Source organism: Cryobacterium lyxosi, assembly GCF_004403345.1.
Taxonomy (GTDB): domain Bacteria; phylum Actinomycetota; class Actinomycetes; order Actinomycetales; family Microbacteriaceae; genus Cryobacterium; species Cryobacterium lyxosi.
The window spans coordinates 230687-443628 of the sequence record NZ_SOGT01000002.1; the positions used below are offsets into that span (position 1 = coordinate 230687).

Here is a 212942-nt window from a genome sequence, read left to right on the forward strand (position 1 = left end):
GGCCTGAGGGGAACCCTGAATTGTCACGTCACATCCGTTCTACTGTGTTCTTTATCGTATGGGGTGGTACCGGGCAGGAAAAAACCCGCCCGGTCGATGCCGGACGGGTTTGATCGCGTGGAAACTGGTTTAGACGAGGAAGTCGGCCAGGTCCTTCTCGAGCTGCGGCTTCGGCTTGGCACCGATGACGGTCTTGACGACCTCACCCTTCTGGAAGACCTTCATCGCGGGGATGGAGGTGATCTGGTACTTCGCGGCCAAGGCGGGGTGCTCGTCGACATTAAGCTTGACGATGTCGAGCTTGTCGGCGTTCTCGGTTGCAATCTGGTCGAGGATCGGGCTGACGGCGCGGCAAGGGCCACACCACTCGGCCCAGAAATCCACCAGAACGGTCTTCTCGTTGTTGATGACTTCTTGCTCGAAGTTGGCTTCGGTAACGGATCGTGCGGTCATGTGATGCTCCTTAGTTAACTGTTGCGAGTTCGGTGTCGCCGGCTTGGGCCAGCAAGGCAGGGGGAAGGGTGCTGAGGTAGTGCTCTGCGTCGAGAGCGGCCGCGCAGCCGGAGCCGGCTGCGGTGATGGCCTGACGGTAGCTGGAGTCGATCACGTCGCCCGCCGCAAACACGCCGGCCTGGCTGGTGAGCGAGGATCGGCCCGCGACGGCGATGGTGCCTTCCGGTGTGAGGTCGAGCTGCTTGTGCACGAGGTGCGTGCGTGGATCGTTGCCGATCGCCACGAACACACCACCAACAGGCAGGCTGGTTTCGGTTCCAGAGACCGTGTCGCGCAGGGTGAGGCCGTCGACAGCGTCGGTGCCGGTGATGCCGACGACCTCGGAATTCCAAGTGAATTCGATCTTGTCGTTTGCGAAGGCACGTTCCTGCATGATCTTCGATGCGCGCAATTCACCTTTGCGGTGGATGACGTGCACCTTCGAGGCGAACCGGGTGAGGAACGTGGCTTCTTCCATAGCGGAGTCTCCACCGCCGATCACGGCAATTTCTTTGCCCTTGAAGAAGAAACCGTCGCAGGTGGCACACCAGGAGACGCCGCGGCCGGAGAGACGTTCTTCATCACTGAGGCCCAGCTTGCGGTAAGCGGAACCGGTGGCAAAAATGACCGTGAGCGCCTGCTCAACGTCACCGTTGCCGAGGGTGACCGTCTTGATGGGTCCCGACAGGTCAACAGATTCGACGTCGTCATAGACGACCTCGGTGCCGAAGCGTTCCGCCTGCTCCTGCATTTTGGTCATCAGGTCGGGGCCCTGGACGCCTTCCGGGAAGCCGGGAAAGTTCTCGACGTCGGTCGTGTTCATCAATTCACCGCCGGCCTCCACCGAACTGGCGACCAGAAACGGTTTGAGGTTGGCCCTGGCGGCGTAAATCGCCGCCGTGTAGCCGGCCGGTCCGGAACCGATGATGATGATCTGACGCACGCGCACGCTCCTTGCAGTAATGGGCAAGACGGGCAATATCCCGCCTCACGCTTCGATACAACACATCCTAATCGGCTGCTATTCCATGGCTTCCCAGCTTGGATGCGCTGCACCGGCACGGGTTGGGTAAAACCGGGTGCAGCCTTCACCCCGGCGCTGGGGCGACTGCGCGCATGGTGGTACTTAGCGGCGCAATCGTTCACGCAAGGGCGTCAGGAACGCTGTGAGCTCGTCGCTGCGCATGAGCAGCAGCAGGCCGAAGTAGCTCGCGGCCATGACCATACCGATCAGAGCCATGGAGACCATGGCCGAGAGCCTCGAGGACACCGCGAAGCCATTCTCGACACCGCCCCCCAGGATCACCATGAGGGTCAGACCCGCAGCCAGCGGAATGATGACGGCGACCAGGTATTTCACCAGGCTGCGAAGAATACGGCGCCCGTCGATACCGTGCATTCGACGGCGCAGGAGCAGCGCGGCCAGAATGGCCTGCAGCGTGCCGGTCACAGTGATTGAACCGGCGATGCCCACGGCAATCCAGTCTGTTGGCAGCCACGCGCATGCCACCACGGCGCAGACGAGCAGAACGACCTGGAACAGGGTGAAAAAAAACGGTGTGCGTGTGTCGCCGAGAGCGTAAAAAGTTCGTTGCACAACGAACAACACGCAGAACGGCACGAGTCCCAGAATGAACGCAATGATGACGTTGCCGATCGATTGCACCTGGTCGAATGGTGCCACGAAGACGGCAGCGAAAGGGTAGGCGCAGACCGCAATGACGGCCGCAGCGAGCACGATCACCAACGACGTTCCCCGAATCGCGCTCGAGGCATCCGTTTTTACCAGAGTCCAATTACCGCGTGCGGCATGTTCGCTCATGCGGGTGAAGTACGCCGTCGCGACCGACACCGTGATGACTGAGTGCGGCAGCATGAAGATCAGCCAGGCGGTGGCGAGAACGGCAACGGATGCCTTACCGTGTGCCAGCGTCACGACTTGCGTTTCGACGATGCCCGCGAAAGTGGTGAGCAGCAGCATGCCGAAGGTCCAGCTCGCCATTTTTCCTGCGGCCCCGAGACCGACGCCGCGAAAGTGGAAGTCCGGGCGATAGCGCAAACCGATGCGATGCCAAAAATAGAACAGCACGACGGCCTGGGTGATCACGCCGAGGGTGGCGCTGCCTCCCAGCACGGCGACCATGGCCGATGTGATCTCGGCAGCCGAACGATCACCGAATGGGTCGGGGCGAAACAGAGTCGCGAAAACGACCAGGCCGGCGATGGCTACGAGGTTGTTGAGCACCGGCACCCACGTGAATGGTCCGAAGGATTTGCGGGCGTTGAGGACTTCGCCCAGCAGCGTGTAGAGGCCATAGAAGAACATTTGCGGAAGGCACCAGTAGGCGAATGCCACGGCCAGGTCCTTCTCGTTCTGTGGCAGGTTCAAGCCGATGAACCCGGTGATGATCGGGGCCAACAGGGTAGCCGCGAGGGTCGTCGCACACAGCACGACCAAAGCCAGCGTGAGCAGTTTGTTGATGTACGCCGTGCCGCCGTCGGCGTGCAGGCTGGCCCGAACGATTTGCGGAACCAGAACGGCCGTCAGGATTCCGCCGGCGACGATCACATAGATCGTATTCGGCAGCTGATTGGCGATCGCGAAAGTGTCGGCAGCGGCGCCGAACTGGCCGATTATGGCGGCGAGCACGATGACCTTGACGAAGCCGAGAATGCGCGACACGATCGTGCCCGAGGCCAGGAACGCACTCGCTCGACCGATTCCGCCGGTTCCGGTCACGGTGTCAGACATCGGATTTTTCTTCCGGCAACACCTTGTCGCCTGCAGTAGCGGATTCCTCACCGGCGCGTTCCCGGCGCCGGCGCACGATGTTACGCCAGATGCCGAAACCGAAGAAGCCGACCACGAGGACCGCGAAGATGCTGGCGCCGACTCCTTCCCAGTCGGCGCGCACGCTGACGTCGATGGGGGCCGGCTGGCCCAGCGGAGTGCCGTTCAGGGTGAATAAAGTGACTCGCAAGACGACGTCGCCGTTACCGACGGCAGCGCTGACCGGCACGGAAACCGCCTGTGCGGAGTTGGGCTGAATAATAGTCTCGAGGGTGTCACCGACAACGAGTCGACCGTTGGAGGGCACAATCTCCGCGCGCACGGTGACGGCTTGGTCCAAAGCGTTATTGAGCGTGATGCGGAGGTCGACCTTGCTGCCCACCACAATAATCGGTCCACGGGTGGTGACGGTCACGGCGTGAATCAGGTCGAAGGAAGCAGCAAGGCTCGCCTGGACCTGCATATCCCAGGCCGCTGTCTGCGAAGCCCAGGTCGTGTCCAGAAGGGCCAGCAAATTCAGTCGTGCCGGCGCGGTGAACGCGATAGGGTCGGCCAAAATGGTGGCGAATTCAGCGATCGCCCCCTCGCGCTGCAACAGGGAGCGGGCGAGCGTGACCCGGTTGCTGTCAATGGCCTGGTCGTGAAACGTCACCGTGGTGGCCGGGGCGGAGTTCACGGCTGACTGCAGCGGAGCCGCGTTCGACCAAGCCGTAGAATCGAGCGCCGCGAGGGTCTGAGCGATCCGGGTCGCACTCGCCGGGCTGCTGCGATCGAAAGTGACCAACATCGTGCGTGCCGCGTTGGGGTTCTCCGCAGACACGATCGCCAAAAGCGAAGCAGCTTCGGAGATGTTGACCCGCCACTCGTCCTCGGTCGTTGCCTCGGCGGCGGCACGGACGGCGGTCGAGAGCACGGAGTCACTGACGAGGGCCAGCCCGCCCGGAAGAGTGAACGCGGCGTTCGGGGTGAAGACGTCGGATTGTTCGACGTTGCCGCTGGAGAGGATGGTCGTGGTTTGGCCGCTCGCGGCAAACACGCCGAGGTCGGTGCGCGCAACGTGCCCGGCGACCGGCCACCCGATCGCGGTGCTCGTGTAATCCCACGCCAACAGGTCACTGGTCGAGGGAATGACCGTTGCACCGGGTTCCAATGTCGGAGTCGGGGTGGGCGTTGGGGAGGGGGCAGTTGTGGCCCTGTTACGGGACGTGATGCTGGGCACATCGGTCGGTCTGGTCGTGGGTTCAGGGATTGGTGCGGCCGAGGGCACGACAAACAGATTGGCGTCAATCGCCGACAGGAAAGAGGTTGGCGCGAGCAGCGTCGTGGCTCCGGCCTGCGCTTGCAACGCGATGTCAGCATCCGCGTAACCGAGTGGAAAAATGTCATTGCTCGCCCCGGCCAGGCGGTCGAGCCAGGCCACGGCCGACGCCGGAGCTGCGGTGCCGAGCACGCGAATCGAGGCGATGATCTGCGGATCAAGGGCGATCGTTGCCGTAGGGGTATCTATGGCGGCATCCAGTTGGCGAGAGAGCAGACCGACCGAGCTTGTGTACGCCTCGAGCGCCTTCGAGGTGATCAGGCCGGTCGCGCTTTCCGGGGTCGTGATCGGCAAGATGGAAGCCAGCTCGACCGGGGTGATGGCGCTGCCCTGCGACCAGACAAATGTGCCGCGGCCCTGCGCCTGAATTACGTCAGCCACAGTGAGGGTCGCGGCGAGCCCACGGGATCCCCATGCGTTTCGGCCGGTCAATCCAATGGCCTCGGCCGGAACCGTGATGCTGAGGTTCGTGCTGGCACGAGCCGGAATAACTTCTGTCGTTGGCACGCTCACCAGTTGGTCGCCGGAGTTTGTGTCCTCATTGGGCCGCAGCCAGCTATCGAGCGCAGCTCGTGTGGTGAGCGCGAGTTGCGCGAGGTACACATCGATGCGGCCGGTCGGAATGTCAGCATCCGTGTTGTTGTGCACGGTCACCGTCAGAATCAGATCCTGGCCTGGCGTCAATTGCGGCGAAGTGGTCGGAGAGACGGTGACGCGAATGGTGTTTTCGGGGGTTGCGGCGCTCGTGACCATGCTGTTCTCCGTGTTGGAGTGGGCCACTGGAAGAGAGAACGTCGGTGCCAAAATCAGGGCGGCCAAGGTGAGCAATCCTGCCAGAAACGCCGTGATCGAAAGCAATCCCCGATGACCTAACCCGCGTCCGGCCGGGCGCACGGCAGCGCACGCGGCAACCGTTAGCGCGGGCCGATGCGCGGGATCTGACTCGGCCACCATAAGGGGATTCTACGGCGTACCGGCCTAGAGCGGCCTGCACTGCGACTGCGCGCCCCAGGATGCCAACTAATATGGGGCTTATGCAGAGCGTCGCGGCAGCCCTCGCACGACTGGGCGACCTGGCTGCCACTCCCACGGTATCCCGTCTGGCGAACGCATTTGCGTTGGCCGGCCATGAACTCGCTCTGGTCGGTGGTCCGGTGCGCGATGCGTTCCTTGATCGTCCACTGCACGACCTGGATTTCACCACGGATGCAACCCCCGACCAGATCCTCGCGCTCGTCAAGCCACTGTCGGAAGCGCAGTGGGACATCGGCCGGGCATACGGCACGATCGGTGCCAGCCTGGCCGGCGAGACCGTGGAAATCACCACCTATCGAGCCGACAGCTACGACGGCACCACCCGCAAGCCCGACGTCGTGTTCGGACGCCACCTGGAAGCCGACTTGCTGCGCCGCGACTTCACCGTCAACGCGATGGCATTGCGCCTGCCCCAGTTGACGCTCGTCGATCCGGCCGGCGGCATCGACGACCTGCTGGCCAAACGACTGCGCACCCCGAGCACTCCGGAGGTTTCTTTCGGAGACGATCCGCTGCGGATGCTGCGCGCGGCTCGGTTCACCGGGCAGCTGGGTTTCACACTGGACCTTGACACCGCGCTGGCCATGGAGAAGATGCGGGACAGCATTCGTATCGTGTCGGCCGAACGCATCGGTGACGAACTGTCGAAACTGTTGGTCTCGAAGGACCCACGCGCCGGCATCGAAGTGCTCATGGAGTCGGGCCTGGCCGAGATCGTGCTCCCCGAGATTCCCGGGCTGCAATTGGAGATCGACGAGCACCACCATCACAAGGACGTGTACCAGCACAGCCTCACCGTGCTGGAGCAGGCCATGGGTTATGAGAAATCACGCGGCAACCTTGAGGCTCCCGACCTGATTGTGCGCCTCGCCGCGCTGCTGCACGACATCGGCAAGCCGGCCACCCGCAAACTCGAACCGGGTGGAGTGGTGAGCTTCTATCACCATGACGTGGTCGGGGCGAAGCTGGCGAAGAAGCGACTGCGCGCCCTGCGCTTCGACAATGACACCATCAACGCTGTCGCTCGCTTGATCGAGTTGCACCTGCGCTTCTTCGGCTACACCGAGGGAGCCTGGACCGACTCTGCCGTCCGCCGATATGTGCGCGACGCTGGGGATCAGCTGGAACGGCTGCACATTCTCACCCGTGCCGACGTCACGACCCGCAACCGGCGCAAGGCCGACCGGCTCGGTTTCGCGTACGACGACCTGGAACAGCGTATTGCCGCTCTGAACGAGCAGGAAGAGCTCGGCGCCGTGCGCCCCGACCTCGACGGTGAACAGATCATGGTCGTGCTTGGCGTGAAACCGGGGCGCGAGGTGGGCGAGGCCTATCGTTATCTGCTCGAGCAACGACTTGATGACGGCCCGCTGGGTGAGGAAGAAGCCACCCGCCGTTTGACTCACTGGTGGGCGGAGCGTGTCCAGTAAAGGCAGCCTGCGTCGACGCAGTGCGATCACCGGCTATGCCCTGCTCGCGCCCAGTCTGTTCGGCGTAGTCTGCTTTCTCCTGCTGCCGGTGCTCGTCGTGCTCTGGCTCAGCTTTCAGAGCTGGGACCTGATCGGCCCGATCACCTTCGTCGGTCTCGAGAACTACCGATCCGTTCTCAGTGACGGTGTCTTTGGAAATTCACTGCTGGTAACGCTCATCTTTGTCGCGCTCGTGGTCCCGATTCAAACCCTGATCGGACTCGCCGCGGCCACTCTGCTTACGCGCGGTCTGCCGGGGTCGGCCTGGTTTCGCACCGTCTATGTACTGCCGTGGATTTGCGCACCACTCGCTCTCGGAGTGGTGTGGAAATGGATCCTCGCGCCCACTGACGGGGCACTCAACACCCTGCTCGGGCAGCGCGTCGAGTGGCTCAGTGACCCCGCACTGGCGCTGCCGGCCGTGGCTGCAGTGGTGATCTGGACCAACGTCGGCTACGTCACCCTGTTCTTCATGGCCGGGCTGCTCAACATTCCCGGGCAGATTCTCGAGGCGGCCCGCATCGACGGGGCCGGCGCGGCCAAGATGTTCTGGCACATCAAGCTGCCCCTATTGCGTCCAACGATGTTCTTTGTGTTGGTCACCACCGTTATTTCGGCCTTTCAGGTCTTCGACCAGGTGTACGCGCTCACCCAGGGCGGCCCGGCACGATCGACGGATGTTGTGGCCGCGCGCATCTACTACGAAGCTTTCGACGCCTTCGACCTCGGACGCGCGGCCGTCATGGCCGTCGTCCTGCTGGTCATCCTGGTTGTCATCACCCTCGCCCAGCAGCTCTATTTTCGCCGGAGGGTCACCTATGAGATGGACTAAATTCTCCACCACGGCCGCTGTCTACCTGGTGCTGGTCCTTGGCGCCGTATTCACCCTCGGCCCGTTCCTGCTGAGTATCTTGACCGCGTTCAAGACGCGTGGGCAGTTCGCGCAGCAGTCGGCGCTGAGCTGGCCTGACCCGTTCACCCTGGAGAACTTTGCGCTGCTGCTGAACGGTCCGGCCCAATTCGGGCGCGCCATCCTGATTACGGTACTTGCGGCCGTGCTGATTCTGGTCGGGCAGTTGATCTGCTCGATCCTCGCCGCCTATGCCTTCGCCCGGGTCGAGTTTCCCGGTCGCCAGGTGCTGTTCTGGGTGTATCTGTCGACCCTGATGATTCCGCCGGTCGTGCTTGTCGTGCCGCTGTACCTCATGATGACCGAGGCCGGGCTGCGCAACTCGTTTTGGAGTCTCGTGCTGCCATTCGCGTTCGCTTCCCCTTATGCGATTTTTTTGCTGCGCGAATATTTTCGGGGAATTCCCCAGGAACTCATCGATGCTGCCCGGCTCGATGGGGCGAACACGCTCGACGTGTTGGTCGAGATCGTCGTGCCGCTGTCCCACCCGATCATCGCTACCCTGACCCTCATCACAATCGTGAGCCACTGGAACAGTTTCATGTGGCCGCTCGTGGTCACGACCGGTGCCGAATGGCGGGTCGTGACCGTGGCCACAGCCAGCCTGCAAAGCCAGTTCAACGGCAACTGGACACTCGTGATGGCGGCCACCACGCTCGCGCTCGTTCCGCTCCTTGCACTGTTCCTGATGTTCCAGCGCAGCTTCGTGCGGTCGATCACCATCACGGGATCTGCGTAGGCTGGTCCACTGGGGAGGTTCGATCCGTCAACAAAGGACATCATGGCCAAGCGTTCCACCATCATTGCTGCGGGCGCGCTCGCCGTGCTGCTCGTCATCACCGGGGCTGTCGCCGCACTGAATTTCTTCGACTCTGACACGGGAAACACGGCGACAACGGTGACCGTGCGCCTGTGGGACGAACAGGTCGCTGCCGCCTACGAAGAGTCTTTCACCGCCTTCGAACAGGACAATCCCGACATCCATGTCGACGTCGAGATCGTGCCGTGGAACGACTACTTCGAGAAGCTGCGCACCGACGTCGCCGGTGACAGTGCCCCGGACGTGTTCTGGGTCGATGGAGGCAGCTATCCTGCCTATGCCGACGCGGGCGCCCTGCTCGACATTACGACCGCCATTCCAGTGGATGCCCAGGCCGGCTGGGTTCCAGCCGTCGTGGCTCAGTACACCCGGGATGCCACGCTGTGGGGAGTACCGCAGCTGGCCGACCCCGGCATAGCGGTCTATTACAACGCCGACCTGCTCGGTGATGCCGGCCTGAGCGTTGAAGACGTATCTGCGCTCACTTGGGATCCCACCGGGAACACTGACACCCTCATCAGCGTGCTGCAGAAACTCACCAAGGACTACAACGGGAATACGGCCGACAGTGCAGCGTTCGACGGCTCCAACCTCAGCCAATACGGCTACAACGCTGGCTACGACCTGCAGGCGATGGTGCTGAACTATCTGGCCTCCGGTGGCGCCGAGTTCCAGGATGAATCGAATCAGTATGCCTTCGCGTCTGACCCGGGCCTCACGTCATTCCAGTACCTCGTCGATCTCATGAACAAATGGCACGTCGCTCCGTCGGCCGCCGATACAAACACCAACGGCGATTTCAGCCGCGAGCAGTTTCTGCAGGGCAAGATGGCCCTGTTCCAGAGCGGGGTGTACAACCTCGCCAATGTGAGTGCAGGGGCGAACTTCGACTGGGGCATCGTGCGACTTCCCAGCGGTCCCGCCGGCGCGATCAGCGGAGTCGATGGCATTGCTGCTGCCGGAAATGCTTCATCGGAGCGCCCGGCGGAAACTCAGCGAGTGTTGGAATGGCTCGGGAGCGCTGCCGGCTCCGAATACATCGGCGCGTCCGGCGCAGCGTCTCCGGCCGTGCTGGCCGCGCAGCCGGCATACGCTGCTTACTGGGCCGCCGAGAAGGTCGACATCAGCCCGTTCTACGACGTTTTGGCTGCCGGAACGGCGCCGGCGCCGCGCGGGGCTGGCTGGCCGGCCGCCGAGAACGCCATGCGGCCACTGCTTGACGAGGTCTTCCTCGGTCGCATCCCGGTGCACCAGGGCGTGCTCGCCGCCCAGAACGCGGCAAACGCGACTCTGACCGAGTAGACCGGCGGATCAACTGGCGCAACGAGTCGGTATCCGGTAGTCTGGGCAGGTTGCCTGCGTGCCGGATTCCTGGCCTCCGCGTTCAGCACATGCACAACCCTCCTGTTACAGAAAGTCTGTAGCCGTTTTAGTCCGAAGGAGGTGGGTTAGTCATGCATCAGTACGAACTAATGGTTATCCTCGATCCCGAGATCGATGAGCGCACCGTAGCTCCCAGCCTTGACAAGTTTCTCAACGTTGTTCGCAACGATGGTGGAACCATTGACAAGGTTGATGTCTGGGGTCGTCGTCGTCTCGCATACGAGATCAACAAGAAGACCGAAGGCATTTATGCCGTCGTCGACTTCACCGCGAACGCCTCAGCCACGGTCGAGCTCGACCGCCAGCTGAGCCTGTCCGAGGCAGTCATGCGCACCAAGGTGCTCCGCGCCGAAGAGGGCATTGCCCAGGTCGTCGTCGCTACCAAGCTGGCCGCAGAGAAGGCTGCCCGCAAGGCTGCCAACCCCAAGGTCATCGCGGCCAAGGCTGAAGCTGCTGCCGCAGCCGCTGCCGCTCCGGCGGCCAAGGTTGCTGCTGCTGCTGCGAAGCCTGTCGTCGCCGATGCAGTCGAGGCTTCGGCCGCTGCTGCTCCGGTTGCCGCCAAGGTCGACGCGTCCACTCCGGTTGCTGCCGCCTCCACCGCGGTCCCCTCCGCGAAGGTTGCTGCCGCCAAGCCTGCTGCTGCCAGGGCCACTCCGGCTCCGGCCGCTGTTGCCGACAAGGCAAGCGACAAGTAGCCCATGGCCGGCGAGACCGTAATCACCGTGGTGGGAAACCTCACCAGCGACCCGGAACTGCGTTACACGCAGAACGGGCTGGCGGTTGCCAACTTCACCATCGCTTCCACTCCGCGCACATTCGATCGTGCGGCTAACGAGTGGAAAGATGGCGATGCGCTGTTTTTGCGTGCGAGCGTTTGGCGTGAATTCGCCGAGCACGTGGCGGGTTCACTGACCAAGGGGTCGCGTGTCATCGCTTCCGGGCGTCTCAAGCAGCGTTCGTACGAGACGAAGGAAGGTGAAAAGCGCACGAGCATGGAGCTCGAGATCGACGAAATTGGTCCCTCGCTGCGCTACGCCACCGCTTCCCTCACTCGCGCGCAGTCGTCCGGCCCCCGCAGCGGCGCTCCCGCTGTTGGTGGTCAGGGCAACGATGAGCCGTGGGCACCCAGCGCCCCCGCCAAGGCGGCTGCGCCCGCAGCGTCCGGTGGAGACGTCTGGAACAGTCCAGGCAACTTCAGCGACGAGACCCCCTTCTAAGTCACGCCTGGCGCGTAGCTAACATCTTTTTTGAGAAAGTAAGGAAATCATGGCTGGAAAGTCGAGCGGCGACCGCCGCAAGCCGCTTCGCGGAGCTAAGGGTGGCAAGAACGCCGCTCCCGCGAAGTCGATTCGGGTTGGTGTCATCGATTACAAAGATGTCCCCACCCTGCGCAAGTTCATCTCCGAGCGTGGAAAGATCCGCGCCCGCCGCATCACAGGCGTCTCCGTCCAGGAACAGCGCCTCATCGCCCGTGCCGTCAAGAACGCTCGCGAAATGGCTTTGCTGCCCTACGCAGGCTCAGGCCGGTAAGGAAACCAAATGTCGAAATTGATTCTGACGCATGAGGTCTCCGGCCTCGGTGCACCCGGCGACGTCGTAGACGTCAAGAACGGGTTTGCTCGTAACTATCTCGTTCCCAAGGGTTTCGCTGTTGCGTGGACCCGTGGTGGCGAGAAGCAGATCGAGCAGATCAAGGCCGCCCGCGCAGCGCGCGAGCACGCCACCTTCGAAGAGGCCGAGGCACTCAAGGTCAAGCTTGAGAACACCAAGGTCACCCTGGTCGTCAAGGCCGGCGCCGGCGGGCGTCTGTTTGGTTCGGTCAAGACCACGGATGTGGCTAACGCCGTCGCAGCCGCTGGCCTCGGTACGGTCGACAAGCGCAAGATCGAACTCACCGCGATCAAGCTGACCGGTGAGCACACGGCAACGGTTCGTCTTCGTGACGAGCTCAGCGCCACGATCACCCTCGTGGTCGTCGCCGCCAAGTAACAACGCACCTCGGTGGGTCCGGTGCTGTACGGCCGGCAGCTTTCACCTACTCCCGTAGCGGGGGATTCCTCAAGGAATCCCCCGCTACGGGGCGTTAACGATCGTTTTTGGGGATTGACCCGCTGCTTTTGTGCACAGGTGAGCATTCGTATCGGCAAGGTTCAAGGGTTTATTGAAGGTACTTTACTCACAGCCATGTGAGTAATTAAAAAGCCTGATCAAAGTAGTTTTATTCGGCAAATTTTAATATTTGTCCACAGGTGAGTGCACAGGTTCTGCACAATCTCCACGGCGTTTCGCGCAGATTATCCACAAGGTTATCCACAGGGGGGTTTGTGGCGGGTGCCGCTGGCTCTTTAGGGTAATTCAGTGTCGGCATCTCGCTCAGGCTGGTGTGTCCCGTCTCGTGTCGGTGGGCCCTGATACACCTATGAGAACGACAGAGAAAGAGGTGCCGAGTGTCAATCGCTCACCTGGGCCTGGCAAATCAGCCAGCGTCAAATGAGTACGGTTTGTCAGCGAGTGGTGGACCCGGTCGCAACGAGCGTTCCGCTGAAGCCTGGAAGTCGGAGCGAGCACTGCCCCACGATCTCCTCGCAGAACAGAGCGCCCTCGGTGGCATGATGCTCAGCAAAGACGCTGTTGCCGACGTTGTCGAGACCGTGCGGGGCGGCGACTTCTACATCCCCAAGCACGAGATCATCTTCGACGCCATTCTCTCGCTCTACGCCCAAGGCGAGCCGACCGACGTGATCACCGTCACCGATGAGCTCACCAAAGTCGGTGAACTTTCGCGGGCCGGCGGCGCGGACTACCTGCACACCCTGACGAGCCTGGTGCCCACCGCTGCCAATGCGGGGTTCTACTCGACCATCGTGGCCGAACGAGCGCTGCTGCGCCGTCTGGTCGAGGCTGGCACCCGTATTGCCCAGATGGGCTACGCCGCAGAAGGGGAGGTTCTCGACCTCGTCAACACCGCGCAGGCCGAAATCTATGCCGTCACCGGGGGGACCCAGACGGAGGACTACGTTCCGCTCACCGATGCTGTGACGGCGGCGATCGAAGAAATCGAGGCCGCCAAGCTCAAAGACGGCCAGATGAGCGGCGTCCCCACGGGGTTTGCCGACCTCGATGAACTGACCAACGGATTCCACGGTGGCCAGCTCATCATCGTGGCGGCTCGTCCGGCGTTGGGTAAGTCCACCCTCGCCCTCGACTTTGCACGCTCGGCGTCCATCCACCACAATATGCCGAGCATCTTCTTCTCACTTGAAATGGGGCGCAGCGAAATTGCGATGCGCCTGCTCGCGGCGGAGGCTTCCGTTCCTCTCCAGAGCATGCGCAAAGGAACCGTTGAGGCGCGCGATTGGACCACGATTGCCGCTACACGCGGCCGCATCAACGACGCACCGCTCTACATCGACGACAGCCCGAACATGACCCTGGTCGAGATCCGCGCCAAGTGCCGCAGACTCAAGCAGCGGGTCGGCCTCAAGATGGTCATCATCGACTATCTGCAGCTGATGACCAGTGGCAAGAAAGTCGAGTCACGCCAGCAAGAGGTCAGCGAGTTTTCGCGCGCTCTCAAGCTGCTCGCCAAAGAGCTGCAGGTTCCGGTGATTGCGTTATCCCAGCTCAACCGTGGGCCAGAGCAGCGCGCTGACAAGATGCCGGCCATTTCTGACCTTCGTGAGTCGGGTTCACTCGAGCAGGATGCCGACATGGTTATTTTGCTTCACCGCGAAAGCGCCTACGAGAAAGACAACCCGCGTGCCGGCGAGGCCGACCTCATCGTGGCCAAGCACCGTAACGGCCCGACGCGCACCGTCACGGTTGCCTTTCACGGACACTACTCGCGCTTCGCCGACATGGTGGCGGGCGGGTAGTTCGCACCGCGCTCGGGGCATCAGCACGTGCAGCCCGCTCGCAGATCTGGGCGGTGTCGCCGCGTAGACTAGAACTGTCCAACCTTGCAACGAAAGAGGTCGTGCGTGGCGAACGCGCAGGTACCATCAAGCGTCGGGCCCCGCTATTGGGCCGTGCCCGTCGGGCGCGCCATGATCGCAGTCATCCCAGCCATCATCATCACATTCAACCGCGATCACTCCGCGCAGCTGGGTCTCATCGTTTTCGGCGCATTCGCCCTGGCGAGCGGCCTGCTTCTCGTGCTGGTCGGGCCTCGCTCCCTGACCGTTACCATCGACCGCAGCCTGTTTCTCATTCATGGCGTCGTGAGCATGATTGCTGGGGCGCTGGCCCTCGCTTTCCACACGGGTGGACACGGGCTTTTTCTCTTCGTCGTGAGCGTCTGGGGAGCCGTCACTGGTCTGCTCGAAATCTATGCCGGCATCCGGGTGCGCTCACGTCCCCTGCCCGCCAAGGACTGGCTCTTCACCGGCATCGGCGCAGCGGTACTCGCCCTGCTCCTTCTATTGCTTCCGCCCAACCCGGTTGTCTCGGTCGGGTTGTTCGGCGCCTACCTGGTCTTTCTCGTTGTATTCCTGCCGATTGCCGGGCTGTCCCTCAAAGGGGATTCTCCGCGACAGCGTTCTGATGCCACGGCACCAGCAGACGCCGCCCCCGCGAACACCGCAACCAATGATTTGGACTCCCTGTGACCAAAAAGACTCCTGGTACCCCCGACCCGGCGCACCAGCCGAGCCGTTCTGATCGGTTGAAGCCGGTCGAATTGCTTGCAATCTCTGCCGGGATGGCCCTCTTCGTCGGGTTGACCATTCTCGGGACCACACGCGAACTCATACTCTCCGTCATCGGGCTCGGTGTGACGTTTATCGTGGCGCTCGTGGTGATCGCGATGCTCGTGCTCGGTATGAAACCGAACGCGTCGGAGCAAAGTGACCTTGATGAGCAAAACGGTCACTAGCCAACGTGCGGCTACACAAGAGCACCGTCATCGGTTTCGATGACGGTGCTCTTGTGTAGCCGGCGGCTGATCAGGGCAGATAATCAACCAAGGCGTCGGAGAGACCGACGTAGCTGGCCGGGGTCAGGGCCAGGAGCCGGGCCTTGGCCGCGGCGCCGATGTCGAGGGCTGACACGAACTCGGCGAGGTCGGCGCTCGTGATTCGCTTACCGCGGGTCAGCTCCTTGAGCAGCGCGTATGGGTCTTCAATGGATGAGCGCCCCGCCGAGACCTCGGCACGAATCACGGTCTGAATCGCCTCTCCCAGAATTTCCCAGTTGGAGTCGAGGTCGCTAGCGAGAAGCGCACGGTCAATATCAATCTCGCCCAGGCCCCGCAGAATGTTATCAAGCGCGAGCAATGAATGCCCAAAGCCGACACCGATATTGCGCTGGGTGGTCGAGTCGGTGAGGTCACGCTGCAGGCGGCTGGTCACGAGAGTCGCCGCGAGCGAGTCCAGGATGGCGCAGGACAGTTCGAGGTTGGCCTCCGCGTTTTCGAATCGAATCGGATTGATCTTGTGCGGCATCGTGGAAGAACCGGTGGCGCCAACCTGGGGGATCTGGCGGAAGTAGCCAATAGAAATATAGGTCCAGATGTCGGTGGCCAGGTTGTGCAGAATGCGGTTCGCGTGGGACGTGCGCGAATACAGCTCGGCCTGCCAGTCATGCGATTCGATCTGGGTCGTGAGTGGGTTCCACCCGAGACCAAGGCCCTCGACGAACTCGCGTGACAGCGCAGGCCAGTCGACAGAGGGCTCCGCAGTCACGTGCGCGGCGAAGGTTCCGGTAGCGCCGCTGAACTTGCCCAAATACTCACCGGCATTGATCTGACGCACGATGCGCTCGAGCCGGTAAACGAACACAGCAAGTTCTTTTCCCATGGTTGTCGGCGTCGCGGGCTGTCCATGGGTGCGCGCCAGCATTGCATCCGCTCGAAATTCGAGCGCGTTTCTGCGCAGCGCATCAATGACCAAGCTCAGCTTAGGTAGCCAGACGGTCTGGACGGCGTCACGAACGGTCAGGGCGTAGGAGAGGTTATTGATGTCTTCGCTGGTGGCGGCAAAATGGGTGAGTTCGCTGATGTGACCGAGGCCTAGCGTTCCCAGGCGTCGACGAACGAGGTATTCGACGGCCTTGACGTCGTGACGGGTGGTCGCCTCAAGCGTGGCCAGTTCGTCAATCTCGGCCTGACCGAAGTCGGTCACGAGGGAGCGCAGGGCGAGCTTCTGTTGGGTGTTGAGGGGCGCGGAACCAAACAGACTGCGGTCGGTGAGGGTGATCAGCCACTCCACCTCGACGCGCGCACGGGCGCGGTTGAGACCGGCCTCGGACAGGAACTCGCCCAGATCGGAAACGGCGGCTCGATAGCGGCCATCTAGTGGGCTCAAAACCTGTACGGGTAGGTGACTCATTGGACTCCCTGTCGAATTGCGGGTGCAAGTTGTTTCACAAGTGCGTGACTTGCCCTCTCAATCATGCCCAATACGGCGTCAAACAACGCATCGTCGGAATAGTACGGGTCTGGCACGTCGAACAGGGCGGCCTGCTCGGCGTCAAAGCTCAGCAGCAGGCGCACCTTGGAGCGATCGCGATCCTCCAGTGCCCAGTTACGCAGGATGCGCTCCTGGCTGCGGTCGAGGACGACGACAAGGTCGTGCTCAGCGAACCACAGCGGGTCAAACTGTCGGGCCCGATGGTGGCTGCCGTCGTAGCCGCGCTTGGCCAGGGCCGTGATCGTGCGACCGTCGGCTTGCTCACCCACGTGCCAGTCTCCGGTCCCAGCTGAACTGCTCGCGATGAGACGACCAAGACCAAGCTTCGTGACGAGGTCGCGAAGCACGACCTCGGCCATGGGCGATCGGCAGATGTTACCCGTACAGACGAAAATGATTCGAAACGGCGTCGACTCATCGGGGGTGAGAGACGCGAAGGGCATGCTGTCCATTGTGGAGCAGTTTCGTCTTCTCCACACGCCCAGTTTTTGGTGTCTGTGCACAGATTGCGCGCGGGTCAGCCGGCAGAATCGCTCATTCTGCGACGATCATCCCTGACGAGGAGGTGTCATGGACGGTGTGGAGATGCTGTTGCACGGTCAGAGTCGTTCTGAACGTCTGGCCATGTTGCGCACCCAGCGGGATCTTCTCTTTGCGCTGTACGCAGATATAACAGCGGGCCGTCGACACCTGAGCATGCTCGACCCCAGTGATGTCTGGAGTTCGCGCTCGCAGCGCGAATACTCGTGCCGTGTGGCCGAAATGCTCGGAGACGTCGATGTGGTTTTGCACTATCTCGATGAGGCGCTCGCCAGTGTTCGAAGTCACATTCACGAGGAGGAGCAGATGTGTCGAGCGTGAGTGATGGCTTGGAAGACGGTGACCTGGTTGTCTCGGTGGGTGGCACCGCCATCGTGGCAACGGATGCCATTCTGGCTCAGTCCCAATTCGTGGATGCACTCCACGACGATGCCGCCGACTGGGCTAACCGCGCCTATCGCATTCGAAATTTGGATCCGATGTGGCCGGCGAACTGGCTTGGACAGGATCCCTGGCCGGATCTTCTGCAGGCGGCCGGCAGGCTCCAGCAACTCGCGACGCTGTGTTCGGACGTCGCGAGTTATCTCCGGGCAGCAGCCCGAAATTATGGCTATGCGGAGCGACTGGCGCAAAAACTCGCGCTGCTTAGTGCCGCAGACATGGCTCACGGTCTTGGCAGTCTTGTTCGTGCCTGTTTGTTGGCGCTGTACAGCACGCCGGTCGGTGTCGCCCTGACCGGGATTCTCACCCTCGAACTGATGCGCCGTTACGGAACCACGCAATCTCCGTCAGCGGTGCAGAGCGACTCAGTCGGTGGAGTGCAGATCAGCCCTCGCTTGCTCACCAACCCGGCCGTGGTGATGCTCGTTCGGATAGCGGCCTCATCAATCGACGATGCCGCCGCTGGTCTTGGAGGGATGCCGCGAATTGTTGGTCGTACATTCGGCGATGAGGGATTAGGACTGATCGGCGTTTCCCAGACCGCCCTCGGGGTTGTGGCTGCGGCGCGCGCCCTGGGTCTCCTTCAGGAAGGTCCGGTGACGGCTGCGGCGGTGGGAGCACCAACGCGAGCGACTCCACCAACAGGGGTCGGTGACCTGGCGGCGCGCATACCGAGAGCCGTCCCGGGTAAGCCGCAGGTGCGCATCGAGAAATACGGCACACTTGACAACCCTTCCTGGGCGGTCTACGTCGGTGGAACGGTCGATTGGGACCCTGTCGCGTCGACTGAACCGTGGGACCTCACAGCAAACATTGCTGCGGTTGCCCGTCAGAATGCGGGCTCCTTCTCGGCTGTCATCGACGCTATGAAAGCGGCTGGAATCGCACCGTCCGATCCGGTTGTCCTTGCCGGCCATTCTCAGGGCGGGCTGGTCGCGACCCAGGTTGCGGCGTACACCTGGTTCAATGTGCAGGCGGTCGCAACCTTTGGGGCACCCGAATCGAGAGTTCCGGTGCCACCTGGCGTGGCCACGATGACGGTAGAACACACCGATGACGTCGTGACCGCTATAGGCGGCGCCAGCTTGCTCGATTCCGACGATCGACTCCTCGTTCGGCGCGAAGCGTTTGCTGTGCAGGAGCCGCTACCCGGGACTGTGCTGCCTGCTCACGATCTCGATACCTATCAGGAGACGGCGCACATCATTGACGCCTCGCCGGAAGACAACCTCAGCGGCTTTCGGTCCACTGTGACCGGAATCATGGGAAGCGAACCGGGTGAGGCCGTGTTGTGGCGCGGTGTCCGCTTGCCGGGGGGCCCTGCGCAACAGTAGGACGCGTGCGGGTGCGGCCCGATCAGTTACGCGCGGTGACCGGGCGCAGAATGAGACCGAGCAGCCAGGAAACAATGCCGAGAACGAGTGCGCCAAGCACGCCCCACCAGAAACCGTCGACGATAAGGCCGAACCCCAGAAACCCGGAGAGCCACGCCACCAGCAACAGGAGCAGTCCGTTGACGATGAGTGAGAACAGACCCAGCGTCAAAACGTACAGCGGAAAAGCCACGACACGCAGCACACCGCCGACCACCGTGTTCACGAAGCCGAAGATCAGCGCAAGGAGCAGATAGGTGAGCACGCTGGCACCGACATCCGGCGCGTAAGGCGTGACGTGCACGCCGGTCACGAGCAGTGCGGTGAACCACAGGGCTACCGCGTTGACGATCAGTTGGATCAGAAATCTTGCCATGCCCCACTATCTCACCGGCTCGCGGCGGGCGAAAGTCCGACAAACATTCATTCGTCATCGCGAATATATCCGGGCGTAGACTCACCGAGTGAGCCTCTCAGACCGACCCTCCGTCCGCCTGCGCCCGGAGATTGTCGCCCTCCCGGCCTACAAGCAAGGCAAACCGGCCGATGCCAGTGCCTATAAGCTCTCCAGCAACGAGAACCCGTTCGACCCGCTGCCGGGGGTTATCGCTGCGGTCACGGCCGAAACGGCCTACAACCGGTACCCGGATTCCTCGGCGCTGGTTCTGCGCGAGCACCTCGCCGCCAAGTACAGCATCGGCGTCGATCAGGTGCACATCGGTTCCGGTTCGGTGGCCTTGCTGGCCCAACTCATTCTCGCTGCTGCTGGCCCGGATGATGAAGTGCTTTACTCCTGGCGGTCGTTTGAGGCCTATCCCTCACTCGTAACCGTCGCCGGTGCTGTCAGTGTGCGTGTGCCCAACCGCCCCGATCACGCCCATGACCTGCCCGAAATGGCCGCCGCGATCAGCGACAACACCCGGGTCGTCATCGTGTGCTCACCGAACAACCCCACCGGCACGATCGTGACCAAGGACGAATTCGAGGCTTTCATGGCCGTCGTCCCTACCGACCTGCTGGTCATTCTCGATGAGGCATATATCGAGTTCGTTACCCAAGCGGATGCCGTCAACGGCCCGCCACTGCTGGCCCGCTACCCCAACCTTGTCGTTCTCCGCACCTTTTCAAAGGCCTACGGCCTCGCCGGGCTGCGGGTTGGTTACGCGCTCGGTCCCGTGGACATTCTGAACGCCGCTCGTTCGACTGCGATCCCCCTCTCGGTTACCGCGCAGGCCGCGGCTGCCGCTATCGCCTCCCTCCTGGCCGAGAAAGAGTTGCTTGATCGGGTCCGAGTCATCGCCGCGCGTCGCGATGCGACCTGGCAGGCGCTGATCGACCAGGGCTGGAACATCCCGGTACCCCAAGGCAACTTTCTCTGGCTGCCCACCGGCGCCGAAACAACCAGTATCACCGAGGCCCTCAGCGAAGCTGGCCTGGTGGTGCGTCCCTTCGCGCTTGAAGGTATTCGGATCTCGATCGGTGAAGAGCAGGCTGTAGCGACACTCTTAGTAATGAGCGCGGATCTTGTCGACGCGCTTCCCGTCGGCCACCCGGCTCGGAAGATAGGTTAGTACGGTGTCAGCCACTCGAAACGAAGCAATTGCGTCACGCATTGCTGCAGCGCCCACACCTTTTGGTCTCGATGGGACCGAGACGTGCGTGCGCATGATTTCTTCGACCGGGGTGTTCGAACCGAGCGCCGCCGCTGAAGAGTTTCTGCCCTACCTCGACCGCCTCACCGAAGCTGACTACCGACGTTTCTATCGGGACATGGTCGTGGTGCGGAAGTTCGACACCGAGGCAGCCAATCTGCAGCGTCAGGGCCAGCTCGCTCTCTGGGTTCCAAGCCACGGCCAGGAGGCCGCGCAGGTGGGATCCGCCTACGCCACCCGGCCGCAGGACCATGTGTTTCCCTCTTATCGGGAGCACGTGGTCGGCATGATCCGTGGCCTTGACGTCGTGGATATTCTGCGGATGCTGCGCGGTGTCACCCTCGGCGGCTGGGTCCCCGAAGAGCACGGAAACTTTCACCTCTATACCCTCGTACTCGCCTCGCAGACCCTGCACTCCACCGGCTATGCCATGGGCATGCAGCTCGACGGTTCGACCGCGACCGGCAACGCAGAGACCGATCAGGCCGTCATTGTCTACTACGGCGACGGAGCATCATCGCAGGGCGACGCCAACGAGGCGCTCGTTTTCGCGGCGAGCTACCAGACGCCACAGGTGTTCTTTCTGCAGAACAACCACTGGGCGATCTCGGTGCCCGTCGCCCGGCAGTCCCGTACGCCGCTGTACCTGCGTGCCGCTGGCTTCGGCATGCCGGGCACCCAGATCGACGGCAATGATGTGCTCGCGAGCTTCGCCGTCACGGCAAAGTCGATGGACGACGCTCGCGCCGGCCACGGCCCGTCGCTGATCGAGGCACTCACCTACCGGGTCGGCGCCCACACGACCGCCGATGATCCGACCAAATACCGCGACCCGGAGGAACTCGCCTACTGGGTGGCCCGCGACCCGATCGTGCGCTTTCGCAGCTACCTGAAGGGCTTGGGCGTCGAGCAGCAATTCCTCGACGACGTCGATGACGAAGCGGCCGATTTCGCCGCCGACGCCCGTCGTCGTGCTCTCGAGATCACCGGTCCGGAGCAATCGGTGATCTTCGACAACGTCTACGCCGAACCGCATCCGCTGGTGGCTGAGCAAAAAGCCTGGCTGGAACGCTACGAAGCATCTTTCGACGAGGGCAAGAACTGATGACCGCTGCACTAGACACGAGCGTGGCTTCCGCTTCGCTACCGATGGCCAAGGCTCTGAACGCCGGGCTGCGTCGCGCAATGCTCGACGACCCCAGAGTTCTGCTGATGGGCGAGGACATCGGCCCCCTCGGTGGAGTATTCCGGGTCACCGAGGGCCTCATCGCCGAATTCGGTGACAAGCGGGTGCTCGATACGCCGCTCGCCGAATCCGGCATCATCGGTACGGCAATCGGCCTGGCCATGCGCGGGTTTCGCCCGGTCTGCGAGATTCAGTTCGACGGATTCGTTTTTCCCGGCTTCGACCAGATCACCAGCCAGCTCGCACGCATGCGCAACCGCCACGAAGGCGGGCTCATCATGCCGGTGGTCATCCGTATTCCCTACGGCGGACACATCGGCTCGATTGAGCACCACCAGGAGAGCCCGGAAGCCTACTTCGCGCACACTCCCGGCTTGCGTGTGGTCAGCCCCTCCAATCCGCACGATGCCTATTGGATGATGCAGGAGGCCATCGCCAGTGACGACCCGGTGATCTTCTTCGAGCCCAAGAGCCGCTACTGGCCCAAGGGTGAGGTGCGCTTTGATGAAAGCGGAACACCGCTGCACGCCAGTCGCGTCGTTCGGGCCGGCACCGACGTCACCGTCGTCGGTCACGGCGCAATGGTCAGCGTGCTGCTCCAGGCGGCCGAACTCGCCACCGCGGAGGGCATCAGCCTCGAGGTCATCGACCTGCGTTCGATCTCCCCGATCGACTATCGACCGATTCTGGGTTCCGTGCAGAAGACCGGCCGCCTCGTGGTCACCCAGGAGGCGCCCGGCTTCGTGAGTGTCGGCAGTGAGATTGCCGCCACGGTCGCCGAGCGATCGTTCTACACGCTCGAAGCGCCCGTGCTGCGGGTCTCTGGCTTTGACACACCGTTTCCACCGGCCGCCGTCGAGACGCACTTTCTGCCCAGCCCCGATCGGGTGCTGGAAGCTGTCGACCGCGTTCTCGCCTACTGATCATGCTCACTTTTACCAGCAGCAGGAAAGGCACAGTATGAGCGTGTCGAAGTTCACTCTCCCCGATGTCGGCGAAGGCCTGACCGAGGCTGAAATCGTTGAGTGGAAGGTCGCGCCCGGCGACGCCGTGACGATCAACCAGGTTCTGGTCGAGATCGAAACGGCTAAGTCCCTGGTCGAGCTGCCGTCGCCGTTCGTGGGCGTGGTCGCGGAGATTCTGGTCGCGGCGGGCACGACCGTCGACGTGGGTACCCTCATCATCACGATCAATCCCGATGCCAGTTCAGCGGCAGCGGATGCCGCCGACACTGGTTCCGCTGACCAGATGACCGTGGACGCGAGCACCAGCATCATCGACGAAGCCCCGGAACCGGTGCTCGTCGGCCGCGGCGCCGCCGCTACCATGCCGACCCGTCGGCGTCGGCACACCGCCGCGAGCGTCGCCCACGAGACACTTGCGCCAAAAGCCCCGGCGCGCGCGCGCGTCGAGGCTTTGGAACCGACCCGGCGCGCGGCATCCGTTGGACCGGTCATGGCCAAGCCGCCCATTCGTAAACTCGCCAAGGACCTCGGTGTCGACCTCTCCCTCGTCGAAGCGACCGGACCGGTCGGCGACGTGACTCGCGAGGACGTGGTGCGCGGCGCGACCCAGACCAGCGTGTTCCGCAACATTCAGACGCCGGAATGGCCGGTCGATCGCGACGAACACATTCCCGTGAAGGGTGTGCGTAAAGCCATCGCGCAGGCAATGGTGAAGAGCGCTTTCACCGCCCCGCATGTGAGCTTGTTTGTTGACGTCGACGCCACCCGCACCATGGAATTCGTCAAACGACTCAAGGCGTCCACGGACTTCGCCGGCATTCGCGTGTCGCCCCTGTTGATCATGGCCAAGGCCATGATCTGGGCCGTGCGGCGCAACCCCACGGTGAACTCGACCTTCACCGATGAGGAAATCATCGTGCGGCACTACGTGAATCTCGGCATCGCAGCAGCGACCCCGCGCGGGCTGATCGTTCCGAACATCAAAGAAGCGCAGGACATGAGCCTGCTCGAGCTTGCGGCGTCCCTCGAGAAACTCACCATGACCGCGCGCGACGGTAAGACCAGCCCGGCCGAGATGAGCAATGGCACGATCACGATCACCAATATCGGCGTGTTCGGCATGGACACCGGTACTCCCATCCTCAACTCGCCAGAGGCCGGAATCGTGGCCCTCGGCACGATCAAGCAGAAGCCGTGGGTCGTCGATGGTGAGGTGCGAGTTCGGTATGTGACCACGATCGGCGCGAGCTTCGACCATCGCGTCGTCGACGGTGACGTTGCGAGTCGTTTTCTGGCCGACGTCGCGAGCATCATCGAGGAGCCGGCACTGCTGCTCGAATAGGAAGCTCGCCCGCTAATGGTTTTGACAATCATTATCAGCAAGGCTACTGTCGAGGAATGCACACGAGACATTTCGCCGTTCCCGCACTCCTCGCGTCAGCCGCACTAGCCCTCTCGGGATGCTCGGCTGAGACGACCGCGAGGGCCGACGGCGCAGCCAGCGACCTCAAGATCGTCGCCACAACCACCCAGGTCGCCGATTTAACCCGCAACGTGGTCGGCGATGCCAGGGGCGTCGACCTGACCCAACTCATCCAGCCGAACCAGAGCGCGCACAGCTATGACCCGTCCGCGGCCGATCTGACCGCGCTCGGCGCCGCCGACGTGCTCGTGATCAACGGCGTCGGACTTGAAAAGTGGCTCGACGACGCCATAGCCGCATCCGGCTTTGACGGTGTCACGATCGATGCCGATGAGGGCATCACGATCTCCAAGGTCGGGGCGGGAGAGGGTCAGACGAACGACCAGCACGCCGACGAAGAAGCGGATGCCCACGCCGATGTGGCCGCGGATGAGCATGCCCACGAGGGCGGTGATCCGCACATCTGGACGAACGTGCAGAACGCGAAGACAATCGTCGCCACGATCGTCGACGGTCTCACCTCCGCCGACGCAGGCAACGCGGTGACTTTCGAATCCAATGCCACGGCGTACACGGCGCGACTCAATGACCTCGACGAATGGATCCGCACCAATGTCGATACGGTGCCGGAGAGCGAACGACTGCTTGTGAGCAACCACGACTCCCTCGGCTACTTCACCGCGGCGTACCACATTGATTATGTCGGTTCGGTGATTCCAAGCTTCGACGACAACGCCGAGCCGAGCGCCGCCGAGATCGACTCCCTCGTCGCGGCCATCACGGCGACCGGCGTCACGTCCGTCTTCTCCGAGGCATCCCTCAGCCCCAAAACCGCCGAGACGATTGCGACCGAAGCTGGTGTGACCGTCTACTCCGGTGATGATGCGCTCTACGTCGACTCGCTTGGCCCGAATGGAAGCGCTGGCGATACCTACATCAAGGCGCAGCTGCACAATGCCACGCTCATGCTCGAGTCGTGGGGAGTCACGCCCTCTGCACTGCCCGCTGACCTGCAATAGTTAACACGTGATCGAGAACACTTCTCAAGAAACACCCACAGCGAACGCTGCCGCCGCTCTTCGTGTGGCGACGGCGTCGTTTGCGTACGGCGCGGACCCCACGCTGACCGGTATCGACTTCACGGTGCTGCCCGGTCAGGCTGTTGCCCTGATCGGCCCGAACGGGTCGGGCAAGTCCACCCTGCTCAAAGGTGTCCTCGGGCTCATCACCCGCACGTCCGGTACCGTCGAGGTGCTGGGACAGTGGCCGGCGCCGGCCGGCTACATCGGCTACGTGCCCCAGACCGACCAGCTCGACCCGCACTTTCCGGTCTCACTCGAGCAGGTCGTCATGATGGGCCGTTACCGCTCTCTCGGCTGGTGGCGCATGCCGACCAAGGCCGATCGCCGAGCCGTCGCCGAGGCGCTGGAGACCGTCAGCCTGGGCGATCGTGCCAAGACACGCTTCGGTGAGCTCTCGGGCGGGCAGCAGCAACGTGGTCTGCTCGCGCGCGCCGTCGCATCCGCCCCGCGCTTGCTTCTGCTCGATGAGCCTTTCAATGGACTCGATCAGGTCAACCGGGATGCACTCATCGAAACCGTGAAGTGCCTCAAGAAGCAGGGCGTCGCGGTGCTCGTGTCGACCCACGACCTTGACCTCGCGCGGGCCGTCTGTGAGTGTGTGCTGCTGCTCAACGGCGCTCAGGTGGCGTTCGGACCGCGCGATGCGGTGCTGACCCTCGCCAACGTGCAGCAGGCATTCGGCTCCGTCGGTGTGGAAATGGACGAGCACACCATTGTGGTTCCCGGTCACGGAGGTCACTGAGTGGGTGTCTTCACGCCGCTGATCACCGCCTTCGACCTGCCGTTCATGGCCAGGGCGTTGCTCGTGCTCGTCGTTCTGAGCCTCGTGGCCGGGCTCGTCGGTGTGCTCGTCAACCTGCGTGGGCTGGAGTTCATCAGTGACGGACTTACCCACGCGGTCTTTCCCGGTGTGGCCATCGGATTCGTCTGGGGTGGCCGCGACGGGCTATTCGTGGGAGCCATGGTGGCGGCGCTCATCGCGGCCGTCGTGCTCACCGTGATCGTCAAGCGCGCGGTCACGTCGGACGCCGCGATCGCTATCGTCTTCACGGCCATGTTCAGCGTGGGGATCATAGTAGTTTCACGGGAAACAAATTATGTCGGTCAGTTGGATGCCCTGCTGTTCGGACGCCTGCTGACCGTCGGCCCGGCCGAGGTCAACCAAACCGTTGTGGTCTGCCTGATCGCCCTGGTCATGGTGGGGTTCACCTTGAAAGAGCAAATCTTTCTGGCTTTCGATCGTGAAGGCGCGGCGGCGGCCGGCTACCGGCCCCTCCTGCTCGACATTGTGCTCAATGTCGCTATTGCCCTCGTTGTGGTGGCCGCAAGCAGCGCTGTGGGCAACCTGCTCGTCCTCGCCGTGCTGATCGTGCCGGGCGCGGTCGCCCGCCTGGTGACCAATCGACTGTGGCTGCTCTTTCCGGTAGCGGCAGGCTTTGCGACCCTGGCCGCCTGGGTGGGGCTGACGCTCGGCTACGAAGCATCGGTCAACGGCGGCGTCGACCTGCCGAGCGGAGCCACTGTTGTGCTCGTGCTCGTCGCAGGTTACGTGCTGGCACTGGTCGTGCGGCTCGCACTGGAGCGAATCGGCGGCCCGCGTCGACATCACGGTACCGTACCGGTGGAGCACTGATGGGCTACTTCGAACAGGCCCTCCTGGCAGCACTGCTGATCGGGGCGCTCAGCGGCCTCGTCGGCACCCTGGTAGTGCTGCGCCAGCGCACCTTCTTCGCTCAGGCACTCACCCACGCGACCTTTCCGGGAGCGGTCGGCGCGGCGATTCTCGGAGTGAGCATTCCGCTCGGCGCCGCCGTGGCGAGCGTATTCATCGTGGGCGTCATGACGATGATCGGGCGGGTCGAACGTCAGGGAAAACAGGTGGCATCTGGCATTCTGCTCACCGCCGGATTTGCACTCGGCGTTCTGCTGCAGGGGCTCAATCCGTCTCTGCCGGTCAAGGTCGACTCGTACCTGGTGGGTTCGATTCTCACGGTGAGCGGTAATGATGTGGCACTCGTGGCTATCGTGCTGGCGTGTGCCGTACTGGCCATTGTCTTTCTGGGCAAGCAGATCATGTTCTCGACCTTCGACGTGAACGGCTTTCGCGCGGCCGGCTATCGAGAATGGCCGATCGAAGTGCTGACTCTGATACTCATCACGGCCACCGTCGTCACCGCGATGCCCGCGGTGGGGGCTATCCTCGCCATCGCCCTGATCGCTGCCCCTGCAGCAGCCGCCCGGCTCGTCTCGCGGACGACCACTCAGATGTTCATCATTGCCCCCCTGCTCGGAGCCCTGGCCGGACTGGCCGGCGTGCTGCTTTCTCGTTCACTCGATGTGGCGGCCGGCCCGGCAATTGCCCTCACTGCGGTGGCCTTGTTCCTGCTTGCCCTGCTGCTGCGGCGGTTGGTCGCTTCACGGCGACCCCGCGAAGCGGATGCGCGCCGACCACAGCGAACATCGCTACGGTTGATGTCATGAAGCGAAACACCTGGCAGCGCGAGGCCGTTCGGGGCGCCCTCGACGCGAACGACGGCTTCGTCAGCGCCCAGGCGCTGCACTCCGCCCTGCACTCGACCGGATCCCCGATCGGACTGGCGACGGTCTATCGCGCCCTGGCCGATTTAGCCGATACGGGTGAGGCTGACTCGCTCCAGTCGCCAGAGGGTGAAAGCCTCTATCGCGCGTGCAGCACCAATGACCACCACCACCACTTGATCTGCCGTAACTGCGGCCTCACGGTCGAGATCGAAGCGGATGCCGTTGAAACCTGGGCCAAGGACGTCGCCGCAAAGAACGGTTTCACCGCTGCCGCCCACGTCGTCGATGTCTTTGGTCTGTGCGCCGCTTGCACGGCGAAAGCCGCAGCATCCGCTGAGTGACGCGAATCGGCCAGGCGGCACGCTGAAGTGCTGGCCGGTGGAAGCGCCGTGGTCTCGCCATTTCGACGGAGATTCGCGGACGAATTTGCACTGCGCCTGAGGAGCCCGTATCGTGGGAGGTTGCTGCGCCTCTGCGCGCGCATTGCAGGTTGTTCATTTATGAGCAGCCTGCCGACAAGGGATCTTGGGAAGGGCATTCGCCCTTCGGTAATGGAGGAAACCATGGCATCTGTTTGCCAGGTGACCGGAGCTGTTCCCGGCTTCGGACACAACATTTCGCACTCGCACCGACGCACCAAGCGTCGTTTCGACCCGAACGTTCAGAAGAAGACGTACTACGTGCCGTCGCTTCGTCGCAAGGTCACACTGACCTTGTCCGCAAAGGGCATCAAGGTTATTGATGCTCGTGGTATCGAAAGCGTCGTCAAGGACGTTCTCGCTCGTGGGGTGAAGATCTAATGGCTAAGGCTCATGACGTACGTCCGATCATCAAACTTCGTTCCACGGCTGGAACCGGTTACACCTATGTAACCAAAAAGAACCGCCGTAACGACCCCGACCGTCTCGTGCTCAAGAAGTACGACCCGGTTATCCGCAAGCACGTTGATTTCCGTGAGGAGCGCTAAACATGGCGAAGAAGAGCATGATTGCCAAGAACAACCAGCGCAAGGTCATCGTCGAGCGGTATGCCGTCAAGCGCCTGGAACTCAAGAAGGCCTTGGTTGACCCTGCCGGCACCGACGAGTCGCGTGAAGCCGCTCGCAAGGGCCTGCAGAAGCTGCCGCGCAACGCGAGCCCGGTGCGCCTGCGCAACCGTGACGCCGTTGACGGTCGTCCCCGCGGCCACCTCTCCAAGTTCGGCATCTCGCGTGTTCGTTTTCGCGATATGGCGCACCGCGGCGAGCTGCCCGGCATCACCAAGTCCAGCTGGTAACTCCTTCTGGCGCCGCTGAAGCTCGTCTTCATCGGCTTCTGAATCATCCAAACGGGATGTCGACTCTGAGTCGGCATCCCGTTTAGTTTTAATCCCTCTCTGGCGCCGTGTTTCGCGCAGAGCGAAAATCGAGCGCTCGAGAGGGTGAAAGTGCACTGAAATGATCGAAAATCGCCGTAAATCCGGGGTTTTTGGTGGATCAATGCTAGATTTCAACTCGGTCGAACCGACCAGCGGGGCTTCTCTTCGAGGAGCATCCGTATTACGAATATCGCTGTGTATACAGACGAAGGTCCGAGGAGGACACTCAATGGCTGACAAGTCGCTGAACAAGACCGAGCTCGTTGCCAAGGTTGCCGCTGACTCAGGACAGAGCCAGGCCGCCGTTGACGGCGTTCTGAACGCATTCTTCGCAACTCTGGCCGAGACCGTTGCCGCTGACGGCAAGGTCACCATCCCGGGATGGTTGGGAGTCGAGCGCACCGCTACGGCCGCGCGCACCGGCCGCAACCCGCAGACCGGCGAAGAAATCGCCATCGCAGCCGGCCACCGCGTCAAGCTGACCGCCGGAAGCAAGCTCAAGGCTGCCGCCAAGTAGCTTTTAGTGAGAAAAGGGGCGTCGACGCGAGTCGGTGCCCCTTTCTGGTTTTCAGGGCACCGTACGCGACGAATGTTCAGGGGTGGGCGAATAAGCTGGACAGGTGCCCCGTATAGTCCGCATTCTCGGACCGGCAGCCCTGCTGCTGGTCGCCGTATTGTCTACCCTTGTCGCGTTGGCCTACGGTGGTGGCGCTTCAGCCCAGCTCCTCGCCGACCCGGGACCGGTGGTGCGCTGGGGCCTTCCCCTGGCCAAGCTCGCGGTCAACATCGCGGCGGCGGGCACCATCGGTGCATTGGTGCTCACACTGTTCGCATTGAGCCCCAAGCAACGTGAATACAGCACCGCCCTGGACTTCGCCGCAGCGTCGTCGGCACTGTTCGCCGTCGCATCTGCTGTCACGGGCTTTCTGACCTTTCTACAGGTCACCAATGTGCCACTCGGCATCAGCGATCAGTTCAGCGCCACGGTCGGCCAATTCTTCAGCCAGATCGAACTGGGGCAGGCCTGGCTCGCGACGACCTTGATCGCCGCCGGCGTCACCGTACTGTGCTTCGCCGTGCGTAATCAGACCGCATTGGTCTTTGTGACCGTACTGGCCCTGACCGCGTTGCTGCCCATGGCTCAGCAAGGCCACTCGGCGGGCGCGTCGGGACACAACGCCGCGATCACGGCCCTCGGGTTGCACCTCGTCTTCGCGGCGATCTGGCTGGGTGGCCTGCTCACCATTGTCGTGCTGCGTACCCAGCTGGACGGCGAACGCATCCGCCAGGTGATCGGGCGGTATTCCTCGCTCGCACTGGTCTCGTTCATCGTGGTGGCCGCGTCGGGCTATGCCAGCGCTGAACTGCGCATCGGCAGCTGGGATAACCTGCTCAGTCCCTACGGCCTGCTCGTGCTCGTGAAGGTCACCGCTCTCGTCGCACTCGGCGGGTTCGGCATTGCGCAACGCCGGTTCTTTATCAAACGGATGCAGCGGAGCGGGCCGGCGAACGGTCGCTGGTTCTGGTGGCTCGTCGTGACCGAGCTCGGCTTCATGGGCCTGGCATCCGGTGTGGCCGCCGCGCTCGCCCGCACGGCGACGCCCGTCGCCCAGGTGGTCGCAACCGAGGTTCCCCAGTCAACGCCGGCGCAAATTCTCACCGGTGAACTCTTGCCGCCGGAACTCACTTTCTCGCGCTATTTCACCGAGTGGAACCTTGACCTCGCCTGGATTCTGTTCTGTGCATTCGGCATCTTTTTCTACCTGGCCGGCGTCTGGCGGTTGCACCGCCGCGGCGACGCATGGCCGATCTACCGCAGCGTGCTCTGGATTCTGGGTATGCTCACCCTGTTCTACATCACCAACGGTGGAGTGAATGTGTACGAGAAGTACCTGTTCTCCACCCACATGCTCGTGCACATGGTGCTGACTATGCTCGTGCCCTTGTTGCTGGTGCCGGGCGCCCCGGTGACCCTCGCCGCGCGGGCGATCGCCAAGCGGCAAGACGGCAGTCGGGGTGCGCGCGAGTGGATCCTCACCGCGGTGCACTCGCGCTTTGCCGGCATCGTCGCCAACCCGATTGTCGCGGCAGTGCTGTTCGGTGTCTCACTGTGGGTGTTCTATTACACCTCGATCTTCAGTTGGGCTACCACCGACCACATCGGCCACCTGTGGATGATCGTGCACTTTCTCATTACCGGCTACCTGTTCGTGCAGTCCCTGATCGGCATCGACCCGGTACCGTACCGCCTGCCGCACGCCTTCCGACTGCTGTTGCTGTTGGTGACAATGGCCTTCCATGCGTTTTTCGGCCTCGCCCTGATGAGCGGCACGGGGCTGCTCCTGGCCGACTGGTACGGAGCGATGGGCCGCACCTGGGGAGTGTCAGCCATCGCCGACCAGCAGATGGGGGGCGGTGTCGCGTGGGGAATCGGCGAACTGCCGACCTTTGTGCTGGCCGTTGTCGTCGCGATTATGTGGAGCCGTGACGATACTAAAGTCACAAAACGGCTGGATCGCACAGCGGACCGTACCGAGGACGCCGAGCTCATCGAGTACAACGCGAACCTGGCTCGTATCGCCGTGCGCGACGCTCGGACCCCCAGCTAGCCGTGCCTAGTGCAGTTGGATGGCGAGGGCACCGCTTGGCTGTACGACTGCGCTGAGCCCCATCGTGAACGGGACGTCTTCGTCGCGGGTACTGATGTCGCCGTCGAACAGTGACTGCACCTTCACCACGATATGGGCCTGCCCGGGAGTAGCGACCATCTCAAACGCCAGTTCGCCCGCGGTGAGCGTGACAGTGGGGTACGCGGTGATCGACCAGGCCGGAGTGCTCTCGATGCGGTCGTCGATCTGGATGCCCCAGGGGCAGCTGGTCGGTTGGAGCACCGTTTGGGTGGCGCACGCGTCGAGGAACTTGTTCAGCTCCGACTGAACCTGGCCCACCATGTCCTGGTTCGGTAAGGCGTTGACCTCCACTGCGGCGGGACCGTCTTTCGTCACACGCACGGTTTTCTTCTGAGCGGTCAGCATGGCCGACTCATGTTCGAACGTATAACGGTTCGGGGCGAACGCGAGATACGCGGCGGACGTGGAGAACGTTGCGGGGGCATCCGCTGCACTGTGGGCGCGCGTGTCCAGGGTGAGGCCGTTGACCGTGAATGATCGTTCGTGCAGCACCGAGACCTGCAGTACAGCAAGGGGGCTGGTGCTGAACGTCCAGGCGTTGAAAACGCCGGCGAACGAGCCCGCCCGCTCGACAGTGAACGCCATGCTCGACGCGATGCCGTTCAGATCGAAATCGAACACCACGGTCTGGGCGGTTCCATCGTCGATGGCGGGCGTAGCGGTCGTGCTCGCGAGTTCGATATTGTCGAGGCCGCTCAGAACAGATGCCCGCAGCAGGGTCTCGGGCAGATCTTTCGCGACCTCGTCGGTGAGCCCCCAGGCAGCCAGGTCGGTTGTGTTGGGCATCACGCCACCGAGAGCGAGGGCGCCGACGGTGTCGCCCCGGGCCAGGGCGTCGAGGTATTGCCGGGCAAAGCCGCTGGCGCTGTAGACCGTGCGATTGAGAGCATTGATGGTGCCCGCGAGGCCGGCCGCGAGCAGTCCGGCGACCACCACGATGACGAGAACGGCCCGGAGCAAACTGCCGCGGCGCCCGCTCGCCCGATGCTGTTCGGCCGGAATGGTCACTCCAATATTGTATGGGGAGGTGAACTGGCATCGCGGCCAAAGCTCCGCTTCGTACCCGGTGCGCTGCTGGAGGCTACAGTGGAATGTTGCCTGTGACGATATCCCCGTGCAGCGTTCGCCTGCCAGAGAAAGTGTGCCGTGTCCGAGATTCCGCTCAGTCGTGAACAGGCGCTGGTCTTCGCGGCGATCGAAGGCACCAAGCAGAACGTGTTCGTCACCGGCCGGGCCGGAACCGGTAAGTCCACCCTGCTGAACCACCTCTCGTGGAACACGAGCAAGCAGATCGTGATCGCCGCGCCTACCGGTGTCGCCGCATTGAACGTTGGTGGTCAGACCATCCACTCGCTCTTTCGGCTGCCGATCGGTGTGATTGCCGACAGCCCGATCGATCAGAACGACCAGGTGCGCAAACTTCTCAACACCATCGACACCCTCGTCATCGACGAGGTCTCGATGGTCAATGCCGACCTCATGGACGCGATCGACCGCAGCCTGCGCCAGGCCAGGCAACGCCCGTTCGATGTATTCGGCGGAGTCCAGATCGTGCTGTTCGGTGACCCGTACCAGCTGGCCCCGGTGCCGGGCGGACCGGATGAGCGTGCCTATTTCGCCGACCACTACCGCTCGATGTGGTTCTTCGACGCGAAGGTGTGGCGTGATGCAGAGTTGCGCATCTTCGAGCTCACCGAAATCCACCGGCAGCGTGACAACGATTTCAAGCTCATGCTCAATGCCGTTCGGCACGGCCAGGTCACTCCCGAGATCGGCGGAGCTCTCAACGGCGCGGGGGCGCGAACACCGCCGAGCGAGGGCGTGATCACCCTCGCGACCCGCAATGACGCTGTGAACCGCATCAACGCATCCGCTTTGAAGAAGCTGTCGGGTAAATCGCTCACCGCGAAGGCCGACATCACCGGGGATTTCGGCGGCAAGCAGTTTCCGGCCGACGAGGTGCTCGAACTCAAGGTGGGCGCGCAGGTGATGTTCCTGCGCAACGATTCTCCGCTTGACGGTGGGCCGCGTTGGGTCAACGGCAGCATTGGAACGGTGACGAAGGTCACCTCGACCGTGTTCGTGGACATCGACGGCGACGTGTTCGAGGTCGAGCCGACGGTGTGGGAAAAGTACAAGTACACCTACAACGCTGCGACCAAGAAACTGAGTCGGGATGTCGTGGCGGAATTCACGCAGTTTCCGCTGCGGTTGGCCTGGGCGGTCACCATTCACAAATCGCAGGGGGCCACCTACGCGCGGGCCATTGTCGATCTTGGTGCGCGGGTGTTCAGTCCCGGTCAGACCTATGTCGCCCTGAGCCGGCTGACCAGTCTGGACGGGCTCTACCTCACCCGCCCGCTGCGGCCGAGCGATATCATCGTCGATGAAAACGTCAAGCGTTTCATGAGCATCGAGGTTGTGCCGCCGGTAGCTGACCTGGCAGGGCTGGATGCGTCGGGCCGTGATTCTTCAGCGTCGGGGCACAGCGAACCCTAGAACGCACTAGCCGTTCGATGTTCACGCAAGTAAGACCCGTTCCACGCTCTGCGAAAGGCACCAGTGCGATCCGTGCCATCAGTGCGGCCAGTGCGGCCAGTGCGATCAGTGCGATCCGTGTGATCCGTGGTCGACCGGTTGCGGCATGATGACCGCGGTCACACCGTGCGACCCGTGGGGTAAGGCGTGGGAGCCGATCTCGGTAGCAGCGAGGGCCGGGGTGGTGAGCGCCGAGAGCAGAAAGCCGCCCACGACGACGCCGGTGAGAAAACGCCAACCGTTCGGCGCGGCGGTGCCGTGCAGAGCGGCACCGACAGGGGCAGTGACTTTGTTCGATGCGTGCCGCTGTGCAATGGCCACCGTAGCGGCCAAGAATATGTTGAGTAGTGACGCAATGGCCATCGGGTAGAGCGGTAGCCCGGTCTGGGCGCTCGTGACGCCGAGACCGCTGCCGAGGGCGGCAGTCGCTCCCCAGATGAAAACCGGTATGAGGGCTGCTCCCACGATGATGCGGGGAACAATTATGCGGTCCCGGGCAAGGGCGGCGATTCCCCAGCCGAGTTCAGCAATGCCGAACCCGACCAGAAGAACCGACAGGGGAAACGGAGCGGTTACGCCCACGGCCAAGTGGACCAGAGCGGCGCCGAGGGCGGCGAAGCCCATCCAAATACGAGTGACCGGGGACATGATGCTCCTTGGGTGAACCTGCTGCGAAGGGATGGAGTGATGCTGGGGCTGGTCGTTACGCCGTGGCGTGGCTGCGAACCATCTTGTCGGCGGTGAGGCCAACCCCGAGGAGAACGATCGCGCTGCCGAGGTGCAGGAAGTGGTCAGCCGTGTTGAGCGCCAGGATGTTCAGTGCGGTGCTCGCGATAAAGAATCCAACGATGCCCAGGAGCAGATACACGGCGCCGATGGTGCTGTTAGTCGCCTTGGCGGCCGCAACGTTGGAGAGGCCGGCAATGAGCAGGGCGGCACCGATCAGAAGATGCGCAATGTTGTGCAGAGGATTGACCTCGAAGATTCCGAGAAGCAATTCGCCTTGAGTGGCGATGAAGCCGACTCCGCCGGTAACGGCGAAGCCGAGTAATCCAACGAGAACGTAGACCGCGCCGAAGACGGTGGCGATCAGACGATTAGGTGATGTGCGCATTTCAGGTGCCTCCTGTTTGTTTCACGGCTAACCCGTGCTTGCTGTGAGTTCGGAGCTCCATCGACTTCGGATTGGTGACAATTGTGCCCCTAATCTCCCCTTTTGGGTGTCGGCGCATGAACTTATCGCAAAACGCCACAAGCGTGGCACCCAGATCGGGTGCCACGCTGTGGAAACGGTTAGACGGTTCTGGCAGTTGTATTACGACTTGGCCTGGCGGCGGTTTGCGATCGCCCCATAGATAAGGAGCACGATAAGCGATCCGACGATCGCGAGAATCCACGTCGTCAGCGAGAAGAAGTCGCCCAGGTTGACGTTGAACAGGAGCCCGCCCAGCCACCCACCGAGGAAGGCACCGATCACCCCGAGCAGCAGGGTAATGAACCAGCCTCCGCCCTGCCTGCCGGGAAGGATTGCCTTCGCGATGGCGCCGGCGATGAGACCGAGCAGGAGGAATCCGAGGAAACTCATGAGAACTGCCCTTCCGTTGGTCATGCTGTCAGCGTGCCGACGTTTCGGAACGAGCACATCACCGTTCGCGTGAACCTACCCATGTGTGTGCTCGTCGTCAATGCTGCACGGGTATCGATTCAAATGGACCCACCGAACGGATGCCCCCGACGCTCGAGAAGAGAAAACCCGCGTAAAACGATTCAATCCAGCCAGTAATCATCATCGATGTACGAGTGGCCAAGGGGGGGAGTTGTGTCAATGGGGTCAGGAAGATCGTCGGCAAAAATGGCTTCCAGCTTCACGATCGAATGTGCCGTGATCAGAAGGGAGGTCTGCGCACGCAGGGAACTGAATATGTCGACGAAGCCGCCGCCGCTGTGGACTGCTGCCGTCATCGCAGCTTTGAGAGCCGAAACGTTGTAATCGCCGGAAAGGTAGAACCAGTCGTCGTTGATCGTCAGGCGGTAGCTCTGCATTACATGGTCCGTTTCGTTAGTGCAGGGTGATGGCCGCGCTCGAGGCGACCGGTCGGCGGCTCAATATCGGCCGGTTGCTAGAACCTGGCTGACCCCAAGGAGCACGTCGAACCGCGAGCGCGTCTTTCAATATACGGGAAATAATTCAAAGAAGAAACTACTCACTCATTAAGAAACTCCAAAATTGAGCTACCCGCTACACTGGCAGGACAGAGCGGCTGGGACGAGTCGTTTTGTGGGCCTGCAGTGCGGGCGAAACAGACAGACCAGAGGTCGGAGAACGTATGAAACTCGATATCTCGAGACGCACCGGGGATGGTCTCACAGCATCCGCTCTTGCGTTTCTTCGGGGGATGGATCGCAACCGCAATCGGGTGGCGGCGGAAACCAACTTGACAGGGAGTGAGCTGCGAGCACTGGCCCGTGTCGCGGAATCCGGAAGCATTACTCCTAAGCTGCTCGCGGAAACGATGGAAATTACAACGGGTGCCGTGACCGCGATTTCAAATCGCCTGGTGGCATTAGAGCTGGTCACCCGGGTGGCCCACCCGCACGATCGACGCAGCCTGCTCTTGGTCTTGACCCCCGCCGCAGAACAGATCACCCAGAAGCTTTACAGCGACTTCGCGGCATTGATCGCCCGTGCCGCGCGGGACGTCAGCCCGGATGATCAGGTGCGTCTGGGAGAGCTACTGACCTCGATGGCTCTCGTGGTGGATGCGGATGCGGATCTGATCCCGGCCGGGCCAACCAGGTAGCAACTTACGGGTGGAGTGTTCCGGCTCCCGCCAGGAGTGCGCGGTAGCCCTCTCGGTAGGTGGGGTAGGTGAAGGTGAAGTCGGTATCTCGCAGCAAGCGGTTGCTGAGGAGCTTGTCCCCGCCACGCTGACTTTCCCGGGTGGAGGCTGGCGCTGCTGACGGGTTTAGAGCTAATTCGGGCAGGTCGAGCTCGGCGGCTAGGAAGGCCAGCACCTCGTTGCTCGGGACCGGGGCGTTGTCGACGCCAAGATACAGGGGCGCCGGCTGTTCCGGGCGCAGTAACAGGTGCACGATCGCGGCTGCTGCGTCATCCCGGTGGATGCGGTTAGTGTGGCGTGACTCCGCGGAGAGTGCGGCACCAGCTCGTACCTGCGTGATCAGTCGTTCCCGACCGGGGCCGTAGATGCCGGCCAGGCGCAAAACGGTGGCGCTGGGAATGCGGGCGTGCAGCATTTGCTCGGCGTCGAATACGATCGAATCTGTGCCCGGTTTTGGGTTAGCGGGGGTCTGCTCGTCGACTCGGCTGCCGTCGTTGATGTCGTAGACGGCCGTTGATGAGACGAGCAGCACGCGGCGGGGCGTGACGCCGGCGTCATCGAGCGCATCGAGCAGGTTGCGCAGGCCGTCCAGGTACGCGGCTCGGTAAGCATCGATCGTTGGGCTTCCAGCGGAGATCGCCATAACGACGAACTCGGTATCGAACGGAATGACAGGCTTCTCACGGCTCAGATCGATCGACTGACCAGTGATTTCCCTCGGGAGCACGCTCGCGCTGCGGCGCAGCCCGACCACCGCGTGCCCCAAGGCGGCGAAGCGCAAGCCGACCTCGGTGCCGAGGTCACCGCATCCGGCAATCAATATCGTCATCTGTCTCCTTGCTCATCTCAACGGTATCGGGCGCACGTGACAGTTCGCCGTGCACAGGTGGCCGCTAGCATAAACGCATGCCTATCGTCCCTGACACGTCTGACTGGACCTGGGTGCTCGAACGCCCCTGCTCCGACTGTGGATTTCGAGCGAGCGAGGTGGACTTCGAGAACTTGCCGGGCCTGATTCGTGAGAACGCCGCCGCTTGGCCTGCCGTGCTGGCGGGAGTGGATGTCGCGGCACGTCCAAATGACCACACCTGGTCCGGACTCGAATACGCGGCCCATGTGCGCGATGTCTGTCGCCTGTTCGACGAGCGCCTGCACCGCCTGCTCGATGAAGACGACCCGCTACTGGCGAATTGGGATCAGGACGCCACCGCGGTTTCACAGCGGTACGACCTGCAGGATCCGGCAATCGTTGGCGTTGAGCTTGAGGCCGCCGCGCAACGCGTTGCCGACAGCTTCGCATCGGTGCGAACGGATGCGCGCCAGCGCACCGCGCGCCGCAGCGACGGCCCATCGTTCACCGTGGAAACGCTCGGGACGTATTTTCTGCATGACATCGTGCACCACCGACACGACGTACGCTTTGACTTCCGCCGCTAGATGATCCGGTTCGGGATACTCAACACCGTGTGAAATCTGGAGGTCATTATTTCAGCGGCGGCCGCGTTCTCAGAAAAGATGATCCTTGGAGCGCACCCACTGGGAAAGCGCCGAGTGTATTCGGAACGAACGGGCAATGTAGGGTTTGGCACTCATGCTGACCTTGGATTTTGACGCAAGAATAGGCCCGTCAGAGGACGGATCGATTGCTTTGAGATTTTTGGGTCAGGAACAGTTGGGGCTGGCGCCCGCTCGGAACTCTGCGGGGCATCCGCTGCCCGCTGTTCGGCGGTCAACGCGTTGCCGGTAGGGGGGCGGGCATTTCCAGACGTAGGTTTCGCAGGAATGACCAGGAGGTGATGGGCGGCGGTAGGTGCTGTGGCCATGTGTCAGACTTTTCCGATGCACTCATTTTCCGCTGGAACACCTGCGGCCAGCGCAGAGCTTCTGGCGCGGGCGTTCGCGGCGACGGCGCATATGTCGTTGATTACGGACGCGCAGCAGAACATTTTGCATGTGGGTGATTCCTTTACCACGATTACGGGATACGGCGCCGACGAACTGCTGGGCCGCAACTGCCGCATCCTTCAAGGCCCGGGTACAGATCGTGCAGTTGTCGCCACTATCAGCGCCACATTGCGGGCCGGGGATGCCTTCGAGGGTGACATCCTGAATTACCGCAAGGACGGATCGCCGTTTTGGAACGGTTTGAAAATTACACCACTGCGAGGCCTGGCAGACGAGATCACTCACTACGTGAGTACGCAGAGCGACATTAACACGCGTCGAGCGTTCCAAGACACTTTGCGCTTCCAAGCGCTGCACGATGTTGTCACGGACCTGCCTAACCGCCGCTACCTTGAGCAGCACTTAGCGCGGGACCGGACAGGCCTGCACGCGGGTGTCACGGCCATCGGTCTCATCAACATTAACGAATTCCGTCGGATCAACGAACAAGTTGGACTCCGCGGAGGTGATGAGCTCTTACGTGCGCTGGGTCGTCGGCTTCGCAATTCGGCCGGTGAAGGGGTTTTTCTGGCGAGCATGAAAGGCGATGAATTCGCCGTCGTGATCGACGACCTCGGTTCGCTACGCGATAGTGCAGATATTGACGACCAGCTCGAAGTGGTCCTTCGTCGTTTGCATGAGGCCGTTGAGCGCCCGTTTCAAGTGCTGGGGAAAAGCGTGAGCGTCAGCATCAGCATGGGAGTCGCTTTCTGCCCTCTGGATAGCGATGACATTTTTAATTGTCTTAGCGACGCCGAGGCGGCGTTGAAAGCGGCTCAGAGAGGCCGACACGATCGTCAGCGCTGGTGGTATGTGGCGCCGCCGGTTTCCGATAGCGGCACACAGGCGATAGCCATTTCTACGACGCCGCGTGCAACGCAGGCGGAACGGACCTTGCTGAACCAGCGCTTCGAAGCCCATCGCTGGCGCCTCTTCAACGGCGGATTGTCCATGTACATGCAGCCCGTCATTGACTTACGCACCGGAGATTTAAGCCGAGTAGAGGCTCTGGCGCGACTAATACTTGTCGATGGCACCGTTGTCGGTCCTGATCAGTTCCTTCCTTCACTCGACGATGCTGGCCACGATGAGCTGTTTCGTCTTGGTCTTGACGAGGCATTAGGGTGCCTCGCACGTTGGGACAGGGAGGGGCTGTCAACCCGGGTCTCGGTCAATTTGTCTCCGTCAACGCTTTACGACTCGAACTGTACCGGCTGGGTAAAGAGCGCCTTGGAACGCCACAGCATAAATCCGAGCCGCCTCTCGCTCGAGCTGCTAGAGACGCAGTCAGCGAAGTCCGCAGTGCAAATCGCTGCAATCAGTGGCCTGCGAACACTCGGAGTCGGGTTGGCTCTTGACGACCTGGGTTCCGGTCATGCGACTCTGAAGCGTTTGTCAGAGTTGCCTTTCGACTCGATCAAGCTGGACCGCGGCTTATTTGCGAGCCTGAATAATCGCCCACTGGAGACACTCAGCATGCTCGCCACACTCACACAAATGGGACGCGATTTCAAAGTCGATGTCGTAGCGGAGGGGCTTGAAGATGCCCGCCTCGCTGAAGCTGCGGTCATGCTCGGGGTGCCATTGGGCCAGGGATACTTCCTTGCCCGACCGATGCCCGCCTCGTCGATACCCAACTGGGTCGCGGCATACAAATTCCCCCTTAGCGCTGGTACGGTGACGACCGCACTTGGCGCACTGGCCTACCATTGGAAATTTCTACGTTGGGAATCACCGCATCCGCTGTCGTTATCGGCATGTCCGCTGACCGACTTTATGCAGCGCCACACGCCGCAGACCAGTCGAGCGGCCGCTTTGCATAGACAACAACACGAGCCTTTCAATGCGTTATCGACTGATGGTCAACAGCTGCAGGAATGGCTGGTCGAGTTGGTGCAGGACCACGCCATAACTCGCACCGACACCTGAGAAAACTCTGGAGCGGATGACGGGAATCGAACCCGCGCTATCAGCTTGGGAAGCTGAAGTTCTACCATTGAACTACATCCGCGCGCCCGCTGTAGGTGAACAACAACCGGAACGTTGCCAGCATATCAACCCCGCGCGGCTAGGCTGGCACAGTGCTGCTCTCCGATCGCGATATCAAAGCTGAACTGAACGCTGGACGAATCGGTTTGGAGCCGCTCGACCCCGCGATGATCCAGCCGTCAAGCATTGATGTGCGTCTTGACCGCCTGTTTCGGCTGTTCGACAACCACAAGTACGCCTACATCGATCCGGCCGAGGACCAGCCCGAGCTGACCCACTTGATCGAGACCAAGCCCGACGAGCCGTTCATCCTGCACCCGGGCGAGTTCGTGCTCGGCGCCACCTACGAGCAGGTCACCCTGCCAGACGACGTGGCTGCCAGGCTCGAGGGTAAGAGCTCCCTCGGTCGCCTCGGCCTGCTCACCCACTCGACGGCCGGCTTCATCGACCCGGGTTTCTCTGGACACGTCACGCTCGAGCTCAGCAACGTCGCGACGCTGCCGATCAAACTCTGGCCCGGAATGAAGATCGGCCAGCTGTGTTTCTTCCAACTCAGCTCTCCGGCTGAAAAACCCTATGGCTCCAGTGAATACGGCTCCCGGTACCAGGGCCAGCGCGGCCCGACTGCCTCACGCTCGTTTCACAACTTTCACCGCACCACCATCGGGCGCTGAAGAAACCGATCGGACGCCGGCGGTAATCCGAACGTAACCTCGCGTCGGGTAAAATTTGGGCATGACCTCCATGCCGACCCGATTCGACGAGGCGCTCATCGCGCACGGCCCAACGCCGGAATACCCCGGACGCATGCACCTCTTCGGCCAGATGGTTGGATCCTGGACTGCTAAGGGGTCCCGCTTGGACGAAACCACCAATGAATGGATTGCACGCGACTTCATCTGGATGGTCGAATTCGTCCTCGACGGCCGGGCCGTGCAAGACGTCGAGATCGTCGCAAGCACGACGCATCCGTCTGGATGTGAAACCGTCGCCACCGCGCTGCGCGTCTACGACCCGTTCGCTGGAGCCTGGCGCGTGAGCTACTTCGCCCCGGCGCTGGGCGAATACTGCCAACTCGTCGCCACCCCGTACCGGCACGGCGTGCGGCAGGAAGGCACCCGCACCGACGGTCGCCCGATCCGGTGGAACTTCACTGCCATCACCCCCGACAGCTACAAATGGGAAGGTTGGGTCTCCGCCGACGAGGGCGCCACCTGGCAACTCATCAGCCACAACGAGGCCACCCGCATCCGCTGAGAAACGGATGCTGACGGCCTCGGTGTCCAGGCGGATTACAGGGCGAACTTGAACCCGAGATCGGCGGGGTAGTCGCCGAGAGCGGTGAGATTCGTGGCTGCGGCCTGCAGGGCGGCCAGGGTCAGCGCGAGGGTGCCCGGGCCGAAGCTGACCCGGGAGACGCCGAGCTCGGCGAGACGCTGAAGCGGAACAAGTCCGGGCGCGCCGATCACGGAGATTTTGCCGTTGACCTGCTCAATCGCACGGGCGACTTTATCTTCGTCGGTCAAGCCGAGGAAGAAGATGACGTCGGCGCCGGCGCCGAGGTAGGCGTTGGCACGGGCCACGGCTTCTCCCCAGTCGCCTCCGCCGGCCAGGGTGTCGACGCGCGCGTTGATCACGAGCGGAATGCCGCTCTGGTCGGCTCCGGCTCTGGCCGCGGCCACGCGGGCGGCGGCGGTTTCGATGTCGAACTGCGGGGCCTTTGCCGCGCCGACGGAGTCCTCGATATTGATGCCGACAATGCCGGATTCCTCGATGAGGCGACGCACGTTGCGGGTTACACCAACGGCATCCGGTGCGTACCCCTTCTCGAAATCGGCCGAGACGGGCACGTCGACAGCGCCGGCGATGATCGTGGCAGCGATGATGGCCTCGTCGAGGGAGAGGCCCTCGCCGTCTGGCAGGCCGCGCACGTTCGAGATGGAGTGGCTCGCAGTCGCGAGGGCCTTGACGCCGGGCGCGTCGGCGACGACCTTGGCGGTGATGGCGTCCCACACGTTGGTCACGATGAGAGGCTCACCGGGCTTGTGCAACGAGAGCAAAAGTTCGGCCTTCTGGAGCTGGGTATGTGTCATACCATTCAGTCTGACCGGCCTGTGTCCACTAAGCGAGGGGACAGCCCTATTTCAGCGGATGCTCAGGGAGCGACGGCCTGGCTCCCACCGACACTGCCCAGCATGGGCGTGAGCTGGGCTAGCGGATCTGCTGCTGCCGTGCCGTGACCGGGATCAGCAGGAGCAGGCCGAGGAGCAGCACCAGCATGATGCCCAGGATGCCCCAGTGGGTGGCGCCGAAGATCGATACGAAGACCGCGAAGGAAGTCGGGGCCAAAAAGCTGACGGCGCGACCGGTCGTCGCGTACAGCCCGAAGACTTCGCCCTCGCGGCCGATGGGAATGAGACGTGCCAGAAAGGTGCGGCTGGCCGATTGGGCCGGGCCGACGAACAGGCAGAGGGCGAGGCCAGCGGTCCAAAAGACGATCTGGCCGCCGTCGTGCAGCAGAAACACGAGCATCCCGCTCACCAAGAGGCCAACGAGTGCGGTCACGATCACCGGTTTCGCACCGAGACGATCATCGAGCACCCCCACCGCCATGGTGGCGATGCCGGCGACCACATTGGCGGCGATAGCGAAGAGAATCACCTCGCCCGGCGAGAATCCGAAAACGGATGCCGCGAGCACCCCTCCAAACGTGAAGACGCCGGCGAGGCCATCACGAAAAACGGCACTCGCCAACAGAAAGTAGACGATAGGACGGCTGGTGTTCCAGAGGCGTTTGACGTCGCGAGCGAGAATGACATAGCTGCGAAAGAAACCGATCTTCTCGCGGCGGATGGTCGCGGGAACCCGATATTCGGGCACCCGCAGCAGCACCGGCAGGGCGAAGAGCGCGAACCAGGCGGCGGCAACGAGCATCGTGACGCGCACGGCCAGGCCGTTCTCGCTGGTCACACCGAATAAACCCACCTCGGGAGCGATGAAGCCGAAGTAGACGATGAGCAGCAGCACGATCCCACCCAGGTAGCCCATGCCCCAGCCGAACCCGCTGACCTTGCCGATGCTGCGGGGAGTGGACACCTGGCTGAGCATCGCGTTGTAATTGACGCCCGCGAATTCGAAGAAGACGTTGCCCGCAGCGAGCAGAACGAGTCCGAGCATCAGATAGCTGGGGCTGGCCTCGACGAAGAACATGGCCGTGGTGAGGCCGACAACCACGAAGGTATTGGCACCCAGCCAGAATTTACGCCTACCCGAGGTATCAGATCGTTGCCCGGTGACCGGGGCGAGTACCGCCACCAGCAGTCCGGCAATGGCGAGTGCCCAACCCAACTGCGCGGAGACGACGTTTTCATCGCCGAACGACGAGCCAGTGAGGTAGACACTGAACACGAACGTCGTGACCACGGCGTTGAACGCCGCTGATCCCCAGTCCCAGAACGCCCAGGCCACCACCCGACCACGCGTTGGAGGGGCACCCGCGTCGACGGTGACAGTCTCGGTCATATCCACAATCTACTGCCCGGCGGTAAACATCTGGATGAGCTGCGTTAGAGCGACCTTTTTCTAAAGTTGAGTCACTCACACTCAGCTTTCAGCCACAGAAATTGACAGGGACGCGACAGCGCTGGAATACTTGAGCCATCGAGGCTCAAGTCTTGAGATTACTTTGATGTTCGTTTCGCACATGATTGAAGGAGAACAACCCACATGGCTCGTGCAGTAGGTATTGACCTCGGAACCACCAACTCTGTGGTGGCCGTGCTCGAAGGTGGAGAACCCACCGTCATCGCCAACGCTGAAGGCTTGCGCACTACCCCCTCGGTGGTCGCGTTCACCAAGGACGGCGAGGTCCTCGTCGGAGAAACCGCCAAGCGTCAGAACGTCACCAACGTCGATCGCACCATCTCCAGCGTCAAGCGCCACATGGGCACCGGCTGGAACGTCGCCATCGACGACAAGAAGTACACCCCGCAGGAGATTTCGGCGCGCATCCTCGCCAAGCTCAAGCGTGACGCCGAGCAGTACCTGGGCGAGAAGGTCACCGACGCCGTCGTGACCGTGCCCGCATACTTCAACGACGCCGAGCGTCAGGCCACCAAGGAGGCCGGCGAGATCGCCGGACTCAACGTGCTGCGCATCATCAACGAGCCCACCGCCGCCGCGCTGGCCTACGGCCTCGACAAGGGCAAGGAAGACGAGCTCATCCTGGTCTTCGACCTCGGAGGTGGAACCTTCGACGTATCCCTGCTCGAGGTGGGCAAGGACGACGACTTCTCCACCATCCAGGTGCGCTCGACCGCCGGTGACAACCGCCTCGGCGGCGACGACTGGGACCAGCGCATCGTTGATCACCTGATCAAGCGCTTCAAGGAGACCACCGGCGTTGACGTGTCCAAGGACAAGATCGCCAAGCAGCGCCTGAAGGAAGCCGCCGAGCAGGCCAAGAAGGAACTCTCGTCGAGCATGTCGACGAGCATCCAGCTGCCCTACCTGTCGTTGACCGAAAACGGCCCGGCCAACCTCGACGAGACGCTCACCCGCGCCCAGTTCGAGAAAATGACCGAAGACCTGCTCGACCGCACCAAGAAGCCCTTCCAGGACGTCATCCGTGAGGCCGGCGTCAAGGTCGGCGACATCGCCCACGTCGTTCTCGTCGGTGGCTCCACGCGTATGCCCGCCGTCTACGAGCTCGTCAAGAGCGAGACCGGCGGCAAGGACCCGAACAAGGGCGTCAACCCGGACGAGGTCGTCGCCGTTGGCGCTGCCCTCCAGGCTGGCGTGCTGAAAGGCGAGCGCAAGGACGTTCTGCTCATCGACGTCACCCCGCTGAGCCTGGGCATCGAGACCAAGGGCGGCATCATGACCCGCCTGATCGAGCGCAACACGGCCATCCCGACCAAGCGCAGCGAAACCTTCACGACGGCCGACGACAACCAGCCGTCCGTTGCGATCCAGGTGTTCCAGGGTGAGCGTGAGTTCACCCGCGACAACAAGAACCTCGGAACCTTCGAGCTCACCGGCATCGCCCCGGCGCCGCGCGGAATTCCGCAGGTTGAGGTCACCTTCGACATCGACGCCAACGGCATCGTGCACGTGTCCGCCAAGGACAAGGGCACCGGAACGGAGCAGTCGATGACCATCACGGGCGGATCCTCGCTCGCGAAGGAAGACATCGAGCGCATGGTGCGCGAGGGCGAAGAGCACGCCGCCGAAGACAAGCGCCTGCGCGAAGTCGCCGAGACCCGCAACACGGCCGAGCAGCTTGCCTACTCGATCGAGAAGCTGATCAAGGACAACGTCGACAAGCTGCCCGAAGACGTGAAGAATGAGGTGCAGGCTGATGTCGACGCCCTCAAGTCTGCTCTTGCGGGCGACGACGACGACGCGGTGAAGACCGCGTTCGACAAGCTCAACGAAAGCCAGGGCAAGCTCGGCGAAGCCATCTACAAGTCCAGCCAGGCGGATGCCGCCGCCGGCTCCGACGAGGCCGGTACCGACGAGACTCCCGCCGAGGAGAACAAAGACGAAGACGTTGTCGACGCCGAGGTTGTTGACGACGACGAAGACGACAAGACAAAGAAGTAGGCCGCAACTATGGCTGACAAGAAAAATCCCGACAACGACGCTGCGGGGGTGCCGGATGACGGCACCGCCGCGGCGGGCGCGGGCATCCCTGCAGAATCGGTGCCTGACTCGGCATCCGTTGCTGATGGCGAAGCTGCGGCCTCGGCCGACGGAATCGAAGAAGACGAGTTGACCGTTCAGGACATCCTGGACGCGGCAGAGCGCGAAGTCGCCGAGCCGACGAGTGAACACCTCGCCGACCTCAAGCGCGTGACGGCGGAGTACGCCAACTACCGTCGGCGCACCGAAGCCAACCGTGCCATAGAGAAAGAGCGCGTGACCGGGGATATCGTCAAGATCCTGATTCCGGTACTCGACGATATCTACCGGGCGGAGAAGCACGGCGACCTCGTGCCCGACTCGGCCTTCGCCACGATCGCGGCCAAGCTGCGTTCGAGCGTTGAGCGTCTTGGACTCACCTCGTTCGGCGCGGTCGGCGACCCCTTCGACCCGACTATGCACGAGGCGATCTTCCAGCAGCCCAGTGCGGTCGTCGACACCGAAACCGTTGGCGACGTCGCGGAGACGGGGTACTACCTCGGTTCCACGCTGTTGCGTGCGGCCAAGGTTGTCGTTCAGGTACCGAGCGATGGCTAGCCAGGACTGGTTTGACAAAGACTTCTACAAGGTTCTCGGGGTATCGAAAGATGTCACGCCGGCCGAGTTGAAGAAGGCGTATCGAAAACTCGCTCGTAAATACCACCCGGACTCCAACCCGGGGAACCCCGCCGCTGAGGCGAAGTTCAAGGAATTGAGTGAGGCGCACTCGGTGCTGAATGATGCAGCCCAGCGCAAGGAATATGACGCCGTGCGGGCAATGGGAAGCGGGGCGCGGTTCGCCGCGCCCGGCGGCCGGGCCCAGAGTGGCGGCTTCGAGGACGCTTTCGGAGGCATGTTCGGCGGCGGAAGCCGTCAGCAGAGTTACACCTTCGAACAGGGCGGTTTCGACGATATCCTCGGGGGTATGTTCGGACGAGGTGGCCAAGGTGGGGGCGGTTTCGGCAACCCCACCGGTGGCTACCGCGGCTCGGGCGCACCGACCCGCGGGCGTGACGTGATCGCCTCGACGACCATCGACTTCATCACAGCCACCCAGGGCGACCAGATCAGCCTGCAAACCCAGGACGGTCGACCGATCAAGGTCAAGGTTCCGGCCGGAGTCGCCGATGGGCAGAAGATTCGCCTGCGTGGCAAGGGGCAGCCGAGCCCGGACGGTGGAGAAACCGGCGACATCGTGCTGACGATCACCGTGCGCAAACACCCGGTGTTCGAACGCGACGGACTCAATCTGCGGGTAACCGTACCGGTCACTTTCGTCGAGGCCAGCCTCGGCGCGACGATCGAGGTACCCACCCTCGGCGGCAGCCCCGTCAAGTTGCGCGTTGCCCCCGGTACTCCTGGTGGCAGGGTGCTGCGGGTCAAGGGTCGCGGCGTCACCACGGCCAAGGGCACGGGCGACCTGCTCGCGGTCGTGCAGGTCGCTGTGCCCTCACACCTGTCGAAGGATGCCGAAGAGAAACTCGCCGCGTTTGCCGAAGCGCTGCCGAAGGAGAACCCGCGCGATGAACTGATTGCTCGGGCTAAGGGCTGATTATGGACGAGACCACCCGGGTTTTCGTGATTTCGACGGCGGCTGAGCTTGCGGGAATGCACCCGCAAACCCTGCGCCAATACGATCGCCTGGGCCTTGTCAGCCCAGAACGCACCCCCGGCAAGAGCCGACGGTACTCCATGCTCGACGTGGCAAAGCTCCGTGAAATTGCGGAACTGGGCTCTGAAGGTGTGAGTTTGGAAGGCATCCGTCGTATCCTCGAACTCGAGGATCACGTGCGCGGGCTCGAAAATCGCCTGCGCGAGTTGGAATCGACGCTCGCCGACGAACTACTGAACCGACCGGGCCGCCGCGTTTTCGCGGCTGGCTCGGCCGGCGATGTTATTTCCATGAAGGCGGGCACCCGCACCAGGCGCAGCAACCAGGTTGTCATCTGGCGGCAGCCCAGACCATAGTCAGTTATCTGTAACAAGCTTCACGTTTCTGCCCCACAGCACGAACTGGTCGCACCAGCACTACTCTCAGGGGGATCCATGTCCAAATCGGACGCGTATGACCAGTCCGCGCCGCGGAACGCAAACACTTCGTCGAAAAGCGCCATGTCGGACGAAAACGAGGCCGTGTCGAACAACGGCATGAACGGGTTCGATTTCGACCGCCTGCGTCGTCGCCCCGACATTGAGGCGGAGAACCTGTTCGCCGTCGACGCGAGTGACCGCCTCATTCTCGATGAGGCCGCTGGCGCACTCGCGGCATATCGTGCCGGTGGCGTCGTCGTGCTCGAGGATCGCTATGGCGCCCTGACCCTCGGTGCCGCTGCCCTGCACAACGCCCGCGGCATCCGTGTCTACCAGGACGCGCTCTCGGGCGAATATGCGCTCGACAGCAACGCCTCCGGCGTCGACCTGACGGATGCCTACCGCTCACTGCCGCTCGGCGAAGAGTTGTTGAAAGACGCCCACGTCGTGCTGTTACAGCTGCCGAAGAGCCTCGACGCGCTCGACGAGATCGCCGCCGCCGTCGCCAAGTACGCCGCTCCCGACGTGATCGTCTTTGCCGGCGGCCGCATCAAGCACATGACCGTGAGCATGAATGAGGTGCTGCGCCGCCATTTCGGGGCCCTCAATGTGCGCCCGGCCCGCCAGAAGTCGCGCGTGCTCATCGCTTCCGCACCGTTGGCCTCGTCGACGAGCGACTGGCCACGCAGCGAAAAGCACGACGACTTCGACCTCACCGTGCGCGGCCACGGTGGCGTATTCGCCGGAACCAGCATCGACATCGGCACCCGGGCGCTGCTCGAGGTGCTCGACCGAATGAAGCCCGACGCCGAGCGCGCCATCGACCTCGGCTGCGGCACCGGAGTGCTCGCCGCGGCCTTGGCGGCCCAGCGCCCGCTGCTGCAGGTGCTCGCGACGGATCAGTCGGCTGTGGCCGTCGCATCCGCTCGCGCAACCATCGACGCCAACGCGCTCGCCGATCGTGTCACCGTCGTGCGCGCCGATGGCCTGTCTGGCCAGCCGGATAACTCGGGTGATCTGATTCTGCTCAACCCGCCGTTTCATATTGGAGCGTCGGTGCATGCGGGCCTCGCTGAGAAACTCTTCATCGACGCGGCGCGGGTACTGGCACCCGGCGGAGAACTGTGGACCGTGTGGAACACCCACCTCGGTTACCGTCCGATGCTCACCCGCATCGTCGGTTCGACCCGCCAGGTTGGCCGCAACACCAAATTCACGGTGACGGTGTCGACCGGCCGCTGACGTTACGCCGTGGTCAGGCGCGCACGAGCAGCTCGCCGTTGAGCACCTCGAGCTGCCACTCGGCCGCGCTATCCGCGTGGTCGTAGTGGTGGTGCACGAGGTTGATCGAGGCATTGTTGATGCTGCCGATGGACTGGTCCAGGGCGTTTTCGAGGCTCAGTCGAATGAGCGTGCCGTGCGCGACGACGATGATGCGCTCTCCGGGGTGATTTCGAGCGAGCTCGCACAGGGCGTCGATGCCACGCGCGGCGACGGCTTCCTCGGTCTCGGCACCGTGGAATCCCCCCGGAAAACGCAGGGCGTCCAGCTGGGTGCCGGCGCTTAGGCCCTCGGCTGGTCCGTAATCGCGCTCGATCAGACCCGGAATGCGGCGGGCCGCGTCGAGGCCCAGCTCTTCGCCGATCAGGTCAGCGGTTTCGGCCGCACGAGAAAGCGGCGACGAGACAATGAAATCCCACTCATACCGGGAGAGTGGGGCGACGGCAGCCGCTGCCTGGCCGCGCCCCACGTCGTTCAGCGGAATGTCGGTGGCGCCCTGGATGCGCGCGGCGGCGTTCCAATCGGTCTGGCCGTGGCGGATGAGGGCGAAGGTTGTCGTCGTGGTCACTGGTCTATTCTGCCTTGGCCGACTGGGAGTGCGCGGCGGGCCAAAATGCGCGCTTCCCGTTTCGGCAGAGCCCAAGCCAGACTGGCCAGGTCGGTGATCGCCCAGGCCAGCAGCACGACGAGCAGCGCGTTGCGCGCTGTCAGCAGCAGCAGGGAGAACAGATCGCCGTCGATGAGCGGCAGGTAGAAAATGGGAAAGACGAGCGTCGTCAGGCCGGAGATAGCCAGCGTCAGCGTGGCGGGCACCCGCCACTCAGCCCAGCTGCGGCCGACACCGACCGAAACCACCGGCACCAGCCACAACATGTATTGCGGTGAACCGACCTTGTTGAAGACGATGAACGCGCTGACAAGGGCAAGGGCTCCGACAAGCAGCAGTTGGCCGGCATCCGCTCGCCGATGCTGGGCAATGAGCATCAGCACGAAAATCGCCGCGATGGCGCCGAACATGACCGGCGTCATCAGGGAAGCGACCACGTCGGTACCGGGTCCGCTCACCTCACGGGTGGCGATGGCGAAATTCTCGTAGATGAACGTGCTGTGGTGACCGAGTGTGGCCAGCCACACCCACACAGTTGTGATGGGCGCCTCGAGTTGCAGGGCACGGTCAGATTGTTCGGTGACGAAACTGGTGAGATATTGCAGGCCCCCCACAAGCCAGACGAATGCCGCCACCCCCGCCGAGACGGCCGCACCGATAAGCACCACCGTGCGACGACGCGGCGACACGGTGACCACCGCGAGGAACACGGCCGCTGGCCACACCTTGATCCAGGTGGCGAGGGTCAGCACAATCGCCGCGACGGCCGGCCGGCGCGCGAGCAGCACGAGTCCGACAATGACGAGCGGTGCTGTGAGTCCTTCCAGCCGCAGTAGCCCGACCGGGCTCAGCAGAAACGACGCGAACAGCCAGTACCAGGCCGATTTGAAGCCACCGCGGCGACGTCCCCAGTCGGTGAGCGCTCCGACCGCGACGGCATTCAACGCGGTGGTCAGCAGGTACCACAGGAGTTGGTAGAGGAGCGGACCGGCGATGCCCGCGAAGGCGATCGGCAGCATGGCGCCGATCGGGTACACCCACCCGGTATCGATACCCTGCCAGATGCCGTGCTCCAGGCCGAGTTCAGCCCAGGTTCGGTACAGCGGAAGGTCGCCGAGTACCCGACCGGTCAGGATGGTGGGCAGCAGGGCGAACAGGAACACCGCGTGCAGACCGAGAAAACCGAGCGCGAGGGTACGCGGGCGTTGCAGCGTCAGGCGGCGAGCCGGAGTGAGTGTGCGAGCCAGGCGAGCGTCGACCCGATCAAAAATGGTGGACATAGGACCGTTTCTGCAGTGTGCGACGTGGTGCCGTCGCCCGCAGTCTAGGGGGGCTGGATGAACTGTTGGTGTCGCCTCAAGCCAGGAGTTCGCGAATGTCGGCCGCGGTCAGGGCGGTGCCCTGCGGCGCTCCGTCGGTCATGACGCTTTCGAACAGGCGCGCTTTGGTGGCTTTGAGGGCCATGACTTTTTCTTCGATGGTGTCCTTGGAGACCAGGCGATAGACCATGACATTCTTTGTTTGTCCGATGCGGTGTACGCGGTCGACGGCCTGGGCTTCGGTCGCCGGGTTCCACCACGGGTCGAGCAGAATGACGTAGTCGGCCTCGGTGAGGTTGAGTCCGAATCCGCCAGCCTTGAGGCTGATCAGAAAGACGGAGCTGGAGCCCTCTTTGAAGTCGCTGATGGCCTTGGCCCGGTTGCGGGTCTTGCCGTCGAGGTAGGAATAGCTGATGCCGGCGGCGTCGAGCCGGTCCCGTGCCTTGCCGAGGTACTGGGTGAACTGGCTGAAGATCAGGGTTCGGTGACCCTCGGCGACGGTATCTTCCAGAAGTTCCAGCAGGGCGTCGAGCTTGGTCGAGGGAATACTGTCGTACTTCGCGTCATACAGGCTGGCGTCGAGACTGAGCTGGCGCAGCATGGTGAGTGAGCGAAAAATCTCGAACCGGTTCGCGTTCATGTCCTCGATCAGGCCGAGCACCTTCTGCCGTTCTCGGGCAAGGTGCATGTCGTAGACCTTGCGGTGCCTCGGGTGTAGGTCGAGTTCGAGCACCTGTTCCTGCTTCTCGGGCAGGTCGCTGGCGACTTCGGCCTTCGTGCGCCGCAGCATGAAGGGTCGGATGCGGCGGCGCAGCTGCGCGAGCCGGTCGGCGTCGGCATCCGTTTCAATGGGCTTGCGGTAGTAGTCGGCAAAACGGCTCGGGCTCGGGAACAGGCCCGGCGCGGTAATGGAGAGCAGCGACCACAGCTCCATCAGGTTGTTTTCCATCGGGGTTCCGGTGATGGCGAGCTTGAAAGGGGTGCGCAGGCGCCGGGCGCAAACGTGCGCCTTGCTCTGGTGGTTCTTGACGAACTGGGCCTCGTCGAGCAGCAGCCCGGCCCAGTCGTGAGCGTTGTACTCTTCGAAATCGAGTCGGAACAGCGTGTATGAGGTGATCACGACGTCTGCTTGGCCCATTTCATCGAGCAGGCTGGAGCCGCGTTTGCCGGTGGTCTGGGTGATGGCTGTTGTCGTCAGGTCGGGCGCGAACCGAGCGCATTCGGTGGCCCAGTTGGAGACGACGCTTGTGGGAGCGACCACGAGAAAGCGCTTGCGAGTGGAGCCTTCCGCAGCGCGTTGGCTGTCGCGGGCGTGGGCAATGAGGGCGATGGCCTGCAGCGTCTTGCCGAGTCCCATGTCGTCGGCGAGCACGCCGCCAAGCTGGTGGTCGTAGAGAAAGCTGAGCCAGTCGAATCCGGTCTGCTGGTAGGCACGCAGGGTGGCATGCACGGCCGGCGGGAGCGGGCGTTCGGCGATGGGTGCGGCCTCAGCCGAGCCGTGCAGGGCGGCGAGACCCTCGACGGCGCTGCGCCAGGACGCAGCCTGCTCGGCGACGACACCGAGCAGTTGCAGTTCGTCCCACAGGTCGGCCTGAAAACGGCTGAGACCAAGCGTGCCTGCGTTGCTCTCCTGCAGGCCGCGGGCTTCTTCGATCAGCCGCCGCAGCTGCTGCAGTTCGGGCCGGTCGAGACTGAAGTACGTGCCGCTGTCGAGGATCATCAGGTCTTGATCGGTGGCCAGCGCCCGAAACAAGTCGTCGAAGGGGATGTCTTCGCCCTCGATCGTCACGGTAACGGCGAGATCGAACCAGTCTCGGGTGTCGGTGCTTTCGGTGGTGGCGAGGCTGATCACCGGCGCTTCGTCGGCTTCACGGTAGCTCGGGGCGTCGGCCGAGACTTGCACGGCGATGCCGGCGGCCTCGAGTTTCGGCACGGCCTCACTGAGAAACGTGATCATGATGGCGCTGCGAAGTTCTGACTGCTCAAGGAGTCGGGCCGGGCTGATCGGTGTGGCAGGTTGCCAGAGCTCCGAGAACGAGGCGATTTCTCGGCTGACCGCTTGCAGCGTGTCGTGTTCGCGGGTGAGGTCGCGAAAGCGGGTGTCGCCGGGCGTCGGGCGCAGGGGATGGCGGTACAGCACGGGGGCCGGTTCGACCGCGTCCGTGCTGCTCGACTCCGGGACCGATTCGGTGGGCGCGACGTAGTGCCATTCCCACGCGACGGTGATGCGGGCATCCGTTTGGTGGGTGATCGTCAGCGCCAGCTGGGGTCGAGCCGTTCTGGGCAGCTCGAACGAGGCGTCGTGACTGGTCAGGGTCAATTTTTGCTGCAGAAACGGGTAGTAATCAGCTAGGAATGAAGGCTCGTCGTTGGCTGGAATGTCAAAGCCCCCGGTGACAGCGAGCGCGCGGATCTCAGAGCTGACCTGTGCATTCAGTGGTGCGAGAACGAGCTGCCTGCCGGTTGCGAGCGGGTCAGCGGGGCTCGTGAACGTGTAGGCGCCGTGCGCCGGGTCACCAATGAATCCGAATTCGGCGCCGCGGTGCAGCTGTTCGCCCAGCATGAGCAACGGGGTCAGTTGCAGGCCCTCGTCGTCGCGGCGAATGTTCAACTCGAGCGCGGCCGGCGTGGGCGAGAGCAGAACGGGATTCTGGGCATCCGTAGCGCAGACCATGGGCAGCCCGCTCAACTGTGCTTCGTGCAGCAGGTCCCAGAGGGCCTTGTTCTCAAAATTGTCGAGGTAGAGCCAGTGGTCGGTGTAGCTGTAATAGCGCTGGCCGGTGGCCGAGAGGGCGTAGAGGGCGTTCAGAATTTTGCGGTGGGCGCGGTTATAAGTGCCGGGGGTCCAGGACAGGTTGTCCCAGGTGAGGGAGCCTCGAATCCATTTGCCCTTCTTTCCCATGACCATCGGGCGTGCGCCGAGACGGCGGGGGGCCGGGCGTCTGTTCGGGCTGTAGGCCGGGTCGAGCAGGTCGAATTGCAGCGCGAGGGCCGTGCTTGTGACGGTGTCGCCGGCAGTCGGCTTGGCGATCGGCGCCAGGGCGGCGCGCCAGGCGGGCACTGGCGGGCGAATGGGAATGACCGGTACCGGGGTGGTCGGCTGGTATGCGCCCGGCACAAAGGTCGATTCGAACACGGGCGTGCGACGGTCGCCGATGGCGCGCACGTTCGAGGCGGCGCGCTCAGCGTTCAGTTCGGCGGGCGTGCTGCGGCTGGCCAGGAGCAGGGCGGCGACGTGCTTGCAGTTGCTGCCCATGGGGCAGGTGCAGGTTCCGCTGGCCCGCACAGCCTGGCCGGCAGCATTGAGCGTGAACGAAACGAGTACGGTGTACGGCTGTGGGCTGGTGCCACTCACTCGACCGGTGAGGTGTGTCCCCGACGAGGCCCAGGACTGCTCGGTGACGTGCCCATTGCGGGCGTACCGTTCACCGCGCGAGAACGACTGGCTGCCAACGATGCGGGCGATCTCATGAGTGCTGAGGGAATGAGCCATAGGTGGGGGAGCTCCGTAAGAAAATGGGACCAACCTTTATTGTCTCACGGGAGGCTGCCCGGCCCCGCGCTGATTGCGCCGCTTTCGCGGCACTCGTCGGTGGCGGTGGCACTCCTAACCCGGGGTGCCCTGAACTCTGACGAGTGCCGCGACACCGGCAGATGACTGGTGTCAGCCGTATGGGCAGACGAGATGTTCAGCCCTCGAATATTCGACGCCGGGGAGATGGCCGGGGTACTAAACTTGAGCCAGCAAGGCTCAACTTTAGAGGAGACAGCGATGCAAGCCGGTCAGCGACCACCGCAGCAAGACGCCAAGACGGCCCTCGAGTTGTATGGGGTGAACCTCACCGACATCGCCCGCAGTGGCAAGCTCGACCCGGTGATCGGGCGTGACGCCGAAATTCGCCGGATCAGCCAGGTGCTCACCCGGCGCACCAAGAACAACCCCGTGCTGATCGGAGAACCCGGCGTCGGCAAGACGGCCGTGGTCGAGGGGCTGGCCCAGCGCATCGTAGCCGGAGACGTCGCCGACTCACTCAAAGACAAGCAACTGGTCTCCCTCGACCTCGCTGCCCTCGTAGCCGGCGCCAAGTATCGCGGTGAGTTCGAGGAACGGCTCAAGGCCGTACTCAAGCAGATCAACGACGCCGACGGGCAGATCATCACCTTCGTCGACGAACTGCACACTCTGATGGGTGCTGGCGGCGGCGAAGGCTCCGTCGCGGCCAGCAACATGCTCAAGCCCATGCTCGCCCGCGGCGAACTGCGCCTGATCGGTGCCACGACCCTCAACGAGTACCGCGAATTCATTGAAAAGGATGCCGCGCTCGAGCGCCGCTTCCAGCCGGTGCTCGTCGACGAACCGTCGGTTGAGGACACCGTGGCCATCCTCCGCGGGCTCAAGGAACGCTATGAAGCCCACCACAAGGTGACCATCGCCGATTCTGCCCTCGTGGCCGCGGCATCCCTCTCCAATCGCTACATCACCGCCCGCCAGCTGCCCGACAAGGCCATCGACCTCATCGACGAGGCTGCGAGCCGGCTGCGCATGGAGATCGATTCCTCGCCGGTGGAGATCGACGAACTGCGGCGCAGCGTCGATCGGCTCAAGCTCGAAGAGCTCGCTCTCAAGAAGGAGAAGGACGATGCCTCGAAGGCGCGTCTGGTGAAGCTGCGTAGCGATCTGGTGGAGCGCCAGGCCAACCTCAAAGAGTTGCAGGCGCGCTGGGACAACGAGCGGGCCTCGCTGAACCGGGTCGGCGAGCTGCGTGAGCGGCTCGACGCCGCCCGCATTGAATCTGACCGGGCGCAGCGTGAGGGAGACCTCGAGAAGGCGTCCCGGCTGCTCTACGGGGACATTCCGGTGATGGAGCGCGCGCTCGCCGACGCCGAACAGGAAGAATCCGTCGGCCCGCGCATGGTGAACGACCAGGTCGCGAGCGAGGATATCGCCGCCGTGGTCGCCGCGTGGACGGGCATTCCGGTCGGCCGGCTGCTGCAGGGCGAAACCGACAAACTGCTCAACCTTGAAAACGAGCTCGGCCACCGCCTGATTGGACAGAAGCGCGCCGTGAGCGCGGTCGCCGACGCCGTGCGGCGTTCGCGTGCCGGCATTTCCGACCCCGACCGGCCGACCGGATCCTTTCTCTTTCTCGGCCCGACCGGCGTCGGCAAGACCGAGCTGGCCAAGGCGCTCGCCGAGTTTCTGTTCGACGATGAAAAAGCTATGGTGCGCATCGACATGAGTGAGTACGGTGAGAAGTTCTCGGTGTCCCGCCTGGTGGGAGCGCCTCCTGGCTATGTCGGCTACGAGCAGGGCGGCCAGCTCACCGAGGCCGTGCGGCGTCGCCCGTACTCGGTGATTCTCTTCGATGAGGTGGAGAAAGCGCACCCCGAGGTGTTCGACGTGCTGTTGCAGGTGCTCGACGACGGCCGCCTCACCGACGGCCAGGGGCGCACGGTAGATTTTCGCAACACCATTCTCGTGCTCACCTCGAATCTCGGTTCGCAGTTTCTGACCGACCCGACCCTGTCGGTGGAACAGAAAGAGGCGGCAGTGCAGGGCCTCGTGCGACAGGCTTTCAAGCCGGAGTTCGTCAACCGGCTCGACGACATCGTGGTGTTCTCCTCGCTGACAACCGATGAGCTCGGCGAAATCGTCGAACTCGACGTCGACCGATTGCAGAAGCGTCTCGCCGAACGCCGGCTGGACCTCGCCGTAACACCGGATGCCCGCCGGTGGCTGGCTGAGCGTGGTTACGACCCGATCTATGGTGCGCGTCCGTTGCGGCGTCTCATGCAGCGCGAGATCGACGACCGCCTGGCGAGGGCGCTGCTGGCCGGCGACATTCGTGACGGCGACACGGTTCTGGTGGCGCTGGCGGCCGACGGTGACGCGCTCACCGTGGCATCCGCTCCGTCACTCGCAGCGACGATGTGACCCGAAGGGGGGGTAGATCCGGGTTGGGCGGGTTAGGGTTTATCAATGAAAGCAACTGTGATTTATGGCGAACGAGATATTCGCCTCGAAGAAGTTCCTGACCCTGTACTTTCGACCGGTGGCGACGCCATCGTTCGGGTGGTCGCGGCCTGCGTCTGTGGGTCTGACCTGTGGCCCTACCGCGGCGTGACCGCCACCAAAGAGCCACACCGCATTGGCCACGAGTTTGTGGGCATCGTCGAGGAAATCGGCCCAGACGTTTCGACCGTCAAGGTCGGAGACTTCGTCATTGCGCCCTTCTACGACTGCGACAACACCTGCGTCAACTGCCGCAACGGCGTGAGCTTTTCCTGCCTCCACCTTGTTCCGTGGGGCGAGAAAGACGACATGGGCGGCTTCGCCGACGGCGCCCAGGGCGAGCGGGTACGCGTTCCCCATGCCGATGGAACGCTCGTGGCAACCGCCGAGGTGCCGGACGACGCTCTGATCCCGGGACTGTTGACCCTCTCGGACGTCTTAGGCACCGGACACCACGCGGCCGTGTCTGCCGGCGTCACCGTCGGCAGTACCGTTGTCGTCGTCGGTGACGGAGCCGTCGGGCTCTGCGCCATACTCGCGAGCAAGCGACTCGGCGCGAGCCGCATCGTCGCTATGTCCCGTCACGCTGATCGCCAGGCCGTGGCCCGCGAATTCGGTGCGACGGACATCATCGAAGAACGGGGTGATGAGGGTGTTGCGGCGGTGCAGGCGCTGTTCGATGGAATCGGCGCCGATTGCGTGCTGGAGTGCGTTGGCACCAAGGAATCCATGGATCAGGCCATCCGGTCAACGCGGCCCGGTGGGATGGTCGGCTACGTCGGCGTACCCAACGGCGGCGCCGAGCTGCCCATCCGCTCGCTCTTTGGACGCAACGTGGGCGTGAACGGCGGCGTGGCATCCGTTCGCGGCTATATCGAGGAACTACTGCCCGAGGTTCTTTCGGGCCAAATCAACCCCGGTCGGGTCTTCGACCTGGAGCTTCCCTTGGCCGAAGTGGCCGAAGCCTACGCCGCGATGGATGAACGCCGAGCCATCAAGGTGCTGCTGCGACCATAACCCGCCCGCGATAGCAAAAAATGCCCGTTTGGCTGAGGCCAACGGGCATTTTGCGTGCGCCGGAGCGATCTCATTCGGAGTGCGTACTATTCCATCGAAGGCTTCACGGTTGACCGCACAGCCTATTTGCCTTGCAGTCGGTTACGCACCTCGCGGCGCAGCACTTTGCCGAGCAGACTGCGCGGCAGGTCGTCGACCTCGACGATGCGCCGCGGCACCTTGTAGGACGACAGCCGGGTGCGGCAGTATTCACGCACCGCAGTCACATCGAGGTCGACGCCGGGCCGCAGCACCACGACCGCCACGACGTCTTCGCCGCCGGTCGGGCTCGGCAGCCCGACCGCGGCCGCGTCGTTGATGTCGGGGTGCGACAACAGAGTCTCTTCAACCTCGGACGGCGACACGTTGAAACCGCCCGTGATGATGAGTTCCTTCAGGCGGTCGATGATGGTGATGAAGCCGTCGGCCGAGACTCGCACGATGTCGCCGGTGCGTAGCCAGCCGCCGGGGAGCAGCACCTCGGCGCTCTCGCTCGGGCGGTCCCAATAGCCGGAGAAGACCTGCGGGCCGGCGACGAGCAGCTCGCCCTCCTCGTCGAAGCCGCGCTCGATTGTGGGGTCTTCCGGGTCGACCACACGAATGTCGGTGCTCGGAAACGGCACACCGACCGTTCCGGGGCGACGGCTCGGGCCGACCGGGTTGCCGGCGACGATCGGTGACGCCTCGGTCATGCCGTAACCTTCGACCAATAGCCCGCCGGTGGCCTCTTCCCAGCGTTCCACGATGGACACCGGCAGGTTCATCGCGCCCGAAATAGCAAAGCGGACGCCCGCAAGGCTCACCTTTTTCTTCGCTGCGGCCGTGACTAAGCGGTCGTAGATCGGCGGGACCGCCGGCAAAAAGGTGGGCGGTGCGTGCTTGGCCGCGTCGAGCACGAGCTTCTCGTCGAACTTGGGAAACAGTACGAGGCGGGCGCCGATGCTCATCGCAAAGGTGAGGCAAAGGGTGAGGCCGTAGGCATGGAACATCGGAAGAACGCCGTAGACGGTCTCATCGCCGGGGCGGAGGCCTGCTACCCAAGCGGAACCCTGCGCGGCGTTGGCGCGCAGGTTGTAATGGCTCAGGATGGCGCCCTTCGGGGTGCCGGTTGTGCCGCTCGTGTACTGCAGCACGGCCGTATCCGTGAGCAAGGGCCGCTGGTGTGATGGGTGCAGTTTGCGGGCGCCCACGATCGACTCCCAGCTGATCGCGCCCTTTCCGGGCCCGGCGGTAAGAGAAGCACGAGCGTCCTGGGCTTTTTTGATCGGTAGTTTGAGGGCCAGCCGTTTCGAGAACGGCATCGCACGCGTGAGGTCGACGGTGACGATATCCGCTACGCCCATGTCTTTGGGGAACCTGCGCGCCGACTCGTAGACCTTGTTCCACACGATCGCGACGCGGGCGCCGTGATCTTCGAATTGATGGCGCAGTTCTCGGTCGGTGTAGAGCGGATTGTGCTCGACCACGATGGCACCGAGGCGCAGTACGGCATAAAACGCGACGACGTGCTGCGGACAGTTCGGCAGCACGAGGGCAACGCGGTCGCCCGGGCTCACGCCGAGTTTGCGCAGGCCGTTCGCGGCCCGGGAAATCTGTTCTCCAAGCTCGGCGTAGGTGGTGCTGGAGCCGAAGAAGTCCAGTGCGATCGCCGGCGCAAACCGTTCAGCCGAGGTCTCCATCATGTCGGTGAGGGTTTCGGTGGTCTCGGCGATCGTGCCGGGAACGCCGGGCGCGTACGAGGCGAGCCACGGCCGGTGCGTGAAGGTCACGACAACTCCCGGGTGATCGCGGCCACGAACATGTCGACGTCGTCTTCGGTGGTGTCGAAGCCGCACATCCAGCGCACCTCGTTTTTGGTGGCGTCCCAGTCGTAGAAGCGAAAATGTTCGCGCAGCCGGTCGGCGACGCCGGCGGGCAGGGTGGCGAAAATGGCGTTGGCCTGCGTGGTCTGGCTGAAAGCCAGCCCGGTGATAGTGCCCTGGGAGATTGCGCTTTCGAGCGCGTCGCGCAGACGGGCGGCCATCGCATTGGAATGGGAGGCGTTGTGTAACCACAGGTCCCCGTCGAGCAGCGCGATGAGCTGCGCCGAGATGAAACGCATCTTGCTGGAGAGCTGCATGTTCGACTTGCGCAGAAACTTCAAACCAGTGGATGCAGCCGGGTTCAATACCACGATGCACTCACCCAGCATCATGCCGTTCTTGGTGCCGCCGAAGCTGAGTACGTCGACGCCGGCATCGCGCGTGAAGGCACGCAGCGGCACCCCGAGGCTCGCCGCCGCGTTGGAGATGCGAGCACCGTCCATGTGCAGCGTCATGCCTTTGGAGTGCGCGTGATCGGCAATCGCGCGCACCTCGTCGACCGTATACGCGGTGCCAAGCTCGGTGGTCTGGGTGATGGCCACGACGAGCGGCTGGGCGCGGTGCTCATCGCCCCAGCCCCAGGCTTCCTGATCGATGAGTTCGGGGGTGAGCTTGCCGTCTGCGGTGATCACCGGAAGAAGTTTGAACCCGCCGACGTGTTCCGGAGCGCCGCCCTCGTCGTTGTGGATGTGTGCGGTGGCTGTACAGATCACGGCGCCCCAGCGTGGCAGCATCGACTGGAGGCCGGTGACGTTGGCCCCGGTGCCGTTGAACACCGGAAAAGCTTCGACGCCCTCGCCGAACTGTCGGGCGAAGACCTCTTGCAGCCGGGTCGTGTAGACGTCTTCGCCGTAGGCGATCTGGTGGGCACCGTTGGCCTGGACAATCGCCTCCAGAATTTCCGGATGGATTCCAGAGTAATTGTCGGAGGCGAAGCCGCGGGAAGACAGATCATGGAGTTGGGTCACTCGTCCATCCTCCCGCATTCGGCTGGGCGATTCAGGCTCCCGGTATTTTCCCGCGATTCGTTGCGCATCGACGCCTCGCGCACGAGCAACCTCTATGGCCATGGCCGGTTCATCATTCGTTTGCCGGGCGGACACAGAGTGCGGATAAACCGTAAAGCTATACGCCTTCGCGTAGCTTCCTCCGCTCGGAAAGAGACCCCATGTATTTCAGAGTTGCCGCTTCGGCCCTCATCGCTCTCGTCGCCGTCACAACCGTCACCGGTGCCTCCCCACGTGTGGCGGAGGCACCGTCGCGTGTCGTCCTTGGCACCCCGCAGGATGCCGCCCATGCTCACAATGACTACGAGCATGACCGCCCTCTCTTCGATGCCCTCGAACAGGGTTTCACCAGCGTGGAAGCGGATGTCTGGCTTGTGGGCGGTGAACTTCTCGTCGCCCACGATCTCGTGGATGTTCAACCGGGGGTCACCCTGGAAAGCCTCTACCTCGATCCACTGTCCGAACTTCTGCGCGGGCACGGCCGCAGCGTCTACCCCGGATGGGATGGCAGCTTCCAACTGCTGATCGATATCAAGAGCGACGGTGAGAGCAGCTACGCCGCAATCGAGAAAGAGCTGGCGGGGCACCGTTCCATGATGACCCGGTACAGCAACGGCAAGACACAAACTGGACCGGTGATCGCCGTCGTCAGCGGCAACCGGCCCCTGGAAACCATGCAAAATCTGAAGTCGCGGTTCGCCTTCTACGATGGGCGTTCCACCGACCTGGCGTCCGGGCTACCGGCCGATCTTATGCCGCTGGTCAGTGAGAACTGGAACAAGCTCTTCGCCTGGCAGGGTGCGGGTCCCATGCCGGAGAACGAGAAGGTCAAGCTGCGCGACTATGTGGAGCTGGCGCATACCAACGGTTACCGCGTGCGCTTCTGGGGAACCCTGGACGTGCCCGGCGCAGCCCGCGAGGCCATCTGGACCCAGCTGCACTCGGCTGGAGTTGACCACATCAACACCGATGATCTCGCCGCACTGGCGGAGTTCCTCGGGAGTCGAAACTAGCGAGCCGGTGCGCCTCGGCCTCCCGCTAGCTTTTCAGGGCGTCGCGCAGTGACACGCGGGCTCCCATGCGCAGCAGCGCGTTGGAGTAGATGCGCGACCCGATCAAAATCACCACCATTGTCGACAGTGCCAGCACGACCAGGGAGAGCACGGGTTCCCACCATTCGGCCTGGCCCAGAAAGATGCGCACCGGCATCCCGACCGGCGCTGAGAACGGCACATACGACATGATTGCCAGCACGAGCGGGTTGTCGTTGAAGAAGACCACCATGAAATAAGGGATCATGACGAGGAACAGCACCGGTGAAGTCGCTGAGCCCACGTCTTCCTGCCGGGACACCATCGAAGCCGTTGCCGCATAGAGCGCGGCGAGCAACACGAATCCGAAGGCGAAGAACACGGCGAACCAGACGATGGCCGGGCCGACGTCGGCCAGGAGCAACCGTTGCCCGGTCACCGCCAGGCCGATCGACACCAACAGGCCGATGGATACGATCTGTCCGAACGCCATCAAGCTGTTGCCGAGTACCTTGCCGGCCAGCAGCGCCCGCACCGAGATGGTCGACAGGAGAATCTCGACGATGCGTGTTTGCTTCTCTTCGACCACACTCTGAGCGATGGTGGCGCCAAAGGTGGTCGCCGACATGAGAAAGATGATGCCAAAGCCGATGGCAACGAGGTAGGCGAGAAAACCGTCTTGCGAGGCCGGCTCGAGAATTTTCACATCGGGGCTCACGCTGAGCGTGCCGAGAACATCGCGCGGCGCCGAATCCAGGGCGATCACCGTGATGCCGAGCAGCGAATCGGCACTGTCCGAGGGCACTACGGCCGCGTCGACGGTGCCGTCACGCACGAGCGCTTCGGCGCCTGTGACAGTGTCGGATTCGACGATATCGAAGGCTTTGGTTTGTTCGACGACGCTGATGGCCGTGCCGACAACGGCCACCTTGGTGAGGCTTTCATTCTGGCTGGCCAGACTGCCGACGATGACCGACGCCACGGAGATGAGCAGCAGAATGCCGGTCGCGATGAGAAAGGATTTGCTGCGCAGGCGTGCCGTGATCTCGCGGTTGGAAACCAGCCAGACGCTCTGGGCGAAGGTGGGCGCGGTGTGCACCGGACGTGTCACGTTGCTCATGCGATGACTTCCTTGAAGATGGTGGCGAGCGAAGGTCGCTGCTGGCTGAAGGTGTGTACCGCGCCGAGCGCGATCGCACGCTGCAGAACGGCTTGGCTGGCGGCATCCGTTTCGCTTTCGAAGACGGCGAAGTCGCCGTCGAAGTCGATGACGGTGATGCCGGGTTGTGAGCGGATCCAGCCGGTGTCGCCCGCGGTGCGAATCTCAAAACGAGGGCTGCTGTGCTGCTCGCGCAGGGCCTCGCGGGAGCCGTGCGCGCGAATCTCGCCGTCGGCGATGATGACGAGGTCGTCGCAGAGCCTCTCGACGATATCGAGCTGGTGCGAGGAGAACAGCACGGGCGCGCCCTGGGCGGCGTAGCCGGTGAGCACGCTCATCACCACCTCCACTGCGAGCGGGTCGAGGCCGGAGAACGGTTCGTCGAGCACGAGAAATTCGGGGTCGTGCACGAGAGCAGCGGCGATCTGAGCGCGCTGCTGGTTGCCCAGCGAGAGTGATTCGACGGTGTCACTGGCGCGTTCGGTGAGGCCGAGGCGTTCCAGCAGATCGTCGGTATTGCGCCGGGCGAATGCTGGTGCCAGCCCGTGCAGGCGGGCCAGGTACACCAGCTGTTCGGCAACCTTCATCTTCGGGTACAGGCCGCGTTCTTCGGGCATGTACCCGAACCGGCGGCGGTCGCTCGCCGTCACCGGCACTCCGTCGATGAGGACGGTGCCGGAATTGGGCGACAGCACGCCGAGAATGATGCGCATAGTGGTGGTCTTACCGGCGCCGTTCGCTCCGACAAAGCCGGTCATGCGGCCATCCCCGACCGTGAAACTCACGTCGGTGAGCACCGCTCTTGTGCCATAGCGCTTGGTGACTCCCCTGATGTCGAGCATTCCCGCCCTTTCGTCGTGCGTGCCTTCACGGTAGCGCGGACCAGCGGGCGAGTAGGTATCAGGTTTCGGGGGCCTCAAGAGCCAGTACAACCCGGCTGGCATTGACGGATGCCGCCGCCTCATCCCACAGACGCGTCACGCCGGTAGCCAGCTCTATTTCCAGGCCGTCCAGGGAACGTACGACGAAAATCACTGCCGCGGCGGTGTCGCCGGCCTTCGCAAAGCCTTGACCGACCGCGCGCACCCACGTTTCGGCTGCTGATTTCGCCGCCGCGTAATTCGCGCCGCCCGCCGAGGGCTGGTCGACCGACACGCTCGACACGATCGCGAGCCGCCCGGCCGAAGAAGCCAGCAGGTCGGCGTTGAACGCCCGGGTGGTGTTTCGCAGCGTGGTGACCACGTGCGAGTGCAGAAAAGCCCAGTCTTCGTCGCTCTGGCTGGCCAAGCCGCCGCCGCCCCGCCAGCCGCCCACCAGATGAATCAAGCCATCGATTGGGCCGGTCGCTGAGGCGAGCGCGGTCACCGCATCAAAGTCTGAAAGATCGCACTCGTAGAGCGCCGCGTCCGGTGCCACGACCAGCACCGACTGAAGGCGTTTGAGATTGGAGCCGACGGCTACGACTCGCGCGCCGGCCTCCGCTAGTGAAGCGGCGACGGCCAGACCGGCCGTGCTGGTCGCCCCGGCGATCAGCACGGTGCGACCAGCGACGGCCAAACTGGCACCCATTAGTCGACCGCGCTGCCGGTGATGCCGGCCGTGGACTCGATGACCGTGCGCATCTTCTTCTCGAGCGCCTCGAAGAACATCGACAGCGGAAATTCGTCGTCAAGAACCTGGTCGGTGTAGCCCTTGGGCGCCCCGGCGAGCACCTCGAGCGGCAGCCCGCGGGCCCAGACCGAGGCCGGATTCGGTGTGAGGGTCTTCGAGATCATCTCGTAGGCTGCGAGCCAGTGCGCCTTCTTTGGCCGATCGATCGACGCCCAGTACAGCTCGTCGATCTGCGCTCCGAGCGCGATCACGACGTCGGGCACGGCTTCCCAGTCGAAGGTGAGCCGGGTGTCGGTCCAGTGCAGCACGCCGTGCTGGTGCATCCAGGCGAACAACAGTTGACCGCCGAGGCCGTCATAGTTACGCACCCGGTTGCCGGTGATCGCGAACCGAAAGATGCGGTCGAAGATGACCGCGTACTGCACCAGTTTCGCGTGCCGACGTGCCTCTGGGCTCGCCAGCTCACTGCGCTCGATCGTGACCGATTCACGAAAAGCGGTCAGGTCGCAGCGCAACTCCTCGAGCGAGTAGAGAAAGAACGGCATGCGTTGCTTGATCATGAACGGGTCGAAGGGCAGGTCGCCGCGCATGTGCGTGCGGTCGTGGATGAGGTCCCACATCACGAAGGTTTCTTCAGTGAGATGCTGGTCGTCCAGCAGTAGGGCCGCATCGGCCGGCAGCTCGAGCCGGGTGATCTCGGCGGCCGCGCGTACGACCCGGCGAAAACGGGCGGCTTCGCGGTCGGCGAAGATCGCCCCCCAGGTGAACGTGGGAATCTCGCGCATCGCGACCGTCTCGGGAAACAACACGGCCGAGTTGGTGTCGTAGCCGGGGGTGAAGTCGAGAAACCGAATCGGCACGAACAGTTTATTCGTGTACCCGGCTTCGAGTTCGCCGACGAATTCCGGCCAGATGACCTCGATCAGCACGGCTTCGACCAGGCGATTGGCGCTGCCGTTTTGCGTGTACATCGGGAACACCACGAGGTGGCGCAGCCCGTTTACCCGGTGTTGCTGCGGCTGGAAGGCCAGCAGGGAGTCGTAGAAGTCGGGTACGCCGAACCCGTCCGACGTCCAGCGGTCGAAGTCCACGATCAGGGCGGTCAGGTACGCGGCGTCGTGCGCGAAGTGCGGCGCAAGGTTGGTGACGGCCGCGGTGATGCGCGCAACGGATGCCGCGGCATCCGCGTGCCGGCCCACGTCGGTAATGGAGCCGTCTTGCGACTGCACCGCCTGCAGCGAGGTCGCCGCTGCCTTGAGGCTGAGCCAGGAGGGGTGTTGCGCGAGGCCGTCTTCGAGAACCTCGGGCTCTCCGACCAGAGCGTTAGCTACGTGTGTTTTTTCAACAGATATCGACATGGGAACCTCCGATTCGAATGAGCGTCGCGGTTGCGGCGGGCGTGCCACTTCAGAATATCGGGCGATGCCCGGCGTTTTCTTGCGATTTCTCGCAACGAATCGTCGCTTGTGGGGCGTAGCGGCGCGCAAATTCACCGCGGCTTGTCGAATGGCGAGCCGAGACACGACGACGCTATTCGATTGTGACTCGCAATCGGCCAACTGATCGAGATGCGCAACCTGAGTAACAAGAACAACATCAAATTCGCCAACACGAACAAGATCACGCGGTTCCAGGTGGAGGCCCCCGGTTTCTCCCGGTGCTTCGCCGACACTCAGCCGTACTCCGTTGAGCAGTGGGCCATCACGAACGAGTCGGGAGGTTGGTTCCACCCGCTACACATTCACCCTATCGACGGCAAGATCATCGGCCGAAACACCAACGGCGGCAAGCCGTTCTCTTGGGAGGGCGGGCCGAAAGACGTCTTCTAGGCGGGAGAGAACGAATTCATCACTGTGCGGATGCAGTTCGACACCGGTGCGCACTGGCGGGCGGTACATGGTGCACTGCCACAACTAGGTGCATGAAGATCACGACATGATGGTGCAGTTCCCGGTGGGCGACTGGCCAAACAACGACCCGGTCAGCTCGGACTATCCGGTCGTGGTCACCACCGCCATGAATTCGTATCCGTCGGTGCACCGGCCGGGGTTTGCCCCGGGAACCTGAGATGAACAACGCCACCAGAATGGTCACGGCGTTTCTCATTGCGTTCGCACTGAGTGGATGCCCACGCTCGGATGGCCGCTCGGGTGGCCTCTCGGCCGTTCAGGAACCGGAGAGCACGACGCCGCTGGTGACGTGCACTGGAATCTTTTCCAGTGGCGAGGGCGCGGGGCCATCGAGCACCTCGCCGGTGGCCGTGTTGAAGCGTGACTGATGGCATGGGCAATCGAATTCACCGTTGCCGGGTTTGACGACACAGCCCTGGTGCGTGCAGATGGCGCTAAAGGCAATGACGCTGCCCTCTTTCGGCTGGGAAACCAGGATCGGTTTCCCGTCCAGGGTGGCTGAAATGGAGCCTCCGACCGGGATGTCGGCAAGTTTGGCGACCTCTTGGGGCGCACTCCCGCCCGCGGGCGTCGGCGTCTGGCTGCCAGCATCCACTCCGGCGGATGCGTCGGTCGAGCAACCGGCAAGCGCAGCAGCGGTACCCGCGCTTCCGATCAAAATAACGGCGCGGCGGGAGAGATCGATGGCCGGTGTCACGGTCGTCCTCGGATTCGGCATAGTGACTAGATGGTCAATGTTCGGCATAGCAACAAGGTGGATCATATAGCCGGTACCGGCAGTATTGCCCGAAGATGCCCAAATACGGCTTGGTCCTGCTCCACGGTGAAGCAGTCGGACCAAACCGTATCCTTCGCTCCGCGTCGCACGCCGGGCTGGTCGCCCCCGCGTTGGTGACCGCAGTGACCGCGGCCTGACCGAGGTGCGCGGCGCCCTACTCGCCGATCAGCCGTAGCCCGTTGTACCAGCAGACGGCGCGCAGCCAGTCGTCGTCGAGGCGCGGTTCCCGGTCACGCAGGCGTTCGAGCGACTCCAGCTGGTGCGCGTACGGGTACGGAATGTTGGGAAAGTCGGTGCCCAGCACTACCCGGTCGGGCAAGTCGGCCAGCCGTGACAGCAGCGCGGGGTCGAACGGCGCGAGCCGCTCGAAAAAGTCGGTGAATGCCATTGTGGTGTCGAGGTGCACCCACGGATAGCGTTCGGCGAGATCGAGAAACTCCCCATATTCCGGGGCGCCGAGATGGGCGACGACGGCCGTCAACAGGGGATGCCGCGCCAACACCCCCGCAAGCTTGTCCGGCCCGGTGATCCCCGGCCGCGACACCGGCCCGCTGCCGACATGGATCACGACCGGAATCCCGGCGTCTGCGAGCAACCCCCAGACCGGATCGAGCAGGGGTTCGCGCAGGTCGAATGCGCCGATCTGCGCGTGAATCTTGAATACCCGAGCGCCGCGGTCGAGGGCGGATTGAACCTGCTCGAGCACGCCCTCTTCCGGGTAAAACGTGGCACTCGGCACGCAATCGGCGTTTTCGGCGGCCAGACCGAGCGAGAAATCGGTCAGGGAAGCCGCCATGCCCGGTCGATGCGCATAGGACAGCGCGGTGAATCGGCGCACGCCCAGCCGGCGCATCGTCGCCAGCCGCGACTGTTGATCGTCTCGGTACTGGATCGGCCACTCGTGACCGATCAACGGTTTGATCTCGTCGAAGTGGGCCCACACGCGCCGCAGCATCCGTTCGGGTAAAAAGTGGGTGTGCAGGTCGATTAGTCCGGGCAGGCCGAGGCGACGCCACCAGGCCGGGACATCGTTGTCGGTGAGCATCATTTCGTCCAGTCTGTCAGAACGCCTCGTGCCGAGCGGATGCCCGGGGCTGTCTTCTCGCGTCACTCGATCTTTTTGGGACTGGGCGTGGGGCAGAGGCTACGACCGGCTCGAGGCGGGACTCGCCCAACTCCTGGTGACCCGCTAACTCAGGGCGGGCATGACCTCCCGCTCGAACAATTCAATCCCCGACCGGTCGTAGGCGGCTTCTGGAAAGTAGTGGATCGCGTAACCGAGGCCGCGCTTCTTCATCGCGGTCAGGCGCTCGACGATCTGTTCCGGAGTGCCAACACCCTGTGCGTCACCGTCACGATACTCGGCCATGAACGCGGCGGCCCCCTCAGCCCCGAGATAAGGGGTCACCCGGGCCTCAATCGCCTCGAGTCGCTCGGCAACCTCGGCCTCGGTCGCACCGATCACCGTGTTGTAGTTCGCCGAGCGAACGATGCGATCGAAGTCGGTGCCCTGGGCCGAGCAGTGCTCGGCCAACAGCGCGCTTTTGTGTGAGAAGCCCTCGGGCGAGCCGTCAAAGTTGGTGTAGTCGGCGTACTGCGCGGCAATGCGCAGGGTGACCTTTTCGCCGCCGCCGGCGATCCAGATGGGAATGCCGCCCTCTTGCAGTGGGAGCGGCTGAAAGATGGCGCCGTCCATCTGGTAGTGCGCACCGTCGAGGGTGGCTGTGCCCGTGGTCCAGGCCTGTTTCATGATTTGCACGCCCTCGTCAAGGCGGGCCAGGCGCTCGCCGGCACGGGGATAACCATAGCCATAGGCTCGCCACTCGTGCTCGTACCAACCGGCGCCGATGCCCATTTCGACGCGTCCGCCCGAGATGATGTCGGCGGTTGTGGCGACCTTCGCCAGGTATCCCGGGTTGCGGTAGCTCATACAGGTGCACATCTGTCCGAGGCGCACCCGTTTCGTCGTCGCCGCGAAAGCGGACATGAGCGACCAAGCCTCGTGGGTGGCCTGCTCGCTCGGCACCGGAACGGTGTGAAAGTGGTCATAGACCCAGATCGATTCCCACGCACCGGCATCAGCGTGGGCGGCTAGGCCACTCATTGTCGCCCACTGCGCGGCCGGTTCGATTCCGACCAGATCGTGTCGCCAGCCCTGAGGTACAAAGAGTCCAAATCGCATGGATTCAGCCTAGAGGCCCGTCGGTGCGAAGCTAAACGATACGCTTTAGCCATCGGGGTAAGCGCCGCGAGCAGACGATAGACAACGGACGGCGGTGGCAGTGCACGCTCTCGACTTCGCCGGTATTATGAGCGAGATCCTCACTTTCGTCGGCCTCATCATCGGAGCGCTCCTTTATATGGTCGGCCTGTCCGTGCGCGGCATCAGCGGCCGCTGGACTCGCTCGACCGCCGTGATTGCCGCATCGAGTACGGCCGCATCGAGTACGGCCGCATCGGGGCCCGCCACGGTCATCCGCTGGTTTGATAACGACGGCGATGTGCACGAGTGCCCGGCCGACACCCACGAGACGCAGCATCTGGTGGCGGGCGATGACGTGCGCGTCTGGTTTCGCGATCGCCGGCCGGAGAAGTGCCGCACGCACGACCCCGACCTCGATGGCAAGGGACTGCGCCTGATCGGCCTGGTACTGCTGGGCATTGGCGTTCTCGCCGGTGTGGCCGGCATCGTGCTGATGTTCCTCTAGCCGCCCGTCGGCCCAGAAACGGATGCCGCGCGCGGCTGGGCAGGTCAGGCCGGCGCAACGGATGCTGCGCGCGGCTTGGCCCGTCCGCTCGCCACCGCGGTCACCGCGATGGTCACGAGCGCTCCGAGGAGCAGGGCCGCTGCCTCCCCGGGGGCGAGCACCTGCAGCTTGGTGCCGATGGTCGCGGCCGCGATCGGAATGCCGAGCTGGGCGGCTGAGAGCATTCCAAACGACAGCGGGAGGCCCAGCACGCGCGTGGTCGCGTGGGTGAGCAGGGTGGCGACGCCGAGCACGAGACCGAGCGCGATCATCTGCGGGTGGTCGGCGAGGTCGCCCAGGGCGAGGGAGGCGCCTAACCAGACGAAGAAGAGGGGTCCGAAGAATCCGTCGGCGAGGGCGAAGAGCTGCCGGGCGAGGCGGCGCGGTTCGCCGACGGCCGCGACGGCGAGGCCGAAAGCGAACCCGGCGAGCATGACCGAAACGTGGCTGAACACGGCGACCGCTGACAGGGCGAACAGAATGGCCAGCTGGATGCGCAGCTCGAGGGCGAATTTGCGGTTCGCCGACAACGTGTGCAGTCGCAGGCGGTAGCCGTTTCGTTCCAACCAGGCCAGCACAACGTAGAGCGCGACGGCCAGCAGCGCCACGAGCGCGGCCCCGAGCGCGGCGCGGCCGGCATTCGGCGGGTCAATGGCCAGCGGCAGCGCCACGATCGCAGCAATATCGGCGATCGCGACCTGCGCGGTGAGCTCGAGCACCGATCGGCCACGCAAACCCAGCGAATGAATAAGAGGCAGCACGAGCGCGGCCGACGAGGAGGCGATCAAGACTATATATAAGAGTGCATGATTTGTGCCAAAGATCAACGCGATGGCCACGCCGAGGGCGATCGCCGAGAGGGTCACCAGAATTGCCCGCACCAGGCCGGTCGCCAGTGCTGCGCGAATTGCGCCGGAGCGAACAGGCACGTGCGTGCCGGCCACGAACATGATCAACGCGAAGCCGATATCCGCTAGAAGGGTCAGTGTGGGGTCGCTTGCGTCGACAAAGCCGAAACCGGTGCGGCCGACGATCACACCGGCGCCGAGCTGACCGATCACGACGGGAATGTTCCACCGGCGCGGTGTCGCCAGCAGCGGCCCGAGCAGTGCGATCACGGAGATGATCGCGAGGGTATGAAAGTCCATCGGCACCTCCCCGATTCTGCTGCTAGCCCGAGCGTAGTCCCGCAAGAGAAGGCGCAGGCGGCATGATGGAGGTATGAGTCGAACCGTAGCCGGAGCCCGCGTGCTGATTACCGGAGCTGCCAGGGGAATGGGCCGCTTGTATGCCGAACGCTGCGTCGCCGAGGGGGCGAAAACCGTCATCCTGTGGGACCGCGACGGTTCCGCGCTCGCCGCGACCACCGCCATCCTGACTGAACGTTCCCACGGACGCACGCGGGTCGCCCCCTACGTCGTCGATATCGCCGACCTCGGCGCCATCGCGCAGACCGCTCAGCGGGTGCGTACGGAGATCGGCGACCCCGACGTGGTCATCAACAACGCCGGCATCGTGCGTGGCAAGTATTTCTGGGAGCACGACAACGGTGCAGACACCCGCCCGACCATGCAGATCAATGCGCTTGCGCCCATGTACATCGCTCGCGAGTTTCTGCCGGCGATGATTGCGAGCGGATGGCGTGAGTCACGCATCGTGAACATCGCGTCGGCCGCCGGCACCCTCAGCACCCCGCGGATGAGTGTCTATGCCGCCTCGAAAGCGGCCATGATCGGCTGGAGCGATTCGCTGCGGCTCGAACTGGTGCAGCAGGGGCACGGCTATGTCAAGGTGACCACGGTCTGCCCGAGCTACATCGACACCGGCATGTTCACGGGGGCCAGCGGGCCGCTGCTCACCCCGCTGATGACGCCGGAATACGTCGTTGATCGGGTCTGGCGGGCGATGCTGGCCGGCAAGCCGCAACTGCTGTTGCCGTGGACGGTGAACCTGTCGAAGGTGCTTCGCGGCGTACTGCCATTGGCCGCCTGGGACGCCGTGGCTGGTCGCGTTTTCGGTGTCTACCGGTCAATGGACCGCTGGGTCGGTCGCGGGTAGCTGCCCAGTTTCGGTGAGGGTGACAGGCTCGAGGTAGACCAGCACCGGTGCCGAACCGATTTGTTCGTCGCCAAACCATCGTGCGGCGTCACTTCAGCGTTGACGCAAGCCGAAACAAATGGGGATTCTGGGTTGACCGCCGTTGGCCTGCGCCGTCGGCCTGCGCGAGTCGGCCTGCGCGAGTCGGCCTGCGGTTGCCGCCGCCGGTCGAGACTCCGTCAACGAAGGCGAAACGGTCTCAAAACGCGAATAATGTCCCGAATATAACTTCGTATCGAAATCTAAAATACACTGAGATTTCCTCGACTGACAGCCTTGATTTTGGTAGAATTCAAGCATGAGCCAGAGCGGCGAGACCCCCCAAGCGGGCTCAGTCGATTCCGATTCCGATTCCGACTTCGACGGCGATTCCGACTTCGACGGCGTGTCCGAGGGAGAATTCGCCGAGTGGTCGTTCTCGGTAGAAGACCGCGCATTCTTTGACGCGTTTCGGCTGCAGTGCCTGTCCGAGTGGCAGGCCGAAGACGAAGTCGAGGCACAATCTGCCGCGACCGTTGCGGTAAAAATCCGGCAGGACTTGCAGCTCGCCGACGGTCCGACCATCCCAGCCGACCTCGACCTGGCTGAAGTGTTCGCCGCCGTCCCGCCCGAGCACCTGTTCGACGAGAACCTCCGCGAGGAGTTTCTCTTCGCCGAGTACAACGCTCGTCAGCTTCGCGCTGACCCGCCCGCGCAGGACTTGCCCGCGCAGGACTTGCCCAGTGACGTGAACCCGTTCCAGCGCCGGCAGGCGCAGTTCGTCGACCGGGTGCTTTATCTCGAGAGGGTCATTGCCTGGGCGCAAGCGAGCAAGGCCGAGGTTCTAACCGAGGCGTGGGATTACACCACCAACACCGCCGAGACCGGCCGACCGCAGGCTGGGCTGCAACACGAACACGACTGGGATGCCACCTTCGCCGCCCAGCAGGGTTTGGTCGCGGAGATGGCGTGTGCGCTGCGCATCCCGTCCGGCACCGCGTCCGGTCTTCTGCACGAGAGCCGCGTGTTGGTCGAATCGCGTCCGCAGACCCTTGCTGCGCTTCGCGCGGGGAAGATCTCCCTGCGTCATGCGCGGCGGGTGCTCGACCAACTCGACTCCGTGCCCCCGCCCGCCCGGACCGAGCTGGAGGCGGTGTTACTGCCGCACGCCTGCACGCTCACTCCGGCACAGTTCGACGGTAAGGCCCGAAAACTGCGTGAACGATTCCACCCCGACAGCATCACCGTTCGCCGTACCAAGTGCCTGGCCGACCGCAAAGTCATGTTTTTTCCGGACAAAGACGGCATGGCCACGCTCTGGCTGCGCGCCGCCGGTGAGGACCTCCACGGCATCTATACCCGCGTCACCGACGTCGCCATCAGTCTGCAGGGCCCCGACGAGCCCCGCACGCTCAGTCAACTCCGCGCCGATGTCGCCGTCGACCTGCTCGCCCAAGGCGTCACCAGCACCGGTCTCGGCGCCGGCCTGACGGCCAACGTCAACATCACTGTGCCGGTTCTCACACTGATGGGGAAGAGCGAGGAGCCGGGGGAGCTCGAAGGGTACGGGCCGATCGAACCGGAGACCGCCCGCCGGCTGGCGGGAACCGCGACGAGTTTTCTGCGCATCCTCACGCATCCGCACACCGGCATCGTGCTCGACGTCAGCGCAGAACCGTTCCGAGTGCCAGCAAGCCTGAAGAAATACCTGCGCCTGCGTGATGGGACGTGCCGGTTCCCTGGCTGCAACCGCTCCGCCGGGCATAGCGACCTCGACCACACCCGCGACAAACAATTCGGCGGGCCCACCACCGCCACCAACCTGCACTTCCTCTCTCCCGCCCACCACAACCTCAAGCACTACTCGGCGTGGACCGTCATCGCCGACCCCGACGGCACCCTGAATTGGACCAGTCCGGCGGGCAAGCACTACGCCACCGATCCCGCCACCCGCATCAGTCCACCGCGACAACAGACCGACACATCACCACCGCGACCTGGGTCCACCGCCGACCCGACCACCGCTAACCCGACCACACTCGACCCGACTCCGCCCGGTTCTACCCCGCCCGGTTCTACCCCGCCCGGTTCTACCTCGCCCGACTCGACGGCCTCTGCTTGGGACATAGTCGACCCCGACCCGCAGCCGTTCTAGGTGCGGGGCTCGTAGCCCCCGCCCGTTTGGAAGACCGGTCCGATCGTGAACCACGTGCTGGGCGCAATCGCTCGGCACCGTGCGGCACCACACCACACCGAAGGGCACGACCTGGCAGGGCGCAGCACAACAGCACCGCCCGGAACAGCGCAGCACTGCCCTGCACCGCACTGTCCTGCCCGGCGCAGCACTGCCCGTCTACCGCAGCGCACTGATGCGCAGGGCAACCGACTTGAGGTTCGCGATGCGCTGTTCGTAGCGTGCAGCGAGCACGATAAGCAGAAGACCGCCACCACCGAGCCAGAGGAACCACGGAATCACACTGTAGGCGAGGGCGATCCACGGCCAGAGCTGGGCGACACCGTGGATGAGCAGCACGACAGCACCGATTACGAACGGCGCTTGCAGTCGCCTCGAGCTACCGATCACAAGCACAATGATCGCTGCAATTCCGAGGCTGACGATGCGCCACAGGTCGTTGTACGTGAGATCGAGCAGCAGCGACGGCACCAGCAGCAAAGACAGTCCCGGACCAAACCAGGGCCAACTGCGCGCTCGTGGATTGCTGTGCAGGCGCAGCCAGCCCGATCCGATCAGCGCCAACGCTACCGGTACGGTGACGAGTTCAAACGGGTCGACCTTGCCAGAGCTGGCTACCGTGATAGCGGCCAAGCCGGCCAGCCCGAGTACGATCCAGGCGGTGATTGCCCCTAACGGCGCTCGGGGCTGCGCGAGGGCGATCACATGCACCGCAGAGAGAGCAAGCACGAGCAGAACGGCCCGGGGTGTTGACAGCCCGGCATCTGCGGGGGCGCTGACAACGGTGAGTTCGACCCAGGTCAGAACGGATGCCCACACCAGCACAAGCGCGATGCCCGTGCCGTGTCGAAGTGCCGTGGTTTCAGCATCCGTTTGGCGAACCAGCAATACCGCGGTCATGATCGCCGCCATGGTGGGAAGTACCAGCCAGAGCTCGAGTCGCCCATCGGGGGCGCCGGGCGCCCCGACCAGGCGCTGCGTCTGTGCAAAGGCTGTGACGACGAGAGATATCGCGCCGGCCAGACCGGCCGCAGCCAGATACGTTGACGACGGCGGAGCCCATCGCACCAGTGCGGCGCCGATCATGAGGGTCACAGATACGAGGGCCAGCACGATGGGGCGCGCCAGCGACCCCGACTCGGACGACACGGCGAGCGGTACCAGAGCAATGAGTAGCGCGGCGAAAGTCAGCACGCCGGCCACCGGACTTGCTTCGCTCAAGCGATCGGTTATGCCATAGCGGCGAATCAGCGCGGCCGTGGTGAGCACGATACCTGCGACTGGCAGCACATACGGTTCGAGTGCCACGATACCTGCCTGATCGAGGCCCAGCCAGAGGCCGGCCGTGCCGAGCAACAGGGCAAGCCAGCCGAAGTGGCGGCGATTGGACCGGGAGCCGAACAGCCCGTCGGCCGCGATCGCCATGATGAGCGCCACAATGCCGGCGAGCACGATCACGAGCCAGCCGAGGGAACGGAACGTGACTACCGTACCTACAGCGGCGAACACGGCAGGCACGAGCACAATCGCGGAGCCGATTTCGAGGGCAATCCGGTCGCGACGGGCCGTCGAATCCACAGCCAGTGTGCCCGTCGCACCGATGGCAGCGGCGCTGGCCGTGACGCGGCCAGCACCGCCGTCACGGTTTGGACCGCGCAACAGCGCGAGTGAGCAGACTACGAGGGCGACAGCCGGTGCGGCGAGTATGAAAACGGAGGTGACGGCAGCCGGTATGAATAGAACCTCGCGTGTCAGTAAGTACACCGCCGGGGCCAAGGCGATGGCCGCGATTGTACGTTCCAAGTGCAGCCCGCCATGGTTGGCGCGCAGAAAGACCCACGAAGCGCACGCGGCGACCAGGATACTGGCGCGCAGGATGGATCCGAGTGGTTCGGGTTGCAGCAGGGATTCGCCGGCGGCAAGCGACCACATTCGAATCGGAAGGACGAAGACAACCACGCTCGGAACGAGGAGGGTGAAGAATGCCCAGCGCCGATCGAGAAGAGAGAGCGCCGTTGGCCGAAGCGCGACCGCAGCGACGAGCAGGTGCAGGAGGGCCGTTGCGAGGGCGATGGCTGCCGTGACGTTGGCCAGATTGATCGCGTCAAACCACTGCTGTTCCGGCGCGAGGGCCAGCGGAACGTGACCAACCCCGACCAAGGTGATCACGATCGCCGTGGCCAACAGAGCTCCGCGGGCGTGAGCGTGGGCGGCACTCGCGAGTGCTGGGCTGGTGAGCGCGGGGTTTGTAGCCCTGTGCGTGACCAACAGGCGGGCAAACCAGAGCGCGACTACGAGCGAGACCGTGCCGAACCACCAGGTTGTGGGGTGTGCCCAACTGATGACATAGCCCAACGTCTCGCCGACGACCAGAAACACGATGGTGGCCGGTGCCAGAAAGCCGAGCGAGAACCGACCGGCGTCATTGACTGTGGGCGGCACTGAAGTTGGCTCAGGTGATCGAGCGAGGAGCAGGCTGATGAGTGCGCCGGCGCCCAGCAGCAGGTAGAGCGCGACGATAACCCCGATGGAGGGGGAGAGCGGCACAGCGAGAATGACGTCGGCCAGTACGAGCGCGGTCACGATCTGGCGCCGGGCGCGCAGCAAACCGCCCAGGGCCCAGCCGATGAGCAGTATTGCGCCGACCCCGCCCAGCGCGAGCACTGCCCAGACGTTGTCGGCGTTGGCAAGGTCAAGGACGACCTCATGGCCGCGTAGCCCGCTTGCTATGGCCTGGATGAGTGGCCAGGCAGCATACCCGGCAGTGAGAAGCAGCAGAATGGCCGCGACCGTGCCGGCCGAAACGGCTGCCACCAACCCGGCCATGCGTGCGGCTGAGGACGCAGCAAGGTGACGTGCGAACAGTTCGAGTGCCACGGCCAAAGCGGTGGCGACGAGGAGGGGCACGGTGAGTGAAAACGGCAGACTGTCGGAGCGACCGGCAACGACCGGCGCGATGCCAGCCGCCGCGAACGCGGCCAGAGACGCCGCCAGATAGGCGAAAGCTCGGTATTCCCCCATGAGCCGGGCCGGCTGCGCCACGTCGACGCTCTCGACGATCAGCGCGGACCGCGGCGTCCTCAGTACGAGTACGGCGTGGGCCGTGGCAACAAGCGCGACCGCGCCGAGGGACCAGACCGGCGCGATCAGGCTGTTGGACTCTACAAAGACCGCGACGACGGCCGCCGTGACCAGGGCCAGCGCGCCCAGCGCGAGCAGCAGTATCCGCTCGGGGAATCGATCGAAGGCCGGCGAGCGGCGCCCATCCGCGGGCCGGGACAACGTTGCACGATGCAGCAGGGCTGCGATGGCGGCACCGAGAAAGCCGACGAAAACGCGAGTGAGCGTGTTCTGGCCCTGCAAGAGACCGGCCGCGAAGAGCCCGACACCGGGAACCACGACGACGAAACCGGCGATACTGCCCACGCGCAGGTTTGATCGGGCGTGCCAGCCGAGAAAGAGCGTCGCGCACACTATCAGGGCGACTCCCCAGTAGAGCGCCCCATCTCCGGCGGCGAGACCGAAGAGGTTGTTCTGCCGCATGCCCCAGACGTCGAGAAGCACGAGTACCACTGCGAAGCTTCCGATTCCCTCGGCGGTGGATGTCAGCCGCGAACGACGCATCCGGGCGGCGACCACGAGAGCCGCCACGGTCAGCAGCGCGACGACAACAAAGCGGAATCCCAACCCGGCGACGATCCACGCAACGGTGAGAAAGAAGATCGCAGCAACCGAGACCAAGAGCACACCGATGGAGAGAAGTACGACCTGCACGTTGGAACGCCGCGGCTTTGTCGGCAGAACCGGCAGAACCGGCAGAACCGGTGACGTCAACGTCGTGGCGGCTGAATTGAGGGAGCGCGAATCAGCAGTGACCGAATATGTACTGAGAGCACGGGGTACGGCGACCCGGCCGGTCTTCGTTTCGTAGCGGATGCGCCCGATCAGCTCGGCGCGACGCTGCAGCGCTGCTGCGGCATCCGCTGAACTAACCAATAATTCGGCTGCGGCCCCGTGCTGCAGGTCGAGTCGGCAACTGGAACAGGCCGGCGACCTCAGCGGTGTGTGGCAAGCCGGGCACAGCGCCGAGTCGATAAGGTCCCTGGCATTGCGCGGCCAAATAATGCGACCGGCATGCCGGAGGTAGAATTCTCCGCTCTGGACTGGCTCGTGCTCTGACATCGATCTCCCCGCGGTCGGTCACTCTGCCCACAGGGTACCGGGCACAGAAAACCTGGGCAGACCCCGCCGCAGGGTGTGGACAATTGCCGCAGGGTAGGGCGGGGGAGGAGACGGAAGGATCAGAGGCTGTTGGTCGCGAGCCAGCTGACCAGCACGCGCTGGAATTCCAGCGGATGCTCGACGCTCGGCAGGTGAGCGGTGTCGCGGAATGTGCAGCCGCTGGCCTGCGGCAGCATTTCCAACAAAAATTCATAGTGAGCTAGCGACGACGTGACGTCGAGCTCACCCACGGTCACCAGCGCCGGAACGTCGATGTCACTGACCCGGTCCAGCGCGGCTGGCTCAAGCGGAATCGGGATCGGCGCTTCCGTGGCGTGGATGACGTTGCGCAGATTGAGCTCCTGCGCGAGGGCCAGAAAAGCGGGGTCGACGTCGGCCGCCTTGCGTGTCGGCCCGACCGCCCACAGTGCAACTTCGAGCCGCGCCAGCCGCGGCCATTGACGGCCGGCGAAGGCCACATCCAGCTTGTCGAACAGGGCGTCTTCACGTTCGGTGAGCTCCACATCGGGAAATCCGCTGGGTCCTGACCCGATCGTGACCAGGCCCGCGACGCGCTCGGGGCTTTCCACGGCAAGATCGATCGCAATCGTGCCTCCGCGCGAGCACCCGATCAGGGTAGCCCGAGCTACGCCGAGATGATCGAGCAATGCCGTGGCATCCGCTCGGTTGGAGAACTCGACATTCTCGGTCGTCGTCTGGCCAAAACCACGGGTATCGAAGCGGATGACGTAGTGGTGGGCCGAGAGGGCAGCGACCTGCGGGTCCCACATGCGCAGGGTTGCGATGCCCGCGTGGAACAGGAGCAGGGCTGGCGAGTCGGGGTCTCCGTGGGTCTCGTAGTAGAGGGAAGCGCCAGAAACGTCGAGTCGGGGCATGCGTTGAGCGTAGCAACGTCGATCGCGCGGCCGAAAGGGCCGCGCCGGTTACTGCTCGGGCAAGCCTTAGGCTCGTCAGAATGGGCGGTGTTTTGATCGGTTCTTCGATTATCGGGTTTGTGATCCTGATCGGGTACTTTGTTGAGCGGTTCGGTATTGTCGGGGCGGGCGCAGGCCGAATACTCAACCGGATGGCCTTCTTCGTCGCAACTCCCTCGCTGCTGTTCACCGTGCTCTCCCACGCGGACGTGTCGGTGCTCTTCTCTGAATTTCTAGTCGCCATCGTCTGTACCATCGTGGTCGGGGTATTCATCTACCTCGTCCTCGCGCGGCTGTTCTTTCGAACGCCGCTGGCCGAGACTGTGCTCGGTGCGTCGAGCGCGACCTACGTCAACGCCAACAACATCGGTCTGCCCGTGGCCATCTACGTGCTCGGCAGCGCCCAGTATGTGGCTCCCGTGCTGCTGCTGCAGCTAGTGATCCTGGCACCTGCCATCCTGGCCGTGCTCGACATGGCCACCAGGGGACGGGCCTCGTTCGTGTCGATCGTGACGCAGCCGTTTCGAAACCCGATGATTCTCGGCTCGCTAGCCGGCGTACTCGTGGCGGCCTTCGGGATCACGGTTCCAGCCCCGATACTCGCACCGTTCGAACTGATCGGCGGAGCCGCCATTCCCCTGGTGCTGCTGTCGTTTGGCATGTCGCTGCACGGCCAACGACTGCTGAAGGCCGGAACCGGGCGCAAACAGGTCGTGGCAGCCACCCTGATCAAGGTCGTACTGATGCCGACCATCGCGTTTCTGTTCGGACACTTCATCTTCGACCTTGATGGCGCCGAACTGTTCGCCGTAGTCGCCGTGTCGGCGTTACCGACCGCGCAGAACATCTTCAACTTCGCCTCGCGTTACGATCGAGCCATTGTCGTCACCCGAGACACCGTTTTACTCACCACGATTCTATCGATGCCCGCTTTGCTCGTGATCGCGGCTCTGCTCGCCTGAGTCCCGAAAGGACCGCATGTCTACTTCTGGCCCGTTCATGGCACCCGAACCCACGAGCTTGCCGATCGTTGGCTCGGCTGAGCGTTTCTATGTGCACCGGGTGTACTGCGTCGGCCGCAACTATGCCGAACATGCCCGGGAGATGGGCAATGACCCTGAGCGCGAAGCGCCGTTCTTCTTCGCCAAGCCGGCCGACGCCGTGTTCGCCGTCGACGAGGGCGTTCCCGCGTACGGTGTCGCTCCGCACACGGTTCCTTTTCCGTCAGAGACCGACAACCTGCACTACGAGATGGAACTCGTGGTCGCGATCGGCGTCGGCGGCGCGGATATCGTCAGAGCGGATGCCCTCACCCACGTCGTCGGCTACGGCGCCGGCGTCGACCTCACCCGGCGCGACCTGCAGGATGCCGCCAAGGCACTGCGTCGCCCGTGGGATCTCGCCAAGGGCTTCGATTTCTCAGGACCCTGCACGCCGCTCGTTGCCGCCAGCGCTATCGGCCATCCCGCTTCGGCACGCATCTGGCTCCACGTCGACGGCGAGGCCCACCAGGACGGCGACCTTGCCGACCAGATCTGGCCCGTGCCCGACGTGATCGCCGCCCTATCGCGGTTTGTCACCCTGCGGCCCGGTGATCTCATCTTTACCGGCACTCCCGCCGGTGTCGGCCGAATTGAGCCGGGAAGCACTGTCACCGCAGGCATCGACGGGGTCGGTGACCTCACCTTTCGCGTGGTCTGAGCGCAATCTCGGTCGCAGTCAGCAGCGAATCAATGCCCACCAAATCGGCGGCGTCGGTCGGGTCGGCGTCGATCAAGGCTGCAGCACGCATGAGTCGTCTTTCGGTCGGTGAAGTCCGCCTTCATGCCGGTTTGGGTGGACAAATGGAGAGAAGGAAATGGTAAAAAGCCCGGATTTCTGTGAGACTGACCCCTTTAGCCTGCCCGTACTCCGGGCAATCACGTCCTGTACGTCGGGCATCCCAACAAAGGAATCCCATTGACGGATCAAACATTTCAGATAATCGCGATCGTTCTCTATCTCGCTGGCATGGTGGCCATCGGGTATTTCGCTTTTCGACAGACCAAAGATCTTGACGACTATATGCTCGCCGGCCGAGGCCTCAAACCCGGTACCGCTGCGCTGAGTGCTGGCGCTTCCGATATGTCCGGCTGGCTGCTGCTCGGACTTCCCGGAGCCATCTACGTGTCCGGCCTCGTCGAGGCCTGGATCGCGATCGGCCTCACCATCGGTGCCTGGCTGAACTGGAAGTTCGTTGCTCCGCGGCTGCGCTCGTACACCGAGGTATCGAACAACTCGATCACCATTCCGAGCTTCTTCGAAAACCGGCTGAAGGACACGTCTCGCCTGTTGCGCGTCGCCTCCGGCATCATCATCCTGGTGTTCTTCACGTTCTATGTGTCGTCCGGCATGGTGGCCGGTGGCGTGTTTTTCGAGGAGTCCTTCGGTTCCACCTTCCTCACCGGCATGCTGATCGTTGCCGGCGTCACCCTGCTCTACACGCTGTTTGGCGGCTTCCTCGGAGCGACGCTCACCGACGTCGCCCAGGGACTTCTCATGCTCGTCGCCCTGATTGCGGTTCCGCTGGTGGCGCTCAACGCCACTGGCGGCATCACCGCCACCCTCGACTCCATCCGCGAAGTTGACCCGAACCTGCTCTCCCTCACGGCCGGCGGATCCGTGCTGGGCGTTATCTCGGCCGCAGCCTGGGGTCTCGGCTACGTAGGTCAGCCGCACATCATCGTGCGGTTCATGGCCATGCGCACCCCGCAGGATGCCAAGGCCGGTCGCCGCATCGGCATCGGCTGGATGATTCTCACCGCTCTTGGTGCTGTCGCCACGGCGCTTATCGGCATCGCGTACTTCCAGCAAAACCCCGACCTGTCGCTCGCGAACCCGGAAACGGTCTTCCTGCTGCTCTCGCAGACCCTGTTCCACCCGTTCATCGCCGGTCTCGTGCTGGCTGCGGTGCTGGCCGCCATCATGAGCACCATCTCCTCACAGCTGATCGTGTCATCCTCGGCACTGGTCGAGGACCTGTATCGAATCGTCGGCAAGGAGGCCTCCCCGAAGCAGTTGGTCTCGTTCGGACGTCTCGGTGTACTGCTCGTGGCGGTCGTTGCCGGACTCATCGCACTGCAGCAGAATTCGACGATTCTTGACCTGGTCGGCTTCGCCTGGGCCGGTTTCGGTGCTGCCTTCGGACCGGTCGTCCTCCTCTCGCTGTACTGGAAGAAGCTGTCCACCTGGGGCGCCCTGGCGTCCATGGTCACCGGTGCCGTCGTCGTGTTCATCTGGGGCAGCCTGCCGCTCGGCGATATCCTGTACGAGATCGTGCCGGGCTTTGCTGCCAGCCTGATCGTCGCCGTCGTGGTTTCCCTCGCGACTTACAAGCCCAACGCCGACATCGACGCCGAATTCGACGCCGCTGCCGAGCAGGCACGCCCGAAGTACCGGGCGCCGGAGAAGATCTCGGCGTAGCAGGCATCCGGCCGAAGGGTTTAGAAAATCATCGGGCGATCGTCGTCATCGCCGCCGAGGTCGAGGTCGACGAGCACCGGCACGTGGTCGCTCGGAGCGTCGCCCTTGCGTTCGTTACGGTGGATGCTGGCATCCGTCACAAGGTCGGCAAAGGCTGGTGAGCCGAGGATGAAGTCGATGCGCATGCCCTCGTTGCGCGGAAACCGCAGCTGCTTGTAGTCCCAGAAGGTGAAACCCTCCGGCACGATCGGCCGCACGACGTCGGTCAGGCCGGCCTGCTCGAAAGCGTCGAACGCTGCGCGTTCCTCCGGCGAGATGTGGGTCGAGGTGCCGGGCACGAAGCTCGGGTCACCCATATCTTCGTCGCGGGGCGCGACGTTCCAGTCGCCCATCATCGCCAGGGCGAGCGCGGGGTGCCGGCTGAGTTCCTCGGCCGCATGGGCCTCGAGGGCGTTCAACCAGGCCAGTTTGTATGAGTAGTGCGGGTCGCCGAGAGCGCGCCCGTTCGGCACGTACAGGCTCCACAGCCGCAGGTCATTCACGGTCACACCGAGCGCGCGCGCCTCGAGCGGCTGATTTGGACCGACGGCACCTTTTTGGAAGCCGGGCATATTCGGAAAAGCGGTGACGACATCCGTCATCGGTTCGCGGCTGGCAAACGCCACGCCATTCCACTGGCTCAGACCGTGAATGGCGAGGTCGTAGCCGGCGTCTTCGAAAACCTTGAACGGAAACTGTTCGGGCTTGCACTTGATCTCCTGCATGGCGAGAACGTCGATGTCCTCGCGTTCCAGCCAGTCGACGATACGCCCGGAACGAGCACGAACGGAGTTGACGTTCCAGGTGGCAATGCGCATGCTTCCAGCCTATAAGGCGCCGAGCGGATGCCGCCCCGCGGTATCGAATGCAGTTCTCCTCAGGGTGCGATTGAATGGGGTGCGATCGAATGGATAGAGAATCTTTTGGCGCAGGAAGGGCACAATGACGCAGTTGCAGATTGGCTACGCGGCCATGTTGGAGCAGTTCGCACCGGCTGAGGCGGTCGCGCTCTCGGCGTACGCCGAGGAGCATGGTTTCACCGGCGTCATGGCGGCCGATCACTTTCAACCGTGGGTACCGGCCCAGGGCCAGTCGAGTTTCGTCTGGAGCGTCCTCGCCGCGATCGCCGAGCGCACCACGGGCGACTTCGGTCCCGGCGTGACCGCCCCGACTTTTCGCTGGCACCCGGCCATGGTGGCCCAGGCCTCCGCGACCCTCGCCTCGATGTATCCCGGCCGGCACTGGCTCGGTCTCGGCAGCGGTGAGGCCCTGAATGAGCACATCGTTGGTGGATACTGGCCGGAAGCCCCCGAGCGCATCAACCGCATGTTCGAGGCAATCGAAATCATCTCGAAGCTGTTCGCCGGGTCGATCGCGGGCAAGGATGTCAAGCACTCCGGCCAGTTCTTCAAGCTCGAGTCGACTCGGCTGTGGACCATGCCCGAGGTGGCCCCCGAGATTTTGGTCGCCACCGCCGGCCCGGTCACCGCCAAGCGTGCCGGTAGGCTCGCCGACGGCCTCATCACGGTCGGTGCCCCGCTGGAGAAGATCTCGATGCTGTTCGGCAAGTTCGACGACGGTGCCCGCGAAGCCGGCAAGGACCCCTCGATCATGCCCAAGGTGCTTCAGCTGCACATGAGCTGGGCCGAGACCGACGAAGAGGCCATGACCAGCGCGTTGCACGAGTGGCCCAACGGTGGCATGAAGTTTCCGAAGGGCGACATCCGTTCGCCGTTCGAGTTCGAGCAGATGGCCAAGCTGGTGCGCCCGGAAGACTTCGAGGGTCGCATGATCATCTCAGCCGACCCCGACGAGCACCGCAAGTACATCCAAAAGTTCGTCGATCTCGGCTTCGATCGCATCTACCTGCACAACGTGGGTCGCAACCAGAAGCAGTGGATCGACGTTTTTGGGGCATCCGTTCTGCCGAAGCTCGTTCGGTAGATGGTGCCCGATTCGCAGCCCGACGCTGCCGCCGCCGAAGTGGGCGCTATGGAACTGTTCGGCCTCAAGGTGTTCACGCTCGGTGGATTCGGCGAGATTGAGGCCGGCGACGACCTTGGCGGCCTGATCGCGGAGGCGGCGCAGTCGCGCCTGCTCGACGGCGACATTGTGGCAGTCACCAGCAAAATCGTCTCAAAAGCCGAGGGTCGCGTCGTCGCGGCGGTCGACCGGGAGCAGGCGATCACCGACGAGACCGTGCGCGTCGTGGCGTCGCGGGCGTACCCCGGCGGGGTAACTCGCATCGTCGAAAACCGCCAGGGCCTGGTCATGGCCGCAGCGGGCGTCGACACCAGCAACGCGCCCGATGGCGTGGTGCTGCTCCTGCCGGTTGATCCGGATTCATCTGCGCGCATCATCTGCACGGCCCTCCGTGAACGCACCGGACTGCGGCTCGGCGTGCTGGTGACCGATACCGCCGGGCGCCCCTGGCGGGAAGGCCAGACCGACCTGGCCATTGGCGCAGCCGGGTTCGCGGTACTCGACGACCTGCGCGGCACAGCGGATACCTCCGGCCGCCGCCTCGACGTCACCGTCGCGGCCGTCGCCGACGAGATCGCTGCCGCTGCCGACCTGGTCAAGGGCAAGACCAGCGGCAACCCGGTCGCCGTGGTGCGCGGACTCGGCCGCCTGGTTGGTGACCTGGCGCTTCCTGGCGCTCGAGCACTGCAGCGCCCGAGCGACAGCGACATGTTCCGTCTCGGCACGGCGGAGGCCGGTGCCGAGGGGTATGCCGAGGGGTATGCCGAGGGGTATGCCGCCGGGTTCGCGGCCGGAAGGGCCTAGATCGAGATCGTGAGGGCCTCGATCAGGCCGCTCTCGGCGTGCAGCGTGAAACGGTAGTTCAGCTCGACGCTGCGGCCCGGAAAGTTGCCCTCGACGCGGGTGACGATGGTCGACGTATGGATGCAGTCGACCCTTGAGGCTGTCGCGCGCCGAGTGTGCACGACGCTGCTAGCGTTTTGCTATGGACCAGACCCGCGGCGCAGTCGACCGAAGGCCGTCGCCACTACCCGGCACGGCGAGCTGGGTGATCGTCGTTCCTATAAAGGGCAGCCCGGACGCGAAGAGCCGACTCGGGGCTGGGCCCCAACGGGCAGCGCTCGCCGATGCGTTCGCGCTCGACACGGTGGCGGCACTGGTGGCAGCATCCGCTGTGGAACGCGTGTTCGTGGTGACCCCGAGTGCTCGTGTGGGCGCGCTGCTCGCCGGGCTCGGCGCGGTCATCGTGCTCGAGGCGCCGGGAGCCGAAACAGGGCATGCCCGGTTGAATATTGCGATCATGCAGGGCATCGCTGCCGCCCGACTCAGCCAGCCTGACGCGCACCTGGCCGTACTGACCGGGGACCTGCCCGCCCTGCGCCCGGCCGACCTCGACGACGCTTTCACGCTCGCCGCCTTGCACCCCCGGTCCGTCGTGCCCGACGCCGAAGGCGTGGGAACGACGAGTCTGTTCGCCCGTACTGGCATCTTGTTCACGCCGCAGTTCGGTATCGGCTCACGCGCCGCGCACCAGGCCGCCGGGCACGTTGTGCTCGACCTGTCGCCCACCTCGACGCTGCGCCACGATGTCGATACCGTCGTCGACCTCGACGTGGCCCGGGCGTTCGGGTTCGGCCCGCACACGAGCGCGCTGCTCGCCGGGCTCTAGTTCGCCGGGCTCTAGTTCACAGGGCTCTAGTTCACAGGGCGAGCACGGCGGCGGCCATCGCGGTCGTGGCGTTCAGGTCCCTCATCCACAGTGGCGCAGCAGTTGAGCGGATGCCGGCGGCCGCCAGCGCGGGCAGCGCCGCGGCATCCGTTTCATCGACGAGCCAGGCATCGAGCAGCCCACCTCGATTGCGGGAGCCGTAGTGCAGTCCGACGCCGAGGGCGCTCGTTTCGACTCCGATCGTGCGCAGGCAGGCATCGGCCATACCGCGCACGGCCGCGCCGCCGATGATCGGGGATACCCCGACCACTCGGGCGGTCGTGGAACGCAGGGCGTCGCGAACGCCGGGCACGGCCAGAATTGTGCCGATCGACACGACCGGGTTTGAGGGCGGAAGCACGATGAGGTCGGCCGTTCGGATGGCTTCACGCACGCCGGGGGCTGCGACCGCTTCGGCCAGCCCGCGCTGCTTGAAACCGGTTACGGCCACCTGCGCCCGGTAACGCACCCACCATTCCTCAAAATGAATATAGTCACCGGCTGCGTGCTCATCTACATTCTCAGCGAGGCATACGTGAGTCTCGACGGGTTGGTCGCTCATCGGCAGCAGCCGCACTCCGGGCTGCCAGCGTTGGCAAAGAAACGCGGTCGCTTCGCTCAGGGTCGACCCATTTCGCAGCAGATCGGTACGCACGATGTGCGTGGCGAGGTCGAGATCGCCGAGCGTGAACCACGACCAGCCCCGGCCGTAGGCGGCGATCTCCGAGGAAGTCCGCCGGGTTTCCTCGGGACGGCCCCATCCCTGTTCCTCATTGATGCCGCCGCCGAGGGTGTACATGACGGTATCGAGGTCGGGGCAGATACGCAGCCCGTCGAGCCACATGTCGTCGCCGGTGTTCACGATCACCGTCACGGCTGCGTCGGGGGCGGCTGCGGCGAGGTGGGCCAGTAGCCCGCGGGTGAAGCGCGCACCGCCGACGCCGCCGGCCAGTACGGTCACGTTCCTCATGAGTTGCCTTTCGACGTGGCGGCGGAATACACGATGACTGGGTGCCCGCCGCGCGGGTGTTGCAAAATGAAGCAGTCCACGCCGTAGACGGCGCCGATGATCTCGGGGGTGAGCACCTCGTCGGGGGTGCCCGTTGCTACGAGCCGGCCGCCATCGAGTAGCAGAAGCTGGTCGCAGTACGCCGACGCGAGGTTGAGGTCGTGTAGGGCCATGATCGCCGTCACTGCGAGCTCACGCACCTGCCCCAGCAGAGCGAGTTGGGCGCTGACGTCGAGGTGGTTGGTCGGTTCGTCGAGCAGCAGCAGGCTCGGCTGCTGCGCCATGGCCCGGGCAATCTGCACGCGCTGCTGCTGCCCGCCGCTCAGGGTCTGCCAGTACCGGTCGGCCAACGGCGCCGCGCCGACGGCGTCGAGTGCGCTGAAGGCGACGGCGCGGTCGTCGTCACCGCCGAACGATCCCATCAGCTTGGTGCGGTGGGGGATGCGGCCGAGTAGCACGACGTCGAGCACGGTCAGTTCCACGCTGGGCGCCGCATTCTGTTCGAGCAGCGCGATACGGCGGGCCGCTTCGCGCCGGGACAACGACCCGACCGAGGCGCCGTCGAGGGTGACGGTGCCGGTATCCGCTTTGTCGATGCCGGCAATCAGCCGCAGCAGGGTGGATTTGCCGGCACCGTTCGGCCCGAGCAGACCGGTGACGCTGCCGGTGGGCAGTGACGCCGAGACGTCCCGCAGTATTCTGGTGTCGTCGATGGCGAACGACAGCTGGTCGAGGTCTACGCCCATAGGTGCGACTTCTTTCTCTTGATCAGCAGAATGAAGACCGGCACGCCAATGAACGCGGTGATGATGCCCACCGGAAGTTCGCGCGGATCGAACACCGTGCGTGCGAGCGTGTCGGCGATGACCAGAAACAGCGCGCCGCAGACCGCTACCAGCGGCAGGAGCCGGCGGTGCCCCGGGCCGCTGACGCCGCGCACGAGGTGGGGCAGAATAAGCCCGACGAATCCGATCGACCCGCTGACGGCCACCATCGCGCCGGTCAGCAGCGCGACCGATCCGAGCAGCGCCCAGCGGGTGCGGTTCACGTCGATGCCCAGGCTTGCCGCCGAGGTGTCACCGAAGGCAAAGGCGTCCAGCCGGGTCGCGGACAGCAGGATGCCCGTGCCCACGACGGCCACGGCCGTCGCGGCGATCGCAACGCTCTGCCAGGTGGCGCCGGCCACCGAGCCGAGCAGCCAGTTGAGGATCTCGCGGTAGGAGTCGCCCTTGGCGGCCCAGAAGATGATGAATGACGTCAGGGCGCCGGCGAGCTGCGCGATGGCGAGCCCCGCCAATACGGCTCGCACCGGGGTGATAGTGCCGCCGACCTTGGCGATGCTCAGTGTCGCTACGAGGGCGAGTAGAGCGCCGGCAAAAGCCGCCGCCGGCAGAAAAAAGCCGATTCCGAGAATCACAACGCAGACCGCGCCGACGGATGCCCCGCTCGAAAGCCCGAGCAGGTACGGGTCGGCGAGGGGGTTGCGCGTCACGCTCTGCATCACGGCGCCGCTCAGCGCAAGGCCGGCGCCGACTAGCGCAGCCGTGAGAACGCGCGGCAGTCGCAGCTGCCAGACGATCGAGTCGATGAGGATCGGAACCGGTTCCGTCGCGAAGCCGAGGTGGGCGCCGATGCTGCCCATGACCTGTGCAAAGGACACTGCGGCCGGCCCAATGGTCACCGCCACCCCGCACCCCAGAATCAAAGTGATGGTGGCCGCGAGAAGCCACCCGAGGTATCTGCTCCGGGTCACCGCAGTTCCCGACTGGACCAGATCACTCGTTCAGGTCGGCTAGCTGGGTGATCGCGGAGGACGCCGCTTCTACATTGCGGATACCGGCCTCGGTCGAGGCAAACGGCAGGATGATGTAGCGCTGGTTCTTCACGGCATCGAGTACCTGGGTGGCCGGGTCCGATTCGAGGTGGGCGATCTTCGAGGCGGCCGTGTTCCACGTGGCGTCGACCAGCACAATGACGCTCGGGTTGGCCTCGATGACCGATTCCCAGCCCACCGAGGTCCAGGTGTCGCTCACGTCAGCGAAGATATTGCTCAGGCCGGCGGCCTGCATGATCATTTCCGGCGAGCCGATGCCGGCGCCGACGTAGGGCGTGGTGGTGCCGCTGGAGTACCAGAGAGCGGAGGTGTCCGTGGAGGTCGGTTCGAGCGCAGCCAATTCGTCCTTCAGGGCGTTGACCAGGTCGGCAGCGACGGGCGCTGCCCCAAAGATTGCGCCGGTCTCCTCAATTTCGGTGAACACGGTGTCGAAGGTGAGGGGGTTCGGCATCCGCTCGCCTTTGCAGGCCGCGGGGGAGACGTAGGTGCTTACGCCGAGCGCCGTGAGGGCGTCACGTTCTCCCGCACCGTCCGCAGCGAAGTTGGATTCCCAGCCCCCGTAGATGAAGTCGGGGTTGAGCGCGAGCACGGCCTCCTGACCCGGCAGGAAGTCGCTGATCACGTTGAGGTCGGCGCCTGTCGTTTCGAGCGACTCTGGCAGCGGGCCGTCGAGAAAGGCTGAACCCACGATGCGGTCACCGACGCCGAGGGCCAGTAGCAGTTCGGTCGCCGACGATTTGATCGACACGATGCGTTCGGGGGCGGCCGTGACGGTAACGCTCGTGCCGCAATTGTCGACCGTGATCGGGTAGTTCGCGCTGGCTGCCGGCGCGTCAGTGCTGGTGGCGGCGGGGGCGACCGTGGCGGCGCATCCGCTGAGCAACAGGGATGCGGCGGCCAGCGCGGCGAGGCGCACGACAATTCGTGGCATGGGGTTTCTTTCGACTCTGTGCGGCCCCATGCTCCAGGCAAATCAGGCGCAAACTGGCACGCTGTTGGTGACACAGCAGTAGTGGACCTCAGCCCAAATCCAGGCCAGCAGAACCGGTCAAAGCAAACCGGTGGTCTGCCTCAACCCTAGGCCCCCGGCAGGGCTACGACCAGCGCGCAGCGACCGGGTGCACAGCGGCATCACGCGGATGCGCCGCGGCGAAGAGGGCCTCGGCTACAGGTCGTATGTCGTCGGGCAGGGCGCCGCCGGTCATTCGAATGAACTCGGGGCCACCGGTGTTCGCCAGAAAAGGCGAGCCACCGGCCACGCGAATGCCCGACGCGGTGAGACGCACCATGGCGTCACGTTCGCTTGGCACCGGCAGCCAGAAGCCGAGACTCATGTCGGGGGCGATGCTGATTTCGGCGGAATGGTCGCCTTCGATCACGATGGTGTCTGCGCTCGCCGCAGCCGTGCGCAGCAGCCGGGCCAGTTCTTCGGCCCGATGCGCCGTCATCGACGCTCCGGTGGGGTTTTGCGCGCGCGGCTGCAACAGCACAACCGCCGGGCCGAGCTCCAGTGCTGCAGCGAAGCCGGCCGGCAGCCACGTGGGCGCGGTGTCCTGCACGAAGGTGCCGCCGCGTCCGCGTGACGTGATCAGGCCGACCGCAGAAAGCGCCTGCCAGGCGTGACTGACCGTGGCGGGGCTCACGCCGAGCTCGCCGGCCAGCACTCGAACGGTGGGCAATCGGTCGCCCGGTGCGAGCCGACCGGAGGCAATCAGCCGGCCGATGGCCGCGGCAATCCCTGCGGGGAGCGCTGCTCGATCTCGCCGATAAAGTCCTGCATTGCCCTTGCCTCCGGGTGCCCTGGCCGACAGGATAACTAATGCGTGCGATACACAGAAAAACACATTTGAAATGTTTACGTCAATGAATAACAACACGAACAGCGCGGTTCGTCTTGCCCCTTGACTAACGAAAGCAAGTGGAGGGCACAGCATGAGTGTGGACAGTGGAAACATCGTTCGAACAGCGATCACCCAGGCGACCTGGACCGGCGACGAAGAATCCATGATCCAAAAGCACGAGGGTTTCGTGCGTACCGCGGCCGCCCAGGGTGTACAGGTCATCTGCTTTCAGGAACTCTTTCATGGCCCCTATTTCGGCATCGTGCAGGACGCCAAATACTACGACTACGCTCAGGCTGTGCCGGGCCCTATCGTCGAGCGCTTTCAAAAGCTCGCCGCCGAATTCACGATGGTCATCGTCGTGCCGATATACGAAGAAGAACAGCCCGGTGTGCTCTACAACACCGCAGCGGTCATCGACGCCGACGGAACCTACCTCGGCAAATACCGTAAGCACCACATCCCTCACCTGCCGCAGTTCTGGGAAAAGTTCTACTTTCGCCCCGGCAACACCGACTACCCGGTCTTCGACACGAAGTACGGCAAGATCGGCGTCTACATCTGCTACGACCGCCACTTTCCCGAGGGCTGGCGCGCACTCGGCTTGAACGGCGCCGAGATCGTATTCAACCCCTCGGCCACCAAGCCCGGCCTGTCCAACCGCCTGTGGGAGCTCGAACAGCCGGCCGCCGCCGTGGCCAACCAGTACTTCATCGGCGCCAACAATCGCATCGGCAACGAAGAGGCCGAGTTCGGCGCTGAGGCCGTGACGTTCTACGGCAGCTCCTACTTCGTCGACCCCACGGGCAACTACGTGGGCGCGATCGCGTCCACTGACATCGAGGAGATCGTCGTGCGCGACCTCGACCTCGGCGTGATCCGTGAGGTGCGCAACTCCTGGCAGTTCTACCGCGACCGCCGCCCCGACTCCTACGAGACGCTCGTCGCGCCCTAGCTGCCATTGATTAGAGCGGATGCTATGAAGACTTTGATCAAGAATGGCACCGTGGTCAACGCCACGGGACGAGGGCTCGCCGATGTGCTGATCGACGGTGAGAAAATCGCCGCGGTGCTCGCGCCGGGCGCGAACCTGCTCGGCTTCGATGTGGCGGCCAATGTCGACCGCGTCATCGACGCCGGCGGCAAGTACGTCATTCCGGGGGGCATCGACGCCCACACCCACATGGAGATGCCGTTCGGCGGCACCCAGGCCAGCGACACCTTTGAAACCGGCACACGCGCCGCCGCCTGGGGCGGCACCACGAGCATCGTCGATTTCGTCGTGCAGTATGCCGGCGAGAGTGTGCTTGAGCGCTACGCCGCCTGGCAAGAGAAGGCCTCCGGCGAGTGTGCCATCGACTATGGTTTTCACCAGATTCTCTCCGACGTGCAGGACAGCTCCCTCACCGCTATGGACGAGCTCGTGAACGAGGGCGTCTCGAGCTTCAAACTGTTCATGGCCTACAAGGGCGTGTTCCTCAGCGACGATGGCCAGATCGTCAAGGCCATGCAGCGGGCCGCCCAGAACGGCAGCATGATCATGATGCACGCCGAGAACGGCAGCGTCATCGACCTGCTCGTGCAGCAGGCGGTCGCTGCCGGCAATACGGGTCCGCTCTACCACGGGCTCACCCGACCCTGGCAGGCCGAGGAAGAAGCCACGCACCGGGCGATCATGCTCGCCGACCTCACCGGGGCACCCCTTTATATAGTGCACGTCTCAGCCAAGCAGGCCGTAGCCCAAATCGCGTCGGCCAGGGACAATGGTCAGAACGTGTTCGGCGAGACCTGCCCGCAGTACCTCTACCTCTCGCTCGAGGACAACCTGGCTGCCGAGAGCGACGAGTGGGGTCGTTTCGAGGGAGCCAAGTGGGTCTGCTCCACACCGCTGCGCGCCAAGGCCGAGGGGCACCAGCACCACATGTGGCAGAGCCTGCGCACCAACGATATCCAGATGGTCTCCACCGACCACTGCCCATTTTGCATGCAGGGTCAGAAAGACCTGGGACTGACCGACTTCTCCAAGATTCCCAATGGCATCGGCTCGGTCGAACACCGCATGGACCTCCTGTACCAAGGCGTCGTCGATGGCAAGATCTCGCTCGAACGCTGGGTCGAGGTGTGCTCAACCACCCCGGCGCGCATGTTCGGCATGTACGGCCAGAAGGGTGTCATCGCGCCCGGCGCTGACGGCGACGTGGTGATCTACGACCCGAACGGGCACACGTCCATCGGTGTGGGAAAGTCACACCACATGAACATGGACTATTCCGCCTGGGAGGGTTACGAGATCGACGGCCACGTCGACACCGTGATCTCCCGCGGCAAGGTCATCATCGACGATTCCGCCTACCTCGGCACCAAGGGCGACGGTCGTTTCATCAAGCGCGGCCTGAGCCAGTATTTGATCTAGTGACAGTCTGATCTGAGGCGATGACATGGATTTTGGAGCAGTGTTACAGACCAACCCGCCGTCGGCGCGCACCGTGCAACTGGCCAAACTGGCCGAGGCACACGGTTTCAGCCACGTCTGGACCTTCGACTCGCACCTGCTCTGGCAGGAACCCTATGTGATCCACAGCCGTATCCTGGCCGAGACCAGCAGGATCATCGTCGGTCCCATGGTCACCAACCCGGCCACCCGCGACTGGACGGTTACGGCGTCGACCTATGCGACCCTCAACGAGATGTACGGAAACCGCACCATCTGCGGCATCGGCCGCGGAGACTCGGCCGTGCGCACCACCAATGGCACCCCGACCACACTGAAGACCCTGCGCGAGTCGATCCACGTCATTCGGGAGCTCGCCAACTCCCGCCCGGTCGAATACAACGGCGCCACGGTGCAGTTTCCGTGGAGCCGCGGCTCCAGCCTCGACGTGTGGGTCGCCGCTTACGGTCCGCTCGCGCTCAAGCTCGCCGGAGAGGTCGGCGACGGCTTCATCCTGCAGATGGCCGACCTCGATGTCGCCGAGTGGATGATAGCCAGCGTGCGCACCGCCGCCTCCAACGCCGGCCGGGACCCCCTGTCGATCAAGTTCTGCGTTGCCGCCCCCGCCTACATCGGAGAAGACTGGGAGCACATGCGCAACCAGTGCCGCTGGTTCGGCGGCATGGTCGGCAACCATGTGGCCGACATCGTGGCCAAGTATGGCGTCGATTCGACCGTGCCGAAGGCGCTCACCGACTACATCAAGGACCGTGAGGGCTACGACTACAACCAGCACGGCAAGGCCGGCAATGAGCACGCCGCTTTCGTGCCGGACGAGATCGTCGACCGGTTCTGCCTGCTCGGCACCGCAAAAAACCACATCGAGAAGCTCGAGGCGCTCAAAGAACTCGGTGTCGACCAGTTTGCCGGGTACCTGCAGCACGACAATAAAGAAGAAACGATGCGCGTCTACGGCGAGACCGTGATTCCGGGCCTGACCGACACCATTACGGCCAGAAAATAGCATTCTTCATCTCCACCACCAAGACAGAAAGCCAGCGATATACGTGACTGACACCAGCACCAAAAGCCTCAATACGCACACCAGCGAACTCGACCGCGCGCACGTTTTCCACTCCTGGTCGGCGCAGGCGGCGCTGAAGCCGCTCGTCATCGCCGGCGGGCTCGGCTGCCGCGTCTGGGATCACGACGGACGAACCTATCTCGATTTCTCCAGTCAGCTGGTGAACGTGAATATCGGCCACCAGCATCCGGCTGTCGTGAAAGCCATCACCGAGCAGGCCGCCCTGCTGACGACCATCGCGCCGTCCACCGCCAACCTCACCCGCGGTGAAGCGGCCAGGCGCATCACCGACCGTGCCCCGGCCGGGTTCAACAAGGTCTTCTTCACCAGCGGCGGAGCGGATGCCAATGAGAACGCCATACGCATGGCCCGCCTCCACACCGGCCGCGACAAGGTGCTCTCGCTCTACAAGTCGTACCACGGCAACACCGGGGCGGCCATCGTCGCCACCGGCGACTGGCGCCGCATGCACAACGAGTATTCGCGCGGCCACGTGCACTTCTTCGGCCCGTTCCTGTATCGCAGCGAATTCTGGGCGGCCAGCGAGGCCGAGGAATGCGCGCGTGCCCTGCACCACCTCGAACGCGTCATCCAGAGCGAGGGCGTCGCCTCGATCGCCGCCATTCTGCTCGAGTCCATTCCCGGCACCGCCGGCATCATGATGCCGCCGGCCGGTTACCTGCCCGGTGTGCGCGCGCTCTGCGACAAGTACGGCATCATGCTCATCCTCGACGAGGTCATGTGCGGCTTCGGCCGTACCGGCCACTGGTTCGCGTTTCAAGCGTACGACGTCGTGCCCGACCTGATCACCTTTGCGAAGGGTGTCAACTCCGGTTATATACCCACCGGTGGTGTGATCATCTCCGATGCCATCGCGGATACCTTCGACGAGACGGTCTTTCCCGGCGGGCTCACCTACAGTGGGCATCCGCTCGCCATGGCGTCGATCGTCGGCGCGCTCGACGCGATGGAGGCCGAGGGCATCGTCGAGAACGCCGCCCGCATCGGCCGCGACGTGCTCGAGCCGGGCCTGAAGGCGCTGCAGGCGAAACACCCGATTATCGGCGAAGTGCGCGGTGTCGGCGTCTTCTGGGCGCTCGAACTTGTGGCTGACCCGGCGACCCGAGAGCCGGTGAGTGCCGCCGTCATGACCCGGGTGAAGGGCGAACTGCTCGGCCGCGGCCTGCTGTCGTTCCTCGTGGAGAACCGCATCCATGTTGTGCCGCCCTGCGTCGTCACCGATGCCGAGGTGGCTGAAGCGCTCGCCATCTATGACGAGGTTCTCAGCCTCGCCCTGCTTTCCTAACCGATCCACGGAAAGGCTCAACCATGACCGACGTCCCCACCATTTCGCACTACATCAACGGCGCAGCAGCCGTCGGTACCTCTTCGCGCACCGCGCCGGTGTTCAACCCGGCCACCGGCACAGTCGCCAAGAACGTGTTGCTCGCGAGCACTCGCGACCTCGATACCGCCGTCGCGGTCGCCCAGGCGGCCTACCCGGCCTGGCGCGATACGAGCCAGGCCCGTCGGCAGAGCATCATGTACAACTTTCGCGAGCTGCTCAATGCGCGCAAGGGTGACCTGGCCGACATTCTCACCGCCGAACACGGCAAGGTGACCTCAGACGCGCTCGGCGAGATCATTCGCGGGCTCGAGGTCGTCGAATTCGCGCTCGGCATGCCGCACCTGTCCAAGGGCGAGTATTCCGAGAACGTCTCGACCGGCGTCGACGTCTACACGCTGCGCCAGCCGCTCGGCGTCGTGGGCATAATCAGCCCGTTCAACTTTCCGGCGATGGTGCCGCTCTGGTATTTTCCGATCGCCATCGCGGCCGGCAACACTGTCGTGCTCAAGCCGAGCGAGAAAGACCCATCCGCGGCGAACTGGCTCGCCGCACTGTTCACCGAAGCCGGGTTGCCCGCGGGAGTGCTCAACGTCGTGCACGGTGACAAAGAAGCGGTCGACGCTCTGCTCGTGCACCCCGACGTGCAGGCGATTTCCTTCGTCGGCTCGACGCCCATCGCCCGTTACATCTACGAGACGGCGGCCAAGCACGGCAAACGTGTGCAGTCCCTCGGCGGCGCGAAGAACCACATGCTCGTGCTGCCAGACGCCGATCTCGACCTCACAGCGGATGCCGCCGTCAACGCCGGTTTCGGATCCGCCGGTGAGCGCTGCATGGCCATCAGCGTCATCGTGGCTGTCGAGCCAGTCGCCGACGACCTCATCGCGAAGATCGCCGAACGGGTCAAGGGCCTCACGGTCGGAGACGGCACCCGCGGCTGCGACATGGGCCCGCTGATCACGAAGGTGCACCGCGACAAGGTCGCCGGGTACATCGACATCGCCCAGAATGACGGAGCTGACGTCGTCATCGACGGTCGGGATATCACAGTTGACGGTGACCCCAACGGTTTCTGGCTCGGCCCGACCCTGTTCGACAAGGTCAGCGTCGACTCCGCCGTCTACCTCGACGAGATTTTCGGACCCGTGCTGTCGATCGTGCGCGTGGCGACATACCAGGAGGGCCTCGACCTGATCAACGCCAGCCAGTACGGAAACGGCACCGCGATCTTCACCAACGACGGCGGCGCCGCTCGCCGGTTTCAGAACGAGGTGCAGGTGGGCATGATCGGCATCAACGTGCCCATTCCCGTGCCGGTCGCGTACCACTCCTTCGGAGGCTGGAAGAACTCGCTGTTCGGTGACGCCAAGGCTTACGGCCCCGCCGGGGTCAACTTCTTCACGCGCGAGAAGGCCGTGACGAGCCGTTGGCTCGACCCAAGCCACGGCGGTATCAACCTGGGCTTCCCGCAGAACCAGTAACGCTGAGGTAGCCGACCTACTTCACCGTGTGAGACTGTTGCACCTGCAACGCTTGGGCTCGAAGGGCGTCAAGTACGGTGCGCACCGCTAGGCGCTCCGCTCGGTCGGGGCGCATGAGCGCCACGATCTGGCGCTGGGATTCGATGCCCCGCAGGGGCTTCAACACGAGTCGGCCCGGCTGGCCCCCGCTGGAGGTATAGCGCGGTACGAGGGCGATGCCGAGCCCGGCAATCACAAACGACTCGATCAAGGCGAGGTCGGCAAAGCGCTGCGCCATTGACAAGTGAGCGCCGGCTTCCTGCTCGATCGCGTGCAGAATACGCTCGAACGGGTAACCGTCGCTCACCCCGATCCAGGTCTCCCCGATGAGGTCGCTCGGGCGCACCCAGGCGCGATCAGCAAGCGGATGCCCCACCGGCAGCCCCACATCCAGCGGCTCGGTCATCAGCGGAACGACCGTGGGGCCCCGCCCGGCCCAGGACAGTTGCCCGCTCATCGAGTGGGCCAGCACAATGTCATACTCGGCGGTGAGGGCGGGAAAGTCGCTCAGTTCGGGATCTTCGTCGGCGCAGTTGAGTACGAGCCCGGGCCCCAGGTCTTTAATGACCCCGGGCAATAGCATCTGACCGGCCGTTGGAAAGGTGACGAGGCTCACTTCGCCGGTGGCGTTGTTGCGAAATTCGTCCCAGAGCGCGGTCGCCTTCGCGAGCGACACCGCGACATCCGTTGCACTGCGAGCCAGGGCGCGGCCAGCATCGGTGAGTACGAGGCCACGCCCGTGCCGCTGGGTGAGCGGCAGGCCGGCTTCGCGCTCGAGCACCTTGAGTTGCTGGGAGACGGCCGAGGGTGTGCGGTGCGTGGCGAGGGCGACGGCCGTGATGCTGCCGCGGTCGGCGAGTTCACGGAGCAGTTCCAGTCGCTGCACGTCCATGTAGCTAGTCTAAATAATCCATGCAGAAAAAAGCGATTGTGCTGCACGGTCAGGGGTGGTCAAATAAGAGAGTCTTACACGAGCAGTGTCGCCTCCGTGCCGGGCCAGTCAACTTCTTGTGAAAGGCACCTCGTGTTCATTCTCCTCGCCATCGTGCTCGTTGCCGTTGCTTCAATCATTGCCCTCGTCATCGAGGTGCACCGCGACGGCTACCGCCAAGTCGAGCGTCGCAACCTCGTGCGCATCTTCTAGCACGGGGCGCCGGCTGGGCATGCCCTAAACTGAGATTTGTGACTGATACACGGCAGAAACTCATCGACTTCATCTCGGCCGAGGCCGTTTTTCACGGAGATTTCGTTCTCACCAGCGGTAAGAAGGCCACGTATTACGTGGATCTGCGCAGGGTGAGCCTCGACCACCGGGTTGCCCCGTTGATCGGGCAGGTCATGCTCGACCTCATCAAGGATGTTCCGGATGTGGTTGCCGTTGGAGGCATGACCATGGGCGCCGACCCGATCGCCGCTGCGGTCCTGCACCAGGGTGCCGCCCGCGGCGCGACCTATGACGCGTTCGTCGTGCGCAAGGAGCCCAAGGACCACGGTCGCGGCCGCCAGGTTGAGGGACCCGACCTCGCCGGCAAGCGTGTGATCGTGCTCGAAGACACCTCGACCACCGGTGGCTCTCCCCTCGCCGCCATCGAAGCCCTTCTCAAGGTCGGTGCCGAGATTGCTGGCGTCGCCGTCGTGGTCGACCGCAACACCGGTGCCCGCGAAGTGATCGAGGCTGCCGGCTACCCTTACTTCGCCGCGATCTCCCTTGAGGACCTGGGGCTCAACTAGTGCCACCAGACGACGACGAGCGGGGAATCGACTGGCTCGCGTCGCAATTGGGGCAAAGCTCCGAAGACTCAGCTCACGATGACTCAGCTCACGATGACTCAGCTCACGATGACTCAGCTGACGAGATGTCGGTTACTGACGCAGTGGATGCCGCCCCGCTGGTGACCCGGTTCGGCCGCCGCTCCCGTCGCGCCAAGCCGGTGCCGGCGCAACCGGAGGTGTCCGAGCTTCCGGAACCGTCCATCCCGGCAGCGCTGGCGGGATCGGCTCCGGCTGGACCAGCTCCGGCTGGACCAGCACCGGCTGGACCGGCTCCGGCTGGACCGGCTCCGTGGTGGACGACACCGCTGCCGCAACCGGCCGACGCCCCGGTCACGGAGGCGCTGTCCTCTGCGCACTCGGAGTCATCAGACAATGTCGTGTCGGTCGTTGACGTCGGGCACGAAGTTGTCCCGTCCGACGTGGTTGAGCCAGAATTTGCCGCGACGCCCGGTGCCGAGACCGCGCCCGCCCCGGCGTTGAGTGACCGTTTAGCAGAAGCAGAAGCAGAAGCAGAAGCAGAAGCAGAAGCAGAAGCAGAGGCAGAGGCAGAGGCAGCAGCAGCCGAAGCCGACCGGCCGACGGAGATTGTGCCGGTAGCGGGAGTGCTCGCCTCACCAGACGGTACCGAGGCAACCAGCGCCGAGGCGCCGAGCCGCCACCGGTCCAGGAGCAGTGCTCCCGGAAGCACGCAGGCCGCTTTGGTCTGGGCCGTCGTCGGATTACTCGCACTCATCGTGCTCGCGGGATTGTTCTATCTCGGCCAGCGGCTGGTCGCGAGCCCGGTGGCGGCGCCGGCACCGACCCAATCCGCGACGCCGACACCAACGCCGACCCCCACACCAACGCCGACCCCGGAGATCACGGCGGCGCAGCCTGCCGGGGTAAACGAGTGGAACACCCTGTTCGGTGGCGAGTGCCTCGAACCGTACGAGTCCCCGTGGGCGGAGGACTTCACGGTCTTCGATTGTGCAGCCGCACACACGGCCCAGCTGGTATATCGCGGCAATTTTGGCGGCGATGCGACCACAGCCTTTCCGGGGGAGGCCGCGTTGGCCGCCCAGATCAACCTGCTCTGCACGGCGCCCGGCATCCTCGACTTGAACGCGGCCGGCGCCTACCCGACGCTGCAGATGCAGGGGAGCTATCCGATCAGCGAAGAACAATGGACCGATGAGCCGCGCTACTACTACTGCTTCGCGAGCAGCGCCGCGGCTGAGCCGCTCACGGCGAGCATCATGGGCGCCGGTCCGACCGCCTGAAGCCGGCGCGAGCTTGGCGCACAGACGGATCGCTCGACAACCGGCGGGGAGGAGTTAGCTAGATCTCGTCACTTTCGATCGGATCAGTCGAGAGCAGCTCGTGCACGCCGGCCACGATCTCGTCGGGACGAAACGGGTACCGGTTGATCTCGGCCGCGTCGCTGATGCCGGTCATCACGAGAATCGTGTGCAGCCCGGCCTCGATGCCGGCAACGATGTCGGTGTCCATGCGGTCACCGATCATGCCTGTGTTCTCGGAGTGCGCACCGATCTTGTTCATCGCCGAGCGGAACATCATCGGGTTGGGCTTGCCGACGACGTAGGGCTCCATGCCGGTGGCCTTGGTGATCAGCGCCGAAATAGCGCCGGTCGCCGGCATCGGGCCGTCCTTGCTCGGTCCGGTCGCATCCGGGTTGGTCGAGATGAACCGCGCTCCGCCGAGGATCAGCCGGATCGCCTTGGTGATCGCCTCGAACGAATAGTTGCGGGTCTCGCCGACCACCACATAGTCGGGGTTGGTCTCGGTCATGATGAACCCGGCCTCGTGCAGCGCTGTCGTGATGCCGACCTCCCCGATCACGAACGCCGTGCCGTTGGAGACCTGAGACTTCAGAAAGTCTGCTGTTGCGAGGGCGGAGGTCCAGATACGGTCCTCGGGCACGTTGAGCCCGCTTGCGCGCAGCCGGGCGCTCAGATCGCGCGGCGTGAAAATAGAGTTATTGGTGAGCACCAGAAACGGCGTGCCCGCGTCGGTCCACTGCTGCAGCAGCTCGGCCGCCCCCGGGAGGGCTTGGTTCTCGTGCACGAGCACACCGTCCATGTCGGTGAGCCAGCATTCGATTTCGTCGCGTCGTGCCATCAGGCGCTCCTTTTCGTCGTCTTCAGCCTAGCCTCGCCAAGTTTCACCACGGTAACCGGCAGTACACAAATAAGCGGATGCCGCACTCACTCAGGCGGTCACCCAGATCGACGATGCCGCAGCCGTCGTCAGCAGCCGGTTCTGGCCATCCGCTAGAACGATGGTCAGCGCCGCTGCCAGAGTGAACTCGGTGCCGGGTCCGATCAGATCGGCGGCGAGTTCGCGCAGCACGGCCGGGTCGCGGTCGCTGATGCGCAATACGGTGCCCGTATACCCGACCGTGACCCCCGCCAGCAGCACGGCCGGCGGTCGAAGCACGGTGCCATCGGCGAACGGAATCGGATCGCCGTGCGGATCGTGCGCCGGAAACCCGAGCCGCGCATTGATGGCCTCGAGCAACCGGTCCGAGATAGAGTGCTCGAGAATCTCGGCCTCGTCGTGCACCTGGTCCCAGTCGTAGCCCATCTCGCCGACCAGCCAGGTCTCGATCAGGCGATGCCGCCGCACGACGGCGGTGGCGCGCAGCCGGCCGGCATCCGTCAGCGCCAGCGGACCGTAGGGAACGTGGGTGATGAGCCCGCTTGCGGCGAGCTTCTTCACCATTTCCGTGACGGATGACGGTGCCAACCCCAGCCGTAGGGCGAGCGCCGAGGGAGTGATCAGGTCGGGCTGCCACTCGGTGTGGGCATAGATGGTTTTGAGGTAGTCCTCGGCCGCGCCGGTCGTGTGCGTCATGTCTATTTCAGGCTACCGGTCAAGCCCCGGTGAAAACGAGTACGAGCAGCACGACGTTCAGACTGACGAGGGCGAGGGCACAGACGACCCCGGCGGCGGTCGTGAACCAGCGGTTGGTGAAGGTGCCGAGGAGGCCATGCTGCGCGGTGAGCCAGACCAGCGGAATCAGGGCGAACGGAATACCAAAGGACAAAACCACCTGGCTGAGCACGAGCGCCTGGGTCGGGTCGAACCCCACACCGAGAATGAACAGCGCCGGAATCAGCGTGACCAATCGGCGCAACAGTAGAGGGATGCGCACGTGCAGCAGGCCGTGCATGATCTCGGCTCCGGCGTAGGCACCAACCGAGGTCGAGGCCAGGCCCGAGGCGAGCAGCCCGATAGCGAACGTTGTCGCAATCGCTGGCCCGAGCGTGTCTTTCAGGGCGGCGTAGGCCCCTTGCAGGGTGTCGGTTCCGTCCACACCCTGCAAAGCGGATGCCGCCAACAGCAAGATCGCCAGGTTCACCGTTCCGGCGATCGCCATGGCAATCGTGACGTCCCACTTCGTGGCCCAGAGCAGGCGGCGAGTAGCGACGACGCCTTGCCATTCTGGAAACCGGTCGCGGGCGAGCGACGAATGCGCGTAGATGGCGTGCGGCATGATCGTGGCGCCCAAGATCGATGCGGCGAGCAGTACCGAGTTGGAGCCCTCGAACCGCGGTACCAGTCCGGAGAGCACCCCGCCGGCCTCGGGCGGCGAGAAGAACACACCAGCGGTGAAACCCACGGTGATGATGAGCATGAGCGCGATGATGACGCGTTCGAAAATGCGGGGGCCGCGACGAGTGTGCACCATGAGCACGATCATCGAAACCGTGCCGGTGATCACGCCGCCCCAGATTAGCGGCAGGTTGAACAAGAGGTTGAGCGCAACGGCACCGCCGATGATCTCGGCCAGGTCGGTGGCCATGGCGACCAGTTCGGCCTGAATCCAGTACAGGCGCCGCGCCGTGGGCCGCTTCATGCGCACCCCGAGAATCTCGGGCAGGCTCGCCCCGGTGACAATGCCGAGTTTGGCGGACAGATATTGGATGAGCCAGGCCATGACGTTGCCGGCCACGACCACCCAGACCAGCAGATAGCCGTAGCGGGCACCGGCGGTCATATTGCTCGCGACGTTTCCCGGGTCGAGGTAGGCGACCCCGGCAACGAGAGCCGGGCCCAGAAGCCAGAGCAGCCGGCTGGAGGCGACCGTAGTCGGAGCTTGGGAGAGCAGGCGATCGGTAGCGGCAGCATCCGTTTTAGTCATGCCGAAACCATAGCTAGACTTTCGGCGAACCGAAAGCCCAAATGTGAGGGCTGTGGGCAGGTTACGGTTAAGTAGTGACCGAGCCAGCCGCCCCAACCTTCGCCGCCGACAACTCCACGCCCGAGCGATCCACCTACGGCGTCGGCCCGTGGCCGGGGGAGTGGCCGAGCGAGGAGCGCTACGACGCCGACCTGCTCGAGCACGGTGACACCCGCAACGTGATCGACCGCTACCGCTACTGGAACATGGCGGCGATCGTGGCTGACCTGGACGAGCACCGGCATCCGTTTCACGTAGCCATTGAGAACTGGCAGCACGACATGAACATCGGCTCCATCGTGCGCAGCGCCAACGCGTTCGGCGCCGACACCGTGCACATCATCGGGCGTAAACGGTGGAATAAACGCGGCGCCATGGTCACCGACCGCTACCAACACGTTTTGCACCACAGTGATGTCGCTGCCTTCGTCGGATGGTGTGCCACTGAATCGCTGCCGGTGATCGCTATCGACAACGTGCCCGGCAGTGTCATCATCGAGACCTTCACCTTTCCCGAACGCTGCGTTCTGCTGTTCGGCCAGGAAGGCCCCGGACTGTCGGATGAGGCTATCGCCGCCGCTGATTCCATCGTCGAAATAAGCCAGTTCGGGTCGACCCGGTCGATCAACGCTTCGGCCGCCGCGGCCGTCACCATGCATTCCTGGGTGGTTCAGAACCGGTTCTGACCTTTTCTGCATTCGGTGACGGTTTGGGGCTAGCGTGACGGTATGACTGCGATCACTGACGATCTTCCCGCCCGGCTCCTTCACGAAGAAAACGCCGGCTGGCAGGCTATCCTGGGTGGGCAGGGCGGCGCGTACTATCAGCGCGAAATGACCGACGACGCCCTGATGATCGTGCCCGGCGCCGTCATCACTCGCGACCAGGTCACCGCATACTTCGACCAGGCGGCTCCGTGGGAGAGCTACGGCATTCACGAACCCGCCATCATCCGCCTCGGTGAGCACGCCGGTGTCGTCGTCTACAAGGCGATCGCCCGCCGGGGCGAGGTGGTCGCCGAGTTGAACATGTCGACGACCTACCTGTTCGTGAACGGCGGCTGGCGCGTCGCAGCCCGGCAGCAAAGCCCGGCCTAGCGTTTTCGGCCCACCGGGCCCGTCGCCGGGGTGAGGGCACCTGGGCCTTGGTAGGATTCAGTGTGACTGGCGACAATTTGATTTCTGAGCCCGAGACCCTTCTTCCCGCGGAACCGGAGGTGCTCGCGGCCCTGCGCCGAACCGCGAGGAGCGAGATCGCCGCGGTAGCGCAGGTGCACCCGACCTCTCCGCTGGCCTGGGCTGAACTGGCCGATGCCACCCACGCTGAGGGTCGACTCCTGGAGTCGTACGCCTACGCCCGGGTCGGCTACCACCGCGGACTCGATGCCCTGCGCAAGGCCGGCTGGCGCGGCCACGGTCCTATTCCGTGGCGCCATGAACCCAACCGCGGCGTGCTGCGCGCCCTGTTCGCGTTGCGCCGGGGCGCCGAAGAAATCGGTGAGTCCGACGAGGTCTCCCGCCTGACGGCTTTTCTGACGGATGCCGATGCGAGCGCTATTTCCATCATCGCCACCCTGTACACCGGCAGCCCGGGCTTCGACCCGGCGCCGCCCACCGAAGCTTTCGTTATTCGAGGAGAAGACTAGATGCCCGCGATCGTACTCATCGGAGCCCAATGGGGCGACGAGGGCAAGGGTAAGGCCACCGACCTGCTCGGCAGCCGGGTCGACTATGTCGTCAAGTTCAACGGCGGCAACAACGCCGGCCACACCGTCGTCGTCGGCGACGAGAAGTACGCGCTGCACCTGCTGCCGTCGGGCATCCTGAGCCCCGGAGTCACCCCGGTCATCGCCAACGGCGTCGTCGTCGACGTTGAGGTGTTGTTTGAAGAGCTCGATGCATTGTCGGAGCGCGGCGTCGATGTCTCGCGGCTCAAGGTCAGCCTCAACGCGCACGTCATCACCGCATACCACCGCACCCTCGACAAGGTCACCGAGCGTTTTCTCGGCAAGCGCCAGATCGGTACCACCGGGCGCGGTATCGGCCCCGCCTACGCTGACAAGATCAACCGTGTCGGCATCCGCGTACAAGACCTGTTTGACGAGAACATTCTGCGCCAAAAAGTGGAGGGTGCCCTCGACCAGAAGAATCACATGCTGGTCAAGGTCTACAACCGTCGCGCCATCGAGGTCGAGGAGATCGTCACCGAACTGCTCAGCTACGCTGAACGCCTGCGCCCCATGGTCATCGACACCGCCCTGCTCCTGCACCAGGCCTTGAATGCCGGCAAGACCGTATTGTTCGAAGGTGGCCAGGCCACCATGCTCGACGTCGACCATGGCACGTACCCTTTTGTCACGTCATCGAACGCTACCTCGGGCGGTGCCGTCACCGGTTCGGGTATCGCTCCGAACCGCATCGATCGGGTCATCGCCGTCGTCAAGGCTTACACGACCCGCGTGGGCAGCGGTCCGTTCCCCACCGAACTGTTCGACGAGTCGGGCGATTACCTGCGCGCTAACGGGTTCGAGTTCGGCACCACCACCGGGCGCCCGCGCCGTTGTGGCTGGTACGACGCTCCGATCGCCCGCTACACCGCGCGCATCAATGGCGTCACCGACTTCGTGCTGACCAAGCTCGATGTGCTCACCGGTCTGGCCGAGATCCCGGTCTGCGTGGCGTACTCGGTTGATGGTGTGCGCGTCGACGAAGTGCCGGTCTCGCAGAGCGACTTTCACCACGCCGTTCCGATTTACGAGAACTTCCCCGGCTGGACCGAGGACATCACCGGCGTGCGCACGTTTGACAAGCTGCCGCAGGCCGCGCAGAACTATGTACTCGCGCTCGAGAGCATGAGCGGATCGCGCATTTCGGCGATCGGCGTCGGCCCCGATCGTGAAGCCATCGTGGTGCGTCACGACCTGATCGACTAGATCTGAATCGCCAACCGGGCCCGTAATGTGCCCGGTTGGCGCGGTAAGTGAAAATTCCTCACTTTGACCTGTCACACTAGTCGTGTGAGCGCCGTGAGACCCCATTCCCTGACCCTGACCGGTCGTTTTGTGCAGCTTCAACCGCTCGGCAGCGCGGTGTTGCCCGACCTGGCGCGCGCTATCGCGCACCCCGAAGTGTTCGCGGCCGGTTACGGTGGCGGCCCGGCCGCCTTGCAGCGCGATGTTGACGGCTTCATCAAGTGGGCGCACGATTACTTTCAGTGGGAGGCCCTGCCCTACGTGATCAGACTGCTCGGCGGCCCGAACGACGGTGACGTCGTTGGAACGACTACCCTCGGCGACATCGACGTCGTCAAGGAAGCCATCCACCTCGGCTGGACCGCCTACGACCCGCGCGTCTGGGGCACCCCTGTCAATGCCGAAACCAAACTGCTCGTGCTCGGTACAGCTTTCGACAATGGCTTCGGCCGGGTCAAGATTCAGGCGGATGCCCGCAACGAGCGTTCCCGCACCGCCATCCTGGGTATCGGCGCCACGTTCGAGGGCATCGTGCGCCGTGATTGCCCGCGGGCCGACGGCACCTGGCGGGACAGCGCCGTCTACTCGATCCTCGCTGACGAATGGCCGGCCGTGCGCGCCGGGCTGAAAGCTCGCCTCGACGCCTTCGTGGGCCGGTTCGTGACCTATCGCGACCTGCGTCCCGCCGGGGCGAGCGGCACAATCCTGGGCGGCGGGCCACGCGGCGGCTTTGGTCAGGCCGCCGGGAATGCGCCGGATGCGCCTAATGCGCCTGATACGCCGGATGCCGAGCGCAACGCCGGAGCTGACGCGTCTTCGTAGGAAAGCGGCATCGGTTCCTGTCAGTGGATGATGATTCTGGTGGCGAAGTCAGGAAAACCTGGTGGTCAGGCGCCTGCGTCCCCAAACCCAGCGACTTTCCGGCGGCCCGCCGGTTGGATTTTCTGAATCGGCTCCGGCCAGGGCGCGCCGGTGTGAGCATCCGCTGCCATTGTTCGGCGCTTGTGAGACGTTGAGCCCCGCCGGGCCCGTGCTGGTCCGTGGCCGCTATAGGCTCGGGGAGTGCCCTCGACGACTGCCGCCAGTAAAAGCCTCATCGCGCTGCAGTTTCTTGGCATGGGAGTGATCTGGGGCTCGAGCTTTCTCTTCATGAAGGTTGCGCTCGATGGCGTCAGCTTCGGGCAGATCGCATGGTCGCGACTCGTGCTCGGCGGGCTGACCCTCGGGCTGATCGTGCTCGTGACCCGTCCGCGCATCAGGAGCGGGCCGGTGCTGCCGCGGGAGGGCGTGGTCTGGCTACATTTTCTGGTCATCGCGATCAGCGGATGCGTGATTCCGCACCTGCTCTTCGCCTGGGCCGAACAATACGTCTCATCGAGCCTGGCGAGCATCTATAACGCGGTCACCCCGATCATGACGGCGTTGATGGCGACGCTCGCCTTTCGAGTGGAGAAACTCGTGCGCGCGCAGGTCGCGGGCGTCGTGGTCGGCATCGTCGGTGTGGTCGTGATCATCGGCCCGTGGCAGTATTCCTCGCTCACGGGCGATCTCTGGGGCCAGCTTGCCTGCCTTGGCGCGGCCGTCTGCTACGGCTTCACCTTCGGCTACACCCGCCGGTTTCTAAGTGGGCGGCCGATCGCGGCATCGACGTTCGCTTTTCTGAACATCGGCATTGCCGGCGGCATCATGCTGCTTCTGACGCCGGCGCTGGCCTGGAGCCCGGTGGCGCTGACCGTGCCGATCGTGCTGTGCCTGTTTGCGCTCGGTGCGCTCGGCACCGGCCTGGCCTACATCTGGAACATCAACGTGTTGCGCGCCTGGGGTCCGACCAATGCGTCTACGGTGACCTACGTGACGCCCGTGGTCGGCGTGGCGTTGGGGGTGCTCGTGCTCGCGGAAACATTCTCCTGGCACGAGCCAACCGGGGCGCTGTTGGTGCTGCTTGGCATACTCCTGACGCAGAAACGATTGCGGCTGCGGTCCTTCGGGGCGCGCAGCCGGGCGGCGGCGGCATCCGCTTGACCGCGTGGCCATGCATTATCGTAAAAGGATGGCCGTACACGAGGAATCACCCGCCGACGCCGACGCGGCTGCGACGCTGCAGCTGCACAGTATTCGCGAGAGCATCGACAACATTGACGCCGCGCTCATTCACCTGCTGGCCGAGCGGTTCAAGTTCACCCAGCAGGTCGGGCGGCTCAAGGCGGCCCACGGGCTGCCGGCCGCCGACCCGGCACGTGAACTCATGCAGATCGACCGCCTGCGCGGCCTCGCCGAGGACGCCCATCTCGACCCGGCCTTCGCCGAGAAGTTTCTCAACTTCATCATCGCCGAGGTGATCCACCACCACGTTCGAATCGCCGGCGGCGAGCTGGTGGAGCCGGGGCGCTCTGCCGGGTCGGAACCAGCATCATCGCCGACTTCAGCGTCGTAGCCGGGTGAGCTGGAACCCGAGTTCGCTGCCAGACCAGTCCGGCAAGACCTTCGTCGTGACCGGCGCCAACGCCGGACTCGGTTACTTCACGAGCGAGCAGCTCGCCGGCACCGGTGCCCACGTTGTGCTCGCCTGCCGCAACCTCGCCAAAGCGGATGCCGCGGCGGCGGCCATCCGCGCCCGCGTCCCGGGGGCATCCGTTTCTGTGTTGCAGCTCGACGTGGCGGACCTACAGTCCGTTCGAAGCGTGAGCGAGACCTTGCGCGCACTGCCGCGCCTCGACGGTCTGATTCTCAACGCCGGAATCGTGCATCCGTCCAGGGACCGCCAGGTGAGCCTCGATGGCAACGAGTTGATCTTCGCCACGAATTTTCTCGGGCACTTCGCGCTCACCGCCGGCAGCCTCATGGCACTCCGCCGCACACCCGGTAGCCGGGTGGTGTCGCTCGGTTCATTGATCTCCCGGCTGATGGACTCCTCGCTCGACGACCTGCAGCTGGCGACCACGTACAACGGGTGGAAAGCCTACGCGCAGTCCAAGATTGCCATGCAGGTGTTCGGGTTTGAGCTCGACCGGCGCCTGCGGGCCAATGGTGCCGGAATGGTGCAGTCGTTGGTGGCGCATCCGGGATATTCCATTTCGGGGCTGACCCCTGGCATCCGTTCGATCAATGAGGTGTCGCGCGGCAAACGGGTGATCGACGGCCTGCAAACCGTGATCGGAGCCCAGGGCAAGCACCGCGGCGCCTGGTCGACCGTGCGCGCGGCTATCGACCCGGATGCCCAGGGCGGCGACTACTTCGGCCCGCGCCTGCTCACCCGCGGCGCCCCGACCCGCCAGTCGGCCACACGAACCTCCCGCGACCGTGCGGTGGCCGCCCGCCTCTGGGAGCGAGCCGAGACCCTGATCGACGAACCGTTCCTCTAACCATTTCCATCTGCTCCACCTGCCTCTCGGCGCATAACTCCTGCAATTTGCGCGCCGATGATGACAGTGCCGCGTGTTTCCGGGACCGAGCTTAGTGCGCTGCAGAAATTGCAGGAGTTATGCGCGGGTCGACGCCTCGAAAACCGGGGAGGGTCAGGCGAAGGCGGCGGGGAGGGGGGCGCGGTGTCGATTGTGCATCTCGGGCAGCGAGGCCGAGAAGACGTCCTGAATCTCGAGGGCGTGTAGCGTGGCGTCGGTCACGCCGATGCGCAGCACCGGAATGTAGCGACCGGCACACAGGCCGAGAAACTTCACGTCGTCTTCGCGCGGCACGCTTACGATGACGCGACCGGCCGACTCGGAGAACAGGGCAGTGGATGCATCCACCCCGTCGCGATCCAGAATGTCGCCGAGCCAGACCCGGGCGCCCACACCGAAACGCATCACGGCTTCGGCGAGGGCCTGGGCGAGTCCACCCTCGCTGAGGTCGTGGGCGCTGTCGATGAGGGCTTCCTTCGACGCGGCGTGCAGCAGTCCGGCGAGGGCCTTCTCCCGGCCGAGATCCACGACCGGCGGACGACCACCGAGGTGGTTGTGCACGACACCGGCCCAGGCCGAGCCGTCGAGTTCGAGGCGGGTGTCACCGAGCAAGTAGATGTTGTGCCCGTCGTCCTGCCAGCCGCTCGGAATGCGGCGGGCGACGTTGTCGATCACGCCGAGCACGGCCACGACCGGGGTGGGGTGAATCGGCTGGTCGCCGGTCTGGTTGTAGAACGAGACGTTGCCGCCGGTGACGGGAATCTCGAGCTCCAGGCATCCGTCGGCGAGGGCCGTGACGGCCTCACGGAACTGCCACATGACCTCGGGGTTCTCGGGGGAGCCAAAATTGAGGCAGTCGCTGACGCCGGCCGGGATCGCGCCGGTCGTGGCGACGTTGCGGTAGGCCTCGGCAAGGGCGAGTTGCGCGCCGCGGTAGGGGTCGAGCTGGCAGTAACGGCCGTTCGCGTCGGTGGCGATCGCGAAACCGAGTCCGCTTTCTTCGTCGACGCGGATCATGCCGCCGTCGTCGGGAAAAGCCAGCGCCGTGTTGCCCTGCACGTAGTGGTCGTACTGGTCGGTGATCCAGCTCGGGTCGGCGAGGTTGGGCGAGCCGAGCAGGTCGAGAAACTGCTCGCGCAGGGTCTCGCCGTCGAGCGCGCGCGGCAGCACGGAGGCAGTGTCGGCCTGCAGGGCGTCGATCCAGGTCGGGTAGGCGAGCGGACGCTCGTAGACCGGGCCGTCCACGGCAACGGTGCGCGGCAGAACGTTGACGATTTCTTCGCCGTGCCAGTTGATGATCAACCGGCCGGTATCGGTGACCTCGCCGAGAACGCTGGTCTCTACGTCCCACTTCTTGGTGACGGCGAGAAAGCCCTCGAGCTTTTCGGGCGTGACGATCGCCATCATGCGCTCCTGGCTCTCGCTCATGAGAATCTCTTCGGCGGTGAGCGTGGGGTCGCGCAGCAGCACCTTCTCGAGTTCGATGAACATGCCACCGTCGCCGTTCGAGGCGAGTTCGCTGGTCGCGCACGAGATGCCCGCAGCCCCGAGGTCCTGGATTCCCTCGACGAGCTTGCCCGCAAACAGTTCGAGGCAGCACTCAATGAGCACCTTCTCGGCGAACGGGTCGCCGACCTGCACCGCGGGGCGCTTGGTGGGGCCGCCGGCGCTGAACGTGTCCGAGGCAAGAATGGATGCCCCGCCGATGCCGTCGCCGCCGGTGCGGGCTCCAAACAACACGACCTGGTTGCCGACGCCGCGGGCGTTGGCGAGGTGCAGGTCTTCGTGGCGCAGCACGCCAACCGAGAGAGCGTTGACGAGCGGGTTGCCCTGGTAGACCCGGTCGAACACGGTTTCGCCACCGATGTTGGGCAGGCCGAGGCAGTTGCCGTAGAAGCTGATGCCCGAGACCACGCCGTGAACGACGCGGGCAGTATCGGGGTCGTTGATGTCGCCGAAGCGGAGGGCATCCATCACGGCGACCGGGCGGGCGCCCATCGAGATGATGTCGCGCACGATGCCGCCGACGCCGGTCGCGGCGCCCTGGAACGGTTCGATATACGAGGGGTGGTTGTGCGATTCGATCTTGAACGTGACCGCCCAGCCCTCGCCGACGTCGAGCACACCGGCATTTTCGCCCATGCCGACCATGAGGTTTTTCTTCATGGCGGGGGTGACTTTGTCGCCGAACTGGCGCAGGTACATCTTTGAGCTTTTGTAGGAGCAGTGCTCGCTCCACATCACCGAGTACATAGCCAGCTCGCCTGACGTTGGGCGGCGGCCCAGAATGTCGCGGATCTTCGCGTACTCGTCGGCTTTGAGTCCGAGCGCCCCGTAGGGCTGCTCCTTTTCGGGCGTCGCAATAGCGTTGGAAACGGTGTCGGCGACGCCGCGGGAAGAGGTTTTGGAAACAGCGGTCACGTGTGGAATTCTCCCCGAGATAGCGGATGCTTGACCCGGCAAGTCTACCGGTCGCCCCGACCCCGCCCGCAGGCGGTGAATTGGCGTGTGTATTTGAGTGGATGAGGTCGTGGTGTCGCCGACACATTGGCTGTCGCGGTCACCCGTGAACCTGGCGGCGCGGATAAGTTCAGTGATTCGGAAGCATTCTTTGGGTGGTGAGGTCGCGGTTGTGTACAAATACGCGTGCGTAGCCCTCAGCATCCGGCCGTGCTTCTGGAGCGCCCCGTATATCCCCCGCGGGATTCTGCGGATCGTCGCTGGCGTTCCTCATACGTTCGGGTGTCCCGGTCGCCGTCCCTCTTGCAGGCACTGAGCGCCAGTTGAGCACCGGCACCCGAGATCCGACGCGCGCGGTCATAGAGGTGAGTAGAGTGCACCGTCCGCATTTGCCACGATAGAAGTGCTGGCGAGCGATCACGATCACCTCCGGGACTATGCGTGGCCTCAAGGGACGAGTTAGGAAATCGCAGACGAGTCCAGAATGGTCGAGCTGCCTGATCAGCTCCCGGGCGACCGTGACTAGGCTGGCGTCATGAGCGAATGGCGGGGAATCGGTGACGTTGCTACCGTCAGTGACCACGCAACCGCCCCTGCCAAAAGGGGCGGCTTCGACTTGCTTACTCTCGGGTCCGCGTTTGTGACTTTCGTGCTGACCTTCGAGCTCGTACGCCGCGCGTTTTCAGCAAGCTTGAGCCCGCAGCCGCCGGCCTCGGACATCGTGGGCTACTGGGTGACCGCCGGAATCATGGTCGCCCTTCAAGTCGGGCTCCTCGTGAGGGCAATCGTGCGGCGTCGGGTCGGCCTCGTGTTCATCGCGAGCGTCGCGTTGATCATGGCTCTTGGAGTGGCGCTGTTGATGTCAGTGCCAAGGACCGACTGGCGCCCTGAACCCCCGGCTTCAACGATTAACCCGAATTATCGCCCCTGCTACAGCGGAAGCGGCGACTGCATCGGGGGCTGAGTTCCCGGGCCCGCTGAAGGGGTTTACCGCATGCAGGTCGTCAGGCCTGGGGTTGAGCAACGCGAGCGATTGAAGTCCTTGTGCTCTCGCACCGGTCGAGACCGTGCTCAGTCACCGTTCTTCTTCTTGTTTTGTAGCTGCAGTCCGCCAGCAGGTCGGGTCTCGATGAGGAAGAGATCCGTCGCTCGAACTAGGTCGGACAGTTTTGTGTATCCCCGGTTTCGTGAGTCGAAGTCGGGCTGTTGCTTGCGCATTAGCTGGCCCACCGTGGCAAGGTTCGACCATCCGTCCTCTCCCGATGCGGTGGTGACACTTATCCGAAGCCCCGAGATGAGCTTCGTGTCGCTGCGCAGCTTCGGGGGTGAAACGCGCGTGAGCGCCGCAGCCGCACTCTCCCCTTCAGCCTCTTCGAGCACGTCGAGATAGGTGAATAGATCGCACGCATTACGGAACGCTGCGGGCGTCTTCCGCTCTCCGAAGCCGTAGACGATAACGCCTTCTTCGCGGATACGGGACGCGAGACGCGTGAAGTCGCTGTCGGATGACACTATGCAGAATCCGCGGAATCGACGGGTGTATAGCAGGTCCATGGCATCGATGATGAGGGCACTGTCGGTAGCGTTCTTGCCGATCGTGTTGGCAAATTGCTGCATCGGCTGAATCACGTGCTCGCTCGCGACTGGCTTCCAACTGCTTAAGTTCGGCTTGGTCCAATCGCCGTAGACCCGCTTGACCGAGGCCGTGCCGAAACGTGCGACCTCGGCGAGAACTGCGCCGATCTTTGCAGGCGGCACGTTGTCAGCGTCGACAAGGACGGCAAGGAGATCATTCGGCTGCACCATGTGACAAGCATGGCAGTCAGCGCCCAATAATTGGTCCCGCCCGCTCAGGGTCCGGCTTGTGGGACGCCAAAGTTCAGGACCGAGAGCACTCTTGAGGTGCAGGCCAGTCGTTGCTCAGAATTCGTAGATTGCGGCGAGCTCATCCGACAGCAGCACTGTGTGCGGAAGATCGCGCAGTGCCTCGGCGTCAACCGCGATTCCCCTCAGCTGGGCGGCCTCCGCATATGCTTCCCACGGAAACGAATCGGGTTTCGCAGCATCATCCCCCCGCACCAGGATGAGAACTTCTGCGATCACGTCGGCCGCTGGGCGTTTCCAGGAGACAGGCCGGACGTGCCCATACTTGGACGAAGCCACTCCACGATCCATGTCGAGACGAATCATCGATTCGTCAGATAGGCGCAAATACTGGGTCATCGTCATGGTCATAGTTGGCCTGACGTTTTCTGGAACCGGATCACCGAGTTCGCAGATGATGACCAGACCAGTCACTGACAGGCTGGAAATATCGAACGGCAGGCGCTGAGCGCGCGCAATACCGACCGATCCTCGTTGCATCGGTACGTATCGACCCCGCTCATTGCCATCCGTCATGCTGGCAGCTTAGGTCCTTCGCTGTTCCCCTGCGACGCAGCTGGCGAGCCACCCTGTGACCTTTCAATGCGACGTTTAACTGTTCCGCTCACCGTTGAGAGCCCGTCTCATGAGCTCACCCGCACATGTGTGGTTCGATCAGGCATGAACCGAAGCTTCCAAATTGGACTGATCGTGGTCCTCCTCGCCGCAGCCTTGCTCTGCAGCGTGCCCGTTGCCGTTGCCGCCTATCAGGCGCGAGCCCCGGACTATCAGTGCGCCATTTCCCAACAGATACCGGATGGTGCCGTGCGCGAGCTCGGCGCTTCAGGTAGTTTTTCTGTCTGGCCTGTAGGACTGCAATGTCGCTATTTGGATGCAAACGGATTGGAGTTGATTATGTCTCCCGGCTGGTTCGCCACCGGTCTTGGCATCGGCAGCCTGACCGCGGTAGTTGCGCTGACCGCGCTCAGTACCGTCGCCTTGGTGCGATCGCTCCAATCACGCGGCCATGAACTCGACCCGCCTGGTGGACACGAACTGTTTCGGTGAGGGCTCGGCTGCAGGCACTGACTCTGTCAGGCTTGTGATTTTTTCAAACGCATACCCGGTGACTGGCAGCACGTACTCTGTCAGGAAGGGGGGTACACGAAATGCAATTGCAAAGACCGGCTTTTCCCGTGCTCCTCGCCGTGACAGCGCGGTCCTGGATCCTCGGCATTCCGTCGCTCGCCCTCATCACCCTGGCTGGGCTTCAGTTCGCGATCATCTCCCATGCGGGTCTCAGAGAATCCTGCTCTCAGAACCCCGAGCTAGGCAGTCTGCCTCTGCCCCCAGCAGGCTGGACCACGGACGGCGCATTTTCGTTCTTCCCCATTGGGGTCCAATGCTCCTATTTCACAAGCGAGCATGAACTCCTCCTAGTGCATACCCAGACCAGCGTGTGGGACTGGGGAATCACATTCGCCGCGATTCTCGGAGTCCTGGGCTTTGCGCTCTTCCTGACCGCCCGGCTTGCCACTAGGCGAACCTGGCACGCATCGCTCTGAAGAATTAGCCCCTGACCGTCCCGATGGGGGGTTCCGCTTACGGGTGTGCAGTCGTTTGGTGGGCGGATGAGGCAGATCGTAGGGCGAAGGTATGGGCGACAAGATAATGGCCAGGTTGGTGCTGTTCGTGGTCATGGTGGGCGCTGGCGTTCTGGTGCTCGGGATGGCGCAGGCTGCAGTCAGCGGACGTCTTGGACGCAATCCGGTTGCTGGCATACGTCTTCCTGTGACGATGGCGAGCGATAGTGCGTGCCTCACCACGCATCAAGCAGAGAAACCTCCGACGCAATGGGCGGGCTGGTGCGCAATCGCCTTTGCTTTGCCGTCCGTCCTTCCTGTTTCTTTGCCGATTGCGCTTACATCGATTTTCATCGGTGCCGCTGGGTTGCTCGTCTTCGTGCTTTCTGCCGCCGCCGTGGCAAGCCGTGCTGTACGCGCTTAAGCTGACGGGGATTAGAACGCGTTCAACCAACCACAGACGGTGATGCAGACTGCGCGCGCCGCAATCAGCGGCTCCGCTAGCCTCAGTGGTAATGAGTGAACGGGGACGACATGGCTAACACCGTACTGGCCACGGCGGGCAAGCGTCTCGTCGGGCTTAGCGCTGTGTTCATCGCGAGTGCAGTAGTGTCAGGCTGCTCGGGTCCGATTATGAATGCGTGTACGGCGATCGGGTGGGCAAACACGCTTACAGTGACGCTTGACGGCGGAACCGATGACGTCAGCCTCGTGCAGCTGTGCATCGATGATGAGTGTTCAACTCCCGCTCCCAGCCAGCCGTACTCCGACGAGCACGCTCCCGGAGAGATTCTGTGGCCGGAAGATCTTGAGACGTACACGCCCGATCCCCGTGCAGTGGAGCTCTCGTATTTTGCTTCCAAGATCAATGACCACTCGTGGGAGATCGCCCTCAGCATGTCGTCCCCGGAAAATGTGACACTCCGCGCTTTCTCAGCGAGCGGAATTGTCCTCGCCGACGAGGACGTGACGCTCAACTGGGTCCGAGTCGGCGGTAGCGAGCGTTGTGGCGGCCCTGAAGAAGCGGCCCCGGTCACTCTCGAAATTGCGTCCTGAACCCATCAAGCGTTCTTGAGATGGGCTCGTGCCGCAGGGGCTCCCGTATGACACAGCGCTAGGCAGACTTACCCACCGTTGAAAGCCGTTGGTGCTCGATCAGTTGATGCGATTAGCGGTGCGGTCGCAAAGTGGTAACCATACTTCAGCGGGTTTCCACTCCCAAGCGATCTCTTGGCTGCGACCGTCTTCGCCAAATCGATACGTTGCTCGCTCGTGCTCGCCCGTCAGCGTCCAAGTATGACCGTCGACAGTCAGAGTGTAATCGCGTGCGAAGCCGTGATTCTCGACCGTTCGGGTGAAAAAGCGGCCGGCTTCAGCGTCCCAGCCCATCAGACTAAGTGTGTCGAACGGACCGTTCGCGCGCTCATCTTGCACGATGAAGTAGTTGCCCGAATGCCACCGGGCGGAGTGGATGCTGTTCCACGGACTTGCTCCCGCGTGCGGATTATCCAGCGACTGCGCGTCACCACCATAAGAGGTGCCCTCGGCATGCCAGTCACCCAGAAAAACTGCCAACTCTTCATGCTCAGCCATGATTCAACCCTACGTTCGGGAGCCAAACCGGGCAATCCTCTGAGGTGGCCGGTGACGGATCGCCCGACCGGATGTCGGCGGTTCAGGCCGAGGGTGGCGGGACCGAGGCGCCGCCGCGCAGTGCCACCTGAAGGTTTAGATCGTCTCCAGGCTGGAGCTGGCGGCTGGTGAGCGGGTTGAGGAAGCCGAGGTCGTCGGGCGTGATGCCGAAGCGGTCGGCGATGTCGTTGAGCGTGTCGCCGGCGACCGCACGGTAGGAGATGGGAGAACCACCGGCTGTGGCGGTGGCGCCGCCAGCGCCGAACCGAGCGCCTGTATCGACGGCGAGTAACCCGGGGCGGGTGTCCGGCACCTCCCAGGTGATCGTGCCGACCGCCCGGGGAGTGAGCACGCAGCCGTCAGGATCGGTCGTGGCCGGGGTGCTCGCGGTGATGACGGCGGTCAGATAGTAACTGGGGTCGCCCCGGGAGAAGTCCCTGTCGCCCAGGCTCAGCCCGGGCTGATCGGCGTCCGTGGAGAGGTTACCGAACGAGAAGTTGTACATGTCGGCCAGGCAGGTTGTCGTCTTCGACCAGGGACTGAAGAACAGTTGCACGCCTCCGGAAACGTCCGAGTTGAAGCCCTTCAGCGCGACGTCGAACCCGCCGCCTTCCGCGGTGACCACGACGGTTCCGGAGATGGTGTTGTCGCCCGAGGCCGGTGTGAGCTCGGCCGTGCCGATGACACCGTCGGGGATGACGACGTCGGCCCCATCGCCGGTCCAGCCGAGGCCTCGACCGCCGGAATGGCTCGACGCTTCGATCGCTATGAACCGTCGCGTAAAGGGGGGCCCTTACGGGAATTGAGGTTCGTCGGTGGCTGGAGCGAGGTGTGAGCGCGAGTACGACCACTTGTACAGACGACTTCGAAAAACGACACCGGTCAGTTTCGTCATTTTTGCTCCCGGGGTGTCTCATAACTAATGGCAAGTACCACGGTTCAGGCCTGCGGTTATGCGACGTAGTTATGAGAATCGGCGCGCCACACGATTTCTGGGTGTGACTTTCGGCGCTATGTGGCGGCGAAATGTGATCGTTATTTGGCGCATTTACCTGGTTGCCGGCGCTGGCGTTAACACCAAGGCTTTCATTGCATCAGCCTTTCATGCCCGGTGATGAAACACTCTTGCCGACCAAGGTCGGGCTGGCTGGCTGGCTGGCTGCACGAGGACTAACCCACGCACCGACAGAGGGTTCGGCTAACGAAACGGAGCTTGGAAGATCGCGACTCACTCGGCGCGGCCAGTGCTTTCCGCCGCGCGAATGAACGTGCACCACTGGCTAGCTAGTACCTCTCACGAGCGGAATCTGACTCGCTCAGTTTGTCAGATGCACTCGCTCGGGAACACGCAGGCCTGAACCTGGCGAAGCGCCGTAACTTCCGCGTCGCGATTCCTCGCCGGGTGGGCTTAGTAGGGGCTATTCACGGTCGAGACAAGGGCAGTTTGATTTCATCGACGTGTGTTTGCACGACTAATTCCCCGTCAATAGACTCGATTCCAGATAGATCCCATACCCATCGAGTCGTCCATTCCGAACCCGTCCCGCCCACGGAACGAACTTCCCGTCCAATGGATTGCATCGCCACTGGAGCTATGACGCAAATTTCCGCCAGCACTACATGGGCGCCGGATAAGGGAGGGGTGCCAGCGTAGCGGATTCCATTGCGCACGCTTGCTTCCAGATAGCGTTCTAAGGCGCGCTCGTAGACAGAATCGAATTCGCGCGTAGCTTCGGAAGAAACAGCCGTGACTTCCAGCACAATCGACTTGTCAGACCGCATTAGCCTCAGGACCGCTTTTACCCCGGACGCGGTCCGCACAGTACTTGTGTCGTCAGTCATTCTCGCCTGCAATCACGGAGCTTGGGCCTGAATGTTCTCCAGAAGTGTGTGCCTCCCCTTATAGTACGAGGAAGCGATCGGGGTGATGTAGCTCGACGCACTCATCGTTTCACCTTGTGTTGCAAGGGTGACTTAGGCGGTGATGATGCCGCTGCACGGGCCGGACTGCCAGGCGCCATTTCCAGGTGTAACCCGTCGGATCACGTTCAGGTTGTTCACGTTCGCGCCGTCGTACGGAACCCCGCTCGCATTCACGTCGATTGGCCACGTGCGATAAGGGTTTCTGCGCGGGCAGTTGACGTAGCTCGAAGCAGCGTTCTCGTGAATGTAGTTCCCGTACGCGGTTCGGCGTCCGGACTTCTCGCAGTCAGAAGCTGACGTTCAATAACGTGACACTTCGCTTATCCAAACCGTGGCGAAAACGGTTCAGATATCCTCAAATCACGAGCAATGAATGGGGACGACATGGCTTTCACGCGATCGATCAATGGGGCAAATTGGCTGATGGCTCTCATCGCGGCGCTCGTGGTGAGCGCGTTTGTGTCCGGCTGCTCAATCTCGGCGTGCCCCACGATCGGTTGGGCCAATACCCTCACTGTCAGGCTCGAAGGCGCAACGTCCAAGGTCAGTGTCGTCGAGTAGTGCGCCGACGGTGAATGTTCAGACCCGGATCCAAGTCAGCTATCGCCAGAGCCCGCTCGCATTGAGACCCGTGATCCACAGCAACTTGAGACCTTCACGCCGGTTCCCTCTGTAGTTCCTCTCCCGTTCTTCGCTTCCAGGATCGATGAAGACTCGTGGGAAATTTCGACGGCAATGGCGACACCGGAGAATGTCACTATTCCCGCGCTTTCAGCGAGCGGAGACGTCCTCGTCGAAAAGGACGTGACACTCAGCTGAGTCCGCGTGAGCGGCACGGATCAGGCGGAGGACCTGGAAAAGTCGGTCCCATCATCCTCAATATTGCATCCTGAATTCAGTGAACGCCCCGACGCTCTGAGCGTCCCGCTGTGGGTTCGGTTTGCGGGCAGCGGACGTTCGCACCCAATCGCGAGGCCAGATCATCGTTGATGCCGCGAAGTTCGGCTAGCGGGTTTGATCGCCGGGAGCACCGTTAGATTCGACTGGTTTGCCCGTGGAACGCGCGTAGTAGGCCCAGGGAAACCACATTGTTCCTATTCGTTGCCATCCTTCGCTCTCCATTGCGCGTCGGCTGGAGGCGAATGCAACAACTCGGAGGTGTTCCCATTGCTCATCGGATTGGATGACGTCATGGAAGTACATTCCATAACCAATGGAATGCCACCCCGCGCGTCCGGCTGCGGCTAGCTCGTCCATCTCGTCAAACGCGGTGAGCGGATAGAGACGGCGCATCTCGGCAGAGGGAGGAGAGTCGATACCGTCATGAACCCGCCCGAATCTTTGCTGGGCCGCTTGCCGGCTCATACCAAGTTGCTGCCCGATGCGCTCCCAACTCACGCCAGCTTGACGAGCGGAAGTGACTGCGAGTTGCAGAAGCTGAGCGATTTCCTCAGCGCTCCGGGCTGTCAGATCGATGAGGTCCAGGTATGAGTTGGGCTCGTGTTCAAGACGCTCCGCCAGGGACGGGGCAACTGCTGCAATTGCATCTGATAGAGCGTGGCGAAGAGCGTCGTCGACCCACTCCGGTGATGGACTCACGAGATGCGGGAAGGCTTGGGGCGTGCAATATCGAGTGCAAGGGACATCCCAGTTGCGACAAGCAGAAATGCGGTAAGGACGATTAAGGCAATCTTGATCGCAAGGGAAGCAATGAGCAGCGTAGAAAGAGCGATGCCGACGGAAGCAAGCGCGAGGAATGTGGATGTCATTGCTGCCCGCGATTTCGAGACGGAAGTGTTTTGGTGCATGTGTCAATCATAGATTGACACGCCAGTTTGTCAACTTAAAATTGACATTTGGTATGTCTCGGCTGCAATCTCTGCGCTTTCCATCGCCGTCCGGAATTTAGCCTCGACCCGATGACCCGTAGAGGGTTCGGCGGATTCAATCGGTCGTCGCACCACTCATCACTGGAATGCTCGTAGTTGCTTTCCAGATTGTCTCTTTCTGACCGGACGATCGTCCTCGCGACTACTCATGTTCAAGTAGTCGCCGCACTTCGGGAGAGAAAAGCAAAATATAGGGGCTACTTTTCAAGATCTCGACCGATGCGCTTATCCCGATTCGTTCCAGAAGTTCACAATATTCATGCCAAGGGAGCCGCTCTCCAGCATCCTCTACGATTCCCTCATCGGGCAGCAAGGCCATCGAGACGTGATACCGCAGCTCGGATTCCACCAACTGCCCCTGACCGCCCTCAGGGCGGTAGCTTATTCCAAACCCGCGATCGCTCCGAAAGGCAACTTGCGAGCAATCGTCAAGGCACGCAAATTCTTGAAGCGAAAAAGAGAGCGAGCCCTCAGACGAGCGGTCTAATGAGCACGAAACACCCAAGCCAATTACGTGCATCCCAGTTCATCCCCACCCCTTTTTGTTCCAGCCTAACTATTCGAACCAAGTCAGTCCGTGGGCCCCGCTCCCAATGCTGCTGTCTCGGAATCTAGAACTCCACAAGGTATTCGAACGGCAACCACGACTGCGACATGCACTGTTGTGATCTGCTCCTTCAAAGCGCGATAAGGCCGTCCCATACAAGGTGTGGCTTGCGGGCTCGCCGTAGAGGCTTATTCGCGCGAACGGCACCGTGCTATCCGAGCGGCCTTGCGGGAGCGTTCAGGCGCCCAGGAACGGCAGTACTGCGGATCGTTCGGCGATAGTCGCTAGATGTCTAGTTCCTCGAGTGCTGCTTGGTAGGCCTCGTTGTAGGTGGGGAATTGGGCGACTTGGTCGCGCAGGATTTCGATTGGGATCTGTGTGCGGATGGCGAGGGAAGCATGATGTATCCACTCGCCGGCCATTGGCCCCACGGCCCAAGCGCCAACGAGAGTCTTGCTGTCGGTGTCGGCGAGGAGTCCGAGAAATCCGCGAGGGTCTTGTTCGTAGGTCCAGGGGCGAGCGATTGCGGTGGCAAGGTCAAGCTCTGTTGCGACGGTCCGTATACCGAGCTGCTCGGCCTGTTCTTTTGTGAGCCCTGCGGCCGCAATTTCGGGATCTCCAAACACGACGCGGGGGATGCCGCTGTAGGACGCGGTGTGCGGTTGGCCAAGAATGGCGTCTGCTGCGATCCGTCCCTGGTACTTAGCCACGTGAGTGAAGGGCATTATGCCGGTGACGTCTCCGATGGCCCACACGTTCTCGGCCGCACGACAGTATTCGTCCACCTGCACCTGCCCGTGATCGCCCAGAGTGACACCAGCGTTTTCGAAGCCGAGATTTTTGGTACGAGGGGTGCGTCCGGTTGCGAAAATGACAACGTCGGCCGTCACCTCCGTGCCGTCATCAAGTTCAATCACGCTCTGGTCGCCGGTCCGGTGGGTCCGGCGGGCGGTCACGCCCAGACGGATATCGATTCCGGACTCCGTCAGGTACTTATGGGTCAGCTCTCCGACCCTGGGTTCTTCGCGTTCCAGGAGCCGGTCGCCGCGGTGGACGAGTGTGACTTTCACTCCAAAGCGGGAGAGGAAGGTGCTGGTCTCGGTCCCGACGGCGCTACCGCCGATGATCACAGCACTCTTCGGCAGAGTCTTGGTCGTGTACGTTTCTCGGTTCGTCCACGCGGTGATCTGATCGAGACCGTCGAGATCGGGGATGACTGCCTCCGAGCCGGTCGCGATAATGATGTGCTCCGCAGTGAGTTCGCGGTCCTCGACTTGGATCCGGCCGGGGCCCGTGATGCGAGCTTCGCCCTTGATCACGACGGCACCGTGGCGGGCATACCCGTCGACTTGTGCGCTGTCGTCGAGATTCCGGATCATGTAATCGCGGTACTTACTGGCCTCAGACCAGTCCAGTTCCGCTCCGGATACCCCGGCTACCCGTTGGACTTCCGTGCGGGCTTCAGCTGGCCGCAACAGCGTCTTGGATGGGATGCAGGCCCAGTAGGCGCATTCACCGCCGATCAATTCCCGCTCGATGACCGCGACCTTCTTACCGGCCTTGAGCAGACGGCCCGCGGCCACCTCGCCACCGGGCCCCATGCCTAACACCGCAACATCAAAATGTTCGCTCACAATTTTCTCCTTAATCTCAGATGTCTACATCAGGTTCTGTTCGTGGAGCTCTAACGGAGACTGCAGTGGATTGGTGACGGTGCCGGTGCGGCACTGCGGTCTTAGCAGCAGCCGTGCGCCCCGTTGTCAGGTTGGGCGGACCGCTGCGGTGTCGTCTCTTTGAGCATTGTTTCGGCAATGGAGGTACCGAGCCGGTAAGCCTCGTCGACGGATATCACGGAACCGCCGGGGTGGCTGTCAAGCCAAGGCTTGGCTTCTTCAAGCGACGCGAAGAAGTGGACCTGGTTACAGAACGCTGAACGCACCGAGCTCATGTCTTCCGGATTGACCAGGGAGACCACGGCCGTGGCAGGCTCAACGCTCGTCACCCCGGTGGCGTCAACACTTACCCGAACTGGAATGCCAGTCGCCCCGTAGGCCGATTCGATTCTTGCGGACGTTCCGAGGGCGGCTGGCAGGATCAGGGTATCCAGAGCACACCATGTGTAGAGCTGTTCACCGTTAACCTCGAGGCGGTGCGGGGTGGACCGAAGAGTCAGGCCCTGCCCGATAATCCGACCGGACCCGTCGTACTCCGTCTCGGGAACGGCTGCCAGGGCACGGTGAACGTCTTCGGCGGGCCGGCCGGACGCAGCCACCAAGTCTGCAATGTCTACTGCGTCGCCCTGGGCCAGCAGCTTCATGAGCGGCAGCCAGAGCCAGGTTTCAAGTCCTGCATCGCCGGAGGTGAGTCGTTCTGTGACCTGATGGGTTTCATTCGTCATGAGAAGTGCCTTTCTTCGTGAGGTTGAGGTGGTTAGGCGGCGCAGCAGGAAAGCTTGGAAACGTCCGTGTTGTAGGACTGGCAGGCGATCTTGATGCCTTCGGCCATGGTCAGGTAGGGGCTCCACATGGTGGCGACTTGGTCGACGGTCATCCCGGCTTCCAAGATGTAGACGCCGGCAGCGGCGAGATCACCGGCGTCTTTGGCGACGGCAGTGATCCCCACGATCCGCCGTGTCTGGGCGTCGGCGACGATCTTGATGAAGCCGCGAGTATCCCGGTTGACCAGGGCTCGGGGGACGTATTCCAGCGGCAATACCCGGCACTCACAACGGATGCCGGCCGCATTGGCCTCCTTGTCAGTCATACCTACCGCGGCCAGCGCGGGGCTGGTGAAGGTGACTCGGGGGAGGTGACGGTAGTCGACCACCCGTCCGGCATCGGTGAACGCGTTATCCACCACCAGGGATCCGTGGGAGGCGGCCACATACACAAACTGCGGGTGTCTGGTCACGTCCCCGGCGCCCCAGATTCGCGGGTTCGAGCTGGCCAACATGCCGTTGACCACAATTTCGCCTTTCTCTCCCACGTTGACGCCGACTGCACCCAGGTTCAGGCCCTCCGTCACGGGGCGTCGCCCTGTGGCGACGAGCAGTTTGCTGGCACGGAACTCTTCCCGCCCGCCTCCCGTTGTGGCCACGGCGACAACCTCGCCGGTGGACTCGTCAAGGTGCACGGCGGACACAGTGGCCCGGCGGATGACCCGCATACCCTCGTCCGCGAAGACGCTCATCAGGGTGCGGGACGCTTCCGGCTCCTCCGCCGAAGCCAGCCGGGAGCGCACCAGCATTGTCACCGTGGAGCCGAGCCGTGAGAAAAGCTGCGCCTGTTCCAACGCGACGTATCCACCGCCTAGCACCAGCAGCGACTCGGGCACCTCGTCAAGTTCCATGGCCGTCGTGGAAGTCAGGTAGCCCACCTCCGGCAACCCCGCGATCGGAGGCGCCCACGGGGTCGACCCGGTTGCCACCAGGTAGTGGGCGGCGCGCACGGTTTCCACCGACCCATCGAAACCGGTGACGTCCAACACCGGCTCATCAGCAGACCCCGCGAACACGGCAGTGCCTTGGCGTAGCTCCCAGCCGTACTCACCGATCAGGTCCACGTACTTACCGGTGCGCATCGTGTCCACCAGAGAACGCTTGCCACCAATCAGCTCCGACATATTGACTGCGTCAGCGGAGGTAGAGATCCCCGGGAATCGTCCGGAATCCAGTGCAACGTGGCGCGCGTCGGCCGCCGCTAGCAGGGCTTTAGACGGAACGCAGCCCGTGTTCACGCAGGTCCCACCGACTGTTCCGCGCTCAATCATCACCACTCGCTTACCCAAGTTCGTCGCTCGAATGGCGGCAGCAAACGCGGCCCCACCGGAACCGATGATCGCCAAGTCAAAATCAGACGTTGTTGTTTCAGACGTTGTTGCTTCAGACATGAATCCTCCGGAAAAGCTGTGGATGCCCGAACCTGTCTTGGACCAGAACGTGCATGATTTTTTTGTACTGGGCCCAGTCTGCACCTTCCCCTACACTGGAAGGTCAAGTGTGAAAGTTCCCGATATGCGGGCGAGAGGCACAGAGTGCGCATTGGTGAAGTGGCCGCGGCCGTTGGCATGACAACCAAAACCCTGAGATTTTACGAAGACCGGGGACTGCTTCCCGCCGCTCAACGAGCGGCCAACGGGTACCGTTTCTATGGGGACGAAACAGTCACTCGGCTAGATTTCATTCGCCGGAGTCGTGGCGCGGGGCTAACCCTGGACCAAATCAGTGACATCTTGCGCATCCGTGACGCCGGCCAGGCTCCCTGCACGCATGTGAGTGACCTTCTGGCCAGGCAACTGACGGATCTGGACTGGCAGATCGCCGAGCTGGTCGCCCTTAGATCCACTGTCGCCCGATTCCATGACGCCGCCGCCGTCGCTGATCCTGCCGCGTGCGACTCCGAACGAATCTGCAGTTACCTCTGAAACGTTCTCAGCCCAGACGCTCGACGCGCCGCGGCGCTAGGGGCATCGATCAAGTGCTGAATTTATTGCTCATGCCGCGAACGCATTTCCCACCGCGGACTTCGTAATCGAAGGCCTCGAATCCATCGACGCTGGCACTAATTCGGTCGGTGGGGTTCTGTCGTGGCACTCACTCATTCACTACGAGCCCGGCGCGATCCAGGTACCTTTGCGCGAGTTCAGCCGCGTGATCAAGCCTGGAGGCACACTGCTTGCGATCAGCGCGGAGCTGGGCCGCGCCGGCTTCGACGTTCTCGAATCGCATGTGCGGAAGACTGCAGGCCAGCGCCCGCAAGCGGCGGTCAGTGCTCGACGCCAGGATGCTCGCTGAGGGATCCTGTCTGAATGAAGAATAATGACCGCCAGCGAGGCCGAGTCATCTCCTCGAGATTGCATGAGTGCATGCTCGGCCCGGCGGCTGCTAACGCCAAGGGTTTGGGATCCGTGTGCGCGTACGACACCACCCCGGGGGTGCCACCCAACTCCGCGATCACGAGCATTCCCACTAAAAAGCTTGCACGAGCCGTTTTTCCATACCCATCAGTTTTACCCCGGCCACACACTCTACTGACCTCTCTCGGCCTGGGTCGCTGGATCTAACGGGGCGCCTGGATTGTCGGCATCTGCATGCGAATGGAGGCCTGCTGATCATGTAATCCGGTCGATTCCAATCCGGCTGCAGACTCCAGTTGATGACAACCTAAATCGTCCCGCAAGTGGTTCGGCTTGCGGGTACGAAACTCGACCGGTAGCGACGCAAGAAACCCCGTGGGAGGAATGAGCCTCAATGAACTCTCAATGCACGCAAGGCGTTCATCTCCATCCCAAAGAGATTTGGAAATTCCTCGGCTCAGTCTGCGCGGCCCACGGCTTCCGCCGCGTCTATGAAGGCGAACCATTGACCGCGCAGCGCTTCCCTCTGCGTATGATCGATCGCCGTGAGGTCATAGACCTTGCGAGCGGGACCAGACTCGCTTTGCTCCCAGCATGCGACGATCGCTCCCTCGTCCTCGAGTCGTACCAGCGCGGGATACAGTTGGGCGCCCTTGATGGGTCGAAGCCCCGCCGACGCGAGGGACTGGGAGATGCCATATCCGTGCCGTGGCGCGACCGAAAGCACGTTCAGAATGAGCATCGGCAGGGAGGCCATTCGGACGAAACTCTAATTCTTGTTTCCCGTTCGGGGTTCCGCTACTGCGTACCGATCACGCACTTTCATACCTTCAAAAGCATGGAAGCGCAGGAATCGGTACGCCGTTGCGTACCGATTCCTGCTGTCCGTTGAATTACCTGGCGTCCCGCCCCCGGGCAGCTGACTCGATGAGGTTGTCTCCTGCGACAGCGTTCTCGGACGTTACGGCTTCGGTCCAGGCGCTCGTCGTGGCGACCGCAGCCCAATTGGAGTTCAGGACGGCCATGATTGTCTCGTGCACCCGCTTTGCCGGCGCAGAACCGGCGGAATTCACGATGTCGATGGCTCCGGTTGCATCCGACAGCACCTCAACGGTGAATCCGAGGGGTTCGGCAGCGGCGGCGGAACCGATAACGCAGTTGTTCGTCATGTAGCCCACGATGGTGATTGTGTCGATCCCGCGCTCGCGCAACCATTCCTCGAGGCCAGTACCCGCGAAGATGCTGGCGAATGACTTCGTGAAGCGATGGGCCACGTTGTCGGCGCGCTTCGCGATCTCGGGGCGCAATTCGAAGGTCGACGACTCCGGCGCGAAGACCGGGAACCCCGCAGGGGATTGATGTTGCCCAACGACGACCGGAATGCCAGCCTGCTCAGCAACGTCCATCGCCTCGGCAATACGAATAAGTGACTCATCGCGTGCGGGGTATTGGATCGGCAGCAGTCCTTCGAAATACTCTTGTTGGGCGTCGATGACGATCAGGGCGCGGCGGGGTGAGGACATGGGATCTCCCTTGGTTAATGTGGTGAGATGGGACTTCCGGCGGATGCCCGGAGGTCTACCAATCAAAACATGGCACTATCCTGACGTTCTTAGATAAGGGTGCCTGACGCGTAGTTGGTCTGATCGACGACTGGTCCCCGCGGCCTTGAACGAACTCGGCAGTAACGGCGGCTCCACGCACCAACGGGTCATCGTGTTCCTGACCGATGGCGATGGGTATTACAACAAATCGTCCACAACACGGTCCGCGGCCAGCGACAGCGACGGCGAAGAAGCCGGGCAACTTACGACCGGCGGCGCTTTCGGGCGTGGGGCGTACTACGCTTCATTGTACTCTGACCACCGACTGACGCGTATCCTGCACGCGAGCCGGGCCCACCGAAAGAGGTCGACAGTTGCGCCGCCGCCGTTCTGGTCGCGAAGCCGCCGAGCACTGCTGCAAGCTTCGACCGCTGAGAGTCGCGGTTCGGCTGCGCCGCCGACATCCCGATGCAAATAGGTGGCGCACAAGGTTGGCTCACCCCGACCCGCGAGGGGTTCTCCTTACGGGCGGCCCTTATCTAGTGAATCTCGTGGGCGGGGTGTTGGGCGTCGTAGTCGGCTCGTGAGTGTCCAATGTTTTCGCGGTGCTCGAGTGACCAGTCGGCGAGTTGTTTGACGAGGTGGGTCAGGCTGCTGCCGAGCGACGTCAGCTCGTACGTGACCTGAGCGGGGACGGTGGGGTAGACAATCCTGGTGACGAGGCCGTCGCGTTCCAGCCGGCGCACGGTGAGGGTCAGCATCCGTTGGGAAATTCCGTCGATGCCGCGTTGCAATTCTCGGAAGCGACGTATGCCTGAGGCGAGTTCAACGATGACGAGGACGGACCATTTATCGCCCACTCGGGTGAGCACATCGCGGATTCCGCAGTCCGGGTGCTCGTCCAGGCCGCAGGGATCGATCGAGGCGGTTACCTGAATGTGACTGTCTGACACGAAAGTGCCTCCTTGTGGAGTGCCGGTGAGTTACCGAGGATGAGTCTAGTTACTGTTCAGAACCACCGAGGGGACTTGCATATGATTTTGGTTACCGGAGCATCCGGCCAGTTAGGTCGTGCCATCGTCGAGCGACTGGCCGGCGCGAGCCAGCCTGTCATCGCGGGGACGCGACGACCGGCTGACGGCAGCGAGCAACGCCACGTTGACTTCGACGAACCCGGTTCTTTGGACTTCACCGGTTTCGCCACGGTCGTGATGGTCTCCGCGGGCTATGAGGAAGATGACGTGGTGATTGCCAGGCATGAGAACGTCGTAGCGGCCGCGGAACGCGACGGCGTGCAACACCTGATTTACACCAGCGTCGCCACAGATGGGGATCATTTGGGCTTCGCCCTCGCGCATCGCTGGACTGAGCGGCGAATACAGGGCAGCACTCTGCGGTGGACGATTCTGCGCAATGGTCTATATGCCGAGCTCTTCGGATCGTTGCTCGCGCCGAGTGCGGGTGTCATTACCGCGCCGTTCGGCTCCGGTGGCGTGGCTGTGGTGACCCGCGCTGACTTGGCCGAGGCAGCAGCCAACGTGGCGGCCGCCCCGGATCGCCACATCAATCGTGTGTACGATCTGGTTGGGTCGCACGCGATCACGGCCGGCCAAGTCGCCGAGGGGGCTGGCTTGCTCTATCGCCCAGCTTCTCTTGGCGGTCACCGTGCTGCTCTGGAACAAAGCGGGCTGCTGCCCTTTCAGCCGGCGATGCTCCTCTCGGCCTATTCGAGCGGGGCACACGGTTTTCTTTCACGAACTTCCAGCGACCTCGGCGATCTCCTTGGCCGCACGCCCACTGACCCCGAACCTGTTGCGGTGCGCATCGTGGAACAACTGATTGCTGCCTGATCCCCAGTTTGTGCCCGTCAGCTTCCCCTTGCGGGTATCAAAGCTTGATCTGTCGGAATAGGGCGATTGGAGCCAGGTCAACTCGGTCCTCAGCCTTAGGCGCCGAGGAATCGGATCGTGTCGAATCGTGTCCGAAGAACTGGAGCGTGCAGCGAGCCGGGTTTGCGGAAGGCAGCTCTCAGCGCGGTGAGGTTCAGGCACGATCGGATGTTGGTGGCTCTTTGCGGTCGAGTAAATCACGGTCTACGGGGAGGCATACAAACTGCTGTAACTCCTTAGACGGTTTCGACCGCTTTCCGTCGGCTTCCGGGAAAAGAACCGTCACTTCAGGTCCCACTTCCTGCTGGACTCTGGCCGCAAGTTCGTGACCTTCGACGAGGTAATCACAGAACGTCTCATCGTTTGTGGCTGTCGCTTCTCTTCCCGGCATAGACAGCCAGCGGTTGTTCCATTCGTGCAGTGTGCTGATCAGTAGCTTGGTAAGTCCCAGAGTTGCTGGTTCGAGCCGATCGTTAGTCATGTCAATCACAGCCGAACGGTCCACAAGTGGCGAGCCCTGTTCCCGCGGTTGGAGCAGAATGCGCGACGGTTTTGCCCCGATACCCACAGAAACCGGCGAATGTCATCGTTGTGGGTCAGCGCCTCGAACTCAACATCTGACATCTCCCACATCTGTTCCACAATGGTTTTCTGTGGGGGTGTGGCGGCGAGAAGACGCGGCCGTCCGCCTCGCCCGCGATCCAGGCCTCGTTCTTTGGACGCCCAATCTGCGGCACCTGACAGCGCTCCTCGTCTGAGTCCACATAGAGAACGACGAGTCGCGGACCAAACTCTCGCTGGGCGTCTGCGGCGAGCAGGTGACCGTCAACGACGAACGCAAGGTGCTCTTTTGGTGACAGCCACTTGAGGTTGGACCCCATAAGTGTTTCGAAGCGCTCGTTCCAGCGGACGAGTCGTGTTTCAAGCTTTTTCGAGAGTCCGAGCACCCCGCGTTCAAAAGGCCCGAACCACATGTCAGGAGAGGGGGACTTGTCCCAAAGCGGCAGCAACTGGCCATACTCCGCCATCAGAATGACCCTGGTTGGAAATGGCACAAAGACCATCCCCCAACCATATCGAGTCCAAAAGGCAGGACTTTGAGACAGTGTGCCATATCGCCGCAACGTCTTCGCTCTGTTCCTGGCAGGATTTTCGGAGGGGCTCAAGCGAGACGGCTGTCCCGTGGAGGGGTTCGGCGTGCCGGACGCCATAGGTGGAGGACAGGTTATTGTTCGTGGCGGGCCGGAAACACCGGCGCCTATTTTGTTCGTTTGATAGCGCGGTGTGATCGCTGTCACCCGGTGGCGGCTTGGGCGCACGAGTCATCCTGCGCTGTTTGCCCGGTGAGTCCGTTCAACGCTGGAACGGTCGGCTGCGGGGCGGGGATGGCGGTTTCGCTCGGCGCCGGCGTTGACGTTTCGACCGGCACCGGTGCATCCGGTGTTGGTGCCGGTGTTGGCGTTGTTCCCGGAAGGGTGAAGGGTTTATCGGTGGCGAGTTTGGCGAACATTTCGGCGGCCACCGCTTCCGTGGGAACGACTTTGCCGGGGAAGTCGGAGTCTTCGGTCGTGCCGGGATATTGCACGAACAGCAACCGATCCAGGTCGATGTCTTGGAGGGCCAGGGCCATGGACACCATGGTGTCGATGTTGGCGAGGGACGTCGACAGCTTAATATTGGTGGCCGCAGCATTGGCGAGGTTGATCAGGGTCGGAATGCTCGTGAGTGTTCCGTTGCCCTGAACCGTGCGCATGAGTGAGGCCATATAGATTTGTTGTGAGGAAATCCGTGCCAGGTCGCTTTGGTCGCCGACGCCGTGGCGGCTGCGCAGAAATGCCAGTGCGGTGTCCCCGGCGACGACGCTCGTGCCCGCGGGCAGATACAGGCCTGCGGAGTCGTCGTTGATGGGTGCAGTCAGGCAGATGGGCACTCCGCCGACAGCGTCGCTCATTTGCACGACCCCGTTGAACGAGATAAGTCCGGCGTACGGGATGGTGAGTCCCGTCAGCTCGGACACGGTCTTGACCACACACGGTAGCCCGCCACGCGACATGGCCTCATTGACGGGGCGTGCGGCCATCGCCGAAAACTCGGCACCGCTCTCGCCATCCGTGCACGTGGGGTGCGGCACGATGAGGTCGCGGGGGATGCTCACGACGACAGCGTTACTGTGGTCTGCGGACACGTGCACGAGAATGTTCACATCGTTGCGGGTGCCGTGGCGTTCACCGTAGGCCGCGCTCTGGACCGCGTCGTTGTCGACGCCCACCATGAGAATGTTAAAGCCGTTTTCGTAGCTTTCGAGCTGTGGGACGGGCGCTGCCGTATCGCCAGCGGTGATGTCGATGGCGTTGTCGTCGACCGTCTTGCTGAAGTTCCACACCGCAACAGCAGCCACGGCTGAGGTGCTGACCACGGCAACGGTCAGCGCGGCCGCCACCAGTTTGACGGCAGTGGCATACGGATTCGATCGCTTTAATCGACCATGCCGTGCGATCCCGACCATCCGTTTGCTTCGCCTGCTCATGTCTGCCAAAAATCCCCGTTCATTGCGCCCGGTCTATGACCGAACGTCCTCTCACCATCGCGACCGATGATGTCCTCCTTGGTGGCACCCCCGTGGGGGCATCGTGACTACGTCGTCAGCGACGACCCGTCGCGCTGCCCGAGTTGCGTCAGCATTTCTGTCACGAACGGTGTGATGTCGACCGATTGGGTGCTCGGGGCATCGATTGTTTCAGGTCGGATCGGTGGAACGGGTGTTGCGCTGTCGGTCATGATTTCCTTCCGAGTGTCAAGGTCTCGTGCGCTTCTTCGCGTGGCATGGGTTGCCTATTGCCGGTGAGTCAAGGCGGCGGCCGCAGCGGTAGCCGAGCCGTGCAAGTCGGCGACTCGTCAGTGCTTGTTGTCGTTGCCCATGTTGTGGACGGCGTAGCCCCAGCATCCAGCGTCGTCCCAGTGGTAGTCGGCGCCAGCTCCGGTGTCACCGTCGAGGGCGAGTCGGGCGGCTGCCTGCTCGGAGGTGGGAAGAGTGTTGACCCACGTCACTGGACGCACGGCATTGTCGTTGTCCCTTTCCCAGAATGGTTCGAAGGTGTATGCGTATCCTTTGTCTCTCATGCAGGCCGCCGTGATCGTCTGCGTTTGCATCCACTCGCGCTCGTTGGCCTGTTCGTCGGGGGTCATCGCTGTGAAGGCGTCGGATAGCAGCGGATCGACGATGTCGGAAGGTTCGATGGAGTCCGCGTCCGACGTTTCCGTCGTTGTTGGGGTCCCAGTTGGCGCGAGGATAATCGCATCGGCGGAGACGACTGCCGCGGCGGGGACGTCACTTTCTGCCGCGTGTGTGGTCGGCCGGTCCGGGTCGGCGTGGTTGAGCGTTGCCGCCGCGCCCATTCCGAAGACCGTCAGCGAAAGGGTGAGAAACGCTGCTCCGACCACACCGATGCTGAGCGCAAGTTTCTTCTTCATCGAGCCATCTCTCCAATAGTTTTGAGTCGGGTGCTGGTATCTGCCGGGGTGTTCCGGCGTTCCGGCCACCACCAGATCGCTGCCGCAGTGAAGAACATGCCGAGCCCGACGATGAGGCTGTTGCTAGCAAGCTCCCACCCAGGCATCGTGAAGGTCAGGGCTCCCACCGTTGCGCTCAGGGAATAGAGCTGAAAAAGCCCAAAGTGAACGAGTCCGAAACTCGGAAGCACCATGATGAGAGCGCCCCCGACACGAGTCCGCCGTTGAAGTAACAACACAAGCCCACAGGCAGCGAGGGTAGTGAACGTCCCGATTGTTATGGCGGTCGCGGAGCCAGGTCGAATCTGCTCCCCGATCGTGCTGAGTACAATCCGGGTGAGAACGAACAGTCCCCAGCCCAGCACCGCGGAAGCCGCGACCAATACCAGCGACGATACGGCTTTCTCAATTCGAAGTCGGCGAAAGCGGGTCGGGTCTGCCAAGGCGGCTTTTCTGCGCTGTGCGTGACGCCAGGTCAGGTCGGCCGGAGCGCCCCTCACCGCACGGCTGAGAATCTCGCGAGCCGCCGCGCGTGGCGTAGTTCCCGATTCATCGGCCCAGATCGCGTGTTCATAGAGGTCCGAGGCAAGTTCGTCCCGCCGCGTGGCAGCGACCTCGACATCAACTTCGCGGGTGTACCACGAGCACCAGCGAGAGACACGGGAAACGGCGTGATGATAGAAAGTGGACGTCAAGATACTCATGCGAAAGTCACCCCTGCCTGCGCGATGCGGGGCACGCTTGCCTCGGTACGGTGCGTTTCCACCTGGGCTTTGACGAGGGCACGCGAACCTTCCGCCGTGACCGTGTACAGCCGGCGACGGGGCCGACCCTCGGATTCGGCGCTGGCCGGTTCTTCCCAGCTGGCATCGAGGATGCCGGATTCAGCCATCCGAGACAGCGCCTTGTAGAGGGTGCCGTGCGACGTGAGCGCGGAACCGTCGCGGGAGGAGAGATGCTTTGCCAAAGCGAAGCCATAAAAGCTGCCCTCGCTCGCTTGGAGCGCGAGCCCGCTCTCTAGGATGTCGACCTCGATCGGAAAAAGTGTGCCGGGTCGTCTGCGTGCCATAAGGCCAACTATAGGAAGATAGCTTCCGATAATCAAAACCCGTCCGCGTGGCCTGAGCTCGAACGTCCCGTAGGACGTTCGGTTTGCGGGACGTGCGAGTTTTCGCCACAGAATTATATGGAATAGGCTCAGAAATCGATCTGGGGGCCAACCGTGCACGCACTTCCACTTATGGTTTCGAGAGTTCATCTCGCGGGCGAAGTAAGCATTCATTCTCCAGGCAGGAGGAATCAAGCAGCTGCGGTCGTCGGCCTGGTTGCCCTCGTCATCTCAATCGCTGGCTCCGGGGTTCCCGCTTTTTGGAGTGACGAGGTCGCGACGCTTCGGGCGGTCCGGCTCAGTTGGCAGGAGCTCTTTGCGTTTGTCGAACACAAGGATGCGGTGCACGCCGCGTACTATTCCCTGTTAAAGCTATGGGTGGGTATGTTCGGCGAGTCCGAGTTGGCGACACGGTCGCTCTCAGCGCTTGCCGTTGGCGCTGCGGCTGCAGGGCTGGTCGTCTTGGTCACGTCTATGACGAGCCTGCGAGTTGCCGTCATAGCAGGTGTGATCTTTGCTGTGCTCCCGCGCACGACCTCCATGGGTATCGAAGCTCGCTCGTTTGCGCTGAGTGCAGCGGTTGCAGTGTGGGTCACCATCGTCCTTCTGGTGGCCGCGCGCACCAGAGACTGGCGCTGGTGGGCCTTTTATACGGTCACTGTCGCAGCCGGAACCTATATTTTCTTGTATACCGTGCTCATCCTCGCCGTTCACTTTGTTTTCTTGCTTCTGGACTATCGCGCGCGCCGCGTGCTCGCGGCGTGGTTGTTCGCCGCATCTAGCGCCGTGGTGGCGGCACTCCCGATTCTTGTTGTGAGCGTTCAGCAGAAGGAGCAGATTGCATGGCTATCCGACCTGCCGGTCGTCACTATATGGACTATTTTCGCGAAGCCAGCGTTTGATGGTTCCTGGCTTGTTGCGGCACTCGCGTGGTGCGCCTTGCTCGTGCTCGCTTTTCGGTGTCGAAGAATCTGGTCAGGACCGCATGGCAGCGCATTTCGCCTTGCTGCGTCCTGGTTTTCAGTTCCGCTTGTTGTACTTCTGACCGCCGATGCCCTTGTCGGCCCCCTGTACAACGCCCGGTATCTCTCCTTCACCGCTCCGGCGGTCGCCGTTCTTTTGGCGATTGCTTTCACGCTATCGGCGCGGGCGATCGTCGTCTGGGCATTGATTGGCGTTCTGGTGTTAGCCAGCGCGCCCACTTACATCTCCCAGCGAGGACCGTTCGCGAAGGACGGAGGCAGTGATCTCTCCCAGATTGCCGACTACATTCACTCCAACGCGGCCCAGGGCGACGGAATTTACTTGCAGGATACTGGCAAATCCACGCTCAGGCCGCGGCTGGCTCTCTACGCCTACCCAACGGCGTTCATCAGCACCGAAGACATTGCATTCGAGGCACCTTTCACGACGACGGGTACTTTTTCCGATGAAACACGATCACTCGATGAGATTGAGTCGAATCTGGTAAGACTCGAACGCATCTGGGTTGTCACGGCTGGCTCAACAGGTACCGATGCTGTCCGGAAGATAAACGCGGCCTTCCACTCGATGGGGTTCTTCGACACCAGCTCGCACCAAACGAATCGTTCCGTCATCACCCTGTACGAACGCTAACGTGATCCCGAGGGGGGTGCAGAAAATCACTTGAGAACACTCCTTGAATTACTTGCGCGCTGCGGTCTTGGGGATGGACTTCGACAAGGCGCTGACGCGCACAGGTGCCGACGTCCCACAAGAAGTTGGCGGATTCACTTGGCCGTCGCGACATTCGATTTTTGTGAGTTGTAATCACCCATCCAATCGTGGTGGGCGGCCTTCTTTTTGAAGAGCGAAACTGGCCTACTTCTCAACGAGCGCTGACAGCTACGTTGGCGGAGCGTCGGACACGATTCACGATGCTGGTCCACCTCCCCGGTGATTCGGCGCAGTAGGGTTCGCGATGGGCGGGCTCACCGCCTTCTTTGCTCTGCTCTTGATATCGCTCTTGACAAGGAGATCTTTCGAACTCAGGTCTGTGCTTCGGGCACCAGCGGTACACCGGTAGTCGCCCGGCGATTGACGCGGTCGGCGAGAACAATGGCGATGACACCAAGCAGTACCGTACCGCCGATCCGGGCAAGGCCGTCTAGTCCCATCAGGAGCCAGGTCACCAGATTGGGTCCGTATGTGGTGGCTGAGCCTCCGCCCAGGACTTGCAGTAACAGCCAGGTCACGGTTAGTGCCGCCACGACCCCGGCTGGCACCCAGTTCCACGGAGCCGGCACGGCGCCGAGCCGGGCGATCTGCATGACCGCGACCAATGCGAGAGCGAATTGCACGAACGAGTCCGCGTAGGCGAAAGACATCAGTACGGTCGGAGTGGGGTCGTTCGAGAAGACATCGCCAATAACGCCGTACAGCACAGATCCAAGAAGGAGCCAGAGGGCCAACAAAGCGAGAGCGATAGTGCCGACCGGGCGGCGCGCTGTAACGCTGCCCGCGCCGCGCACGCCGAAAGCGAACACTAACAGGGCGGCGGAGAACAGAGCGGGCCCCACCGTCTCGGCGTACGGGAAGAGCGAAGGCTGCGCGATCACCGTGATAACGACCGAGGCCAACAGTAGCCCCCCGCCGATCAACAAAGCGAGGGAGGCGGGTGATACTGGGCGGTCACGAAGCTGTGAGTTTGCCATGCGACCGAGTTTACTCAGAGCGCGCGGCACGTCTAGTCAGGTCACAAGAGAGACGCAGCCGTGATGGATCATGCCGGGCTCGTCCTGCCGGTGCTTCTAAAGTCGAATCATGAACTTTTTCTTCGTGAATAAGCAATACCAAGTGTGAGCACAGACAACAAAGTGATCGAGCGATCGGTCGGTAGCCCGGAAGATTTCGCGACGCTGTTCGACCGGCATGCCGTCAAAGTCCACCGATATGCGGCTCGGCGGATCAGTCCTCAAGTCGCCGATGACATCGTGTCGGAGACTTTTCTGGTGGCGTTCGACAAGCGCGCCACGTTCGATGTGACGGTAGCGGATGCTCTTCCCTGGTTATTGGGGATCGCGACGACGCTGCTCAAGCAGCACGCTCGTCGGGAAGCGGTCGCGTGGAAGGGCATGCTCGCAGAGATTGCTGCGGGCGTCACTCCCGATGCGATCGAATTAGCGGGCGCGCGCATGGATGCGGAACGGTCCGTGAAACGGATCACCACCGCCCTGCGCCGGCTCTCACCCGGTGACCGTGACGTCGTTCTGCTCTACGCGTGGGGCGATCTTGACTACGCCGGCATCTCTCTCGCGTTGGGTATCCCGGTCGGTACCGTTCGGTCTCGTCTGAACCGGGCTCGACGCCTTCTTCGCTCTGCTCTTGATATCGCTATTGACAAGGAGATCTTTCATGGACGAACTGACACTGCTTCGCAGCGCTCGATCTGACGTCACCGCCCCCACACCGCACGCGTTGAACGAGGCCCGCTCGGCGTTGTTGACGCACATCGAGGATTCCCGCCGTCCGACGGCGGCGCTGGCGACGCACATGCGGCGGCCTGTGCTGCGACGGATCGCCTACTCGACGTTGGGCACGGCAGCAGCGGCAGCCATTGTCACCGGCTTGGTCATGACCGATTTAGTCGGCCTTGCGGGGTGGCGGGGAGGGGCGGATGCCGCGGCCGCGGCCGTGCTCCGTGATACCTCCGGCCTGGCAATCGCGTCGTCTGACCCGATTTTGCAGCCGGGCCAGTATCTTCGGGTGGACACGACCGCTGTCTATGGTGGGGCCGCAGCGGCTGAGGGCAATCGTCAGATCGGATTTCTCACGATCGACGAGGGGCAGATGTATATACCGGCCAACCGTGATGACGATTGGGTGTGGATGCGAGGCCTACGCAAACCGTATCAATCGTTCGGGCCGGAATCGGAAGCGGCCGCCCAAGACGATTGGAATCGCCAACTTGCCAAGCGCGGCACACCTGACTACCAAGAGAATGTCCGCGCACCGGGAGGCACGTTCTATGCGACGAGCAGTCCCAATCTCGACAAGCTGGACGGACTCCCCACCGACCCCTACCGCCTGCTCAACTACATCTACCGCATTACGCTCGGGTCGGGACCGTCCCCCGACGCCGCGGCATTTACCTGGATTGCCGACAGCCTCCGAGGATTTGGCGCCAAGGCTGAGATTCGTGCAGCACTCTACGAGGCCGCGGCGATGATTCCCGGCGTCGTCATCACGGACAGCGCAGCTACGCTGAACGACCGCACCGGGGTGTCCATTGGACGGACGGAACCCAGTGACGGCCTCCGTCATGACATCATCATCGACGCCCGGACGGGCCGACTTATCGGAGAACGCGCCGTACTCGTGGATCCGACGAAAAAATCACCCTTCCCCGTGGGAACGAGCGTCGCGTGGACCGCAATCACTATTACCGTCGTGGACGAAGCGCCCGCGGGCGGCAAACTGTATGGCGACATGGGCTTGCCGGGGTAGCGACGACCGAACTATCGCCCCTGCTACAGCGGAAGCGGCGACTGCATCGGCGGCTGAGTCTCGATACGGGCGAGCGCCGGCCTCCACATACTTTTGCGAGTAGTCCCCGCGAGGTTCTTCACTGCGATCTCAGCTCAAGCAAACCGGCAGAGGGACCTCGATCGTCTTTCCAGGTGTTCCGGTCACCGTTCGGCTTGCGGGAAGCAGCGACGCTCTCAGCACAACACGACTACGGGCACGGTGAAGCTAGGTGACGCGCCCACCGAATAGGTGGCACCATCTACTCCTGAAGAATTCGGCGCGGTCGGCCGAATGGCTCAGGGGCGCCCTCACCGCCGCAGTGCTCTCTATCGTGAGCGAGGAAGAAACCTACGGGTATCTTGTCGCCCAGCGACTGAAGGCAGGCGGGCTCGGAGTTGTGAAGGACGGGACCCTCTATCCACTCCTAAGCAGGCTGGAACAGGATGGCGATGTGGTCACGTAGTGGAGGGCAAGCGCAGGTGGCCCTGGACGTAAGTGCTATTCGATATCTCCGACTGGCGAACAGCACCTCAGAACGTTACGAATCGACTGGCAGATCTTCTCTGACCATGCCACGGCCATCATTTCCGGGGAGAAGCTTCAATCATGACCGAAGCAGCACTGGAAAAATATTCGGCGGAGCTTACGGAGATACTCGAACTTCGCGGTGTTCCCGAGGAAGAGATCACGCAGATCGTGCGCGAGGTTGAAAGCCACGCTGCCGAATCCAGTGAGGACCCAGCCTTCGAATTTGGGACACCGAGCGAGTACGCCGACAACTTCGCGCCGAGGTTCCACATGATCCGTTGATGGGCACTGATCGTCTCTTCCTCGCCCCGTCGCTCGTGACCGGCTACCTACTCGCGGACGACGTCACCGCTCCAGAGGTGCGCACCGAGGCATCTAGCTGGATCAACACGGCAGTCAACGCTGGTGCCGCCGTTGCCGCCGTCATGGTGGGGTTCGCCATGGACGCCATGGACGCCATGGAGCCCCGTCTGGGATTCATCATCGGCGCCGCGGTGTCCTTCATCCTCTTGGTAGCCGCAACCGTGCCGATACTCAGAAACTCCAAATCCGCGCCCATCGAGGATCAATTGCAATCGGCGTAGGTAAAACGAGAACGTACATTGCGCCGAAACCTATGACCACTGGTCAAACCGGATCGGGACCATTCAAGCTGCTCCAGCTTTCCCAACGAGCGCGGCCAACAGCCGTATCGCCGATTACGGGCGACTCGCTCAGCGAATCGACTCGAGCAAATTCACGCTTCGACGCGCCTGCTGGTCGTCCGGCTTGCGGGCTGGTTCACGCCCGTCGGATTGGTGCGAACCCACCCTCGCTTTCGTCAAGGTTTTCCCAAGAGCCGAAGTCCAACATTTGCACATGAACGACTTCCTTTCGCCCACCGCGGCTGCCACCATACGTGAGCCCACCGTTTTTGATCCTCAACGACGGCGCAGACTGCTGGGCCCGCTAATCGGTCTTGGCGCGCTGTTTCTTGCTGCTGCTGTCATTGTGATCGCAATTCCGGGGGAACAGGCTGAGGGGACGCTGCTCGGCGCTTCCGGAACGGTGTCTGGCGGAATCGCTCGGATCAACGGTGTGGTACCGCTGGAGAGCGACGGCTGGCTGCCTGAAGAACCTGCCACCGTCCTCACCGAGTCGGTGGCCGACGGGACTCACCGGGTACGCATCATCCTCGAACTGACCGCGCTCGAAGCGGAGGGGCTTGAGTACAGCGCCAACGATTTCACGATCACCAGGCGGGGGCCGCCAAATCGCGTTTGCTCTGGGCGGACCCAAAATCGGCAATCCTTGCGCAGGGGGAGGTAATCACCGCGACCCAAGTGTTCGAAATTCCCAACCAGGCGATTGACCTGATCCTCGAAACTGACGCGGCCCGATTTGCACTGGGCGCTGGTCACCACACCGGCTGAACTCGCCACTCAATTCAGGGATTGGGTGCGCGAAACTTCGATCTTGTTCTCTCCAACGTCGGGAGTTGATCCTCAATTTTGGGGATACCGAACGCCAAACGCAGGGGATGCCCCGTGCCCGCCTAGATAGCACGATGGGGAGATCGAAAAATCCCATTAAAACCGAGGAATCCCATGACTTTTACTCGTCCCCGGCAAGACAACGACGTCAAAATGTCCATGAAGATCATTGGCGCGCTCACAATACAACGAGGAAACACGGTGCTTCACGCCCAAGATTTAGGGGGGCCTAAGCCTCGACAAATCCTGGAGATCCTGCTCATCAACTTTGGCCGCCCCGTCTCCAAAAACAGCCTCATTGATCTTTTGTGGAGTGATGCTCCCCCACAAAAAGCCATGGTGTCCGTTGAAAGTTACGTCAGTGTGCTGAGACGGCACTTGCAGCCGGGGTACGGGAAAACCGGGCCGCTGCGCACGACGACGGGTGGCTACCTGATCGACAGTACGACAGTTGATCTTGACCTGGCCCGATTTGACTCGCTGGTGCGCGAAGCGCAGTGGGTGAGCGCAGACGCCGCATACCCGCTCCTGCTGGATGCGCTCGCGCTTGCTACCGTTCCCCTTTTCACTGACGAGTTGACTCCGGTGTGGGCAGAGGAGGAGCGCCGCAGGCACGCCGCTGTCGTGACCAACACTCGCGTGTACGCGTCTGCTTTGGCTGCCGCCACCGGCAGGACCGGTGAGTCCATTTTCTGGGCGAATCAGGCTCTCCTCGATGACCCGTTGAATGAGGCTGCGTGGACTGCGGTAATCCTAGGGTTCGAGAAAGATGGCCAGCTCGCCGAGGGGCTCAGGGAATTCGCGCGCTACCGGTCGATGCTCGACCGTGAGCTCGGGTGCGCGCCCAGCGCGACCCTGCGAGAGGCTTACTCGCGGATGCTCATGGCTACGGCGAACAGTCACAGTGACCTCTCGGATGCGGTGACCGCGCTCCTTGTGCTGAACAACCAATTGTCACGCATCACGAACGGGAGCGTGCGACCACACGAGGGGTCGGATGACTCATACGCGCGGGCTGCGGTGCGAGCGGCGCAGCAGGTGCTTTCCTCGTTTCTGCGCCGGGTCAACGAAGCGGCGTGAAGCACATCTGCCGATAGCAGGGTTTCTATAAGGACGGTGAGAGAACTTTAGGCACACACGAATTTTCGAGGAGAACTCATGACAATCACACGCCGTCAAGTGTTGCTAATAGGTGGGATCGGTGCTGCGGGTGCTGCAGGTGCCCTCTGGCTGCCGCGCGAAACACTGAACGCGAAATCTATCAGCCGTCTTCCCTACAGCGAGATGCCGAGGCCGTTCAGAACGCCCCTCGTGCAGGCACCCATCCTTCGCCCCACCCGGGTCGAAATCGACCCGCTCGACGGCGCGCCAGCGAACTATTACTCTGTGTCCGAAATCGCCGCGAGTGCATCGATCTTGCCGCGCCTGAAAACGCCAATTCTTGGCTATAACGGGATTTTTCCCGGACCGACCCTCAGCGTCGACCAAGGAACGAAGGTGGTGCTCCGAGTGCGCAACAAGCTGCCGGCCACCCATCCGCTCGATGGTCATGCCTTGTCAACGTCGACGCATTTGCACGGCTCGGCGTCGTTGCCGCAGTACGACGGATATGCGAGTGACATCACGCCTCCAGGTTTTTACAAGGACTACCACTACCCCAACTTCCAGCCCGCACGCACCCTCTGGTATCACGATCACGGGGTGCATAACACGGCGCAGAATGCCTACTCGGGCCTTGCCGGACAGTATCACTTGCACGATCCCCTGGAACGGGCTCTTCTGCCTCAAGGGCCTTTCGATGTGCCGCTCACCATAACTGACGCAATGTTCGCAGTAGATGGCTCACTCGGGTATGACGACAACGACCACTCGGGTCTGTGGGGCGATGTCATTCTGGTGAACGGCAAGCCGTGGCCGGTGATGAAGGTACAGAAACGCGTTTACCGGTTCCGAATTCTGAACGCCAGCATTTCGCGTTCCCTCAGGCCTACGCTCAGCACGGGTGATCCTCTCGTAATTGTTGGCACAGACGGTGGGCTTATGCCGCGGTCCCGCAGCGTCGCAAACTACCGACACGCGGGGGCAGAGCGGTACGAAATCCTCATCGACTTTCGCAAGTACCAGACTGGTCAACGGATCGAGCTCCGGAACTTTTCCAACAAGAACAACGTTGACTACGACTTCACCAGTAAAATCATGGCGTTCGACGTGGTCGGCGACCCGGTTGACACCATGGATCCGACTTGGAACACCATTCCGACGACCCTGGTTGGCAGCGAAGTCATGAGCCTCACTGCCGCGCAATCAACCAAGACTCGGCATTTTCGGGTGAAGCGCAATGATTTGACCAACCTGTGGACCATCGATGACGGTTCCTGGCAGGCAGTCGTCGAGAGTGGCTTCACTAAGGTGGCCGCCAACCCCGCGCTTGACGCGACAGAAATCTGGGAATTCGAGAATAGTTCTGGGGGATGGTTTCACCCCATTCATATTCACCTCGTGGACTTTCAGATCCTCGGCCGCAATGGCAGAGCGCCGTTTCCAGCCGAGATGGGGCCCAAGGACGTCGTCTACGTGGGAGAGGGCGAAACCGTCAGGCTGCTCATGAAGTTCGGCCCGCATCGGGGCAAGTACATGATTCACTGCCACAACCTTCCCCACGAGGACCACGACATGATGGTGCAGTTCAGCGTCGGGCTAGCCGCAACCGACGTCGACCCCAACGACCCGATTTCGGCGGCACCTCCGGTATGGGACACCCAGGTATAGCGACTAAGGCACCCACCAGAATCATCTCGGTGATTATGGTGGGTGCCATTGTCATGCTCGCACTTCGCGTGTGGGTGGCCGCGCCGATGACGGTGGTTTCCGACAGCATGGAACCCACAGTGATGCAGGGCAGCATCGTTCTCGTTCATTCTGCGGCACCGTCGCTTGACGGCCCAACCGTGGGCCAAATGGTGGTCTTTCGCAGCCCTGAGGACGGCAAGCGCACGTTGAAACGTGTGGCTGGTGCCGCAGGACAAACTGTCGCTATTCGAGACGGCGCACTTTACGTTGACGGCGCACTCATCGTTGAGCAGTATGTGGACTCTCGCCAGATCGACGGAACGTTCTTTCACCGAGTTACAGTGCCCGCCGGCCATCTTTTCGTGCTCGGAGACAATCGCGCGATTTCGATCGACTCAAGGGATTACGGTTTCATTCCCATCGCCGACGTGGCAGGCACGGTTCTCTGGCCGTGGTGAGCGATCACCCAGCTGTGCTCGAATCAGCTTGAAAACGGGTCTCCTAACTCTTCCGCGATCAATTGCGTCCGCAGACTTTCTGTTTGTGGCCGCCGAGGCTGAGCAGGGTAAGGGCGATGGGGGCATCGGGTGATGTTGTGCCCAAAGCAATTGCGCAGGGGCGGGGCGGCACCATTTGCGGTGGCGACGGCCTCTCAACGCAAACTGAAAATGGGGCCAGTATCGCGGCGGTTTCTAGGGGGCGTTGCAACGCCGGGTGGTCTATTCAGTGATCAGTAGCCTAGTGAAGCGTTCGGCGGGGGATGAGATCACCCTCCCGGTTGCCGGGCACGGATCGGTCCTCTACCTCTGGGGGACGATCGCAGATCATGGTCATGCAAATCGGGATCGGCGTGCCTCGCTGCTTCTTCGTGGTTTGCGTCGTGCTTGGCCCTATTTTCCATCGGTGTTAATACGGCCCTGATCGGTTTCGACGTCTCGATCAACTCGATGCACAGCTCGTCTGTGAACTCCTGATGAAACGCCTAAGCGCTGCGGCCAGACGGCACACGAAACGGGCTCTCACCGCTGACGCCGTGAGAGCCCGTTCCCGTGTTATCTCGTAGCCGTTACCCAGCGGTCACGGCCACCGGACCCACGACGCCGCCCAGGGTGGAATCGATCCAGACCGAGCCGGGGTTGCTGATCGAGGTCCTGAGCCGGTAGGTAAACACTCCACCGGTCTGCGGCGCCGCCGCTGCCGTGATCGGCGCGCGACCAATGACAGGACCAGTCGGTCCGTCACGGTGGATTGTCACGGTGCCGCCGACCGACGAGCTGATTCCGTCGACTCTAAAGTCGCGCGTCTTCCATCTCGCGCCGGTGACAGTGATCTGGCTGGCGATCGGTGTGATTCGCACCTCATCGGTGCGCACGGCAGAACCCGAAGTCACAGTGAGCAGGAAGGTCAACGGATTGTTCGTCATCGGTGTCGCGAAGAGCGGCAAAGAGAACGTTGGATTGACCGTCGTGGGCCCGGTGAGGGTGACGCGGTCGGGATCCGTTAGCCCAGTGAGCACCTGCTCCCACAGGTAGGTCGTTTCCGTGCTGGTCGAGCGGCTGCCGTCGAGCACCACCGTGGTCGCGGTGACTGCCCGAGTGATCGCCTGATCGGCTCCCGCGTTAGCAACGAGAGCGCCGAGTGCTTGGACCGGATCGGACTTAGCCGATTCGGCGCCGGCGCCGTTTGCATTGCTCGCAGTGACCGTGAATTGATAGGTCGTATCTGGAGCCAAACCGTCGAAGACGAGTGTTGTCACGTCTCCTGCGGTGGTGCGCGCGGGACCCGAAACAAGTCCATCAGAGGTGTACGCCTGCACGGAATAACCTGTCACAGTGAGTTCCGGAGCTCCCGGGTTTGCAGCAGCCCAGTTCAGCGTCATGCTTCCCGTGCCGGCGATCGCTGGCGAGGAGAAGGTTGGCGTCGAGGGGAGAGGCTCATTCGTGATGGTCAACATCACTTGGCCCTGCGTCGAGATGTTGCCGGATGGGTCGACTGCGGCAAAGTTCACCGTAGTCGTTGCGTCAATGTTGAGGGGCTGCGTGTAGAGCACAGCGACCGTAGACAAAGTGCCGCCGGATAGAAAAACATCCGACCCGTCTGTCGTGTAGTAAATCTCCGCTGCCGCCTCATTGGAGCTCAGAGTGAGCTGCTGGGCGGTGCGGAACGACCCGCTCTGGGGGGAGGCTGTCGTTAGGGGCGCCACGATGTCGGTGACCGGGATGGCATGCACGGCGGGAAAGGTTTCGCCCGCGCTGCTCACTGAGACGAGGAAAACGTCATACGTCTCGGCTGGATTAAGCCCCGAGATCGTAGTGGTCTTCGCCGCAGCGGAGTCGATGCGCTTGCCAAATTCCGCGCGCTCTCCGTTGACGACCGTTTGCGCTACCGCGTGAACCCGGTATCCGGTGATCGCCGGTGTGCCGGGGATCGCTTTTGCTGGGGTCCACGTGATCTTGAGGGAATCTGCCACAGTGGCGGCGATGACATCGGTCGCTCCGGCTGGTCCTGATTGCAACGGACCGTTCGGGCATCCGCCCATTCCAGGACCGCCCAATTCGCCGAACTCGGCGATGGTGAGACCTTGGCGGTTAGCGGCGGCATCCTCGAGCTGCCAGGACATCACGCGCACACCGGTTCCGGCGGCAGCGGCAATGTTCGCAGCATCTTGGCTGTCGAATACGTAGGTGGCCGTGAAAGTGTTCGAGCCCGCAATGCCGTACTCGAGCGATGAGCTGTAACCGACGTTGGCTGTGAGCGGTCCAGGCACAGCGCGCACTTCCCGACGGGCGACAGCGGTGTTCCTGAACGCCGGTTCGACGATTCGCTGTTCAATCTGATTTTCATTTGCACCATCGCCAATAAAACCGGTGATGGTGACGGTGACGCCGTCGGCGGCGAGCACCGGCGTTGCGTTCACATATACGTCTTGGGTTGTGGTGTCACCGGCTGCAGTGGCACCGAACTTCATTGACACGAGGTCTCCGGGACGGATGTCGGGGGTAACTTTCAGCGTCGTGCCGGCGCCCCAGCAGGCGCCGCCCGGGTGGTTGATTTCGAAAGCGATGTCGCCCGCGCTCACCACCGATTCCGCTGAACCAATCACACCGACCCCGGGACGCGTAACTTCTACGGTTGCGATCTGGCCAATGCGGTCCTGGTAGCCCTCGATGGTGATGAAGTCGCGGTCCGGGAAGACGATGATGTTGTCGGGAAAAGTCGGGACAGCCGCCAAAGCGGCCGGTACGGCGATGATGAAGGGTGCGATCAGCACTGCTGCTGAGACTCCAAACACGGTCGCGCGCCTTACGGAAGAAATCCTGTTTCCAGGACCCGCCGCAGATGGGCTGGTTTTCACGGTGATTCGCTCCTTCATGAGAATGCGTGAGAAATTCACACATAGTTGCACTCTCGTCCGGGGACCTTGGAGAAACCATGATTATCCAGCCCCGACATGGGTGGTTAGGAGTGGCGCTTTGTCTAGCGTTGGATTCGGTAAAGGTTTGTGATCACCAAAGAAGTGGCAAGTCACCTAGAACGGTCAAACTCATCATCTCGAATTTGGCCGATAAATCGATTCTGTAACACGATCAGTCGATATTCACTCGCGACGGCCACCGGGCGCGATCCTCTCCCGGCGTTAGGCGTCACATTTCTGTAAGAAATGATCCCTAGTCTCCCTCCCCGGTGCGGGATAACGTTCCGACATCAACCGCATGAAAGGTATCGACAGCATGACTATTTCTCGGCGACAGGTTTTGTTATTAGGTGGTGTGGGCGCGGTGGGAGCGGGCTTATTGACGCTACCCCTGCGGAATGCGGAAGCAGGAGCCGCGAGCGCTCTTGACCCGAGCGAGTTGCCCCGACCGTATCAAACACCGTTCGTTCAGGCGCCCATTTTGCGACCTGATCGATCGGGTATTGATCCCGTCGACGGGGCGCCCACGCAGTATTACACTCTCGCGGCGATGGCGGCCAGTGCCGCTATTCTTCCGCGGCTGAAGACCCCAATTCTTGGGTATAACGGTATTTTTCCTGGCCCGACCATCAGCGTCGAACAGGGGACGAAGGCTGTGGTGCGCATGCGTAATCAGCTGCCCGCCACGCATCCGTACGACGGTCACCCGCTCTACTCGTCCACGCACCTGCATGGATCGGCCTCGCTGCCGCAATATGACGGCTACGCAAACGACATCACGAATCCGGGATTTCGCAAGGACTACGTGTACCCCAACTTTCAACCGGCCCGCACCTTGTGGTACCACGATCATGCGGTGCATCACACCGCGATCAACGTCTACTCGGGCCTGGCCGCGCAGTACCACCTGCACGATCCGCTGGAACGAGCGCTCCTTCCCCAGGGAGAATTCGACGTTGCGTTGACCATTAATGACGCCATGTTCGCGGTCGACGGATCGCTCGCTTACGAGGACAACAGCCACTCCGGGCTCTGGGGCGATGTGGTTTTGGTCAACGGCAGGCCGTGGCCGGTCATGAAGGTCAAGAAGCGCGTCTACCGGTTCCGCGTCGTGAACGCCTGCATTTCCCGGTCGTTGCGTCCAACCCTCAGCACGGGCGATCCCGTAACGATGGTCGCCACCGACGGCGGGCTGATGCCCGTGTCCCAGTCTGTGGCGAGCTGGCGCCACGGCCCGGCCGAGCGCTATGAAATTCTGATCGACTTCCGTAAATACAAGGCGGGCCAACGGATCGAGCTGCGCAACATGTCGAATAAAAACAACGTCGACTACGAGTTCACGAATTCGATCATGGCTTTCGACGTCGTTCCGGACCCGGTCGACACGAAAGATCCCACCTGGAACACGATTCCCGTGCAACTGGCTCCTAGTGAAGTGATGGCGCTCAAGCCTTCCGCAACGACGATTACGCGCCCGTTCAAAATAGCCCGCAATAACGGTTTGTGGACCATTAATGGCACGACATGGGAGCCGATCGTTGCCAGCGGATTCCGTGACGTGGCGGCGAATCCAGACCTGAACGCGGTCGAAATTTGGGAATTTCACAACCCAGGCGGCGGCTGGTATCACCCCATGCACATCCACCTGATCGACTTTCAAGTTCTCAGCCGAAACGGGCAGGCCCCGTTCGCATACGAGAAGGGGCCGAAGGACGTCGTGTATGTGGGCGAGAACGAGAAAGTGCAGGTACTGATGAAGTTCGGGCCACACACCGGCCGATACATGATTCACTGCCACAACACCGTGCACGAGGATCACGACATGATGGTTCAGTATCGCGTTGGACCCGAGGACGCGGCAGACACCATCACGAACAATCCGATAACGGCGGCCCCGGCACAATGGGACACCGGACTAGCCTGACCCAAATAAAAGTGGGGCAAAGTGTGACAACTGGCCACCGTGGTGCGAGCGCGACGCGCGTGCGCACCACGGTGGCAGTCATCGTGACGTTGGCCTTGCTTTTAGGGTTGCGTCTGTGGGTTGTCGAACCGCTGATCGTTTCGTCCAACAGCATGGAACCGACAGTGCTTCGCGGAAGCATAATTTTTCTGATGAAGACCTCGCCATCAGCGGATGCTTTCACCGCCGGGCGGCTCGTGGTCTTTCAAAGTCCCAAGGACGGTCACACGACGATCAAGCGAGTGATCGCTGTCGGGGGCCAGCGGGTCGACATTCGCGATGCCATCCTGTACGTGGATGGGGCCCGGGTTAGTGAACCCTTCGTGGATCACAGTCGAATCGATGGGACATACTTCGGCCCGGTGACCGTGCCGGCGGGTCACGTCTTCGTTCTCGGCGATAACCGCGCTGTGTCCATCGACTCGCGCGAATTCGGCGCCGTACCGCTGGATAACTTCGGCATGTCACTATTGTGGCCCCACGAGTAGGCAATGGTGTTTGTAGCCTACGCAGTACTACAAAACCAAGAAATGATAATCGACGTGATCTTATTGTTCATGGTCTCTCCCTATTGGTGTGACTTCAGTCGTGGGGAACCGTCTTGCACCTTATGGTTATGGAATGGACATAACTCAGTGGCGGCAGTATCGGTGGGCGGCCGGGTTGCTCCTGGTTCAGGGCGTACTTATGGAAGGGGTCGTCTTCAATGGCGCCCTTGTTCTTATCGTTATGCAGATCCCGCAGGCATCCATTGTCGAAAATGCCGATATTTTCGCCCTTCCCTATTTGCAGGACAATCTTTATCTCATGATGGTCATGAGCGGGGTCTTTGCGGGTCTGCGTATATGTGGCGCGGTCGGGCTGCTGCGGAACCGACTATGGGGACTGGGGCTGTCCTTGGTCAATTGCATCGTGACGTTAATGCTGATGATCTTTCTGCTTCCCGCCGGCATTTTAGACGGGCTGTTATCGGGTACCGCGCTTGTACTGTTGCTCTTCGCCCGACTCGGCCAGAAGCGCGCGATCTGCCCACCTGGCATCCCGTCGACACTCCGGAAGATACGGCGAGGGGATGCTGCCTGCTGCGCTTCGCAGCACGTTCGGCTTACGAAGGCCGCATGACTCTGCCATTCTCAAAGAATGGATTGGCCCACGCCTGAACCCGTTTTTTCTGCGCGACTTTTGCTGGAACCGCTGTCAGTGGAGCATGCGCCCGCAATGGTCGAAGCTTTGGTCGACCCTTCGCTTTATGAATACACCGGCGGAGAAATACCATCACTCACGGTGCTGGAGAACCGTTACTCCAGGCAAGCCGTTGGGCACTCTGCCGATGGATCGCAGTGGTGGTTGAACTGGGTTGTCAGCAATCGAGATTCAGGGAAAGCGGTGGGATTCGTACAGGCAACCGTCAGAGACGACGGGTCAAGTCTGGTGGCTGACATCGCTTGGGTGATTTCACCGAAATGGCAAGGGCAGGGGATTGCTTCTGAGGCCGCCCAGGCGATGGTCGCCTGGTTGAGATCACACGGAGTCCACCGTTTCACAGCGCACATTCATCCGAACCATCAAGCGTCTATGAAGGTGGCGCAAAATCAAGCCCTCCATGCAACCCCATCGACGAAAGATGGTGAAACTCGCTGGGAATCCCAGCAACCGTAGCGCGGCTGCTCGGCCCGGTCGCCGCGCTCGCTGCCGTTGACGACGGTGTGTCCTTTGCCGCAGACCTCGCCGTGACTCCGCTCACGGCTGCCATGGTGGTGGCGATGACCGTCGCGGCATCCGCGGCGACCGCGGGCAACCGCATCCGTCGGACGCACTCGGCCACGTTCCGTTCCGTGAGCGGCCTCGTGGTTGCCGTGTTCATGGTGAGTGTCTTCGCGGGCGCCGCAACGACCGCCGACCGAAGCGCTGCCCCCAGCGTTGAGCCGGGATTACTTGCCGTCAGTACCCTTATCCAATACCTGGAACCCAGCTCAGACGCGCCCGACCCCGCGGAAACGGATGCAGAATGCGCGCCCCTCGCCGCAATTCCAGGCATCACCGGGGTGGTCACCGTGTACCGGCGTGACTCGGGTGACGGCCCCGACGTGGGCCGGCTCTTGCTCTTGGCGGATGCCGCGAACGGCCTCGGCCTCGGAGCGGTTCCGTCTGCGGCCGTCGTCTCCGTCAATAGCGATGTCCTGACAGGTGCGCTCGCTGTGTTCACCCCAGCGGAAGCAACCGATGTGGCGAAGCTCACGCCGAGCATCCTGCTCCTTGGCACTGACGGGTCAACGCCCGCGCTGGAACGGGCGCGAACGGCGTTGCAGTCAAGCACGATTTTCACAACTGGAGGGGTGCCCGCGGGCACCCGAACGGACCTCGCCGACGATCGACTGCAGTCCATGGCGGCCAGTTATGCCACCCTGACCTACGCCGTTGCCGCCAGTCGGCTGGGGAAAACCACGAATTTGGCCGCGATTCGCTACGAATGACCGCCTACTGCAGGATGGATCTCATGCGAAAAAGAACTGACGAGTCGACCCCGGGGGACCGCCGCACCCCGCGGGAACAAGCCCTTGCCGCATTTACGGCATTAGCCCTCCCGGTCCGGGTGTCCCTCCCGAGCATCGTGACCCTCGTCGAGCAGTCAAGAAAGACGCACATCTCGATCGCATCCTCGTCGCTGCTGAATGGAACCGAAATTTGCGGTCTTTGGCTGTCGCGCGACACCGACGATCTGATCTTCCACGTCGAAACGGATTCGGAACACCATCGGCAGCAGATTGTCTGTCATGAGTTGGCGCACATGATCTTGCGCCATGACGAGGTGACCGGCCCGACGTCACACGGAGTGCTCGGAGCGGACAGCCTGGGAATCGCGTTCGGCCGTTCCGATTTTCGCGACGAGTTCGAGCTGGCGGCCGAGGCGCTGGCCGACCTCCTGACCGGCGCCATCCGCACCAGCACCAAGGAGCCCGCAGGCTTCGAGGGAGTTTTCGGATGATGCAACTGATCGTCGCCCTGGCCCTCTGGGGACTCGTGAGCGCGTTGGTGGTCGGTACCCGCCGGCGCACTGATCAGAGCATTCTCTATGCCGCCATCATGATTGCGCTCTCGCTGACCCTGAACATTGACGCGGTGTACTTTGCGGCAGACGGGCTTCTCGGGGGCCGAAACTATGCGGACCTGCCCGCAAACCTGCTCCTTCTCCTGGGTATTTATTTCCTGTCGCGGGCCATTTTGCGCGCATCGTCGCCCAGCCGCGCGAACGCGTCGGCCAGGCCCTTTCGGATCGGGGCCATCATCACGGCCGGCCTCATGGTGACGACCTTTATCTTCATCGACGCGCCCACAACCTCGGGAACGTTCATGCAGGACTTTGGCAACCAACCCGCAGCAGCCGCTTACTCCCTGATCCAGTTCATCTATTTGGGCATCGTCATGGCCTTGACTGGAATGATCTGCCTGCGCTTTGCCGCACGCATGAGTACCCCGGCTCGTCGACTCGGGTTCCGTATCGTGGGCGCCGGTTGTGGCGCGGCCGTTCTCACTGTGCTCAGCGTCGTGGGCATGGATCTTGCGCATGTCTTCGGAGCGATGTCCCTGCTCGCCCTGTTTGCGAGTGCCTACGATGTGCTGAACCTGACCGCGATCCTGCTCCTCTGCTTCGGATTATCTCTCCCGCCGATTCTGGGGGGGGTAAGCACGAGGTTCAACCGGCGAAAACTTGAGGCGGCTCTCCCCGACCTCACTCGCATCTGGGTCGACGTTTCTGCCCAACACCTCGAGTTGGGCGGCGTGGCTCACCCCAACGCACCAGGTTCGGTATCACGCGACGTCGACACCGTTGTGCACCGCATGCTGGTCGAGATCCGTGACGCTCTTCTGCTCAACCCGACAGCTCGCGACCGGCTTTCAGATGAAGATCTCGCGTTGCTCACAGCGACCGAAACGCGCATCGGTGCGCAGCGGACATCCGCGTGAGACTCGCTTATCTGGTGGCCGCCGGCAGTCTGGTCGCCGGAGGGCTGGCGATTGCGAGTCTGATGATTGCAAGTCTGGCCGTAGTCAGACAGATCGTGAGAACGGATGCGCCCAGGCGCGAACGACTCCGCGTCCTCGCGGTCGATGACGTGTCGTCGTCGCCGTATACCGTGACGCTACCGTTGAACGCGGCGACACAGGCGCCGGGCCAGTACGCGATCTGGTTCGACTCCGGCCGCGGCTATGCACAGCTTGGGGCAGTCCTGGCCGTTGATGAGCGTGCCTCCATCGTCACGCGTGAGGTCGTCAGCGCGCGCGGCACACCGCTTCGAGCAGGCCTCTCGGCGAGGTGGAGCGGTGTCGTACCGTCCCAAGCAGCGGATGTTGGACTGCCGTTCACCGCCGTCATCGTTTCGACCGCACTCGGCCTCGCGCCCGCCTACCGCTTCGATGCCCCGATCGACCGGCCACCCGCCTCGACGTGGGCGATCCACATCCACGGGCAGGGCGCGAGCCGGGCCAGCCCGCTGCGCGGCGTTCCCGTCGCCCATCGTGCCGGCCTCACGTCGCTCGTGGTCTCGTACCGCAACGACCACGAGGCCCCGAGCTCGCGCGATAGAAAATCGATGCTGGGCCAGACCGAGTGGCGCGATATCGACGCAGCCCTCGACTACGCCGTGGCCCACGGCGCCGAAAGCATCATTCTCGTTGGCTGGTCGATGGGCGCGATGATCGCTCTGCAGCTCACCCGGTCATCGCAGCATCGGAAGCGAATCATCGGGCTGTGCCTCATCGCCCCGGTCGTGGATTGGCGGTCGACGATTCTCGCCGCCGGCCGCCGAGCCCGCGTGCCGGCTCTCGTGACTCGCCTGGCGCTGGGGGCGCTCGAAAGTCCCTTGTGGCGCCGGGCAACCGGACTGCAGGAGTCGATGCACCTTTTAGATCTCGACTGGATCGACAACGGCTCCGACCTCAACGTCCCAACGCTGGTACTGCACAGTTTCGGCGACCTCTCCGTTCCGATCGCCCTGTCGCGAGCATTCGCGGATGCCCACACAGGCCTGGTCGAGCTCGTCACGCTACCCCCAGCTCCGCACACACTCGAATGGAACAGAAGTCCCCACCGGTGGGAATCCGCTCTATCCGATTGGCTCTATCGCGTACAGCTGTCGAGAAGTCCCTGGCGCAGCTCGGAATAAGGCCCAGAGCCAACGACCAGACCGCAATGAAACCAGCGTCTCAACTCCACTGGCGTCTCGAGCCTTGACAATTGCCGCGAACATGATTGGCTCGTATTACGTGATTTTCTCCGGAACAGTAGCCCCGTGAAAGGAGGTGGCTCGTGAGCCACCACGCCGTTATCAACCCCGCCACCGGCGAGACCATCAAGACGTACCCACAAATTTCGGGTGGTGAACTCGAGCAGGTCATCGCAGCGGCAGACAAAGCCCACGTCGGCTGGTCGCGGTCTTCTTCGGCCGCTGAGCGGGCCGCCCTCTTGCGCCGGGTTGGTGATTTGCATGAGGAGCGTCGCGACGAGCTGGCGGCCCTGATCGTGCGCGAGATGGGAAAGCCCGTCGATCAAGCGCTCGGCGAGGTCGACTATGCAGCCGACATCTACCGGTACTACGCCGAGAACGCGCAGGAATTTCTGAAGGACGAACCAATCACCCTTCGCAGCGGCGAAGGTTCCGCCTTCATGCGCTCTAAATCGCTCGGTGTGCTCATCGGTGTCATGCCGTGGAATTTCCCGTATTACCAGGTTGCGCGCTTCGCCGCACCGAACCTCATGACCGGCAACACGATCATCCTCAAGCACGCGTCGCAGTGCCCGGAGTCGGCCGCGGCGATCGAGCAAATCTTTCACGACGCAGGCTTCCCGGCTGGTGCCTATACCAATGTGTACGCGGACAGCGAGCAGGTCGCTACGATCATCGCCGACCCGCGGATACAGGGCGTCTCCCTCACCGGTTCGGAGGGCGCCGGCGCGGCCGTTGCCGAGGTCGCCGGCCGCCACCTCAAGAAGGTCGTGCTGGAACTGGGCGGATCAGACCCGTTCATTTTGCTGAGCACCGACGACATGGCCGCCGCAGTGGATGCCGCCGTCGCCGGTCGCCTCCGCAATGGCGGGCAGGCCTGCGATGCCGCCAAGCGATTCATCGTGATCGATGAACTTTACGATGAGTTCACGGAGAAGTTCACCGCCGCGATCCTGGCGTGCTCTCCCAGCGATCCGACCGTCCCCGGGGCAGACTACGGACCCATCTCGTCCCTCGACGCGGCAGACCATCTCGCGGAGCAGGTCGAGCGCGCAGTCGCGCAGGGAGCGACCCTGGCGACCACGGGCAAACGGTCTGGTAACTTCTACCCGTCTGGCGTGCTCACCGATGTCACGCGAGACAACGACACATACCACGAGGAGTTCTTCGGACCCGTAGCATTCGTCTACCGGGCGGCCTCCGAGGATGACGCCGTCATCCTGGCGAACGACACTCCCTTTGGGCTGGGCTCCTACCTGTTCACGACCGATCCCGAGCAGGCACTACGAGTTGCCGACCGCATCGAAGCCGGCATGGTCTTCGTCAACCTCGTCGACGCCGGCAGTGCAGAGCTACCGTTCGGCGGTGTGAAAAGAAGCGGCTTCGGGCGCGAACTCGGACACTACGGTGCCAGCGAATTCGTCAACAAGAAGCTCATCCGCATCGGCTGAGCATCGCCGACCTCGGCGGCCGACGCGGCGATTGCCGTGTGGCCGCCGATTTTGGCGTGACACCACACCACGCTGCAGGCAGATCCGTCCTTATCCCGGCACCGCCGCTCGGAGGGTGCGTGGCCGCTCAACCGTCGCCGCACGTTCTCGTGCGCGCAGGTCCTTACGCAGAATCTTGCCGGAGGCCGACTTCGGAATCACCTCGATGAACTCGACCGCCCGCACCTTCTTGTGCGGGGCGACCCGCTCGCTGACAAAGGCTATGACCTCCTCGGCCGTGACCGCAGACTCAGCCACGGTGACGACGAAGGCCTTCGGTATCTCCTGGCCGTCGGCATCCGCTGCACCGATCACAGCCGCATCCGCGATCTGCGGGTGGGTGAGCAGCAAGGCCTCGAGTTCGGCCGGCGCTATCTGATAGCCCTTGTACTTGATCAGCTCCTTGCTGCGGTCGACGATGGTCACCTCGCCGAGCGCGTTCACCGTGGCAATGTCGCCGGTGTGCAGAAACCCGTCGGCATCGATGGTCTCGCGGGTGGCCTTCTCGTTATTGAGATAGCCGAGCATCACGTTCGGGCCGCGTACCAGCAGTTCGCCCCGTTCGCTGACCCCGCTCGAGGGAGCCTCGATCTCGTCCCCGGTCTCGGTCGAGACGAGCTTGCAATCCATGTTCGGCACCGTCACACCCACCGAGGCGCGTGACAGGTGCGGAGCATCGATCGGAATCAGGTGACTCACCGGGCTCACCTCGGTCATTCCGTAGCCCTGCAGAATGCGACAGTCCAGCCGGGCGGCGACGGCCGCGGCGAGGGCGCCGTCGAGCGGCGCGGCCCCGGAGAGAATGGTATGCACGCTCGACAGGTCGTATTTTTCGACCAGCGGATGCTTCGCCACGGCCACCGCGATGGGCGGCGCGATAAAGATGTAGCTGCAGCGGTGGTCCTGGATCATGCGCAGAAATTCGACGAAGTCGAACTTGGCCATGGTGACGAGGGAGGCGCGCTGTTTGAAGGCGAGATTGAGCAGAACCGTCATTCCATAGATGTGGTAGAACGGCAGCAGCGCGAGCACCTTGTCCTCTGGAACGACGCCGATCAGGTCGCGCGCCTGCTGCACGTTCGCGATGAGGTTGCGATGGCTGAGCATGACGCCCTTGGGCGCTGCGGTCGTGCCAGAGGAATAGGGCAGAACGGCCACGTGCGTGGCCGGGTCGATGGTCACGGCCGGCGCTGGGGCATCCGCTGCCAGCAGATCAGAGAGCGACCGATGCCCCGCCTCGCCATCGATCACCACGATGCGCTCGTCTGGAATACCCGACGCGTGCGCCGCCGCCTTGGCGCCCGGCAGCAGCGGCGAGACGGTGATGAGCCAGGTGGCGACGGAGTCGTGGAGTTGGCGATGGATGTCGTCGGGGGTATAGAGCGAGTTGATGGTGGTGACGGTGGCGCCCGCGCGCAGGATGCCGTGGAAGACGGCCGTGAATTGAGGCGTGTTCGGGCAGAGCAGGCCCACAACCGTGCCGGGGCCGACGCCGTCTGCGGCAAGAGCCCCAGCCACCCGGGTGATCTGATCGACCAGAGCGCGGTAGCTGAGCTCCGCTCCGCTGACCCCGTCGATGACGGCGGTGCGATCGAGTTCGGCCTCGCTCAAGTTCTCGAACAGGTAATCGAAAATGCTGACGTCGGGAATCTCAACGGGAGCGTAGGGGCTCGTGAACACAGGGATCTCCTTCGATCGGATGTGGCGTGCCCACGGTACCGCCCTGCGCTGGGGTGAAACTGTGCATATGACCACAGTCACGCTCGTTCACTTGCCGCTGCCCGTTCACCTGCTGGTTACCCGGCGCACCATCATTGTTGGCACGGTCTGCTTAATGTGACTAAACGTAATGGCCTCGATTGAGGAAGGTTTCACGTGGCAATCTGCAGCGCTTTTTCCCGCGACATTTGCGTGAAGACGTCGGCCCCGGTATCGCGGATGCGCGGACGGCCTCTGCGCTCGCTCCGCGGTCAGGTCGCCAGCGGAATCGTCGGCCCTGGTCAACCCGACGTGGTGATGCGGAGCGCTGCCGAGGTCAGTGCTCGTTTGCCGCTCGCCCCCGGTACGGCACGGGGCGGGGCGATGCTTGCGTGGGATCTTCAGGTCAATCCGCGCCAGGCCGAAGCCGGCCTTGCCGCGTACCTGGCCAATCGGGGCGTCGAATGTCGCTACCGAACCGCGGTGACGGCCGTGCGTCCCGGTCGGGTCACAACGACCCGGGGGTCGATCGATTCCGGAACGGTCATCGTGGCGATCAACCACGACATCGACCAGCCCGAACCCGGCGTCTATCTCGTCGCGGCAACTACCGGGATCGGTATGACGACCGGACTCGGTCTCGGTCTCAGTCGCAGTCGCAGTCGTAGTCGTAGTCGTAGTCGTAGTCGTAGTCGTAGTCGCAGTCTCGCTAAGCACGTCATCGCAACCGTATGCGATTCACCCATCTCCCTCACCCTGAAAGGCACCCCATGAGCACCGCACCTTTTTCCCTTGATCTTGATCTGGACGATTTGGACACCGAAGACGTTGACGTCGAGCTCGTCGTCTTCGACATGGCCGGCACCACCGTGACCGACGACGGACTGGTCGAGCGGGCGTTCGCGCTCGCCGCCGAGCGCAGCGGGTTGACGGACACCGCTGATGAGCTCGCGGAAGCCATCGAGTTCGTGCGCGAGACCATGGGGCAGTCCAAACTGGATGTCTTTCGCGAACTGACCGACTCCGAAGAAGCGGCCGTCGCCGCGACGGCCGAGTTCGAAACCGCTTACGGTGAACTCGTCGAACAGGTCGGGGTGACGGCGATCGCGGGTGCGGCCGACCTGTTCCAGGAACTGCGGGACGCTGGCGTGAAGGTGGCCCTGGTCACGGGATTCTCTCGGGCGACGCAGGACACGCTCATCGACTCACTCGGTTGGGACGACCTCATCGACGTCAGCCTCTGCCCGGCCGAAGCCGGCCGTGGCCGGCCCTATCCCGATCTGCCGCTCACCGCGCTGCTGCGCACCGGGGCGTCGAGCGTTGCTGCCATGGTTGTCGTCGGCGACACCGCGAGCGACATGCTCTCCGGCCAGAGCGCCGGCGCCGGCCTGATCGTGGGAGTCCTGACCGGCACGCATGACACCGCCACCCTCGAAGATGCCGGGGCCGATGTCGTCATCGAGAGCGTCGCCGACCTCGCCGAACTGCTCGGCCTGCGTGAGGAGACGATCGAGTAGTCATGCCCGAACACGATCCGGTCGCTGACCACATGCCGCTGCCCGCCCTCACCCTTGGAGTCGGTCGTGAGGTGGTATTGCCGCGCGCCGCGGAAGCTATGGTCTGGTCGGGCGTTGGCCAGCCGCTCGCGTGCGTGGCGGTACCCGGCGTGCTGCTGCGGCCCGGTGATGTGCTGGTCGAAGTGGAATTGGCCACGGTCTGCGGCTCAGACGTACACACAGTGCTCGGCCGCCGTTCGGCCGCGAAACCGCTCGTGCTCGGGCACGAGCAGATCGGCCGTATCGTCGCCGTGACCGAACGGTCATATGCCGCAAATGGAATGCCGCTGAGGGTTGGGCAGCGAGTGGTCTGGTCGGTCGCCGTGAGCTGCGGAACGTGCCCGCGCTGCCGCCGTGGCGTGCCCCAGAAATGCCTCGAGCTGGTCAAATACGGCCACGAACGGATGCAGCGGGGCTGGGAACTGCGCGGAGGTTTTGCCAGCCATGTGCAGGTGCGTGGCGGGACGGCGGTCGTCGTCGTCGACGAGCAGGTTCCCGCCACGGTTCTGGCGCCGGCCTCCTGCGCGACCGCCACGGTTGTCGCGGCGCTGGGGGCGGCATCCGTTCTCGTGCCGCTGGCCGGGGCTACCGTGTTGGTAACCGGTGGCGGAATGCTCGGGGTCACGGCCTGCGCGATGGCGACGGATGCCGGGGCGCTCGTGCTCGTCAGCGACCCCGATCCGGCTCGCCGACAGCTCGCGCTCGCGTTCGGGGCCGCGGCGGTCGCGGACCCTGGGGCACCGCGGGAATCACCGACCGGGGTAGCGAGCGTGCTCGCCGCGCTCCACGATGCGGGGGCTGCCGAGCCGACGATCGCCCTCGAACTGAGTGGCGCCCGACTGGCCGTGCACACGGCGATAGACCTGATCGGTATCGGCGGCGTGGTCGTGCTGGTCGGCAGTGTCTCACCGGGGGAGCCGGTGCTGCTCGACCCAGAGTCGATCGTGCGCCGCCTGATCACCGTGCGCGGCGTGCACAATTACACGCCGGACGACCTGCAGCAAGCAGTGACGTATCTCAGTGGAGCGTGGCATCGGCATCCGTTCTCGGCTCTGGTCGGAACGACGTTTCCCCTCGAGAAAGCGGATGCCGCGCTCACGCTGGCCGCTGCCGCACGCCACCCCCGTGTCGGCATCACCCCGCAGCAGCCAGCGACGCTCGGCTGACCGGCCCCGCGCGTCGGGTGCGGAGATCATGGCGCACAACGCTAACTGATGCTGCCGGGCGGACCGATCGAAAGCAGCGTGGCCATGATCGACACCAGGGCGATCCCCATGATGCAGGCGAGGAGCACCGGCCGAGCCAGCATCCAGCGGAGCAGGGCGCTGACCCGGGTGTGGTCTCGAGGGTCGGCGGTGCGGGTCTGCCGCCACTCTCCGTTCAGCAACCCATTCTTCTCGAATCGGCGGTCGAGAGGTATCGTGCCGAAGGGAACGATTGCGGCAACCATCGCTATCGCGGTGAGCCGAAAGTTCCAGTGCTGATTGACGCCCACCAGGAGGGCTGTCATTCCGAAGGCGATGAAGACCAGTCCGTGCACAAAGCCGCCGATCTGCACCCCGATCTCACCGGCCTCGAGAACGTACTTCATGAGCATCCCGGCGATGAGTAGCGCCCAGGTAATGGCTTCGGCGATAGCGACGGAACGGAACAGCAGACGCGGGGTCATGGTGACTTTCGACTCATGGCGGGGTAGGAGACGTCCATCGTTGCAGCCGCGCCTGAATAAGCCCCCGTTTTAGACGTTCTGACTACTCGCCGAAAAACCCGCGTGACTGAGATTTTGCAATCGCGCAAAAATCCAGTGTGCGCCCGAATTGTGTTCGTGATGGTTGCATCACACCGCGGGCTGCGGCTCTGCCGACCATCGTCGGCGAACTCAATCACGTCGACCAGCATGCTGCTCGTCTACGGCAAGCTCGGCGACCACCGTCATTCGAACGCGCGCTTCAGCCGCCGCGTCGGTGCCGTTGGGGGCTGGCTCGGTTCCTACGGCGGAGAAGACTCGCCCGGTGACATCTCGCGGTTTCCACGCTAACCCTGACGGGCTTTCAAGCGTGGGTTTTTCTTGTTGATCACGAACACTCGTCCCCGGCGATGCACGATCTGTGCGCCCGGGAGTTTCTTGAGCGCTTTGAGTGAATTTCGAACTTTCATGGCCACCTCGACTTATTGATAATAATTATCAATTAGAGTAGCAGCCATGACTCCGCAACGTATTTTCACCGTGAACCTCATCAGCGGACTGCCCGGTGCCGGCAAATCATCCATAGTGCGAGCCAGCGGCGCGACCTCGCTCAGCCTCGCCGGTTCCGGGCGAAGCGCCGTATCCGAAGCCATAGCCAGCATCACTCGGAGTGACGTGATGTTGGAGATTCACCCGTCCGCAGTGCCGATCGAGGTAGGCAGCCACGACCCTGAGTCGCCGTGGGGCCAGGAAATTGCCTTCTTCGGCAAAGACCTCGACGCAGCCACGCTCACCACCAACCTCGACGCCTGCCTACTCACCGATCGCGAATTTGTCAGCGGTCCCAGCGAATGGAAATGCCTGGCCGATCCTTTCCCCGCCTGGGACCTGGATTCGAACTGACGCTTCACCGAGAAAACATTCGTACGACACAACAGAATGGAGTGCCACCATGAAACACACCCAAGCTTCGTCCCCGATCGAACAAGAAGCCAGCGGCCCACTGGTCGCCGTGTGTGCCGGGCATCGCTGCAGTGCGCTCCACCGACTAGCTGTCGGTCAAGATGGTGCCGACCGCTTGCGGTCGACGATTATGACCGGCACGGGCGGTGTCCTTGTTTCCACAGAATGCCTGGGCGCCTGCGCCCGAGGAGCGATCGCGGCGGTGGCCCGCCGTGAGGGAAACACGGGAGTCACCGGGCCGTCGGTGTGGCTGGGTGGAATAGACCAGCCCGCCGCCCTGGACGCCCTTCTGGCCTGGATAGCGTCCGGCGGCCCGACACGCATCGACGAACCGGCACTGAGCCTGCCACCCGTACTGCACAGCGCCATCCTCGGGATCGGCACACCCATCCGAGCCCACAGCCCTCTGCACTGACTCTCGGGCCGTAGGGCTGTGGCACTGAGCTGGGTCGCACTCGCACCAACGCACGAGGCTCCCGCCGATTCACCCACGGAGCGTGTGCGACCCAGCCCCGGTAGGCGACGGGCGAGGGCGCCGAGGATCTCCCGCAAGACACTAACGATCCCGCCGATGTCCAGCACCGCAGAGTCCTCGTGAGCTGGTCGGTGGGCGCAGGATATTCATGCCTACAAATTAAAAAGATGTCGATCGGAGACGGACGCGCACCGTAAATTATTACCGCTTAGGCCGGTCGGAAACAGGGTGCAGCTGGTCTCTTACCGTCGGTTGTCGAATACCACTCCCACGCGGCGCGAGCTCGACGCACACGGGTGGCAGGCTGTGGCTAGGGCATCGGCTAGCGCCCGACGAGCGCCCGCGCAATGACCGAGGTGAAGAAGGTGAGACCGTCGACGCCGCTCGCCATGGCATCGTCGGTGTCGGGGCCGAACCCGGCCTCAACGGCGTGCTCGGGGTGTGGCATGAGGCCGACGACGTTGCCGCGGGCGTTGGTGACGCCGGCGATGTCGTTCAGTGACCCGTTCGGGTTGCCGCCGATGTAACGGGCCACGATGCGGCCCTCGCCCTCGAGCGCCCGGAGGGTCTCGTCGGAGGCCATGAACGAGCCCTCGCCGTTCTTGAGCGGAATGACGATCTCGGCGTTGGCGGCGAAGCCGGTCGTCCAGTCGCTCGTGTTGTTCTCGATGCGCAGGCCTTGGTCGCGGCAGATGAAGCGGCCCCTGTCGTTTCGAATGAGGCCGCCGTCGAGCAGGTGGGCCTCGGTGAGCATCTGGAATCCGTTGCAGATGCCCAGCACGGGCATGCCCTGGTTCGCTGCGTCGATGACTTCGGTCATGATCGGCGAGAGGCTGGCAATGGCGCCGGCCCGCAGATAGTCGCCGTAGCTGAACCCGCCGGGCAGTACCAATGCGTCAACGCCGTGCAGGTCATGGTCGCCGTGCCAGAGTGCCACGGCGTCGGCGCCGGCCAGGCGGATCGCGCGCGCTGCGTCGCGATCATCGAGCGAGCCGGGAAAGGTGACGACGCCGATCCGCATCAGGCGACCGCTGACGAAGGAGCGTCTTGCACGTGGATGCCGACGACGTCCTCGATCACGGAGTTTGACAGCACCGAATCTGCGAGCACACGCACGGCGGCCAAGACGTCGGCATCCGCGGCGCCATCGATGGAAATCTCAAAGCGCTTGCCGACGCGCACTCCGCTGATGTTGGCCAGCGCTGTCTGGGTCTGACCGAGGCGACCGAGGGCGCCGGCGATGGCCTTGCCCTGGGGGTCAAGCAACTCGGCCTTGGGCATTACTTCGACGACGATCGTTGGCACTGGGCACTCCGCATACAGTCTGGGGCTAATAGTCGTGGCAAATCACTGCAATTCTACAGGCCAGGCGGGCCGCACCGGCCCGCCTCGGTGTCGGCCTACTCGGCTACGCCGCTTCGACCGAGCAGAATGCCGCGCAAGACGTCGCGCACGGCGGCCACTCCGTCGTAGGTCTCGACGAAGCTCGTACTGAGCGGGGCAAGGCCGAGCCGCAGCCCGTTGGGTGCCCGAAAATCTGGAATCACATCGTTGTCCCACAGAATCTTCGTGACCTGGCGCATCAGCGGATGGTTGATGGTCACGTGCCCGCCGCGATGGGTCTGCTCGCGCGGCGACGCGACGGTGACCCCCATCGGCGCGAGCCACGCATCAACGAGGGTGATCGCAAACTCGGTCAGCGCGACCGACTTGGCTCGTACCGACCCGATCGTGGCTTCGCCCAGCAGGGCAATGGTGTCCTGCATAGCGAGCATGCCCACCACGGCAGGTGTGCCGCTCATGAATCGACGGATACCGGTGGCCGGCCGATACCCCGGCCCCATTTCGAAGATGGCTTGAGAACCCATCCAGCCCTGAATCGGCTGGGTCAGCACAGCCTGTAGGTCGCTTTTTACATACCCGAAGGCCGGAGCGCCCGGGCCCCCGCTCAGGTATTTGTAGGAGCAGCCGACCGCGAGATCGACGGCGCAGCGGTCGAGTTCGATCGGAACAGAGCCGACCGAGTGGCTCAGGTCCCAGAGCACGAGGGCATCATGCTCGTGGGCAACGGCCGTGATGGCCTGCATGTCGGCGAGGTAGCCGGAACGGTAGGCCACGTGGCTGAGCAGCACGAGCGAGGTCTGTGGGCCGACGACGCTGCGCACTTGTTCGGCGGTAACGCCGCCCTCGGTATCGGATTCGATCCAGCGGAGCGTCAGGCCGCGCTCGCGCGCGATCCCTTCCAGAACGTATCGGTCGGTGGGGAAGTTATCGCTGTCGAGCACGATTTCGGTTCGGTGCGGCCGTGAATCCACGGCGGCCCTGGCCAGTTTGTAGAGCAGCACGGTGGTCGAGTCGCCGATGAAAACCTGGCCGGCTTCGGCGCCGAGGCAGGCCAGGCCGAGGTCGTCACCGATCTGCAGGGGCAGGTCCATCCACTGCTCGTCCCATCCGCGAATGAGTCGGGTGCCCCAGTTTTGAGCGAGAAAGTCGGCGATGCGCTCGGCGCTGGCCCGCAGCGGGCGACCGAGCGAGTTGCCGTCGAGGTAGGAGCGCGGGTTGGCGGTCTCGGGGTCGGTGTCTGTTCCCAGAAATCTGGCGCGATAATGTGCCAGGCCGTCAATGCGGTCCATCCGCCGGGCAAAAGCGAGGGGGACGTCGAGGCCGGTCGCACCGTTCATAGTGGGAGTCATGCGAGAACCTCGAGTTCGCCGCTTCGCAGAGCAGTCTCGTCGATCAGTGCGAGGTGCACGTGCGCATCGGGAAAGCCCGGCAGCACGGCGCCGCGACCGACCTGAAAATGAGCGGTCACGCGTCAAACTCCGGCGCATGGCACACAGCTCTGGAAAAAAAGTGAGTTCGAGGGCCGCCTGCAAAAAGGCTTCCTGCAAAAAGGCCGCGCCGGAGGAGTCTGGGCAGGTCGAGAGAGGGCCCGTAGCTCATCTTTTCTCGAAAATCGGTCACGATCTCGGGGTCGAATTCGCAAGTGTTGTTCTTGGGAGTCATCGGTTTCCATTCGGCTTGTCCAAATTGTGCGCAGGTTGCGACTGCGGGCGCAACACCAAGGCGAACCGAGCAGGTCAAAGTTCTAGACTGGAGCGCATGACCCCGCCGACCCGAAAGCCCCAGGATGGCGTGCCAGCCCCGTCTTTGCCCGAGCGAACCGCGCCGCTTCCGCCCCGTCGCCGAGACGCCCGGCTGAATCGAGACCGTCTTGTTGTGACGGCTCGTGCCCAGTTTGCGCAGTATGGAATCGACGCCTCGCTCGAGGAGATCGCGCGTCAGGCCGAGGTTGGTGTGGCGACTCTCTACCGCAACTTTCCGACCAGGGACGACCTTGTGCGCGCGCTCTATGACCTCGCGCTCGCCGAATTGCACGCGGTGCGTGGGGAAATCGAGGCGGCGCCCAACGCGTGGGAGGCGCTCGTCATCTATACCGAACGGGTTGCGGAATGGCTCGTCGCCGACCCGGCGCTGCCGCCGATTCTACGGCGCATGGCCCAGCTGGACCCGTCAGCGCGACCCGCCGCCGAGTTCGACGGCTTCATCGCGAGTCTCGTGGCCCGCGCGAAAAAAGATGGCACGCTGCGCCGAGATGTCGACGCGGTCGACCTTGCAGTGCTCGTCACCATGGTCGGATCGCTGGGTGGCCTCGGCGCCGGCTATGCCGGCCAGTGGCGTCGTCAGCTCTCCATCGTGCTCGACGGCCTGCGTGCGGCCGACGCGCCCCGGCCCAAGCTGCCCGGCCGCCCGCTCAACGTCAAGGACTATCAGGCCACCGTGCACGGCCTCACCCGTCGCACCGCCCGCGCCGCCCGCTGAGCCACCGGGTGCTGTCGAGCGTGGGCCGGTTGCGCGCGCCTAGACCGTCGCGACCGGGTTTTCAGCGGATACCGACGTGCCGGCGCGCACCCGGATGCGGTTGGCCCATGGGTCGTCAAATGCGAGGGTCTGCCCGTCGTAACTGGTGCCCACTTTGTAGTGGGCCATGCGCTCGTTGAGGGCGCCGATGTCATCGGCACCGGGCACGATAATGCTGATCTCGCCGAGGCCCAGGGCCAGGCGGCGTTTGCCGGTTCCCGAGCTCTCCCAGGTGTTCATGGCCATGTGGTGGTGGTAGCCCCCGGCCGAGACGAACAGTGCGGAGGGGCCGAAGTTCGCGGTCGCCTCGAAGCCGAGATGGTTCACGTAGAACTCGCGAGCGGTCGCGACATCTCCGACCGAGAGGTGCACGTGCCCGACGATGGCGGCACCCTCACTCGGCTCGGCCGACATATGCTCTGAAATGAATGCATTCGGGTCGAGCTGGAGCGAGGCCATTTCAACCTGGCCGTGGGCCCAGCTCCACAGTGTGCGGTCGCGGTCCCAGTACAACTCGATGCCGTTTCCCTCAGGGTCGGTGAAGTAGAAAGCCTGGCTGACCAAGTGATCGGCACTGCCCGTGAACGTTCCCGGGGACTTCGTGCCGATCGAAAAGACGGCGGCGGCAAGATCGGCCTGCGTGTTGAAGAGAATGGCCGTGTGGTAGAGCCCCGCCGAGCGTCGTTCGGCGGCTGCGAGCTCGGGCGCGTGCTGCAGAATAACGAGCGGTATCCGGCCACGCCCGAGCACGGCGACCGGCCCGTCGTGGCTCTGTAACTCAAGCGTCACGATGTCGCGGTAGTAGGCGAGCATGGCGTCGAGGTTGCCCACGCGCAAAGTCACCGCGCCCATTCCGGTTTCGGCGGCCAGCAGGTCATTCGCGCGGAGAGTCACAGCAGGCACAACTCAGGCGCCGGTAAGACGCTCGAGCAGTTCGCGATAGCGGGCCGCGGTCTGCTCCACGATCTCGGCCGGCAGCTCGGGCGGGGCACCGGTACCGTCCCAGTGGGCGGCGAGCCAGTCGCGCACGATCTGCTTGTCGAAGCTCGCCATGCGCTCGTCGGGTGTCGTGCCCAGGTGCCAGGCTTTTGCGTCCCAGTACCGACTGGAGTCGCTCGTGAGCACCTCGTCGGCGAGCACGGTCATGCCGGTCTGCCGGTCGGCGCCGAATTCGAACTTGGTGTCGGCGAGGATGACGCCGGCCTTCTCGGCGATCGCTCCGGCGGTGGCGAAGAGGGTGAGGGAGAGGTCGCGGAGCTCGGCGGCAATGCCCGGCCCGACGAGTTCTATCGTGCGTTCGAACGTGATGTTCTCGTCGTGCTGGCCCAGAGGAGCCTTCCACGCGGGGGTGTAGATGGGTTCCGGCAGGCGGTCGCCGTTCTCGAGGCCGGCCGGCAGCGCGATGCCGCACACCGACTGGGACTGGGCATATTCCTTCCAGCCACTGCCCGTCAGGTAGCCGCGCACGACGCACTCGATGGGGTACATGTCGAGGGTGCGGCAGAGCATCGCCCGGCCAGCGACGGCCGCGGGGATGAGCTCGCGCACGGTGCTGCCGACCTGTTCGTGGTCGGCGACGAGGTGATTGGGGATGCCGGTCAAACGGTCGAACCACCACAGGCTGAGAGTCGTGAGCAGCTCACCCTTTCCCGGGATGCCCGGCTCCAGCACATGGTCGAACGCGCTCACCCGGTCGCTGGCGACCACGAGCACGCGGGAGGCGCTCATCAGGTCGGCCGGGGCATCCGTCGTTCCGTCGGTGGGAATATAGAGGTCCCGCACCTTGCCCGAGTAGGCATGAAGCCATCCGGGCAGATCGCGGGCGACGGATGCTGTGGGCTGCGCGGATTCGGTCACGCTTGTATTCTCTCTCACTTCAGCAGGGCAACGTCGGAGACGAGCTCGATGTGCGAGAGCATCGCCGCGCTCGCGGCTGCGACGTTCTGCGCCCGGATGGCCGCGGTGATGGTTTGGTGCGAGGCCAGGGACTGCTCGGGCCGGCCCGGCTGGGCCAGGGACTCCAATCTCGTTTCGAGAATCATCTCGGCGATGAACGTCATGAGCTGGGCCAGTACGGGGGAGTGGGCGGCCGCCGTGACGGCCTGGTGAAAGAGCTCGTCGCCGTGCGCGCCGCGGTCGCCGGCCGCGATTTCCTCGGCCATGATCCGCACGGCGTTCTCGATCGCGGCCAAGTCGGCATCGGTTCGCCGCAGCGCGGCGAGCTCGGCCAGCTTCACCTCGAGGGTGCTGCGGGCCTCGACGATTTCCGGAAGCCGGTTTCGGTGGTCGCGGAGTCCCTTGATCACCGTTGCGATGCTGGGGCGGTACACGAGCACGGCTCCGGTGCCGTGCTGGACATCGATGACTCCGAGCACTTCGAGGGCGACGAGCGCCTGCGCCAGGGTGGCGCGGGAGACGCCGAGACGTTCCGCGAGATCGCGTTCGGCGGGCAACAGGTCACCGGGGCCCAGGTGAGCCGACTCGATGTACGACAGAAGCTGCGCCACGAGCTGTTCGTACAGCCGTGGTTTCGACACGCGCGACAGGGGCTGGGGTTCTAGTTCCTGGGCCACGCGTGTACCTCCCGCATCGAAGTGTGACCCTAGGGTACACGGGCGTTGACAAACTCACCTACTATCTAGGAGGCTAGTCCAGTGAGCCAATAGCCCACATTCGCTTGAATCATGGAGGAACAAGGATGTCCGCTCCCATCATCTCGATCATCATCCTGGCGGTGATGTTTCTGACCGCCACGCTACTTCCCGTCAATATGGGGGCGTTGGCTTTCGTCGGTGCTTTCCTGCTCGGCACAGTCTTCCTCGGCATGGAGACCGCTGACATCCTCGCCAATTTTCCCGGCGGGCTCTTCCTGACACTCGTGGGGGTCACGTACCTCTTCGCGATCGCGCAGGGCAACGGCACGATCGACCTGCTCGTGCGCGGATCGGTTCGACTTGTCGGTGGACGGGTAGCTCTCATCCCCTGGATCATGTTCATCATCACGGCTGTGATCACCGCCGTTGGTGCACTGTCTCCGGCCGCGGTGGCCATCGTGGCGCCGATCGCGCTCGGCTTCGCCCGCAAGTACAAGATCAGCCCCCTGCTTATGGGCATGATGGTGATTCACGGAGCGCAGGGCGGCGGATTCTCGCCCATCGCCGTTTACGGTGTGATCGTCAACAGCCTCATCTCGACCACGGGGCTCGACGCGAGCCCCACGGCGGTGTTCCTGTCGAGCCTCATCTTCAACTTCCTGATCGCCGTCGTATTGTTCATCGTGCTCGGTGGCCGGGGGCTCCTCTCGAGCCGGGTCGGACACTTCGTGGAGCAGGCCGCCGAGGCTCGGATGGCGGTCAGCGTGGGTGCCAGGGCCGGTGGCGACGTGGCATTCAAGGGCTTCGGCTCCGGCATCTACGGTCCCCGCGACCCCGCCGGTGACGGCGCACGGGAGACATCGACCCGTGCGGAACGCATTCCTCAGCTGATCACCGTGGCCGGCCTCATCGCCCTGGCCGTCATCGCACTCGGTTTCAAGGTCGATGTCGGTTTCGTGGCCATCACCATCGCCGTCATCCTCGCCCTGGTCTCGCCCGCGGCGCAGAAGGGTGCCGTCAACAAGATCAGCTGGTCGACCGTGCTGCTCATCTGCGGCATGCTCACCTTCGTGGGCGTACTCGAAGAGGCCGGCACCATCGCATACGTGTCGGATGCCGTAGCCAACCTGGGTATGCCCCTGCTGGCGGCGCTGCTCATTTGCTATATCGGTGCCATCGTCTCGGCTTTCGCCTCTTCGACCGCCATCCTGGCTGCCCTCATCCCCCTCGCCGTACCCTTCCTGGCCAGCGGCGAAATCGGGGCGATCGGCGTGATCTGCGCCCTCGCCGTGGCATCGACCATCGTGGACGTGTCGCCGTTCTCTACGAACGGCGCCCTCGTGCTGGCCAACGCCCCCGACGAGGTGGACAAAGATCGCTTCTACAAGCAGATCTTGGCCTACAGCGGCATCGTCGTGGTGGCCGGCCCTGCCATCGCCTGGGCGGTGCTGGTCCTCCCGGGCTGGCTGTAGACACACCACACACCGCAGATCGAGAGAGGACTGAATATGAGCACGGACACTCAGACCCGAGCGCGAGGTCCACTCGAGGGCTATCTGGTCGTCGACCTGAGTCGTGCCCTCGCCGGGCCGCACGCGAGCATGATGCTCGCCGACCTCGGGGCACGCGTCATCAAGGTGGAGAATCCCGGAATGGGAGACGATACCCGGGGCTGGGGTCCGCCGTTCGTCGGTCCCGACGACAACCTGCAATCCACGTATTTCCTCTCTTGCAACCGCAACAAGGAGTCGATCGCCCTCGATCTGAAGAGCGACGACGGCCGCGCTGTGCTGCGCGACCTGCTGCTGCGCGCCGACGTGGTGGTCGAGAACTTCCGCCCCGGTGTTCTGGATCGCCTCGGATTCTCGCCCGAGGCGATGCACGAGCTCAACCCGTCGCTCGTGATCCTCTCGATCACCGGTTTCGGCCACGACGGCCCTGAGTCGAGCCGCAGCGGCTACGACCAGATTCTGCAGGGCGAAGCCGGCCTCATGTCACTCACCGGATCCGGCCCAGACGACCCGCAGCGGGTGGGGGTGCCGATCGCCGACCTGCTCTCGGGAATGTACGGCGCCTTCGGGCTCCTCGCTGCCTTACTGCAGCGCGAGCGCACGGGAGAGGGGCAGATCGTTCGCACCTCGCTTTTGGCCGCACTCGTGGGAGTGCACGCCTTTCAGGGCACCCGCGCTACCGTGGCGGGCGAGGTGCCTGAGGCCCAGGGCAACCACCATCCGTCAATCGCACCCTACGGACTGTTCGCGTGCCGCGACGGCAGCGTGCAGATCAGCATCGGCAGTGAGAAGCTCTGGGCCACCTTCGCGGCCGAGTTCGGCTTTGATCCTGCCCGGGCCGAGTGGGCCACCAACGCCCATCGCGTGCGCAACCGGGAGAGCCTCAAGGCGGCGATAACGGATGCCTTCGCCCATTTCGACGCCGCGCCGCTGCTGCACAAGCTTGGCCAGGCCGGAATTCCGGCCGGAAAAGTGCGCTCATTGGATGAGGTCTATCAGTGGGACCAGGCGCTGTCGCAGGGACTGCTGATCGACGTCGAGCATGATGTGCTCGGCAAGATCAGCCTCCCGGGCCCGCCGCTGCGGTTCTTCAGCCCCGCCGACACCGCCGAGACGACCAACACCACGCACTCTGCTCCGCCGGTGCTCAACCAGCACGGCAGCGAAATACGTGACTGGCTCAATCGTGCAGTGGAAGGGATCTAACCGTGCCGAATGACAACGCGTTGACCGAACCGAAAACCCGTCACCTCAGCGCCGCCGAACTTATCGGGGTGGTACTCGACGACGGATCGTTTTCGAGCTGGGACCAGCCCGTGGTCGATCCCGACCCGGACGAGGCGTACCGGCTTGCTCTGGTGAAGGCTCGGCAGAAGAGCGGCACCGACGAATCCGTGCTGACGGGCGAGGGCCTGATCCGCGGGCATCGGGTAGTGATCGTGGTGAGCGAGTTCGCGTTCCTGGCCGGCTCCATCGGGCTCTCCGCCGCGGACCGTATCGTCGACGCGATCGAACGCGCCACTCGCGAGGGGCTGCCGGTACTGGCCGGGCCGGCCTCCGGCGGTACCCGCATGCAGGAGGGCACGCTCGCCTTTCTCTCCATGGTGAAGATCACCGCCGCCGTGCGGGCGCACCGGCAGGCGGGGCATCCGTATCTCGTCTACCTGCGGCACCCCACCACGGGCGGAGTTATGGCATCGTGGGGATCGCTCGGGCACGTCACGGTGGCGGAGCCGGGCGCGCTGCTCGGGTTCCTGGGCCCGCGGGTCTATGAAGCGCTCTACGGAAAGAAGTTTCCGGAGAACGTGCAGGTCGCCGAAAACCTGTTCAACCATGGCCTGATCGATGCCGTCGTGCCGCCTGAGCAGCTGCCGGAAATCGTCGACCGGGCACTCACCATCCTCACCGGCAAGGCGACCACCCCGGTGGCGGCCCCGGAAAGCCTGCAGGTGCGGCCCGCTCCTGTTGGCGCGTGGGCATCCATTGAAATCTCGCGAAACCCGCGCCGGCCCGACCTGCGCCAGCTGCTTGCCTATGGCGCCCACGACGTGCTGCCGCTCAACGGCACGGGCGAGGGCGAGAACGACCCGGGGCTCATGCTCGCTCTGGCGCGCTTCGGGCAGCAGAGCTGCATCGTTCTGGGTCACATCCGCCCGCGGCCGTCACGCGACACCACGATGGGCCCGGGGTCGCTACGCGAGGCCCGCCGAGGTATGCGCCTCGCCGAAGAACTCGGGCTGCCGCTGCTCACCGTGATCGATACGGCCGGGGCCGCCCTGTCGCAGGAGTCCGAGGAGGGGGGAATGGCCGGTGAAATCGCCCGTTCCCTGCATGAGCTCATCGGCCTGCGGTCGGCCAGTGTATCGGTCTTACTCGGCCAGGGAGCCGGCGGTGGGGCGCTCGCACTGTTACCGGCTGACCGCACCATCGCCGCGCAGCATTCCTGGCTGTCTCCGCTGCCGCCCGAGGGCGCGAGCGCCATCGTGCACCGAACGACGGAATTTGCCCCGGCCATGTCGGAAGCACAGGGCGTAGACGTTGCGTCGCTCTTTGCCAACGGGATCGTCGACCACATCGTCGATGAGCGCCCGAATGCAGCCGAGGAAGGACGGGCATTCTGCCAGCGGATGGCGGCGGCCATCGAGTACGAGCTGTCCACGCTCTCAAGCGTGCCGGTAGACGAGCTGCTGCCGCGCCGGGTGTCGAAGTTTCGTGCCATGGGCCGACGCACCTGAGCCCGCTGACAGGCGATGGCCCCGCCATCGCCTGTCGCGCGGCGTCGGGGCGTCACTCAGGCGACGCGGGCGGCGATGTCTGTTCGATAGTGTGAGCCCTCCAGTGACACCTGCCCGAGCGCCTCGTAGGCACGCGCGCGGGCCTCGATGAATGAGGCGCCCACGGCGACGACGCTGAGCACTCGGCCGCCGGTGGACACGATCGTGTCACCCCGAGCCGCCGTCGCGGCGTGTGCGATCGTGACACCGGGCACCCGCAATGCGGCGTCCAATCCGGTGATCTCGCGCCCGACCAGCGGGGATTCTGGGTAATTTTCGCTCGCGACCACCACCGTCACGGCCACATCGGCGGAGAACTCCGGTCGGGGTAGTGTGCCGAGTGTGCCGGTCGCGGCGGCCAGCAGCAGGCCAGACAGCGGCGTGAGCAGGCGCGGCAGCACGACCTGCGTCTCGGGGTCTCCGAAGCGCGCGTTGAATTCAATGACTCGGATGCCGGCATCCGTCAAAATAAGTCCGCAGTAGAGCAACCCGACGAACGGGGTGCCCTCGGCGGCGAGCTGGCGTATCGTCGGCAACGCAACCGTCTCGATGATCTCGTCGACGAACTCGTTCTCGCTGCCGAACCGGGCGTCGAGCCAGGGCAGCGGCGAGTACGCGCCCATGCCGCCGGTGTTCGGACCGGCGTCGTGGTCGAGGGCGCGTTTGTAGTCCTGGGCGGGCGAGAGCGGTAAGACGCTGTGGCCGTCGCTGAGTAGAAACAGCGAGATCTCCTGGCCGTCGAGGAACTCTTCGATGAGCACGCTGCCGTGTTCGAGCCAGAAGGTGGCGTGGGCGAGGGCTGCGGCGCGATCCGATGTGACCAGCACGCCCTTGCCAGCGGCGAGGCCGTCGGCCTTGACCACGTAGGGCGCTCCGAACTCGTCGAGCGCAACGCTGGTTTCGGCGAGTGAGCCCGCGCGCACGGCGCGGCCGGTGGGAACCCCGGCCTCATCCATGATGCGTTTGGCGAAGGTCTTGCTGCCCTCGAGGGCAGCGGCGGCCCGGTCGGGCCCGAATACGGCGATACCGCGAGTGCGCAGGGCGTCGGCGACGCCGGCCACGAGCGGGGCCTCCGGGCCGATGACGACGAGTTCGATGCTGTTCAACACGGCATAGTCGGCGACGGCGACCGGGTCGTTGGGGTCGAGCGCTACGACCGCAACTTCGGCGGCGATACCGGCGTTGCCGGGGGCGCATTCGACGCTCGGTCGCGGCTGCTCACGAAGCAGCGCGGTGATAATGGCGTGCTCGCGGGCACCGGAACCAAGGACCAGAATTTTCACCGTTTCAGGCTACCCGATGCCCCGGGCCCGGCGGATCGGGCAGACTGGAAGCATGGCACGAGCGCGTATCGACGACGGAGCCGGCCGGGCGGCCGTGCGAGCGGCCCTCGCGGCGGTCGCTGCGGGTAACAGCGCGAGCCGGGACATCCGGGCGCAAGCCGTGCGCTACACCCTGCAGCTGCTGGCCGAACAGGCTGAGGGCAACACTCTTGAGGTGCGCGTGCCGCCGTTCGGCGCAGTGCAGTGCGTCGCCGGCCCGCGCCACACCCGCGGTACACCGCCCAACGTCATCGAAACGGATGCCGCCACCTGGCTCGCGCTCGCTACCGGTGCCCTGCCCTGGGCGGACGGCCTGGCGAGCGGCGCCATCCACGCCTCCGGGTCCCGGGCCACCCTGATCGGGCATGTGCCGGTGCTGCCCCTTCCCTGAGGGTTGAGTTTCGATGCTGTCGGGCGTTTGCGTTGAGTCACTGGTACCGGCGAGGCACTGGTACCGGCGAGGCACGGGCGGAAGGCGGTGCACAGTCGTCGGGTGCAGGGTCGTCGGGGTGCACAGTCGTCGGGGTGCAGGGTCGTCGGGGTACAGGAAGACCACGAGCCAACTCAGCGCCGATGACCGCCGCGGTCGTTCATCGGCGGCGGAGAATTGGCTGCGTCGGGCCGTGGGGCCGGCGAAATTGTTCGGGGCTTATTTCTGATGAAGAATCGTTTATTTCTTCGATAGGACGCAGACTGCCGCGGCGGTGAATCACGAGGGCGGGCCTCGGTAATACCTTGCAGAATTGACCGCTGTCATCGTGAATTCGCATCGATCGCCCCAATTTGGCACCTGGAATACTTCTGAGGTTCTCTCGCTTTTGTGTTCGATTCGCGGTAGAATGGCGTGAAGGAGGCAATGGCGCCCATGTTCATGGAAAACCCGAGTGAGTTCAGTTCACACCCCGTGATTGTGGCGGTGGAGCAGGCTCGGGAGATTCTATTGGCGGCGTTGCGTGGTGTGTCGTTCGGGCTGCTCGGTGATGAAGAATCGCTGACCGTGCTGCTCGCGCTGGAAAATGTGGGCCGGGTGGTCGACGGAGCCCGGGTGCTTTCCACCACAGATGTGCTGCGCCGGTCCGTGTATTTCGATGCTGCCGCGGCCCAGAGCGCCGCTGCCCAGGCATCTACCGCCCAGGCATCTACCGCCCAGGCTGCTGCTACGAGTGCTGATGCAGCCTCTGCGATAACGGGGAGCGCCGTGCCGGGGAGCGCCGTGCCGGGGAGCGCGGCGGCTGCTAACGCGGCGGGGGCTATGGCTGCGCCGACGCTGGCTGCGCCGACGCTGGCCCGTCGCCTCGGCTGCCGCAGCGGCGTGGACCTGATCTGCACCCTCGCCCGGCTGTCCCGAGCCGAGGTTCGCCAGCGGTCCGCGCTCGGCGAGAAAGCCGGCCAGCGGATGCTCCTCGGCCGCCCTCTCGCCCCCACCTACCCCGTTCTCGGTGAAGCACTGCAGTGTGGGAAACTCGGGCTCGAGCAGGCGCGCGTGATCGTGTCGGTGCTCGACGGCCTGCGCTCCTCCGTCCTGGTGGAGGATCTCGACCGGGTGGAACGTTCCTTGGTCGCCAGCGGCTCCGGCGCAATCACCCCCGAAACCGAGGGGCTTCCCGGTGCCGGTATCGCGTTCGCACCGGAGTTGCTGCGGCAGCAGGGCATCCAGTGGAAGGCCCGCCTCGCCCCCGACGGCACCGCGCCCGGTGAGACCCCGCCCGAACGGCGCAGCTGGCTTACCTTCGGCAACCTCAGCAACGGCGGCTACAGCCTAAACGGCTGGTTCACCACCCTCGATCGAGCCGTTGTCAGCAACGTCTTCGACGCTTTCCTCTCCGCCGCGGCGGCGAACCCGGTCCCAGGAGCCGAAAACACCGCGACCCCAGTTCCCGGAGCCGAAAACACCGCGACCCCGGTTCCCGGCACGACCCGAGTCTTCGACAGCACTCCGCGTGCCCGGGTCGCGTTTCGTGAAACCGAAAGCAACGACAAGCCAGCTTCGGAAACGAGCGTCGAGGTCGTCGTGGCCGGCGAAGCCGCCGAGGACAGCGGAACGCGCAAAGTCCCCGAGGTCGGAGCGACCAGCGAGGCCAGCGACACGCTCGGCAGCGACCCACCCGACCCGCTCAGTTTCAACCCGCTCAGTCCCGATGCGCTCAGTTCAGACTTACACGGTCCGTGCCCGCAGCAACCCGACGACACCCGCTCGCGCAGCGAAAAACAGGCTGGCATTCTCCGCGCAGTGTTCGAAGCCGCCGCACGGCACCCGGGCGCCCCGACCCTGGGCGGCGCGGCCCCCACCGTGCTTGTGCACATCAACATCAACGACCTCCTGGCTGGCCGCGGCGCCGGCTGGATCGACGGCATCGACGGACCACTCACCACTACCCAGGTCGACGAATTGATCTGCGCCGGCGGGTATCAACCGGTGCTGTTCGGCCACAACGGCAAGATCCTGCACCTCGGCACCAGTAACCGATTCTTCACCGCCCAGCAACGCCGAGCGTTGGCTGCTCGGGACGGCGGGTGTGTCATCCCCGGCTGCACCGTGCCACCCCAGCTCACCCAGGTACACCACCTGAAACCGTGGCGTGAGGGTGGCCGCACCGATATCGACAACGCGGTGCTGCTTTGTAACGCCGGCCATGCCAGCATCGAGACCTCCGGCTGGCACATCGACATGCGAGACGGCCGACCCTGGATCCGCGGCCCGCTCGTCTTCGACCCCACCCAAACCTGGCGCCCCGCCGGCCAAAACCGCGCCGCCACTTCCGTCGAAAAACCCACCTGGGACAAGTAACACCCTCGCTTCGCTACTGCAGGCATATGAAGCTCGCGCCGCCGTCACGGGCCACGTTCCGAGGCTCTGACCTTGAGACACGCGTGTCAGGGGTAGAGATCTCGTTTGTTCAGGTGGAAGACACGTTCGGAATGGGTGCTGACCATAGTTTGAGCGGGGCCGCCCCATGAGGGTCTGCCAGAGGGAGGGCAGTCGTTTCTGCGGCTGCTGCACTTCGACAACGCCGCCGAGCAGATCAGCGTGCGCACTTACGCGCCCTATCTCGACGCGTACAACTCCGACGATCCCACCCTCGACCTGGAGCGCCAGGAATTCACGGTGCCCGCGTCGGAGAGCGTGCAAAGAGCCCGGTAGAGCTAGCCAATCGGGTCTTTGTTGTGCGCTCGAGCGCTAGCGGAGGATTGCGTCAACCTCGGCTTGGGCGGGCATCGAGGTGGTGGCCCCGGCGCGGGTCACCGCGATCGAGGACGCGATCGTGGCGTAGCGCACGCCCTCGATCATCTGATCGGGAGTGATGGCGGTGCCGCGCACGTAACCGACCGCCAGGCGCGCTACGAGGGCCCCGACGAAGGTATCGCCCGCCGCAGTCGTATCGACCGCTGTCACCGGGCGAGCCGGAGCGAGCCCGAGCGCCTCACCGTCATAGGCCACGACCGATCCTTCCGAACCCAAAGTCACGATCGCCCAGGTGCCGCCGGCGCTGAGCACCTCCGCAGCACGAACCGGGTCGCTCTCCCCGGTGAGTTCGGCGGCTTCACCCTGGTTGGGTACGACGAGGTCGACCGAGGCGAGAAAGCCAGGCGGCAGCGGCACCACCGGTGCCGGGGTCAGCACCGTGAACAGACCGGCCGCGCGAGCGAGCGCGAGTCCCTCGACCAATACCCGGGTCGGCAGCTCGCACTGCATGACCAGAAACGACGAATCGGCAACGACTGCGCGCTGCTCCACACTCAGGGTGGTGACGGTGGCGTTGGCTCCCGACACCACGACGATGGAATTCTCGCCGCTGTCCACGACGGAGATGTGGGCGGTGCCGGTGGGGGCATCCGCTGTGGCGAGTTCGGTAGAACGGATGCCCTCGCTCACTAGCAGCGCACGCAGCTCGGTCCCGTAGGCATCCGCTCCCACCGCTCCCAGAAAGGTCACGTCCGCGCCGAGTCGAGCGGCGGCAACCGCCTGATTCAGTCCCTTGCCGCCCGGGACCGTGCTGAAACCGGCCCCGAAGATCGTCTCACCGGGCAGGGGGAGGCGCGCCTGGCGTACGACGAGGTCCATATTGGCGCTTCCGAGTACCGCAATCGTGTTCATAGAGTCAGTCTTCCATCTGTCCATGGGACAATAAACGGGTGAGTTCCACCGAGCAGCCCCAGGACCCGTCGAACGATACCGTCGCCGACAGTGCGACCGACAGTGCGACCGACAGTGCGACCGACAGTGCGACCGACAGTGCGACCGACAGTGCGACCGACAGTGCGACCGCGAGTGCGACCGCGAGTGCGACCGCGAGTGAGACCGTACTGGGGGACACGACCGTGACCGTGCATCGGGCGCCGCGGTACCGCAATTTCATGCTGCTCGGCGCCATTGTCGGCGTGCTGCTCGCCCTGATCCTCACGATCTCTTTTCCCGAGAACAACGAGTACGACCGGGTGCAAATTTTCGGTTTCCTGCTGCTCGGCGGTCTCGCCGTCGGCACGACGCTCGGCGCGGTCGTTGCCCTCATCATCGACCGGATCATCGGTCGATCGCGCGTGTCCGTCGTCGCCGATAGACTGGGGGCGAACGAAGCACGTACCAACGAACTGCGTACCGCTGAGCCTGGCTCCGGTACTCCCAACGATGATTTTCAAGCGTTCAACGAGAAGTAAAGAGGCTGCGGCTTGCCTGGTGGCGACGGACTGTTAAATCACGATCTTCTTCCAGGCGAAAAGGGCCCGCAAGACGCTTGCGGCGTCTTCGGTGTCTGGGCTCCCGGTGAAGAGGTAGCCAAACTCAGCTACTTCGGGCTGTATGCGCTGCAACACCGCGGTCAGGAATCGGCCGGAATCGCCACGAGTGACGGCAGCAAGATCCTCATCTACAAAGACATGGGACTCGTCTCGCAGGTCTTCAATGAGGCCTCGCTGAGTACCCTGCTCGGGCACATCGCCGTCGGCCACACCCGGTATTCCACGACGGGTTCATCGAGTTGGCAGAACGCCCAGCCGACCCTCGGCCGTACCTCGAGCGGAACGGTAGCCCTCGGCCACAACGGCAACCTCACCAACACCGCCGAGCTGCTGCAGCTCGTGCGCGAACGATATCCGCAGGTTGATGGCGAACTCGCCCGCGGCAACACCACCGACACCGCAGTGATCACCGCCCTGCTCACCGGCGATCTCGATCACACTCTCGAAGCCACTGCGCTCGAAGTGTTGCCGCGCCTCCGTGGCGCCTACTGCCTCGTTTTCATGGACGAAACGACGCTCTATGCGGCCCGCGACCCGCAGGGCGTGCGGCCATTGGTGCTCGGACGCCTCGAACGCGGCTGGGTCGTCGCCTCTGAGACCGCAGCCCTCGACATCGTCGGTGCCAGCTTCGTGCGCGAGGTCGAGCCGGGTGAGCTCATCACTATCGACGAGAACGGGCTGCGCACACAACGATTCGCGAAGGCCGAGCCCAAGGGCTGCGTCTTCGAATACGTCTACCTCGCCCGCCCCGACACCACCATCGCGGGCCGCGGCGTGCACGAGGCCCGGGTGGAGATGGGGCGCCGGCTCGCCGCCGAGCACCCGGTCGAGGCTGACCTCGTCATTCCCACTCCGGAATCCGGTACTCCGGCGGCCATCGGCTACGCGCAGGCGTCGGGCATTCCGTTCGGCCAGGGCCTGGTCAAGAACTCGTACGTCGGGCGCACGTTCATCGCGCCGTCGCAAACCATCCGGCAGCGCGGTATCCGCTTGAAGTTGAACCCGCTCAAGAACGTCATCAAGGGCAAACGGCTGATCGTGGTCGATGACTCGATCGTGCGCGGCAACACGCAACGCGCCCTCGTGAGCATGCTGCGCGAGGCCGGCGCCGCCGAGGTGCACGTGCGCATCTCGAGCCCGCCGATCACCTGGCCGTGCTTCTACGGAATCGACTTTGCCAGCCGCGCCGAACTCGTCGCGACCGGCCTCGAAATTGACGAAGTGCGCCAGTCGATCGGCGCCGACAGCCTCGGCTACCTCTCCGAAGACGGCATGATCGAAGCCACCGAACAGCCGCGCGAACGCCTCTGCACTGCGTGTTTCACGGGCATCTACCCGATCGCATTGCCAGAAGCGCAGCACCTTGGCAAGAACCTGCTCGAGCGCCCGGCGGCATCAAACGGATGCGACCCCGGCCCGGATTCCGAACTGGAAGCCGTGCTGGCTCCCTTCGTTCGTAAAGAAGAAGCCCTTGCGCGATTGGGCCAAGTACCGTTCGGTGACCCGGGAAGACCAGAATGAGCAACTCCAGCACTTCGACCAACGCGAGCTACGCAGCAGCCGGAGTCGACACCCGGGCCGGTGACCTTGCCGTTGGGCTTATGAAATCGGCCGTCTCCAAGACCCACGGCCCCGAGGTCTGGGGCGGTGTCGGTGGCTTTGCTGGATTGTTCGACGTGTCGTTCCTCACCAAATTTCGGCAGCCCCTGCTGGCCACGTCGACGGATGGTGTCGGCACCAAGGTCGCCATCGCCCAGGCGATCGACAAGCACGACACCATCGGCCAGGACCTGGTCGGCATGGTCGTCGACGACATCATCGTGGTCGGTGCACGCCCGCTGTTCATGACCGACTACATCGCCTGCGGCAAGGTCGTGCCCGAGCGCATCGCTTCGATCGTGGCTGGCATCGCCCGCGCCTGCTCCGAGACCGGAACCGCTCTCGTCGGTGGTGAAACCGCCGAACATCCCGGTCTGCTCGGTCCAGACGACTACGACGTGGCCGGCGCGGCCACCGGCGTGGTCGAGGCCGACCAGGTGCTCGGCGCCGAGAAGGTGCTCTCCGGTGATGTGGTCATCGCGCTGGCCTCCAGTGGCCTGCATTCCAACGGTTACTCGCTCGTGCGCCATATCCTGGCGCAACGCGGCATCGGCTACACCGACATGTCGGCTGAACTGGGCGGCATGGTCGGCGAAGCCCTGCTGGAGCCGACCCGACTGTATACCGGCCCCCTGCTCGACGTGCTCGATGAGCCTGCGCTGGCCGGCGCCATCCACTCGCTCAGCCACGTCACCGGCGGCGGCATTGCCGCAAACCTCGCCCGCGTGTTACCCGTTGGGTCGTGGGTCGAGGTGGACCGGTCCACCTGGTCGCCGGCACCCGTGTTCCGGGTGCTCGGCGACATGGCCGGGTCCACGCTGGAAAGCGCGGAGGGAACCTGGAACCTCGGAGTGGGCATGTTCGCCGTCGTGGATGCGGCCTCTGCCTCATCGGTCATAGCCCGTCTGGCCACGAGCGGAATTCCCGCTTGGGTCACCGGCCGCGTCTCGCGCGCTGCGCACGACCTGACGGGGTTCGAGCAGGGCGCCAAGGGCGTCAACGGCGGCGCAGTGCGCCTCGTCGGGACTTACGCGAAGTAGCGCAGCGTAACCGTCGAGGGCCGGGCGCGACCGCCTTCGGCAGCAGGGGCGACGTCGAATGAGACGCCGCCCCTGATCACGGAGCGCGCCAAGGGCGAGCGGATGTCGCCGCCCGCCGTTGCAGGCTAAGCGCGCTTCTTCTCGTCTTCGGGCGCGTAGTGGTCCACGTAACGGTCATCGTCGTCGGGATCGTCGTCGTCGTCCGCGGAATCCGACGAATCCGTGGCGCCGTCACCGGCCGCGCTCTTCGCCTTGTCCGCTTCATACTCGGGCCACTTGGCGAGGTCTTCGTCGAGGCGAGGATCGGATGGATGCCCGGTCAGCTCGCGTTCGAGCGCGTTGTAGTTGGTATCCGGGCTGAAGTACTTCAGCTCCCGAGCTACCTTGGTGTGCTTTGCTTTTTGACGGCCGCGCCCCATGCGTGACCCCCTTACGATGCCTGGCCGAGCAGGTCGCGAGACCCTCGGGATTTGCCGAACGGAATGTGTAAAAACTAGAGTTTAGTTTAGCATGACGGGCCTTGTGCCCCGCGGACGCCGTTCGCACGGCTAATCCGTAGGAATGGGGTGACATGACGGGCAACGTCAGCGTGCCCATCGTCATCATCGGCGCCGGCCAGGCCGGGCTGTCCGTCGGCTTCTACCTGCGTCGGTTCGAGCTGGTGGCCGGCCGCGACTTCATCATCTTCGACCGGGGCCCGAGCACCGGCGGCGCCTGGCAGCACCGCTGGCAGGCCCTGCAGCTCGGGTCGGCACACCGTGTCAACGACCTTCCCGGCATGAAAGAACTCGGCCTGAGCTTTGACACGGCCGACCACACCGTGCCGGCCCGCGACGTTGTCCGCGACTACTACCGCGACTACGAGCAGCATTTCGAGCTGAACGTGGTGCGGCCGGTGACCGTGACCAGCGTGGTTCCGCTGCAGTCCAACCTGGTCGTGGCCACGAGTTCCCCGGTGTTCGGTGACCAGAAAACCGACGCACGCATGATCGTCAACGCGACCGGCACCTGGGGCGCGCCGTTCGTGCCGCACTACCCCGGAGCGAGCACCTTCGAGGGTACGCAGGTGCACACGGCGACCTACGTCTCGAGCGACGCATTCGAGGCTCAGCGGGTGATCGTCGTTGGCGGCGGCACCTCGGCGATCGGGTTCCTGCTCGAGCTCGAAGGGGTGGCGAGTGAGTTGACCTGGGTAGCACGTCGTCCGATCGATTTCAGTCACACCGACGAGCTGGCGGAGGTGACCGCTGTGGCGGCCGTGATGTCGCAGGATCGCGCGGCCCGGGCTGGCAAAGCCCTCCCGAGTATTGTCAGCGGTACCGGGGTGCCGGTCACGCGCCGCATTGCGGCCGGCATCGACCGGGGACTACTCGTGGCTCGTCCGATGTTTTCGAGCATTGAGCCGACCGGCGTGCGGTGGAGCGATGGAACCTTCACCGAGGCCGACGCGATCGTCTGGGCATCCGGTTTTCGCCCGGAGCTGCGACACCTGGCCCCGCTCAAGCTGCGCGAGAAGGCCGGCGGTGTTTCGGTTACTTCCGGTGCGTCCTGGACCGACCCGCGCATCTTCTTCGCCGGTTACGGCCCGCAGGCGAGCACCGTCGGCGCCAACCGGGCCGGTCGCATCATCGCCCGGCAGATCATGGCCAGGCTGTAGCCCGACGCCCACCGCGCTGCTGAAACGGTGACGCTGCTACTTGCGCTTGCGGCGACGGGATGTCGACGGTCGCGACTGCGACGGAACGGTTCCGACGATCGGGGTCGACTTCGTCGCGGTCTCGGCCGTTCCCGTGGGTGGAGCGAGCGGCCGGCGCGACACCGGCCGGGAGCGCACGGGCTCGCCGCGGCGGTCCTGACCGGGGATCGGGCGGGAGCGGCGGCCGTAGATGAGCTCAGAGGAGTCGAGCAGCCAGGGCACGAGGGCAATGGTGACGCCGTGCACGAGCATGAGTTTTTGGCGCAGCCGGCGCGCCTTGTGGTTGTGCAGCAAGCCTTCCCACCAATGCCCGACGATGTAGATCGGTGTGTACACGGTGATGACCTCGGAACCGTGATCCTGGCGACGCTCCTTGATGTAGTTGATCAGCGGCCAGCTGATGTCGCGGTAGGGCGAGGCGACGATGCGCAATGGCACCTGGATGTTCTGCTTGACCCAGGCACGTTTGAGTTCCTTGGTCTCGACGGTGTCAATGGAGACATGCACCGCTTCCAAGCTGACATGCCGCGCCGCGATGGCGTAGTCGAGGGCTTTCAGAACGGGCTTCTGCATTTTGCCCACGAGCACGATTGCATGGTCGCCCTGCGATCCGAAGGTCGTGATCGGGTCGACTTCGATCTCCTTCGCGACGTCGCGGTAATACCGGTTGACGCCCATCATGAGAAAGAACAGCACCGGCATCATCACGAACACCAGCCACGCGCCGTGGGTGAATTTCGTCACGGTGACGACGATGAGCACGACGCCGGTCAGTGCCGCGCCAAAACCGTTGATCGACAAACTCAGAATGATCGAGCCCCGGTTCGGCGGATTCTTTTTGAGCAGTTTCAGCCAGTGTCGCACCATGCCGGTCTGGCCGAGCGTGAACGACACGAACACGCCGATGATGTAGAGCTGAATCAGCACGGTGAGGTTGGCCCGGTAGACCACCATGATGACGCAGGCGGCGAGGGCGAGCAGCACAACCCCGTTGGAGTAGATGAGACGGTCGCCGCGGGTGCTGAGCGACTTCGGCGCGTAGGAGTCGCGGGCAAGCACCGATCCGAGCAGTGGGAAGCCGTTGAAAGCCGTGTTCGCAGCGAGCAAGAGCACGGCCGCTGTGGCCGCCTGCAGCACGAAGAACATGATGGAGTAGTCGCCGAACGTTGCCGCGGCGACCTGGGCGATCAGGCTGCGCTGTGGAGCTGTAGCGCACTCGGCCCAGCCGATCAGGTCGCAGGCACGTTCTGCGTAGTGCACCTGGGAGATGAGGGCGAGGGTGGTCAGCCCGACGAACAGAACGATGGCGATGCCGCCCATGAGGGTGAGCGTGCGCTGGGCGTTTTTGACCTTGGGGTGTTTGAACGCTGGCACCCCATTGGCGATCGCTTCCACGCCGGTCAAGGCGGAGCATCCGCTCGCGAAGGAGCGCAGCAGCAGCAAGATGAAAGCGGCCTGCGCGAGGTTCTCGCCCTGCACGTCATAGCCAGCCGATTCGGCCACCGGTGCATCGCCGAGGAGTGCCCGAACCAGGCCGACGATGATCATGAGCAGCACGCTGCCGATGAACAGGTAGGTCGGCACGGCGAAGGCCTTGCTCGACTCCCGAACGCCGCGCAGGTTAGCTGCCGCGAGCAGGATGATGAACACGACGGCGAGTTCGACGCGCAGGGGGGCCAGCGCGGGTATCGCCGAGATGATGTTGTCCACGCCGCTCGCGACCGACACGACCACGGTCATGACGTAGTCGACCAGCAGGGCGGATGCGACGACCAGGCCGGCTTTCTCACCCAGGTTCTTGTGGGCGACCTCGTAGTCGCCGCCGCCCGATGGGTACGCCTTGATCAGCTGGCGGTAGGACGCGACCACAACGACGAGCAGCACGACGACGACCGCGGCGACCCACGGCGCGAAGCTCAGGAATGCCAGCCCGCCGAGGGTCAGGATCATGAGGAGTTCTTGCGGCGCGTACGCCACGCTCGACAGCGGGTCGCTCGCAAAGATGGGCAGGGCGAGGTGTTTGGGCAGCAGTTGGCCGTCCAAATGCTCGGTGGGGAGCGGATCGCCGATGATCCACCGTTTCGGTGATCGGTTCTCTGGTACGGGGGCATTCGCCTCGGGTGTCACGAGGGTCGACATTACACCTACCCGGTTCCGTGTCAAATCGATCGGCCGATGTCCAACCGGAAAAATTTCGACACGACGTGCTGAGCGGCCGAAAGAAACGGCGTGTCGCGAAAATTGCCGGCCTTACAACCCAGGCCGTGCAGGGCTACGGATGCAGGATGGCGAGGATGCTTGCGCGCACGTCGACGAGCTTTCGACGGAGTGTCGAAACGGTGTCGGGCGGCAGGGTCGACCGGTAGGCCTGCGTGCGCAGGTCGGCGCGCAGCTGCTGCCGAAACTCATTCAGCACCATGTCGGCCTCGCGCAGGGCGCGCGTGGAGTCGTGGCGCGCAGTCGATGCCGAAGCGGTCGCTGTCTCGGTAGTCGAGGCGTCGGTAGTCGAGGTCTCGGTAGTCGATGCGTCGGTAGTCGAGGTCTCGGGCGGCGGGTCTTCGGCGGCTGTCGGCGTCGGGCGGGGTCGCTCCCCGGTCGACGAGCCCGCTGGATCCCACGAACCGGCTGTGCCGTCGTAGCCGCGCGGGTCGGCCTTGGTGGCATCGCGGGCCTCCCGCGCGGCCGAGGCGAGGTCTGCTCGCAGGGTTTTCATGGCGGAGTTGACGCCGGTGCGTACCTGGTCGGCGAGGCGCCGCACAGAGTCGGTCACCTCGTCTTCGATTGCTCCGAGTTCGCCGTTGCGGGCGAGCAGTTCGGCGCGGCCGGCATCGGTGATCTCGTAGACGGTCTTGCGGCCGTCGGTCTGCTTGGTGACGAGTCCTTCTTCTTCGAACTTGGCCAGCCGCGGGTAGATCGTGCCGGCGCTCGGGCTGTACGTTCCGCCGAACCGGTCGCTCAGTGCCTGGATCAGCTCGTAGCCGTGTCGGGGCCGCTCGGCGAGCAGGCTCAGCAGGTAGAGGCGCAGGCTGCCGTGGGCGAACATGGCGCTCATGCCGGGTCCTGCCGCGTATCGGGGGAGGCTGGCGGTGCGGCATCCGCTGCGCTGGTCGATGCTGCGCTGGTCGATGCTGCGCTGGTCGATGCTGCGCTGGTCGATGTTGCGTTGGTCGATGCCGTACCGGTCGATGCTGTTCCGGTTGGCTCGGCACCGACGGTCTCGCTGCGCACGACCGAGATGTCGCCAGACACGGAGTTGGAGCGCACGTCGAGCCAGCTGCCGTCGAGGGCGCCGGTGGAGCCCTCGTAACCTTTGCCGAAAGCGGTGCGCACGGTGTGCTCGTCGAGCTGGAGTGTGCCGGAGAGAGTGTTGAGGTGGTAGCGCGCGGCGACGCCGGGTTCGAGCCGCACGGTGAGGTTGCCGCTGACCGTGTTCGTCACGATCTGGTCCGGCGAGCCGGCCAGGTCGAGGAACACGTTGCTCGAGACCCCGTCGAGCGTGAATTGACGGATGCTGCCGCTGGCTGTGATATCGCCCGATACGGTGTGCACGGAGAGCGTTCCGACGTGATTGCGCACCGAGATTTCTCCGTTCACCGCGTTGAGCTCGAGGTCGCCCTGCACGTCGTCGATGACAATATCGCCGGAGACGGTGCTCAGCTTGGCGTCGTTGCGCAGTCCCGAGACGAGGGCATCGGCCGTGACGACTCCGAAGCGAAGCGCGACGTCGCGGGGAACGGAGAGGCTCACCTCGGCGCGTGCGGTGCCGCGAAATGACGCGAACACCTCGATGAAGTTATCCCAGCGCAGCTGCGGGTGGTCGATCTCGAGGCGGTCGCCGTCCATCGAGATCTTCAGATCTTTGCCGGTGACGCCGTGCACTTCGATGCGCGCGCCGGGTTCGTCATGGCCGATGATATCGACCGTCCCGCCAATGAGGCCAACCTTGAGCTTACGCACCAGTTCGACGTCGATTATCTTGGTCTGCCCGGGGGCGACCAGCCATTTTTCCAGTGACACTGGGTTGTCCTTTCAAAAATATGAACTCGCGCTATATCGCGTGTTGTGGAAGACACGATATAGCGCGTTCCTGAGAGGTGCACGAGCGTCAATACAGAAAAATAGCCAGCCAGTCGCGATTGTGGGCGTGCACGAGCACGAGGAACACCACCAGGTCGAAGAGCAGGTGCACACAGACAACATAGGTCAGCGATCGGGTGCGGGCGAAGGTGTAACCCTGCAGCAGCGCGAACGGCACGGTCAGCAGCGGACCCCACGACTGGTAGCCGAGCTCCCACAGGAACGACGAGAAGATCACGGCCTGCAGAATATTCGCCTGCCAGTCGGGGAAATGCCGCCGCAGCAGGGTGAACGCGATGCAGATGAAGAACAGTTCATCCCAGATGCCCACAAAACCCACGCCCACGAACAGCCGGGCGATCTCATCGGGCGCGGTCACCGCTGGCCAGTTCTGGTACGCGCCGCTTCCGATGAAATAGCTTGGAAGAATGAGATACCCGAGCAGCACCACGAGCGGCAGGTAGGCCCGTTCGAGCCTGGTCCAGCGCTGCCCGGTGCGAATCGGAAACCGAATCGCGTGTTCCCCAAAGTAATAGCGCGAGAGCAGGTACGGCACGAGCACCGACAGGCTCAGTACCGTGCCCATGAGCGCGATGTTGGGGTAGCTGATGTTCGCCGCGACCGAGATCGAGCTGATGATGCCAAGACCAATGGCAAGCAGCAACAGGTCGCGAAATAAAGCCCGGTCGATCAGAAACGCGAGCACGAGCGCCGCGGCCAGCGTCGCGTAGCCGGGAAGCGGCATCCGCAATGCGAAGAGCAGCACAGCGGATGCGCTCACCAGCGCCGCCGGAACCAGCCCCCACCGCGCCGTTTTGCTCATGCTGCACCCTACCGAGGGCAGCGCTTAATTCCGCGAAAGCGGGCAAACAGTTACGTGGCATCGCGATGCGGGTGACTGGATGCTTCAGCACGCCAGCAGCAACGATTCTGTGGCACTCGCGGGAGGGCCTAGATTTTAGGGATGACCCGTCTACCCCCTGCGAGCGACCCCGTCACGATTTTGCAGCAGCTCGTGCGCATCGATTCGGTCAATCCCGACCTCGTGCCGGGAGCCGCGGGGGAGGCCGAGATCGCGATCTGGTGCAGTGAGTGGCTGCGGCAGCAGGGTTTCGACGTCACGGTGCTGGAGCAGACTCCCGGGCGCCCGTCGGTCGTCGGCGTGAAGCGCGGCACCGGTACCGGCCGCTCACTCATGCTCAACGCCCACCTCGATACGGTCGGCGTCGCTCCCGGCGCGGTCGATCCGTTCAGCGGCGATCTCCGGGACGGCCGGGTGTACGGGCGCGGAGCCGTCGATACCAAGAGTGGGGTCGCGGCCATTCTCGTGGCGGCGGCGCGGGCATCCGCTGGTGAGTTAGCCGGGGATGTGATCGTGACGTTGGTCGCCGACGAAGAATTCGGCAGCATCGGCACCGAGGAGGTGCTGCGCAGCTTTCGGGCCGACGCCGCCCTGGTGGTCGAGCCGAGCAGCCTCGAACTCACCACAGCGCACCGCGGCTTCGCCTGGTTTGAACTCGAGCTGACCGGCCTCGCCGCGCACGGCTCACAGCCCGAGCTCGGCGTCGACGCCATCTGGCATGCCGGCCTCGTGTTACGCGCCCTCGACGGCCTGCAGCAACGGCTCAACGCAGCCCCGGCGCATGCCACGCTCGGCCACGGCGCCGTTCGAGTGTCGCAGATTGCCGGCGGCGACGACGCGGCCACGGTCGCGGCTCGCTGCGTCCTCACCGTCGAACGACGGATGCTGCCCGGTCAGTCACCCGAGAGCGTCGAGACCGAATTGCTCGCACTCTTGACCGCGTTGACCGTGGCAGAACCGCAGTTCCAGTTCGCGCTGACCAGACTGGTGGCCCGCGCTGCCTTTGAGGCCGAGCCGCAGTGGCCTATCGTGCGGGCGCTGACGGCCAATGCGCAGCGGGTACTCGAACACCCAGCGGTCACGCGTGGCGAACCGTTCTGGACCGACGCGGGACTCATTCTTGAAGCAGGCATACCCTGCGTCGTTTTCGGCGCCGACGGCGAGGGTTTGCACGCCGACATCGAGTGGGCTGACGCGCCATCGGTGCGGGCGCTCGCCGATATTCTCGAGGGCACGATCACCGAGTTCTGCGGGCTTACAGCCGGCTGATCCGCTTGACCCGGAGAAGACGGAGTGTGTGCGCGACGTGATGTTGTCCTCCGTCGACCGTTACCTTTCGCGCACAGTCCGGCGACCCCTGTAGCCGCCCCTGTAGCCGCCCCGTTCGGCGCCCCGTTAGGCGGTCCCGGCGCGGGCGGGATCGGCCGCGCGGACCGCACGTTTGATTGCGAAGAGCGGGATCGTGCGTTGGCAGAGGGGACCGATCAGCACGGCGAACAGTGCGGTGCCGATTCCCACGTTGCCCCCGAGCGCCCAGCCGATGCCGAGCACCATCACCTCGATGCCGGTACGCACGATCCAGATCTTCCAGCCGGTGCGCTTGTGCAGGCCGGTCATCAGGCCATCGCGCGGGCCGGGGCCGAAGTGCGCCCCGATGTAGAGGCCGGTGGCGACAGCCACGGTCAGGAGACCGACAGCGAACAACACGATGCGCGCCCAGAGATCGAGGTTGGCGGGAATCAGCCACAGGCCCACATCGGCTGCCGGCCCCACGAGCACGGCGTTCAGCAGCGTTCCAGCGCCGGGCTTTTGCCGAATGGGAATCCACAGCAGGAGCACGACCCCGCTCAGCAGAATCGTGATCAGCCCGAAGCCGAGCTGCGTGTGATTGTCGATCCCCTGGGTGAGCACATCCCAGGGGGCCACGCCAATACCAGCGCGCACAATCAGTGCAATGCCGATTCCGTAGAGAAAAAGGCCAATCAGCAGTTGGATCAGTCGACGAGTCACGAGCATTCAGTCTAAAGGTCGGGCGCACTGTGCGTACTGGCATACTGAGCGGGTGCATTTTCTCGCGGTAGTGAGCATGAAGAACCGGGCGCTGATCGCCCTCATCACCATCGTGGCGGCCGTGTTCGGCAGCCTGGCCCTGACCGGCCTCAAGCAGGAGCTCATTCCATCCCTGCAGCTTCCGCAGCTGCTCGTGTCGACCAGCTACCCGGGGGCGTCGCCGCAGGTCGTCAACGACGACGTTTCAACCCCGATCGAGACCGCCATCCAGGGCCTCGTCGGCCTCGAAACGACGTCGACGACGAGCGACACCAACTCGTCGCTGGTGAGCGCCACCTTCACCTACGGCACCGACCTGGTCAAGGCCGAATCCCGCATCGACCAGGCCATCAACCGCATCAAGAACGTGCTGCCGGCCGACGTCGACCCGCAGGTGATCAGCGGCAGTATCGATGACTTTCCGGTGATCTCGCTCGCGGTCGCCTCGAGTGACACCGTGGCGCTCGCTGACCAGTTGAAGCGCAGCGTGCTCGGTGACATTCGAGACGTGGCCGGCGTGCGCGACGCCACCCTGGTCGGCGATATCGGCCGCCGCGTCACGATCACGCCCAACGTCGATGAGCTTGCCGCGCGCGGATGGAGCACGCAAAACCTCCGGGATGCGCTCCAGCAGAACGGGTCGCTGGTTCCGGCCGACGCCATCACCGAGGGTGACACGACACTGTCGGTGCAGGCCGGCAGCAAACTCAACTCGGTCGAGGACATCATCGCGCTCCCGCTCGTGGCCAGCTCGGCCGGTTTCACCGGTGCTGGCGTCGGTGCCGCAGCGGATGCCGCCCCCACAACCATCGGCGACGTCGCGACGGTCGCCCTGGTGGAAAACCCGATCACCAGCATTTCCCGGGTAAACGGCAAACCGGCCCTCACTATCGCCGTCACCAAGGTGCCCGCCGCGAACACGGTCGACGTGTCCAGGGCGGTACGTGCGATCCTGCCGCAGCTCGAGGCGGCCGTCGCGCTGGCCACGTTCACGGTCGTGTTCGACCAGGCGCCGTTCATCCAGCAGTCGATAGACGCGCTCACCCAGGAAGGTCTGCTCGGTCTCGGCTTCGCGGTAATCGTGATTCTGCTGTTCCTGCTTTCGGTGCGCGCCACCCCGGTCACGGCCATCTCGATTCCGACCTCGGTGCTGATCACCTTCATCGGCTTACAGGGCGTGGGTTATTCGCTCAATATCCTCACCCTCGGGGCACTCACGATCGCCATCGGCCGGGTTGTCGACGATTCGATCGTGGTGATCGAAAACATCAAACGGCACCTTGTTGCCGGCGCCGACCGCGCCGCCACGATCGTCTTCGCGGTGCGCGAAGTCGCGGGGGCCATCACCGCGTCGACGGTCACCACGGTCACGGTGTTCCTGCCGATCTCCTTCATTGGCGGATCGACCGGGGAATTGTTTCGCCCATTCGCGCTCACCGTGACGATCGCCCTGCTCGCCTCGCTGCTCGTGTCACTGACCATCGTGCCCGTGCTCGCGTTCTGGTTTTTGCGAGCGCCGAAAACCCTGGTGGTCGCCGATGACGAGCGCCCCACCGACCTGGCACCGGGAATCGTGCCGCAGGAGGCAGCCCCGGCCGGCCTGGCTCCTGCTGGCCTGGCCACTGACGGCGTGATCGGTGCCGGTCCGGCTGTGGTGGCTCACGCGTCCGCTCCGGCGAACGGCGCTCGCTCGCGGCACGCCGCAGCGGCATCCGCTTCGACGGGGCTGTCGGCGGCGGCCGAGGCCGGTGAGAACCCGGGGCGGCTGCAGCAGGGGTACCTGCCGGTCATTCGATTCACGCTCAAGCATGCCGTCGCGACGCTGCTGCTGGCGGTTCTCGTGCTCGGCGGAACGGCCGCGCTCGTGCCGTTCATGAAGGTGAACTTTCTCGGATCAACCGGGCAGGACACCTTTCGGGTGACGCAAACGCTGCCAGTGGGCAGCAGCCTGGCCGCGCAGGATGCGGCATCCGCGTCGGTCGAGACCGCGCTGCAGGGCCTCGACGGTATCGACATCGTGCAGCTGTCGATCGGCGGCGGAAGTGCAGCGAGCGCGTTTCGCGGCGGTGCGCCCAGCTCGAGCGCCGTGACCTATTCGATCACCACAGCCGACGGTGCCAATGCCGATGCGGTGCAAAACCAGGCGCGCACGGCACTGACGGCACTGGGTGACGTGGGCGAGATCTCGGTGGCTGCGGCAAGCGGATTCGGGGCCTCCTCCGACATTGCCGTCGATATCACGGCCGCAACGGATGCCGACCTTCAGACCGCGACGACGACCATTCTCACTGCAGTGCAAAAACTCGGGGCGATCAGGGAGAGCGCGAACACTCTCGCCTCCTCGCTGCCGTACCTGGCCGTCACGGTCGACCGGAAGGCTGCGGCTGCTGCCGGGTTGAGCGAATTCGCTCTCGGCACGCTCGTGTCGCGGGCCATGCAGCCGAGCTCCATTGGATCGATTGTGATCGACGAGACCAACCTGACCGTGTACCTGTCGGCGCAGTCGTCGCCGACGACAGCCGCTGATCTCGCAGCCGTGCAGATCCCGACCCGCGCCGGATCGGTCGCCCTCGACACCCTCGCCACCGTTGAACAGGTCGAGGGACCGAGCACCCTCACGACGACGAAGGGGCTGCGCACGGCGACCGTCTCGGCGACTCCCGCGAGCGATGATCTAGGCACGGCGAACGCGCAGCTGAGCCAGATGCTCGTTGATACGAAGTTGCCGACCGGCGCGACCGCGACGCTCGGCGGGGTCAGCGCCGATCAGGCCGAGGCATTTCAGCAACTCGGAGTGGCGATGCTGGTTGCCATCCTCATCGTCTACATCGTGATGGTGGCAACGTTCCGGTCGCTGCTACAACCGCTGTTGCTGCTTGTGTCGGTGCCGTTCGCGGCAACCGGGGCGATCGCGCTCCAGGTTGTAACCGGCATTCCGCTGGGCGTGCCATCCCTGATCGGGGTGCTCATGCTGATCGGGATCGTGGTGACCAACGCCATCGTGCTGGTCGACCTGGTCAACCAGTACCGGCGGCGCGGCCTGGCGGTATTCGACGCACTGGTCGCCGGAGCGAGCCGCAGGCTGCGGCCCATTCTGATGACGGCGCTCGCCACCATCTTCGCCCTGGTGCCGATGGCGATCGGCCTCACCGGCCACGGCGGATTCATCTCGCAGCCGCTCGCCCTCGTGGTCATCGGCGGGCTCATCTCCTCGACTGTGCTGACCCTGATCGTACTTCCGGTGCTCTACCTACTGGTCGAGGGCGCACGAGAACGCCGCGCTATGCGTCGGACTGCCTGAAATCATCGGACTGCCTGAATTCATCGGACTGCCTGAATTCAGCTGAATCAAACCCGGTCCGGCTCGTTCCGGCCCCGCACGTTCGGGCGGATGCGCCGGTCCTCAACGGCCGAGAATGACGCCGCGGTTCAGAAAGAATGGTTGCGGGTCGATACGCACGCCGTCGACCCGCACCTCGACGTGGAAGTGGCAGCCGGTAGACAGGCCGGTGTTGCCGACGCTGCCTATCTGCTGGCCGGCGGTGACCGGATCACCGGCAGCGACCAGGGTTTCACCGCTGGCGAGGTGGGCGTAGCCCGTCTGCACACCCTCCCCATGGTCGATCAGAATCCAATTGCCGTAACTTCCCACGGAGCCCGCTGCCCGCACGATTCCCGATGTGGCTGCAAAAACGGGTGCCCGACAGCTCGCCCCGATATCGGTGCCGTAGTGGAACGTGCCAACTCCGGGGAGCGGACGAAGCGGGCGTGGCCCGTAGCCATCCGTTATGGCACCTTGCACGGGGTTGGCCCAACCCTGCTCGCTGAGCTGGCCGAGGTCGGTGCGAATGATCGGGCGCACATTGAGAGCCGCCAGGGTCGCGGCGGCGTTCGACGCCTGCGATGCTGCGGAGGCGAGCGCCAGACCTGCGGCCTCGAAGTCGCTCGAGGCTGCGTCGAATGTCGCCTGGCTCGCGTCGACCGGTACTGAGCTGGCAGCAGCGCGAGTCTCGGCGTCCTGCTGGCTGAGCTTGACGGCTCGCGCCTGGTCAGCTTCGGCATTGGCCTGGATCGTGTCGATGTTGTCGGCCAGGCGGTTCAGCTGGTCGAGCGTGCTGAGCTGGTCGAGCACGTTGCCGAGTGAGTGCCCGCCGAGAAAGACGTCGGCGATTCCGGCACCGTTTCGTTGCTGGGCGAGCCTGCGTGCGACTACGGCGAAGCTTTGGGCAGAGACGCTTGCTTGCTGCGAGGCCTCAACGGCGAGTCGGTGAACGAGAGTTGCGCGGCCCTGCGCGCTCGTCTGACGTGCTTGCGTTGCTGCCAGGTCGCCGCGAGCGGTGTCGAGCGCAGCCTGCGTGGTTTGCGAGTGGGTGAGGGCCGTCGTCAACGCTGCGGCCCGTTCCACGCTGAGTTCCTGGGCGGAAGCGCGCTGGATTTCGACCTGCGCGGCCGCGGCACGCTGTTCGGCGCGCGCTTGTGCAGCAGTCGCCCGGGCGGTGGCTGTTACCTGGGCGGCTGCCGCAGCTTCTGCTTGGGCTGACGCCGCCACGGAATCGGTGGGTGCGACCGGAATCGGATCGACCGTCGATCCGGCCGTCGGTCCGGGGGTTGGTCGCGGGGGTACAGCCACCGGTGGGATGGGACCGTCAGTCGGTTCCGGCACGGGTTCCGCAGTGGGGGGCGGGGTTGCGGTGGGGGTGGGGTCGATGTCCGGTGCCGGTGCCGGTGCCGGTTGCGGGGCAGGGCTGGTGATCGGCTCAGGTACTGGTGTGGGGGTGGGTGTGGGTGTGGGTGTGGTCGACGGTTCAGGCGTAGGCGTAGGCGTTGCGGTGGGGGTCGGCTCTGCCGTCGCGATCGGTGCTGGGCTTGCGGGGGAGCCGGCGGGCACCTCGTCGGCGATCGCTCCGATCGGTGCGCCGAACAGCGCGAGTGCCACGATGACCACTGCCACCAGCCCGCCTTCGGCAGCCCGCACAGCCCGGCTTCGTGGCGCCCGATTGCAAAATTTCGCACGCCCAAGCCGAACGTCATGACGGCGCGTGGCGGGAAGCAGCATATGAGAACCTGATCCATTCGGGTAATGGATTTACGCGGCTCGGGCGGGCCATCGTGGCGCAAGTATGGCACGGTGCCGCAGCGCTTACAACGGGGTGGATGCGTGACGCAAGGTCGCTGTAAGGTTGTCCGAAATTTACGCCAATCCGGGTCCGGCAGCCGAGCGCACCGCGCCGGAGGCCACGAGAGCCACAACGCCTTCGATTTCGGGGGAGAGGAAACGATCGTGCCCGGGGCCACCGGCTACCGTGCGCACGAGATCGCGCACCGCTGTGGTCGCGGCGGCGGGGGTGAGCGGTGCCCGCAGATCAAGCGATCGCGACGCCGTCATGATCTCGATCGCCAGCACGCGGCCGAGCCCGTCGAGCGACCGGCGCAGTTTGCGCGCGGCGTGCCAGCCCATCGAAACGTGGTCCTCCTGCATCGCCGAGGAGGGAATCGAATCAACGGATGCCGGCGCGGCGAGTCGCTTGAGCTCCGACACGATTCCGGCGGCGGTGTATTGAGCAATCATGAGTCCGGAGTCCACCCCCACCTCGTGCGCGAGAAACGGCGGCAGGCCCTTGCTGCGGCTCACATCGAGGTGACGGTCGGTGCGGCGTTCACTCATACTGGCGACATCCGCTGAGGCGATGGCGAGAAAGTCCAGCACATAGCCGAGCGGGGCGCCGTGAAAGTTGCCGTTCGAAGTGACGCGTCCGTCGACGGTGACGACCGGGTTATCGATGGCGCTGGCCAGTTCGCGGCCGGCGACGAGGGCGGCGTGGGCGGCGGTGTCGCGCGCGGCGCCGTGCACTTGCGGGGCACACCGCAGGGAATAGGCATCCTGCACCGACACGTCCTCCGGGCCGGCATGGCTGGCGAGCAGGCCAGAGCCAAGCAGCAGTCGGCGCAGGTTCGCGGCGCTGTCGGCCTGACCGAGCTGGGGCCGCAACTGCTGCAGATCGGCCGCGAAGACGGCATCCGTTCCGAGCAGGGCTTCGACACTCATGGCGGCCGCGATGTCGGCGGTGGTGAGCAAGCGGGCGAAATCGTCGAGGGCGAGCACGAGCATGCCGAGCATGCCGTCGGTGCCGTTAATGAGGGCGAGGCCCTCCTTTTCGGCGAGCACGACCGGTCTGATTCCGGCCGTGGCCAGGGCCTGGCTGCCGGTGACGAGAATGCCGGTCGTGTCACGCGCCTGGCCCTCGCCCATCACAACGAGGGCACAGTGGGCGAGCGGGGCCAGGTCGCCGGAGCAGCCGAGTGATCCGTATTCGTGCACGACCGGGGTGATCTGGGCGTTCAGTACGGCGGCGTAGGTCTCGGCGGTGGCCGGCCGAACCCCGGTGCGACCGGTCATCAGGGTACTCAACCGCAGCAGCATGAGGGCGCGCACGACTTCCCGTTCCACCTCGGGCCCGCTGCCGGCGGCATGGGAGCGCACGAGGCTCGCCTGCAACTGGGCGCGCCGGCCGGGGGTGATGAACGTTGTCGCGAGGGCGCCGAAGCCGGTGGAGATTCCATAGTGCGGTTCGGGATCCGCAGCGAGGGCATCGATGATCCTGCGGGTCACTGCGACCTCGTCGAGGCTCGAAGGGTCAAGCGTCACGCGCGCATTGTGGCGCGCGACGGCGATCACGTCAGCGAACGAGAGGGCGCCGGTTCCGACAGTGACACTCGCCGTGGCGTTTCTGGCTGCGGAAACGGATGCTGTGCTCGCGGTGGGCAGGTCGGTGCTGGGCGTCTGTGCACGAGTCATGATGTCATTGCACACCCGCGCCGGGGTAGGCGATACGCCGATAAGGTGGATGCTGTCCGGTATGCCGGACAGCATCCAGTCTCAACGCACGCGAAAGCGCGTGCAGATGGGCCGCCCAGCGTCGGCGGAGCCGGGGACCCGCCATGAAAACACCGTCCAAAGTTCCGGCCGCCCAAAGCGTCCTCCGCCTGCTGACACACCTCGCCGCGCAGCGTGGGCCGACGCCGGCGGCCCACGTAGCGAGCGCCCTCGACTTGCCACGCTCGACCGTTTACCAGCTGCTCGACGTGCTCGTGGAGCAGGGATTCGTCGTGCACCTGCCCGAGGAACACCGGTACGGGCTGGGCATCGCCGCCTTTGAACTCAGCTCGGGATTCAGCCGCCAGGAACCGCTTTCCCGACTCGGTCGCCCCTTGATCGCGCAGCTCGTCGACCGGTTGGGGGAGAGCGCCCATCTCGTGGTGCTGCACGGTCGGGACGTGATCTACCTCGTCGAGGAGCGTGCTGCGCACCGTCCCTCGCTCGTCTCCGAGGTGGGCGTGCGGCTGCCCGCCCATCTCACGGCGAGCGGGCGCGCCCTGCTCGCGGCGGTCCCTGCCGCCCAAGTGCGCGCGCTCTACCCGAACCAGGCGTCGCTTGAGCTGCGGGACGGGCGGGGTCCGGGAAGCCGCCTGGAGCTACGCGCCGTACTCGATCGAGTGCGAACAGATGGCTACGCCACAGAAGACGGCGAAATCACGCCCGGCATCGCCTCGGTGGCGCTCGCCGTGCGCGATCATGCCGGCTGGCCGGCCGCCGCCATCGCGGTCACCTTCGCACGCGATCGATTTGCCGCGGCCCATTGGCCCCAGATCGCCCAGGCCGTGATGGCGACGGCCGCAGAACTGTCCCGCCGGATCGGCGGACAACCGCGCTGAGCCCCGCGCTGAGCCCCGCGCGAAACCTTGCGGCACGCCTTCCGGCACGCCTCGCGGCACTCCTCGGGAAAGTGGGCACTCGTTCCTATGGGGGCCCGCTTCTCTAACGAGTGCCGCGAGCGGGCAGGTTGCGGATGAACGCGGTGCCACCCGCCGCCTGATTTAAAGGCTCTTAGCGAAGCAGACGCTGAGTTCTTCGCCGATATACGGGCCGAACAGCTCGATCTGTTCGTAGCCGCGGCCGCGGTAGAGCGCCATCGCTGCGTGTTGCAGCGTGCCGGTTTCCAACGCGAGAGAGCGGATGCCGTGGCTAGCGGCATCCGCTTCGATGCGGTCCAGCAGGCGGCCGGCCACACCGCGGCCCCGAGCTTCTGTGTGCACGAACAGTCGCTTCAGTTCAGCTGCGGCGTCGAGATCGAGATCGAGGTCGAGCGGGACGAGGGCGGCCATGCCGCACGCCTTACCGTTTTCATCGCGGGCCACGTACACGTCGACGCCGGGACGCTCGAGCTCGTCGGTGCTGAGCAGAAACGTGTTCTCCACGGGATACAGGGAGTGCGCAAAGACGGTGCCGGCGGCGAGAAGCGCCTCGACGTCGGCCTGCCGGGGCGGCTCAATACCGATCGAAATGGTCATGTCACCAGAATAGAGCGAGGCATTGCATGCCCCGTTACGTGACTTTTCCGGATCCATCGGGTAACGTATATAAGTCGGCTCTTGACACCGCGCTGTGCGCGGATGGGTTTGTAAGTCAAGTTGGGCCGGTTTCCCAGTAATCCGCTGGTGAAAAATCACTGTATGTGAACGGCCCCGACCGCAGATTGCTCGGGTTCTCAGTTACGTCGCATGTGCGATGTTGTTCTGCCATGTACCGAACACAACCCAGAGATATTTTTATGCCTCAAGGCAATTCGCACAATTCCACCGTCGGTCGTGGCGGTAAGAACTTTGATCCCAAGTACGCCTCCAAGGGCGGATCGGGCCACGGCGGTTCCAACAACGCCGGCAGCAAGAGCCCCGGACATCGCGGTTACCGCGCTGATGAGGGCGCGCCCAAGAAGCAGCGCTGGAACGCCGACGAGCGCGCCGCGCGGTCGAACGAGCGTCCCTCGAGCGAGCGCCCAGCCTATGGCTCGCGTTCCGTTCGCCCCGAAAACGGTGGTCGTACCAACAGCGAGCGCAACGAGCGCCCGGCCTACAACAACGACCGTCCCCGCACGGACCGTCCGGCCTACAACAATGACCGTCCGGCTCGTACCGAGCGTCCCTCTTATGGTGACCGCAACAGCGCTCCCCGCGCCGAGCGTCCCTCCTATGGTGACCGCAACAGCGCTCCCCGCGCCGAGCGTCCCTCCTATGGTGACCGCAACAGCGCTCCTCGCGCCGAGCGTCCCTCTTATGGTGACCGCGCCCCGCGCACCGACCGCCCGGCGTACAACAATGACCGTCCGTCCTATGGTGACCGCGCCCCGCGCACCGACCGCCCGGCCTACAACAATGACCGTCCGTCCTATGGTGACCGCAGCAGCGCCCCGCGCACGGAGCGTCCGTCCTATGGAGACCGCGCTCCGCGCACGGATCGTCCGGCGTACAACAACGATCGTCCGGCCCGCACCGAGCGTCCCTCCTACGGAGACCGCGCTCCGCGCACGGATCGTCCGGCCTACAACAACGATCGTCCGGCCCGCACCGAGCGTCCCTCCTACGGAGACCGTGCTCCCCGCAGCTTCGACGACCGGGCTCCGCGTCGCTCGAACGACGATCGCCCGCCCCGTCGCGACTTCGGTAACGACCGTCCGACCCGTTCCGACGATGGCGACAGCAAGTTCTACCCGAAGCGCAGCGAAGACGGTGTCAAGCCCACCTTCGCCGGCGGCGAAGACGTCGTGCTCGAGCGTCTCGAAGCCATCGCGACGACGGCCTCTGATGTCGTCGGTGTAAGCTTCGGCGACCTGGGCCTCGGCGAGAACATCGTGCGCGAGCTCGCCGCCCTCGGCGCTCCGTCGCCCTTCCCGATCCAGGCTGCCACGATCCCCGACGTGCTCGCCGGGCGCGATGTGCTCGGGCGCGGCAAGACCGGATCCGGCAAGACCATCGCCTTCGGTGCCCCCCTGGTGGAAAAGCTCATGGAGAACAACGGCGCCAAGGACCGCAAGATGGCCCGCAAGCCCCGCGCGCTCATCCTGGCCCCGACCCGGGAGCTCGCCCTGCAGATCGACCGCACCGTGCAGCCCATCGCCCGCAGCGTCGGCCTCTTCACCACCCAGATCTACGGCGGCGTTCCGCAGTACCGCCAGGTCAGCGCCCTCCAGCGCGGCGTGGACATCATCATCGGCACCGCCGGCCGTATCGAAGACCTCATTGACCAGGGTCGTCTCGACCTGAGTGAAGTCGTCGTCACCGTGCTCGACGAGGCGGACTACATGTGCGACCTCGGGTTCCTCGAGCCGGTGCAGCGCATCCTGCGCCAGACCAAAGCCGGCGGCCAGAAACTGCTCTTCTCCGCCACCCTCGACAAGGGCGTTGCCTCGCTGGTCAAGGAATTCCTGACCAACCCGGCCGTGCACGAGGTCGCCGGTGAAGACCAGGCCTCCTCCACGATCGACCACCGCGTGCTCGTCATCGAGCACCGCGACAAGGGCCGCATCATCGAAGAGCTCGTCAACCGCGACGGCAAGACGCTCATCTTCAGCCGCACCCGCGCCTACGCTGAGCAGCTCGCCGACCAGCTCGAAGACGCCGGAGTCAAGGCCACCAGCCTGCACGGTGACCTCAACCAGGCTCGCCGTACCCGCAACCTGCAGATGCTCACGAGTGGTCGGGTCAACGTGCTCGTCGCAACGGATGTCGCTGCTCGCGGTATCCACGTCGACGACATCGACCTGGTCATCCAGGCCGACGCGCCCGACGAGTACAAGACGTACCTGCACCGTGCGGGACGTACTGGCCGTGCCGGCAAGACCGGAACAGTCGTGACGCTCATCCCCAAGCAGCGCAAGCGCCGCATGGACGAGCTGCTCGACCGGGCCGAGATCGACGCGAGCTACACCACAGCCACCCCCGGTGACGCGGCTGTGCGTGAACTCGCCAACATCTGATAATCGCTTGATCTAGAAAGAGGCATCCGCTATTCGGCGGGTGCCTCTTTTTGCGTGCCGGGCGGGTTGTGCGAACCCACCCGCATCTGCCAGAATTACCTTCCGAACGGTCGGTAATTTATTCCACGTTCCCGCAGGCACCCGCAGACACCGTCGTCAGGAGAGAAACATGGCCGAGGCCTACCTCGTTGGAGGAGTACGCACCCCGGTAGGTCGCTACGGTGGAGCACTGGCCTCGGTTCGTCCCGATGACCTCGCCGCGCTCGTCGTCGGTGAGGCCGTGCGCCGCGCCGGCATCGACCCGGCACTGATCGAAGAGATCATCTTCGGCGCCGCCACCCAGGCCGGTGAGGACAACCGCAACGTCGCCCGGATGGCCGGATTGCTTGCTGGCCTGCCCGACCACGTGCCGGGCATCACCGTCAACCGGCTCTGCGCTTCCGGAATGTCGGCGATCACCATGGCCGCGCAGGCCATCCGCGCCGGCGACGCCGACCTCATGATCGCCGGCGGCGTCGAGTCGATGACCCGCGCCCCCTGGGTGCAGGCCAAACCCGATCGCCCGTGGGCTAAGCCCGGCGCCCAGTTCGACTCCTCCATTGGCTGGCGGTTCGTGAACCCCACACTTGCCGCCCGCGACAAGGCCACCTTCTCCATGTCGGAGACGGCCGAAGAAGTCGCCCGACTCGACGGCATCACCCGCGCCGAAGCGGATGCCTTCGCTCTCCGCAGCCATCAGCGCGCCGCCGCCGCGATCGACGCCGGTCACTTCGTCGATGAAATCATCGGGGTACCCACCAAAAAGGGCGAGGTGCTCGTTGACGAGGGACTGAGGCGCGACACCACCATCGAAGGCCTCGCCGCCCTGCGCCCGATTGTCTCCGGCGGCTCCGTCGTCACGGCCGGCAACGCCAGTTCGCTCAACGATGGCGCCTCGGCGATTCTCGTGGCGAGCGGTGAGGCCGTGGAAAAGTACGACCTCACGCCGCGCGCCCGCATCGTGGTCGGCGCGAGCGTCGGCCTGGCTCCGGAGATCATGGGCCTCGGCCCGGTCGCGGCCACCCAGCGCGCCCTCGACCGCAGTGGCCTGAGCATCGCCGACCTCGGAGCGATCGAGCTCAACGAAGCATTTGCCACGCAGTCGATTGCGTGCATTCGTCGCCTGGGCCTCGACGATGAAATCGTCAACCGCGACGGTGGCGCTATCGCGCTCGGGCATCCGCTCGGATCGAGCGGTGCACGCCTCGTCGTCACCCTGCTCGCCCGCATGGAACGGGAAAATGCCCGGCACGGCCTCGCGACGATGTGTGTCGGCGTCGGCCAGGGCTCGGCCCTCATTATGGAGCGTGTCTGATGTCGGTGTCTGAACTGGAACTGGGTGATCGCGGCGAATCCGGCGTTCCCGCCCGCGTCGGCGTACTCGGCGGCGGGCGCATGGGCGCCGGCATAGCACACGCCTTTTTGCTCGCCGGAGCCCACGTGGCCCTCATTGAACGGGGTGACACCGAGGCGACGGCCGCCCGCGAACGCGTGTTGCGCGCCGTCGACGCGAGCATCGCCCGCGGCGCTACCGGTGAGACCCGCGCGGAACTTACGTCTCGCCTCGCCGTCGGAGTGGACTTCGGCCTGTTCGCCGACCGGGAACTGGTCGTCGAAGCCGTTCCCGAGGTGCGTGCGCAGAAGGTCGAGGCCCTACAAAAGGTCGAGGCCCAGCTTCCGGCCGAGGCCGCCCTCGCGAGCAATACCTCGTCGATCTCGATCGACGACCTCGCCGACGAACTGCAGCGTCCGGCGCGTTTTCTCGGTCTGCACTTCTTCAACCCGGTGCCCGCTTCGAATCTGGTTGAACTCGTCACCGGCAGCGCCACCTCGCCCGAATTGGTAGCGGATGCCCAGGGCTGGGTTTCTGCCCTCGGCAAAACTCCGATCACCGTCAGTGACGCGCCCGGATTCGCCTCGTCCCGGCTCGGAGTGGCCCTCGGGCTCGAGGCCATCCGCATGCTCGAGGAAGGTGTCGCGAGCGCCTCGGATATTGATGCCGCGATGATGCTCGGCTACAAGCATCCGGTCGGGCCGTTGAAACTGACCGATCTGGTCGGACTCGACGTGCGTCTCGGCATTGCCGAGTACCTGCATAAACAGCTCGGCGCCCGCTTCGAACCGCCCGCGCTGCTGCGCCGGCTCGTGGCAGAGGGCAAGCTTGGCCGCAAGTCCGGCCAGGGCTTCTACCGCTGGAACGAAGCCTTATGAGTGCCCGGGCCTCCACCGCATCCCGCATAGAAGACAAGGAAAAACCCATGACGACCATTCTGCCCAGCTACGTCCAGGGCGCCTGGTGGACCCCCGCCGACGCATCCGCTGCTGTGGACGTCTGTGACGCCTCGACCGGTGAGGTCGTCACGCGCGTCAGCACGCACGGCCTCGACCTCGCGGAAGCGCTCGAGTATGCGCGCACGGTCGGCCAGAAATCGCTCGGCGAGCTCACCTTTCACCAGCGGGCCGTGCTGCTCAAGCAGATGGCGCTGCTGCTGACCGAGCATAAGCAGGAGCTCTACGCCCTCTCCAGCCGCACCGGCGCCACCCGGGTCGACTCCTGGGTGGACATTGACGGCGGCATCGGAGTGCTGTTCAGCTACTCATCCAAGGGTCGCCGAGAACTGCCGAACGCCCGCGTCTACGTCGACGGACCGGTCGAGCCGCTCTCCAAGGACGGCTCCTTCATCGCCCGCCACATCTACTCGCGCCTGCCCGGAGTCGCCGTGCAGATCAACGCGTTCAACTTTCCTGTCTGGGGAGCCCTCGAGAAGTTTGCGCCGGCTTTCCTGGCCGGAGTGCCCACCCTCGTGAAGCCGGCAACCCCCTCCGGCTACCTCGCCGAGGCGTTCGTGCGCATCCTCGCCGACTCCGGTCTGCTGCCGGAAGGTTCGCTGCAGCTGGTCTCGGGCAGCGTGCCGACCCTGTTCGATGACGTGCGCCTCGGTGACCTCGTCGCCTTCACCGGATCGGCCTCGACCGCCGAAAAGCTGCGCGCGAACGACTCCGTGCAGACCGGCGGAGTGCGCTTCACCAACGAGACCGACTCGATCAATGCCTCCGTTCTCGGAACGGATGCCGCCGTCGGCACCCCCGAATTCGACGCCTTCGTCAAGCAGGTCGTCACCGAGATGACGGTCAAGGCGGGCCAGAAGTGCACCGCCATCCGCCGCGTCATCGTGCCGCGCGCGGCCATGGGTGACGTCGTCGCGGCAGTGCAGGCGCGCATCACCGAACGTATCGTGCTCGGCGATCCCCGCGCCGCGGGCGTCACCATGGGCCCGCTCGCCTCTACCGCGCAGCGAAGCGAAGTACTCAAGCAGGTCGCCCGCCTCCAGGCCGCCGGTGGCAAACTGGTCGTCGGCAAAACGGATGCCCCGGCCGTTCTGCACGCCAACGGCACGACCGCGCCCGCTCCCGATGGCGCTTTCGTCGAGCCGCTACTGCTGCGCTTCGACGACGCCTCCGTTGCCGCCGTACACGAGGTCGAGGCCTTCGGCCCGGTCTCGAGCGTGCTCGGCTATGACACCCTCGACGAGGCTGTCGCCCTCGTGCGGCGGGGTGGCGGGTCGCTCGTGACCAGTATCGCCACGCATGACCCGGCCGTGGCCGTCGCCTTGATGACTGGAATCTCTGCCTTCAACGGTCGCGTGCTCGTGCTCGACCGAGACGATGCCCGCACCTCGACCGGGCACGGTTCGCCGGTTCCGCAGCTCGTGCACGGCGGCCCGGGCCGGGCCGGCGGCGGCGAAGAGCTGGGCGGCATCCGCGCGGTGCTGCACCACATGCAGCGCACTGCCATTCAAGGCTCACCCGAAATGCTCACGGCCATCACCGGAATCTGGCACCAAGGCGCCACTGCGCGGGTCGGTGACACGCATCCGTTTAGGAAGAGCCTGGCCGAACTCGTGATCGGTGACCAGATCGTTTCGGACTCCCGCACGGTAACGCTCGAAGATATCGAGACCTTTGCCCAGTTCACCGGGGACACCTTCTACGCCCACATGGACGAAGAGGCCGCCGCCGCCAATCCGTTCTTCCCGGGCCGCGTGGCGCACGGCTACCTGCTGGTCTCGTGGGCCGCCGGACTATTCGTCGACCCGGCGCCCGGGCCGGTCCTCGCCAACTCCGGGCTGGAGAACCTGCGGTTCGTCACACCGGTCTCGCCCGGCGACAGCATTCGCGTTGCGCTCACTGCGAAGCAGATCACCCCGCGCGAGACCGACGAATACGGCGAGGTGCGCTGGGATGCCGTGCTGACCAACCAGAATGACGAACTCGTCGCGTCCTATGACGTGCTCACGCTCGTCGCGAAGCACTAGGTCGCTGCAGATTCGAAAAACGGGCCCGCATTGTTAGCGAGGGCCCGCTTTTCGTCTGCGATCACGAAGATTCTACCGAGTTGCAGCCCCTCGAATTGGGGTATACGAGAAAGGTCGAATTCGACTGTCGTCGGACGTTGCGCCACATAAGCTGAACCTGGGGGGCTTCGCTCCGCGCGTTCGGGCATGCATGTATGCATGCCCGAACGCTGGCATCAGACCAAAGGTCATCATGGGGAACTTCTTCACCCGCATCCGAGAGCGCAGCTTCGCGGTCGCTCTCACAGTAGCGGCCATCTTAACCTTCGGGGCGTTGTCGGCGGCTCCTGTTGTTGCCGTGGAAGAGGCGTCTTTCCCGACGTACACCGCCTCTATCAGCGGAACCGTCGTAGGAGCGGGTGGCGTGTCCGCTCCGCTCGCGGCCGGATCGCGGGTCAAGGCCTATCCCTTGACCGAGGCGGGGAAATACTCCGTCGGCACCGACATAGCAACGCTAGACGCGAGCGGTGCGTTTACTTTGACGGGGCTCCGTGCTGGCACCTACAAATTGGGTGTGCAGAACAACGAAACTGGTTCGCTCTGGGGCTCACTGCCCATGAGTGAATCCGGCTTCGGCAGCGGCGACCCCTACGATGTCGACGTCGACGAGCTTTCCAGTGTCGCCGTAAACGACGCGCAAGCAGTCACGGGACAGGTACTGACCTTGCAGCGGCTCTTGACGATCTCCGGCACAGTCTCTGGTGACCTTAAGACAGATGATTCGGCGGACGACACCCCTCTGGACCGCAGCACGGTCAGCGCCTACTCCGACGACTCCTCGATACCGACTATGCCCGTGGCCACGGTTTCCACGGATACCGACGGAAAATACACGTTGCGGGGGCTCCCGACTGGAAACTATGCGGTGTCATTCCGGAACTACTACACCTCCACCGGCCTTGAGTACGACACAGAATATTGGAACGATAAGCCCACTGTTGAGGCCTCGAACCGAATCAAAGTCGAAGTTGGCTCAAATATCACGGGCATCGACGCGACGCTAGAAGCGCTGGACCAGGTAACGACAAGCGTTCCAACCATTGTGGGAACTGCCTTCGTCGGACAAGTACTGACTGCAGAGCCGGGCGTGTGGGGGCCAGGCGACGTTGCTTTTGATTATGCGTGGCAGCGCGACGGTCAGTATTTTTACTCCAAGTCAAACAGCAAGACCTATACGGTGACCGCAGACGACATTGGGCACGTGTTACGCGTGGGAGTTATCGGAAAAAAGTCCGGGTATCAGTCGATGGAAGCCTTTGCTCCGGGGACAGCTCCTGTGCTGAAAGCGAGTGAGCCTGCCTCGTCGCCCACGCCGTCCCCGACGCCGAGCCCCACGCTAGCTCCGGCCGCTCAACCCGCTCCGGCCGCTCCGCGCGCTGAGACCGGACAAGCCGCACCAGCCTCGGTCGTTGGACCAAAGAGTGATCGCGTGACCATGCCGGCCGAGACTCTCGTCGGGGGAGCCAGCATCCCCATCACCGGCACGGGTTTCAAGCCGTTTGAGGTCGTCGACATCTGGATGCATTCCACCCCGGTCTTGCTCGGTACCCTCACCGCCGACGCACAGGGTCGTATCAGCGGCAGCTTCCCCATGCCCACGTCGATCGCAGCCGGTACCCACCACATCGTGTTGGTTGACGAGGCCGGTGTCTCGTTCACCTCCGCCGCACTGGTCGTCACGACGACAGCGGTCCTGGCCTCGACCGGTGCCGATATCTCCTCGGGCTGGCTCGCACTGGCCCTCATGGTGCTCGGTGGCCTGGCGTTGACCATCAGAGCGCGTCGCCGCACCGCCTCGGCGCTGAAATAGCATCACGCACCTGCACTAGCCAGCGGCCTTCGACGATTTTCGCGTCGAGGGCCGCTTCGTGATGTCCAGAACGGTCCCCGCCAAGCGGATGCCGCAGCGCGGGGCGCCGAGACCCGTCCTGGATCCGCCGGGGCGGCGCCGCGCGGCAACGGTAGCACTGTGCCTGCTCGTTGCCTCCTCGATCTTCTTCCTACCCGACGCCTTCGTGCGCTGGTTTCTACCAAAAGACGCACTCGCGGCCATCGCCGTCGTACTCGCCTCAGTCGGGGTCGCCCGCGGACGGCTGCCGCGCTGGTTTGTGGCTGCGGCATCCGCTGCCCTCGCCGTTGCACTGCTGAGCGTGCTGATCTCGGCGGCTCCCGGTGTGCAGCTCTGGGGTCGCTGGCCGCGGTATGAGGGTCTCGTCACGCTGCCGGTCTACTTCGGTGCGGTATGGACCGGCGCACGATTGCTCGGCCCGACCGCTCCAACGAACACTCTACGCACGCTAATTCGTGCCATTGCGACGGCGGCCATCGCCCTCGGCCTGGTCTCGCTGCTCGAAGCAGCCGGAGCCCGACCCATCGCAACGGACCTGGCTCGACCCGGGTCCCTCACCGGAAATGCCACCGACCAGGGCGTGCTCGGAGCCATTTTCTGCGCGATGCTCATACTCCCCGTGCTGCGGGCATGGACCGAGCCGAGAAAAGCGCTCGCAGAGCGAGCCTGGCTGAGCACGGCATTGCTGCTCGCGGCGGCGACCGTCATCGTGAGCGCATCTCGAGCGGGATTGCTCGCTGCCGTAACGGTGCTCGGCATCCTGATGGTTCTCGAAATCGTGCGGTCACCGGGCCGGCGGCGACTGCGCCCCATCGGGCTCACCGCCCTCGCTGGGGTGGTCCTTATCGGCGGTGCGCTGGCCGTGCCCTTCACCCGCAGCCGCCTGCTCGGTGTGAGCCCCCTCTCGACCCAATCCCTCGAGGGCCGATTCACTTTCTGGAGCGACGCCGCCGATGTGCTCGCTGAACGTCCGCTCGGGGTGGGCGTGAATGGGTTCCTCAACGCTAATTCCCGCAACTCCACGAGTGATTCAGTGCTGGACTCCCCGCACAACTGGGTCATCCAGGTACTTCTGGCAGGGGGAATACCGCTCCTCGCCGTGGTCGTCGGCCTCCTCGTCACTGCCGCAGTGGTTGGCCTGCGCTCGTGGCGACGATTGTGCGTCCCCGAACCGGTATCGGCCACTGCCCGACGCTCGACCAGCGGCCTGGTCTCAGCGGATGCCGCCCGCAGCGACGTTCTCGCCGGTGCGCTCGCAGCGCTCGGCGGATTTGGCGTCGCTCTGCTAACGCACTTCACGGCGCCGTCAACCACCATCGTGGCCGCTCTCCTGCTGGGAGTGCTCGCAACCCGGGCGCCGGATGGTGGGCTCCGGGGTCAAATACGGCCCGGTTCGACACGGTTAGCCGCCACGGCTGTACGAACGGCAATTCTTGGCGTCTGGTCAATCTGGTTGGTCATTCTGGTGAGCGCGGAGATTCCACTGGCCTCGGGCGTCTCGAATGCGGCCCGCGATGACATCCAGGCCGCCGAGAGTGCTTTTAAAGCGGCATATGCCATCCGCCCGTGGGACGCCGATCTCGCGGGCATCGCCGCCCAGTCGTTCGCCGCTGCGGCAGATGCTCGTGTCCCTGGAGCCGCGGCCTTATCCGTCCACTGGGCTGAGCTTTCTCGAGCAGCACTTCCCAACACCGCGACCACCGAACGAGCGCTAGCGGTCGGACAGTTTGCCGACGGCAATGCGCCCGGCGCCGTGAAAACCCTCGATGCGCTCGTAGAACTCGCCCCGATGGACCCCACTATCGCCGTTCAAAACGCGATCGCGCTCTACACGAATGGCAACACAGACGATGCACGCCGCGAGGTCAAGCGCGCCCTCGCCCTCGACCCGACGAACGACGTCGCACTGCAGCTCGAGGAGATTCTGCGGCACGAGTGAGCGCTCCGATCCGCATTTTGACACCGTTGGACTATGCCAGGACCGTGTCGGTGCGAGCGGTCGTTCGCGCGTTGATTGTCGTTTTCGAGCGCGCGGCGAGAGTGGTGACCGGCGACGAACCGGCCTCGCTGACGATCATGAGACCCTGGGTGCTGTTGGCCGAGCGGCTGAGGTCTTCGATCCACTCTCGGTTGAGCGTGGCTGCGTGTCCGCCGGCGTATTTGAAATACAACGGGATGGCCTGGTTCAGCCAGACAGAACTGCGCCCAGACCCCACCGATGGGCAATCCTGCCAGGACAGGAGAAAACTCTCGCCCCGGCGCAGCTTCTGCACGATCACGAGTTGCAGGTGCGCGAGGGTGCGATCATCGATCTCCACGATGACGCGGTCATACGTGAGAGAACCCATGATTGCCTTCCAATCTGTTTCAGCGATCTCGCTTACCTCAGTATCGCGGTTGCTCAGGCGCAACAGTACAGTCCAACGTCCCCACTCGTCCCTCGCCCACTTTGTTCGGGGTCCGGGCCAGCGTTCTTCGGGCAGGCTAGGCATCCGCTTAGGTCAGGCCGCCAAAAATGCCAGCCTCCCGGTCTCGGTTCAGCCCGCGTCGTCGTCGGTTGTACCGGTGTGGACTCGCACGATCGTCTCCCACGCCGCAACGGTGACCAGCACCACGGAGGTCACCGCCCCCAGCCCGAGTGGAGTCAGGACCGTTGCCGCCACGCCAGCCAGGGCGAGCAGTCCGAGCCCCACCAGGTGGGATACGAGCAGCGTGCGCGTGACGATCCAGCGAAAGAGCAGCAGCCCGACCAGATAACACGACGGCCCGCCGATAATAATCACGGCCACCGGGAGCGTCATGGCACCTTCCGGATGCTCTAACAACGACTTGTCCGCGACCGAGGTCAGCACGATTGCCGCAATGATGACCGCGTGCACGTAGGTGTAGGCCAGCCGAGCGATGCGTCCCGGCTCGCTCGATGCCGCGATTGCTTTGCTCCCAGCTTGCTCTCCATGATCGAAGTAGAGCCACCACATGGCCACCCCGTTCACAAAGGCGAGAAAGAGCCCGAATATCCCGAGAACGGATGCCTTCTGATCGACAAACGCAAAGCCGGTGACCAGGAAGGACTCACCCACTGCGATGATGACGAACAAGGCACTGCGCTCGGCGATGTGCGGTCCAGACACATCCCAGTCATCCACGCCCGGCGCCTTCAAGCCAGGAATGCGAAATCCCAGGCTGGCTGAACCGTACTCGATCACCAAGGCGATCAACCAGGCCGGCAGCCGCACGGACAGGGGCATGAGGCCCCCGACGATCCAAAAGATACTCGCTACCGACAGCCAGAGCAGAATGCGAAGAAAGGTCGAGTGCAGGGCCGGATCGTGCCGGGCAAGGGCGAGCACCATGAAGACCGTGCGGCCCAGTTGCAGGGCAACATAGGCGACGGCGAAGACGAGACCCTGATTGCCAAACGAATCGTAAATCGACGTGCTGATCACGAGTCCCACGAGGGATAGCCCGATCACGACGCCGCGCACGGGAAGCTTGGCCGGGTCGAGCCAGTTGGTCACCCAGGTGGTGTAGACCCAGAGCCACCAGAGCGCGAGCACCAGAATGATCGACTCGAGCGCTCCAACCCAGGACTGGTTGGCGTAGAGGTAGCGCGACAGCTGGGTGAGCGCGAAGACAAAAATCAGATCGAAGAACAATTCAATGTGGGTCACCCGGTCGCTGCGGTCCGAGTCTGCTGGCCTCAGCAGGTTTCGCCGAAACCCGAGGCGCAGAACCCATGCGCGATGTTCGAGCGGATGCTGCTGTGTCGTCTTCATTGATCGGCTCACCTCTTCAGTCTCCCCCTACCCGGTCGCGACACGCCCGGGTGGGGGGCGTTTTGACGGGTGGGTGTGGTGGCCGTAATGTATCTATACGTACCCCAAAGGTGCGGAAAGCCGCAGTGCTTTTCGGCCTCACGTGG

206 protein-coding genes, 1 tRNA gene and 1 pseudogene (1 of these 208 cut by a window edge) are annotated in these 212942 nt (G+C 63.8%); 120 read left to right on the forward strand and 88 right to left on the reverse strand.

What is annotated here, in order from left to right; genetic code table 11:
* The 5 genes from E3T27_RS02020 to E3T27_RS02040 form a co-directional block, all read right to left on the reverse strand.
* Window positions 1–27, reverse strand: the start of a protein-coding gene (locus E3T27_RS02020; protein ID WP_369831151.1) for an aminotransferase-like domain-containing protein. The gene continues 1338 nt to the left of window position 1, outside the view; 27 of the gene's 1365 nt are visible here — the first part of the coding sequence; it begins with the start codon at window positions 25–27; its stop codon lies off the left edge, out of view.
* Window positions 28–129: 102 nt separating this feature from the next.
* Entirely contained in the window at window positions 130–453 is a 324-nt protein-coding gene (gene trxA, locus E3T27_RS02025; protein ID WP_104128743.1) for a thioredoxin, read from the reverse strand.
* 10 nt (window positions 454–463) lie between these two features.
* Window positions 464–1435: a thioredoxin-disulfide reductase gene (gene trxB, locus E3T27_RS02030; RefSeq protein ID WP_134571403.1), complete on the reverse strand. Its 972-nt coding sequence runs from the start codon at window positions 1433–1435 to the stop codon at window positions 464–466.
* A 183-nt stretch (window positions 1436–1618) separates the two neighbouring features.
* Window positions 1619–3244: a murein biosynthesis integral membrane protein MurJ gene (murJ, locus tag E3T27_RS02035; protein WP_134571404.1), complete on the reverse strand. Its 1626-nt coding sequence runs from the start codon at window positions 3242–3244 to the stop codon at window positions 1619–1621.
* The gene (locus tag E3T27_RS02040) at window positions 3237–5459 is read right to left on the reverse strand and encodes a DUF6049 family protein (RefSeq protein WP_166786065.1); all 2223 of its coding nucleotides are present in this window, start codon (window positions 5457–5459) and stop codon (window positions 3237–3239) included. The genes murJ and E3T27_RS02040 overlap by 8 nt, the downstream gene beginning before the upstream one ends.
* A 176-nt stretch (window positions 5460–5635) precedes the next feature.
* Here E3T27_RS02040 and E3T27_RS02045 point away from each other — a divergent pair, with 176 nt between their 5' ends.
* The 11 genes and pseudogenes from E3T27_RS02045 to E3T27_RS02095 all read left to right on the forward strand — a co-directional run bounded on the left by E3T27_RS02045 (window position 5636) and on the right by E3T27_RS02095 (window position 15091).
* Window positions 5636–7066, forward strand: coding sequence for a CCA tRNA nucleotidyltransferase (locus E3T27_RS02045; protein ID WP_134571406.1), 1431 nt, complete (start codon window positions 5636–5638; stop codon window positions 7064–7066).
* Window positions 7056–7937 (forward strand): carbohydrate ABC transporter permease, encoded by an 882-nt coding sequence (locus tag E3T27_RS02050; protein ID WP_104197295.1) that lies wholly within the window; start codon window positions 7056–7058, stop codon window positions 7935–7937. The genes E3T27_RS02045 and E3T27_RS02050 overlap by 11 nt, the downstream gene beginning before the upstream one ends.
* Window positions 7924–8754, forward strand: coding sequence for a carbohydrate ABC transporter permease (locus E3T27_RS02055; protein WP_104197296.1), 831 nt, complete (start codon window positions 7924–7926; stop codon window positions 8752–8754). Before E3T27_RS02050 ends, E3T27_RS02055 begins: the two co-directional genes overlap by 14 nt.
* 42 nt (window positions 8755–8796) lie before the next feature.
* Complete coding sequence (locus tag E3T27_RS02060; protein ID WP_134571407.1) at window positions 8797–10137, forward strand: ABC transporter substrate-binding protein; 1341 nt, start codon at window positions 8797–8799, stop codon at window positions 10135–10137.
* Window positions 10138–10289: 152 nt separating this feature from the next.
* Window positions 10290–10658, forward strand: a pseudogene (rpsF, locus tag E3T27_RS16865) (30S ribosomal protein S6); the annotation flags it as partial.
* Window positions 10659–10916: 258 nt separating this feature from the next.
* On the forward strand, window positions 10917–11435 hold the full coding sequence (locus tag E3T27_RS02070; protein WP_104197299.1) for a single-stranded DNA-binding protein: 519 nt from the start codon (window positions 10917–10919) through the stop codon (window positions 11433–11435).
* 49 nt (window positions 11436–11484) lie between these two features.
* Complete coding sequence (rpsR, locus tag E3T27_RS02075; RefSeq protein ID WP_035835236.1) at window positions 11485–11748, forward strand: 30S ribosomal protein S18; 264 nt, start codon at window positions 11485–11487, stop codon at window positions 11746–11748.
* Window positions 11749–11757: 9 nt separating this feature from the next.
* Window positions 11758–12207: a 50S ribosomal protein L9 gene (rplI, locus tag E3T27_RS02080; RefSeq protein ID WP_092110565.1), complete on the forward strand. Its 450-nt coding sequence runs from the start codon at window positions 11758–11760 to the stop codon at window positions 12205–12207.
* A gap of 458 nt (window positions 12208–12665) precedes the next feature.
* Window positions 12666–14093: a replicative DNA helicase gene (gene dnaB, locus E3T27_RS02085; protein ID WP_369831152.1), complete on the forward strand. Its 1428-nt coding sequence runs from the start codon at window positions 12666–12668 to the stop codon at window positions 14091–14093.
* Between the two features lie 105 nt (window positions 14094–14198).
* Window positions 14199–14825 carry a hypothetical protein gene (locus E3T27_RS02090; protein WP_166786066.1) on the forward strand — a complete coding sequence of 209 codons (627 nt, stop codon included), beginning with the start codon at window positions 14199–14201 and terminating at the stop codon, window positions 14823–14825.
* Window positions 14822–15091, forward strand: coding sequence for a hypothetical protein (locus E3T27_RS02095; protein WP_104197301.1), 270 nt, complete (start codon window positions 14822–14824; stop codon window positions 15089–15091). Before E3T27_RS02090 ends, E3T27_RS02095 begins: the two co-directional genes overlap by 4 nt.
* 70 nt (window positions 15092–15161) lie before the next feature.
* Here the strand turns inward: E3T27_RS02095 and purB are convergent, their stop codons facing one another.
* Window positions 15162–16544: an adenylosuccinate lyase gene (purB, locus tag E3T27_RS02100; RefSeq protein WP_134571409.1), complete on the reverse strand. Its 1383-nt coding sequence runs from the start codon at window positions 16542–16544 to the stop codon at window positions 15162–15164.
* A complete protein-coding gene (locus tag E3T27_RS02105; protein WP_241992074.1) occupies window positions 16541–17077 on the reverse strand; it encodes a low molecular weight protein-tyrosine-phosphatase in 537 nt (178 codons plus the stop codon). The genes purB and E3T27_RS02105 overlap by 4 nt, the downstream gene beginning before the upstream one ends.
* A gap of 118 nt (window positions 17078–17195) precedes the next feature.
* On the opposite strand from E3T27_RS02105, the gene E3T27_RS02110 reads away from it, so the two are divergent.
* Complete coding sequence (locus E3T27_RS02110) at window positions 17196–17486, forward strand: hypothetical protein (protein WP_104197303.1); 291 nt, start codon at window positions 17196–17198, stop codon at window positions 17484–17486.
* Window positions 17474–18940, forward strand: coding sequence for an alpha/beta hydrolase (locus E3T27_RS02115; RefSeq protein ID WP_134571410.1), 1467 nt, complete (start codon window positions 17474–17476; stop codon window positions 18938–18940). Before E3T27_RS02110 ends, E3T27_RS02115 begins: the two co-directional genes overlap by 13 nt.
* Window positions 18941–18962: 22 nt before the next feature.
* Here E3T27_RS02115 and E3T27_RS02120 read toward each other — a convergent pair whose 3' ends face one another.
* Window positions 18963–19355 (reverse strand): phage holin family protein, encoded by a 393-nt coding sequence (locus tag E3T27_RS02120; RefSeq protein WP_104197305.1) that lies wholly within the window; start codon window positions 19353–19355, stop codon window positions 18963–18965.
* Window positions 19356–19443: 88 nt separating this feature from the next.
* On the opposite strand from E3T27_RS02120, the gene E3T27_RS02125 reads away from it, so the two are divergent.
* The 14 genes from E3T27_RS02125 to E3T27_RS02190 all read left to right on the forward strand — a co-directional run bounded on the left by E3T27_RS02125 (window position 19444) and on the right by E3T27_RS02190 (window position 31793).
* Complete coding sequence (locus E3T27_RS02125; RefSeq protein WP_134571411.1) at window positions 19444–20550, forward strand: histidinol-phosphate transaminase; 1107 nt, start codon at window positions 19444–19446, stop codon at window positions 20548–20550.
* Between the two features lie 94 nt (window positions 20551–20644).
* Entirely contained in the window at window positions 20645–21736 is a 1092-nt protein-coding gene (locus E3T27_RS02130) for a thiamine pyrophosphate-dependent enzyme (RefSeq protein WP_104197307.1), read from the forward strand.
* Entirely contained in the window at window positions 21736–22740 is a 1005-nt protein-coding gene (locus E3T27_RS02135) for an alpha-ketoacid dehydrogenase subunit beta (protein WP_134571412.1), read from the forward strand. Before E3T27_RS02130 ends, E3T27_RS02135 begins: the two co-directional genes overlap by 1 nt.
* Before the next feature lie 37 nt (window positions 22741–22777).
* On the forward strand, window positions 22778–24124 hold the full coding sequence (locus E3T27_RS02140) for a dihydrolipoamide acetyltransferase family protein (protein ID WP_104197309.1): 1347 nt from the start codon (window positions 22778–22780) through the stop codon (window positions 24122–24124).
* Between the two features lie 56 nt (window positions 24125–24180).
* A complete protein-coding gene (locus E3T27_RS02145) occupies window positions 24181–25224 on the forward strand; it encodes a metal ABC transporter substrate-binding protein (protein ID WP_134571413.1) in 1044 nt (347 codons plus the stop codon).
* Window positions 25225–25231: 7 nt separating this feature from the next.
* On the forward strand, window positions 25232–26029 hold the full coding sequence (locus E3T27_RS02150) for a metal ABC transporter ATP-binding protein (protein WP_241992075.1): 798 nt from the start codon (window positions 25232–25234) through the stop codon (window positions 26027–26029).
* Window positions 26030–26920: a metal ABC transporter permease gene (locus tag E3T27_RS02155; protein WP_134571414.1), complete on the forward strand. Its 891-nt coding sequence runs from the start codon at window positions 26030–26032 to the stop codon at window positions 26918–26920.
* Window positions 26920–27768 (forward strand): metal ABC transporter permease, encoded by an 849-nt coding sequence (locus E3T27_RS02160; protein ID WP_104197313.1) that lies wholly within the window; start codon window positions 26920–26922, stop codon window positions 27766–27768. The genes E3T27_RS02155 and E3T27_RS02160 overlap by 1 nt, the downstream gene beginning before the upstream one ends.
* The gene (locus tag E3T27_RS02165; protein WP_104197314.1) at window positions 27765–28169 is read left to right on the forward strand and encodes a Fur family transcriptional regulator; all 405 of its coding nucleotides are present in this window, start codon (window positions 27765–27767) and stop codon (window positions 28167–28169) included. The genes E3T27_RS02160 and E3T27_RS02165 overlap by 4 nt, the downstream gene beginning before the upstream one ends.
* A 222-nt stretch (window positions 28170–28391) precedes the next feature.
* Window positions 28392–28628 (forward strand): 50S ribosomal protein L28, encoded by a 237-nt coding sequence (gene rpmB, locus E3T27_RS02170; RefSeq protein WP_035835252.1) that lies wholly within the window; start codon window positions 28392–28394, stop codon window positions 28626–28628.
* Entirely contained in the window at window positions 28628–28795 is a 168-nt protein-coding gene (rpmG, locus tag E3T27_RS02175) for a 50S ribosomal protein L33 (RefSeq protein ID WP_035880539.1), read from the forward strand. Before rpmB ends, rpmG begins: the two co-directional genes overlap by 1 nt.
* Before the next feature lie 2 nt (window positions 28796–28797).
* Window positions 28798–29103 (forward strand): 30S ribosomal protein S14, encoded by a 306-nt coding sequence (gene rpsN / locus E3T27_RS02180; protein WP_092110538.1) that lies wholly within the window; start codon window positions 28798–28800, stop codon window positions 29101–29103.
* A gap of 310 nt (window positions 29104–29413) precedes the next feature.
* Window positions 29414–29701 carry an HU family DNA-binding protein gene (locus E3T27_RS02185; protein ID WP_035835256.1) on the forward strand — a complete coding sequence of 96 codons (288 nt, stop codon included), beginning with the start codon at window positions 29414–29416 and terminating at the stop codon, window positions 29699–29701.
* Between the two features lie 103 nt (window positions 29702–29804).
* Window positions 29805–31793, forward strand: coding sequence for a bifunctional copper resistance protein CopD/cytochrome c oxidase assembly protein (locus E3T27_RS02190; protein ID WP_174722163.1), 1989 nt, complete (start codon window positions 29805–29807; stop codon window positions 31791–31793).
* Window positions 31794–31799: 6 nt separating this feature from the next.
* Here E3T27_RS02190 and E3T27_RS02195 read toward each other — a convergent pair whose 3' ends face one another.
* Window positions 31800–32882 carry a hypothetical protein gene (locus E3T27_RS02195; RefSeq protein ID WP_134571415.1) on the reverse strand — a complete coding sequence of 361 codons (1083 nt, stop codon included), beginning with the start codon at window positions 32880–32882 and terminating at the stop codon, window positions 31800–31802.
* Between the two features lie 138 nt (window positions 32883–33020).
* Between E3T27_RS02195 and E3T27_RS02200 the strand changes: the two genes are divergently transcribed.
* Complete coding sequence (locus E3T27_RS02200; protein ID WP_104197316.1) at window positions 33021–34373, forward strand: ATP-dependent DNA helicase; 1353 nt, start codon at window positions 33021–33023, stop codon at window positions 34371–34373.
* 105 nt (window positions 34374–34478) lie between these two features.
* Here the strand turns inward: E3T27_RS02200 and E3T27_RS02205 are convergent, their stop codons facing one another.
* The 4 genes from E3T27_RS02205 to E3T27_RS02220 all read right to left on the reverse strand — a co-directional run bounded on the left by E3T27_RS02205 (window position 34479) and on the right by E3T27_RS02220 (window position 36455).
* A complete protein-coding gene (locus E3T27_RS02205; protein WP_134571416.1) occupies window positions 34479–35060 on the reverse strand; it encodes a hypothetical protein in 582 nt (193 codons plus the stop codon).
* 55 nt (window positions 35061–35115) lie between these two features.
* Entirely contained in the window at window positions 35116–35526 is a 411-nt protein-coding gene (locus E3T27_RS02210) for a DUF4383 domain-containing protein (RefSeq protein WP_104197318.1), read from the reverse strand.
* 201 nt (window positions 35527–35727) lie between these two features.
* On the reverse strand, window positions 35728–35997 hold the full coding sequence (locus E3T27_RS02215) for a GlsB/YeaQ/YmgE family stress response membrane protein (protein ID WP_104197319.1): 270 nt from the start codon (window positions 35995–35997) through the stop codon (window positions 35728–35730).
* Between the two features lie 182 nt (window positions 35998–36179).
* A complete protein-coding gene (locus tag E3T27_RS02220) occupies window positions 36180–36455 on the reverse strand; it encodes a hypothetical protein (protein ID WP_134571417.1) in 276 nt (91 codons plus the stop codon).
* Window positions 36456–36808: 353 nt separating this feature from the next.
* On the opposite strand from E3T27_RS02220, the gene E3T27_RS02225 reads away from it, so the two are divergent.
* Window positions 36809–37213, forward strand: coding sequence for a MarR family winged helix-turn-helix transcriptional regulator (locus E3T27_RS02225; protein ID WP_166786067.1), 405 nt, complete (start codon window positions 36809–36811; stop codon window positions 37211–37213).
* Window positions 37214–37217: 4 nt separating this feature from the next.
* Here the strand turns inward: E3T27_RS02225 and E3T27_RS02230 are convergent, their stop codons facing one another.
* The gene (locus E3T27_RS02230; protein ID WP_104197322.1) at window positions 37218–38081 is read right to left on the reverse strand and encodes an NAD-dependent epimerase/dehydratase family protein; all 864 of its coding nucleotides are present in this window, start codon (window positions 38079–38081) and stop codon (window positions 37218–37220) included.
* A gap of 77 nt (window positions 38082–38158) precedes the next feature.
* Between E3T27_RS02230 and E3T27_RS02235 the strand changes: the two genes are divergently transcribed.
* Window positions 38159–38689 carry a DinB family protein gene (locus tag E3T27_RS02235; RefSeq protein WP_134571419.1) on the forward strand — a complete coding sequence of 177 codons (531 nt, stop codon included), beginning with the start codon at window positions 38159–38161 and terminating at the stop codon, window positions 38687–38689.
* A 402-nt stretch (window positions 38690–39091) separates the two neighbouring features.
* Window positions 39092–41125: a GGDEF domain-containing phosphodiesterase gene (locus tag E3T27_RS02240; RefSeq protein ID WP_166786068.1), complete on the forward strand. Its 2034-nt coding sequence runs from the start codon at window positions 39092–39094 to the stop codon at window positions 41123–41125.
* Between the two features lie 8 nt (window positions 41126–41133).
* On the opposite strand, the gene E3T27_RS02245 is transcribed toward E3T27_RS02240, so the two are convergent.
* Window positions 41134–41207 (reverse strand) — tRNA-Gly (locus tag E3T27_RS02245).
* Between the two features lie 70 nt (window positions 41208–41277).
* Between E3T27_RS02245 and dcd the strand changes: the two genes are divergently transcribed.
* A complete protein-coding gene (gene dcd, locus E3T27_RS02250; protein ID WP_104197325.1) occupies window positions 41278–41859 on the forward strand; it encodes a dCTP deaminase in 582 nt (193 codons plus the stop codon).
* Window positions 41860–41920: 61 nt separating this feature from the next.
* On the forward strand, window positions 41921–42442 hold the full coding sequence (locus tag E3T27_RS02255; protein ID WP_134571421.1) for a hypothetical protein: 522 nt from the start codon (window positions 41921–41923) through the stop codon (window positions 42440–42442).
* 35 nt (window positions 42443–42477) lie between these two features.
* Here E3T27_RS02255 and E3T27_RS02260 read toward each other — a convergent pair whose 3' ends face one another.
* The gene (locus E3T27_RS02260; RefSeq protein ID WP_134571422.1) at window positions 42478–43278 is read right to left on the reverse strand and encodes an isocitrate lyase/PEP mutase family protein; all 801 of its coding nucleotides are present in this window, start codon (window positions 43276–43278) and stop codon (window positions 42478–42480) included.
* 118 nt (window positions 43279–43396) lie between these two features.
* A complete protein-coding gene (locus E3T27_RS02265) occupies window positions 43397–44707 on the reverse strand; it encodes an MFS transporter (RefSeq protein ID WP_134571423.1) in 1311 nt (436 codons plus the stop codon).
* A gap of 204 nt (window positions 44708–44911) precedes the next feature.
* Here E3T27_RS02265 and dnaK point away from each other — a divergent pair, with 204 nt between their 5' ends.
* From dnaK to E3T27_RS02290, 5 genes are all read left to right on the forward strand, one after another.
* A complete protein-coding gene (gene dnaK / locus E3T27_RS02270; protein ID WP_104197330.1) occupies window positions 44912–46789 on the forward strand; it encodes a molecular chaperone DnaK in 1878 nt (625 codons plus the stop codon).
* Window positions 46790–46798: 9 nt separating this feature from the next.
* Complete coding sequence (locus tag E3T27_RS02275) at window positions 46799–47425, forward strand: nucleotide exchange factor GrpE (protein WP_134571424.1); 627 nt, start codon at window positions 46799–46801, stop codon at window positions 47423–47425.
* Complete coding sequence (locus E3T27_RS02280) at window positions 47418–48419, forward strand: DnaJ C-terminal domain-containing protein (RefSeq protein WP_104197332.1); 1002 nt, start codon at window positions 47418–47420, stop codon at window positions 48417–48419. The genes E3T27_RS02275 and E3T27_RS02280 overlap by 8 nt, the downstream gene beginning before the upstream one ends.
* 2 nt (window positions 48420–48421) lie before the next feature.
* Complete coding sequence (locus E3T27_RS02285; protein ID WP_104128702.1) at window positions 48422–48835, forward strand: heat shock protein transcriptional repressor HspR; 414 nt, start codon at window positions 48422–48424, stop codon at window positions 48833–48835.
* Window positions 48836–48979: 144 nt separating this feature from the next.
* A complete protein-coding gene (locus E3T27_RS02290; RefSeq protein ID WP_241992076.1) occupies window positions 48980–50140 on the forward strand; it encodes a class I SAM-dependent methyltransferase in 1161 nt (386 codons plus the stop codon).
* A gap of 13 nt (window positions 50141–50153) precedes the next feature.
* On the opposite strand, the gene E3T27_RS02295 is transcribed toward E3T27_RS02290, so the two are convergent.
* The 3 genes from E3T27_RS02295 to E3T27_RS02305 all read right to left on the reverse strand — a co-directional run bounded on the left by E3T27_RS02295 (window position 50154) and on the right by E3T27_RS02305 (window position 55598).
* Complete coding sequence (locus E3T27_RS02295) at window positions 50154–50747, reverse strand: histidine phosphatase family protein (protein WP_134571425.1); 594 nt, start codon at window positions 50745–50747, stop codon at window positions 50154–50156.
* The gene (locus tag E3T27_RS02300) at window positions 50744–52066 is read right to left on the reverse strand and encodes a glycosyltransferase 87 family protein (protein WP_134571426.1); all 1323 of its coding nucleotides are present in this window, start codon (window positions 52064–52066) and stop codon (window positions 50744–50746) included. Before E3T27_RS02300 ends, E3T27_RS02295 begins: the two co-directional genes overlap by 4 nt.
* A 76-nt stretch (window positions 52067–52142) precedes the next feature.
* On the reverse strand, window positions 52143–55598 hold the full coding sequence (locus E3T27_RS02305; protein WP_134571427.1) for a DEAD/DEAH box helicase: 3456 nt from the start codon (window positions 55596–55598) through the stop codon (window positions 52143–52145).
* A 279-nt stretch (window positions 55599–55877) separates the two neighbouring features.
* Here E3T27_RS02305 and E3T27_RS02310 point away from each other — a divergent pair, with 279 nt between their 5' ends.
* Window positions 55878–58040 (forward strand): ATP-dependent Clp protease ATP-binding subunit, encoded by a 2163-nt coding sequence (locus E3T27_RS02310; RefSeq protein ID WP_134571428.1) that lies wholly within the window; start codon window positions 55878–55880, stop codon window positions 58038–58040.
* Window positions 58041–58085: 45 nt separating this feature from the next.
* Window positions 58086–59135, forward strand: a complete 1050-nt coding sequence (locus E3T27_RS02315; protein WP_134571429.1) for a zinc-dependent alcohol dehydrogenase family protein — start codon at window positions 58086–58088, stop codon at window positions 59133–59135.
* 122 nt (window positions 59136–59257) lie between these two features.
* Here E3T27_RS02315 and E3T27_RS02320 read toward each other — a convergent pair whose 3' ends face one another.
* Together E3T27_RS02320 and E3T27_RS02325 are read right to left on the reverse strand one after the other, a co-directional pair.
* A complete protein-coding gene (locus E3T27_RS02320) occupies window positions 59258–60943 on the reverse strand; it encodes a long-chain-fatty-acid--CoA ligase (protein WP_134571430.1) in 1686 nt (561 codons plus the stop codon).
* Window positions 60940–62004: a threonine aldolase family protein gene (locus E3T27_RS02325; RefSeq protein WP_174722164.1), complete on the reverse strand. Its 1065-nt coding sequence runs from the start codon at window positions 62002–62004 to the stop codon at window positions 60940–60942. The genes E3T27_RS02320 and E3T27_RS02325 overlap by 4 nt, the downstream gene beginning before the upstream one ends.
* A 200-nt stretch (window positions 62005–62204) precedes the next feature.
* On the opposite strand from E3T27_RS02325, the gene E3T27_RS02330 reads away from it, so the two are divergent.
* Window positions 62205–63056: a phosphatidylinositol-specific phospholipase C/glycerophosphodiester phosphodiesterase family protein gene (locus E3T27_RS02330; protein WP_134571431.1), complete on the forward strand. Its 852-nt coding sequence runs from the start codon at window positions 62205–62207 to the stop codon at window positions 63054–63056.
* Between the two features lie 25 nt (window positions 63057–63081).
* Here E3T27_RS02330 and E3T27_RS02335 read toward each other — a convergent pair whose 3' ends face one another.
* The 4 genes from E3T27_RS02335 to E3T27_RS02350 are packed head-to-tail and all read right to left on the reverse strand — an operon-like array spanning window position 63082 to window position 67202.
* Window positions 63082–64194: an ABC transporter permease gene (locus tag E3T27_RS02335; RefSeq protein WP_134571432.1), complete on the reverse strand. Its 1113-nt coding sequence runs from the start codon at window positions 64192–64194 to the stop codon at window positions 63082–63084.
* On the reverse strand, window positions 64191–65075 hold the full coding sequence (locus E3T27_RS02340; RefSeq protein WP_104197342.1) for an ABC transporter ATP-binding protein: 885 nt from the start codon (window positions 65073–65075) through the stop codon (window positions 64191–64193). The genes E3T27_RS02335 and E3T27_RS02340 overlap by 4 nt, the downstream gene beginning before the upstream one ends.
* Window positions 65076–65133: 58 nt before the next feature.
* On the reverse strand, window positions 65134–65802 hold the full coding sequence (locus tag E3T27_RS02345; protein ID WP_241992077.1) for an SDR family oxidoreductase: 669 nt from the start codon (window positions 65800–65802) through the stop codon (window positions 65134–65136).
* The gene (locus tag E3T27_RS02350; protein WP_134571433.1) at window positions 65802–67202 is read right to left on the reverse strand and encodes a DUF6421 family protein; all 1401 of its coding nucleotides are present in this window, start codon (window positions 67200–67202) and stop codon (window positions 65802–65804) included. The genes E3T27_RS02345 and E3T27_RS02350 overlap by 1 nt, the downstream gene beginning before the upstream one ends.
* Window positions 67203–67412: 210 nt before the next feature.
* Here E3T27_RS02350 and E3T27_RS16870 point away from each other — a divergent pair, with 210 nt between their 5' ends.
* Together E3T27_RS16870 and E3T27_RS17135 are read left to right on the forward strand one after the other, a co-directional pair.
* Window positions 67413–67673 (forward strand): multicopper oxidase domain-containing protein, encoded by a 261-nt coding sequence (locus E3T27_RS16870; RefSeq protein ID WP_241992078.1) that lies wholly within the window; start codon window positions 67413–67415, stop codon window positions 67671–67673.
* Window positions 67674–67779: 106 nt separating this feature from the next.
* Window positions 67780–67911, forward strand: coding sequence for a hypothetical protein (locus E3T27_RS17135; RefSeq protein ID WP_277612383.1), 132 nt, complete (start codon window positions 67780–67782; stop codon window positions 67909–67911).
* 99 nt (window positions 67912–68010) lie between these two features.
* On the opposite strand, the gene E3T27_RS02360 is transcribed toward E3T27_RS17135, so the two are convergent.
* From E3T27_RS02360 to E3T27_RS02370, 3 genes are all read right to left on the reverse strand, one after another.
* Window positions 68011–68451: a QcrA and Rieske domain-containing protein gene (locus tag E3T27_RS02360; RefSeq protein ID WP_241992079.1), complete on the reverse strand. Its 441-nt coding sequence runs from the start codon at window positions 68449–68451 to the stop codon at window positions 68011–68013.
* 235 nt (window positions 68452–68686) lie between these two features.
* Entirely contained in the window at window positions 68687–69580 is an 894-nt protein-coding gene (locus E3T27_RS02365; RefSeq protein WP_104197344.1) for an amidohydrolase family protein, read from the reverse strand.
* Between the two features lie 141 nt (window positions 69581–69721).
* On the reverse strand, window positions 69722–70714 hold the full coding sequence (locus tag E3T27_RS02370; protein WP_134571435.1) for an LLM class F420-dependent oxidoreductase: 993 nt from the start codon (window positions 70712–70714) through the stop codon (window positions 69722–69724).
* A 94-nt stretch (window positions 70715–70808) separates the two neighbouring features.
* On the opposite strand from E3T27_RS02370, the gene E3T27_RS02375 reads away from it, so the two are divergent.
* Window positions 70809–71240, forward strand: coding sequence for a DUF3592 domain-containing protein (locus E3T27_RS02375; protein WP_241992080.1), 432 nt, complete (start codon window positions 70809–70811; stop codon window positions 71238–71240).
* 44 nt (window positions 71241–71284) lie between these two features.
* Here E3T27_RS02375 and E3T27_RS02380 read toward each other — a convergent pair whose 3' ends face one another.
* Window positions 71285–72427 carry a cation:proton antiporter gene (locus E3T27_RS02380; RefSeq protein ID WP_134571436.1) on the reverse strand — a complete coding sequence of 381 codons (1143 nt, stop codon included), beginning with the start codon at window positions 72425–72427 and terminating at the stop codon, window positions 71285–71287.
* Window positions 72428–72500: 73 nt separating this feature from the next.
* Here E3T27_RS02380 and E3T27_RS02385 point away from each other — a divergent pair, with 73 nt between their 5' ends.
* Together E3T27_RS02385 and E3T27_RS02390 are read left to right on the forward strand one after the other, a co-directional pair.
* A complete protein-coding gene (locus tag E3T27_RS02385; RefSeq protein WP_104197347.1) occupies window positions 72501–73337 on the forward strand; it encodes an SDR family NAD(P)-dependent oxidoreductase in 837 nt (278 codons plus the stop codon).
* 337 nt (window positions 73338–73674) lie between these two features.
* Complete coding sequence (locus E3T27_RS02390; protein ID WP_134571437.1) at window positions 73675–75510, forward strand: HNH endonuclease signature motif containing protein; 1836 nt, start codon at window positions 73675–73677, stop codon at window positions 75508–75510.
* Between the two features lie 198 nt (window positions 75511–75708).
* Here the strand turns inward: E3T27_RS02390 and E3T27_RS02395 are convergent, their stop codons facing one another.
* A complete protein-coding gene (locus tag E3T27_RS02395) occupies window positions 75709–79731 on the reverse strand; it encodes an SCO7613 C-terminal domain-containing membrane protein (protein ID WP_134571438.1) in 4023 nt (1340 codons plus the stop codon).
* A 119-nt stretch (window positions 79732–79850) separates the two neighbouring features.
* Complete coding sequence (locus E3T27_RS02400) at window positions 79851–80666, reverse strand: alpha/beta fold hydrolase (RefSeq protein ID WP_104197352.1); 816 nt, start codon at window positions 80664–80666, stop codon at window positions 79851–79853.
* A gap of 80 nt (window positions 80667–80746) precedes the next feature.
* Here E3T27_RS02400 and E3T27_RS02405 point away from each other — a divergent pair, with 80 nt between their 5' ends.
* From E3T27_RS02405 to putP, 3 genes are all read left to right on the forward strand, one after another.
* Window positions 80747–81667 (forward strand): AEC family transporter, encoded by a 921-nt coding sequence (locus E3T27_RS02405; protein WP_134571439.1) that lies wholly within the window; start codon window positions 80747–80749, stop codon window positions 81665–81667.
* Window positions 81668–81683: 16 nt separating this feature from the next.
* Window positions 81684–82406, forward strand: a complete 723-nt coding sequence (locus E3T27_RS02410) for a fumarylacetoacetate hydrolase family protein (protein WP_104197354.1) — start codon at window positions 81684–81686, stop codon at window positions 82404–82406.
* 258 nt (window positions 82407–82664) lie between these two features.
* Window positions 82665–84167, forward strand: coding sequence for a sodium/proline symporter PutP (putP, locus tag E3T27_RS02415; protein WP_104197355.1), 1503 nt, complete (start codon window positions 82665–82667; stop codon window positions 84165–84167).
* A 20-nt stretch (window positions 84168–84187) separates the two neighbouring features.
* On the opposite strand, the gene E3T27_RS02420 is transcribed toward putP, so the two are convergent.
* Window positions 84188–85024, reverse strand: coding sequence for an exodeoxyribonuclease III (locus tag E3T27_RS02420; protein WP_134571440.1), 837 nt, complete (start codon window positions 85022–85024; stop codon window positions 84188–84190).
* A gap of 124 nt (window positions 85025–85148) precedes the next feature.
* Between E3T27_RS02420 and E3T27_RS02425 the strand changes: the two genes are divergently transcribed.
* Both E3T27_RS02425 and cofE read left to right on the forward strand, forming a co-directional pair.
* Complete coding sequence (locus tag E3T27_RS02425; protein WP_104197357.1) at window positions 85149–86150, forward strand: TIGR03557 family F420-dependent LLM class oxidoreductase; 1002 nt, start codon at window positions 85149–85151, stop codon at window positions 86148–86150.
* A 48-nt stretch (window positions 86151–86198) separates the two neighbouring features.
* On the forward strand, window positions 86199–86993 hold the full coding sequence (gene cofE / locus E3T27_RS02430) for a coenzyme F420-0:L-glutamate ligase (RefSeq protein WP_134571542.1): 795 nt from the start codon (window positions 86199–86201) through the stop codon (window positions 86991–86993).
* Here the strand turns inward: cofE and E3T27_RS16415 are convergent.
* The gene (locus E3T27_RS16415) at window positions 86990–87154 is read right to left on the reverse strand and encodes a hypothetical protein (RefSeq protein ID WP_166786070.1); all 165 of its coding nucleotides are present in this window, start codon (window positions 87152–87154) and stop codon (window positions 86990–86992) included. The genes cofE and E3T27_RS16415 overlap by 4 nt on opposite strands.
* Before the next feature lie 20 nt (window positions 87155–87174).
* On the opposite strand from E3T27_RS16415, the gene cofC reads away from it, so the two are divergent.
* Window positions 87175–87858 carry a 2-phospho-L-lactate guanylyltransferase gene (gene cofC / locus E3T27_RS02435; protein ID WP_134571441.1) on the forward strand — a complete coding sequence of 228 codons (684 nt, stop codon included), beginning with the start codon at window positions 87175–87177 and terminating at the stop codon, window positions 87856–87858.
* A gap of 31 nt (window positions 87859–87889) precedes the next feature.
* On the opposite strand, the gene cofD is transcribed toward cofC, so the two are convergent.
* From cofD to E3T27_RS02460, 5 genes are all read right to left on the reverse strand, one after another.
* Window positions 87890–88867, reverse strand: a complete 978-nt coding sequence (gene cofD, locus E3T27_RS02440; RefSeq protein ID WP_134571442.1) for a 2-phospho-L-lactate transferase — start codon at window positions 88865–88867, stop codon at window positions 87890–87892.
* Window positions 88864–89652 (reverse strand): ABC transporter ATP-binding protein, encoded by a 789-nt coding sequence (locus E3T27_RS02445; protein ID WP_134571443.1) that lies wholly within the window; start codon window positions 89650–89652, stop codon window positions 88864–88866. Before E3T27_RS02445 ends, cofD begins: the two co-directional genes overlap by 4 nt.
* Complete coding sequence (locus E3T27_RS02450; RefSeq protein WP_104197361.1) at window positions 89643–90659, reverse strand: putative F420-0 ABC transporter permease subunit; 1017 nt, start codon at window positions 90657–90659, stop codon at window positions 89643–89645. Before E3T27_RS02450 ends, E3T27_RS02445 begins: the two co-directional genes overlap by 10 nt.
* 22 nt (window positions 90660–90681) lie before the next feature.
* Window positions 90682–91671, reverse strand: coding sequence for a putative F420-0 ABC transporter substrate-binding protein (locus tag E3T27_RS02455; protein ID WP_134571444.1), 990 nt, complete (start codon window positions 91669–91671; stop codon window positions 90682–90684).
* A gap of 163 nt (window positions 91672–91834) precedes the next feature.
* The gene (locus E3T27_RS02460) at window positions 91835–92584 is read right to left on the reverse strand and encodes a GntR family transcriptional regulator (protein WP_241992081.1); all 750 of its coding nucleotides are present in this window, start codon (window positions 92582–92584) and stop codon (window positions 91835–91837) included.
* Window positions 92585–92672: 88 nt separating this feature from the next.
* Between E3T27_RS02460 and E3T27_RS02465 the strand changes: the two genes are divergently transcribed.
* The 5 genes from E3T27_RS02465 to E3T27_RS02485 are packed head-to-tail and all read left to right on the forward strand — an operon-like array spanning window position 92673 to window position 98925.
* A complete protein-coding gene (locus E3T27_RS02465) occupies window positions 92673–93536 on the forward strand; it encodes a nitrilase-related carbon-nitrogen hydrolase (protein ID WP_134571446.1) in 864 nt (287 codons plus the stop codon).
* A 24-nt stretch (window positions 93537–93560) separates the two neighbouring features.
* Window positions 93561–94994: a dihydropyrimidinase gene (gene hydA / locus E3T27_RS02470; protein WP_134571447.1), complete on the forward strand. Its 1434-nt coding sequence runs from the start codon at window positions 93561–93563 to the stop codon at window positions 94992–94994.
* A gap of 25 nt (window positions 94995–95019) precedes the next feature.
* Window positions 95020–96036 (forward strand): TIGR03842 family LLM class F420-dependent oxidoreductase, encoded by a 1017-nt coding sequence (locus E3T27_RS02475; protein ID WP_134571448.1) that lies wholly within the window; start codon window positions 95020–95022, stop codon window positions 96034–96036.
* A 43-nt stretch (window positions 96037–96079) separates the two neighbouring features.
* Complete coding sequence (locus E3T27_RS02480) at window positions 96080–97402, forward strand: aspartate aminotransferase family protein (protein WP_134571449.1); 1323 nt, start codon at window positions 96080–96082, stop codon at window positions 97400–97402.
* Window positions 97403–97425: 23 nt separating this feature from the next.
* Window positions 97426–98925 carry a CoA-acylating methylmalonate-semialdehyde dehydrogenase gene (locus E3T27_RS02485; RefSeq protein WP_134571450.1) on the forward strand — a complete coding sequence of 500 codons (1500 nt, stop codon included), beginning with the start codon at window positions 97426–97428 and terminating at the stop codon, window positions 98923–98925.
* A 16-nt stretch (window positions 98926–98941) separates the two neighbouring features.
* Here E3T27_RS02485 and E3T27_RS02490 read toward each other — a convergent pair whose 3' ends face one another.
* On the reverse strand, window positions 98942–99856 hold the full coding sequence (locus E3T27_RS02490; protein WP_134571451.1) for a LysR family transcriptional regulator: 915 nt from the start codon (window positions 99854–99856) through the stop codon (window positions 98942–98944).
* Between the two features lie 290 nt (window positions 99857–100146).
* Here E3T27_RS02490 and pyrE point away from each other — a divergent pair, with 290 nt between their 5' ends.
* Together pyrE and E3T27_RS02500 are read left to right on the forward strand one after the other, a co-directional pair.
* Window positions 100147–100695, forward strand: coding sequence for an orotate phosphoribosyltransferase (gene pyrE / locus E3T27_RS02495; RefSeq protein WP_104128650.1), 549 nt, complete (start codon window positions 100147–100149; stop codon window positions 100693–100695).
* Between the two features lie 125 nt (window positions 100696–100820).
* The gene (locus tag E3T27_RS02500) at window positions 100821–101996 is read left to right on the forward strand and encodes a hypothetical protein (RefSeq protein WP_134571452.1); all 1176 of its coding nucleotides are present in this window, start codon (window positions 100821–100823) and stop codon (window positions 101994–101996) included.
* Window positions 101997–102054: 58 nt separating this feature from the next.
* Here the strand turns inward: E3T27_RS02500 and E3T27_RS02505 are convergent, their stop codons facing one another.
* The 3 genes from E3T27_RS02505 to E3T27_RS02515 all read right to left on the reverse strand — a co-directional run bounded on the left by E3T27_RS02505 (window position 102055) and on the right by E3T27_RS02515 (window position 104881).
* Complete coding sequence (locus tag E3T27_RS02505; RefSeq protein WP_104197371.1) at window positions 102055–102855, reverse strand: HAD-IIA family hydrolase; 801 nt, start codon at window positions 102853–102855, stop codon at window positions 102055–102057.
* Between the two features lie 90 nt (window positions 102856–102945).
* Window positions 102946–103590: a metal-dependent transcriptional regulator gene (locus tag E3T27_RS02510; protein WP_134571453.1), complete on the reverse strand. Its 645-nt coding sequence runs from the start codon at window positions 103588–103590 to the stop codon at window positions 102946–102948.
* A 19-nt stretch (window positions 103591–103609) separates the two neighbouring features.
* Window positions 103610–104881: an Nramp family divalent metal transporter gene (locus E3T27_RS02515; RefSeq protein WP_104197373.1), complete on the reverse strand. Its 1272-nt coding sequence runs from the start codon at window positions 104879–104881 to the stop codon at window positions 103610–103612.
* Between the two features lie 74 nt (window positions 104882–104955).
* On the opposite strand from E3T27_RS02515, the gene E3T27_RS02520 reads away from it, so the two are divergent.
* The 8 genes from E3T27_RS02520 to E3T27_RS02555 all read left to right on the forward strand — a co-directional run bounded on the left by E3T27_RS02520 (window position 104956) and on the right by E3T27_RS02555 (window position 111253).
* Entirely contained in the window at window positions 104956–105606 is a 651-nt protein-coding gene (locus E3T27_RS02520) for a TrmH family RNA methyltransferase (protein ID WP_104197374.1), read from the forward strand.
* 42 nt (window positions 105607–105648) lie between these two features.
* Window positions 105649–106017: a nuclear transport factor 2 family protein gene (locus E3T27_RS02525; RefSeq protein ID WP_104128644.1), complete on the forward strand. Its 369-nt coding sequence runs from the start codon at window positions 105649–105651 to the stop codon at window positions 106015–106017.
* A gap of 62 nt (window positions 106018–106079) precedes the next feature.
* The gene (locus tag E3T27_RS02530) at window positions 106080–106565 is read left to right on the forward strand and encodes a DUF3151 domain-containing protein (RefSeq protein ID WP_134571454.1); all 486 of its coding nucleotides are present in this window, start codon (window positions 106080–106082) and stop codon (window positions 106563–106565) included.
* Window positions 106566–107852 (forward strand): adenylosuccinate synthase, encoded by a 1287-nt coding sequence (locus E3T27_RS02535; RefSeq protein ID WP_104197376.1) that lies wholly within the window; start codon window positions 106566–106568, stop codon window positions 107850–107852.
* A gap of 84 nt (window positions 107853–107936) precedes the next feature.
* On the forward strand, window positions 107937–108713 hold the full coding sequence (locus E3T27_RS02540) for a GNAT family N-acetyltransferase (RefSeq protein ID WP_134571455.1): 777 nt from the start codon (window positions 107937–107939) through the stop codon (window positions 108711–108713).
* Between the two features lie 240 nt (window positions 108714–108953).
* A complete protein-coding gene (locus E3T27_RS02545; RefSeq protein ID WP_478213403.1) occupies window positions 108954–109913 on the forward strand; it encodes a DMT family transporter in 960 nt (319 codons plus the stop codon).
* 28 nt (window positions 109914–109941) lie between these two features.
* Window positions 109942–110325, forward strand: a complete 384-nt coding sequence (locus E3T27_RS02550) for a chorismate mutase (RefSeq protein ID WP_134571456.1) — start codon at window positions 109942–109944, stop codon at window positions 110323–110325.
* Window positions 110326–110329: 4 nt separating this feature from the next.
* Entirely contained in the window at window positions 110330–111253 is a 924-nt protein-coding gene (locus tag E3T27_RS02555; protein ID WP_134571457.1) for an SDR family NAD(P)-dependent oxidoreductase, read from the forward strand.
* 153 nt (window positions 111254–111406) lie between these two features.
* Here the strand turns inward: E3T27_RS02555 and purL are convergent, their stop codons facing one another.
* The gene (gene purL / locus E3T27_RS02560; protein ID WP_134571458.1) at window positions 111407–113713 is read right to left on the reverse strand and encodes a phosphoribosylformylglycinamidine synthase subunit PurL; all 2307 of its coding nucleotides are present in this window, start codon (window positions 113711–113713) and stop codon (window positions 111407–111409) included.
* A 574-nt stretch (window positions 113714–114287) separates the two neighbouring features.
* Between purL and E3T27_RS02565 the strand changes: the two genes are divergently transcribed.
* Window positions 114288–114716 carry a DUF6234 family protein gene (locus E3T27_RS02565; RefSeq protein WP_104197381.1) on the forward strand — a complete coding sequence of 143 codons (429 nt, stop codon included), beginning with the start codon at window positions 114288–114290 and terminating at the stop codon, window positions 114714–114716.
* Window positions 114717–114823: 107 nt separating this feature from the next.
* Here the strand turns inward: E3T27_RS02565 and E3T27_RS02570 are convergent, their stop codons facing one another.
* Together E3T27_RS02570 and E3T27_RS02575 are read right to left on the reverse strand one after the other, a co-directional pair.
* Window positions 114824–115558 carry an NYN domain-containing protein gene (locus E3T27_RS02570; protein WP_134571459.1) on the reverse strand — a complete coding sequence of 245 codons (735 nt, stop codon included), beginning with the start codon at window positions 115556–115558 and terminating at the stop codon, window positions 114824–114826.
* A 114-nt stretch (window positions 115559–115672) separates the two neighbouring features.
* The gene (locus E3T27_RS02575) at window positions 115673–116152 is read right to left on the reverse strand and encodes a hypothetical protein (protein ID WP_134571460.1); all 480 of its coding nucleotides are present in this window, start codon (window positions 116150–116152) and stop codon (window positions 115673–115675) included.
* A 174-nt stretch (window positions 116153–116326) separates the two neighbouring features.
* Between E3T27_RS02575 and E3T27_RS02580 the strand changes: the two genes are divergently transcribed.
* The 4 genes from E3T27_RS02580 (at window position 116327) to E3T27_RS02595 (ending at window position 118254) form a co-directional block, all read left to right on the forward strand.
* Window positions 116327–116683 (forward strand): hypothetical protein, encoded by a 357-nt coding sequence (locus E3T27_RS02580; protein ID WP_146069914.1) that lies wholly within the window; start codon window positions 116327–116329, stop codon window positions 116681–116683.
* A 101-nt stretch (window positions 116684–116784) separates the two neighbouring features.
* A complete protein-coding gene (locus E3T27_RS02585; protein ID WP_104197384.1) occupies window positions 116785–117180 on the forward strand; it encodes a hypothetical protein in 396 nt (131 codons plus the stop codon).
* 91 nt (window positions 117181–117271) lie between these two features.
* Window positions 117272–117622, forward strand: coding sequence for a hypothetical protein (locus tag E3T27_RS02590; protein WP_134571462.1), 351 nt, complete (start codon window positions 117272–117274; stop codon window positions 117620–117622).
* Between the two features lie 110 nt (window positions 117623–117732).
* Window positions 117733–118254, forward strand: a complete 522-nt coding sequence (locus tag E3T27_RS02595; protein WP_134571463.1) for a hypothetical protein — start codon at window positions 117733–117735, stop codon at window positions 118252–118254.
* Window positions 118255–118353: 99 nt separating this feature from the next.
* Here the strand turns inward: E3T27_RS02595 and E3T27_RS02600 are convergent, their stop codons facing one another.
* From E3T27_RS02600 to E3T27_RS02610, 3 genes are all read right to left on the reverse strand, one after another.
* Window positions 118354–118791, reverse strand: coding sequence for a DUF1579 family protein (locus E3T27_RS02600; RefSeq protein WP_134571464.1), 438 nt, complete (start codon window positions 118789–118791; stop codon window positions 118354–118356).
* 82 nt (window positions 118792–118873) lie between these two features.
* Entirely contained in the window at window positions 118874–119455 is a 582-nt protein-coding gene (locus E3T27_RS02605) for a LysM peptidoglycan-binding domain-containing protein (protein ID WP_134571465.1), read from the reverse strand.
* 797 nt (window positions 119456–120252) lie between these two features.
* On the reverse strand, window positions 120253–120672 hold the full coding sequence (locus tag E3T27_RS02610) for a hypothetical protein (RefSeq protein ID WP_146069915.1): 420 nt from the start codon (window positions 120670–120672) through the stop codon (window positions 120253–120255).
* 465 nt (window positions 120673–121137) lie between these two features.
* Between E3T27_RS02610 and E3T27_RS16420 the strand changes: the two genes are divergently transcribed.
* Window positions 121138–121314, forward strand: coding sequence for a hypothetical protein (locus E3T27_RS16420; RefSeq protein ID WP_158251875.1), 177 nt, complete (start codon window positions 121138–121140; stop codon window positions 121312–121314).
* A 1034-nt stretch (window positions 121315–122348) separates the two neighbouring features.
* Here E3T27_RS16420 and E3T27_RS02620 read toward each other — a convergent pair.
* From E3T27_RS02620 to merA, 4 genes are all read right to left on the reverse strand, one after another.
* Window positions 122349–122522, reverse strand: coding sequence for a hypothetical protein (locus E3T27_RS02620; RefSeq protein WP_166786071.1), 174 nt, complete (start codon window positions 122520–122522; stop codon window positions 122349–122351).
* 951 nt (window positions 122523–123473) lie between these two features.
* Entirely contained in the window at window positions 123474–124823 is a 1350-nt protein-coding gene (locus E3T27_RS02625; protein WP_134571469.1) for a dihydrolipoyl dehydrogenase family protein, read from the reverse strand.
* A gap of 101 nt (window positions 124824–124924) precedes the next feature.
* Entirely contained in the window at window positions 124925–125587 is a 663-nt protein-coding gene (merB, locus tag E3T27_RS02630) for an organomercurial lyase MerB (protein WP_104197392.1), read from the reverse strand.
* 32 nt (window positions 125588–125619) lie between these two features.
* Window positions 125620–127077, reverse strand: coding sequence for a mercury(II) reductase (merA, locus tag E3T27_RS02635; protein WP_134571470.1), 1458 nt, complete (start codon window positions 127075–127077; stop codon window positions 125620–125622).
* Window positions 127078–127221: 144 nt separating this feature from the next.
* On the opposite strand from merA, the gene E3T27_RS02640 reads away from it, so the two are divergent.
* Together E3T27_RS02640 and E3T27_RS17265 are read left to right on the forward strand one after the other, a co-directional pair.
* Window positions 127222–127611 carry a heavy metal-responsive transcriptional regulator gene (locus E3T27_RS02640; protein ID WP_104197394.1) on the forward strand — a complete coding sequence of 130 codons (390 nt, stop codon included), beginning with the start codon at window positions 127222–127224 and terminating at the stop codon, window positions 127609–127611.
* A gap of 64 nt (window positions 127612–127675) precedes the next feature.
* Window positions 127676–127981, forward strand: a complete 306-nt coding sequence (locus E3T27_RS17265; RefSeq protein WP_420898032.1) for a class I SAM-dependent methyltransferase — start codon at window positions 127676–127678, stop codon at window positions 127979–127981.
* A 519-nt stretch (window positions 127982–128500) separates the two neighbouring features.
* Here E3T27_RS17265 and E3T27_RS02645 read toward each other — a convergent pair.
* From E3T27_RS02645 to E3T27_RS02655, 3 genes are all read right to left on the reverse strand, one after another.
* Window positions 128501–128800: a PadR family transcriptional regulator gene (locus E3T27_RS02645; protein ID WP_241992082.1), complete on the reverse strand. Its 300-nt coding sequence runs from the start codon at window positions 128798–128800 to the stop codon at window positions 128501–128503.
* Between the two features lie 136 nt (window positions 128801–128936).
* A complete protein-coding gene (locus E3T27_RS02650; RefSeq protein WP_104197396.1) occupies window positions 128937–129566 on the reverse strand; it encodes a cysteine hydrolase family protein in 630 nt (209 codons plus the stop codon).
* A gap of 560 nt (window positions 129567–130126) precedes the next feature.
* Window positions 130127–130540, reverse strand: coding sequence for a winged helix-turn-helix transcriptional regulator (locus E3T27_RS02655; protein ID WP_134571471.1), 414 nt, complete (start codon window positions 130538–130540; stop codon window positions 130127–130129).
* A gap of 81 nt (window positions 130541–130621) precedes the next feature.
* On the opposite strand from E3T27_RS02655, the gene E3T27_RS02660 reads away from it, so the two are divergent.
* On the forward strand, window positions 130622–131437 hold the full coding sequence (locus E3T27_RS02660) for an NAD(P)H-binding protein (RefSeq protein ID WP_134571472.1): 816 nt from the start codon (window positions 130622–130624) through the stop codon (window positions 131435–131437).
* Window positions 131438–131630: 193 nt separating this feature from the next.
* Here the strand turns inward: E3T27_RS02660 and E3T27_RS02665 are convergent, their stop codons facing one another.
* The 7 genes from E3T27_RS02665 to E3T27_RS16430 form a co-directional block, all read right to left on the reverse strand.
* The gene (locus tag E3T27_RS02665) at window positions 131631–131966 is read right to left on the reverse strand and encodes a hypothetical protein (protein ID WP_134571473.1); all 336 of its coding nucleotides are present in this window, start codon (window positions 131964–131966) and stop codon (window positions 131631–131633) included.
* 106 nt (window positions 131967–132072) lie between these two features.
* The gene (locus E3T27_RS02670) at window positions 132073–132540 is read right to left on the reverse strand and encodes a hypothetical protein (protein ID WP_134571474.1); all 468 of its coding nucleotides are present in this window, start codon (window positions 132538–132540) and stop codon (window positions 132073–132075) included.
* A 230-nt stretch (window positions 132541–132770) separates the two neighbouring features.
* Window positions 132771–133982 carry an LCP family protein gene (locus E3T27_RS02675; protein ID WP_241992083.1) on the reverse strand — a complete coding sequence of 404 codons (1212 nt, stop codon included), beginning with the start codon at window positions 133980–133982 and terminating at the stop codon, window positions 132771–132773.
* A 128-nt stretch (window positions 133983–134110) separates the two neighbouring features.
* A complete protein-coding gene (locus E3T27_RS16425; RefSeq protein ID WP_166786072.1) occupies window positions 134111–134254 on the reverse strand; it encodes a hypothetical protein in 144 nt (47 codons plus the stop codon).
* 117 nt (window positions 134255–134371) lie between these two features.
* Window positions 134372–134947 (reverse strand): hypothetical protein, encoded by a 576-nt coding sequence (locus E3T27_RS02680; protein WP_134571476.1) that lies wholly within the window; start codon window positions 134945–134947, stop codon window positions 134372–134374.
* Window positions 134944–135690, reverse strand: a complete 747-nt coding sequence (locus E3T27_RS02685; RefSeq protein ID WP_134571477.1) for a hypothetical protein — start codon at window positions 135688–135690, stop codon at window positions 134944–134946. Before E3T27_RS02685 ends, E3T27_RS02680 begins: the two co-directional genes overlap by 4 nt.
* Window positions 135687–136055: a PadR family transcriptional regulator gene (locus tag E3T27_RS16430; RefSeq protein ID WP_166786073.1), complete on the reverse strand. Its 369-nt coding sequence runs from the start codon at window positions 136053–136055 to the stop codon at window positions 135687–135689. The genes E3T27_RS02685 and E3T27_RS16430 overlap by 4 nt, the downstream gene beginning before the upstream one ends.
* Before the next feature lie 153 nt (window positions 136056–136208).
* Here E3T27_RS16430 and E3T27_RS02695 point away from each other — a divergent pair, with 153 nt between their 5' ends.
* Window positions 136209–137711, forward strand: coding sequence for a glycosyltransferase family 39 protein (locus tag E3T27_RS02695; RefSeq protein WP_166786074.1), 1503 nt, complete (start codon window positions 136209–136211; stop codon window positions 137709–137711).
* A gap of 392 nt (window positions 137712–138103) precedes the next feature.
* Here E3T27_RS02695 and E3T27_RS02700 read toward each other — a convergent pair whose 3' ends face one another.
* Window positions 138104–138769: a hypothetical protein gene (locus E3T27_RS02700; protein WP_104197398.1), complete on the reverse strand. Its 666-nt coding sequence runs from the start codon at window positions 138767–138769 to the stop codon at window positions 138104–138106.
* A 144-nt stretch (window positions 138770–138913) separates the two neighbouring features.
* Here E3T27_RS02700 and E3T27_RS02705 point away from each other — a divergent pair, with 144 nt between their 5' ends.
* The 9 genes from E3T27_RS02705 (at window position 138914) to lepB (E3T27_RS02745) (ending at window position 145830) form a co-directional block, all read left to right on the forward strand.
* A complete protein-coding gene (locus tag E3T27_RS02705) occupies window positions 138914–139507 on the forward strand; it encodes an RNA polymerase sigma factor (RefSeq protein WP_241992084.1) in 594 nt (197 codons plus the stop codon).
* Window positions 139470–140561: a CU044_5270 family protein gene (locus E3T27_RS02710; protein ID WP_104197399.1), complete on the forward strand. Its 1092-nt coding sequence runs from the start codon at window positions 139470–139472 to the stop codon at window positions 140559–140561. Before E3T27_RS02705 ends, E3T27_RS02710 begins: the two co-directional genes overlap by 38 nt.
* Window positions 140562–140913: 352 nt before the next feature.
* Window positions 140914–141045, forward strand: a complete 132-nt coding sequence (locus E3T27_RS17270) for a PadR family transcriptional regulator (RefSeq protein ID WP_198416458.1) — start codon at window positions 140914–140916, stop codon at window positions 141043–141045.
* Between the two features lie 143 nt (window positions 141046–141188).
* Window positions 141189–141392 carry an HAAS signaling domain-containing protein gene (locus tag E3T27_RS02720; RefSeq protein ID WP_134571480.1) on the forward strand — a complete coding sequence of 68 codons (204 nt, stop codon included), beginning with the start codon at window positions 141189–141191 and terminating at the stop codon, window positions 141390–141392.
* Window positions 141392–141694 (forward strand): hypothetical protein, encoded by a 303-nt coding sequence (locus E3T27_RS02725; protein WP_134571481.1) that lies wholly within the window; start codon window positions 141392–141394, stop codon window positions 141692–141694. Before E3T27_RS02720 ends, E3T27_RS02725 begins: the two co-directional genes overlap by 1 nt.
* A 274-nt stretch (window positions 141695–141968) precedes the next feature.
* The gene (locus tag E3T27_RS02730; protein WP_134571482.1) at window positions 141969–142418 is read left to right on the forward strand and encodes a hypothetical protein; all 450 of its coding nucleotides are present in this window, start codon (window positions 141969–141971) and stop codon (window positions 142416–142418) included.
* A 278-nt stretch (window positions 142419–142696) separates the two neighbouring features.
* Window positions 142697–143662, forward strand: coding sequence for an AfsR/SARP family transcriptional regulator (locus E3T27_RS02735; protein WP_134571483.1), 966 nt, complete (start codon window positions 142697–142699; stop codon window positions 143660–143662).
* Window positions 143663–143740: 78 nt separating this feature from the next.
* Window positions 143741–145351 (forward strand): multicopper oxidase family protein, encoded by a 1611-nt coding sequence (locus tag E3T27_RS02740; RefSeq protein ID WP_134571484.1) that lies wholly within the window; start codon window positions 143741–143743, stop codon window positions 145349–145351.
* Complete coding sequence (gene lepB, locus E3T27_RS02745) at window positions 145333–145830, forward strand: signal peptidase I (RefSeq protein ID WP_277612384.1); 498 nt, start codon at window positions 145333–145335, stop codon at window positions 145828–145830. The genes E3T27_RS02740 and lepB (E3T27_RS02745) overlap by 19 nt, the downstream gene beginning before the upstream one ends.
* A gap of 608 nt (window positions 145831–146438) precedes the next feature.
* Here lepB (E3T27_RS02745) and E3T27_RS02750 read toward each other — a convergent pair.
* Window positions 146439–148664: a fibronectin type III domain-containing protein gene (locus tag E3T27_RS02750; RefSeq protein WP_241992085.1), complete on the reverse strand. Its 2226-nt coding sequence runs from the start codon at window positions 148662–148664 to the stop codon at window positions 146439–146441.
* A gap of 604 nt (window positions 148665–149268) precedes the next feature.
* Here E3T27_RS02750 and E3T27_RS02755 point away from each other — a divergent pair.
* From E3T27_RS02755 to E3T27_RS02795, 9 genes are all read left to right on the forward strand, one after another.
* Window positions 149269–150711, forward strand: a complete 1443-nt coding sequence (locus E3T27_RS02755; RefSeq protein ID WP_241992086.1) for a multicopper oxidase family protein — start codon at window positions 149269–149271, stop codon at window positions 150709–150711.
* Between the two features lie 23 nt (window positions 150712–150734).
* Window positions 150735–151238 carry a signal peptidase I gene (gene lepB / locus E3T27_RS02760; protein WP_241992087.1) on the forward strand — a complete coding sequence of 168 codons (504 nt, stop codon included), beginning with the start codon at window positions 150735–150737 and terminating at the stop codon, window positions 151236–151238.
* Between the two features lie 133 nt (window positions 151239–151371).
* Window positions 151372–151872: a hypothetical protein gene (locus E3T27_RS02765; protein WP_241992088.1), complete on the forward strand. Its 501-nt coding sequence runs from the start codon at window positions 151372–151374 to the stop codon at window positions 151870–151872.
* A gap of 18 nt (window positions 151873–151890) precedes the next feature.
* Window positions 151891–152409, forward strand: a complete 519-nt coding sequence (locus E3T27_RS02770) for a GNAT family N-acetyltransferase (RefSeq protein ID WP_104197411.1) — start codon at window positions 151891–151893, stop codon at window positions 152407–152409.
* Between the two features lie 47 nt (window positions 152410–152456).
* The gene (locus tag E3T27_RS02775; RefSeq protein ID WP_134571488.1) at window positions 152457–153224 is read left to right on the forward strand and encodes a hypothetical protein; all 768 of its coding nucleotides are present in this window, start codon (window positions 152457–152459) and stop codon (window positions 153222–153224) included.
* 23 nt (window positions 153225–153247) lie between these two features.
* Entirely contained in the window at window positions 153248–153736 is a 489-nt protein-coding gene (locus E3T27_RS02780; RefSeq protein ID WP_134571489.1) for a hypothetical protein, read from the forward strand.
* Complete coding sequence (locus E3T27_RS02785; RefSeq protein ID WP_134571490.1) at window positions 153733–154716, forward strand: hypothetical protein; 984 nt, start codon at window positions 153733–153735, stop codon at window positions 154714–154716. The genes E3T27_RS02780 and E3T27_RS02785 overlap by 4 nt, the downstream gene beginning before the upstream one ends.
* Window positions 154713–155915, forward strand: coding sequence for an alpha/beta hydrolase family protein (locus tag E3T27_RS02790; protein WP_134571491.1), 1203 nt, complete (start codon window positions 154713–154715; stop codon window positions 155913–155915). Before E3T27_RS02785 ends, E3T27_RS02790 begins: the two co-directional genes overlap by 4 nt.
* Window positions 155916–156058: 143 nt before the next feature.
* A complete protein-coding gene (locus E3T27_RS02795) occupies window positions 156059–157426 on the forward strand; it encodes an NAD-dependent succinate-semialdehyde dehydrogenase (protein ID WP_134571492.1) in 1368 nt (455 codons plus the stop codon).
* 90 nt (window positions 157427–157516) lie between these two features.
* Here the strand turns inward: E3T27_RS02795 and E3T27_RS02800 are convergent, their stop codons facing one another.
* Window positions 157517–159145, reverse strand: coding sequence for an AMP-binding protein (locus E3T27_RS02800; RefSeq protein WP_134571493.1), 1629 nt, complete (start codon window positions 159143–159145; stop codon window positions 157517–157519).
* Between the two features lie 195 nt (window positions 159146–159340).
* Here E3T27_RS02800 and E3T27_RS02805 point away from each other — a divergent pair, with 195 nt between their 5' ends.
* From E3T27_RS02805 to E3T27_RS02815, 3 genes are read left to right on the forward strand one after another with little or no spacing between them, the layout of a single operon-like run.
* Window positions 159341–159937 (forward strand): FAD-dependent oxidoreductase, encoded by a 597-nt coding sequence (locus E3T27_RS02805; protein ID WP_166786075.1) that lies wholly within the window; start codon window positions 159341–159343, stop codon window positions 159935–159937.
* Complete coding sequence (locus E3T27_RS02810; RefSeq protein WP_174722165.1) at window positions 159934–160680, forward strand: phosphonatase-like hydrolase; 747 nt, start codon at window positions 159934–159936, stop codon at window positions 160678–160680. Before E3T27_RS02805 ends, E3T27_RS02810 begins: the two co-directional genes overlap by 4 nt.
* 2 nt (window positions 160681–160682) lie before the next feature.
* Window positions 160683–161885: an alcohol dehydrogenase catalytic domain-containing protein gene (locus E3T27_RS02815; RefSeq protein WP_241992089.1), complete on the forward strand. Its 1203-nt coding sequence runs from the start codon at window positions 160683–160685 to the stop codon at window positions 161883–161885.
* A gap of 41 nt (window positions 161886–161926) precedes the next feature.
* Here the strand turns inward: E3T27_RS02815 and E3T27_RS02820 are convergent, their stop codons facing one another.
* Window positions 161927–162388, reverse strand: a complete 462-nt coding sequence (locus E3T27_RS02820) for a DUF3817 domain-containing protein (protein ID WP_134571496.1) — start codon at window positions 162386–162388, stop codon at window positions 161927–161929.
* Window positions 162389–162544: 156 nt separating this feature from the next.
* Here E3T27_RS02820 and E3T27_RS02825 point away from each other — a divergent pair, with 156 nt between their 5' ends.
* A complete protein-coding gene (locus E3T27_RS02825; protein WP_134571497.1) occupies window positions 162545–162757 on the forward strand; it encodes a hypothetical protein in 213 nt (70 codons plus the stop codon).
* Here the strand turns inward: E3T27_RS02825 and ykgO are convergent.
* Window positions 162754–162876, reverse strand: coding sequence for a type B 50S ribosomal protein L36 (gene ykgO, locus E3T27_RS02830; RefSeq protein ID WP_088455075.1), 123 nt, complete (start codon window positions 162874–162876; stop codon window positions 162754–162756). The two genes, E3T27_RS02825 and ykgO, sit on opposite strands and share 4 nt — an antisense overlap.
* Before the next feature lie 46 nt (window positions 162877–162922).
* On the opposite strand from ykgO, the gene E3T27_RS02835 reads away from it, so the two are divergent.
* Both E3T27_RS02835 and E3T27_RS16435 read left to right on the forward strand, forming a co-directional pair.
* The gene (locus E3T27_RS02835; RefSeq protein ID WP_104197421.1) at window positions 162923–163309 is read left to right on the forward strand and encodes a hypothetical protein; all 387 of its coding nucleotides are present in this window, start codon (window positions 162923–162925) and stop codon (window positions 163307–163309) included.
* Between the two features lie 49 nt (window positions 163310–163358).
* Complete coding sequence (locus tag E3T27_RS16435; RefSeq protein ID WP_166786076.1) at window positions 163359–163784, forward strand: (2Fe-2S) ferredoxin domain-containing protein; 426 nt, start codon at window positions 163359–163361, stop codon at window positions 163782–163784.
* A gap of 382 nt (window positions 163785–164166) precedes the next feature.
* Here the strand turns inward: E3T27_RS16435 and purQ are convergent, their stop codons facing one another.
* The 4 genes from purQ to E3T27_RS17140 form a co-directional block, all read right to left on the reverse strand.
* Window positions 164167–164865: a phosphoribosylformylglycinamidine synthase subunit PurQ gene (gene purQ / locus E3T27_RS02850; RefSeq protein ID WP_134571500.1), complete on the reverse strand. Its 699-nt coding sequence runs from the start codon at window positions 164863–164865 to the stop codon at window positions 164167–164169.
* The gene (locus tag E3T27_RS02855) at window positions 164865–165149 is read right to left on the reverse strand and encodes a phosphoribosylformylglycinamidine synthase subunit PurS (protein ID WP_104126403.1); all 285 of its coding nucleotides are present in this window, start codon (window positions 165147–165149) and stop codon (window positions 164865–164867) included. Before E3T27_RS02855 ends, purQ begins: the two co-directional genes overlap by 1 nt.
* 95 nt (window positions 165150–165244) lie before the next feature.
* Window positions 165245–166537 carry a kynureninase gene (locus E3T27_RS02860; RefSeq protein ID WP_134571501.1) on the reverse strand — a complete coding sequence of 431 codons (1293 nt, stop codon included), beginning with the start codon at window positions 166535–166537 and terminating at the stop codon, window positions 165245–165247.
* Window positions 166534–166656: a hypothetical protein gene (locus E3T27_RS17140; protein ID WP_255408768.1), complete on the reverse strand. Its 123-nt coding sequence runs from the start codon at window positions 166654–166656 to the stop codon at window positions 166534–166536. Before E3T27_RS17140 ends, E3T27_RS02860 begins: the two co-directional genes overlap by 4 nt.
* A 290-nt stretch (window positions 166657–166946) precedes the next feature.
* On the opposite strand from E3T27_RS17140, the gene E3T27_RS02865 reads away from it, so the two are divergent.
* A complete protein-coding gene (locus E3T27_RS02865) occupies window positions 166947–167666 on the forward strand; it encodes a TetR/AcrR family transcriptional regulator (RefSeq protein WP_104197425.1) in 720 nt (239 codons plus the stop codon).
* A 39-nt stretch (window positions 167667–167705) separates the two neighbouring features.
* Here E3T27_RS02865 and E3T27_RS02870 read toward each other — a convergent pair whose 3' ends face one another.
* From E3T27_RS02870 to E3T27_RS02880, 3 genes are read right to left on the reverse strand one after another with little or no spacing between them, the layout of a single operon-like run.
* The gene (locus E3T27_RS02870) at window positions 167706–168557 is read right to left on the reverse strand and encodes a VOC family protein (RefSeq protein ID WP_104197478.1); all 852 of its coding nucleotides are present in this window, start codon (window positions 168555–168557) and stop codon (window positions 167706–167708) included.
* Window positions 168558–168611: 54 nt separating this feature from the next.
* Window positions 168612–169562: a phosphoribosylaminoimidazolesuccinocarboxamide synthase gene (locus E3T27_RS02875; RefSeq protein ID WP_134571502.1), complete on the reverse strand. Its 951-nt coding sequence runs from the start codon at window positions 169560–169562 to the stop codon at window positions 168612–168614.
* A 14-nt stretch (window positions 169563–169576) separates the two neighbouring features.
* The gene (locus E3T27_RS02880; RefSeq protein ID WP_104197427.1) at window positions 169577–170278 is read right to left on the reverse strand and encodes a FadR/GntR family transcriptional regulator; all 702 of its coding nucleotides are present in this window, start codon (window positions 170276–170278) and stop codon (window positions 169577–169579) included.
* A 125-nt stretch (window positions 170279–170403) separates the two neighbouring features.
* On the opposite strand from E3T27_RS02880, the gene E3T27_RS02885 reads away from it, so the two are divergent.
* From E3T27_RS02885 to E3T27_RS02895, 3 genes are read left to right on the forward strand one after another with little or no spacing between them, the layout of a single operon-like run.
* Window positions 170404–171771 (forward strand): SLC13 family permease, encoded by a 1368-nt coding sequence (locus E3T27_RS02885; RefSeq protein ID WP_134571503.1) that lies wholly within the window; start codon window positions 170404–170406, stop codon window positions 171769–171771.
* 36 nt (window positions 171772–171807) lie between these two features.
* Window positions 171808–173016 (forward strand): CaiB/BaiF CoA transferase family protein, encoded by a 1209-nt coding sequence (locus E3T27_RS02890; RefSeq protein ID WP_104197429.1) that lies wholly within the window; start codon window positions 171808–171810, stop codon window positions 173014–173016.
* A gap of 2 nt (window positions 173017–173018) precedes the next feature.
* Window positions 173019–174545 (forward strand): acetyl-CoA carboxylase carboxyltransferase subunit alpha/beta, encoded by a 1527-nt coding sequence (locus E3T27_RS02895; protein WP_241992090.1) that lies wholly within the window; start codon window positions 173019–173021, stop codon window positions 174543–174545.
* Window positions 174546–174601: 56 nt separating this feature from the next.
* On the opposite strand, the gene purD is transcribed toward E3T27_RS02895, so the two are convergent.
* Window positions 174602–175867 carry a phosphoribosylamine--glycine ligase gene (gene purD, locus E3T27_RS02900; protein ID WP_134571504.1) on the reverse strand — a complete coding sequence of 422 codons (1266 nt, stop codon included), beginning with the start codon at window positions 175865–175867 and terminating at the stop codon, window positions 174602–174604.
* A gap of 52 nt (window positions 175868–175919) precedes the next feature.
* Between purD and E3T27_RS02905 the strand changes: the two genes are divergently transcribed.
* Together E3T27_RS02905 and E3T27_RS02910 are read left to right on the forward strand one after the other, a co-directional pair.
* A complete protein-coding gene (locus tag E3T27_RS02905) occupies window positions 175920–176297 on the forward strand; it encodes a sterol carrier family protein (RefSeq protein WP_104197431.1) in 378 nt (125 codons plus the stop codon).
* Window positions 176298–176762: 465 nt separating this feature from the next.
* A complete protein-coding gene (locus tag E3T27_RS02910) occupies window positions 176763–178694 on the forward strand; it encodes an HNH endonuclease signature motif containing protein (protein ID WP_134571505.1) in 1932 nt (643 codons plus the stop codon).
* Between the two features lie 390 nt (window positions 178695–179084).
* Here the strand turns inward: E3T27_RS02910 and E3T27_RS02915 are convergent, their stop codons facing one another.
* On the reverse strand, window positions 179085–180002 hold the full coding sequence (locus E3T27_RS02915) for a ribokinase (RefSeq protein WP_104197433.1): 918 nt from the start codon (window positions 180000–180002) through the stop codon (window positions 179085–179087).
* A 38-nt stretch (window positions 180003–180040) separates the two neighbouring features.
* On the opposite strand from E3T27_RS02915, the gene E3T27_RS16880 reads away from it, so the two are divergent.
* From E3T27_RS16880 to purM, 3 genes are read left to right on the forward strand one after another with little or no spacing between them, the layout of a single operon-like run.
* Window positions 180041–180562, forward strand: a complete 522-nt coding sequence (locus E3T27_RS16880) for a hypothetical protein (RefSeq protein ID WP_241992091.1) — start codon at window positions 180041–180043, stop codon at window positions 180560–180562.
* Between the two features lie 12 nt (window positions 180563–180574).
* Window positions 180575–182164 (forward strand): amidophosphoribosyltransferase, encoded by a 1590-nt coding sequence (purF, locus tag E3T27_RS02925; protein ID WP_233200819.1) that lies wholly within the window; start codon window positions 180575–180577, stop codon window positions 182162–182164.
* Entirely contained in the window at window positions 182161–183282 is a 1122-nt protein-coding gene (gene purM / locus E3T27_RS02930; RefSeq protein ID WP_134571506.1) for a phosphoribosylformylglycinamidine cyclo-ligase, read from the forward strand. The genes purF and purM overlap by 4 nt, the downstream gene beginning before the upstream one ends.
* A gap of 125 nt (window positions 183283–183407) precedes the next feature.
* Here purM and E3T27_RS02935 read toward each other — a convergent pair whose 3' ends face one another.
* Window positions 183408–183701, reverse strand: a complete 294-nt coding sequence (locus E3T27_RS02935) for a DUF3073 domain-containing protein (RefSeq protein ID WP_104197437.1) — start codon at window positions 183699–183701, stop codon at window positions 183408–183410.
* A 152-nt stretch (window positions 183702–183853) separates the two neighbouring features.
* Here E3T27_RS02935 and E3T27_RS02940 point away from each other — a divergent pair, with 152 nt between their 5' ends.
* Window positions 183854–184939, forward strand: a complete 1086-nt coding sequence (locus E3T27_RS02940; RefSeq protein ID WP_134571507.1) for an NAD(P)-binding domain-containing protein — start codon at window positions 183854–183856, stop codon at window positions 184937–184939.
* Window positions 184940–184975: 36 nt separating this feature from the next.
* Here E3T27_RS02940 and E3T27_RS02945 read toward each other — a convergent pair whose 3' ends face one another.
* From E3T27_RS02945 to E3T27_RS02960, 4 genes are all read right to left on the reverse strand, one after another.
* Window positions 184976–187117: an APC family permease gene (locus E3T27_RS02945; RefSeq protein WP_241992092.1), complete on the reverse strand. Its 2142-nt coding sequence runs from the start codon at window positions 187115–187117 to the stop codon at window positions 184976–184978.
* A gap of 133 nt (window positions 187118–187250) precedes the next feature.
* On the reverse strand, window positions 187251–188030 hold the full coding sequence (locus E3T27_RS17275) for a PadR family transcriptional regulator (protein WP_420898030.1): 780 nt from the start codon (window positions 188028–188030) through the stop codon (window positions 187251–187253).
* Window positions 188027–188995, reverse strand: coding sequence for a DUF4097 domain-containing protein (locus tag E3T27_RS02955; protein ID WP_241992093.1), 969 nt, complete (start codon window positions 188993–188995; stop codon window positions 188027–188029). The genes E3T27_RS17275 and E3T27_RS02955 overlap by 4 nt, the downstream gene beginning before the upstream one ends.
* An 88-nt stretch (window positions 188996–189083) precedes the next feature.
* The gene (locus tag E3T27_RS02960) at window positions 189084–189878 is read right to left on the reverse strand and encodes a CPBP family intramembrane glutamic endopeptidase (RefSeq protein WP_104197440.1); all 795 of its coding nucleotides are present in this window, start codon (window positions 189876–189878) and stop codon (window positions 189084–189086) included.
* Window positions 189879–190019: 141 nt separating this feature from the next.
* On the opposite strand from E3T27_RS02960, the gene E3T27_RS02965 reads away from it, so the two are divergent.
* Window positions 190020–191186, forward strand: a complete 1167-nt coding sequence (locus tag E3T27_RS02965) for a M20/M25/M40 family metallo-hydrolase (RefSeq protein WP_134571508.1) — start codon at window positions 190020–190022, stop codon at window positions 191184–191186.
* 126 nt (window positions 191187–191312) lie between these two features.
* Here the strand turns inward: E3T27_RS02965 and yczE are convergent, their stop codons facing one another.
* A complete protein-coding gene (gene yczE, locus E3T27_RS02970) occupies window positions 191313–191933 on the reverse strand; it encodes a membrane protein YczE (RefSeq protein ID WP_104197442.1) in 621 nt (206 codons plus the stop codon).
* A gap of 46 nt (window positions 191934–191979) precedes the next feature.
* Here yczE and E3T27_RS02975 point away from each other — a divergent pair, with 46 nt between their 5' ends.
* Window positions 191980–195267: an efflux RND transporter permease subunit gene (locus tag E3T27_RS02975; RefSeq protein WP_134571509.1), complete on the forward strand. Its 3288-nt coding sequence runs from the start codon at window positions 191980–191982 to the stop codon at window positions 195265–195267.
* Between the two features lie 102 nt (window positions 195268–195369).
* Here E3T27_RS02975 and E3T27_RS02980 read toward each other — a convergent pair whose 3' ends face one another.
* A complete protein-coding gene (locus E3T27_RS02980) occupies window positions 195370–196917 on the reverse strand; it encodes a M23 family metallopeptidase (protein ID WP_134571510.1) in 1548 nt (515 codons plus the stop codon).
* Between the two features lie 240 nt (window positions 196918–197157).
* Window positions 197158–198762, reverse strand: coding sequence for a histidine ammonia-lyase (gene hutH, locus E3T27_RS02985; RefSeq protein ID WP_134571511.1), 1605 nt, complete (start codon window positions 198760–198762; stop codon window positions 197158–197160).
* A 143-nt stretch (window positions 198763–198905) separates the two neighbouring features.
* On the opposite strand from hutH, the gene E3T27_RS02990 reads away from it, so the two are divergent.
* On the forward strand, window positions 198906–199679 hold the full coding sequence (locus E3T27_RS02990) for an IclR family transcriptional regulator (protein ID WP_104195457.1): 774 nt from the start codon (window positions 198906–198908) through the stop codon (window positions 199677–199679).
* A 162-nt stretch (window positions 199680–199841) separates the two neighbouring features.
* Here E3T27_RS02990 and E3T27_RS02995 read toward each other — a convergent pair whose 3' ends face one another.
* On the reverse strand, window positions 199842–200315 hold the full coding sequence (locus E3T27_RS02995; RefSeq protein ID WP_134571512.1) for a GNAT family N-acetyltransferase: 474 nt from the start codon (window positions 200313–200315) through the stop codon (window positions 199842–199844).
* A gap of 260 nt (window positions 200316–200575) precedes the next feature.
* Between E3T27_RS02995 and E3T27_RS03000 the strand changes: the two genes are divergently transcribed.
* The 6 genes from E3T27_RS03000 to E3T27_RS03025 all read left to right on the forward strand — a co-directional run bounded on the left by E3T27_RS03000 (window position 200576) and on the right by E3T27_RS03025 (window position 210959).
* Window positions 200576–202777 (forward strand): DEAD/DEAH box helicase, encoded by a 2202-nt coding sequence (locus E3T27_RS03000; RefSeq protein WP_134571513.1) that lies wholly within the window; start codon window positions 200576–200578, stop codon window positions 202775–202777.
* Between the two features lie 169 nt (window positions 202778–202946).
* Window positions 202947–204131: a thiolase family protein gene (locus tag E3T27_RS03005; protein ID WP_134571514.1), complete on the forward strand. Its 1185-nt coding sequence runs from the start codon at window positions 202947–202949 to the stop codon at window positions 204129–204131.
* Complete coding sequence (locus tag E3T27_RS03010; protein WP_134571515.1) at window positions 204131–205027, forward strand: 3-hydroxyacyl-CoA dehydrogenase family protein; 897 nt, start codon at window positions 204131–204133, stop codon at window positions 205025–205027. Before E3T27_RS03005 ends, E3T27_RS03010 begins: the two co-directional genes overlap by 1 nt.
* A 47-nt stretch (window positions 205028–205074) precedes the next feature.
* Window positions 205075–207132, forward strand: a complete 2058-nt coding sequence (gene paaZ / locus E3T27_RS03015; protein WP_134571516.1) for a phenylacetic acid degradation bifunctional protein PaaZ — start codon at window positions 205075–205077, stop codon at window positions 207130–207132.
* A gap of 232 nt (window positions 207133–207364) precedes the next feature.
* The gene (locus E3T27_RS03020; protein ID WP_166786079.1) at window positions 207365–208981 is read left to right on the forward strand and encodes a collagen binding domain-containing protein; all 1617 of its coding nucleotides are present in this window, start codon (window positions 207365–207367) and stop codon (window positions 208979–208981) included.
* Between the two features lie 61 nt (window positions 208982–209042).
* Window positions 209043–210959 (forward strand): O-antigen ligase family protein, encoded by a 1917-nt coding sequence (locus E3T27_RS03025; protein ID WP_241992095.1) that lies wholly within the window; start codon window positions 209043–209045, stop codon window positions 210957–210959.
* 31 nt (window positions 210960–210990) lie between these two features.
* Here the strand turns inward: E3T27_RS03025 and E3T27_RS03030 are convergent, their stop codons facing one another.
* A complete protein-coding gene (locus tag E3T27_RS03030) occupies window positions 210991–211368 on the reverse strand; it encodes a DUF7882 family protein (protein WP_233200488.1) in 378 nt (125 codons plus the stop codon).
* Between the two features lie 189 nt (window positions 211369–211557).
* On the reverse strand, window positions 211558–212796 hold the full coding sequence (locus E3T27_RS03035; protein ID WP_134571519.1) for a low temperature requirement protein A: 1239 nt from the start codon (window positions 212794–212796) through the stop codon (window positions 211558–211560).
* Window positions 212797–212942 lie beyond the last annotated feature (146 nt).

What these genes read in the sequence shown, in the direction of transcription:
- trxA (WP_104128743.1), bottom strand. Translation starts at nt 453, where the DNA reads ATGACCGCACGATCCGTTACCGAAGCCAACTTCGAGCAAGAAGTCATC.
- murJ (WP_134571404.1), bottom strand. Translation starts at nt 3,244, where the DNA reads ATGTCTGACACCGTGACCGGAACCGGCGGAATCGGTCGAGCGAGTGCG.
- E3T27_RS02045 (WP_134571406.1), top strand. Translation starts at nt 5,636, where the DNA reads ATGCAGAGCGTCGCGGCAGCCCTCGCACGACTGGGCGACCTGGCTGCC.
- E3T27_RS02055 (WP_104197296.1), top strand. Translation starts at nt 7,924, where the DNA reads ATGAGATGGACTAAATTCTCCACCACGGCCGCTGTCTACCTGGTGCTG.
- E3T27_RS02060 (WP_134571407.1), top strand. Translation starts at nt 8,797, where the DNA reads ATGGCCAAGCGTTCCACCATCATTGCTGCGGGCGCGCTCGCCGTGCTG.
- E3T27_RS02070 (WP_104197299.1), top strand. Translation starts at nt 10,917, where the DNA reads ATGGCCGGCGAGACCGTAATCACCGTGGTGGGAAACCTCACCAGCGAC.
- rpsR (WP_035835236.1), top strand. Translation starts at nt 11,485, where the DNA reads ATGGCTGGAAAGTCGAGCGGCGACCGCCGCAAGCCGCTTCGCGGAGCT.
- rplI (WP_092110565.1), top strand. Translation starts at nt 11,758, where the DNA reads ATGTCGAAATTGATTCTGACGCATGAGGTCTCCGGCCTCGGTGCACCC.
- purB (WP_134571409.1), bottom strand. Translation starts at nt 16,544, where the DNA reads ATGAGTCACCTACCCGTACAGGTTTTGAGCCCACTAGATGGCCGCTAT.
- E3T27_RS02105 (WP_241992074.1), bottom strand. Translation starts at nt 17,077, where the DNA reads ATGGACAGCATGCCCTTCGCGTCTCTCACCCCCGATGAGTCGACGCCG.
- E3T27_RS02110 (WP_104197303.1), top strand. Translation starts at nt 17,196, where the DNA reads ATGGACGGTGTGGAGATGCTGTTGCACGGTCAGAGTCGTTCTGAACGT.
- E3T27_RS02120 (WP_104197305.1), bottom strand. Translation starts at nt 19,355, where the DNA reads ATGGCAAGATTTCTGATCCAACTGATCGTCAACGCGGTAGCCCTGTGG.
- E3T27_RS02130 (WP_104197307.1), top strand. Translation starts at nt 20,645, where the DNA reads ATGATTTCTTCGACCGGGGTGTTCGAACCGAGCGCCGCCGCTGAAGAG.
- E3T27_RS02135 (WP_134571412.1), top strand. Translation starts at nt 21,736, where the DNA reads ATGACCGCTGCACTAGACACGAGCGTGGCTTCCGCTTCGCTACCGATG.
- E3T27_RS02140 (WP_104197309.1), top strand. Translation starts at nt 22,778, where the DNA reads ATGAGCGTGTCGAAGTTCACTCTCCCCGATGTCGGCGAAGGCCTGACC.
- E3T27_RS02145 (WP_134571413.1), top strand. Translation starts at nt 24,181, where the DNA reads ATGCACACGAGACATTTCGCCGTTCCCGCACTCCTCGCGTCAGCCGCA.
- E3T27_RS02160 (WP_104197313.1), top strand. Translation starts at nt 26,920, where the DNA reads ATGGGCTACTTCGAACAGGCCCTCCTGGCAGCACTGCTGATCGGGGCG.
- E3T27_RS02165 (WP_104197314.1), top strand. Translation starts at nt 27,765, where the DNA reads ATGAAGCGAAACACCTGGCAGCGCGAGGCCGTTCGGGGCGCCCTCGAC.
- rpmB (WP_035835252.1), top strand. Translation starts at nt 28,392, where the DNA reads ATGGCATCTGTTTGCCAGGTGACCGGAGCTGTTCCCGGCTTCGGACAC.
- rpmG (WP_035880539.1), top strand. Translation starts at nt 28,628, where the DNA reads ATGGCTAAGGCTCATGACGTACGTCCGATCATCAAACTTCGTTCCACG.
- rpsN (WP_092110538.1), top strand. Translation starts at nt 28,798, where the DNA reads ATGGCGAAGAAGAGCATGATTGCCAAGAACAACCAGCGCAAGGTCATC.
- E3T27_RS02185 (WP_035835256.1), top strand. Translation starts at nt 29,414, where the DNA reads ATGGCTGACAAGTCGCTGAACAAGACCGAGCTCGTTGCCAAGGTTGCC.
- E3T27_RS02205 (WP_134571416.1), bottom strand. Translation starts at nt 35,060, where the DNA reads ATGTCCCCGGTCACTCGTATTTGGATGGGCTTCGCCGCCCTCGGCGCC.
- E3T27_RS02210 (WP_104197318.1), bottom strand. Translation starts at nt 35,526, where the DNA reads ATGCGCACATCACCTAATCGTCTGATCGCCACCGTCTTCGGCGCGGTC.
- E3T27_RS02215 (WP_104197319.1), bottom strand. Translation starts at nt 35,997, where the DNA reads ATGAGTTTCCTCGGATTCCTCCTGCTCGGTCTCATCGCCGGCGCCATC.
- E3T27_RS02220 (WP_134571417.1), bottom strand. Translation starts at nt 36,455, where the DNA reads ATGCAGAGCTACCGCCTGACGATCAACGACGACTGGTTCTACCTTTCC.
- E3T27_RS02225 (WP_166786067.1), top strand. Translation starts at nt 36,809, where the DNA reads ATGGATCGCAACCGCAATCGGGTGGCGGCGGAAACCAACTTGACAGGG.
- E3T27_RS02230 (WP_104197322.1), bottom strand. Translation starts at nt 38,081, where the DNA reads ATGACGATATTGATTGCCGGATGCGGTGACCTCGGCACCGAGGTCGGC.
- E3T27_RS02235 (WP_134571419.1), top strand. Translation starts at nt 38,159, where the DNA reads ATGCCTATCGTCCCTGACACGTCTGACTGGACCTGGGTGCTCGAACGC.
- E3T27_RS02240 (WP_166786068.1), top strand. Translation starts at nt 39,092, where the DNA reads ATGCACTCATTTTCCGCTGGAACACCTGCGGCCAGCGCAGAGCTTCTG.
- E3T27_RS02255 (WP_134571421.1), top strand. Translation starts at nt 41,921, where the DNA reads ATGACCTCCATGCCGACCCGATTCGACGAGGCGCTCATCGCGCACGGC.
- E3T27_RS02260 (WP_134571422.1), bottom strand. Translation starts at nt 43,278, where the DNA reads ATGACACATACCCAGCTCCAGAAGGCCGAACTTTTGCTCTCGTTGCAC.
- E3T27_RS02265 (WP_134571423.1), bottom strand. Translation starts at nt 44,707, where the DNA reads ATGACCGAGACTGTCACCGTCGACGCGGGTGCCCCTCCAACGCGTGGT.
- dnaK (WP_104197330.1), top strand. Translation starts at nt 44,912, where the DNA reads ATGGCTCGTGCAGTAGGTATTGACCTCGGAACCACCAACTCTGTGGTG.
- E3T27_RS02275 (WP_134571424.1), top strand. Translation starts at nt 46,799, where the DNA reads ATGGCTGACAAGAAAAATCCCGACAACGACGCTGCGGGGGTGCCGGAT.
- E3T27_RS02280 (WP_104197332.1), top strand. Translation starts at nt 47,418, where the DNA reads ATGGCTAGCCAGGACTGGTTTGACAAAGACTTCTACAAGGTTCTCGGG.
- E3T27_RS02285 (WP_104128702.1), top strand. Translation starts at nt 48,422, where the DNA reads ATGGACGAGACCACCCGGGTTTTCGTGATTTCGACGGCGGCTGAGCTT.
- E3T27_RS02290 (WP_241992076.1), top strand. Translation starts at nt 48,980, where the DNA reads ATGTCGGACGAAAACGAGGCCGTGTCGAACAACGGCATGAACGGGTTC.
- E3T27_RS02300 (WP_134571426.1), bottom strand. Translation starts at nt 52,066, where the DNA reads ATGTCCACCATTTTTGATCGGGTCGACGCTCGCCTGGCTCGCACACTC.
- E3T27_RS02305 (WP_134571427.1), bottom strand. Translation starts at nt 55,598, where the DNA reads ATGGCTCATTCCCTCAGCACTCATGAGATCGCCCGCATCGTTGGCAGC.
- E3T27_RS02310 (WP_134571428.1), top strand. Translation starts at nt 55,878, where the DNA reads ATGCAAGCCGGTCAGCGACCACCGCAGCAAGACGCCAAGACGGCCCTC.
- E3T27_RS02315 (WP_134571429.1), top strand. Translation starts at nt 58,086, where the DNA reads ATGAAAGCAACTGTGATTTATGGCGAACGAGATATTCGCCTCGAAGAA.
- E3T27_RS02330 (WP_134571431.1), top strand. Translation starts at nt 62,205, where the DNA reads ATGTATTTCAGAGTTGCCGCTTCGGCCCTCATCGCTCTCGTCGCCGTC.
- E3T27_RS02335 (WP_134571432.1), bottom strand. Translation starts at nt 64,194, where the DNA reads ATGAGCAACGTGACACGTCCGGTGCACACCGCGCCCACCTTCGCCCAG.
- E3T27_RS02340 (WP_104197342.1), bottom strand. Translation starts at nt 65,075, where the DNA reads ATGCTCGACATCAGGGGAGTCACCAAGCGCTATGGCACAAGAGCGGTG.
- E3T27_RS02345 (WP_241992077.1), bottom strand. Translation starts at nt 65,802, where the DNA reads ATGGGTGCCAGTTTGGCCGTCGCTGGTCGCACCGTGCTGATCGCCGGG.
- E3T27_RS02350 (WP_134571433.1), bottom strand. Translation starts at nt 67,202, where the DNA reads ATGTCGATATCTGTTGAAAAAACACACGTAGCTAACGCTCTGGTCGGA.
- E3T27_RS16870 (WP_241992078.1), top strand. Translation starts at nt 67,413, where the DNA reads ATGCGCAACCTGAGTAACAAGAACAACATCAAATTCGCCAACACGAAC.
- E3T27_RS17135 (WP_277612383.1), top strand. Translation starts at nt 67,780, where the DNA reads ATGATGGTGCAGTTCCCGGTGGGCGACTGGCCAAACAACGACCCGGTC.
- E3T27_RS02365 (WP_104197344.1), bottom strand. Translation starts at nt 69,580, where the DNA reads ATGATGCTCACCGACAACGATGTCCCGGCCTGGTGGCGTCGCCTCGGC.
- E3T27_RS02370 (WP_134571435.1), bottom strand. Translation starts at nt 70,714, where the DNA reads ATGCGATTTGGACTCTTTGTACCTCAGGGCTGGCGACACGATCTGGTC.
- E3T27_RS02380 (WP_134571436.1), bottom strand. Translation starts at nt 72,427, where the DNA reads ATGGACTTTCATACCCTCGCGATCATCTCCGTGATCGCACTGCTCGGG.
- E3T27_RS02385 (WP_104197347.1), top strand. Translation starts at nt 72,501, where the DNA reads ATGAGTCGAACCGTAGCCGGAGCCCGCGTGCTGATTACCGGAGCTGCC.
- E3T27_RS02390 (WP_134571437.1), top strand. Translation starts at nt 73,675, where the DNA reads ATGAGCCAGAGCGGCGAGACCCCCCAAGCGGGCTCAGTCGATTCCGAT.
- E3T27_RS02395 (WP_134571438.1), bottom strand. Translation starts at nt 79,731, where the DNA reads ATGTCAGAGCACGAGCCAGTCCAGAGCGGAGAATTCTACCTCCGGCAT.
- E3T27_RS02400 (WP_104197352.1), bottom strand. Translation starts at nt 80,666, where the DNA reads ATGCCCCGACTCGACGTTTCTGGCGCTTCCCTCTACTACGAGACCCAC.
- E3T27_RS02405 (WP_134571439.1), top strand. Translation starts at nt 80,747, where the DNA reads ATGGGCGGTGTTTTGATCGGTTCTTCGATTATCGGGTTTGTGATCCTG.
- E3T27_RS02410 (WP_104197354.1), top strand. Translation starts at nt 81,684, where the DNA reads ATGTCTACTTCTGGCCCGTTCATGGCACCCGAACCCACGAGCTTGCCG.
- E3T27_RS02420 (WP_134571440.1), bottom strand. Translation starts at nt 85,024, where the DNA reads ATGCGCATTGCCACCTGGAACGTCAACTCCGTTCGTGCTCGTTCCGGG.
- E3T27_RS02425 (WP_104197357.1), top strand. Translation starts at nt 85,149, where the DNA reads ATGACGCAGTTGCAGATTGGCTACGCGGCCATGTTGGAGCAGTTCGCA.
- cofE (WP_134571542.1), top strand. Translation starts at nt 86,199, where the DNA reads ATGGAACTGTTCGGCCTCAAGGTGTTCACGCTCGGTGGATTCGGCGAG.
- cofC (WP_134571441.1), top strand. Translation starts at nt 87,175, where the DNA reads ATGGACCAGACCCGCGGCGCAGTCGACCGAAGGCCGTCGCCACTACCC.
- cofD (WP_134571442.1), bottom strand. Translation starts at nt 88,867, where the DNA reads ATGAGGAACGTGACCGTACTGGCCGGCGGCGTCGGCGGTGCGCGCTTC.
- E3T27_RS02445 (WP_134571443.1), bottom strand. Translation starts at nt 89,652, where the DNA reads ATGGGCGTAGACCTCGACCAGCTGTCGTTCGCCATCGACGACACCAGA.
- E3T27_RS02455 (WP_134571444.1), bottom strand. Translation starts at nt 91,671, where the DNA reads ATGCCACGAATTGTCGTGCGCCTCGCCGCGCTGGCCGCCGCATCCCTG.
- E3T27_RS02465 (WP_134571446.1), top strand. Translation starts at nt 92,673, where the DNA reads ATGAGTGTGGACAGTGGAAACATCGTTCGAACAGCGATCACCCAGGCG.
- hydA (WP_134571447.1), top strand. Translation starts at nt 93,561, where the DNA reads ATGAAGACTTTGATCAAGAATGGCACCGTGGTCAACGCCACGGGACGA.
- E3T27_RS02475 (WP_134571448.1), top strand. Translation starts at nt 95,020, where the DNA reads ATGGATTTTGGAGCAGTGTTACAGACCAACCCGCCGTCGGCGCGCACC.
- E3T27_RS02485 (WP_134571450.1), top strand. Translation starts at nt 97,426, where the DNA reads ATGACCGACGTCCCCACCATTTCGCACTACATCAACGGCGCAGCAGCC.
- E3T27_RS02490 (WP_134571451.1), bottom strand. Translation starts at nt 99,856, where the DNA reads ATGGACGTGCAGCGACTGGAACTGCTCCGTGAACTCGCCGACCGCGGC.
- E3T27_RS02500 (WP_134571452.1), top strand. Translation starts at nt 100,821, where the DNA reads ATGTCGGTTACTGACGCAGTGGATGCCGCCCCGCTGGTGACCCGGTTC.
- E3T27_RS02505 (WP_104197371.1), bottom strand. Translation starts at nt 102,855, where the DNA reads ATGGCACGACGCGACGAAATCGAATGCTGGCTCACCGACATGGACGGT.
- E3T27_RS02510 (WP_134571453.1), bottom strand. Translation starts at nt 103,590, where the DNA reads ATGACGCACACGACCGGCGCGGCCGAGGACTACCTCAAAACCATCTAT.
- E3T27_RS02515 (WP_104197373.1), bottom strand. Translation starts at nt 104,881, where the DNA reads ATGACTAAAACGGATGCTGCCGCTACCGATCGCCTGCTCTCCCAAGCT.
- E3T27_RS02525 (WP_104128644.1), top strand. Translation starts at nt 105,649, where the DNA reads ATGACTGCGATCACTGACGATCTTCCCGCCCGGCTCCTTCACGAAGAA.
- E3T27_RS02535 (WP_104197376.1), top strand. Translation starts at nt 106,566, where the DNA reads ATGCCCGCGATCGTACTCATCGGAGCCCAATGGGGCGACGAGGGCAAG.
- E3T27_RS02550 (WP_134571456.1), top strand. Translation starts at nt 109,942, where the DNA reads ATGGCCGTACACGAGGAATCACCCGCCGACGCCGACGCGGCTGCGACG.
- E3T27_RS02565 (WP_104197381.1), top strand. Translation starts at nt 114,288, where the DNA reads ATGAGCGAATGGCGGGGAATCGGTGACGTTGCTACCGTCAGTGACCAC.
- E3T27_RS02570 (WP_134571459.1), bottom strand. Translation starts at nt 115,558, where the DNA reads ATGGTGCAGCCGAATGATCTCCTTGCCGTCCTTGTCGACGCTGACAAC.
- E3T27_RS02575 (WP_134571460.1), bottom strand. Translation starts at nt 116,152, where the DNA reads ATGACGGATGGCAATGAGCGGGGTCGATACGTACCGATGCAACGAGGA.
- E3T27_RS02585 (WP_104197384.1), top strand. Translation starts at nt 116,785, where the DNA reads ATGCAATTGCAAAGACCGGCTTTTCCCGTGCTCCTCGCCGTGACAGCG.
- E3T27_RS02590 (WP_134571462.1), top strand. Translation starts at nt 117,272, where the DNA reads ATGGGCGACAAGATAATGGCCAGGTTGGTGCTGTTCGTGGTCATGGTG.
- E3T27_RS02595 (WP_134571463.1), top strand. Translation starts at nt 117,733, where the DNA reads ATGGCTAACACCGTACTGGCCACGGCGGGCAAGCGTCTCGTCGGGCTT.
- E3T27_RS02600 (WP_134571464.1), bottom strand. Translation starts at nt 118,791, where the DNA reads ATGGCTGAGCATGAAGAGTTGGCAGTTTTTCTGGGTGACTGGCATGCC.
- E3T27_RS02610 (WP_146069915.1), bottom strand. Translation starts at nt 120,672, where the DNA reads ATGACTGACGACACAAGTACTGTGCGGACCGCGTCCGGGGTAAAAGCG.
- E3T27_RS16420 (WP_158251875.1), top strand. Translation starts at nt 121,138, where the DNA reads ATGGCTTTCACGCGATCGATCAATGGGGCAAATTGGCTGATGGCTCTC.
- E3T27_RS02620 (WP_166786071.1), bottom strand. Translation starts at nt 122,522, where the DNA reads ATGACATCCACATTCCTCGCGCTTGCTTCCGTCGGCATCGCTCTTTCT.
- merB (WP_104197392.1), bottom strand. Translation starts at nt 125,587, where the DNA reads ATGACGAATGAAACCCATCAGGTCACAGAACGACTCACCTCCGGCGAT.
- merA (WP_134571470.1), bottom strand. Translation starts at nt 127,077, where the DNA reads ATGTCTGAAGCAACAACGTCTGAAACAACAACGTCTGATTTTGACTTG.
- E3T27_RS02645 (WP_241992082.1), bottom strand. Translation starts at nt 128,800, where the DNA reads ATGGCCTCCCTGCCGATGCTCATTCTGAACGTGCTTTCGGTCGCGCCA.
- E3T27_RS02650 (WP_104197396.1), bottom strand. Translation starts at nt 129,566, where the DNA reads ATGTCCTCACCCCGCCGCGCCCTGATCGTCATCGACGCCCAACAAGAG.
- E3T27_RS02660 (WP_134571472.1), top strand. Translation starts at nt 130,622, where the DNA reads ATGATTTTGGTTACCGGAGCATCCGGCCAGTTAGGTCGTGCCATCGTC.
- E3T27_RS02670 (WP_134571474.1), bottom strand. Translation starts at nt 132,540, where the DNA reads ATGGTCTTTGTGCCATTTCCAACCAGGGTCATTCTGATGGCGGAGTAT.
- E3T27_RS02675 (WP_241992083.1), bottom strand. Translation starts at nt 133,982, where the DNA reads ATGGTCGGGATCGCACGGCATGGTCGATTAAAGCGATCGAATCCGTAT.
- E3T27_RS16425 (WP_166786072.1), bottom strand. Translation starts at nt 134,254, where the DNA reads ATGACCGACAGCGCAACACCCGTTCCACCGATCCGACCTGAAACAATC.
- E3T27_RS02680 (WP_134571476.1), bottom strand. Translation starts at nt 134,947, where the DNA reads ATGAAGAAGAAACTTGCGCTCAGCATCGGTGTGGTCGGAGCAGCGTTT.
- E3T27_RS02685 (WP_134571477.1), bottom strand. Translation starts at nt 135,690, where the DNA reads ATGAGTATCTTGACGTCCACTTTCTATCATCACGCCGTTTCCCGTGTC.
- E3T27_RS16430 (WP_166786073.1), bottom strand. Translation starts at nt 136,055, where the DNA reads ATGGCACGCAGACGACCCGGCACACTTTTTCCGATCGAGGTCGACATC.
- E3T27_RS02700 (WP_104197398.1), bottom strand. Translation starts at nt 138,769, where the DNA reads ATGGCAAACTCACAGCTTCGTGACCGCCCAGTATCACCCGCCTCCCTC.
- E3T27_RS02710 (WP_104197399.1), top strand. Translation starts at nt 139,470, where the DNA reads ATGGACGAACTGACACTGCTTCGCAGCGCTCGATCTGACGTCACCGCC.
- E3T27_RS02720 (WP_134571480.1), top strand. Translation starts at nt 141,189, where the DNA reads ATGACCGAAGCAGCACTGGAAAAATATTCGGCGGAGCTTACGGAGATA.
- E3T27_RS02725 (WP_134571481.1), top strand. Translation starts at nt 141,392, where the DNA reads ATGGGCACTGATCGTCTCTTCCTCGCCCCGTCGCTCGTGACCGGCTAC.
- E3T27_RS02730 (WP_134571482.1), top strand. Translation starts at nt 141,969, where the DNA reads ATGAACGACTTCCTTTCGCCCACCGCGGCTGCCACCATACGTGAGCCC.
- E3T27_RS02735 (WP_134571483.1), top strand. Translation starts at nt 142,697, where the DNA reads ATGACTTTTACTCGTCCCCGGCAAGACAACGACGTCAAAATGTCCATG.
- E3T27_RS02740 (WP_134571484.1), top strand. Translation starts at nt 143,741, where the DNA reads ATGACAATCACACGCCGTCAAGTGTTGCTAATAGGTGGGATCGGTGCT.
- lepB (WP_277612384.1), top strand. Translation starts at nt 145,333, where the DNA reads ATGGGACACCCAGGTATAGCGACTAAGGCACCCACCAGAATCATCTCG.
- E3T27_RS02765 (WP_241992088.1), top strand. Translation starts at nt 151,372, where the DNA reads ATGGACATAACTCAGTGGCGGCAGTATCGGTGGGCGGCCGGGTTGCTC.
- E3T27_RS02770 (WP_104197411.1), top strand. Translation starts at nt 151,891, where the DNA reads ATGGATTGGCCCACGCCTGAACCCGTTTTTTCTGCGCGACTTTTGCTG.
- E3T27_RS02780 (WP_134571489.1), top strand. Translation starts at nt 153,248, where the DNA reads ATGCGAAAAAGAACTGACGAGTCGACCCCGGGGGACCGCCGCACCCCG.
- E3T27_RS02785 (WP_134571490.1), top strand. Translation starts at nt 153,733, where the DNA reads ATGATGCAACTGATCGTCGCCCTGGCCCTCTGGGGACTCGTGAGCGCG.
- E3T27_RS02810 (WP_174722165.1), top strand. Translation starts at nt 159,934, where the DNA reads ATGAGCACCGCACCTTTTTCCCTTGATCTTGATCTGGACGATTTGGAC.
- E3T27_RS02815 (WP_241992089.1), top strand. Translation starts at nt 160,683, where the DNA reads ATGCCCGAACACGATCCGGTCGCTGACCACATGCCGCTGCCCGCCCTC.
- E3T27_RS02820 (WP_134571496.1), bottom strand. Translation starts at nt 162,388, where the DNA reads ATGACCCCGCGTCTGCTGTTCCGTTCCGTCGCTATCGCCGAAGCCATT.
- ykgO (WP_088455075.1), bottom strand. Translation starts at nt 162,876, where the DNA reads ATGAAAGTTCGAAATTCACTCAAAGCGCTCAAGAAACTCCCGGGCGCA.
- E3T27_RS02835 (WP_104197421.1), top strand. Translation starts at nt 162,923, where the DNA reads ATGACTCCGCAACGTATTTTCACCGTGAACCTCATCAGCGGACTGCCC.
- E3T27_RS16435 (WP_166786076.1), top strand. Translation starts at nt 163,359, where the DNA reads ATGAAACACACCCAAGCTTCGTCCCCGATCGAACAAGAAGCCAGCGGC.
- purQ (WP_134571500.1), bottom strand. Translation starts at nt 164,865, where the DNA reads ATGCGGATCGGCGTCGTCACCTTTCCCGGCTCGCTCGATGATCGCGAC.
- E3T27_RS02860 (WP_134571501.1), bottom strand. Translation starts at nt 166,537, where the DNA reads ATGACTCCCACTATGAACGGTGCGACCGGCCTCGACGTCCCCCTCGCT.
- E3T27_RS02865 (WP_104197425.1), top strand. Translation starts at nt 166,947, where the DNA reads ATGACCCCGCCGACCCGAAAGCCCCAGGATGGCGTGCCAGCCCCGTCT.
- E3T27_RS02870 (WP_104197478.1), bottom strand. Translation starts at nt 168,557, where the DNA reads ATGGGCGCGGTGACTTTGCGCGTGGGCAACCTCGACGCCATGCTCGCC.
- E3T27_RS02885 (WP_134571503.1), top strand. Translation starts at nt 170,404, where the DNA reads ATGTCCGCTCCCATCATCTCGATCATCATCCTGGCGGTGATGTTTCTG.
- E3T27_RS02890 (WP_104197429.1), top strand. Translation starts at nt 171,808, where the DNA reads ATGAGCACGGACACTCAGACCCGAGCGCGAGGTCCACTCGAGGGCTAT.
- E3T27_RS02905 (WP_104197431.1), top strand. Translation starts at nt 175,920, where the DNA reads ATGGCACGAGCGCGTATCGACGACGGAGCCGGCCGGGCGGCCGTGCGA.
- E3T27_RS02910 (WP_134571505.1), top strand. Translation starts at nt 176,763, where the DNA reads ATGGCGCCCATGTTCATGGAAAACCCGAGTGAGTTCAGTTCACACCCC.
- E3T27_RS02915 (WP_104197433.1), bottom strand. Translation starts at nt 180,002, where the DNA reads ATGAACACGATTGCGGTACTCGGAAGCGCCAATATGGACCTCGTCGTA.
- purM (WP_134571506.1), top strand. Translation starts at nt 182,161, where the DNA reads ATGAGCAACTCCAGCACTTCGACCAACGCGAGCTACGCAGCAGCCGGA.
- E3T27_RS02935 (WP_104197437.1), bottom strand. Translation starts at nt 183,701, where the DNA reads ATGGGGCGCGGCCGTCAAAAAGCAAAGCACACCAAGGTAGCTCGGGAG.
- E3T27_RS02940 (WP_134571507.1), top strand. Translation starts at nt 183,854, where the DNA reads ATGACGGGCAACGTCAGCGTGCCCATCGTCATCATCGGCGCCGGCCAG.
- E3T27_RS02945 (WP_241992092.1), bottom strand. Translation starts at nt 187,117, where the DNA reads ATGTCGACCCTCGTGACACCCGAGGCGAATGCCCCCGTACCAGAGAAC.
- E3T27_RS17275 (WP_420898030.1), bottom strand. Translation starts at nt 188,030, where the DNA reads ATGAGCGCCATGTTCGCCCACGGCAGCCTGCGCCTCTACCTGCTGAGC.
- E3T27_RS02960 (WP_104197440.1), bottom strand. Translation starts at nt 189,878, where the DNA reads ATGAGCAAAACGGCGCGGTGGGGGCTGGTTCCGGCGGCGCTGGTGAGC.
- E3T27_RS02965 (WP_134571508.1), top strand. Translation starts at nt 190,020, where the DNA reads ATGACCCGTCTACCCCCTGCGAGCGACCCCGTCACGATTTTGCAGCAG.
- yczE (WP_104197442.1), bottom strand. Translation starts at nt 191,933, where the DNA reads ATGCTCGTGACTCGTCGACTGATCCAACTGCTGATTGGCCTTTTTCTC.
- hutH (WP_134571511.1), bottom strand. Translation starts at nt 198,762, where the DNA reads ATGACTCGTGCACAGACGCCCAGCACCGACCTGCCCACCGCGAGCACA.
- E3T27_RS02990 (WP_104195457.1), top strand. Translation starts at nt 198,906, where the DNA reads ATGAAAACACCGTCCAAAGTTCCGGCCGCCCAAAGCGTCCTCCGCCTG.
- E3T27_RS02995 (WP_134571512.1), bottom strand. Translation starts at nt 200,315, where the DNA reads ATGACCATTTCGATCGGTATTGAGCCGCCCCGGCAGGCCGACGTCGAG.
- E3T27_RS03000 (WP_134571513.1), top strand. Translation starts at nt 200,576, where the DNA reads ATGCCTCAAGGCAATTCGCACAATTCCACCGTCGGTCGTGGCGGTAAG.
- E3T27_RS03005 (WP_134571514.1), top strand. Translation starts at nt 202,947, where the DNA reads ATGGCCGAGGCCTACCTCGTTGGAGGAGTACGCACCCCGGTAGGTCGC.
- E3T27_RS03010 (WP_134571515.1), top strand. Translation starts at nt 204,131, where the DNA reads ATGTCGGTGTCTGAACTGGAACTGGGTGATCGCGGCGAATCCGGCGTT.
- paaZ (WP_134571516.1), top strand. Translation starts at nt 205,075, where the DNA reads ATGACGACCATTCTGCCCAGCTACGTCCAGGGCGCCTGGTGGACCCCC.
- E3T27_RS03020 (WP_166786079.1), top strand. Translation starts at nt 207,365, where the DNA reads ATGGGGAACTTCTTCACCCGCATCCGAGAGCGCAGCTTCGCGGTCGCT.
- E3T27_RS03025 (WP_241992095.1), top strand. Translation starts at nt 209,043, where the DNA reads ATGTCCAGAACGGTCCCCGCCAAGCGGATGCCGCAGCGCGGGGCGCCG.
- E3T27_RS03030 (WP_233200488.1), bottom strand. Translation starts at nt 211,368, where the DNA reads ATGGGTTCTCTCACGTATGACCGCGTCATCGTGGAGATCGATGATCGC.
- E3T27_RS03035 (WP_134571519.1), bottom strand. Translation starts at nt 212,796, where the DNA reads ATGAAGACGACACAGCAGCATCCGCTCGAACATCGCGCATGGGTTCTG.